Source organism: Pseudacidovorax sp. RU35E (assembly GCF_900156165.1).
GTDB lineage: Bacteria > Pseudomonadota > Gammaproteobacteria > Burkholderiales > Burkholderiaceae_C > Xenophilus.
On the sequence record NZ_FTMY01000012.1, the window covers coordinates 1 to 195,306 of the forward strand.

The 195,306-nt window shown below is 66.9% G+C and carries 169 protein-coding genes, 2 tRNA genes, 7 pseudogenes and 1 other annotated feature; of the genes and pseudogenes, 63 read left to right on the forward strand and 115 right to left on the reverse strand.

The window, feature by feature from the left end:
• The 3 genes and pseudogenes from BXA03_RS26640 to BXA03_RS20005 all read right to left on the reverse strand — a co-directional run.
• Positions 1–152: pseudogene (locus BXA03_RS26640) on the reverse strand (tripartite tricarboxylate transporter substrate binding protein BugD); the annotation flags it as partial.
• A 62-nt stretch (positions 153–214) separates the two neighbouring features.
• On the reverse strand, positions 215–1,609 hold the full coding sequence (locus tag BXA03_RS20000) for an alpha/beta hydrolase family protein (protein ID WP_076510970.1): 1,395 nt from the start codon (positions 1,607–1,609) through the stop codon (positions 215–217).
• A complete protein-coding gene (locus BXA03_RS20005; protein ID WP_076510971.1) occupies positions 1,609–4,356 on the reverse strand; it encodes a tannase/feruloyl esterase family alpha/beta hydrolase in 2,748 nt (915 codons plus the stop codon). The genes BXA03_RS20000 and BXA03_RS20005 overlap by 1 nt, the downstream gene beginning before the upstream one ends.
• 125 nt (positions 4,357–4,481) lie before the next feature.
• Between BXA03_RS20005 and BXA03_RS20010 the strand changes: the two genes are divergently transcribed.
• The 4 genes from BXA03_RS20010 (at position 4,482) to BXA03_RS20025 (ending at position 9,094) form a co-directional block, all read left to right on the forward strand.
• Complete coding sequence (locus BXA03_RS20010) at positions 4,482–5,456, forward strand: LysR substrate-binding domain-containing protein (RefSeq protein WP_076510972.1); 975 nt, start codon at positions 4,482–4,484, stop codon at positions 5,454–5,456.
• Positions 5,453–6,463 carry a Bug family tripartite tricarboxylate transporter substrate binding protein gene (locus BXA03_RS20015; RefSeq protein ID WP_076510973.1) on the forward strand — a complete coding sequence of 337 codons (1,011 nt, stop codon included), beginning with the start codon at positions 5,453–5,455 and terminating at the stop codon, positions 6,461–6,463. The genes BXA03_RS20010 and BXA03_RS20015 overlap by 4 nt, the downstream gene beginning before the upstream one ends.
• Positions 6,464–6,611: 148 nt before the next feature.
• Positions 6,612–7,805: a DNA polymerase IV gene (dinB, locus tag BXA03_RS20020; RefSeq protein ID WP_083716212.1), complete on the forward strand. Its 1,194-nt coding sequence runs from the start codon at positions 6,612–6,614 to the stop codon at positions 7,803–7,805.
• Between the two features lie 116 nt (positions 7,806–7,921).
• Complete coding sequence (locus BXA03_RS20025) at positions 7,922–9,094, forward strand: DNA topoisomerase IB (RefSeq protein ID WP_076510975.1); 1,173 nt, start codon at positions 7,922–7,924, stop codon at positions 9,092–9,094.
• Here BXA03_RS20025 and BXA03_RS20030 read toward each other — a convergent pair.
• The 6 genes from BXA03_RS20030 to yaaA form a co-directional block, all read right to left on the reverse strand.
• On the reverse strand, positions 9,048–9,731 hold the full coding sequence (locus tag BXA03_RS20030) for a hypothetical protein (RefSeq protein WP_076510976.1): 684 nt from the start codon (positions 9,729–9,731) through the stop codon (positions 9,048–9,050). The genes BXA03_RS20025 and BXA03_RS20030 overlap by 47 nt on opposite strands.
• Positions 9,728–10,084 carry a response regulator gene (locus BXA03_RS20035; RefSeq protein WP_234983777.1) on the reverse strand — a complete coding sequence of 119 codons (357 nt, stop codon included), beginning with the start codon at positions 10,082–10,084 and terminating at the stop codon, positions 9,728–9,730. The genes BXA03_RS20030 and BXA03_RS20035 overlap by 4 nt, the downstream gene beginning before the upstream one ends.
• Positions 10,085–10,242: 158 nt before the next feature.
• Complete coding sequence (gene queF, locus BXA03_RS20040) at positions 10,243–11,100, reverse strand: NADPH-dependent 7-cyano-7-deazaguanine reductase QueF (RefSeq protein ID WP_076510978.1); 858 nt, start codon at positions 11,098–11,100, stop codon at positions 10,243–10,245.
• The gene (locus tag BXA03_RS20045; RefSeq protein WP_076510979.1) at positions 11,097–12,014 is read right to left on the reverse strand and encodes an alpha/beta fold hydrolase; all 918 of its coding nucleotides are present in this window, start codon (positions 12,012–12,014) and stop codon (positions 11,097–11,099) included. The genes queF and BXA03_RS20045 overlap by 4 nt, the downstream gene beginning before the upstream one ends.
• Positions 12,015–12,030: 16 nt before the next feature.
• Positions 12,031–12,861, reverse strand: a complete 831-nt coding sequence (locus BXA03_RS20050) for a 2OG-Fe(II) oxygenase (RefSeq protein ID WP_076510980.1) — start codon at positions 12,859–12,861, stop codon at positions 12,031–12,033.
• A 59-nt stretch (positions 12,862–12,920) separates the two neighbouring features.
• The gene (yaaA, locus tag BXA03_RS20055) at positions 12,921–13,700 is read right to left on the reverse strand and encodes a peroxide stress protein YaaA (protein WP_076510981.1); all 780 of its coding nucleotides are present in this window, start codon (positions 13,698–13,700) and stop codon (positions 12,921–12,923) included.
• Between the two features lie 117 nt (positions 13,701–13,817).
• Between yaaA and BXA03_RS20060 the strand changes: the two genes are divergently transcribed.
• Both BXA03_RS20060 and galU read left to right on the forward strand, forming a co-directional pair.
• Positions 13,818–16,703 (forward strand): valine--tRNA ligase, encoded by a 2,886-nt coding sequence (locus tag BXA03_RS20060; protein WP_076510982.1) that lies wholly within the window; start codon positions 13,818–13,820, stop codon positions 16,701–16,703.
• A 66-nt stretch (positions 16,704–16,769) separates the two neighbouring features.
• The gene (galU, locus tag BXA03_RS20065) at positions 16,770–17,657 is read left to right on the forward strand and encodes a UTP--glucose-1-phosphate uridylyltransferase GalU (RefSeq protein ID WP_076510983.1); all 888 of its coding nucleotides are present in this window, start codon (positions 16,770–16,772) and stop codon (positions 17,655–17,657) included.
• 72 nt (positions 17,658–17,729) lie between these two features.
• Here galU and BXA03_RS20070 read toward each other — a convergent pair whose 3' ends face one another.
• Genes BXA03_RS20070 through cysM form a run of 3 tightly spaced genes read right to left on the reverse strand, consistent with a single transcriptional unit; the run spans position 17,730 to position 19,504 of the window.
• On the reverse strand, positions 17,730–17,966 hold the full coding sequence (locus BXA03_RS20070) for a sulfurtransferase TusA family protein (RefSeq protein WP_369822454.1): 237 nt from the start codon (positions 17,964–17,966) through the stop codon (positions 17,730–17,732).
• A gap of 23 nt (positions 17,967–17,989) precedes the next feature.
• Positions 17,990–18,544: an NUDIX domain-containing protein gene (locus BXA03_RS20075; RefSeq protein ID WP_076510984.1), complete on the reverse strand. Its 555-nt coding sequence runs from the start codon at positions 18,542–18,544 to the stop codon at positions 17,990–17,992.
• Positions 18,545–18,601: 57 nt separating this feature from the next.
• The gene (cysM, locus tag BXA03_RS20080) at positions 18,602–19,504 is read right to left on the reverse strand and encodes a cysteine synthase CysM (protein WP_076511108.1); all 903 of its coding nucleotides are present in this window, start codon (positions 19,502–19,504) and stop codon (positions 18,602–18,604) included.
• An 87-nt stretch (positions 19,505–19,591) separates the two neighbouring features.
• Here cysM and BXA03_RS20085 point away from each other — a divergent pair.
• Together BXA03_RS20085 and BXA03_RS26645 are read left to right on the forward strand one after the other, a co-directional pair.
• Positions 19,592–19,676, forward strand: a tRNA-Leu gene (locus tag BXA03_RS20085).
• 161 nt (positions 19,677–19,837) lie between these two features.
• On the forward strand, positions 19,838–20,107 hold the full coding sequence (locus BXA03_RS26645) for a hypothetical protein (RefSeq protein ID WP_143476383.1): 270 nt from the start codon (positions 19,838–19,840) through the stop codon (positions 20,105–20,107).
• An 18-nt stretch (positions 20,108–20,125) separates the two neighbouring features.
• Here the strand turns inward: BXA03_RS26645 and BXA03_RS20090 are convergent, their stop codons facing one another.
• Positions 20,126–21,517, reverse strand: a complete 1,392-nt coding sequence (locus BXA03_RS20090; RefSeq protein ID WP_076510985.1) for an aminotransferase-like domain-containing protein — start codon at positions 21,515–21,517, stop codon at positions 20,126–20,128.
• Between the two features lie 355 nt (positions 21,518–21,872).
• On the opposite strand from BXA03_RS20090, the gene BXA03_RS20095 reads away from it, so the two are divergent.
• From BXA03_RS20095 to BXA03_RS20130, 8 genes are read left to right on the forward strand one after another with little or no spacing between them, the layout of a single operon-like run.
• Positions 21,873–22,355, forward strand: coding sequence for an MSMEG_0572/Sll0783 family nitrogen starvation response protein (locus tag BXA03_RS20095; protein ID WP_017761953.1), 483 nt, complete (start codon positions 21,873–21,875; stop codon positions 22,353–22,355).
• Positions 22,356–22,375: 20 nt separating this feature from the next.
• Positions 22,376–23,371 carry a Nit6803 family nitrilase gene (locus BXA03_RS20100; protein WP_076510986.1) on the forward strand — a complete coding sequence of 332 codons (996 nt, stop codon included), beginning with the start codon at positions 22,376–22,378 and terminating at the stop codon, positions 23,369–23,371.
• 20 nt (positions 23,372–23,391) lie between these two features.
• Positions 23,392–24,489, forward strand: coding sequence for an MSMEG_0568 family radical SAM protein (locus BXA03_RS20105; protein ID WP_076511109.1), 1,098 nt, complete (start codon positions 23,392–23,394; stop codon positions 24,487–24,489).
• A 52-nt stretch (positions 24,490–24,541) separates the two neighbouring features.
• Positions 24,542–25,084: an MSMEG_0567/Sll0786 family nitrogen starvation N-acetyltransferase gene (locus BXA03_RS20110; RefSeq protein WP_076511110.1), complete on the forward strand. Its 543-nt coding sequence runs from the start codon at positions 24,542–24,544 to the stop codon at positions 25,082–25,084.
• Positions 25,081–26,211: a sll0787 family AIR synthase-like protein gene (locus BXA03_RS20115; RefSeq protein ID WP_083716200.1), complete on the forward strand. Its 1,131-nt coding sequence runs from the start codon at positions 25,081–25,083 to the stop codon at positions 26,209–26,211. The genes BXA03_RS20110 and BXA03_RS20115 overlap by 4 nt, the downstream gene beginning before the upstream one ends.
• A complete protein-coding gene (locus BXA03_RS20120; RefSeq protein WP_076510988.1) occupies positions 26,204–27,454 on the forward strand; it encodes an MSMEG_0565 family glycosyltransferase in 1,251 nt (416 codons plus the stop codon). The genes BXA03_RS20115 and BXA03_RS20120 overlap by 8 nt, the downstream gene beginning before the upstream one ends.
• Positions 27,442–27,735, forward strand: a complete 294-nt coding sequence (locus BXA03_RS20125; protein WP_076510989.1) for an MSMEG_0570 family nitrogen starvation response protein — start codon at positions 27,442–27,444, stop codon at positions 27,733–27,735. The genes BXA03_RS20120 and BXA03_RS20125 overlap by 13 nt, the downstream gene beginning before the upstream one ends.
• A 36-nt stretch (positions 27,736–27,771) precedes the next feature.
• On the forward strand, positions 27,772–29,055 hold the full coding sequence (locus tag BXA03_RS20130; RefSeq protein WP_076510990.1) for an MSMEG_0569 family flavin-dependent oxidoreductase: 1,284 nt from the start codon (positions 27,772–27,774) through the stop codon (positions 29,053–29,055).
• Between the two features lie 16 nt (positions 29,056–29,071).
• On the opposite strand, the gene BXA03_RS27050 is transcribed toward BXA03_RS20130, so the two are convergent.
• The 9 genes from BXA03_RS27050 to BXA03_RS20175 are packed head-to-tail and all read right to left on the reverse strand — an operon-like array spanning position 29,072 to position 39,655.
• Positions 29,072–30,250: a CMD domain-containing protein gene (locus BXA03_RS27050; protein ID WP_076510991.1), complete on the reverse strand. Its 1,179-nt coding sequence runs from the start codon at positions 30,248–30,250 to the stop codon at positions 29,072–29,074.
• Positions 30,247–31,557 (reverse strand): acyl-CoA thioester hydrolase/BAAT C-terminal domain-containing protein, encoded by a 1,311-nt coding sequence (locus tag BXA03_RS27055; RefSeq protein ID WP_076510992.1) that lies wholly within the window; start codon positions 31,555–31,557, stop codon positions 30,247–30,249. The genes BXA03_RS27050 and BXA03_RS27055 overlap by 4 nt, the downstream gene beginning before the upstream one ends.
• Positions 31,558–31,567: 10 nt before the next feature.
• Entirely contained in the window at positions 31,568–33,142 is a 1,575-nt protein-coding gene (locus BXA03_RS20145) for an ABC transporter substrate-binding protein (RefSeq protein WP_076510993.1), read from the reverse strand.
• A gap of 39 nt (positions 33,143–33,181) precedes the next feature.
• Entirely contained in the window at positions 33,182–34,225 is a 1,044-nt protein-coding gene (locus BXA03_RS20150) for an ABC transporter ATP-binding protein (RefSeq protein ID WP_234983766.1), read from the reverse strand.
• Positions 34,222–35,214, reverse strand: coding sequence for an ABC transporter ATP-binding protein (locus BXA03_RS20155; RefSeq protein WP_076510995.1), 993 nt, complete (start codon positions 35,212–35,214; stop codon positions 34,222–34,224). The genes BXA03_RS20150 and BXA03_RS20155 overlap by 4 nt, the downstream gene beginning before the upstream one ends.
• On the reverse strand, positions 35,211–36,134 hold the full coding sequence (locus BXA03_RS20160) for an ABC transporter permease (RefSeq protein WP_076510996.1): 924 nt from the start codon (positions 36,132–36,134) through the stop codon (positions 35,211–35,213). The genes BXA03_RS20155 and BXA03_RS20160 overlap by 4 nt, the downstream gene beginning before the upstream one ends.
• Entirely contained in the window at positions 36,131–37,105 is a 975-nt protein-coding gene (locus tag BXA03_RS20165) for an ABC transporter permease (protein WP_076510997.1), read from the reverse strand. Before BXA03_RS20165 ends, BXA03_RS20160 begins: the two co-directional genes overlap by 4 nt.
• Entirely contained in the window at positions 37,102–38,613 is a 1,512-nt protein-coding gene (locus BXA03_RS20170; protein WP_076510998.1) for a SidA/IucD/PvdA family monooxygenase, read from the reverse strand. The genes BXA03_RS20165 and BXA03_RS20170 overlap by 4 nt, the downstream gene beginning before the upstream one ends.
• A gap of 13 nt (positions 38,614–38,626) precedes the next feature.
• Positions 38,627–39,655: a LysR family transcriptional regulator gene (locus tag BXA03_RS20175; protein ID WP_076510999.1), complete on the reverse strand. Its 1,029-nt coding sequence runs from the start codon at positions 39,653–39,655 to the stop codon at positions 38,627–38,629.
• A 174-nt stretch (positions 39,656–39,829) separates the two neighbouring features.
• On the opposite strand from BXA03_RS20175, the gene BXA03_RS20180 reads away from it, so the two are divergent.
• The 3 genes from BXA03_RS20180 (at position 39,830) to BXA03_RS20190 (ending at position 42,780) form a co-directional block, all read left to right on the forward strand.
• Complete coding sequence (locus BXA03_RS20180) at positions 39,830–40,669, forward strand: DNA/RNA non-specific endonuclease (protein WP_076511000.1); 840 nt, start codon at positions 39,830–39,832, stop codon at positions 40,667–40,669.
• A gap of 130 nt (positions 40,670–40,799) precedes the next feature.
• On the forward strand, positions 40,800–41,792 hold the full coding sequence (locus BXA03_RS20185) for a Bug family tripartite tricarboxylate transporter substrate binding protein (protein WP_076511001.1): 993 nt from the start codon (positions 40,800–40,802) through the stop codon (positions 41,790–41,792).
• 7 nt (positions 41,793–41,799) lie between these two features.
• Complete coding sequence (locus tag BXA03_RS20190; RefSeq protein WP_076511002.1) at positions 41,800–42,780, forward strand: D-2-hydroxyacid dehydrogenase family protein; 981 nt, start codon at positions 41,800–41,802, stop codon at positions 42,778–42,780.
• Positions 42,781–43,125: 345 nt separating this feature from the next.
• Here the strand turns inward: BXA03_RS20190 and BXA03_RS20195 are convergent, their stop codons facing one another.
• The 21 genes from BXA03_RS20195 to BXA03_RS20295 form a co-directional block, all read right to left on the reverse strand.
• A complete protein-coding gene (locus BXA03_RS20195) occupies positions 43,126–43,704 on the reverse strand; it encodes a MarR family winged helix-turn-helix transcriptional regulator (RefSeq protein WP_234983767.1) in 579 nt (192 codons plus the stop codon).
• A 95-nt stretch (positions 43,705–43,799) separates the two neighbouring features.
• Positions 43,800–44,585, reverse strand: coding sequence for an SDR family NAD(P)-dependent oxidoreductase (locus BXA03_RS20200; RefSeq protein WP_076511111.1), 786 nt, complete (start codon positions 44,583–44,585; stop codon positions 43,800–43,802).
• A 2-nt stretch (positions 44,586–44,587) separates the two neighbouring features.
• On the reverse strand, positions 44,588–46,195 hold the full coding sequence (locus BXA03_RS20205) for an ATP-dependent acyl-CoA ligase (RefSeq protein WP_076511004.1): 1,608 nt from the start codon (positions 46,193–46,195) through the stop codon (positions 44,588–44,590).
• The gene (locus tag BXA03_RS20210; RefSeq protein ID WP_076511005.1) at positions 46,182–46,919 is read right to left on the reverse strand and encodes an ABC transporter ATP-binding protein; all 738 of its coding nucleotides are present in this window, start codon (positions 46,917–46,919) and stop codon (positions 46,182–46,184) included. Before BXA03_RS20210 ends, BXA03_RS20205 begins: the two co-directional genes overlap by 14 nt.
• On the reverse strand, positions 46,916–48,703 hold the full coding sequence (locus tag BXA03_RS20215) for a branched-chain amino acid ABC transporter ATP-binding protein/permease (RefSeq protein ID WP_076511006.1): 1,788 nt from the start codon (positions 48,701–48,703) through the stop codon (positions 46,916–46,918). Before BXA03_RS20215 ends, BXA03_RS20210 begins: the two co-directional genes overlap by 4 nt.
• On the reverse strand, positions 48,700–49,755 hold the full coding sequence (locus tag BXA03_RS20220; RefSeq protein WP_076511007.1) for a branched-chain amino acid ABC transporter permease: 1,056 nt from the start codon (positions 49,753–49,755) through the stop codon (positions 48,700–48,702). Before BXA03_RS20220 ends, BXA03_RS20215 begins: the two co-directional genes overlap by 4 nt.
• Before the next feature lie 64 nt (positions 49,756–49,819).
• The gene (locus tag BXA03_RS20225) at positions 49,820–50,989 is read right to left on the reverse strand and encodes an ABC transporter substrate-binding protein (protein WP_076511008.1); all 1,170 of its coding nucleotides are present in this window, start codon (positions 50,987–50,989) and stop codon (positions 49,820–49,822) included.
• 35 nt (positions 50,990–51,024) lie between these two features.
• Positions 51,025–51,504, reverse strand: coding sequence for an aromatic-ring-hydroxylating dioxygenase subunit beta (locus BXA03_RS20230; protein ID WP_076511009.1), 480 nt, complete (start codon positions 51,502–51,504; stop codon positions 51,025–51,027).
• Positions 51,501–52,814 carry an aromatic ring-hydroxylating dioxygenase subunit alpha gene (locus BXA03_RS20235; RefSeq protein WP_076511010.1) on the reverse strand — a complete coding sequence of 438 codons (1,314 nt, stop codon included), beginning with the start codon at positions 52,812–52,814 and terminating at the stop codon, positions 51,501–51,503. The genes BXA03_RS20230 and BXA03_RS20235 overlap by 4 nt, the downstream gene beginning before the upstream one ends.
• Positions 52,815–52,837: 23 nt before the next feature.
• Positions 52,838–53,983 (reverse strand): ABC transporter substrate-binding protein, encoded by a 1,146-nt coding sequence (locus BXA03_RS20240; protein ID WP_076511011.1) that lies wholly within the window; start codon positions 53,981–53,983, stop codon positions 52,838–52,840.
• A gap of 129 nt (positions 53,984–54,112) precedes the next feature.
• Positions 54,113–55,279 carry an ABC transporter substrate-binding protein gene (locus BXA03_RS20245; protein ID WP_076511112.1) on the reverse strand — a complete coding sequence of 389 codons (1,167 nt, stop codon included), beginning with the start codon at positions 55,277–55,279 and terminating at the stop codon, positions 54,113–54,115.
• Positions 55,280–55,495: 216 nt separating this feature from the next.
• Entirely contained in the window at positions 55,496–56,233 is a 738-nt protein-coding gene (locus BXA03_RS20250; RefSeq protein WP_076511012.1) for an SDR family oxidoreductase, read from the reverse strand.
• Positions 56,230–57,051 (reverse strand): cyclase family protein, encoded by an 822-nt coding sequence (locus BXA03_RS20255; RefSeq protein ID WP_076511013.1) that lies wholly within the window; start codon positions 57,049–57,051, stop codon positions 56,230–56,232. Before BXA03_RS20255 ends, BXA03_RS20250 begins: the two co-directional genes overlap by 4 nt.
• Positions 57,052–57,070: 19 nt before the next feature.
• The gene (locus BXA03_RS20260; protein WP_076511014.1) at positions 57,071–58,324 is read right to left on the reverse strand and encodes an SDR family NAD(P)-dependent oxidoreductase; all 1,254 of its coding nucleotides are present in this window, start codon (positions 58,322–58,324) and stop codon (positions 57,071–57,073) included.
• A 31-nt stretch (positions 58,325–58,355) separates the two neighbouring features.
• Positions 58,356–59,531, reverse strand: coding sequence for a thiolase family protein (locus tag BXA03_RS20265; protein ID WP_076511015.1), 1,176 nt, complete (start codon positions 59,529–59,531; stop codon positions 58,356–58,358).
• Positions 59,531–61,159 carry an AMP-binding protein gene (locus BXA03_RS20270; protein ID WP_076511016.1) on the reverse strand — a complete coding sequence of 543 codons (1,629 nt, stop codon included), beginning with the start codon at positions 61,157–61,159 and terminating at the stop codon, positions 59,531–59,533. The genes BXA03_RS20265 and BXA03_RS20270 overlap by 1 nt, the downstream gene beginning before the upstream one ends.
• Before the next feature lie 13 nt (positions 61,160–61,172).
• Positions 61,173–61,670, reverse strand: coding sequence for an aromatic-ring-hydroxylating dioxygenase subunit beta (locus tag BXA03_RS20275; protein ID WP_076511113.1), 498 nt, complete (start codon positions 61,668–61,670; stop codon positions 61,173–61,175).
• Positions 61,671–61,672: 2 nt separating this feature from the next.
• Complete coding sequence (locus BXA03_RS20280; RefSeq protein ID WP_076511017.1) at positions 61,673–62,992, reverse strand: aromatic ring-hydroxylating dioxygenase subunit alpha; 1,320 nt, start codon at positions 62,990–62,992, stop codon at positions 61,673–61,675.
• 27 nt (positions 62,993–63,019) lie between these two features.
• Positions 63,020–64,024 carry a PDR/VanB family oxidoreductase gene (locus BXA03_RS20285; RefSeq protein ID WP_076511018.1) on the reverse strand — a complete coding sequence of 335 codons (1,005 nt, stop codon included), beginning with the start codon at positions 64,022–64,024 and terminating at the stop codon, positions 63,020–63,022.
• Positions 64,025–64,036: 12 nt separating this feature from the next.
• Positions 64,037–65,623: an indolepyruvate oxidoreductase subunit beta family protein gene (locus BXA03_RS20290; RefSeq protein WP_369822455.1), complete on the reverse strand. Its 1,587-nt coding sequence runs from the start codon at positions 65,621–65,623 to the stop codon at positions 64,037–64,039.
• Positions 65,623–67,794, reverse strand: a complete 2,172-nt coding sequence (locus BXA03_RS20295; RefSeq protein WP_076511019.1) for a thiamine pyrophosphate-dependent enzyme — start codon at positions 67,792–67,794, stop codon at positions 65,623–65,625. Before BXA03_RS20295 ends, BXA03_RS20290 begins: the two co-directional genes overlap by 1 nt.
• Positions 67,795–67,936: 142 nt before the next feature.
• Between BXA03_RS20295 and BXA03_RS20300 the strand changes: the two genes are divergently transcribed.
• On the forward strand, positions 67,937–68,413 hold the full coding sequence (locus BXA03_RS20300) for a MarR family winged helix-turn-helix transcriptional regulator (protein WP_076511020.1): 477 nt from the start codon (positions 67,937–67,939) through the stop codon (positions 68,411–68,413).
• A 79-nt stretch (positions 68,414–68,492) separates the two neighbouring features.
• On the opposite strand, the gene BXA03_RS20305 is transcribed toward BXA03_RS20300, so the two are convergent.
• Genes BXA03_RS20305 through BXA03_RS20320 form a run of 4 tightly spaced genes read right to left on the reverse strand, consistent with a single transcriptional unit; the run spans position 68,493 to position 72,286 of the window.
• The gene (locus BXA03_RS20305; RefSeq protein WP_076511021.1) at positions 68,493–69,359 is read right to left on the reverse strand and encodes a quinone oxidoreductase family protein; all 867 of its coding nucleotides are present in this window, start codon (positions 69,357–69,359) and stop codon (positions 68,493–68,495) included.
• Entirely contained in the window at positions 69,356–70,162 is an 807-nt protein-coding gene (locus BXA03_RS20310) for an alpha/beta fold hydrolase (RefSeq protein WP_076511022.1), read from the reverse strand. Before BXA03_RS20310 ends, BXA03_RS20305 begins: the two co-directional genes overlap by 4 nt.
• On the reverse strand, positions 70,159–71,223 hold the full coding sequence (locus BXA03_RS20315) for a 3-hydroxybutyryl-CoA dehydrogenase (RefSeq protein WP_083716201.1): 1,065 nt from the start codon (positions 71,221–71,223) through the stop codon (positions 70,159–70,161). The genes BXA03_RS20310 and BXA03_RS20315 overlap by 4 nt, the downstream gene beginning before the upstream one ends.
• Positions 71,213–72,286 (reverse strand): NAD/NADP-dependent octopine/nopaline dehydrogenase family protein, encoded by a 1,074-nt coding sequence (locus tag BXA03_RS20320; RefSeq protein ID WP_076511023.1) that lies wholly within the window; start codon positions 72,284–72,286, stop codon positions 71,213–71,215. The genes BXA03_RS20315 and BXA03_RS20320 overlap by 11 nt, the downstream gene beginning before the upstream one ends.
• A 300-nt stretch (positions 72,287–72,586) precedes the next feature.
• On the opposite strand from BXA03_RS20320, the gene BXA03_RS20325 reads away from it, so the two are divergent.
• Positions 72,587–72,662: transfer RNA gene (locus BXA03_RS20325), tRNA-Lys, on the forward strand.
• Between the two features lie 15 nt (positions 72,663–72,677).
• Here BXA03_RS20325 and BXA03_RS20330 read toward each other — a convergent pair.
• Complete coding sequence (locus tag BXA03_RS20330; protein ID WP_076511024.1) at positions 72,678–73,754, reverse strand: tyrosine-type recombinase/integrase; 1,077 nt, start codon at positions 73,752–73,754, stop codon at positions 72,678–72,680.
• A gap of 62 nt (positions 73,755–73,816) precedes the next feature.
• Positions 73,817–73,960, reverse strand: a pseudogene (locus BXA03_RS27550) (helix-turn-helix domain-containing protein); the annotation flags it as partial.
• Positions 73,961–74,198: 238 nt separating this feature from the next.
• On the opposite strand from BXA03_RS27550, the gene BXA03_RS20340 reads away from it, so the two are divergent.
• The 8 genes and pseudogenes from BXA03_RS20340 to BXA03_RS20365 all read left to right on the forward strand — a co-directional run bounded on the left by BXA03_RS20340 (position 74,199) and on the right by BXA03_RS20365 (position 81,656).
• Complete coding sequence (locus BXA03_RS20340) at positions 74,199–74,954, forward strand: AraC family transcriptional regulator (protein WP_200803409.1); 756 nt, start codon at positions 74,199–74,201, stop codon at positions 74,952–74,954.
• Positions 74,861–75,085 (forward strand): helix-turn-helix domain-containing protein, encoded by a 225-nt coding sequence (locus BXA03_RS27555; RefSeq protein WP_200803410.1) that lies wholly within the window; start codon positions 74,861–74,863, stop codon positions 75,083–75,085. The genes BXA03_RS20340 and BXA03_RS27555 overlap by 94 nt, the downstream gene beginning before the upstream one ends.
• Positions 75,086–75,393: 308 nt before the next feature.
• Positions 75,394–75,833, forward strand: a pseudogene (locus BXA03_RS27295) (3-hydroxyacyl-CoA dehydrogenase NAD-binding domain-containing protein); the annotation flags it as partial.
• A 36-nt stretch (positions 75,834–75,869) separates the two neighbouring features.
• Entirely contained in the window at positions 75,870–76,088 is a 219-nt protein-coding gene (locus BXA03_RS27300; protein WP_234983778.1) for a 3-hydroxyacyl-CoA dehydrogenase family protein, read from the forward strand.
• A gap of 78 nt (positions 76,089–76,166) precedes the next feature.
• Positions 76,167–76,292 (forward strand): hypothetical protein, encoded by a 126-nt coding sequence (locus tag BXA03_RS27445; RefSeq protein ID WP_255377197.1) that lies wholly within the window; start codon positions 76,167–76,169, stop codon positions 76,290–76,292.
• Positions 76,293–76,670: 378 nt separating this feature from the next.
• Entirely contained in the window at positions 76,671–77,102 is a 432-nt protein-coding gene (locus BXA03_RS20350) for a very short patch repair endonuclease (RefSeq protein ID WP_076511026.1), read from the forward strand.
• Between the two features lie 305 nt (positions 77,103–77,407).
• Positions 77,408–78,502, forward strand: a complete 1,095-nt coding sequence (locus BXA03_RS20360) for a DNA cytosine methyltransferase (protein WP_076511028.1) — start codon at positions 77,408–77,410, stop codon at positions 78,500–78,502.
• 40 nt (positions 78,503–78,542) lie between these two features.
• Entirely contained in the window at positions 78,543–81,656 is a 3,114-nt protein-coding gene (locus tag BXA03_RS20365) for an N-6 DNA methylase (protein WP_076511029.1), read from the forward strand.
• Between the two features lie 25 nt (positions 81,657–81,681).
• On the opposite strand, the gene BXA03_RS20370 is transcribed toward BXA03_RS20365, so the two are convergent.
• Genes BXA03_RS20370 through BXA03_RS26650 form a run of 3 tightly spaced genes read right to left on the reverse strand, consistent with a single transcriptional unit; the run spans position 81,682 to position 92,729 of the window.
• Positions 81,682–83,370, reverse strand: coding sequence for a nuclease-related domain-containing DEAD/DEAH box helicase (locus BXA03_RS20370; RefSeq protein ID WP_076511030.1), 1,689 nt, complete (start codon positions 83,368–83,370; stop codon positions 81,682–81,684).
• 1 nt (position 83,371) lies between these two features.
• Entirely contained in the window at positions 83,372–89,677 is a 6,306-nt protein-coding gene (locus tag BXA03_RS20375; RefSeq protein ID WP_159444735.1) for a DEAD/DEAH box helicase, read from the reverse strand.
• 13 nt (positions 89,678–89,690) lie between these two features.
• Positions 89,691–92,729, reverse strand: a complete 3,039-nt coding sequence (locus tag BXA03_RS26650) for a hypothetical protein (RefSeq protein WP_143476384.1) — start codon at positions 92,727–92,729, stop codon at positions 89,691–89,693.
• A 225-nt stretch (positions 92,730–92,954) separates the two neighbouring features.
• Here BXA03_RS26650 and BXA03_RS20380 point away from each other — a divergent pair, with 225 nt between their 5' ends.
• The 3 genes and pseudogenes from BXA03_RS20380 (at position 92,955) to BXA03_RS20390 (ending at position 96,025) form a co-directional block, all read left to right on the forward strand.
• Positions 92,955–93,893 carry an IS481 family transposase gene (locus BXA03_RS20380; protein WP_076511032.1) on the forward strand — a complete coding sequence of 313 codons (939 nt, stop codon included), beginning with the start codon at positions 92,955–92,957 and terminating at the stop codon, positions 93,891–93,893.
• Positions 93,894–94,111: 218 nt separating this feature from the next.
• Positions 94,112–94,235, forward strand: a pseudogene (locus BXA03_RS27305) (translation initiation factor IF-2 associated domain-containing protein); the annotation flags it as partial.
• A 26-nt stretch (positions 94,236–94,261) separates the two neighbouring features.
• Complete coding sequence (locus BXA03_RS20390) at positions 94,262–96,025, forward strand: ATP-dependent nuclease (protein WP_234983779.1); 1,764 nt, start codon at positions 94,262–94,264, stop codon at positions 96,023–96,025.
• Between the two features lie 176 nt (positions 96,026–96,201).
• Here the strand turns inward: BXA03_RS20390 and BXA03_RS27560 are convergent, their stop codons facing one another.
• Both BXA03_RS27560 and BXA03_RS20395 read right to left on the reverse strand, forming a co-directional pair.
• Positions 96,202–96,363: a DUF2274 domain-containing protein gene (locus tag BXA03_RS27560; RefSeq protein ID WP_143476400.1), complete on the reverse strand. Its 162-nt coding sequence runs from the start codon at positions 96,361–96,363 to the stop codon at positions 96,202–96,204.
• A gap of 66 nt (positions 96,364–96,429) precedes the next feature.
• On the reverse strand, positions 96,430–97,062 hold the full coding sequence (locus tag BXA03_RS20395; protein ID WP_076511033.1) for a transposase: 633 nt from the start codon (positions 97,060–97,062) through the stop codon (positions 96,430–96,432).
• Between the two features lie 85 nt (positions 97,063–97,147).
• Between BXA03_RS20395 and BXA03_RS20405 the strand changes: the two genes are divergently transcribed.
• A protein-coding gene (locus BXA03_RS20405) for an IS3 family transposase (RefSeq protein WP_369822456.1) occupies positions 97,148–98,379 on the forward strand; the annotation gives its coding sequence in 2 pieces (ribosomal slippage) (positions 97,148–97,436 and positions 97,436–98,379; 1,233 coding nt in all).
• Positions 97,426–97,542: a sequence feature (AL1L pseudoknot), on the forward strand. (Overlaps the previous gene by 117 nt.)
• 1,743 nt (positions 98,380–100,122) lie before the next feature.
• On the opposite strand, the gene BXA03_RS20410 is transcribed toward BXA03_RS20405, so the two are convergent.
• The 12 genes and pseudogenes from BXA03_RS20410 to BXA03_RS20465 form a co-directional block, all read right to left on the reverse strand.
• Positions 100,123–100,398, reverse strand: coding sequence for a DUF2274 domain-containing protein (locus BXA03_RS20410; protein ID WP_076511035.1), 276 nt, complete (start codon positions 100,396–100,398; stop codon positions 100,123–100,125).
• Positions 100,395–100,895: pseudogene (locus BXA03_RS20415) on the reverse strand (TrbI/VirB10 family protein); the annotation flags it as partial. The pseudogene BXA03_RS20415 and the gene BXA03_RS20410, both read right to left, overlap by 4 nt.
• Positions 100,895–101,503 (reverse strand): annotated as a pseudogene (trbF, locus tag BXA03_RS20420) (conjugal transfer protein TrbF); the annotation flags it as partial. The pseudogenes trbF and BXA03_RS20415, both read right to left, overlap by 1 nt.
• Positions 101,504–101,513: 10 nt before the next feature.
• Positions 101,514–102,890 carry a P-type conjugative transfer protein TrbL gene (gene trbL / locus BXA03_RS20425; protein ID WP_076511036.1) on the reverse strand — a complete coding sequence of 459 codons (1,377 nt, stop codon included), beginning with the start codon at positions 102,888–102,890 and terminating at the stop codon, positions 101,514–101,516.
• A 306-nt stretch (positions 102,891–103,196) separates the two neighbouring features.
• Positions 103,197–103,964: a P-type conjugative transfer protein TrbJ gene (gene trbJ / locus BXA03_RS20430; protein WP_076511037.1), complete on the reverse strand. Its 768-nt coding sequence runs from the start codon at positions 103,962–103,964 to the stop codon at positions 103,197–103,199.
• Positions 103,961–106,408 (reverse strand): conjugal transfer protein TrbE, encoded by a 2,448-nt coding sequence (trbE, locus tag BXA03_RS20435; protein WP_076511038.1) that lies wholly within the window; start codon positions 106,406–106,408, stop codon positions 103,961–103,963. Before trbE ends, trbJ begins: the two co-directional genes overlap by 4 nt.
• Positions 106,409–106,420: 12 nt before the next feature.
• Positions 106,421–106,687, reverse strand: a complete 267-nt coding sequence (locus tag BXA03_RS20440; protein ID WP_076511039.1) for a VirB3 family type IV secretion system protein — start codon at positions 106,685–106,687, stop codon at positions 106,421–106,423.
• Positions 106,684–107,016, reverse strand: coding sequence for a TrbC/VirB2 family type IV secretion system protein (locus BXA03_RS20445; protein ID WP_076511040.1), 333 nt, complete (start codon positions 107,014–107,016; stop codon positions 106,684–106,686). The genes BXA03_RS20440 and BXA03_RS20445 overlap by 4 nt, the downstream gene beginning before the upstream one ends.
• Positions 107,013–108,047, reverse strand: coding sequence for a P-type conjugative transfer ATPase TrbB (gene trbB, locus BXA03_RS20450; protein WP_076511041.1), 1,035 nt, complete (start codon positions 108,045–108,047; stop codon positions 107,013–107,015). The genes BXA03_RS20445 and trbB overlap by 4 nt, the downstream gene beginning before the upstream one ends.
• A complete protein-coding gene (locus tag BXA03_RS20455) occupies positions 108,044–108,523 on the reverse strand; it encodes a CopG family transcriptional regulator (RefSeq protein ID WP_076511042.1) in 480 nt (159 codons plus the stop codon). The genes trbB and BXA03_RS20455 overlap by 4 nt, the downstream gene beginning before the upstream one ends.
• Positions 108,520–110,553, reverse strand: coding sequence for a conjugal transfer protein TraG (locus BXA03_RS20460; RefSeq protein WP_369822457.1), 2,034 nt, complete (start codon positions 110,551–110,553; stop codon positions 108,520–108,522). Before BXA03_RS20460 ends, BXA03_RS20455 begins: the two co-directional genes overlap by 4 nt.
• 129 nt (positions 110,554–110,682) lie before the next feature.
• Positions 110,683–110,997 carry a LysR family transcriptional regulator gene (locus BXA03_RS20465; RefSeq protein ID WP_076511043.1) on the reverse strand — a complete coding sequence of 105 codons (315 nt, stop codon included), beginning with the start codon at positions 110,995–110,997 and terminating at the stop codon, positions 110,683–110,685.
• A 315-nt stretch (positions 110,998–111,312) separates the two neighbouring features.
• Here BXA03_RS20465 and BXA03_RS20470 point away from each other — a divergent pair, with 315 nt between their 5' ends.
• The 7 genes from BXA03_RS20470 to BXA03_RS20500 all read left to right on the forward strand — a co-directional run bounded on the left by BXA03_RS20470 (position 111,313) and on the right by BXA03_RS20500 (position 116,156).
• Complete coding sequence (locus BXA03_RS20470; protein WP_234983768.1) at positions 111,313–112,098, forward strand: ABC transporter substrate-binding protein; 786 nt, start codon at positions 111,313–111,315, stop codon at positions 112,096–112,098.
• A 13-nt stretch (positions 112,099–112,111) separates the two neighbouring features.
• Positions 112,112–112,783 (forward strand): ABC transporter permease subunit, encoded by a 672-nt coding sequence (locus tag BXA03_RS20475; RefSeq protein ID WP_076511045.1) that lies wholly within the window; start codon positions 112,112–112,114, stop codon positions 112,781–112,783.
• Between the two features lie 6 nt (positions 112,784–112,789).
• Positions 112,790–113,485, forward strand: coding sequence for an ABC transporter permease (locus BXA03_RS20480; RefSeq protein ID WP_076511120.1), 696 nt, complete (start codon positions 112,790–112,792; stop codon positions 113,483–113,485).
• Positions 113,482–114,072, forward strand: a complete 591-nt coding sequence (locus tag BXA03_RS20485; protein WP_076511046.1) for a hypothetical protein — start codon at positions 113,482–113,484, stop codon at positions 114,070–114,072. Before BXA03_RS20480 ends, BXA03_RS20485 begins: the two co-directional genes overlap by 4 nt.
• Positions 114,069–114,821 carry an amino acid ABC transporter ATP-binding protein gene (locus BXA03_RS20490; protein WP_076511047.1) on the forward strand — a complete coding sequence of 251 codons (753 nt, stop codon included), beginning with the start codon at positions 114,069–114,071 and terminating at the stop codon, positions 114,819–114,821. Before BXA03_RS20485 ends, BXA03_RS20490 begins: the two co-directional genes overlap by 4 nt.
• A gap of 375 nt (positions 114,822–115,196) precedes the next feature.
• Positions 115,197–115,757 carry a hypothetical protein gene (locus tag BXA03_RS20495; RefSeq protein WP_234983769.1) on the forward strand — a complete coding sequence of 187 codons (561 nt, stop codon included), beginning with the start codon at positions 115,197–115,199 and terminating at the stop codon, positions 115,755–115,757.
• 195 nt (positions 115,758–115,952) lie between these two features.
• Complete coding sequence (locus BXA03_RS20500; RefSeq protein WP_076511049.1) at positions 115,953–116,156, forward strand: hypothetical protein; 204 nt, start codon at positions 115,953–115,955, stop codon at positions 116,154–116,156.
• Between the two features lie 447 nt (positions 116,157–116,603).
• Here BXA03_RS20500 and BXA03_RS20505 read toward each other — a convergent pair whose 3' ends face one another.
• Both BXA03_RS20505 and BXA03_RS20510 read right to left on the reverse strand, forming a co-directional pair.
• Positions 116,604–117,497, reverse strand: a complete 894-nt coding sequence (locus BXA03_RS20505; protein ID WP_076511121.1) for a transporter substrate-binding domain-containing protein — start codon at positions 117,495–117,497, stop codon at positions 116,604–116,606.
• Between the two features lie 11 nt (positions 117,498–117,508).
• Positions 117,509–118,861, reverse strand: coding sequence for an aspartate aminotransferase family protein (locus BXA03_RS20510; protein ID WP_076511050.1), 1,353 nt, complete (start codon positions 118,859–118,861; stop codon positions 117,509–117,511).
• A 120-nt stretch (positions 118,862–118,981) separates the two neighbouring features.
• Between BXA03_RS20510 and BXA03_RS20515 the strand changes: the two genes are divergently transcribed.
• Positions 118,982–119,953 carry a LysR family transcriptional regulator gene (locus tag BXA03_RS20515; RefSeq protein ID WP_234983771.1) on the forward strand — a complete coding sequence of 324 codons (972 nt, stop codon included), beginning with the start codon at positions 118,982–118,984 and terminating at the stop codon, positions 119,951–119,953.
• A 447-nt stretch (positions 119,954–120,400) separates the two neighbouring features.
• Here the strand turns inward: BXA03_RS20515 and BXA03_RS20520 are convergent, their stop codons facing one another.
• The 13 genes and pseudogenes from BXA03_RS20520 to BXA03_RS20580 form a co-directional block, all read right to left on the reverse strand.
• On the reverse strand, positions 120,401–122,230 hold the full coding sequence (locus BXA03_RS20520; RefSeq protein ID WP_076511052.1) for a hypothetical protein: 1,830 nt from the start codon (positions 122,228–122,230) through the stop codon (positions 120,401–120,403).
• Positions 122,230–124,626, reverse strand: a complete 2,397-nt coding sequence (locus BXA03_RS20525) for an AAA family ATPase (RefSeq protein WP_234983772.1) — start codon at positions 124,624–124,626, stop codon at positions 122,230–122,232. The genes BXA03_RS20520 and BXA03_RS20525 overlap by 1 nt, the downstream gene beginning before the upstream one ends.
• 16 nt (positions 124,627–124,642) lie before the next feature.
• Entirely contained in the window at positions 124,643–126,100 is a 1,458-nt protein-coding gene (locus BXA03_RS20530) for a hypothetical protein (protein WP_076511054.1), read from the reverse strand.
• Positions 126,090–129,410, reverse strand: a complete 3,321-nt coding sequence (locus BXA03_RS20535) for a DEAD/DEAH box helicase (RefSeq protein WP_076511055.1) — start codon at positions 129,408–129,410, stop codon at positions 126,090–126,092. The genes BXA03_RS20530 and BXA03_RS20535 overlap by 11 nt, the downstream gene beginning before the upstream one ends.
• A 6-nt stretch (positions 129,411–129,416) precedes the next feature.
• Positions 129,417–130,823 (reverse strand): protein kinase domain-containing protein, encoded by a 1,407-nt coding sequence (locus tag BXA03_RS20540; protein WP_076511056.1) that lies wholly within the window; start codon positions 130,821–130,823, stop codon positions 129,417–129,419.
• On the reverse strand, positions 130,820–131,539 hold the full coding sequence (locus BXA03_RS20545) for a PP2C family serine/threonine-protein phosphatase (RefSeq protein ID WP_083716204.1): 720 nt from the start codon (positions 131,537–131,539) through the stop codon (positions 130,820–130,822). The genes BXA03_RS20540 and BXA03_RS20545 overlap by 4 nt, the downstream gene beginning before the upstream one ends.
• On the reverse strand, positions 131,539–132,351 hold the full coding sequence (locus tag BXA03_RS20550) for a vWA domain-containing protein (RefSeq protein ID WP_234983773.1): 813 nt from the start codon (positions 132,349–132,351) through the stop codon (positions 131,539–131,541). Before BXA03_RS20550 ends, BXA03_RS20545 begins: the two co-directional genes overlap by 1 nt.
• A gap of 32 nt (positions 132,352–132,383) precedes the next feature.
• Positions 132,384–132,794: a DUF4258 domain-containing protein gene (locus BXA03_RS20555; RefSeq protein WP_234983774.1), complete on the reverse strand. Its 411-nt coding sequence runs from the start codon at positions 132,792–132,794 to the stop codon at positions 132,384–132,386.
• Between the two features lie 74 nt (positions 132,795–132,868).
• Positions 132,869–134,407 (reverse strand): sigma-54 interaction domain-containing protein, encoded by a 1,539-nt coding sequence (locus BXA03_RS20560; RefSeq protein WP_076511058.1) that lies wholly within the window; start codon positions 134,405–134,407, stop codon positions 132,869–132,871.
• A gap of 345 nt (positions 134,408–134,752) precedes the next feature.
• A complete protein-coding gene (locus tag BXA03_RS20565) occupies positions 134,753–137,254 on the reverse strand; it encodes a phospholipase D-like domain-containing protein (protein WP_076511059.1) in 2,502 nt (833 codons plus the stop codon).
• Entirely contained in the window at positions 137,251–138,837 is a 1,587-nt protein-coding gene (locus tag BXA03_RS20570; RefSeq protein ID WP_076511060.1) for a hypothetical protein, read from the reverse strand. The genes BXA03_RS20565 and BXA03_RS20570 overlap by 4 nt, the downstream gene beginning before the upstream one ends.
• Positions 138,838–139,125: 288 nt before the next feature.
• A pseudogene (locus BXA03_RS20575) lies at positions 139,126–139,705 on the reverse strand (tyrosine-type recombinase/integrase).
• Between the two features lie 255 nt (positions 139,706–139,960).
• A complete protein-coding gene (locus BXA03_RS20580; RefSeq protein WP_159444736.1) occupies positions 139,961–140,671 on the reverse strand; it encodes an SOS response-associated peptidase in 711 nt (236 codons plus the stop codon).
• Between the two features lie 365 nt (positions 140,672–141,036).
• Here BXA03_RS20580 and imuA point away from each other — a divergent pair, with 365 nt between their 5' ends.
• The 3 genes from imuA to BXA03_RS20595 are packed head-to-tail and all read left to right on the forward strand — an operon-like array spanning position 141,037 to position 146,167.
• Complete coding sequence (imuA, locus tag BXA03_RS20585; protein WP_076511062.1) at positions 141,037–141,795, forward strand: translesion DNA synthesis-associated protein ImuA; 759 nt, start codon at positions 141,037–141,039, stop codon at positions 141,793–141,795.
• Positions 141,746–143,056, forward strand: a complete 1,311-nt coding sequence (locus tag BXA03_RS20590; RefSeq protein WP_076511063.1) for a Y-family DNA polymerase — start codon at positions 141,746–141,748, stop codon at positions 143,054–143,056. The genes imuA and BXA03_RS20590 overlap by 50 nt, the downstream gene beginning before the upstream one ends.
• A gap of 9 nt (positions 143,057–143,065) precedes the next feature.
• Complete coding sequence (locus BXA03_RS20595) at positions 143,066–146,167, forward strand: error-prone DNA polymerase (protein ID WP_076511064.1); 3,102 nt, start codon at positions 143,066–143,068, stop codon at positions 146,165–146,167.
• Between the two features lie 285 nt (positions 146,168–146,452).
• On the opposite strand, the gene BXA03_RS20600 is transcribed toward BXA03_RS20595, so the two are convergent.
• From BXA03_RS20600 to BXA03_RS20625, 6 genes are all read right to left on the reverse strand, one after another.
• Positions 146,453–147,432, reverse strand: a protein-coding gene (locus BXA03_RS20600) for an IS5 family transposase (RefSeq protein ID WP_143476388.1) whose coding sequence is annotated in 2 segments (ribosomal slippage) — positions 146,453–146,683 and positions 146,686–147,432 — 978 coding nt in all. Because the reading frame shifts where the segments join, the coding sequence is not laid out codon by codon here.
• 112 nt (positions 147,433–147,544) lie between these two features.
• Positions 147,545–148,327, reverse strand: coding sequence for an ABC transporter permease (locus BXA03_RS20605; RefSeq protein ID WP_076511065.1), 783 nt, complete (start codon positions 148,325–148,327; stop codon positions 147,545–147,547).
• Between the two features lie 14 nt (positions 148,328–148,341).
• Complete coding sequence (locus tag BXA03_RS20610) at positions 148,342–149,127, reverse strand: ABC transporter ATP-binding protein (RefSeq protein ID WP_076511066.1); 786 nt, start codon at positions 149,125–149,127, stop codon at positions 148,342–148,344.
• Positions 149,128–149,134: 7 nt separating this feature from the next.
• A complete protein-coding gene (locus BXA03_RS20615) occupies positions 149,135–150,136 on the reverse strand; it encodes an ABC transporter substrate-binding protein (protein ID WP_234983775.1) in 1,002 nt (333 codons plus the stop codon).
• Positions 150,137–150,190: 54 nt separating this feature from the next.
• A complete protein-coding gene (locus BXA03_RS20620; RefSeq protein ID WP_076511068.1) occupies positions 150,191–151,909 on the reverse strand; it encodes a hydantoinase B/oxoprolinase family protein in 1,719 nt (572 codons plus the stop codon).
• On the reverse strand, positions 151,906–154,026 hold the full coding sequence (locus BXA03_RS20625) for a hydantoinase/oxoprolinase family protein (protein ID WP_076511069.1): 2,121 nt from the start codon (positions 154,024–154,026) through the stop codon (positions 151,906–151,908). Before BXA03_RS20625 ends, BXA03_RS20620 begins: the two co-directional genes overlap by 4 nt.
• 194 nt (positions 154,027–154,220) lie before the next feature.
• Here BXA03_RS20625 and BXA03_RS20630 point away from each other — a divergent pair, with 194 nt between their 5' ends.
• On the forward strand, positions 154,221–154,886 hold the full coding sequence (locus BXA03_RS20630) for a TetR/AcrR family transcriptional regulator (protein ID WP_076511070.1): 666 nt from the start codon (positions 154,221–154,223) through the stop codon (positions 154,884–154,886).
• Between the two features lie 319 nt (positions 154,887–155,205).
• On the opposite strand, the gene BXA03_RS20635 is transcribed toward BXA03_RS20630, so the two are convergent.
• From BXA03_RS20635 to BXA03_RS20650, 4 genes are read right to left on the reverse strand one after another with little or no spacing between them, the layout of a single operon-like run.
• Positions 155,206–156,189, reverse strand: a complete 984-nt coding sequence (locus tag BXA03_RS20635) for a Bug family tripartite tricarboxylate transporter substrate binding protein (protein ID WP_076511071.1) — start codon at positions 156,187–156,189, stop codon at positions 155,206–155,208.
• Positions 156,190–156,215: 26 nt separating this feature from the next.
• Positions 156,216–157,289, reverse strand: coding sequence for a zinc-binding dehydrogenase (locus tag BXA03_RS20640; protein ID WP_076511072.1), 1,074 nt, complete (start codon positions 157,287–157,289; stop codon positions 156,216–156,218).
• A gap of 16 nt (positions 157,290–157,305) precedes the next feature.
• A complete protein-coding gene (locus BXA03_RS20645; protein ID WP_076511073.1) occupies positions 157,306–159,057 on the reverse strand; it encodes a thiamine pyrophosphate-binding protein in 1,752 nt (583 codons plus the stop codon).
• Positions 159,058–159,109: 52 nt separating this feature from the next.
• Positions 159,110–159,943, reverse strand: a complete 834-nt coding sequence (locus BXA03_RS20650; protein WP_076511074.1) for a hypothetical protein — start codon at positions 159,941–159,943, stop codon at positions 159,110–159,112.
• Positions 159,944–160,069: 126 nt separating this feature from the next.
• Here BXA03_RS20650 and BXA03_RS20655 point away from each other — a divergent pair, with 126 nt between their 5' ends.
• Positions 160,070–160,882, forward strand: coding sequence for an IclR family transcriptional regulator (locus BXA03_RS20655; RefSeq protein WP_076511075.1), 813 nt, complete (start codon positions 160,070–160,072; stop codon positions 160,880–160,882).
• A 52-nt stretch (positions 160,883–160,934) separates the two neighbouring features.
• Here the strand turns inward: BXA03_RS20655 and BXA03_RS20660 are convergent, their stop codons facing one another.
• Positions 160,935–161,729, reverse strand: coding sequence for an SDR family NAD(P)-dependent oxidoreductase (locus BXA03_RS20660; RefSeq protein ID WP_076511076.1), 795 nt, complete (start codon positions 161,727–161,729; stop codon positions 160,935–160,937).
• Positions 161,730–161,987: 258 nt separating this feature from the next.
• Here BXA03_RS20660 and BXA03_RS27310 point away from each other — a divergent pair, with 258 nt between their 5' ends.
• Complete coding sequence (locus tag BXA03_RS27310) at positions 161,988–162,293, forward strand: LysR family transcriptional regulator (protein WP_234983776.1); 306 nt, start codon at positions 161,988–161,990, stop codon at positions 162,291–162,293.
• Positions 162,294–162,308: 15 nt separating this feature from the next.
• Positions 162,309–162,581, forward strand: a complete 273-nt coding sequence (locus BXA03_RS27315) for a hypothetical protein (protein ID WP_076511078.1) — start codon at positions 162,309–162,311, stop codon at positions 162,579–162,581.
• Positions 162,582–162,884: 303 nt separating this feature from the next.
• Here BXA03_RS27315 and BXA03_RS27320 read toward each other — a convergent pair whose 3' ends face one another.
• Complete coding sequence (locus BXA03_RS27320; RefSeq protein ID WP_143476390.1) at positions 162,885–163,205, reverse strand: hypothetical protein; 321 nt, start codon at positions 163,203–163,205, stop codon at positions 162,885–162,887.
• 44 nt (positions 163,206–163,249) lie between these two features.
• Here BXA03_RS27320 and BXA03_RS20675 point away from each other — a divergent pair, with 44 nt between their 5' ends.
• The 4 genes from BXA03_RS20675 to BXA03_RS20690 are packed head-to-tail and all read left to right on the forward strand — an operon-like array spanning position 163,250 to position 165,141.
• On the forward strand, positions 163,250–163,612 hold the full coding sequence (locus BXA03_RS20675; protein WP_076511079.1) for a nuclear transport factor 2 family protein: 363 nt from the start codon (positions 163,250–163,252) through the stop codon (positions 163,610–163,612).
• Positions 163,609–164,403, forward strand: coding sequence for an alpha/beta fold hydrolase (locus tag BXA03_RS20680; RefSeq protein ID WP_076511080.1), 795 nt, complete (start codon positions 163,609–163,611; stop codon positions 164,401–164,403). The genes BXA03_RS20675 and BXA03_RS20680 overlap by 4 nt, the downstream gene beginning before the upstream one ends.
• Complete coding sequence (locus BXA03_RS20685) at positions 164,400–164,813, forward strand: PaaI family thioesterase (RefSeq protein ID WP_076511081.1); 414 nt, start codon at positions 164,400–164,402, stop codon at positions 164,811–164,813. Before BXA03_RS20680 ends, BXA03_RS20685 begins: the two co-directional genes overlap by 4 nt.
• Positions 164,814–164,838: 25 nt before the next feature.
• The gene (locus BXA03_RS20690; RefSeq protein WP_076511082.1) at positions 164,839–165,141 is read left to right on the forward strand and encodes a putative quinol monooxygenase; all 303 of its coding nucleotides are present in this window, start codon (positions 164,839–164,841) and stop codon (positions 165,139–165,141) included.
• Between the two features lie 83 nt (positions 165,142–165,224).
• Here BXA03_RS20690 and ligD read toward each other — a convergent pair whose 3' ends face one another.
• Both ligD and BXA03_RS20700 read right to left on the reverse strand, forming a co-directional pair.
• Positions 165,225–167,762 (reverse strand): DNA ligase D, encoded by a 2,538-nt coding sequence (gene ligD, locus BXA03_RS20695; protein ID WP_076511083.1) that lies wholly within the window; start codon positions 167,760–167,762, stop codon positions 165,225–165,227.
• A 6-nt stretch (positions 167,763–167,768) separates the two neighbouring features.
• Positions 167,769–167,954: a DUF3606 domain-containing protein gene (locus BXA03_RS20700; protein ID WP_076511084.1), complete on the reverse strand. Its 186-nt coding sequence runs from the start codon at positions 167,952–167,954 to the stop codon at positions 167,769–167,771.
• Between the two features lie 927 nt (positions 167,955–168,881).
• Here BXA03_RS20700 and BXA03_RS20705 point away from each other — a divergent pair.
• The 4 genes from BXA03_RS20705 (at position 168,882) to BXA03_RS20720 (ending at position 172,675) form a co-directional block, all read left to right on the forward strand.
• Positions 168,882–169,193 (forward strand): hypothetical protein, encoded by a 312-nt coding sequence (locus BXA03_RS20705; RefSeq protein WP_143476391.1) that lies wholly within the window; start codon positions 168,882–168,884, stop codon positions 169,191–169,193.
• Between the two features lie 133 nt (positions 169,194–169,326).
• On the forward strand, positions 169,327–170,886 hold the full coding sequence (locus BXA03_RS20710) for a recombinase family protein (protein ID WP_255377205.1): 1,560 nt from the start codon (positions 169,327–169,329) through the stop codon (positions 170,884–170,886).
• The gene (locus tag BXA03_RS20715; protein ID WP_076511086.1) at positions 170,883–171,773 is read left to right on the forward strand and encodes a plasmid partitioning protein RepB C-terminal domain-containing protein; all 891 of its coding nucleotides are present in this window, start codon (positions 170,883–170,885) and stop codon (positions 171,771–171,773) included. The genes BXA03_RS20710 and BXA03_RS20715 overlap by 4 nt, the downstream gene beginning before the upstream one ends.
• Complete coding sequence (locus tag BXA03_RS20720; RefSeq protein ID WP_076511087.1) at positions 171,773–172,675, forward strand: ParB/RepB/Spo0J family partition protein; 903 nt, start codon at positions 171,773–171,775, stop codon at positions 172,673–172,675. Before BXA03_RS20715 ends, BXA03_RS20720 begins: the two co-directional genes overlap by 1 nt.
• Before the next feature lie 336 nt (positions 172,676–173,011).
• Here the strand turns inward: BXA03_RS20720 and BXA03_RS20725 are convergent, their stop codons facing one another.
• The 5 genes from BXA03_RS20725 to BXA03_RS20750 all read right to left on the reverse strand — a co-directional run bounded on the left by BXA03_RS20725 (position 173,012) and on the right by BXA03_RS20750 (position 176,511).
• The gene (locus BXA03_RS20725; protein WP_076511088.1) at positions 173,012–173,587 is read right to left on the reverse strand and encodes a PIN domain-containing protein; all 576 of its coding nucleotides are present in this window, start codon (positions 173,585–173,587) and stop codon (positions 173,012–173,014) included.
• On the reverse strand, positions 173,584–174,051 hold the full coding sequence (locus BXA03_RS20730; protein ID WP_076511089.1) for a helix-turn-helix domain-containing protein: 468 nt from the start codon (positions 174,049–174,051) through the stop codon (positions 173,584–173,586). The genes BXA03_RS20725 and BXA03_RS20730 overlap by 4 nt, the downstream gene beginning before the upstream one ends.
• A gap of 397 nt (positions 174,052–174,448) precedes the next feature.
• Positions 174,449–174,985: a helix-turn-helix domain-containing protein gene (locus tag BXA03_RS20740; protein ID WP_076511125.1), complete on the reverse strand. Its 537-nt coding sequence runs from the start codon at positions 174,983–174,985 to the stop codon at positions 174,449–174,451.
• 204 nt (positions 174,986–175,189) lie between these two features.
• Positions 175,190–175,531 carry a chorismate mutase family protein gene (locus BXA03_RS20745; RefSeq protein WP_076511126.1) on the reverse strand — a complete coding sequence of 114 codons (342 nt, stop codon included), beginning with the start codon at positions 175,529–175,531 and terminating at the stop codon, positions 175,190–175,192.
• Between the two features lie 17 nt (positions 175,532–175,548).
• Entirely contained in the window at positions 175,549–176,511 is a 963-nt protein-coding gene (locus tag BXA03_RS20750) for a Bug family tripartite tricarboxylate transporter substrate binding protein (protein ID WP_143476402.1), read from the reverse strand.
• A 395-nt stretch (positions 176,512–176,906) separates the two neighbouring features.
• Here BXA03_RS20750 and BXA03_RS20755 point away from each other — a divergent pair, with 395 nt between their 5' ends.
• The 4 genes from BXA03_RS20755 (at position 176,907) to BXA03_RS26670 (ending at position 181,239) form a co-directional block, all read left to right on the forward strand.
• Positions 176,907–177,182, forward strand: a complete 276-nt coding sequence (locus BXA03_RS20755) for a helix-turn-helix domain-containing protein (RefSeq protein ID WP_076511091.1) — start codon at positions 176,907–176,909, stop codon at positions 177,180–177,182.
• Positions 177,183–177,651: 469 nt separating this feature from the next.
• A complete protein-coding gene (locus BXA03_RS20760; RefSeq protein ID WP_076511092.1) occupies positions 177,652–177,927 on the forward strand; it encodes a helix-turn-helix domain-containing protein in 276 nt (91 codons plus the stop codon).
• Between the two features lie 287 nt (positions 177,928–178,214).
• Positions 178,215–180,374: an aminodeoxychorismate synthase component I gene (pabB, locus tag BXA03_RS20765; RefSeq protein ID WP_076511093.1), complete on the forward strand. Its 2,160-nt coding sequence runs from the start codon at positions 178,215–178,217 to the stop codon at positions 180,372–180,374.
• Between the two features lie 28 nt (positions 180,375–180,402).
• Positions 180,403–181,239 (forward strand): EamA family transporter, encoded by an 837-nt coding sequence (locus tag BXA03_RS26670; protein ID WP_076511094.1) that lies wholly within the window; start codon positions 180,403–180,405, stop codon positions 181,237–181,239.
• A gap of 20 nt (positions 181,240–181,259) precedes the next feature.
• Here BXA03_RS26670 and BXA03_RS20775 read toward each other — a convergent pair whose 3' ends face one another.
• On the reverse strand, positions 181,260–181,973 hold the full coding sequence (locus BXA03_RS20775; protein WP_076511095.1) for a LuxR family transcriptional regulator: 714 nt from the start codon (positions 181,971–181,973) through the stop codon (positions 181,260–181,262).
• Positions 181,974–182,228: 255 nt separating this feature from the next.
• On the opposite strand from BXA03_RS20775, the gene BXA03_RS20780 reads away from it, so the two are divergent.
• Positions 182,229–182,846 carry an acyl-homoserine-lactone synthase gene (locus BXA03_RS20780; RefSeq protein ID WP_076511096.1) on the forward strand — a complete coding sequence of 206 codons (618 nt, stop codon included), beginning with the start codon at positions 182,229–182,231 and terminating at the stop codon, positions 182,844–182,846.
• A gap of 143 nt (positions 182,847–182,989) precedes the next feature.
• Here the strand turns inward: BXA03_RS20780 and BXA03_RS20785 are convergent, their stop codons facing one another.
• The 13 genes from BXA03_RS20785 to radC form a co-directional block, all read right to left on the reverse strand.
• The gene (locus BXA03_RS20785; RefSeq protein ID WP_076511128.1) at positions 182,990–184,957 is read right to left on the reverse strand and encodes a DUF3363 domain-containing protein; all 1,968 of its coding nucleotides are present in this window, start codon (positions 184,955–184,957) and stop codon (positions 182,990–182,992) included.
• 337 nt (positions 184,958–185,294) lie between these two features.
• Positions 185,295–185,819, reverse strand: coding sequence for a S26 family signal peptidase (locus tag BXA03_RS20790; RefSeq protein WP_076511097.1), 525 nt, complete (start codon positions 185,817–185,819; stop codon positions 185,295–185,297).
• On the reverse strand, positions 185,816–186,157 hold the full coding sequence (locus tag BXA03_RS26675; protein ID WP_143476394.1) for a hypothetical protein: 342 nt from the start codon (positions 186,155–186,157) through the stop codon (positions 185,816–185,818). The genes BXA03_RS20790 and BXA03_RS26675 overlap by 4 nt, the downstream gene beginning before the upstream one ends.
• Positions 186,154–186,417: a chromosome partitioning protein ParB gene (locus BXA03_RS20795; protein WP_076511098.1), complete on the reverse strand. Its 264-nt coding sequence runs from the start codon at positions 186,415–186,417 to the stop codon at positions 186,154–186,156. The genes BXA03_RS26675 and BXA03_RS20795 overlap by 4 nt, the downstream gene beginning before the upstream one ends.
• Positions 186,414–187,106 carry a ParA family partition ATPase gene (gene parA / locus BXA03_RS20800; protein WP_076511099.1) on the reverse strand — a complete coding sequence of 231 codons (693 nt, stop codon included), beginning with the start codon at positions 187,104–187,106 and terminating at the stop codon, positions 186,414–186,416. The genes BXA03_RS20795 and parA overlap by 4 nt, the downstream gene beginning before the upstream one ends.
• A gap of 66 nt (positions 187,107–187,172) precedes the next feature.
• Complete coding sequence (locus tag BXA03_RS20805; RefSeq protein WP_076511100.1) at positions 187,173–188,150, reverse strand: replication initiator protein A; 978 nt, start codon at positions 188,148–188,150, stop codon at positions 187,173–187,175.
• Positions 188,151–188,170: 20 nt separating this feature from the next.
• The gene (locus BXA03_RS20810; protein ID WP_076511101.1) at positions 188,171–188,464 is read right to left on the reverse strand and encodes a helix-turn-helix domain-containing protein; all 294 of its coding nucleotides are present in this window, start codon (positions 188,462–188,464) and stop codon (positions 188,171–188,173) included.
• A 92-nt stretch (positions 188,465–188,556) separates the two neighbouring features.
• Complete coding sequence (locus BXA03_RS26390) at positions 188,557–189,018, reverse strand: DUF2285 domain-containing protein (protein ID WP_143476395.1); 462 nt, start codon at positions 189,016–189,018, stop codon at positions 188,557–188,559.
• Positions 189,019–189,172: 154 nt separating this feature from the next.
• Entirely contained in the window at positions 189,173–189,376 is a 204-nt protein-coding gene (locus tag BXA03_RS26680) for a transcriptional regulator domain-containing protein (protein ID WP_143476396.1), read from the reverse strand.
• Positions 189,377–189,456: 80 nt separating this feature from the next.
• Positions 189,457–189,807: a DUF2958 domain-containing protein gene (locus BXA03_RS20820; protein ID WP_143476404.1), complete on the reverse strand. Its 351-nt coding sequence runs from the start codon at positions 189,805–189,807 to the stop codon at positions 189,457–189,459.
• A gap of 579 nt (positions 189,808–190,386) precedes the next feature.
• Positions 190,387–190,695, reverse strand: coding sequence for a DUF736 domain-containing protein (locus BXA03_RS20825; protein ID WP_076511102.1), 309 nt, complete (start codon positions 190,693–190,695; stop codon positions 190,387–190,389).
• A 698-nt stretch (positions 190,696–191,393) separates the two neighbouring features.
• On the reverse strand, positions 191,394–191,786 hold the full coding sequence (locus BXA03_RS20830) for an ATPase (RefSeq protein WP_076511103.1): 393 nt from the start codon (positions 191,784–191,786) through the stop codon (positions 191,394–191,396).
• A 257-nt stretch (positions 191,787–192,043) separates the two neighbouring features.
• The gene (gene radC / locus BXA03_RS20835; RefSeq protein ID WP_076511104.1) at positions 192,044–192,574 is read right to left on the reverse strand and encodes a RadC family protein; all 531 of its coding nucleotides are present in this window, start codon (positions 192,572–192,574) and stop codon (positions 192,044–192,046) included.
• Between the two features lie 388 nt (positions 192,575–192,962).
• Between radC and xseA the strand changes: the two genes are divergently transcribed.
• Both xseA and xseB read left to right on the forward strand, forming a co-directional pair.
• Entirely contained in the window at positions 192,963–194,696 is a 1,734-nt protein-coding gene (xseA, locus tag BXA03_RS20840; RefSeq protein WP_076511105.1) for an exodeoxyribonuclease VII large subunit, read from the forward strand.
• Entirely contained in the window at positions 194,693–195,016 is a 324-nt protein-coding gene (gene xseB / locus BXA03_RS20845; protein ID WP_076511106.1) for an exodeoxyribonuclease VII small subunit, read from the forward strand. The genes xseA and xseB overlap by 4 nt, the downstream gene beginning before the upstream one ends.
• Positions 195,017–195,116: 100 nt before the next feature.
• On the opposite strand, the gene BXA03_RS20850 is transcribed toward xseB, so the two are convergent.
• On the reverse strand, positions 195,117–195,306 hold a 190-nt coding region (locus BXA03_RS20850), incomplete at its 5' end, for an acyl-CoA dehydrogenase C-terminal domain-containing protein (RefSeq protein WP_200803411.1).

Consider the following 195,306-nt stretch of genomic DNA (forward strand, 5'->3'; position numbering starts at 1 on the left):
AGGTCGCGCGCCACCTTGTCGGTCGGGCCGCCGGCCGCGAAGGGCACGACGAAGGTGATGGTCTTGCCATCGGGGAAGTCGGCAGCCTGCGCGCCCGCCGCGAATGCGGTGGCCGCGGCGGCCAGGGCGGCCAGGCGGATAAGAGGGGTCATGTCGGGCTCCGGATGTGAAAGGCAAGGGGTGGCGGCGGCGATGGCATCGCCGTTGATGGCGCTCAGCGCAGCGGCACGCGCGCCTCGACGGGCTGGGGCCGCCAGTCGGGCTGCACGTGGCAGCCGGGCTTGCCGGCCGTGCCGTAGCGCGGCTCCAGCCGGCGGCAGGCCTCGGCCAGGCCGGCGGGCGTCGGCTTCTCGCCGCGGTCGATCCACGCGACCAGGGCATCGAACAGCGCCGGGTATTCCGGATCGCTCAGGTAGCTGTGCTCGCGCTCGTCGGCGAAGGTCTGCACCAGGTTGCCCTCGGTGCCGGCGGCGGTGCGGATGCGGCGGTAGGCGTCCTCCAGCTCGACGAAGGCCGTGGGGTCGTGGATGGCATGCATCGTCACCGTCGGGAGCGAAGTGCGGCCGGTCGGCAGGCTGTCGGCCGCCAGGGCGCCCTGGGCCTGTGGATCGGCGGCATAGCGCAGCACGCCCGCGTTGAGCGCCTCGGCCTCGCCGGGCGGCGCGTCGTAGCGCACGCCGATGTTGCCGAAGGGGTTGCGGCCGCCCAGGCGCTTCTGCGTCAGGTCCTGGAACAACCAGGTGGCCCAGTTGAGGTGGGCGACGAGCGTGCGCTCGGGGATCTTCACCGCCGTCAGGATGGTCTTGAGCCGCGCCGCCTGTTCGGGCGTGCGCTGCGCGGCGGGCAGGCCCACGCCGGTGCAGTCGCGCACGCGCTCGGCCAGTTGCTGGCGCGTCAGCGTGGAATCGAGCGGCAGCCCTTGCCACAGCGGGTACTGCGGCTCCGAGGGCAGCGGATGGTTGCGGCAGACGTACTGGTAGACCACCCGCAGGTCCAGGCGGAAGTCGTAGGCGGTGTTGCCGCCGCCCAGCACGCCGCTGGTGAGCACCAGGCCGTCGTAGGGGCTCTTGAGGCCACCCAGGGGCGCATACAGGTCGGCCGCCTTCGAAGCGACGCCACCACCGTAACTCTGGCCATGCAGCAGCGTGCGGCGCGGCTGGCCGAAATGGGCGACGAAGATGCGGCGCAGGCGCTCGGTGTCCTCGGCCGACATGGTCACGCCATAGCCGCCGCGTCGGTAGGTGGAGCCGGCCCAGGCATAGCCGGCCTTCACCGTGATGGCCCAGCGCGTCAGGTCCTCCTCGCTGCGCGCGAGCTTCGGGGGGCCGGTCTCGGGGCCGCCATGCGCATGCATCACCAGCACGCGGTTCCAGTCCTTGGGAATGGCGATCAGGTAGAAGGCGCCCGCGCCGTCGGCGCCCGTGTAGCAGCGCGCGTCCTGCGGCACGGCCTTGGGGCAGGTGGCGGGCGCGGGGCCGCTGGCAGCGCCCGGGCGCTGCGCGGCTTCCTCGGCAGGACGCGTCGCGGCCGGGGCAGCGACGGCGACCAGGCCCGCGGTGCCGAGCGCTGCCAGCACCAGGGCCGGGCGGATGAGGGAGAGATGGGACATCAGTGACGGACTCCAAGTTCGAGCGCCGCATTCGCGCCCGGGTCGGCGACGAAGGCGAAGACGCCGCTGTTGTAGATCAGCTTGCCCGGCCGGCCGGTGCCGGCCGTGGCCACGCCGGGCACGGGCGCATCGAAGGCCAGCGTGGCACTCGCGCTGCCCAGCTGCAGGCTGGTGCCGGCGATGGCGGCGTCGCGGTTGTCGCCGTTGCTGCTGGCCGCGATGTAGCTGCCGTCGGCCGTGCCGGCGATCAGGCTCTGCTGCGTGGCATGCAGGCGCATGCCCACGTTGCCCGAGGCATCGCGCACCAGGTGCAGCGGCACCGCGGCGCCGCCCACCAGGCCGATCACCATCGAGCCGGAGAGCGTGCCGCCCGTGGTGGTGGCGCCGCCCGTGGGCGAGGTGGTGTAGACGTCGAAGGCGCCCCGTGCGGTGTTGAAGGCGAGGTAGCCCTTCTCGGTCTGCGTGCAGTTGGCGTCGTAGACCATGAAGCCGCCGGTGGTGGCGTCGCGGCAGTACTGGAAGGTGCCCGCATTGCGCAGCCGCACGGCGCCCGCATAGCCGGCCGCGGCACCGCTGCCCGTCTGCTGCACGCCCGCCGCGTTGGAGATGGCCGCCACCGGGTTGAACACGGCGGGCGTGGCGCGGTTGTCGAAGGTGGTCTGGAAGGCCACCAGCGACGCGAAGCCGCCACCTGCCGCCCGCGTCACGCCACCCGACAGCACGCCGCCCGGCGCGAAGGTGAACAGCGCGCCGCCCTCCCCGCTCGTGTAGCTGCACTGGCCCTGCGGGACCAGCGTGCCGCTGCGCTGCGTGCCGGCGGCGCGCTGGCTGCTGGCGTCGATGGTGACGGTGTAGGCCAGCGTGGCCGGGTCGATCTGTACCCGCAGTTCCTCGCCCGCCATGTTGCCGCCCTTGTAGGTCGTGGCCGATGCCGGCAGGTACTGGCAGGCCAGCGGGTTGCCGACCTCGCTCACGCAGCTGTAGTTGACCGAGGCGTCCAGGCTGCCGCTGCCGCGGTACTTGGGCCAGGCCGGGAACTGGCACAGCGGCCGGGTGCGGCCGTAGCTGCCGGCCACGGTGTCCATGGCCACGGGCGTTGCAGGTGCCAGGCCCTTCTCCACCCAGGACTCCAGCGCGCTCAGCGAATCCCAGCCGGGGATGAACACACCCGTGCCATGGCCCATGCCGGGCACGGTGTAGAAGCGCAGGCTCTGCGCGGCCGAGGCCGCACCCACCGTGGCCACCACGCGGTTGTAGTAGTCGATGGTGGAGTTGGGGCTGATCACCTCGTCGGCCAGGCCGTGCAGCATGATGAGCTTGCCGCCCCGCGCAAAGAAGGGCGCCAGGTTCGGGTCCGTGGCATCGCTGAGGGCCGAGACGGTGGTCACCCGCGAGGTGAAGGCGCCCGGCGCCAATGGATCGAAGGTGAGCGAGTCGAAGGTCGCGTCGCGGGTGACGAAGAACTTCACCCACTGGTCGCCGGTGACATACATGTTGGCATCGGCCGAGGTGGCCGGATTGCCCGGCACGGGCCGCGTGCCGAGGTCGCGCGTGGTGTAGGGGCCGGCCACCAGGGCGCCTTCGAGCAGGTTGTAGCCACCCGCCTGCGTGACGCCATTGGCCAGCGCGTAGCTGCTGAAGACCAGTGGCGACTCGATGGTGCGCACGGTGGCCAGTTGCGCGTCCGACAGGCAGGTGTCGCCGGCATCCGTCCCACCGGGGCAGCGCAGCGAGGCCAGGATGGCGCTGTTGAGCTGGCGGCAGCTTTCCACGTTGCTCACGATGCTGTCGGCCGCGCCGTCCAGCCGGTCGCAGGCCTGCAGCACGGTGCGCTGCACCAGCAGCGTCTTGGCCACGTTCATCCAGCCCGCGCCGCCATTGGCATAGAGCGCCCGGCCAACGGCCACGTTCGACAGCCGCGTGCCGCTGTAGTTGAGGGCGGGCTCGTTGGCGATCACGCCGTCATAGTCGGCCGGCCAGCGCTGGATGTAGGCCAGCGCATCGCGCCCGCCGGTGGAGGTGCCCAGGAAGTAGGCCTTGGTCGGCTTGCGCCCGTAGTAGGCCAGCACCAGCGCCTGGGCCACGTCGCGCGTCTTCTTGAGGGTGAGGCCGCCATAGTTGGCCAGCTGTTCGTCGTTGGTGGCGAAGCGGCCGTCGGTGATGCTGCTGGACTGGTGGCCGGAGTCGTCGCCGTAGGTGGCATAGCCCATGGCCAGCGGAGCGGCCTGGTCGGGCGGGCCGAAGCGCACGGGCTCGGTGCCGTCGATCAGCCGGCCGTTGAAGCCGCCGCCGCCGAACTGGATGGTCTTGCCGTTCCAGGCCAGCGGCAGGTTGACCGCGAACTGGATGGCCTGGGCCGATGCATCCACCGGCTGGATGCTGCCGCGCACCTGGCAGTAGGCGCCCAGCGTGTTGGCCGGGTCGCTGGCCGAAACGGCCACGGCCGCCGTGACCGTGGCGCCGCCGGTGGGCAGCGAGATCGCGCTGGCGGGCAGGCTGCGGCCCGCCAGCGCGGCGCAATCGACGGTGGGCGTCGCGGCCGGCGGGCTGGCCGGCGGCGCAGGCGCATCGCCCGGCGCGGGTGCAGGCGCGGCAGCCGGCGGCGAGGAAGGCAGGAAGGCGAATCCGCCCCCCCCGCCTCCACCCCCGCCGCAGGCGGCCAGCAATAGGCCGAGGCCCAGCACGGCGCCCCACGGGCGGGGACCGGGGGCGGGAGGAACGGCGGCGCGAGGGCCCTGGGGCTGCATGGTGATCTGTCTCCGAAAAAGGCGGCTGCGTGCCGCTCTGGGTACAAGGATGTCGGGGCACACGATAGGCAGCGCCTGACCTAGGGTCAAATAAAATAATCGGGCACTTTCAATACCAAAAAAATATGGAGACACGTGCGCTGCGCTACTTCCTGGCTGTCGCCCAGACCGGCCACATGACACGGGCGGCCGAGCAACTGGGCATCCAGCAGCCGCCGCTGTCGGTGCAGATCAAGGCGCTTGAGCGGCAACTGGGCATGGCCCTGTTCCGTCGTCATCCGAGGGGCGTGGCGCTCACCGATGCCGGCCGCGCGTTCCAGGCCGAGGCCGAGCGCCTGATGCAGGACATGGCGGCCATGGAAGCGCGCATGGCCCGGCTGGCCCGGGGCGAGGCGGGCGTCCTGTCCGTCGGCTTCACCAGTTCCGCCGCGGCGCATCGCTTCGTGCCGCAGGCCCTGCGCGAATTCCGCCGCCAGTACCCCGGCGTGGAACTGCAGATCAGCGAGAACAACGCCGCCGACCTGACAGAGGCGCTGGCCGCCGGCCGGTTGCATGGCGGCCTGCTGCGCGTGCCCGTGGCGGCGCCGCCCGGCCTGGTGTTCGAAACCCTTCTGCGCGAGCCCGTGCTGGCCGCCCTGCCGGTGGGGCACCGGCTGGTGGCGGGTCGGCGGTCGGCGGGCAAAAACCTGTCGCTCGCTGAACTGTGCGAGGAGCCGCTGATCCTGGTGCGCCGCGCCGGTGCGCCCGGCCTCTATGCCGACCTGCTGGCGCTTGCCCATGCGCGCGGCCTGCGGCCGCAGGTGGTGGCGGAGGTCGACCGCATGATGAGCAACCTGAATCTGGTCGCCGCGGGCGTCGGCCTGTCGGTCGTCCCGGCGTCGATGGAAGGGGTGCATGCCCATGCCATCGCCTATCTGCCACTGGCCGACGCCGCAGCGCTCGACGCACCGCTGACCCTGGTCTCGCGCGAGGACCAGGACAACCTGCCGGCCCAGCGCTTCACGGCGCTGGTGCGGGCGCTGGCCACGCAGGCGGCCGCGCCCAAGTCCGCGTCGGTGCGTGCGACAGCGCGGCGCACCCGGAAGACGGCCGTGCCATGAGCGCACCCCCTGGCCTGCCCCGTCGTGCATTCGCGCTCCGCCTCGCCGCCGGCGCATTGGGCCTTGCCGGCACGCCCGCAGCGGTCTTTGCCGACGAGCCGCCCGGCTGGCCGCGCCGCCCGCTGCGCCTGATCGTCGTCTACCCGCCCGGCGGGGTCAGCGATGGCATGGCCCGCGCGCTGGCCGAACCGCTGTCGCAGACGCTGGGTGTGCCCGTGGTGGTGGACAACCGCGCGGGGGCGGGCGGCAGCGTGGGCCTGGGCCTGCTTTCCCGCGCGCCGGCCGACGGCCACACGCTGGCCTTCTCCGCCATCAGCCCGCTGACCCTGCAACCGCTGATCGGCCGCGTGCCCTACGACCCGCTGCGCGCCTTCGCGCCGGTGGTCGGCGTGATGCACACGCCGGTGCTGGTGGTGGGCACGCCCGCCTTTGCCGGACAGGGCTTCGAGGCACTCATCGCCCAGACCCGCCAGTCACCCGGCCGGCTGCGCTGGGCCACCTCGGGCGTGGCCACCATCGGTCACCTGGTGCTGGCCCAGGTGCGCGCCGTGAGCGGCGCGGCCATCGTGCACGTGCCCTATCACGGCGGCGGGCCGCAGCTCACCGATGCGCTGGGCGGCCAGTTCGAGGTGCTGTCGACCAATGTGGCGGCCCAGCAGTTGCAGTACATCGCCGAAGGTCGGCTGCAGGCCCTGGCCGTGGGCGCGCCGCGGCGCATCGATGCCCTGCCCGGCGTGCCCACGCTGGCCGAGCTGGGCTTCCCGGAGGCCAACCGCGATTCGCTGTTCGGCCTGTTTGCGCCCGTGGACACGCCCGCCGGCGTCGTGGCGCGCATCAACCACGAAGTCGACCGCCTGCTGGGGCAGGACGACACCCTGCGCCGTCGGCTGCGCGAAGCCCACAACCTGCCGGCCGGCGGCAGCGCCGAGGACTTCACACGCGAGATCGCCGCCGACCGCCGGCGCAACCGGGCGTTGGTGGCGGCGCGGCCGGCGGCGTTCGACTAGCCCGGCCAGCGCATGGCGCGCAGGTCGCCACCGCCGCCCGACCCGGGCGGCTGAGCGCCTTCGCCGCCAGGGCCGGCGAAGGCGAGCGGCCTTGCGGACAATCAGGGGCGTGAGTTCCGCCCCCATCCGCCGCATCGCCCATCTCGACATGGACGCCTTCTTCGCCTCTGTCGAGCTGCTGCGCTACCCGCAGCTCAAGGGCCTGCCGGTGGTGGTGGGCGGCGGCCGGCGCCGGCTGGAAGAGGTCATCGGCGGCCTGCCGCCCGACACGCCGCTGGACCGCATCCCCGTCTCCGCCTTCCCGCGCTTGGCCGACTACGTGGGTCGCGGCGTCATCACCACCGCCACCTATCCTGCGCGCCAGTTCGGCATTGGCTCGGCCATGGGGATGATGAAGGCCGCCAAGCTGTGCCCGCAGGCGCTGATGCTGCCCACCGACTTCGACGAATACCGCCGCTACTCGCGCGCCTTCAAGAAGATCGTGACCGACATCGCGCCGGTGATGCAGGACCGCGGCGTGGACGAGGTCTACATCGACTTCACCGAAGTGCCCGGCGGCCAGCGCGAGGGCGGGCGCGTGCTGGCGAGGCTGATCCAGAAGTCCATCTTCGACACCACGGGCCTGACCTGCTCCATCGGCGTGGCGCCCAACAAACTGCTGGCCAAGATGGCCAGCGAGTTCGACAAGCCCAACGGCATTACCGTGCTGTACGAGCACGAACTGGCCGAGCGCATCTGGCCGCTGCCGGTGCGCAAGGTCAACGGCATCGGCCCCAAGGCCGACGCCAAGATGACGCGGCTGGGCCTGCACACCATCGGCGACCTGGCCAAGTGCGAGCGGCACTGGCTGGTCCAGCACTTCGGCAAGGCCTATGGCGCCTGGCTGCACGAGGTGGCCTGGGGCCGCGACGACCGGCCGGTGGAGACCGAGAGCGAGCCCGTCTCGATGAGCCGCGAGACCACCTTCGAGCACGACCTGCATGCGGTTCGCGACCGGGCCGAGCTCGGCGCCATCTTCACCCGGCTGTGCGAGAAGGTCGCCGAGGACCTGCAGCGCAAGGGTTACGTGGGCCGCACCATCGGCGTGAAGCTGCGCTATGCCGACTTCAAGATCGCCACGCGCGACCAGTCGCTGGAGCTGTACACGGCGGATGCGAAGCTGATCCGCCGCACTGCGGGTCTGGCCCTCAAGCGCGTTCCGCTGGATCGGCCCCTGCGCCTGCTGGGCGTGCGCGTGGGCGCCTTGGTCCGCGCAGACAGCGCCGAGGCGCAGGCCCCCGTACGCCGCAGCGGCGGCAAGCCATCGGCACCCGAGGGGCCGGTGACCGCGTCGCTCTTCTGACGCGACCGGGCGGAAGCGAACCCACGCCCCGGCTCGCGGGCGTACCCGGGGCACGACCGGCGTCCTACAGCCGGGCGCTTCGGTCCATGGCAGCTTGCAGGCAAACAGCCCCCACCATGCTCGACGCCACCGCCTCCGCCTCCGCCCACCACGAGCCAGCCGCCGTGCCGGCACCCACGCCCATCGGCAACGGGCTCGTCTATGTCTCCAGCGAAATGCCCGGAATCGAACGTGTGCGAGAAGGCGAAGGCTTTCGCTACCGCGACGCCGAAGGGCGCTGGATCCGCGACGAGGACCAGATCGCGCGCATCCGCAAGCTGGCGATCCCGCCGGCCTACGAGCAGGTGTGGATCTGCCCGCTGGCCAACGGCCACCTGCAGGCCACCGGCCTGGATGCGCGCGGCCGGCGGCAATACCGCTACCACGCGGACTGGCGGCTGCTGAAGGACGAGGCCAAGTTCGAGCGGTTGGAGCAGTTCGGTCTGGCCCTGCCGCGCATCCGTGCCCGGGTCCAGCGCGACCTGGGCAAGGCCCGGGGCAAGCCCTCGCGGTCGGCGGTCCTGGCTGCCATCGTGCGACTGCTCGACACGACCTACCTGCGCGTGGGCAATGAGGAATATGCGCGCACCAACAAATCCTTCGGCCTGACCACGCTGCGCAACCGTCACCTGCAGTCCAGCGGCGGCCGCCTGACCCTGCGCTTTCGCGGCAAGAGCGGCGTGATGCACGAGGCCGAGGTGGGCGACAAGCGCGTGGCGCGCGTGGTGCGGCAATGCCAGCAACTGCCCGGCCAGTCGCTCTTCCAGTACATCGACGAGGACGGTGAGCAGCGGCACGTCAGTTCGGGCGACGTCAACGATTACCTGCGTGAGGCGACGGGCGGCGAATTCACGGCCAAGGACTTCCGCACCTGGCACGGTTCGGTGCAGGCCTTGGAACTCACCCGCCTGGCCTGCGACCGGCAGGTGGAGGAATCGACCGGCCTGCGCATCCGGGCCAAGGAGATCCTGGCCGTGGTGGCCAGGCAGCTGGGCAATACGCCGGCGGTCTGTCGCAAGGCATACATCCATCCCGCCGTGCTGGAACTGGGCGGCAAGCTATCGGCCGATACCGACACGATGGCCAAGGTGTGGGACGGGCTGGGGACCGCGCGCACCCGGCGCGGGCTGCTGGCTGCAGAGGGCCGGCTGCTGGATTTCCTGCGGCGCCACCGCCTGGAACTGGCCCGCGAGGCGCGGCGCCTCAGCCGGCCTTCAGCGAAAGCACGACCTCGTCGCGCCCGATCGTGATCGTGCGGCCGAGATCGTCGGCCAGGCTCTGCAGGCAGACGGCGTCGATCGCCAGGCTGCGGGGAGCGCGATGCGGCATCAGCTCCGCCTCCTCCCGGTGCTCCGGCTTGGGCATGACGCACACGCGCACCAGGTGGGCTTCGTCGCCGGGCACGATGCGGACCAGCACGGGCTGGTCGGATTGGTCATGCAGGTGGCCGAGCGCGCCCAGAAGCAGGTAGCGCAGGGCGGCGCCATCCGGCCACCGCGGCTCGCTCTCGTCTGCCACGTCGAGGCGCTCATCGACTTCCAGCGACAGCCCATTGAGGTCGAAGGCGGCACGCATGAGGCCGGCGCATTGCCGCACCAGTTCGCCGCGGGCCAGCCCCTCGTCCGAGGTGGCGAGTTCCCAGTCCCGCAGGGCCCGCACCGAATCCACCAGCAGCGCCAGCTGGTCGCTGGCCTGGTCGACGCGCTGCAGGCAGGCCGCGCCGTCCACCGGATTGGCGCCCGCATGACGCTTGAGCATCAGCAGCGTCATGCGAAGCAGCGACACCGGGCCGGCCATCTCGTGCCGCAAGGCGGGCAGCGAGCGCATGAGCAGCTCGTGCCGGACACCGGCGGCGATCCAGCTGCGGGCGCTGGGGGACGATTTCATGCCGAGGCCGCGCGTGCCAGCAACCGGTCGAGCGCGTCGAAGTCGATCGGCTTTTGCAGGTAGTGGTCGAAGAAGGGCATCGCCTGGGCCCCCGTCGCATCGCCAGCGCCGTAGCCGGAGATGGCCACGAGCAGCAGCGGGCGGTCCCCCGCATTGCTGCGAAGGTGTTGGGCCACGTCGGTGCCCGGGCGGTCCGGCAGGGTGAGGTCGACCAGCGCCACGTCGTAGCTGTCCTGCGAGAAGGCGTCGATGGCCTCCTGCGCGGTGTGTGCACAGCGGGCCTGGTGGTCCTGCAGGACGATGAGTTCCTGCAGCAGCTCTGCGGCAGAGACGTTGTCGTCGACGATGAGCACGTTCAAGCGGAAAGTCCTCGGGCGTTGTGTCTGGAAGGAAGGCTGAGCCGGAGTCGGCAGCCGGTGGGAGAGTATGCGCGCGGCCGTCCGGAGGGGCTGTAGGAGCATGCCGACGGCTCGTGGGTGGGCGCGGCCTGCCGCAGCCCACCCATGCGGGCTCATTGCCGCGCCGTGCGCAGGTTCGGCGGCAGCGCCTGCGGCCAGCTGGTGCGAAAGGGGTTGATGTCGAGCCCGCCCCGGCGCGTGTAGCGACAGTAGACGGCCAGGCGCGTCGGTCCGCAGCGGCGCCAAATGTCCGTGAAGATTCGCTCGGCGCAGGGCTCGTGGAATTCGTTGTGGTTGCGAAAGCTCACGATGTAGCGCAGCAGCCCTTCCTGGTCGATGGGCGGGCCGCTGTAGCTGATCTGCACGCTGCCCCAGTCGGGCTGGCCGGTGACGCGGCAATTGCTCTTGAGCAGGCGGCTGGTGAGCGTCTCGTTGACCGCAGGCTCGCCCGGCACGGTGCGCAGCAGCTCGGGCCTCGGCTCGTAGTCGGTGCAGTCCACGTCCAGGCGGTCGAGGTCCAGGCCGGCCAGCTCTTCCACCCGCTCGGCCTCGAACTGCGCCGGTGCCAGCAGCTTGACGCCCACGCTGCCGCTGCGTTCGCTGCCGCGCCAGACGGCCTCGCCCAGGTCGGCGCGCAGGCGCTCACGCACCGCCTCGGCATCGGCGAAGGTGCTGCTGTTGAAGCTGTTGAGGTAGAGCTTGAAGGACTTGCTCTCGATGATGTTGGGCGTCTCGCAGGGCACGGTGAAGTGCGCGATGGCCAGTTGCGGCTTGCCGCGCGGATTGAGCCACGACAGCTCGAAGGCGGTCCACAGGTCGGCGCCGAAGAAGGGCAGCCGCTGGGTGTCGATGCCCATCTCCTCGCGCTGCAGGGCGCGCGGCAGGGGGAAGAGCAGCGAGGGGTCGTAGCGGTCGACATAGGCCGAGGCCCGGCCCAGCTGCGACTGCTCGGGGGTGTTGTCCAGACTCATGCCGCCGATTGTCGGCGGGCGTCGGCGTCCTGAAGAAAGGGAAGGACATGGCCCACCAACTGGGCCGCGACGGCCGGCGGCCAGTCGTGCCCCATGCCGGGAATGCCGACGAAGCGCGCACCGGGAATGCGCCGTGCGGTGTCACGCCCGCATTCGACAGGCAGCAACGGGTCGGCCTCGCCGTGCACCACCAGCGCGGGGCAGGCGATGCGGGATAGCAGCGCCGGCCGTTCGGTGTCGGCCCAGATGGCCAGCAGCTGGCGCTGCGTGCCCGCCGGGTCGTAGCTGCGGCGCAGGGCGGTGCGCACCTGCTCGCGCAGCACGGCTTCGTCCAGCGGCCAGGCGGGGCTCTGGATTAGGCGCAGCAGGCCGACGCTGTGGTCCAACAGCGCATCTTCGCCGGCGCTGCGGCGAGGCGGCCGGCGCAGCATCGCGGCGGCGACCTCGGCCCGGGGACCGGGCAGGTGGCGGGCCCCGCTGCTGCTCATGATGCTGGTGAGGCTGAGCACCCGGTCCGGCGCCGTGGCCGCCATGCGCTGCACGATCATTCCGCCCATGGAGACGCCCAGCACATGCGCCTGGGCGATGCCCAGCGCGTCGAGCAAGCCCAGCGCATCGCCCGCCATGTCCTGCAGACCGTAGGGCACGTCGAGCGTCAGGCCCATGCGCATGCGCAGCGCCTGCCACATCAGGTTGCTTCGCTCCGCATCGTGCAGGTGGGTGGACAGGCCGGCATCCCGGTTGTCGTGGCGCAGCACGCGATAGCCGGCCGCCACGAGCGCATCGACCAGCGAGGCCGGCCAGGCGATGAGTTGCATGCCCAGGCCCATCACGAGCAGCACGACGGGCCCGTTGCTGCCGCTGTCCTGGAAGGCGATGTCGATGCCGTTGGCGCGGGCGGTACCGGACGTCATGGCTGCGCCGCGCCGTTCACTTGAACTCGCCTTCGCGCAGCCACTTGGTGGCCACCCATTTCTCGCCCGCCTCGACCGGCGCGCCGCCGTGCAGCGTCTTGGTGGACGGATGCGGCCGGTCGTACGAGAAGAACACGCCCGAGCCACGCACGGGCGCCACGGCCAGGCCCACATCGGGAAAGGTGGTGGCGCCGCCGCGTTCGGGCTCCTGCAGGTACATCACCAGCGTGCCCACGCGCTGGCCGCCGCGGCGCAGGATGGTGGGCGTGCCGGGCTCCCCGGGGTCGAAGTAGTCGTAGTGCGGCCGGTACTGGGCGCCGGGCGAGTAGCGCAGGATCTGCAGGCCCTCGCCGCGCTCCACCGGCCAGTTCAGCAGGCGGGCGATGCGGGCCTCGATGCGGCTGACCAGCTCGCTTTCGCCGCGCTGGAAGAACATGCCGTCGCTGGTGCGGTCGGCATTGACCGCCTCGCCACCGGTCTTGGTCTCCACCGTCAGCGAGCGAGCCAGCCGGGCACGGGCCGCCTCGATCAGGCCGTCGCATTCCTCGTGGCTGAGCAGCTGACCGAACACCACCACGCGCGGCTGCGCCAAGGTCTGCATCACCTGCACGCGGCGGTCGCCGGCATCGAGGTAGAGCGGGTCGCCATCGAGTCGCGGCTCGGGCATCTCGGTGCGTCGGGGCGGCGGCTCGGCCGGCGCACCGCGCTCCAGCTCGGCCAGCGCCATGTCGGTCGCATCGTCGCGCCAGCCCGCGGCATGCATGGATGCACGCAGCGTGGCGACGGAATGGCCGGCAGCCAGTTGGGACTGGATCCACTGCCGGAGTTCGGGGGTGATGGCTTGCATGGCGCGAGGGCTCCCGGGCTTGGGCCAAAAAACGAAGCGTCAGGATAACGGCCGAATGTTCAGCCGCGGCGGAACACCAGCCGGTCCGGCTGCGAGACCTTGGGCGCGAAGGCATAACCCTCGAGGTCGAAGGCCTCGAGCCGGCGCGGCGTGCCTGCCTTGTGCAGCACGGCCCAGCGTGCCATCAGGCCGCGCGCGCGCTTGGCATAGAAGCTCACGATCTTGTAGTCGTCGCCCTTGCGCTCCTGGAACACGCATTCGACGACGCGGGCCTTCAGCGCCTTCTGGTCCACGGCCTTGAAGTATTCCTGCGAGGCCAGGTTGACCACCACCGGCGTGCGGTCCGCCGCCAGGCGCTCGTTGAGCCAGGGCGCGATGCGGTCGCCCCAGAAGGCGTACAGGTCCTTGCCCTTCGGGTTGGCCAGGGCCGTGCCCATCTCCAGGCGATAGGGCTGCAGCCGGTCCAAGGGACGCAGCACGCCGTACAGGCCGCTCAGGATCACCACATGGTCCTGCGCCCAGGCCAGTTGCGCGGCGCTCAGGCTGCGCGCGTCCAGGCCACCGTAGACGTCGCCGTCGAAGGCCAGCGCGGCCTGGCGGGCGTTCTTCGCCGTGCCCTTGGGCGCCCAGGCCTCGTAGCGGGCGGCGTTGAGGGTTGCCAGCTTGTCCGACAGGTGCATCAGCTCGGCCACCTGCAGCGGCGACTTCTGGCGCAGCAGGCCGATCAGCTCGGCGGCAGGGCCGCGGGCGCCCTCGAACACGGGTTGGGTGGCGGGCAGGTCTTCGGGGACGGGCGCTTCGTAATCGAGCGACTTGGCGGGCGAGAGCAGGAAGAGCATCGGGGAATTATGGAAGACCCGGAGGCGCGGGGAGCGCCCCGTAAAATTGCCCGCTTCCCGTCTTCGAACACCCACGGCATGCCGGCGCCCGCCAGCGTGCCCTGACTCCATCCGCCCATGAGCGACACCCCCCTGCAACCCGGCCTCCAGAGCCTCGCCAAGTCCTTCGAACCCGCCGCCATCGAGGCCCATTGGGGGCCCGAGTGGGAGCGCCGCGGCTATGCGAAGGCGGGCTTCCGCGGCACGCAGGCGCCCCAGGCCGGCGCGCCCTCCTTCGCCATCCAGCTGCCGCCGCCCAACGTGACGGGCACGCTGCACATGGGCCATGCCTTCAACCAGACGATCATGGACAGCCTGACGCGCTACCACCGCATGGCGGGCGCGAACACGCTGTGGGTGCCGGGCACCGACCATGCCGGCATCGCCACCCAGATCGTCGTGGAGCGCCAGCTGCAGGGCCAGGGTGTCAGCCGCCACGACCTGGGCCGCAAGAACTTCGTCGCCCGCGTGTGGGAATGGAAACAGCAGTCCGGCAACACCATCACCCAGCAGATGCGCCGCATGGGCGACACGGTGGACTGGAGCCGCGAGTACTTCACCATGGACGACAAGCTGTCCACGGTGGTCACCGACACCTTCGTGCGCCTTTACGATCAGGGCCTGATCTACCGCGGCAAGCGGCTCGTGAACTGGGACCCGGTGCTGATGTCCGCCGTCTCCGACCTGGAGGTGGAAAGCGAGGAGGAAGAAGGCGCACTGTGGCACATCGCCTACCCGCTCGAAGACGGCAGCGGCAGCCTGACGGTGGCCACCACCCGACCCGAAACCATGCTGGGCGACGTGGCCGTGATGGTCCACCCCCAGGACGAGCGCTACGCCGCCCTCATCGGCAAGAAGGTGCGCCTGCCGTTGGTGGACCGGCTGATTCCCATCATTGCCGACGACTACGTGGACCGCGAGTTCGGCACCGGCGTGGTCAAGGTCACGCCCGCGCACGACCACAACGACTATGCGGTGGGCCAGCGCCATGGCCTGGCCATCATCGGCGTGCTGACGCTGGACGCCAAGATCAACGACAACGCGCCCGAGGCCTACCGCGGCCTGGACCGCTTCGCCGCCCGCAAGAAGATCGTGGCCGACCTCGAAGCCACCGGCGCCCTGGTCGAGACCAAGAAGCACAAACTGATGGTGCCGCGTTGCGCCCGCACCGGCCAGGTGGTCGAGCCCATGCTCACCGACCAATGGTTCGTCGCCATGACCAAGGTCAGCGAGCAGGATCCGACCGGCAAGAGCATCGCCCAGAAGGCCATCGACGCGGTGCAGTCGGGCCAGGTGCGCTTCGTGCCCGAGAACTGGGTCAACACCTACAACCAGTGGATGAACAACATCCAGGACTGGTGCATCAGCCGCCAGCTCTGGTGGGGCCACCAGATTCCCGCCTGGTATGACGAGGACGGCCGCGTCTACGTCGCCCGCAACGAGGAAGAGGCGCAGAAGCAGGCCCCCGGCAAGACCCTCACGCGCGACGAGGACGTGCTGGACACCTGGTATTCCTCCGCCCTGGTGCCCTTCTCGTCCCTGGGCTGGCCGCAGGCACTGGAAGACGGCAACGCCCTCAAGGATTACGACCTCTACCTGCCCTCCACCGTGCTGGTGACCGGCTACGACATCATCTTCTTCTGGGTCGCCCGGATGATCATGATGACCACGCACTTCACCGGCCGCGTGCCCTTCAAGCATGTGTACATCCACGGCCTGGTGCGCGATGCGCAGGGCAAGAAGATGAGCAAGTCCGAGGGCAACGTGCTGGACCCGGTGGACCTGATCGACGGCATCGCGCTGGAGCCGCTGCTCGACAAGCGCACCCAGGGCCTGCGCAAGCCCGAGACCGCCCCGCAGGTGCGCAAGAACACGCAGAAGGAGTTCCCCGAGGGCATTCCGGCCTACGGCGCCGATGCGCTGCGCTTCACCTTCGCGGCGCTGGCCTCGCTGGGCCGCAGCATCAACTTCGACAGCAAGCGCTGCGAGGGCTACCGCAACTTCTGCAACAAGCTGTGGAACGCTACCCGCTTCGTGCTGATGAACTGCGAAGGCCAGGACTGCGGCCTGATGGACCACAGCAAGGCCGACTGCGCCCCGGGCGGCAAGGCCCACGGCTACATGCGCTTCAGCCAGGCCGACCGCTGGATCGCCTCGCGCCTGCAGCGCGTGGAGCAGGAAGTCGCGCAGGGCTTCGGCGACTACCGCCTGGACAACGTGGCCAACGCCATCTACCAGTTCGCCTGGGACGAGTTCTGCGACTGGTACCTGGAAATCGCCAAGGTGCAGATCCAGACCGGCGGCGAGGCCGAGCAGCGCGCTACCCGCCGCACGCTGATCCGCACGCTGGAAACGCTGCTGCGCCTGGCGCACCCGGTCATTCCCTTCATCACCGAAGAGCTGTGGCAGAAGGTCGCGCCCGTCGCCGGCCGCGCCAGCGAATCGATCATGGTCGCCGCCTACCCCGTCGCCCAGCCCGAGAAGATCGACGAGGCGGCCGAGGCACACGTGGCCAAGCTCAAGGCGCTGGTGGCGTCGTGCCGCACGCTGCGTGGCGAGATGAACGTCTCGCCCGCCCAGCGCCTGCCGCTGTACGTGGTGGGCGACGCCGACTTCGTGCGCCAGGCCGCGCCTGTGTTGCAGGCCCTCGCCAAGTTGAGCGAGGTCAAGGTTTTCGACGATGAAGCGGCCTGGACGGCCGCCGCGCAGGCCGCCCCGGTCGCACTGGTGGGCGAGGCGCGTCTGGCCCTGCACGTCGAGATCGACGTGGCCGCCGAGCGCGTGCGCCTGGGCAAGGAAATCGTCCGCATCCAGGGCGAGATCGCGAAGGCACAGGGCAAGCTGGGCAACGAGGCCTTCGTGGCCAAGGCGCCCCCGAACGTCATTGCGCAGGAACGCCAGCGCATGGCCGATTTCGGCGCTTCGCTGACACGATTGCAGGAACAACTCGCGCGTCTCGGTTGAGGCTGCGTTCATTCGCCTGCATTAGCATTGACTGGTTAAAGAATCTCAACTCTTCCGCACATCCGCATGCCCACTTCCAGACGCATCCGCAAGGCCGTTTTTCCCGTGGCCGGCTTTGGTACCCGCTTCCTGCCCGCCACGAAGGCGCAGCCCAAGGAGATGCTGCCAGTGGTGGACAAGCCGCTCATCCAGTACGCGGTCGAAGAGGCTTATGCGGCCGGCATCCGCGACATGATCTTCGTCACCGGCCGCAACAAGCGCGCCATCGAGGACCACTACGACACCGCGTATGAGCTGGAAAGCCAGCTCGAAGCCAGCGGCAAGAACGCCCTGCTGCGCATTGCCCGTTCGGTGGCGCCCGAGGACATGACCTGCTCGTACGTGCGCCAGCCGCGCATGCTGGGCCTGGGCCACGCGGTGCTGTGCGCCGAGCACCTGGTCGGCGACGAGCCTTTCGCCGTGCTGCTGGCGGACGATCTGATGGTCGGCCCCGAGGGTGGCGAAGGCGTCCTGTCGCAGATGGTGCGCACGTACAACAACCTCGGCGGCTCGGTGCTGGCCGTGCAGGAAGTGCCGCTGGACCAGGTCAAGCGCTACGGCATCGTGGCCGGCGACCCGATGGGCGACGGCCTGACGCAGGTGCGCGCCATGGTCGAAAAGCCCTCGCCCGAGAACGCGCCTTCGCGGCTGGGCGTGGCCGGCCGCTATGTGCTGACCCCCGGCGTGTTCGAGGAGATCCGCCGCCAGACCAAGGGCGCCGGTGGCGAGATCCAACTGACCGACGGCATCGCCTCGCTGATGAAGAAGGAAAGCGTCTACGCCTATTCCTACAAGGGCACCCGCTACGACTGCGGCAGCAAGGAAGGCTTCCTGCAGGCCACCGTCGAGCTGGCGCTGGCGCACCCGGAGGTGGGCGGCTATTTCAAGGACTACCTCAAGGGCCTGGCGCTCTGAGCGACATCGTCCTGAGATGAAGAACGAAAGGGGCCTCGCGGCCCCTTTCTGCTTCTGGCGGCCTGCGCCCTCTCAGCGTCGCCGGAGTACGTGGATGAACTCCGCGCCCACGGTCTCCTGCGACACCAGCCCATGCCCGGTCTGGCGCGCGAAGGCCTGGAAGTCGCGGGTGGAACCCGGATCGGTGGCCACCACCTTCAGCAACTGGCCGCTGGCCATGTCGTTCAAGGCCTTCTTGGCCTTGAGGATGGGCAGCGGACAGTTCAGCCCGCGGGTGTCGATTTCCTTGTCGATGGCGATGTCGGTCATGGCTTTCTCTGCTGGGGCTCGGGTCAGGTGGATAGCCCCCGGCGCCGCTCCTCGTTCTCTTCGGCGGTGAAGAACACCGGCTCATGCCCCCGAGTGCGCAGCCAGTCGGCCAGCGCATAGCCGGTGCCGGCAGGCCAGCACTTGAGGTCCGCCAGGTCATACAGGCGCCAGTCCACCAGCTCGGGCGAGAGCTTCACCTCGCCCTCAGCCACCACGTGGTAGGCGATGATGACCTGGTTCATGCGCTGGAAGTCGTAGGCGCCCACGATGCCGCAGCTGATCACGTCGAGGTTGGTCTCTTCCTTGACCTCGCGCGCGATGCCTTCGATGGGCGTCTCGCCGGCCTCCATGAAGCCGGTGATGAGCGCGAACATCTTGGGCGGCCAGGCCGCATTGCGCGCCAGCAGCACCTGGCCGTTGTATTCGACGATGGCGGCCAGCACCGGCGTCGGGTTGTTCCAGTGCGTGTGGCCGCAGGCCGGGCAGCGCAGGCGGGCCTTGGGGCCGCCGTCTTCCATCATCTCGATCCATTCGAGCGGTGTGGCGCAGGCCTGGCAGAACTTGGGCAGGTTGTTCATGGCTGTCTCCGGGTCTTGTCGTTGTCGTTGTCGTGGGACGGGGTCATGCGCGCGGCGTCAGGCCGGGAACACGCCCGTGGAGAGATAACGGTCGCCGCGGTCGCAGACGATGAAGACGATGGTCGCGTTCTCGACCGTGCGCGCGATCTCCAGCGCCACCCACAGCGCGCCGGCGGCCGAGATGCCGCCGAAGATGCCCTCCTCGCGCGCCAGGCGGCGAGCCATCTCCTCGGCGCTGTCCTGGCTCACGTTGACGACCTGGTCCACGCGGCTCGGGTCGAAGATCTTGGGCAGGTATTCCTGCGGCCACTTGCGGATGCCCGGGATGCGCGAGCCATCGGCCGGCTGCGCGCCGACGATCTGGATCGCCGGGTTCTTCTCCTTGAGGAAGCGCGACACGCCGGTGATGGTGCCGGTGGTGCCCATGGCGCTCACGAAATGGGTGATGCGCCCGCCTGTCTGCTCCCACAGCTCGGGGCCGGTGGTCTCGTAATGGATGCGCGGGTTGTCGTCGTTGGCAAACTGGTCGAGCACGCGGCCCTTGCCCTGCGCCACCATCTGGTCGGCCAAGTCGCGGGCGTATTCCATGCCGCCGCTCTTGGGCGTGAGCACCAGCTCGGCGCCATAGGCCTTCATGGTCTGGGCACGTTCGATGGAAAGGTCCTCCGGCATGATCAGGACCATGCGATAGCCCTTGATGGCCGCCGCCATGGCCAGTGCGATGCCAGTGTTGCCCGAGGTGGCCTCGATCAGCGTGTCGCCCGGCTTGATCTCGCCGCGCTCCTCGGCACGCCGGATCATCGACAGGGCCGGGCGGTCCTTGACCGAGCCGGCCGGGTTGTTGCCTTCGAGCTTGCCCAGCACCACGTTGCCGCGCGCGGCGTTGGCGGCGGCCTCGATGCGTTGCAGGGCCACCAGCGGCGTCTTGCCGACCGCGTCTTCGATCGTCGGATAGGAAATGGTCATGGTTCTTGTGTAAAAGCCCGCTGCACCGAAGCGGTGTGCGAAGGCACTGTGCCATAATTTTGGGCTGTCTCGACGCTTCGTGCCGGAGTGGTGAAATTGGTAGACGCAGGGGACTCAAAATCCCCCGCCGCAAGGCGTGCCGGTTCGATTCCGGCCTCCGGCACCAACGAATGCGCAGCAGGGTCTTTGCAGGGCCCACGCCTTTCGTTCCCCAAGCGTTCTGCATTCCCGCCTTCGGCATCCACAGCCTTCGGGCTGGTCCTCTTGCGAGGACGCATGCCGCCCAGGCCCTCCAGGGAGCCCCGCCTCCCTTCGTACTGCGCTGCATTGACCGATACGCCCGATCCCGCTTCCTCTTCTTCTGCCTCCGGCCCGGCCCCTCATACGGCTTCATCCGATGACGCCCGGCTCGCAGGCCGGACGGCCGCTCCCGCGGACGACACCGGCGCAACGCCCGCGGAGGACACCCACAGCCCTTCCTCGCTGCGCCAGCGCTTCGGCGAAGCGGCGTCGGTCTTCGGCAAGCTCGACACGCGCCCCTTTGACGAGCGCAACCGGCCGGCCCCGTGGTGGTCGCGCTGGCTGCGCCGCCGCTGAGCCGACGGTTCCGATCGATCAGGCGGCGCGGCAGGCCAGCACCGCGTCGCGCACTGCCCGCAGCGCCCGGCCGCAGTCGTCGCGCGTGAGCGGCCCGCCCAGGCACAGGCGCAGGGCCTCGGGCGGCATGCGGTCGGTCGAGAAGGCCTGGCTGGCCACCGCCGCGACACCCATCTGCTGCAACTGCTGCGCCAGCTCGGCGCTCACGCAGCGACCGACCTCTTCGTCGTCATCACTCTCCAGCGGCAGCCAGGCATGGAAGCCCTGCGGATGCGTACGCAGGCCCAGGTCGCCCAGCAGCTCACGCGCCAGCGCGCTGCGCCAACTGCATTCGGCGCGCATGGCATCGAGCGCCTGCGCCGCCAGGCCCGACCCCAGCCAGTGCGTGACCAAGCCCGTGGTCAACGGCGAGGCCATCACGGTGGTGGCCCGCAGCGCACCCGCCAGCCGCTGCGTGGCGGCATCGGTGGGCGCCAGCACGAAGGCATTGCGCAGGCCCGCGCCCAGCCACTTGGAAGTGCCGCTCACGTAGTAGGTGAGCGCAGGCGCGAAGTCCGCCAGCGGCGGGGGCACGGCCGGGGCCAGCATGCCGTAGGCATCGTCCTCGATGATGGGCACGCTGTGGTGGGCGGCGATGTCCGCCAGTGCCTCGCGCCGGCCCAGCGACAGCGTGGCGGTGGTCGGGTTGTGCAGGTTGGGGCACAGGTACAGCGCGCCGATGGACGCGCTCTTGCACAGCGTCTCGAAGGACTGCGGCACGATGCCTTCCTCATCGCACTGAAGCGGCTGCAGCTGCGTGCCCAACTGCGCGGCGATGGCCTTGAGGCCGGGATACAGCAGCGACTCCACCGCCAGGCTCTGGCCCGGCCGCACCAGCAGGCTCAGGAGCGCGAGCAGCACGCTGTGGATGCCCGGCGCGACCAGCGTGTGCTCGGCGCGCGCATGGCCCACCCACTGACGCAGCCACTGCGCGGCGGCCTCGCGGTCGCGCGGGCTGCCGCCGAAGTCCTGGTAGCGCATCAGCTCCGCCACCGGCGTGGCGCCGACGAAGGCAGCGGCCTCGTCCTGCAACTGCTGGCCGACGGGATGGTCGTTCAGCTCCGGCGGCATGTTCATCGTCATCTCGGCACCGGTGCCGCCACGCAGAGGCAGGCCGATGAAGGAGCCGCGCACGTAGGAGCCCAGGCCGGGCCGCGAGGCGATGAGCCCGCGTTCGCGCGCCTGCGCGAAGCCGCGCACCACCGTCGTGTAGTTCAGGCCCAGCTGCTGGGCCAGCTCGCGCAGCGGCGGCAGGCGGTCGCGCGGCGCGAGTCGGCCACGCTGGAGGTCTTCGGCCAGCAGGTCGGGGATCAGCTGATAGGCCGGAAGTTCGCTGTGTCTCAGCCGCGCGGCCCAGTGCGAGAAGGGCATGGATCAATGGCTTTCAGGCGCTCGGGAAGCGCCAAGTAGAGCGCAATACGCCGCCGTCGTGCGGCCGCAATGCCTGCTTGTTTTGGTGCGCCATGCCATTGATCGGATGCATTGATTGCATCGGCCTGCGGCGCACTGGTGCATGGCGCGTCGGCGCTCGTCATGCCGGGGCGGGTCTCAACCGGCCGCATGCACGCATGCCCATGGGCTTGATCGGCCATTGATCGGCCGCGCGGCTTGGCCAGCGGCCCGTTCCTCGCAAAGAGGCTGGCACCGCGGTACGAAGCGTCTGTCTTTCGAAGGCCTCGCACCGCGGCCCGACCCCGATCCACCGCCAACCGCAACCGAGGTGCCCATGCCCCAAGTGACCCATCCCGCCGCCCAGAAGGGCGACTTCCTGGTCGACTACGAAGAGAAGGTCTTCGAAGACGTCAAGGCCGAGCCCGGCGAGAAGGCCCTGGTGACCTTCCACACCGTGGCCTTCGAAGGCTCCATCGGCTTCGTCAACCTGCTGCAGGCCACGCGGCTGCAGCGCAAGGGCTTCGAGACCTCGATCCTGCTCTACGGCCCGGGCGTGACGCTGGGCGTCAAGCGTGGCTTTCCCAAGCTGGGCGACTCCGCCTTCCCGGGCCACCAGAACTTCAACGAGCAGATCACCAAGTTCATCGCCGAAGGCGGCAAGGTCTACGCCTGCCGCTTCGCGCTTCAGGCGCTGTACGGCCACGGCGAGGGAGCCCTGATCGAAGGCATCCGCCCCATCAACCCGCTGGACGTGCTCGACGTCGTGCTGCTGCACCGCAAGCAGGGCGCCTTCATCCTCGACACCTGGACGCTCTGAGCGTCGCCCCGGAGCAGCCGATGGCCCTGCCGAAGAAGAAGACCGTGCGCGCCGCCGCCGCGCAGATCGCGCCCGACCTGGACAGCGAGGGCGGCACCCTGGCCCGCGTGCTGGAGACGGTGCACGAGGCGGCGCGCCGGGGCGTGGAGCTGATCGTCTTTCCCGAGACCTTCGTGCCCTACTACCCCTACTTCTCCTTCGTGCAGCCGCCGGCGCGCCAGGGCGCGGACCACCTGCTGCTGATGCAGCGCGCGCCCACCGTGCCCGGCCCCGTGACCGAGGCCGTGGCCGCCGCCGCGCGGCAGGCCGGCATGGTGGTGGTGCTGGGCGTGAACGAGCGCGACCACGGCAGCCTCTACAACACGCAGTTGGTCTTCGATGCCGACGGCCGGCTGGTGCTCAAGCGCCGCAAGATCACGCCGACCTACCACGAGCGCATGGTCTGGGGCCAGGGCGATGGCAGCGGCCTGAAGGCCGTGGACACGGCCGTCGGCCGCGTCGGCGCCCTCGCCTGCTGGGAGCACTACAACCCGCTGGCCCGCTATGCGCTGATGGCCGACCACGAGCAGATCCACTGCGCCCAGTTCCCGGGCTCGCTGGTCGGGCCCATCTTTGCCGAGCAGATGGGCGTGACGATCCGCCACCACGCGCTGGAGTCGGGCTGCTTCGTGGTCAACGCCACCGGCTGGCTGCACGACGAGCAGGTGCGCCGCCTGATGCCCGACGAGGCCCTGCAGGGCGCGCTGCGCGGCGGCTGCCACAGCGCCATCGTCTCGCCCGAAGGCAAGTACCTGGCCGAGCCGCTGACCGAGGGCGAGGGCCTGGTCGTGGCCGACCTGGACCTGGCGCTGATCGACAAGCGCAAACGCATGATGGATTCGGTGGGCCACTACGCGCGCCCCGAACTGCTGTCGCTGGCCATCCGCCGCGACGCCGCCGCCACGACCCGGCCGCTGGCCGCGGGCGAGCCGGCCCTTCTGTCCGACGACATCCCCCTGCCTCCGGAGGCCGCATGAATCCGAGCACCCGACAGCTGATGACCGAACTGCAGACCCGCGGCCTGCGGCTGGAAGCCCCGCAGGCCGGCGCCGCCAGCCGCCGCGGCGGGGCCGGCCCCTCGGACCACAAGGCCGTGACGGTGGACGGCGTGACGCTGATGGTGCCGGTGCACACGCACGGCGCCTTCGACTCGCCCTTCATCGCCGGCACGCCCGATGCACAGGGCCGCGCCACCCTGCGCCACAACACCATCCCCATCGCGCAGCTGAGCTTTCCGAAGGCGCCGCGCTTCTATGGCCGGCAGACGGCCGACGGCATCCCCTACCAGCAGATCGCCACGCTGCACGGCACCGACGTGCTGGCCACCACCGTGCTGCAGACCTGCATCCGCTACGAGAGCCGGCGCAAGGCCTGCCGCTTCTGCGCCATCGGCCAGTCGCTGGCGGCCGGCCGCACCATCGCCCACAAGACGCCCGCGCAACTGGCCGAGGTGGCGAAGGCGGCCGTCGAGCTCGACGGCGTGCGCCACATGGTGATGACCACCGGCACGCCGCCCACCCGCGACCGCGGCGCGCAGGTGTTGTGCGACAGCGCCGCGGCCGTGAAGGCGGCGGTGGACCTGCCCATCCAGGCCCAGTGCGAGCCGCCCGACACCGACGCCTGGTTCCAGCGACTGAAGGACGCGGGCGTCGACACGCTGGGCATGCACATCGAGGTGGTGGGCGAAGACCTGCGCCAGCAGATCCTGCCCGGCAAGGCCGAGGTGCCCATGGCCCGCTACTGGGAGGCCTTCGAGGCGGCCGTGGCCGTCTTCGGACGCGGCCAGGTCAGCACCTACCTGCTGGCCGGGCTGGGCGACAGCGCGCAGACCCTGCTGGCCACCAGCGAGCGGCTGCTGGCCCTGGGCGTGTATCCCTTCGTCGTGCCCTTCGTGCCCATCAGCGGCACGCCACTGGAAGACCATGCGCCGCCCGGCGCGGACTTCATGCGCTCGGTGCTGGAGCCGCTGGGCGCGATGGTGCGCCAGGCCGGCCTGCGCGCGGCCGACATCAAGGCCGGCTGCGGCAAGTGCGCCGCCTGCTCGACGCTGTCGGTCTTCGAGGACGCGGCGGCGCCCCTGGCCGAGGCCGCCTGAACTGACGCCGGAGCCGCCCACCATGATCCTCGTCGACGCCCAACCCTGGCTCATGCCGGCGCCCCCCGCGCCGCGGACCGACCACGCTTTCCGCATCCAGTGGGCGAGCCTTCCATGGATGCAACGCGAGGCCCTGGCGCTGCGCCGGCAGGTGTTCTGCGAGGAGCAGCGCGTATTCGACCGCGACGACCAAGACGCCATCGACATGCAGCCCGGCATGCGCACGCTGGTGGCCTGCTCCACCGTCGCCGGCCTGCCCGACGAGGTGGTCGGCACGGTGCGCATTCACGAGGAATCGCCCGGCACCTGGTGGGGTTCGCGCCTGGCCGTGGCCGTGCCCTGGCGCCGCCATGCACTGCTGGGCACGGGCCTCATCCGCCTGGCCGTGAGCAGCGCCCATGCCCGCGGCTGCCGCGACTTCCTGGCCCATGTGCAGATGCAGAACGTGCCGCTGTTCGAGCGCCTGCACTGGCGGCAGGACGGCGTGGCCGACCTCCACGGCCTGCCCCATGCCCTGATGCGCGCCGACCTGCGCCAGTACCCGCCCTGCCACACCCCGGAGGCCGGCTTCGTGCTGGCGGGGAGCAGGGCATGAGCGCTGGCGCCATGCTGCCCCCGCTGCTCGCCGCCCTGCGCGACGGCCGCGGCTTTGCGCACAAGCGCGACATCGCCCGCGTGATGCAGGCATTGAATGGCGACGGATCCCCTGCCACTGCCGTCGCGACCGCCGCACCGACCACCGTCCCCAACGGCGACGACTGCGCCGTGCTGCCGCTGCCAGACGGCGGCCACCAGCTGCTGGCCATCGAAGGGCTGATGCCCGACTTCGTGCAGCAGCAGCCCTGGTTCGCCGGCTACAGCGCGGTGATGGTCAACCTGAGCGACGTGGCGGCCATGGGCGGCCGGCCGACCGCCGTCGTCGATGCACTCTGGAGCGCCGACGAAGCGACCACCGCCGAGCTGCTGCGCGGCATGCGCGCGGCCTGCGCACAGTACGGCGTGCCGCTGGTGGGTGGCCACACCAATCTGCGCAGCGGCAGTGCGCAACTGGCCGTGGCGGTGCTGGGGCGGGCCGAGCGGCTCATCTCCAGCTTCGCGGCCCGGCCCGGCGACCGCCTGCTGGTCGCCACCGATCTGCGCGGCGCCTGGCAGGGCGATGCGCCTTTCTGGAACGCCAGCACCAGCGCACCCGCCGCACGCCTGCAGGCCGACCTGGCGCTGCTGCCGCAGCTGGCCGAAGCCGGGCTGGTGGATGCCGGCAAGGACATCAGCATGGCCGGCGTGCTGGGCACGTTGCTGATGCTGCTGGAATGCTCGGGCTGCGGTGCGCGCGTCGAACTGGAGCGCCTGCCCTGCCCCCCGCGCACCCACGGCGGACCCGACTGGCACGCGGACAGCGACGTCGCCCATGCCGCGCGGCTGCGCTGGCTCGGCGCCTTTCCCAGCTTCGGCTTCGTGCTGGCCGTGCGGCCAGCGCTGGCCGCCGAGGTGCAGGCCCGCTTCGCAGAACACGGCATCGCCTGCGCCGACGTCGGCGAGGTGCAGGTCGGCACACGGCTGGACGTGGCCCTGGGCGAAGAGCAGGCCTGCCTGTGGGACCTGGCCGAGTCGGGCTTCATCCTCGGCGGGCCGGCGACATCGGCGACGGCTCCAACTTCAGCTTCAGCTTCGGCTTCCGCCCCGGCTTCGGTCGAGTCCGCGAAGGAGCGCCACCATGCCTGAGCGCCAGCACGTCGATCGGGCACGCAAGGGCCTGCATGTCGGCCTGGCCATGCACAGCGTGCTGCCCCGCGGCGGCGTGATCCACACGCTGGAGCTGGCGACCGCCCTCGCCCGCCAAGGCGTCACCGTGACCGTCTTCGCGCCGGTGGAGCCAGGCCAGACCCTGTTCCGCCCGCTGCCCGACGGCCTGCCGCTGCGACTGCAGGCCCTGCCCATGCCGCGCCCCAACGGCACCCTGCTGGCCGACCAGGTGGGCGAGCGCATCACGGCCCTGCGCGCTGCGCTTCCGGCCGCTGCGGCGCGGGCCGGCGTCGACGTGCTGCATGTGCAGGACAGTCTCAACGGCGCAGCGCTCGCGCAAAGCCCGCCGGCCATGCCCTGGCTGCGCACCGTGCATCACCTCGACGACTTCGCCGATGCACGCCTGGAGGCCTGGCAGGCCATGGCGTGGCAGCATGCCCAGGCCGTCTGCTGCGTCAGCGACACCTGGTTCGACCAGTTGCGTGCCCGGCCCGAAGCCCCGCCCGTTCACCGCGTCTTCAACGGCGTGGACCTGCACCGCTTTCGCCCCGGCCCCGTGGCCGAGGATGCCGCGGCCCTTTCCGCCCTGACCGCCGCCGGCCTCGACGGCGCGCCGCTGCTGCTGGCCCTGGGCGGCGTGGAGGCGCGCAAGAACAGCGCGCGCCTGCTGCGCGCCTTCGCCCGACTGCGCCGCGAGGTGCCGCAGGCGGCCCGCGCCCGCCTGCTGGTGGCCGGCGGCGCCAGCCTGCTGCAGCACGGCGCCGAGCAGCAGCGCTGGCAACTTGCCCTGGCCGACAGCGGTCTCGCCGAAGGGCCCGGCCAGCCGGTCTGGCGCACCGGCCCCCTGCCCGATGCGGCCATCGCCGCCCTGATGCGCCGCGCCCGACTGCTGGCCATGCCCTCGCTCAACGAAGGCTTCGGCCTGGTCGCGCTGGAGGCGCTGGCCTGCGGCACGCCGGTGCTGGTGTCGCGCCGCGCGCCCTTCACCGAACACCTGGCCGGCAGCCCCGGCGTGAGCTGGTGCGAGCCCGAGGACGACACCAGCCTGGCCCTGGGCCTGGCCCGCGCCTGGAGCCAGCCGCGCCTGCCGCAGCCGCCCGCGGTCTGCCACACGCACAGCTGGGCGCGCAGCGCCCTCGCCCATCTGCAGGTCTACCGGCAATGCCTGGCGTCGGCCACCTCTTCCATGCCTACCCACGACCCCATCCCATGCCTGCCATGACCTACACCCTGCGCTGGCCCGATGCCAGCGAGACCGTCGCCTACTCGCCCTCGCTGGTGATGCAGGACTACTTCGCGCCCGGCCAGGCCTATGCGCTCGACGACTTCCTGCAGAAGCTGCGCGAGGCCACCGGCATCGCCAACGACCGGGTACGGGCCAAGTTCGGCTTCGCCTGCTCGCGTGCCAGCGACCAGCTGGCGGACATCGAGGCCCGCGTGGCCCGCCATGCCGGCGCGGCCGGCGCCCAGGTGCAGGTCGTGGCCTTCGGGCCGGCGGACTGAGCCACCGAGTCCGCGTCCCTATCCAAGGAGTAACCCATGACCGCTTCCACTGCCCTCGCCCCGCACTACCCCGTCGTCGTCATCGGCGGCGGCCAGGCCGGGCTGTCCACCAGCCACTACCTTCAGCAGGCCGGCATCGCGCACGTCGTGCTCGAAAAACACCGCATCGGCCATGCCTGGCGCGACCAGCGCTGGGACAGCTTTTGCCTGGTCACGCCCAACTGGCAGTGCCGCCTGCCCGACTTTCCCTACAGCGGTCCGGACCCGAAGGGCTTCATGCTGCGCGACGAGATCGTGGCCTACCTGGAGGCCTTCGCCCGCAGGACGCGACCGCCGGTGATCGAGGGCGTGTCGGTGCGGTCCGTGCGGCGCCATGCCGACGGCGCACTCGAAGTGAGCACCACGCTCGGCACCTGCCTGGCCGACCATGTGGTGGTGGCCACCGGCGGCTACGACCTGCCCATCGTGCCCGCCTGCGCCCACAGCCTGCCGCCGGCCATCACCCAGCTGCATTCCGTGGACTACCGCAACCCGGCGCAATTGCCGCCCGGCGAGGTGCTGGTGGTGGGCTCCGGCCAGTCCGGCGTGCAGATCATGGAAGACCTGCACCTGGCAGGCCGCAAGGTGCACCTGGCGGTGGGCTCGGCGCCGCGCTCGCCGCGCGTGTACCGCGGCCGCGAATCCACCGAGTGGCTGCACGAGCTGGGCTTCTACAAGCTCACGGTGGACCGCCATCCGCTGGGCGACGAGGCCCGCCACAAGACCAACCACTACATGACCGGCCGCGACGGCGGCCACGAGATCGACCTGCGCCGCTTCGCGCTGGAAGGCGTGCGGCTGTACGGCACGCTGGCCGACATCCACGGTACGCAGGTGAGCTTCCGCCCCGACCTCACGCGCAATCTCGACGAGGCCGACGAGGTGTACTGCAACATCCGCCGCGACATCGATGCCTACATCGCCCACAACGGCATCGAGGCGCCGGTGGAGCCGCCCTTCCAGAAGGCCTGGCAGCCCGATGCGGACCCGACGCTGCTCGATCTGCAGGCCGCCGGCATCACCAGCATCGTGTGGGCCATCGGCTTCCGGCCCGACTACCGGTGGATCGACCTGCCCGTCTTCGACGGCCGCGGCCATCCACGCTTCCGCCGCGGCGTGACCGCAGAGCCGGGGCTTTATTTCGTCGGCCTGCCCTGGCTCAACACCTGGGGCTCCGGGCGCTTCCTGGGCGTGGCGGACGATGCGCAACACCTGGTCGAGGTGATCGGCCAGCGCATCGCCGCGGCCAACCTTCCCGAGCCGCTCGCCGAAGTGGCCTGACCGAGGTCGGGCCTCTTCAGCCCTCGCCGCCGTACACCGGCTCGCCCAGGTTGAGCATCAGCCGGTTGGCCCAGGCGAAGATGGCGATGGCGTGGACCAGGTCCAGGATCTCCAGGTCCGAGAGGCCCGCCGCGCGTAGCGGCGCAATGTCCTGGGCACCGAAGCCGGCCGGCGTGGCCGTGAGCGTGATGGAGGCCTGCACGATGGCCCGCTCGCGCGCATTGGTGCCCGCGCCCTGCGGTTCGTGGAAGACCTGCGCGATCACGTCGTTGCGCTTGGCCAGCTGCTCGAAGCGCTGGGCATGCACCGAGGCGCAGTACACGCAGCCGTTGATCCGGGACACCACGGCGCTGGCCAGCTCACGCTCGGCCCGAGACAGTCCGCCGGGCGCATACATGATGGCGTTGAAGACGGTGGAGCGCTCCTGCAGGATGGCCGGCTGCTGCACCAGCAGCAGGTAGTAGTCGCTGGTCTTGGCCTTGGGATGGCTGGTCTCCAGCACCGCCGTCTGCTCGGGCGTGGCCTGGGCCAGATCCAGCACCGGCAGCCAGGCCCTCCAGCCCAGCGTCTCGCTGGTGAAGCCGTTGATCTGAAGCGGCTCGCCCGGCTTCGGCAGGTTGGCGGGGTGCACGAAGGGCGCGGCGTCCTCGGTGGTCGCGGGTGCGGCGGCCTGCGCATCGCCTGCGGCGGCCAGCGCCTGCAGGCCGGCCAGCACGCGCACCTGGTAGGCCACGTAGGCGATCAGTTGGGCCAACGCCACCACGGCCGGCGTGTCGATGCCGGCGGCGGGCAAGCGCAGCAGCGCGGCCTGGTCGCCCTCCACCGGTTTGTCGGCCAGGGCGATGGCGAAGCGCAGGATCTCGGACAGACGCGCGTCGTCGGCCGGGACGGCCTGGCCATCGAGCGCGGCCTGCTGGGCGGCGGTGGGCGTGCCCAGCGCCAGCAGCTGCGAGCGGTAATGTTCGGCCAGCACGGTCACGCCAGCACGGCGCGCGATCTCGTGCGCGGCCAGCAGGCGCTCGGCCAGGCTCAGGCCGGGCAGCGCCGGGTCGAACAGCCGCGCGTGGCTGCCCTGCGTGGCCGTGACCACCTTGTCGCGCTGGTGGCGCACGGCATGCAGCGGCGCGCCATCGGCCAGCGGCACCAGCGAATCGATCAGGTCGGGGATCACAGGAGTGGAAGCAGCAGAAGTCATGGCTTGGCCTTGGCCGCCGAAGTGGCCTGGTGGAGGAAGTCGCGCACGCCGGCCCAGGAGGCCTCATCGGCATGCGCATTGGCGGCGGGCGTGCCGCCGCTGGTGCTGAGCCGCCCCGACACCGGGTGGGCGTAGGCCAGCTGCGTGGTCGGCACGAAGGGGAAGACGATGGAATGGCCGGCGCCCTCGAAGTCGAGGTGCTCCACCGGCCACGGGTGGCCATGCGCGGCCAGGCGCTCGACCACCATGCGGCCATAGAGGCTCGACGGCCAAGAGCCATCGTCGGTGGCCGACAGCAGCATCACCGGCCCGCGGATGCGCTCGACAGGGATGCGGGCGCGCTCCACGGCCTCGGCATCTTGGAGCGCGGTGAGCAGCGCGTGGGCATGGCGACGGGGCTCGGGGCCTTCGTCCCAGGGCACCCAGGTCGCCGTGCGGTTGTGCTGCCACAGGTGCGGCAGCGGCTGGCCGCGCCACCACCACGCAGGGCCGTTGCGGCTGTCGGGGCCGTTGGCCGGGTTGCAGGCGTTCTGTGCGCTGTGCACCACGGCGCCGGGCACGTAGCCGATGACGGCCGAAACCATCTCGGGCATCAGCGTGGCGAGCAGCAGCACCAGCTCGCCCCCGCGCGACTGGCCCGACAGCGCGACGAAACCACCCGCGGGCTTCAGCTGCGCATGCATCCACTGCAGCGCCGTCTCGAAGTATTCGAGGTGCGTGTCGGAGATGTGGTCCGGCCGGCCGGGCGACTTGAAGTAGCCCACGGCCAGGGCCGCGTAGCCGTGCGAGGCATAGAGCGCCGCCCGCGGCTCGTTGATGCCGCCGCCACTGCCGTTGAGCACCATCACCGCCGGATGCGGGCCCGGCCCGGGCGGCAGGAAGAGCGTCGCCGACAGGCCGTCGTCCCGCACCTCGCGGCGCGTCACGCCCTCAGCCATCAGCCGCTGCACGAAGGCGGCCTGCCAGCGGCTGTCGTCGGCGCGTGTGAGCACCAGCTCGGTCGTGAGCGGCGCGGCGGGCTCGGCCGCGAAGACCTCGCGCGGCGCGCCGGGGCGCTCGGGCACCTGGGCCCAGACCAGGCCCATGGGCGAGACGCCCTCGTAGCTGCCGCCGGCCAGCGGCGCATCGCGGCCCAGGTCCACGGTGCCGTCGGCATCGGCGATCAGCTCGACCTGCGCCGTCCAGGCGATGCCCGGGCCGCGCACGGTACGGCTCTCGATGCGCACCCGCTCACCGGGCGCGAGCCCGTCGGCCGCGATGCGCCGCGGCACGTCGATCAGCGCATCGGCGGGCGTGACTTGCAGCATCGGCTCAGCCTCAGTTGGTCTTGGTGACCTGCATGGCGGTGGTGCGGTCGCTCAGCAGCGGCACCACCTTCAGGCCCTTCTTCGCGGCCCAGATGTTCTGGTAGTGGAAGAGCGGGATGTGGCCCACGTCGTCCGTCACCAGCTTGGCCGCGTGGCGGAAGATGGCTTCGCGCCGGCGCGCGTCGAACTCGACGGTGGCGGCGTCCAGCGCCTTGTCCACGTTCTCGTTGCTGTAGCGGCCCCAGTTGTTGATGCCGCGGCCGCGCTTGGGGTCGTAGCTGGCCAGGGTCTGCAGCAGCCCGTAGCCGGCCTCGCCGGTGCCGTTGCCCCAGGCGATCACGCTGACGGCGTACTCGTTCTTGGAAGCGCGGCCGGAGTACACCGACCAGGGCACCACCTCCACCTTGGTCTTGACGCCGATGCGCGACCAGAACTGCGCCACGGCCTGCACCGTCTCGGGCGCCTGCGGGTAGCGGTCGCCGGGCACGTGGATGCTGATCTGGAAGCCCTGCGGATAGCCGGCCTCCGCCAGCAGCTTCTTCGCCTGCTCGGCGCTGTAGGGAATGTCCTTGACCTCGGGGTTGTAGCCGAAGCTGTTCTTGGGCATCCACTGGTTGGCCTCGGTCACGGTGCCCTGCAGCACGCGGTCGACGATGGCCTTGCGGTTGATGCCCAGCGACAGCGCCTGCCGCACGCGCAGGTCGGTCAGCGGGTTCTTGTCGAGCACCTTGCCGGCGTTGTCGGTGATGAACTCGTTGGGGCCCTCGCGCAGCGTGGGCTGCAGCAGCAGCACGCGCAGGCCGGGGTAGGTGTAGACGCTGACCTTCGGATCCTTGCGCAGCTTCTCCACATCGGTGACGGCCACCTTGTCGATCACGTCCACGTCGCCCGCCAGCAGCGCCGCGGTGCGGGCCGCGCCGTTGTTGATGAAGCGGTAGGTCACCTTGTCCCACTGCGGCTTGGGGCCCCAGTAGCCGGGGTTGCGCTCGAACACGGTGCGGTCGCCCGGCGTGTACGAGATGAACTTGTAGGGGCCGGTGCCCACCACGGCCTTGCCGCTGTTGTAGTCCTCGGTGCGTGCCTTCTCGCCCACGTGCTTGCTCACGACGTAGATCGAGGCGATCTCCAGCGGCAGCATGGGGTTGGGCGTGCTGGTCTTGACGATCAGCGTGCCCGCGTCCTTGGCGGTGGCCGATTCGACCGAGCGCAGCGCGCCCGAGTACGAGGCGACGGAGCCCGGCACGCTGCGCGCGCGCTGGAAGGAATACACGATGTCATCGGCCGACACGGGCGTGCCGTCCTGCCACTTGATGGCGGTGTTGATCTTGAATTCCCAGGTCTTGTCGTCCAGCGATTTCCAGCTGGAGGCCAGGCCCGGGTCCAGCTTGCCGCCATCGCGCGAGGTGACCAGGGAGTCCCAGAAATGCAGCGCCAGTGAGCGGTCGCCCGCATGGTTGTTGAGCTGCGGGTCCACCGACGAGACGGGGTCGGCGAAGCCGATGGCGAGGTTCTGCGCCGCGGCGCCGGCGGCGGCGATCAGGGCGGCGGCCGCAATGGCCGCGGTGCGCAGGGAATGGGGAGTCATGGCGATCCTTTCGTCAGGGAACAGCGGGAAGGGAGGCGATCAGAGGGCGTCCAGGTGACAGGCGCTCTGGTGATGGATGGCGATGCCGCGCAGCTGCGGCACCTCGGTACGGCAGCGGTCCATGGCGTGCGGACACCGTGGATGGAAGTGGCAGCCGCTGGGCGGCGCCAGCGGGCTGGGGATCTCGCCGCGGACGGGCGCGAACTGCGCACGCCGGGCGTCGATGCGCGGAATCTCCTGCAGCAGCGCCCGGGTGTAGGGATGGCGCGGGTTGGCGAAGAGCTCGTCCACCGGCGCCGACTCGACCACGCGGCCGAGGTACATCACGACCACGCGGTCGCACAGGTGCTCGATCACGCCCAGGTCATGGCTGATGAACAGGTAGGCCAGGCCCAGCTGCTCGCGCAGGTCCATGAACAGGTTGAGGATCTGCGCCTGGATCGACACGTCCAGCGCGGCCACCGCCTCGTCGCAGACCAGCATGCGCGGCTGCACCGCCAGCGCGCGGGCAATGCCGATGCGCTGGCGCTGGCCGCCGCTGAACTGGTGCGGGTAGCGGTGGCGCAGCGACGGGTCGAGCCCGGCGCGTTCGAGTTGGGCGCAGACGTAGTCGTCCTCGCCGGCCGCGTCGGTCAGGCCGTGCAGCCGCGCCGCCTCGCCCACGATGCGGGCCACGCGCAGGCGTGGGTTGAGGCTGCCGAAGGGATCCTGGAAGACCATCTGCACCTTCAGCCGCGCGGCCAGGCGGGCGCGGTCATCCATCCGTGCGATGTCCTGGCCGTCGACGAAGACCTCGCCCTCGCTCGGCGCCAGCAAACCGGCGGCGATGCGGCCCAGCGTGGACTTGCCGCAGCCCGATTCGCCGACCAGGCCGACCACCTCGCCGGGCTGCACCTGCAGGTCCACATGGTCCACGGCATGGGTGATGGCGGGCGCCTCGCCCAGGCCCATGGCGCGCAGGCGGCGGTCCAGCCAGCCTTCGTGGCGCTCGCCGAAGCGCTTGGAGATGGCGCGCAGGTCGACCAGCGGCGTGGCCGCTGCCGGGTGCGCCATGTCGAGGGGAGAAGAAGGCACGGCGCTCATTCAGCGACTCCCGGATGGATGCACCGCGCCTGGTGTGCAGGCAGCTCGGCCCGCGGCGCAGCGAGGGCCGGCACGGCCGCTTGGCACTCTGGCGTGGCCCGCGGGCAGCGCGGCGCAAAGGCGCAGCCGGCGGGCAGCCGCGCCAGGTGCGGCGCCATGCCCGGGATCTGCTTCAGCCGCGCGCCGCGCCGGTTCGCGCTGGGCAGGCTGCCGATCAGGCCCTGGGTGTAGGGATGCTGCGGCCGGTCGAGCACGTCGTCCACCGCGCCGATCTCCACGATGCGGCCGGCGTACATGACGGCGATCGCATCGGCCAGGCCCGCCACCACCGACAGGTCGTGGCTGATCCAGATCATGGCGGTGCCGCTGTCCTTCACCAGCTTCTGCATCTCCGACAGGATCTGCGCCTGGATGGTCACGTCCAGGGCCGTCGTCGGCTCGTCCGCGATGATCAGCGCCGGCTTGTGCAGGAGCGCGATGGCGATGGCCACCCGCTGGCGCATGCCGCCCGAGAGCTGGTGCGGATAGGCGCGCAGCCGCTCCTCGGGGCTGGGGATGCCCATCAGTGCCAGCGTCTCGGCCGCGTGGCGGCGGGCGGTGGCGGTGTCCACGGCGCGGTGGGCGCGCACGGCCTCGACCATCTGCACATCGATGCGCAGCACCGGGTTCAGGGTGGCCATCGGGTCCTGGAAGATCATGGCGATGCGGTCGCCGCGCAGCTGCCGCAAGGCTTTGGGCGGCAGCGTGCGCAGGTCCTGCCCCTGGAACAGCACCTCGCCGCCTTCGATGCGCCCGGGCGGATCGACCAGGCCCATGACCGAGAAGCCGGTCACCGACTTGCCCGAGCCCGATTCGCCCACCAGGCCCAGCACCTGGCCCCGACCCAGCGTGAAGGAGACGCCATCGACCACGGGCAGCACGCCGTCGCGGGTGTGGAAGCGGGTGCGCAGGTCGCGCAGTTCCAGCACGGGAGTGGCTTCGCCGCTCATTTCTGCAACCTCGGATTCAGGACGTCGCGCAGCTGGTCGCCCACCAGGTTGATCGCGACGATGGTGGCCAGCAGCGCCAGGCCGGGGAACAGGCTGATCCAGTATTCGTTGGACAGCAGGTACTGGTAGCCGTTGGAGATGAGCAGGCCCAGCGAGGGCTCGGTGATCGGCACGCCCAGCCCCAGGAAGGAGAGGGTCGCCTCCAGCGTGATGGCCCGCGCCACCTGCAGCGCACCGATCACCAGCAGCGGCGGCAGGCAGTTGGGCAGCACATGGCCAACCAGGATGCGCCAGGGCGGAATGCCCTGGCCGCGCGCCGCATCGACATACTCGCGCCGCGTCTCCACCAGCGCCTGGCCGCGGGCGGTGCGGGCGTAGTAAGCCCATTCGAGCAGCACCAGCGTGAGCACGACGTTGGTGATGCCCTTGCCCAGGTAGGCCAGGATCATCAGCGCCATCAGGATGGTCGGAAAGGACAGCAGCAGGTCCACCAGCCGCATCAGCAGCGCATCGACCCGGCCGCCCGCATAGGCGGCCAGCAGGCCGACCAGCGTGCCCAGCACCGCGGCGATCACGGCCGAGCCCACGCCCACGCCCAGGCTGATGCGCAGGCCGTAGACGATGGCCGAGTACAGGTCTCGGCCCTGGCCATCGGTGCCCAGCCAGTAGGTGTAGCCGCCCTCGCCGCGCGGCGAGCCCGGCGGCAGGCGGGCGTCGAGCACGTCCAGCTGCAACAGGTCGTACGGGTTCTGCGGCGTGATCCACGGTGCGGCCAGGGCCACCACGACGACCACCGCCAGCATCAGCAGACCGGCGATGGCGACGCGCGACTGCAGGAAGTCGCTGCCCACGCGCCACCAGAAGCCGCGTTCGGGCTTCGGTGCGGCGGTGGACGAAGAAGAGGTCGGCAACGCGCTCACTTGGCGCCCTCCAGCCGCACGCGCGGATCGAGCAGGCGGTAGAGCACGTCCACCACCAGGTTGAGCGTCACGAAGATCACGACCACCACCATCAGGTAGGCGACCACCACGGGGCGGTCCAGCGAATTGATGCTGTCCAGGATCAGCTTGCCGGCCCCGGGCCAAGCAAAGATGGTCTCGGTGACCACCGCATAGGCGATGGTCGAGCCCAGCTCCAGGCCCAGCACCGTGACCAGCGGGATCAGCGTGTTGCGCAGCACGTGTACACCCACCACCCGCACCGGCGACAGGCCCTTGGCGCGCGCGAACTTCACGAAGTCCTGCGGCAGCACCTCGCGCACGCCGGCGCGCGTGAGCCGCAGCACCAGCGAGATCTTGAACAGCGCCAGGTTGAAGGCCGGCAGCAGCAGGTGCTGCAGCCCGTCGAGCGTGAGCCAGGACCATTCGATGCCGAACAGGCTGCGCGTCTCGCCGCGGCCACCGGCCGGCAGCCAGCCCAGCTGCACGCTGAACACCATGATCAGCATCAGCGCCACCCAGAAGGCCGGCAGCGAGAAGCCCACGATGCTGGTGGCCATGATGGCGCGCGAGGCCGGATGCTCCGGCTTCATGCCCGCGAACAGCCCCAGCGGCACGCCGATGAGCACGGCCATCAGCAGCGCGGCCACCGCCAGTTCCATCGTGGCCGGCAGCCGCGCCAGGATGATGCGGATGGCCTCGTCGTGGTAGACGAAGCTCTTGCCCAGCTGGCCCTGCACCGCGCCTTCGAGGAAGGACAGGTACTGGCGCCACAGCGGCTGGTCCAGCCCCAGGCGGGCGATGGCGGCGACCCGCTCGGCCTGGTTCATGTCGTCGCCGATCAGGATGTCCACCGGGTTGCCGATGGCGTGCAGCCCGACGAAGACGATCAGCGTCATCGCCCACACGACCAGCAGCGCCTGGCCGAGCCGGCGCAACAGCCAACCCGTCATGACGCGGCCCCTTCGCGCGCCGGGGCAGCCTGCTCGTCATAGACCGGGAAGGTGGCCTCGGTCCATTCGTGGCCTTCGAGCTCGGGCTCGGCATAGCGCTGCATGGCGGCGTAATGCGCGTCGGCGTCCTCCACCATCAGCTGGCCGGCCAGACCGCGGGCCAGGCGCTGCGAGCCGTCGGTGATCTGCGGGATGTCGCCCGCACCGGCGCCCTGCGACAGCGCGGCGGCATAGTTGTAGCAATGGATGCGCTCCAGGCCCGGGCAGCTGCCGGGCTCGCGCGGCTGGAACTCGAACAGGGGACCCAGGTCTGGCGAGTCGGACAGTTCCTCGTCGTCCTGACCCTCGGGCGCGGCGAAGCGGTCGCGCCACAGCCGCACATGGGGCTGCAGGCCGGCGAACTCGGGGCGCTGCGACCAGTCGATGCGAAAGCCTGTGCAGAAGATGACGAAGTCGGCCGCGAGCGGGCCCTTGGCCGTCTCGACCCGGATCACGCCATCGGGCCGCACCGTGGCGCCGGTGGCACCCGCGCCCAGGTGGAAATGCGCCTGGGCATGGCGCGACACCCGCAGCGTGCTGCCCTGCGGCGGCGGCACCTGCTGCACGTTGAGGTAATGGCGGAAGCGCCACTTCCATTCGTCCGGCAGCATCCAGTAGCCGTGCGACATGCCGGGGCTGCCCGATCCCTTGCCCTTGTTGATGCGCGGCAGCTCGCGGCGGCGGATCAGCAGGTCGACGCGGGCGGCGCCGTTCTCCAGCGCGGTCGCCGCCGCGTCCATGGCCGAGGCGCCGCCGCCGATCACGGCCACGCGCTTGCCGCGCAGCATGGCGCCGTCCCAGGCATGCGAGGAATGCACCCAGCGCTCGCGCGGCAGGGCATGCGCCCAGTCCGGCACCCACGGACCGCCCAGGCCGTCACGGCCGGTGGCGATGACCACGTGGCGCGCCAGCACGGTGTGGGCGCGATCGCCCTCGCCTTCGTCGACCAGATCCAGCTGCACCACGCCGTCGGCGCGCGGACGCACCGCCGCCACGCGCTGGCGGTTGCGCACGTCCAGCCGCAGCACCTGGCGGTACCAGCGCAGGTAATCCATCCATTGCAGGCGCGGGATCTTGTCGAGCGCACGCCAGGCGTCGAGGCCGAACTGCGACTCGAACCAGGCGCGGAAGGTCAGCGCCGGCAGGCCGAGCGCCGGGCCGGTCAGCTCCTTGGGCGAGCGCAGCGTCTCCATGCGCGCCGTGGTGGCCCAGGGCCCCTCGAAGCCGGCCGGCGACTGGTCGAACACCACCGCCTGCACGCCCAGGTGCTTGAGCGAGGCCGACAGCGTGAGCCCCGCCATGCCGCCGCCGATGACGGCCACGTCGATCACCGGCTGGCCGTCGTGCGCGCTGGGCGGCACCCAGTGCTTGGGCGGCAGGCCGAGCCAGAGCAGGTCCTGGCGCAGCCGCTGCTCCAGGTGGGGCAGGCCGGCCGGGGGCGTGAAGGCATCGGGGGCAGGCGAACTCATGGGGCGCTTTCAGTCAAGGGCGGGAAGAAGAGGAAGGCTCGGCCTGCGAGGCCTGCAGCAGCTGCGCATGGGCCTCGGGGGGATGGGCGACGAATCCGGGCAGGCGCGTCGCCGCCTGCTGCAGCGCATCGGCCAGGGCCTGTACCCGGCGGGTGATGGGCCGGCCCTGCGGCACCACGGCGCCGAAGAAGAAGGGGATGTGCACGTCCAGCGGCCGCACCTGCACGCCAGCCAGGGGCACGCCGTGCACCGTGAGCGGATCCAGCAGGGCGATGCCCAGGCCGGCGCGCACCAGGGCCTGGGCGTTGACGGAGGAATTGGTGTCGATGACGTCCGTGCCGCGCGCGCCGCCCTCGCCTGCCGATGCGCTTTTACCGGTTGCGGCGACGTCGGTGGCGGCACGGCCCAGGAGCGCGTCGATGCGGTGGCGCAGCCGGAAAGGGTTGCTCAGCGTGACCAGCCGGCGCCCCGCGAGTGCGGCGGCGGGCACGACGTCGCGCGCGGCCAGCGGATCGCCGTCGGGCAGCACGGCCATGCAGGGCGCCTCGCCGATCCACAGCACCTGCAGCCCGCGGTGTTCCAGCGGCAGGCTGGAGACGCCGAGCTGCACCGCGCCGGCCAGCACCGACTCCATCACCCGCTCAGGCGAGCCACTGACCAGGCGCACCGCGCCGGTGCCCTCGCCCGCTTCCAGTGCCTGCAGGGCCGCCGGGACGAGGCCCAGCGCTGCGGCCGAGGTGGCGGCCAGCACCAGCGGCTGGGCGCCGCCGCGGCCGATCTCGTCCACCCGCTGCTGCAGCCGGCGCCAGTCGCCCAGCAGTTGTTGCACCTCCTCGAAGAGCTGGAAGCCCTCCGCCGTCGGCGCCACGCGGGGCCCGTGGCGGGTGAAGAGCGCATAGCCGGCCGCCGCCTCCAGCTCGTGGATCAGGCGGGTGACGGCTGGCTGTGAGCGGTCGAGCAGGCGCGCCGCGCCCGTGATGCTCCCGGAGGACATCACGGCGGCGAAGGCGTCGAGCTGGCGAATATCGAGGTTCTTGATCATCCGATTTGCGAATGATCAAGCATGAAGCATGCAAGCTTCAAATACTTTTATCGAGGAAGCTTATTCGGGGCTTCGCCGAGCGCGGCGGCTGGAAGGCGCTAGGGCCTGGTTGACGGCGGCGGGATTCCGCATGGCGCACCCTGCTGAGCCGGCCTCTTTAGACTCGCCGCCCTCATGGCGAATCTAAACAAACGTTTCTTTCTTCTTTCATTCCCTTCACGCTTTACCGCCGCCCTGGTCGCTGCCGCACTGCTGGGCGCCTGCGGCAACGTCGACCGGCATACCCGCAGCACGCGGGGCAACCCGCCTGTCCCCACCGAGAAGGCCCCCACGCCGGCGGCCGAGGCGTCCACCCAGGATTTCGCGCGCTGTCCCCAGTTCTTCGCAGGCGGCCGCGCACCGGCCGTGGCCATCGGCGGCCAACTGCGCGCCCTGTGCTTCGACAACTTCGCCGTGCTGCATTCCGGCGAGACGCGCACGCCCGTCTACGTGGCCGAGCGCCTGAACCGCGACCTGCTGCTGCGCGCCAAAAACGTGGAGCGGCAGGACCGCTTCTTCGCCGACGCCCGGCTGCCCTCGGCCGAGCGCGCCAGCCTGGACGACTACCGCGGCTCCGGCTTTGCACGCGGCCACATGGCGCCGGCTGCCGACATGCCCACGGCACGCGCCATGGCCCAGTCCTTCAGCCTGGCGAACATGGTGCCCCAGGACCCGCGGCAGAACAGCGGCCCGTGGGCCAAGGTGGAAGAGGACACCCGCAAGTACGTGATGCGGGCCCAGGGCGATGTGCACGTGATCACCGGTCCCGTCTTTGCCGACCAGCGGGCCATCGGCCCCAATGGCGTGCGCGTGCCCTCGCACCTCTTCAAGCTGGTGTACGACCCGGCCACCGGCAGGGCCTGGGCGCACTGGCAGCAGAACCGCCCCGACGCCAAGGTCAACACGCCACTGAGCTATGCAGCATTCCAGCAGTGGCTCCACCTGGACCTGCTGCCCGGCGTGAACGTGCACTGACGACGGCGGACCGACCCACGGGCGGATTCCACTGACTGGAACGGCCGGCTGGCCCGCCGCCCACGTGTCGCCTAAGCTGCTCTGCAGAACGGGTGCAGGCCAAGCATGCCTGCCCGACCAGGAGACATCGATGGACATCCACGCCCCGAATCCACTGCTTCGCCGCCGCGCGCTGATCCAGGCCGCCGCCCTCGGCGCCGCCTGGCCCGCCGCCTGGGCCCAGGAGCCCTTTCCTTCCCGGCCGGTGCGCATCGTCGTGCCCTTCGCGGCCGGCGGGCCCACGGACCTGATGGCCCGCGCCATCGCCAAGGCCATGAACCAGTCCACCGGCCAGCCCTTCATCGTGGACAACAAGCCGGGCGGCGGCGGCGTGATCGGCATGAGCGAGATCGGGCGCAACCCGGCCGACGGCTACACGATGGTCATGCCCTCGATCCTGGCCGTGACCAACCCGGCGCTGATGCCGAATTACCCCTTCGACACGCTGAAGGACTTCAGCCCGGTCACGGTCGTCGGCTTCATTCCGCATGCGCTGGTGGTCAAGCCCGACTTCCCGGCCACCGATCTCCAGGGGCTGGTCAGGATGGGCAAGCAGACCCCCGGCAGCCTCTCGTATGCCTCGTCGGGCATCGGCACCTCCGCGCATCTGGCCGGAGCCCTGTTCGCACAGCGCGCGGGCATCCAGGCCACGCACGTGCCCTACCGCGGTGCCGGACCGGCCGTGCAGGACCTGCTGGGCGGGCGGGTGCAGTTCATGTTCCTGGACATGAGCAGTGCGCTCGGCCAGATCCAGGCCGGCAAGCTGCGGGCCCTCGCGGTGGCCCCGTCCAAGCGCTTCGAGGGACTGCCCCAGGTGCCCACCGTGGCCGAGCAGGGCTATCCAGGCTTCGACGTGCATGGCTGGTACGGCCTGCTCCTGAAGTCCGGCACCCCCGCGCCCGTGATCGACACGCTCTACAAGGAAGTGAAGGCCGCCCTGGCCGCGCCAGACCTGCGCGCCATGTTCAAGGCCCAGGGCATCGAGCCCGGCGGCATGCCGCCGGCCGAATACGGCGAGATCATCCGCAAGGACCTGGTGCAATGGCGCAAGACCATTGCCGAACTCGGCATCAAACTCGACTGAGACGCCCATGCGCATCGCGATTCCAGACGACTACCAGGACTGCGTGCGCAGCCTGGCCTGCTTCGGCAAGCTGGCCGGCCACGAGGTCACGGTGTTCCACGACACGCTGAACGACACGGCCGCCCTGGCCGCGCGGCTTCAGGACTTCGACGCCGTCGTGCTCACCCGCGAGCGCACGCGCATCGGCGCCGCGTTGCTGGACCGCCTGCCCCGCCTGCGCCTCATCAGCCAGACCGGCAAGGTGGCCGGCCATGTGGATGTGGCGGCCTGCACCGCCCGCGGCGTGGCCGTGGCGGACGGGCGCGGTTCGGGCGCTGCGACGGCCGAGCTCACCTGGACGCTGCTGCTGGCGAGCCGGCGGCACCTGGTGGACGAGGCCAACCGCCTGCGGGCCGGTCTCTGGCAGGGCCACCTCGGCCAGCAGCTCTTCGGCCAGCGGCTGGGCATCTGGAGCTATGGCCGCATCGGCAGCCAGGTGGCGCGCTATGGCCGGGCCTTCGGGATGCAGGTCTGGGTATGGGGCCGCGAGGCCTCCACCGCGGCAGCACGGGCCGACGGCTTCGAGGTGGCCCCCTCGCGCGAGGCCTTCTTCGCCCAGAGCGATGCGATCTGCCTGCATGTGCGTCTGGTGCCGCAGACCCAGGGCCTCGTCACCCGCACCGACCTGGCGCGCATGAAGCCGAGCGCGGTGCTCGTCAACACCAGCCGGTCCGAACTGATCGAGGACGGCGCATTGGTCGACGCGCTGCGCGCCGGGCGACCGGGCTTCGCCGCGGTGGACGTGTTCGATCAGGACACGGAGCCGCTGCAGGGCGGCCATCCGCTGCTGTCGCTGCCCAACGCCTTGTGCACGCCCCACATCGGCTATGTGGAGCGCGACAACTACGAGCACTACTTCGGCACGGCCTTCGACAACATCGTCGCCTTTGCCCAGGGGCAGCCGCGCAACCTCGTCAATCCCGAGGTGCTGGCCCCGCCCGCTGGCTGATCCGACGCGGTCTGCACGGCAGGCGAAGCGCGGCCACGCTGGCGTCATTTTTGCTAGCCATGCTTCGCCGCCGCAGAGACATTTGCTCCAGCATGTCAATAAATCCTTAGCGTCAGCCGAAAGCATTCATCTTTCGGATACGCTGCCGGCCTTTGCAATGAAGCATGCTGGGTTCGGCACCACGGCGGGGAGCTGGCCATCTGCGATGCGTGACGCCCATGGATCACAAACAGTTTCGTGCCAAGCAACGTGCCAACCGGGTCGGCATGACCCTTCTCGCTCTGGCCGGGATCACGGTCGTCGGCGTGCTGATCGCGCGTCTGTTCTGACCGGTCCTTCGTCGCCTCAGCGTGGCGCCTTGCGGCTGGTGCGGGCCTTGGCCCCGGCACGATCGGCCGCAGCCTCGGCGGGCTTCTGGACCAGGTGCACGCGTAGGCGGCCCAGGTGCTCGTACAGCGCCTCCTTGCTGGCCGCCGGCAGGTCCTGGAACATGGCGATCAGCCATTTCTCGTGCTCGGCCGCCATGGCGGCGAAGTCGGTGCGGCCCTTGTCGGTCAGGCACACGCGCCAGGAGCGGCGGTCCTCCGGGTCGTCGATCCGCTCCACCAGGCCTTCCTTCACCAGCTGATCGGTCAGTCCCGTCACGTTGCCGCCCGTCACCATGAGGTAGCGCGACAGCACGTTCATGCGCAGCCCCTCCGGATAGCGGTCGAGCTGGGCCAGGTAGTCGAAACGGGGCAGCGTGGTGCCGAAGCGGGTGCGCAGCTGTTGGCGGATCTGCTGCTCGATCTGGGTACTGCAGGCGAGCAGGCGCAGCCAGATCTTGGTGTCCAGGTGGTCGTCGGCCTGGGCACGGGCCTCCAGACCGATGTGTTCGTCGCCCAGCGATTGGACCAGGCGGAAATGCTTGGAATGGGTGGCCATGCTGTCTTCTTCTCTCTGTGGCACTGTCATTCGTTCTCGGGTCGGGTGAGCATAGCCGGGGGCGGCGGGCCCGGGCGGCGCGTCGGGATCGGCGCTCATCGCATGAGCCGCCCACCGTTCACGTCGAGCGTGGCACCGGTGATGAAGGCGCCCGCCCCCGAGGCCAGGAAGACGGCCGCGGCGCCGACTTCCTCCGGCTCGCCGAAGCGGCCCAGGGGAATGGCGCCCAGCAGCGCCTGTTGTCGGACTTCGGGCAGGCCGTCCAGGGCGGGGCTGCGGATGGCCGCCGGCGCCAGCGCATTGACGGTGATGCGATCGGGCGCCAGTTCGGTGGCGAAGCCCCGCGTGAGCGCGAGGATGCCGGCCTTCGAGGCGGCATAGTGAAGACCGGTGGCCGCGCTGGCCTGCTGACCGGCCAGCGACGCCATGTTGAGGATGCGCCCGCCCTCGCCGCGCGCGCGCATGTGGGCGCCCAGCGCCCGGCAGCCCAGGAAGCAGCCGCGCAGGTTGACCGCCATGAGGGCGTCCCATTCCTCCACCGAGATGTCCCACAAGGGCGTGGAGGCCGTGCGTGCCGCGTTGTTGACCAGCACGTCCACGAAGCCATGCGCATCGCAGCCGGCCTGCAGCATCCGCTGCCAGCCGGCCTCGGTGGCGACATCGGCGACCACGGCGTGGGCCGCCAGGCCATCGGCGGCGAAGGCCGCGGCCACCTCCTGCACGGCGGGCTGCGAATCGGCCAGCACCAGCCGCGCGCCCGCTTCGCCCAGGGCGCGGGCGATGGCCAGGCCCAGACCCTGCGCCGCGCCGGTCACCAGGGCCACCCGGCCGGCCAGCGCGGGCGCGGCAGCGAGGGCGACAGCGACGGGCGCGGCGGCCATGCTCAGGCCCTGCGGGCGCGGGGCTGTGGCGGCCGCTCCCACGCGCTCGGCGTCACGCCGCGTTCGCGCAGCCTGTACTTCTGCACCTTGCCGTTCTCGGTGCGCGGCAGGTCTTCGACGATGTCGAACCAGCGCGGCACGGCGAAGTACGGCAGGCGCGCCTCGCACCAGTCGGCCAGCTCCTGCGGCGCGGGCGCCTGGCCCTCGCGCAGGATCAGCGCGGCCATCACCTCGTCCTCGGCCAGCTCGGAGCGCACCGGGTACACGGCCACGGTCGCCACGGCGGGGTGGCTCTGCAGCACCTGCTCCACCTCGAAGGAGGAGATGTTCTCGCCACGGCGGCGGATCGCGTCCTTGATGCGGTCCACGAAGCGCAGGGCGCCGTCGGCCTCGCGCACCACGCGGTCGCCGGTGTGGAACCACAGGTTGCGCCAGGCCTCGACGGTCTTGTCGGGCATGTTGAAGTAGCCGCTGGCAAAGGCGTGCGGCTCGTGGGCGCGCAGCAGCAGCTCGCCGGCCTGGCCGTCGGGCAGTTCGGCATCGTGCTCGTCGGCCACGCGAGCCTCGAAGCCGGGCAGCACCCAGCCCATCACCCCGCCGCGCGGCGAGTCGGGCGCGGTGGCGATGACGAAGTTGGTTTCGGTGGAACCATAGCCTTCGAGCAGCCGCACGCCGGTGCGGGCCGCGAAGGCCTCGCCCGCCGCGCCCGGCACGCCAGGGCCCAGGCCGATGCGCACGCGGTGCTGGCGCTCGGCCTCGCCTTCCGGCTGCGCCAGCAGGATCGGCACCATGGCGCCCAGCAGGTAGACCACGGTGGCACCGCAGGCCTGCATGGCTGGCCAGAAACCGGAGGCCGAGAAGCGGCCTTCGAACACCACCTCGGCGCCCGACAGGCAGGCCTGCGCGAAGGTGTTGAGCGCATTGATGTGGAACAGCGGCAGCGTGGTGCACAGCACGTCGTCGGCCCGCACGCCCAGCACGCGCAGGCTGTTGACGCCCCACCAGTAGTACTGCGCATGCGGGCACAGCACGCCCTTGGACGGGCCGGTCGTGCCCGAGGTGTAGAGGATGGCGAGCGTGTCGGCCGGGCCGGTCTCTGCCGCGGCGACTTCTTCGCCGGGCGCGGGCCAGGCCTCGACGGTCAGCCCCGGCAGGTCGACGGCGGCCGCATCGCCCTCGCCTTGCAGCACCCAGATGCGCTTCAGCGACGTGCGCGCCAGGTCGGCCGTGGCCAGCCGGGGCAGGTACTGCGCCTCGATGACCAGCAGCTTCGCCTGGCTGTTCGCGAGGAAGTATTCGATCTGCGGCCCCATGGACGCGGTGTTGACCGGCACCGCCACTGCGCCGACCCAGCCGCAACCGAGGAAGGCTTCCAGGAACTCCGGCCGGTTGCCCGCGAGGAGAGCGACGCGGTCGCCGCGCGCGATGCCCGCGGCCTGCAGCGCACCGGCCCGGGCCGCGGCCCGGTGCGGCACCTCGGCGTGCCGCCAGTGCTGGCCGCCGATGCGCACGGCCGGCGCGTCGCCGAAGCGCTCGGCCTGCCGCCGCAGCATCTGCGGCAGCGTGCGCTGCGCGACCGGCAGCAGCGCGTCGGCCTCAGTCCTCGTCATGGGTGCCGCCGCCCAGGTAGGTCGCGCGCACGCGCTCGTCGTCCGCGAGGGCCGCCGAGTCGCCCGAGAGGGCCACCTCGCCCGTCTCCAGCACGTAGCCGAAGTCCGAGCTTTCCAGCGCGGCGCGGGCGTTCTGCTCCACCAGCAGGATCGAGACACCGTCCTCGCGCAACTGGCGCACGATGGACAGGATCTCCTGCACGATCAGCGGTGCCAGCCCCAGGCTGGGCTCGTCGAGCATCAGCAGGCGCGGCGCGGACATGAGTGCGCGGCCCACGGCCAGCATCTGCCGCTCGCCGCCCGAGAGCGTGTCGGCCCGCTGCCCGCGGCGCTCGGCCAGGCGCGGAAAGCGCGCGTACACGCCGTCCAGGCGCTGGCGCAGCGCGTCCGAGCGCAGGCGGCGCGAATAGGCACCCAGGCGCAGGTTGTCCAGCACGGTGAGCTCGCCGAAGAGCTCGCGCTTCTCCGGCACCAGGCACAGGCCGCGCTCCACGCGCGATTCGACGTCGAGCCCGGCCAGGTCCTCGCCCTCGAAGCGGAGGGTGCCGCGCGAAGGCAGCAGGCCCATGGCCGCGGCCAGCAGCGTGGTCTTGCCCGCGCCGTTGGGCCCGATGACCGAGATGATCTGCCCCGGCTGCAGGGCCAGCGAGACACCCCGTACCGCCTCGACCTGGCCGTAGCCCACGTGCAGGTCGGCGATCTCCAGCATGGGCGTACCGCTCATACCGTGCTCCCCAGGTAGGCCGCCTGCACGCGCTCATCGGCACGCACTGCGGCGGGTACGCCCTCGACCAGCTTGGAGCCGAAGTTCATCACCACCAGGCGATCCACCAGCTTCATCACGAAGTCCATGTCATGTTCCACGATCAGGATGGTCACGCCCTCGTCACGCAGCTTGCGCAGCAGATCGCCCAGGGCCATCTTCTCCTTGCGGCGCAGGCCCGCGGCGGGCTCGTCCAGCACCAGCAGCACCGGGTCGGCGGCCAGGGCGCGGGCGATCTCCAGGATGCGCTGCGTGCCCAGCGGCAGGGCGCCGGCCATCTCGTGCGCCCTGTCGCCCAGGCCGATGCGGTCCAGCTGGCGCTGGGCCTCCTGCAGGATCTGGCGCTCCTCCTGCCGGTCCAGCCGCAGGCCGGCGCGCAGCACGCCGGCACCCGCACGCGCATGGGCGCCCAGGGCCACGTTGTCCAGCAGGCTCATGTGCGGCCGCAGCTTGACGTGCTGGAAGGTGCGCGCCAGGCCCAGTCGGGCCACGTCGCGTTGCTGCATCGCGCTGATGTCCTGGCCCAGGAACTGCACCCGGCCGGAGGTCATCTGCGCCGTCCGCGTGAGCAGGTTGAACATGGTCGACTTGCCGGCGCCGTTGGGCCCGATCAGACCCACGATCTCGCCAGCCTGCACATCGAAGCTCACGTCGTTGACCGCCACCAGCCCGCCGAAGCGCTTGACCGCACCCTGCACCGACAGGAGCGGCGTGCCGCGTGCCGGCATGGCACGCTGCGGCAGGGGCGCCACCGGTGCGGCGAGCTCTGCCGTGGCCACGGGCCCGCGCGTGCCGCCCCGCAGCCGCCAGCGCCGCACGAAGCCCATCACGCCGCCGCGCGCAAAGTGCAGCAGCGCGATGAACAGGGCCGCGAAGGTCACGGCCTCCAGCTGGCCGGCCCATTGGGTGACCAGGGGCAGCACGTCCTGCAGCACGTTCTTGAGCACCAGCACCAGGCCCGCGCCGACCAGCGCACCCGCCAGGCTGCCCAGGCCGCCGGCCATGGCCATCAGCAGGTACTCGATGCTGGCCCGCACGTCGAAGGGCGAGGGGCTGACGAAGCGGTTCATGTGGGCATACAGCCAGCCCGCCAGCCCCGCGAACAGCGCCGCCGTGACGAACAGCGTGAGCTTGACGCGGTAGGCATCGGCCCCCACGCTCGCCAGCAGCGTGGCTCCACCGCGCAGCCCGCGGATGGCACGGCCCGGCCGCGAATTGAGCAGGTTGTGGCTGAACAGGCAAGCCAGGCCCACGATGGCCCAGATCAGGTAGTAGATGGAGCGCGGATCCGACAGCGCCCAGCTGCCGATGCGCAGCGGCGGAATGTTGGACAGGCCTGTGTGCCGCCCCAGCCCGTCCACGTTGCCGAACAGCAGCGCGATCGACAGCCCCCAGGCGATGGTCGACAGCGGCAGAAAGTGCCCGCCCAGCCGCAGCGTGAGCGCGCCAATGGCCAGCGCCGACAGGCCGGTGAGCAGCAGCGCGAAGGGCAGCCCCAGCCAGGGCGAGAGGCCCTGTGCCGTGGTGAGCCAGGCCGTGGAATAGGCCGCGATGCCCACGAAGGCCGCCTGCCCGAAGGAGGTGGCACCGCCCACACCGGTGAGCAGCACCAGCCCCAGCGCCACCAGGGCGCCGATGCCGATGTCGTTGAGCAGCGAGACGGTGAAGCTGCCGGCCACCGCCGGCACCAGGGCCAGCAGGACGGCCACCGCTGCGATGAGGATTGCGGAAGTGCCACGCTTCATTGGTCGATCTCCTCGGCTTCTTCCTCGTGGTGGCGCGCCATGTACGAGCGCGCCATCAGCACCGGGATCAGCAGGCTGAACACGATCACGTCCTTGAGCGCCCCGCTCCAGAAGGAGGCGAAGCTCTCGATGATGCCCACGGCGAGCGCGCCGATGGCCGTCACCGGGTAGCTCACCAGCCCGCCGATGATGGCCGCGACGAAGGCCTTGAGGCCGATGATGAAGCCCGAGTCGTAGTACATGGTCGTCACCGGCGCGATCAGCACGCCGATCAGCCCTGCCAGCAGCGAGGCGCAGCCATAGGCCAGCAGCGCGGTACGTGCCGGGCGGATGCCCACCAGCCGCGCACCGGTGCGGTTGACGGCCGTGGCGCGCAGCGCCTTGCCGGTGACGGTGCGCTCGAACACCAGGAAGAACAGCCCGCTGAGCACGATGGCCGCACTCACCATCAGCACCACCTGGCCGCTGACCGTGAAGCCGTCGCCCAGGGTGAAGGAGGCCGAGGTCAGCGCACCGGTGCGCGAGCCTTCGGGCCCGAAGAACAGCAGTCCCAGGCCCGAGAGCAGGAAGTGCAGTGCCAGCGACACGATCAGCAGCACCAGCCCCGAGGCATCGGCGATGGGCTGGAACACCACCCGCGCCAGCAGCGGTGCCACCGGCACCACCAGCAGCACCGACGCCACGATCTGCAGCGCCGCGGGCACGCCGGCCCGCGCCGCCGCCCATGCGATGGCGCACGGCACCAGCGGCAGCACGCCCCACAGCAGCAGGGCCTTCGGGATGTGCCGCGCCTCGCCCTTGCGCAGCAGGCTGCCCACTTCCGTGAGCAAGGCCAGCGCGGCCAGGAAGATCACCATGCCGATGGTGGGCGGCAGCTTGCCGGTCTCGAAGGCGGCCAGCGTCAGCGCGGCGAAGGCCGCGATGTCGCCGAAGGGCACGAACACCACCCGCGTGACCGAGAAGATCAGCACCAGTCCGATGCCGGCCAGCAGGTAGATGGCGCCATTGGCCAATCCGTCCATGCCCAGGATGAGGGCCACGTCCCAGGTCATGATCGGGGGGTCCTTCGTGCGTTTGCGGTGGGCTGTGTCATCGGGTGCGCTCCCTGGATGGCATTCAGGGGGCAAGCTTCCACTGGCCCTTGTCCAGCGTGACGATCACGCGGGCGCGCTCGTCCACGCCGTACAGGTCGCCGGGCTTGAAGTTGTAGACGCCATGCGTGCCCACCACCTCGCGGGTGCTGAAGATGGCGTCGCGCAGGGCCAGGCGGAATTCGGGCGTGCCCGGCTCGCCCTTGCCGGCGGCCAGCACGCGCTGGGCGGCATCGGCGAACACCAGCCAGCCGTCGAAGGAATAGGCCGAGAAGGCATCGCTGGTGGGCGCGTTGTTGACCTTCTGGTAGACGTCGCGGAAGGCCAGACCCATCTTGCGGGTCGGATGGTCGGCCGGCAGCTGCTCGGCCACGATGACCGGCCCGGTGGGCATCAGCGCGCCCTGCCCGGCCGCGCCGACCACGCGCACGAAGTCCGGATTGATCAGGCCGTGCTGGCCATAGACCTTGCCCTTGAAGCCGCGCTCGGCCAGGGCCAGGAAGGGCAAGGCGCCCGGCGTGCCGGCGCCGCCGGTCATCACCGCATCGGGCCGCATGGCCAGCAGCTTGAGCACCTGTCCGGTGACCGACTGGTCAGAGCGTGCATAGCGCTCGTTGCCCAGCACCTGGATGCCGGCATCGCCCGCGGCCTTGTTGAGCGCGGTGAAGACCAGATCGCCCCAGGCGTCGGAGAAGCCGATGTAGCCGACGGTGCGCACGCCGTCCTTCTTCATGCGCTGCACCACGGCGTCGATCATCAGCTGCGTGGGCTGAGCCACCGTCATCACCCAGGCGTTGTCCGCCGGGTTCAGCAGGATGGGTGTGAGCCCGATCATCGGCACCTTGGCATCGCGGCCCACCTGCGCCATGGCGATGGCCGCGGGCACGCCCGAGGTGCCCATGAGCACGTCGACCTTGTCCTCCTCCACCAGCTTGCGCGCATTGCGGCCGGCGGTGGTGGGGTCCGAGCCGTCATCGAGCACGATGAGCTGCACCTTGCGGCCGGCGATCTCGCCCTTGTAGGCCAGCGCGGCCTGCATGCCCTTGGCGTAGGGAACGCCCAGCGACGAGTTCGGGCCGGAGAGCGACACGCTCAGGCCCACCTTGAGGTCGGCCGCATGGGCGGCGACCGCGGCGGCGGCCAGAGCACCGGCGGCCAGCGCGCAGCGGCCGAGGGACATCAGCATCTTCTTCATGAAAACTCCTGCTTGGGAGAAAAAGGACGGAAGGACTAGACAAACAACTGGATGGCCGGCAGCGGCTGCCCCGCATCGAGCAGGTTGACCCGCTTCTCGCGGATCAGCCAGCCCAGCGGCCCGCCGGGCACCAGCGTGTGGACGCAGTGGCCGGCCAGCTGCACCTGCTGTGGGCCACGCGACTCGATGTAGAGGAAGGCGGTGCGCAGGCGCACGGCCTCGACTTCGTGCTGCCAGGGCGGCAGGCGGCGCGGCGCCTGCAGCACATGCTGACAGCGGCTGGCCGGATGCTGCGAATGGGCGCGCGGGCTGTGCAGTCGCCTGACGCGCAGTTCGAGCAGCAGCCGGTCTTCGAGCGCCAGCGCGTTGTGGGTCTGGTCGTCGGCCTGCGCGGCGCCCTGCAGCGGGATCCAGTAGCGGCCATCGGGTGCGAAGAGGGCCAGCCAGTCGTCCCAGCGGCGGTCGTCGATCAGTTCGGCTTCATGGACCACGAAGTCCTCGGCGGCGAGTGTCATGCGGCCTCCCCCATCCACCGGGCCCAGGCACGGAACTGGTTGCGCATCAGGCGCTCGTCCGTCCCGCTGGTCTCTTCGACCGCGTCGCTGCGCTCGCCCTCGGCGAAGCCGCGGTGCAGGCTGACCCATTCGTTGCCCTCGCCACGCAGGCCCTGCTGCATGCTCTCGAACAGGTGCACGTCGTCGTGCGCCACCACCGACATGGGCGAGAAGACCAGCCGGTTGTAGTTCATCGAACGTTGCAGCAGCAGCTCGGGCGCGCCCTCTGCGCGGAAGCTCCAGGCCTCGACCAGCGTGCGGTCCGCCGCCAACGGGCGGATCACGCGGATGGCCTGCGGCGAGCCCTTGACCGACAGGCTGGGAAAGAGCACCGCGTTCTGCGGCGAGCGCTGCAGCACGTCGTTGGCGCGCTCCTCGCCCAGGGCGCCGCGCAGCGCGTCCTCGTAGTCCTGCAGCTGCGCGTAGTTGGAATGGATGCTGAAGCGCGTGCCGAGCACGCTGTGACCGTTGGGGTACACCCGCCCGCCCATGCGGTCGAAGAAGTCGTAGCCCGAGCCGAATGGCAGGATCTGCTCCATGGCCATCGGCTTGGGCGCGTCGGCGGGCTGGTCCTTCCACAGCGCGCTGGCCGCCTGCGTGGCCGACTCGTGGGTGGACATGGGATGCACCGTGTCGTTGATGTTCTCCAGGTACATCTTCCAGTTGCAGTGGATGACGTTGCGCAGCACGCCGCCCGCCACCGTCAGCCGGCGCTCGGGCGAGCGGTCGACCATGTTGTCGATCACCTGCAGGATGCCGCCGAAGTACTCGTCGAAGCCCGGGCCATCCTTCGCCAGCCGCACGAATACGAAGTCGCGGTACACCGCCACACCGGCCACCGGCTGCAGGCCCTGCCCCGACTCGCACTGCGCCAGGCCCGTGCCCTCGTAGCCCGCCTTGAGCGGCAGCGCCAGCGGCGCGCCGTCCAGCTTGTAGGTCCACGCGTGGTAGGGGCAGCGGAAGAAGCGGCCCGTGTTGCCGTGCGCTTCGGTGACCAGCTGGGCGCCCTTGTGGGCGCAGCGGTTGTAGAAGACGCCGACGCTGGCATGGGCCTGCCGGACCATCAGCAGGGGGCGGCCCGCGATCTCGCGCGTGCAGTAGTCGCCCGCCGCGGGCACTTCGCTCGCATGGCCGGCGAACTGCCAGGTGCGGGCGAAGAAGCGCTCCTGCTCCAGCTCGAAGAGTTCCTGGCTCAGGTACAGGTCGCGGTGCACGCGCCGGTCCTGCACCAGGGCCTGGATCGCGGCGGGGTCATGGCGGTAGGCGGTCATGGCCGGGCGTCCTGGGGCAAGGCTCAGGGGACCAGCTTCCACTGGCCCTTTTCCATGCGCACGATCACCACCGCGCGCTTGTCGGAGCCGTAGCGGCTGTCGGCCGTGAAGTTGTAGATGCCATGCGTGCCGACCAGCTCGCGGGTGGCGACGATGGCGTCCTTGAGCGACTGGCGATAGGCCGGCGTTCCGGGCTCGCCCTTGGCGCGCGCGGCGGCATTGGCCAGCAGCAGGTAGGCGTCATAGGTGTACGACGAGAAGGCGTCCGCCGGCGGCGCGCCATTGGCCTTCTGGTAGGCCGCGCGGAAGTCCATCGACACCTTGCGGATCGGGTTGTCGGCCGGCAGCTGCTCGGCCACCAGCACCGGGCCGCTGGGCACTTCCAGGCCCTCGATGGACTTGCCGCCCACGCGCACGAAGTCGGCGTTGATCAGGCCGTGCGTGCCGTAGATGCGGCCCTTGTAGTTGCGCTCGGCCAGCGCCAGGTAGGGCAGCGCGCCGGGCGTGCCCGAGTTGCCGGCGAACACCGCGTCGGGCCGCTGGGCCACGATCTTGAGCACCTGGCCCGCCACCGAGCTGTCGGTGCGCGCATAGCGCTCGTTGGCCACCACCTTGATGCCGGCCTCGCCTGCGCTCTTGACCAGCGAGTCGTAGGCCAGGTCGCCCAGCGCGTCGGAGAAGCCGATGAAGGCCACCGTCTTCACGCCCGCGGCCTTCATCTTGTCGACCACGGCGGCGACCATCAGCTCGAAGGGCTGCGACACCGACACCGTCCAGCCGTTCTCGGCCCCCGGCAGCGACACCGGCGTGGGCGAGATCAGCGGCACGTTCAGCTCGCGCGCCACGGCGGCGATGGCCATGGCGCCGGGCACGCCCGAGGTGCCGATGAGCACGTCGACCTTGTCCTCGGTGGCCAGCTTGCGGGCATTGCGGCCGGCCGTGGTGGGGTCGGAGGCGTCGTCCAGCACGATCAGTTCGACCTTGCGGCCGGCGATGGTGGGCATCTGCGCATGGGCAGCGCGGATGCCCTTCTCATAGGGAATGCCCAGCGCCGACACCGGGCCGGATAGCGAGCTGATGACGCCCACCTTGAGGTCGGCCGCAAGGGCGCCGACGGTGAAGGCCGAGGCGCCCAGCAGGGCGAGAGGACGAAGCAGACGAGAGGCCATCGCGATAGGCTCCAGCAGGAACAAGGACAACAGGAAAGGAAGGTGTCAGGCGGCAGGACCCAGCCGCCCGCACCGTGGACACGGCGGCATCCCGCCGCGGCAGCGGCGTGGAAAAAAAGCGTCAGGCCCTCAGGGCACCAGCTTCCACTGGCCCTTTTCGAGCCGCACGATGACCCGCGAGCGCTCGTCCGAGCCATAGCGGTCGGTGGGCTTGAAGTTGTAGATGCTGTGCGTGCCGACCAGCTCGCGGGTAGAGGTGATGGCGTCGCGCAGCGCCACGCGGAACTGCGGGGTGCCCGCTTCGGCCTGCGCCGAGGCGCGCTTGGCGGCGTCCAGGAAGATCAGCCAGGCGTCGAAGGTGTAGGCCGAGAAGGCATCGGTGGGCACCGCCCCGTTGGCCTTCTGGTAGGCACCGCGGAAGTCCATCGACACCTTGCGGATCGGGTTGTCGGCCGGCAGCTGCTCGGCCACGATCACCGGGCCGGTGGGGGCCAGCAGGCCTTCGACCGCGGCGCCACCCACGCGCACGAAGTCGGGGTTGATCAGCGCATGGGTGCCATAGATCTGGCCCTTGTAGCCGCGCTCGGCCAGCGCCAGGTAGGGCAGCGCGCCGGGCGTGCCGGAGGTGCCGGTGAGCACGGCGTCGGGCCGCAGCGCCACGATCTTGAGCACCTGGCCCGTCACCGACGAATCGGCGCGCGCATAGCGTTCGTTGGAAACGACCTTGATGCCGGCCGGCTCGGCGCTCTTCTGCAGCGCGTCGTACACCAGGTCGCCCCAGGCGTCGGAGAAGCCGATGTAGCCCACCGTCTTGACGCCGGACTTCTTCATGCGATCCACCACGGCGCTGATCATGAGCGGCGCGGGCTGGGGCAGCGTGACCATCCAGGCGCCCTCCTCGCCCGCCAGGTTGGCGTTGGCGATGGAGATGAGCGGCGTCTTCGTCTCGCGCGCCACGGCGGCGATGGCCAGCGCGCCCGGCGAGCCGGCCGTGCCGATGATGACGTCGACCTTGTCCTCGTCGATCAGCTTGCGGGCGTTGCGGGCCGCGGTGCTCGGGTCCGAGGCATCGTCGAGCTGGATGACCTGCACCTTCTTGCCGTCGATGTCGGCCTTGAAGGCCTGCGCCGCGGCCATGCCCTTCTGGTAGGGGATGCCCAGCGACGAGACGGGGCCCGACAGCGAGGTGATGAAGCCGACCTTGTAGTCGGCCGCCAGTGCGGCGGGGGCCGTGGCCCCCAGCAGCGTGGCGCAGGCCAGGGCAGCCAGGCTGCGCAGGGGACGTAGTGACTTCATCAACTTCATCGCGAACTCCATCTTTTCGGTGGCAACACGGTGGAACAACGCCGATGTCGACGGGCCGCCTCTTCCACACTCCTGCGGCTGTCGCATTGGCACATGACTTATCAATTATTTAGTCTTAAACAATCCTAGCGAGCACATCCAGGCGTTGCAAGGGGACTGTCCTCATGGTGGAAAGTCGTGGCGCAGCATGGTGCGCCGATGCACGGCCTAGAGCGCCAAGCTCCCCACGCTGGTGCCTCCGCACACGTAGAGCACCTGTCCGGTCACGAAGCTGTTGGCCGGCTCTACGAAGAAACGCACGGCCCGTGCCACATCGGCCGCCTCGCCCAGCCGCCTGACGGGCACGCTGGCCGCCAGCGCCCGTTCCTTCTCGCTGCCGGCGTCGACCACGTCGTAGAACATGTCGGTGCGGATGGGCCCGGGCGCAACCACGTTGACGGTGATGCCCTCGCCGCCCAGCTCCAGCGCCCAGGTCCGGGCCATGCCCAGCATGCCGGCCTTGGTGGCCGAATAGCTGGTGCGGGTGGCCAGTCCCAGCGCCGCGCGGGACGACAGCAGCACCACGCGGCCGAAGCCCGCCGCACGCATGGCCGGCAGGGCGGCCTGCACCAGCTGCACGGCGCAGCCCAGGTGCAGGTCCACCAGCGCATCCAGGTCGGTCAGCTGCACCTGCGGCAAGAGGGCGGCGCGGATCACGCCCGCGTTGTGCACGACGGTCGTCACCTGCCAGCGAGAGGCGACCTCGGCTGCGGCCTGCGCCGTGGCGGCGCGGTCGCTCAGGTCCACCTCGATGCTGTGCAGCCGCGCATGGGCGATGTCGGCCGGGCGGCGGGCCAGGCTCACCACCTCCCAGCCGCCCTCCAGCAGGTCCTGGCAGATGGCCTGTCCGATGCCGGCGCTGCCGCCGGTGACGACGGCGACGCCGCGGTCTGGCGTCGCGCTCATGCCGAGCCCACCAGCGCCAGCACCCGCAGCGGGCTGCCGCTGCCCTTTTCGATCTTGAGCGGTGGGCAGATCAGCACTGCGCCAGCCGGCGGCAGCAGGTCCAGGTTGCACAGGCATTGCAGGCCGTAGCGTCCTGCCCCGTGCATGTAGTAGTGGCAGGGGTACGGCGGGCGCAGGTGGTAGCCCTGGCCGGCGTCGGTGCCGATGGCCTCCGAGCCGAAGCCCAGCACGTCCCGCTCTTCCACCAGGAAGCGCACGGCGGCCGTGCTCGGCCCGGGTGTGTGCTGGCCGGTCTCGTCGAAGTTCTGGTACTCGGCCGGGTCGGTGCGCTTGGACCAGTCAGTGCGCATCAGCACCCACGCGCCCTTGGGGATGCGGCCGTGGGCGGCCTCCCACTCGGCGATGTCCTCCAGCGTGAGCAGGTAGTCCGGGTCGTCCTTGACCTGTGGCGAGCAGTCGATGACACAGGCGGGTGCCACGAAGTTCTGCACGGGGATGGTGTCCACCGCGTTGTTCGGCAGGTCGCGGCCGGAGATCCAGTGGATGGGCGCGTCGAAATGCGTGCCGGTGTGCTCGCCGCAGGAGAAGTTGTTCCAGTACCAGCCCGGGCCGCGCTCGTCGTAGCGCGACACCTCCTCGATGCGGAAGGGCCAGCACTGGCCCATCTCGGGCGGCAGCGCGATCTGCGGGAACTCGGGCGTCAGCGTCTGCGTGAGGTCGATGACGCGGATGCGGCCGGTGGCCAGCGCGCCGACCAGGCCGGCCAGGGCGTCGAGGCCGGTAGGTGCGGCGACGGGGGTCGTGGTTGCGTTGCTCATGGGTGTCTCCTTGCCGGGTTCAGCCGCCATTGGTCGCCAGCTCGCGTTCCAGCACCTTCGGGTTGTCGCGCCAGCGCTGCAGCCATTCCTGCGCCACGTCGCCGGGGTAGACGTCCTCCACGCCGTCGCGCAGCGCCTTGACGATGGCATTGGCCAGCGCGTCGGGGCCCAGCTTGGGCGGTGGCATGTGCTGGTTCCACTCGTCGTCGATGGGGCCGGGGAATACGTTGATGACGCGGATGCCGGCCGGCCGCATCTCGGCACGCAGGCACTGCGCCAGCGAATAGGCAGCCGCCTTGCTGGCGCTGAAGGTGCCGTGCGGCGGGAAGTTGGACAGCGCATAGATCGACAGCAGGTTGACCCAGGCCGTGGCCCCGATCGTGCCGTCGGCCGAGCGGCCCTTGAGCGCCGGACCGAACTCCTGCGCCAGCCGCAGCAGGCCGAAGTAGTTGATGTCCATCTCCAGCCGGGCCACGTCGGTGCCGCGGCGCGCGCCGATGCCGAAGGTGCGGTGCACCTCGGCGTTGTTGATGACGATGTCGACCTTGCCGCCGATCTCGCCGGCCAGCTCGGTGACGGCGCGGCCGTTGGTCAGGTCCAGCGGGACCAGCGTCACCTGCGGCAGCGCGCTGATGTCCTCCAGGCCGCCCAGCTGCTTCCAGGGCTCGGCATGGCCGACCCAGACGATGTCCGCGCCGGCCTTGACCAGGGCGCGCACCAGGGCCTGGCCGGCGGGCGTCTTGCCGTCGGTCACCAGCACCTTGCGGAACTTGGGGTCGCTGGTCATTTCACGCAGCATCGGGTCGTCGGCCATGTGTGCAGTTCCTTCAAAGGGGAATCCGATCAATACCGCTTGTCCGGCGCGGTCGAGCCGGGCACCGACGCGCACGCGCTGCGGTGCCTCGCCCACCTCGCCATGCAGGTGGACCATGAGGGAGGGGCCGCTGTCCAGCCGCACCATGCCCAGCCGCCAGGGCAGGCGCTCGCGGAAGAACAGGTCGTTGCTGTGGTGCAGCGTGGTGGCGCTGAGCAGCTCGCCCTCGCCGCTCTGGGGCCGCCAGCGCAGGTCGATCGACAGGCAGTGCTTGCATGCACCGCGCGGCGGGTACTGCACCGTGCCGCATTCCTCGCACACCTGCAACTCGAAGCGGCCCTCGGCGGCGGCGGCGGTGATGCCCAGCGCCTCGCGCCCCCGCGCCCAGGGCGGCAGGTTCATCTGGCGGGTGCGCAGGACGGGGTTCTTGCGCTTGGGGCGCATGAGAGGCATGGTCATCGTGCGTCCCCCTTCGCAGCAGACAAGTGGTTCATTCCGGCCTCCCGAGGATCACGGCACCGGTGCACAGGCAGCGGTCGTAGGTGACCATGCCGAAGCCGGCCACCAGGCCCAGCTGTGCGTCGGGCACGGTGCGCGGTCCGGCCTGGCCGGTGAGCTGGCGCAGCGTCTCGGTCATGCCCAGGAAGCCGCCCGCGGCGCCCGCCTGGCCGGCCGAGAGCTGGCCACCGCTGGTGTTGTTGGGAAAGCTGCCGTCGTGCGTCAGCGTGTGCGACTGCACGAAGGCCGGACCCTCGCCCTTCTCGCAGAAGCCCAGGTCCTCGAAATGCATCATCACGATGACCGGGTAGTCGTCGTAGGTCTGGATGAAGTCGATGTCTTTCGGCTGCACGCCGGCCTGCGCATACAGGTCATCGCGGTCGCGCGCCCAGCCGCCGCGCACCATGATCGGGTCGTCGGCGAAGGCGTTGTGGCGCTCGATGCTGCCGCGCACCGTGACGTACGGCAGACCCAGGTCGCGGGCCCGTTCGGCTGTCATCACCAGGAAGGCCTCGGCGCCGGCGCAGGGCATCACGCAGTCGAAGAGGTGCAGCGGATCGGAGATGGGCCGCGCCGCCATGTACTCATCGAGCGTCAGTGGCTTCTTGAACATGGCGTTGGGGTTGCCCAGCGCGTTCTGTCGCTGGGCCACGCAGAGGCGGCCGAAATCCTCGCGCCGCGCACCGAACTGCCGCATGTAATGGGCGGTGATCATCGCGAAGATGGAGTTCGGCCCGCCGGAGCCGTAGGGGTACGTGGCGTCGCGCGCGAAGTTGCTGAAGGCGCCCAGCGTCTGACGGAAGGAGTCCACATGGTTGGTGTCGGCCGCCACGCAGGCCACCACCTCCGCGTCGCCGCACTGCACGGCGCGTGCGGCGCGGCGCAGGCACATGACGCCGGATGCACCGCCGGTGGGCACATGGTCCAGCCAGCGCGGCGACAGGCCCAGGTGCTGCGTGACGCCCACGGCCGTGTCGGGCGCCAGCGAGAAGCTCGACAGGCACAGGCCGTCGATGTCGTCCTTGGCGATGCCGCTGGCCTCCAGCAGCGCGCGCACGGCCCTGCCCAGGAAGAAATGCGCACCCTCGGTGGAATAGCGCTGGTAGGGCACCGTGACCGGCACGGCCACGGCCACACCGTCGTAGTTGCTGCGTTGTCGCCGGCCCATCAGTCCTGCCTCTTCTTCATGGCGCGGGTGTCGAAGCAGCCCGCGCTGCCCGGCAGCGCCTGCGCCATCTGGCGCAGCTCGCCCCGCTGGATCTTCTGCGAGGCCGTGAGCGGCAAGGCCTCGACGAAGGCGACGTGCCCAGGCGCCTTGTAATAGGCCAGCTGGGCCAGCGCATGGCGCACGATGTCCGCCGCCAGGGCCTCGCTCGGCTCGGCCGAGGCGTCGGGGTCGATGACGATGCAGGCCAGCACCTCGTCGCCGCGCACCGCATCGGGCGTGGCAGCGACGGCCGACACCTTCACGGCTGGGTGCTGGTTGAGCACGCTCTCGACCTCCACCGCCGAGATGTTCTCGCCGCTGCGGCGGATGACGTTCTTCTTGCGGTCCACGAAGTAGAGGCTGCCCGACTCGTCGCGGCGCACCATGTCGCCGGTGTGGAACCAGCCGCCCTGCCAGGCTTCATCAGTGGCCGCCGGGTCCTTCAGGTAGCCGCCGAAGAAGTGGCGGCGCGGGTCGTCGCCGCTGGAGCGCACCAGCAGTTCGCCGGGCGTCCCGGCGGGCACGTCCTGGCCCTCGTCATCGACCAGGCGCACCTCGACGAAATCCTCGGGCCGGCCGAAGCAGCTGGTGCCCACATGGCGCGGCTCATGGTTGGCCATGATGCAGGCCGCCGCGCCGGTCTCGGTCATCGCCCAGGCCTCGACCAGCGGGAAGCCGAAGCGTGCCTCGAAGGGCGCGTGGTTCTTGCGGTCCACGCCGGCGCCGAAGGCCCAGCGGATGGCATGGTCGCGGTCGGCCGGCGCCTCGGCCGCAGCCAGCAGCATGGCCGGCATCACGCCCAGGTAATGCACGATGGTGGCGCGGCTGTCGCGCGCGCTCTGCAGCCAGCTGCGCGGATGGAAACGGTCCAGCTGCACCAGGCAGCCGCCGGCCACCAGCACCACCATGGTCGAGAAGGCCATGGCGTTGACGTGATTGAGCGGCAGCGGCGTCATCAGCCGCTCCTGGTCGCGGCGGAAGGCGCACACGCCGTCCAGGCCCGCATACCATTCGCCCGCCTGCAGGAAGTAGGCGTTGCTCAGCATGCAGCCCTTGGGCCGGCCCGTGGTGCCCGAGGTGTAGAGCAGCGCGCACTCGGTGCCCAGGCCCACGACCTCGTTGGCGCGGGGCGGGGGCTCGGCGGGCGCGGGCACGTCGGTGGCGTCGGCCGCCATGGTGTGCAGCGTCCGGCCGGCCTGGGCCGCGGCGGCCTCCAGGTCGCGCGCGCGCTGCGGCAGCGTGACGGCCAGGCCGATCTCGCTGTGGCCGATCAGGTAGGCCAGCTCGGCCGAGCGCATCTCCGCATTGATGGGCACCACGCTCACGCCCAGGGCATTGAGCGCGAACCAGTGGTAGAGGAAGGCGGGCCGGTTCTCCAGCAGCAGGCCGACCCGGTGGCCGTGGCCCCAGCCGGCATGGGCATAGGCCAGGCGCAGGCGCTCGACCTCTGCCGCGGCCTCGGCCCAGGCCGTGGTGCCGGCCGGTATGCCGTAGACCTCGGCGGTGACCGGCTCGGTGCAGAGGAAGTCCGCCTGCGGCGTGCGCGCGGCGCTGGCCGCGAAGGCGTCGTGGATGGTGCGGTGGGGCATGCGGGAATCCGCCTCAGAGGAATAGCTGGACCGCCGGCAACGCGGCATCGCTGTTGATCAGGTCCACACGCTTGAGCACCATGCGCAGCGCGCCTTCGTGCACGCACAGGTGGTGCCAGGCCACGCCGGTGAGGAAGAGCATCTCGTCCGCCTGCGCCTCGCTGTAGTGGAAGGGCGTGCGCAGCACGAAGCGGTTGGCAGCCTCGTCGCGCGACTCCAGCCCCGGCAGCTGCAGCACATGCTGGCAGCGACTGGGCGGCTGCTGCGAAAAGGCACGCGGGCTCTTGAAGCGTTCGATGCGCAGGTCGCGCAGCAGCTTGTCCTCGTACAGGTGCGAGGTGTGGTTCAGACCGTCGGGCTGGCCCGGCGTGAGCGGCACCCAGTAGATGGCGTCGTCGGTGAACAGCGCATTCCATTCGTCGAAGCGCTTCTCATCGAGCAGCCGGGCCTCGTGCATGACGAAGTCGATCAGCTGATCGCGGGTGACGGTGGCGGGCGTGAGTTCGGCCATGGTCATGCTCCCATCGTCAGGGTCATGTGCTTGAGCCACGACCGGTACTGGTTGCGCATGGGCAACTCGTTGGTGCCGTTGCTGGTCTCTTCGGGCGCGCGGCCTTCCTGCTCGTCGTAGTTGCGGTGCAGGCTGACCCAGTCGTTGCCGCTGGCATGCAGGCCGGCCTGGATGCCGCGGTAGGCCTGCAGGTCGTCATGGCCCACCACCGAGAAGGGCGAGTTGATGAGGCGGCTGTAGGTGGTGGTGCGTTGCAGCAGCTCGTCCGGCGCGCCCTTGAGGCGGAAGGTCCAGCTCTCGACCAGCGTGCGGTCCACCGCGACGGGCCGCGCCACGCGAATCGCCTGGATCGCGCCCTTGATCGTGAGGTTGGGGTAGTACACGGTGTTGTGCCGCGCCATGCCCAGGATCTGCGCGGTGCGCTCATCGCCGTAGCGGGCCTTCATCGCATCTTCATAACCCCGGATGCCCGAGTACTTGCTGTGGATGCTGAAGTGCACGCCCGAGAAGCTGTGGCCGTTGTCGTACACCCGCACGCCCATGCCGTCGAAGAACTGGTAGTCGGACATGAAGGGCACGAACTGCTCGATGGCCATGGGCTTTGGCGCATCGGCCGGCTGGCCGGCCCACATGGACTTGGCGGTGCCGGCCGAGGATTCGTGCGCCACCATCGGGTGCATGGTGTCGTTGAGGTTCTCGACGAACATCTTCCAGTTGCACTGGTGCATGAAGCGCAGGCACCCGCCGGCCACCTCCAGCTCTCCCTCGGGCGAGCGGTCGGCCATGTTGTCGATGGACGAGAGCGAGTTGCCGAAGTACTCCTCGAAGTCCTGCCCCACGTCGTTGAGCTTGACGAAGATGAAGCCGCGGTAGAGCCGCACATGCCGCACCGGCACCAGGCCCTTGGACGCATCGCACTCCTTCAGCGCCGTACCCTCGTAGCCGTTCTTGAGCGGAATGGCCAGCGGCGCGCCGTCGGTCTTGAAGGTCCAGGCGTGGTAGGGGCAGCGGAAGAACTTGCCCGTGTTGCCGCAGGCGCCGTTGACGACGCGCGAGCCCTTGTGGGCACAGCGGTTCATCAGCACCTTGACGGTGCCGTCGGTGTGGCGCACCACGATCAGCGGCCGGCCGGCGATGTCCACGGTGATGAAGTCGCCCGGCTTGGGCACCTGGCTGTCGTGGCCGGCGTAGTTCCAGGTGTTGGCGAAGAAGTGCTCCTGCTCCAGTTCGAAGAGCTCGGGGCTGATGTAGAGGTCGCGGTGCACCTGCTGCGGCTGCACCAGGGCGCGGATCGCCTCGGGGTTGTCTCGGTAGCGTGTCATGGCATGCCTTCCTTGGATTCGTGGGGCCTACAGGTCCAGCACCAGGCGCGGGCCCTTGGCGCGGGAGATGCAGATCTGCATCACCTGGCCGCCGTCCTTCTCGGCCTGCGAGAGGACGTAATCGCGGTGGTCGACTTCGCCCTCGATCACCGGCACCGCGCAGACGCCGCATTCGCCGCGCTTGCAGTCGTAGAGCGGGTCGCAGCCGTGCGCGATCAGGCAGTCCAGGATCGTCTGATCGGCCGGGACGGTGAAGCGCTGGCCGGACTGCGCCAGCTCGACCTCGAAGGGCTGGTCGCCGGCTTCCACGACCGGCGCGCTGAACAGTTCGAAATGCACCCGGCCCGGCGCCCAGCCGCGCGCCTGGGCGGCGGCGAGCACGGCATCGAGCAGCGGCTTGGGGCCGCAGACGTAGAGCGGCTCGTCCGACGCCATGCCATCGAGCAGCGCTGCGATGTCGAAGCCCTGGCCGCCGGCCTCGTCGTCGGCATGCAGCCGCAGGTCGGCACCCAGCAGCGCCTGCAGTTCGTCGGCGAAGGCCAGCAGCGTGCGGCTGCGGCCGGCATAGTGCAGGGCCACCGGGCGGCCCTGGGCGCGGCAACGGGCCGCCATGCTTGCAAGCGGCGTGATGCCGATGCCGCCAGCCAGCAGCACGGCGCGGGCGGCATGGTCATCGAGCGGAAAGTCGTTGCGCGGTGCCTGGATGGTGAGGCGGTCGCCAGCTTGCAGGCCGTCGTGCATGAAGCGCGAGCCGCCACGGCCGCCCTCTTCCCGCCGCACCGCGATGGTGTAGCCCCTGGGTGCGAAGCCCGGCGTGCCCGCCACGCCTTCCAGGTCGATCAACGAATAGTGGCGCCAGTCGGCCTGCCCGTCGGGCAGTTGCACCTGCACCTGGATGTGGGCGCCCGGCGTCCAGCCCGGCAGGGCCGCACCTTCGGCATGTTCGAGCCGCAGCAGACGGATCAGCGGGTTGAGCAGGCGGGTCTCGGCCACGCGCAGCGGCAGGGTCGTGAGGACGGGCGATGCGGTCATGCGCGCTCCGTGTCAGGCCGGCAGGGCCATGGCAGCGACCGGCGGCGTGGCCTGGCCGGTCGCGGTGCCCGTGGTAGCCGCATGCTGCGCAAGCGACGCCTTCAGCGCATGGCCATGCTCGTCGGCCAACGCAGCCTCGCGCCAGGCGCGCAGCGTCGCCGGCGCCAACGTGGGCCCGGCCTGACGCCAGGCGGCGATGACGGTGTCGTAGTTGCGCACGCCGCGCTCGTGGGTGTCGCTGTAGCCCTTCACCAGCTTCTGGCAGCGGGCCAGTTCCACCGCGAGTTCCGGCGAGGCCGTGGCCGCCTCGCGCAGGCCGTGCAGCCATTGCTCGATGCGGCCGTTCTCTTCCGAGTAGCGGATGGTGCTGCGCCGCCAGCGGCGGGCGAAGGCCACGGCCGACAGCAGCAGGAAGCCATGCACCGAGCTGGTCTGCACCACGCGGCCCTTCTTCGTCATGCCCTCCACCAGCCGGCGCGGCGCGCCCGAGCCCATGAGCCAGCGGCCCATGCCGCCGGGCAGGGTCTCGCAGATCTCGCGCAGGCCGGGGTGCATGTATTCGTTGATGGCGATGACCTGGTCGGCATTCACGCCGGTTTCCTGCTTCACACGGGCGAAGCGGCTGGAGCGGGTCTTGAGCTGGGCGACGCGGGCCGTGTCCTCGTAGCTCATCCACAGGGCGAGGTGGCGGGCCGTCTCGCACGCCAGCGTGCGGGCCGCGTCGTCGGGCAGGCGGCAGACCTCGGCCATGCGGTCCAGGTAGAGCGCGGCATAGGCTACGTCCTGGTAGTCGACCAGGCGGCGCAGGCCCTCGAGCATCAGCGGCTGGGCCTGGACCGGAAACTCGCCGTACAGGCGCGTGAGCAGCGCCTGGATGGCCGGATCGGCCGAAGTCGCGCGCGGCGCCGTGGGCGCCACGGGCTCAGCCTGCGCCGCAGTCTCGCCGGCCTGCGCCCGCGCAAATGCCGCGCCGAAAGCCTTGAGACTGGGCTTCACCCCCACCCCGCCGCGCTCGATGGTCGCCTCGAACTGTTCCCGTCCGAACGGCAGCACGCCGGTGCCCGCCAGCGCGCCGAAGAGCACGGCGCTGATCACGCTGCCGTTCTGCGCCGCGGCCTCGGCCATGTCGAAGCGCACGAAGCGCTGCGCCGCCTGCTCGGCATGGGCCAGCAGCTGCGTGCTGTCGACCCGGCCGTCGCCCATCGCGCTCTTCTCGGCGATGGAGTAGACGCGGTGCGTGGAGGCGACCAGCGTGGTGCGATCGGGCGTGACCAGCCCGCGCTGCACGGCGCGGCCGGCCTCCATCAGCTCGGAGCACAGCACCACGTCCACATCGCCGGGCAGCGGCATCAGCGCCAGCACGGGGTGCGCGCCGTCAGCATGGGCCTGCGCCTCGGGGTACATCTCGACGTAGTAGATGGTGGCGCCCGTGCGCTGGGCCACGCCCGGCACCGAGGTGGTCTGCGCGATCCAGCCGTTGGCCTCGCCCAGGTCCACCAGCCAGTCGGCCAGCACGCCGCCGCCCTCGCCGCCCATGGCGAGGATGGCAATCTTGATGGGTTGTTGGGGTTGTTGCGTCATCACGAGCTCGGGTTGCATCAGAAGGCCAGTCGCGCGCGGCGCTCGGCGTCGCGGCGCTGCATCCAGCCGATGACGGCGCCGCGCACGCGCTCGCGCAGCCGGTCCCAGCCGGTCGGGTTGCTCACCACCTGCGCCTTGTAGAAAGAGGGACACAGCACCGCGGCATGCGACACCTCGCCGCACACGCCGCAGCCCACGCAGCTGTCCATCACGGCGGCCACGGGCTCCTGCCGCAGCGGATCGGGGTTGGGCTTGATCGACAGCGAGGGACAGCCCGACAGGCGGATGCAAGAATGGTCGCCGGTGCAGGTGTCCGGGTCGACGCCGAACTTTTCGCGCACCATGCGCTTGCCGTCGGCGATGGCCTTGCGCAGCAGCGGCTTCTCGCGCCGCTGGCGGTTCAGCATGCACTCGGACTGGGCAATGATGACCTTGGGGCCCTTGTCCTTCGTGGTCAGCGCTTCCTTGAGCGTGTCGCGCATGCCGGCCACGTCGTAGGTGCGGCGCAGGGTCCTGACCCACTTGACGCCCACGCCGCGCACCGCCTGCTCGATCTCATGGCCAGTGCTGCGCGTGGCGTTGACGGCCTTGGACGACAGGATGTCCTGCCCGCCGGTGGCCGAGGTGTAGTTGTTGTCGACCACCACCGTGAGGTTGTCGCTCTGGTTGAACACCGCGTTGGCGATGCCGCTGGTCAGGCCGTTGTGCCAGAAGCCGCCGTCGCCCATCACCGCGATGGCGCGCTTGTCGGCCTGGGTGTTGAGCGCCGCCGAACCGGCCGCGCCCAGGCCATAGCCCATGGTGGTGTTGCCGATGTTGAAGGGCGGCAGGATGGAGAACAGGTGGCAGCCGATGTCGGCCGACACATGGTGCTGGCCCAGCTCACGCTGCACCAGCTTCATGGCGCTGAAGATGGGCCGCTCGGGGCAGCCGGTGCAAAAGCCCGGCGGGCGCGCATGCACGCTGCGCTCCAGCGGCATGAGCTGCGCCTCGCTGATGAGCGGGATGATCTTGCGCGGCCGGGCGGGCACCTCCGCGGCCGGCGCGGCCTTGGGGGCCAGGCGGCCGTAGCGCTCGCAGAAGGCGCGCGTGCCGGCCATCACGGCCTGGGCGGTGTACTCGCCGGCCACAGGCAGCAGGTCCTTGCCGTGCAGCGCGGTGCTGCTGCCGGCCTGGCGCAGGATGGTGGCGATGTTCTGCTCGACGAAGTTGGGCTGCCCTTCCTCGACCACCAGCACGGCGCGCTTGCCCTCGCAGAAGCGCCGCACCTCGCTGTCGATGACCGGGTAGGCCACGTTCATCACGTACAGCGGCACCCTGGAGCGGCCATACACGTCGGCCAGGCCCAGACGCTCCAGCGCGCGCACCTGCGTGTTGTAGCAACCGCCCTGCACGATGATGCCGATGTCGTCCGCGCCCTCCGCGAAGAACTCGTTGAGGCCGCGCTCCTCGATGAAGCGCACGGCGGCGGGCCAGCGCTCCTTGATCTTCTCCTGCTCGTGCAGAAAGCTCGCGGGCGGCAGCACGATGCGGCTGACGTCGCGCTGCGGGTTCTCCAGCGCCTCCTTCAGCGTGAAGGCGGCGCGGCGGTTGTCGGAGGCGGTGAACTGCCCGTGCACGTGGCAGGCGCGGATGCGCAGCTGCAGCATCACGGGCGTGTTGCTCGCCTCCGACAGCTCGAAGCCGGTCTTCACGGCCTGCACGATGCTGGGCAGGTTGGGCCGCGGATCGAGCATCCACATCTGCGACTTCATGGCGAAGGCATGGCTGCGCTCCTGCATGATCGAGGAGCCCTCGCCGTAGTCCTCGCCCACGATGATGAGCGCGCCGCCGGTGACGCCGCCCGAGGCCAGGTTGGCCAGCGCGTCCGACGCCACGTTGGTGCCCACCGTGGCCTTGAAGGTCACGGCACCGCGCAGCGGATAGTTGACCGAGGCGGCCAGCGTGGCGGCGGCCGTGGCCTCGCTGGCGCTGTTCTCGAAGCGGATGCCGTGGTCGGCCAGGATGTCCTGCGCATCGGCCAGCACGTCCATCAGGTGCGAGATGGGCGCACCCTGGTAGCCGGCGACGTACGAAACGCCAGACTCCAGCAGGGCCTTGGTGACGGCCAGAATGCCCTCACCGCGAAAGGTCTCGCCTTCGGCAAGACGCAGCTTCTTCACTTCTTCGACGAACGAACGCTCGGCCATGTGACTGCTCTCCTGGGAAACGCCAACGGCGCTCCTGTCTGTGGGGTGGCAAGATGCAACTCTATTTAGACCTGAATCTATTCACAATCATGCATTACCCTAGCCAAGCAAACGGTATGCCAGCGGTAGGATCATTCCGGCCATGACATTGCATACCCCCGAGTCGCGTCTGTTCGTCGACGATTACCTGCCAGCCCTGCTGGCGCAGGCCAGCCAGCTCATCTCGGGCGAGTTCCACAAGGTGGCCCGGGAACACGGCTTTTCGGTGTCCGAATGGCGTGTGATGGCCTCACTGGCCGACGGCGAGGCCATCAGCATCGGCGACCTTGCGCAGGTGACGGTGACCAAGCAGCCCACGGTCACGCGCCTGCTGGACCGCATGGAGGCCAAGGGCCAGGTGGAACGCCTGCCCCATGACAGTGATCGCCGCATCACGCTGGTGCGCATCACGCCCCGGGGCGCGGAAGCCGTGGCCCATCTGATGAAGCTGGCGCGCGAGCATGAGCACCGCGTGCTTGAGCCCTTCGGGCTGCAGCGCGCGGAAGAACTGAAGAAGACGCTCAGGCAGATGATCGCGCTGCACGCGGACCAGGACGAAGAAGACGAAGCGGCGGAGTGACCGGCGCTGGGCGCCCGGGAGTGCGGCGGCCACAGGCGCGCCAGCGCCGCGACGCAGGCGCAAGCGCAGGCGGGGGTCTTCAGTCGAAGGCAAGCACCGCCCTGCCGCGGTGCCCGCGCTGGGCGATCCAGGCCAGCGCCGCCGGCGCCTGCTCCAACGCGAAGCGCTGCGTGGCCAACGTCAGGGCGCCTGCGCGCAGCAGTTCCAGCAGTTGGGGCGCCGCCGCCCGCCCCTGGGCCTCGCGTCGGTACATGTTGAGCGGCAGCAGCCGCACGTCCCGCTGCATCAGCAGCGGCAGCGACAGGCCCACCTGTTCGCCGGCCGTGTAGCCCACCAGCACGATGCGACCGCCGGGGCTGACGGCGTCGAGCGACTGTTCGAGCACCGGGCCGCCCACGGTGTCGACCAGCAGGTCCACCGGCGAGTCGGGGCTTGGTGCGTCGACGACGGTCGCGCCCCAGGCGCGCGCCAACTGAGCGGTGATGCTGCCCACCGCGCCGCTCGCGCCGGTGACGCCCACCCGCTCGCCCGGCTGCAGATCCGCCACATGCCGCAGGGCCACCCAGGCCGATGTGCAGGGCGAGAAGAAGGCCGAGCCCAGCGCCATGTCCACGCCGTCCAGCAGCAGGCCGATGGCGTCGTCGGGCGCGTCGATCAGCACGCACCAGGTGCCATCGCGCCGCGTGCCCAGTCCGCCGCCGCGCAGCCACACGCGCGTGCCGGGCGCGAAGCGTTCCGACTGCACGACCACGCCGGCCGCCTCCACGCCGGGCGTGTAGGGCAGCGGTGGCGGCGACAGGAAGCCGCCCTTCATCACGGTGCGGTCCACATGCGCGACGGTCGCGGCGGCCGTGCGCACCAGCGTATGGCCGGGGCGCGGCTGCGGATCGGGCCGCTCTTCCAGGACGGGCGCCTGGCCCCAGGCATGGACACGCCAGGCTTTCATGGCGCAAGCCCCTCCAGGAAGGTGTGGACCGCAGCGGCAAAGGCGTCGGGCATCTGGTCGGGCAGCGGCACCATGCCGCCTTCGATGTCCACCCGCGTGGCGTGCGGCAGGTGGTGCATCAGCTCCTGCACATGCGGTGCGGCGAAGGGATCGGCCGTCGCACGCAGGATGCACACCGGCTGCGTGAGCAGGCCGATGCGCTCCTCCATGCGGTAGGCCGCCACGGCACGGTGGCCGGCCTCGGGGTCGACCACGGCCAGCGCGTCGCGCACGAAGGCTTCGAGCAGCTCGGGTCGCTGCGGCGGATAGAAGCCCTGGCGCCGCTGCCACAGCGCCATCAGGTGGCTGCCGTCGGTGCTGGGCGCCACCTCGTCGATGGGCGGCCGTTCGGCGCGGGCCTTGCGGAATGCGGCATCGGTGAAGGGCGTGGAGGACAGCACCAGCGAGGCCACACGCGCAGGGGCCAGCGCAGCCAGCTCGATGGCGACCACGCCGCCGGTGTGATGGCCGACCACATGCACACGCGGCAGCTGCAGCGCGTCGATCAGCTCGAGCGCCACCTGCGCGAAGTGTTCGATGGAGGCCGGCCCTTCGCCCGCCGCCGAGTCGCCGAAGCCGGCCGTGTCCATGGCGATGGCATGCCAGTGCTCGCCCAGCCGGGGCAGCACCGCCGCGTACTCGCGCCAGCTGCGCGGTGACTGGTGCAGCAGCAGCACCGCCGGTGCGGCCGGGTCGCCGCAGGCGGCATGGTGCACCTGGCCCACCGACAGGTCGGTGAAGGCGCGGCGGATGGCGAGGCTCATGACTGCACCTCGTCCTGCGGGCCCCGCCACAGGCCAGCACTGCGCAGCTGGGTCAGCGTGCGGGCGAGCACGTCGGCGCGGTAGGCCGCCAGGTCGCGGCCCTCATAGTCGTGGAAGCCGCTGCCGGTCTTCAGGCCCAGGCGTTGCTGGCGCACCATGTCCTCGACGATGGCAGGTGCGGCATAGCGCGCCGGGTCGATGGTCTGCGACATCTCGCGACTGGCGTGGTGCAGGATGTCGCAGCCGCCGAAGTCGATGAACTCCACGACGCCCAGTGCCGCGAAGCGCAGGCCCAGGCCGAAGCGGGTGGCCTTGTCGATCTCCTCTGCAGTGGCGGCGCCCTCCTCCACCATGCGGGCCGCCTCGTTCATCACCAGCGCCTGCAGGCGCGGCACGATGTAGCCGGGCGTGGGGCCGCAGACCACGGGCAGCTTGCCGATGCCCTCCAGCAGCGCCTTGGTGTGGGCCAGCACCTCCGCGTCGGTGCCGGTGTGGCAGCTCAGCTCCACCACCGGGATCACATACGCGGGGTTGAGCCAGTGCATGTTGAGGAAGCGCTCCGGCCGCCGCACCAGCGCCGCCAGCTGCGTCACTAGGATGCTGCTGGTGGTCGAGGTGAGGATGGCTTCGTCGCGGCAATGTCGGTTGAGCCAATCGAAGGCCTCGCGCTTGGCCTCCAGGGTCTCGGGCACGCCTTCGAAGACCAGCTCGGCCGCGGCCAGGGCGGCAGGGGCGTCGCCCACGCGCACCAGTTGCACGCGGGCGGCGATGGGCGCGACCTGCTCGTCGCGCAGCACCCCCTGGCGGGCCAGCCCACGCAGGGCGCCGTCGATCTCCGCGGTGGCTTCGGCCGTCAGCCGTGCCCACGCCTCGTCGCTGCGCTGTCGCAGATCGACGAGCGCGATGCGGTGGCCGGCGTAGGCGAAGGCGATGGCGATGCCGCGCCCCATGCGGCCGGCACCCACGGCCACGAAACGGGCGGACGGCGCCTCGCCCTCCGCGGCCCCTTGGGCGGCGACCCCGCCGGCGGGCGCCACCGGAGCGGTCGGCTCATTCGCCATCGTGCAGCCTCTGCACCAGCGCCTCGCGCGACAGCGAGGCCAGGCCCAGTGCCTCGAAGCTGCGCGGTCCCTGCCGCAGGTCGCGTCCGAGGAAGCCGCCGACGATGGCCAGCAAACCGTGCGCGATGGGCGCATCCACCCCGGCATACCGGGCCGCCGAAGCCAGAAAGGCCAGGCCCAGTTCGGTGTCCTCGGTGATGTAGCGGTGGCCGTAGAGGTCGATGTTCTCGCGCCAGTCGCCCGACTTCACCAACTGCTTGTGGGCGTCGCCATACATCCAGCGGTCGTTGTCGTAGTGGTCGGCCAGCGGATAGTGCGGCGCACCCTGGCCGAAGGCCTCGCGCACGGCGATGCGCTCGTGGTCCAGGCGGTCGGTCACCTGGCGCACGGCGCGCTGTGTGCCTTCGTTGTGGATGTCCCAGCGCTCGAAGTGCTGCAGCGGCGCGGCATTCATCACCATCAGCGGCGGATGGATGATGGGCCCCGCATTCATCAGCGCGCCCGACAGCGCATCGCCGCAGCCATGCACCGACGGATAGGCGCCGCGGATCACGGCGATGGCCTGCTCGGTATGGCGCGCCGGGTAGACGCCGGTCGGCAGGCGGATGGCGCGGATGGTGACGTTGACCTCGCGCTCACCATGCTTGCGCGCGAGGTAAGGCAACGTGCCGGTCTCGGCCCAGGCCACGTCGGCCCGGTTGCCGGACTCGCGCACGATGCGCGCCATCACCACGCTGCCGAAGGTGCCCGGCGGCAGGAAGACCACCTGGCCATCGACCAGGTGGGGCGCCATGGCGCGGGCGATGTCGGCCTGGGCCGTGGCCGGCACCGGCACCACGACGAGTTCTGCGTCGCGCAGCGCCTCGCCGATGTCGGCGGTGGCCAGGGCGATGGGCACGTCGCGTGCCCCGGCCGCATCCTTCAGGCGGATGCTGCGCGCCTCGACCACCGGCTGCAGTGCCTGCGCGTCCCTGCGCCACAGCCGTACATCGTGGCCGGCTTCCGACAGATCGGCGGCCGCGGCGTAGCAGCCGTGCCCTCCACCCAATACCGCAATCCTCATGTCTGCTCCTGGTCTGGCAGGCGGACGAGGGTCCAGCCGAGGCCATATAAACATTACTTTTGATTGGTTTAGTTGTCAACTTAATTGATGCCCATTGGGCACCTATGGCCGCGGGGCTGCGACGGGGAGCTTTCGCCACTTCGGCGCGCGTCCCCGTCGCCTGGCAAGTTGGATCGCTGCTGCTGTCCCGAGGCCTGTCGCGGGTGCCACGAAACTTTTTTCAGCGCAGTGTTGACCGCCTCTGAAAAGGGTGCATATAATCGCGTTCTTCGCTGAGTTGATCGACAGATCGACGCAAGCGGGCTCTTAGCTCAGTTGGTAGAGCAGCGGACTCTTAATCCGTAGGTCGAGTGTTCGAGTCACTCAGGGCCCACCAAAATTCAGAATGGAATCAAGCACTTAGGTCTCGCGACCTAGGTGCTTTTTTCTTTCCTGCCCCGGCCTGTGACAGATTTGTGCCATGAATGGCCGCCTCAACGTCACACAGGCCACCGAGTCGCTCCGCGTAGGGAGCCAGATGATCAGCGGCAAGGTGGGCGTACCGCCTCACCATGTCCGTGCTCGACCAACCCCCCATCTCCTGCAGGACGTACAAGGGTGTGCCGCCTTGCACATGCCAGCTCGCCCAGGTGTGCCGGAGGTCGTGCCACCGAAAGTCTTCAATGCCCGCGCGCTCCAGCGCCGTGTACCAGGCCTTCGTGCTGACCTGCGTGATCCGGCTTCCCCGAAAGCTGAACACATGCGTGGCATGTTTGCCCAACTGCTTGGCCACCAAGGCTACCGCTTCCGCATTGAGCGGAACCGGGATCGCCTTGCGTGCCTTCGCCTGGTCGGGATGTATCCATGCCAGCCGCCTGTCCAAGTCCACCTGCGTCCACATCAACCCGGTGACGTTGGCGGCCCTCAACCCCGTGCAGAGTGAGAACGCTGCCATGTCCGCCAGGTGCTCCGGCAGCTCGGCCAGCAACCGTCGAGCTTCATGCCGCTCCAGGTACCGAATGCGCCGTCCAGACTCCCGCAGCATTCGCACCGCAGGTGCCTTGTCCAGCCATTCCCAGTCCCTGACACACTTGCGCAGAATCGCTCTGACCAGTGCCAGCACGCGATTGACCGTCGCGTTGCTGCATCCCCCCGCCAGCTTGTCTTCCGTGATCTGATCGAGCAACGCCCGGTTAATGGTCTCGAGCTCCCGGCCGCCGAGGTGCCTGTCCAGCCACCTCAACTTGGCCCGGTCTTCTCTTGCCGTCGCCTTGTGCGACTGCTCCTTCAACCACCTGACCGCTGCGTCGTTCCACGTCCTCCTTGGCCTTTCGCCAAGCCTGGCGACGCGCCACAGTTCAGACTTGATCCGGTCCTGGAATTCCTGTGCGAGGACTTTGTTGGCAGTCCCAGTAGTGCGGCGTACTCGCTCTCCGCTTGGAGCGACGAGGTCGACCCACCAGACACCGCCTCGCTTGCGTAGTGACATTGCATATCCTTTCTCAGTGTCACTTGCAGCGCTTGCCGAGGGACAGCATAGCGCGAACGAATGTGCTCGACCAGGTCGTCCTCGATGAAGACCCAGGCACGCCCGACTTTGGCGCCGGGTATCTTGCCGGCCTTTGCGCGTGCACGCAGTTCCTGTGGGTGGCACCTCAGAAAGGCGGCAGCTTCAACTAGGCCCAGTGTTTTCATGAATCGGCTCCTGCCCGCTCAGGCCGCGCGGCGCCTGGTTTGCCTGCCGTGCCCGCCTGATCAAGTGACAGGCGTCAGGTTCACTTCACGAGTCATCTACAACAACTCAGTGCGGCGTACTGCAGCAGTCTGCGGAGCGAGGTCGCGATGAGAGCGCTCGGGCGGCTGGTCAGCCCCAACCCACAGCCTAAGTTTCCCCGAGGGCGGCGATGTCCGACTCGGCACCGACAATTTCGCCATGGCGCACCTGATCAGCCCCGAAGAGCTCCCTCGTTGGGTCCCGGGGGAGGTGCTGTGCTCCAGCGAAGGACTTGCCTGGAAGGATGTCGGTCTGCGCGTCTATCGCTACGAAGGCCTTGGCGTCGAGGTGCCCCAGCTGACGCAATTCATGATCGTGGCATATCGGCACGGCAGCACGCGGGTGGACCGACGGTTCGACGGGCGCTGGACCCGTACGGAATGCCATCCCGGCGACGTGTCGCTGCTGACCCGCTCGCAAGCCTCCCACTGGCACTGGACTGAGCCGGTCGACGTGGCGCATGCCTATCTCTCAAAGTCACTGGTCTCGCGCATAGCCGCCGACATGTTCGAAAGGTCGGTCAGCGATGTGCGGCTGCACGACCTGTTGCGGGTGCAGGATCCGGTCGTCAGCGGCCTCGTGAACGCCATGGCGTCCGAGACCAGCGACACCGCATTGGGCGGCGCGCTCTATGTCGATGCACTGAGCACTCAACTGGCGGTCCACCCGCTGCGCCGCCACGCCTCGGTCGATCTCGTCGAGCACTCGACCAGCGGGCGATTTGCGCCCGCCTTGCGTCGCCGCATCGCGGACCACATAGAGGCGCATCTGGAGCAGAACCTGACGCTGGACGTGCTCGCGGCCCTCGCGAACACGGGCGTGTGGACCTTCACGAAGCACTTCCGGATGTCGTTCCAGACCACGCCCACCACTACATCGTCGAACGCCGGCTCGCGCGTGCCCAGGAACTGCTGAACCAAGGCAAGCTTCCGGTCAAGGCGGTGGCGAGCGCATACGGCTTCGCCGAACAGGCGCACCTCACGCGGGTCATGCGCGCCAAGCTGGGTCGCACGCCGGCTGAGCTTCGCAAGAGCCGCAGCCACTGAGCTGCGGCGCGGCAGGCAGCTGCTCTGCCGCTCGGCGTCCCTTCAAAGACTGCACCGGCTTCTTCAAGACCGAGCGAAGGCGCCTGCCTATCGTTGGACCACGTCCTCGCCAGGAAGGTATCCGCAGGCGGCGCCCCCGAGCCGTGCGCACCGTAGTCAACGGTGCGCGAACCCGGCGGCATGCTGCAGGCAGTGCTCTGCGCGAGGCGTCTTCAGCCCCATCGTGCCGGCCTCGACCGGCGAACGGAGACAACATATCCAACATTCAAAACGTGACCATGCTCGGTGCCGGCGTGCTCGGCGGTTAGATCGCCTCGCATAGCGCCTACAAGGGAAAGAACGTCGTCGTCTACGACGTCGCGGCCGATGCCCTGGAAGCCGGCAGACGAGCCCACGACCGGTATGCTGAGATCTACAGCAAGGACCTCAAGGCTGGCGATGCCGACATCGCCGCCACGCGCGGCAGACTGCGCTACAGCGCCGACTTGGCTGACGCCGTGAAGCAGGCCGACTTGGTGATCGAGGCCGTGCCCGAAGTGCCCGTTATCAAGACCGAGGTCTACCGGAAGATGGCGCCACTATGCCATCGCACACGTTGATCGCCACCAACTCCTCCACCCTGCTGGCGCGCGACTTCGCCGCTGCCACGGGCCGTCCCGAGAAGTACTGTGCGATGCACTATGCCAACCTGATCTGGATCAAGAACGTGATCGAGGTCATGGCGCACGCGCGGACGGCGAAGGAGACGCTTCGCCAGGCGACCAAGTTCGCCATCGAGACAGGCATGGTGCCGATCGCGGTGCAGAAGGAGCAGAACGGGTACGTGCTCAACACTTGGTTCGTTCCGCTGATCGCCGCCGCACAGACGCTGGTGACCAACGGCGTCTCCACGCCCGAGGACGTGGACCGCACCTACCTCAAGGTCAATGCGGGCGCCGGCATGGGCCCATTTGCGCTGATCGACATGGTCGGCATGAAGACCTTCTTCGACGTGCTGAGCTAATGGGGCCATCAAAAGAAGGACCAGCAGATGCTGGACAACGCGGCCTAAATCAAGGCGCACTTCCTGGACAAGGGCCTGATGGGGCTGCCGACCGGCGAGGGCTACTACAAGTACCCGGACCCGGTCTTCCGGCGGCCGGACTTCCCCGCCGTGCCCGACATGGCGCGCGTGGACGAGATCGTCGCGCGCATCCAGACGGACTGAAACCGGCCTTCGGCCGTGCGCACTCGATGAAGCGCGCGGCCTGCCCCACTCCACTGCTGCGGCTAAGCCCACTCAATGGTTTCCGACGGCCGGAAGCCCGCATGGATGCTGGAGTTGATGGTCATGAACATGGGTCTTTACCGTCGCTTCTACCGTCAAAAATGGAAAGCTTTTGCTGGCGCGGGAGATGGACCCAGTTTGACCGGCAGCAACTTTAGCCCATCAATTATCGATTGCTGGCGCCAGCCTCGGGGCATGCTACAGCCCCGATGACCGGCGATCCGAGGCATACCGACGGCGTAGACTTGCTTCCTTGGCGCGAAGCCCGCCCAGGGCGCAAGCCCCAATAGCATCAAGCGTCGAACTCCCCTCCCTCGCATGGACACCCTCACTCCAGAGGCGAGGTCCCGCCTCATGAGCCGGATCCGCGGCAAGGACACCAAACCCGAACTCGTCGTCAGGTCAATGCTGCACCGGATGGGCTACCGGTTCCGCATCCATCGCAAGGACCTTCCTGGCCGGCCCGACATTGTGCTCCCCAGGCATAGGAAGGCCGTGTTGGTGCACGGCTGTTTTTGGCATGGTCATCTGTGCAAGATCGCGCCAGGGTCGAAGTCAAACACTGCGTACTGGTCACCCAAGATCGAGGCGAACAGGGCCCGCGACCAGCGCAACCGCGTCGCCCTTGCCGAACTTGGCTGGCAAGTACTGGAACTGTGGGAATGTGAAATTCGCGACCTGCCGCGGACCGAAGAACGACTGTTAGCGTTTTTGAAGCCCGACCCTTGCCAACCCATGCCTCGCCGCTGAGCGAGCCGAGGGGTCCGCGGCGTTCACCACCCTGGTGTAAAATGGTGCATTCGCTCTTCAGTTCGGGGATCAGCCATGCGGACTCAGGCAAAACGCCATGACAGCGGGGCGCATGAGCGCACAGTCCGCGCTTCCATTAGCTTCCCGGAGGAGCAGTACCAGGTTCTTGAAAAAATCGCGGCAGAGAACAAAGTGTCTCTTGCCTGGGTGGTACGTGACGCGATCGATGGCTACTTGAAGTCCAGATGGCCGCTTCTCCCGCAAGGCACCGATGCCGAAGATGCGCAGCAGAGAAGCGAGAGAGCGTGAAAAACACATTTGAAAAAAGCGGTGAAGAGATCAGGGTGCTATCCCTGTTCTCAGGTTGCGGCGGCATGGATTTCGGCGTGGAAGCGGCTGGCGGCCACGTCATCTTCTCGAACGACATCCTGGCGGATGCATGCAAGACGCTGGAAAAGTACTTTCCCGGTGCAGACATCCGCAATGCGGACATATCAGGCATCCAGGCCTTCCCTGACGCCGACGTTGTTGTGGGCGGCTATCCTTGCCAGTCTTTTTCCATGGCCGGCAACCGGGATCCCGAAAAGGATGAGCGGACGAGCCTGTACAAGCAGTTCCTGCGCGTAGTCGGCATCGTCCAGCCCAAGTACTTCGTCGCCGAGAACGTGTCGGGCCTCAAGCAGCTGAGCAGCGGAACGTTCCTGAAGGAGCAGCTCGAGGCGTATGACAAGGCCGGCTACCACGTCACCTACAAGCTCTTGAACGCCAAGGGTTATGGTGTGCCGCAGTCGCGCAAGCGGCTATTCATTGTCGGCATCAGGAAAGACCTGAACCAGACGTTCGAATTTCCGAATGAAACCCACGGCAAAACGACCAAAGCTTCGGGTCCGCTGTTGCCGTTTGCGTCCCATGGCGACGCGATCAAAGGCCTGCCCCTGTGGCCAGAGGGCGAGTTCTACGAGCGCCCCGACGTAGAAGGCAACTTCTCCTGGTACTACATGTCCAGGAACCGCAAGGCCAAATGGGCGGACCCAGCATTCACTGTCGTCGCCAACTGGAGGCACATCACGCTGCATCCGGCTAGCCCGGTGATGACACTGACCTGGTCGAACCTTGCTGATGGCTGGAAGCAGCGCTGGGACTTTTCCGATCAGTACGAGCACTTAGAAGCAGACCCGAAGCGCAAGAAGCTTGAAAAAGCGCGCAGGCTTTCCTGGCGCGAATGCGCTCGCATCCAGACCTTCGACGCTAAGTTCACGCCAGTCGGCGATACGGAATCGAAGTTCACCCAGATCGGAAACGCCGTGCCGCCGAAGCTGGCGCAGGCCATATTCACCCACCTGTTCTCAGGTGCGGGACTCGTCGCGCTTGACGCGCCAGCCGTCCGCAAGGCCGCTTAAAAAATATGCACCTGCCCGGTGAGTCTCCCCAAGGATTGCTGTGAGCAGCGCAACTACCACGTCTCTCGTCAGCGCTGTCGTCTCCGCAGCGGAGATCTCCAAGAACGAAGCGCAGCTGCGGCACGAGCTGGAGAATGCCCTTGAGCAGGCTTGCGCCGAGCTATCCATTCCTTGGACGCCGTTTCAGCTTGAGCGCGCCCTCAAAGCGAAGGGCAAGCCTACGAAGTTCGCTGACGTAGCGCATGGCGCCGTGGTCATCGAATACGAGCCACCCAGGTCGTTTAGCGGCCGTGCCGGCGCGAAGGCGGTCCATGCTCGCCAGCAGGCTGAGGAATATGCGGAGCTGATCTCTGCCGAAGAAGGCCGTGCGCTCGGGGAGTACGTGCTGGTTGCATGGGACGGCGCGCACATCACTTTCGGGCATTTCGAAGGCGCGGCAGCTGCCTGGGAAGATGTTGTCGCGTTCGACCGGATCTCGGCTGAACGCCTGCTCTCTGCATTGGAAAGCAATGGCCGTCCGCTCGTCCACCCGCAGCTGCTGCAAGCATTGGTGGGGCCTGATTCTGAGTACGGCACAGCACTGATTCCAGAGCTATACGCTAGCATCTGCAAGGCCGACGCATCGCCCTCCACGACGAAAACCAAGATGCTGTTTTCGGAGTGGCGCAGGCTCTTCAGCCAGGTCGTAGGGTTCCAGCCTGCGCATATGAAAAAACTGCTTGCGCGGCAGGAAATCTCCCACCACCAGCCGTACCAAGAGAACCCTGCTGCGTACCTGTTTGCGCTCAACACATACATTGCCATCATCGCGAAAGTCGTAGCTGCCTGCGCACTTCCTAAGGCCAGCCAGAACGTGCTGGAGCCGGGCGTGCCAGTGGCCGAACGGCTACGCGCAGTGGAAACGGGAGAGCTGTTCGAACACGCCGGCATCCTGAATATGCTGAGCGGCGACTTCTTCTCCTGGTATCTCGACGACAGCGATTGGCCCCGCTACCAGAACGCTCTTGGCGCCATGCTGGGCAGGTTGGCCGGCGTTGACTTTGCTGTGTCGAAGAAGCATGCCGACACAACGCGGGACCTGTTCAAGGGCATCTACGAGCGGTTTATTCCTCGGGAGGTGCGGCATGCGCTTGGCGAGTTCTACACCCCGGACTGGCTGGCCGAACATGGGATGGATTTGCTTGAATGGCAGCCATCCGATTCGCTGACCGATCCGACGTGCGGATCGGGCACCTTCTTGCTTGAAGCAATCCGCCGCCGGCGTAAGGCGGACAGCGGTGCCACAGCCCAATCGCTGCTCGCAGGCGTCCACGGCATCGACCTAAATCCGCTCGCTGTCCTTGCAGCGAAAGGGTCACTTGCGGTTTTCCTGTCGCCGCACCTCGACCCAGCGCGCCCTATCCGGCTGCCGGTGTACTTAGCTGATGCGGTCTATCCAGCGGCGGTCGACTTCTTCTCGAACTACAGCCACATCCTTTACACGGAAGTCGGCCCGAGGGAGTTCTCAGTTCCTGAGAAGATGATCGAGCATCCCGACTTCTTCAGTATCTTTGCCAAGGTGCGGATGCTGATCGATGCGGACTTCCCAGCGGCCAAGATTTGCAGCGCGATCCTTGCAGACTTGCAAGCCATGGGGCTCGATCCGTCCGACATCGGCATCGTCAACACGACAGTCGGCAACCTCGTCGAACTCCATGACCAAGGATGGAACGGCATCTGGTGCTCCATCCTTGCCGACCGCTTTGCCGCTGGCGCGATCCCGCCCTCGTCCCATATCTGCGGCAACCCGCCATGGGTCAAGTGGAGCAACCTGCCAAAGGACTACGCTCAGTCGATCCAAAAGCACTGCAAGGGGCTCGGCGTTTTCAGCACCGACAAGTGGGTTGGAGGAATCGAGTCGGACATCTCGACCGTGATCACCTACCAGGCAGTGAAGCACTACCTCGCGCGCGATGGACGGCTGGGCTTCTTCCTCCCCGGGTCCGTCTTCACTACCGAGTCGAGCGCCGGCTTCAGGCGCTTCTCGATCGATAACGGCAGCCTGCAGTGCCGCGTCTTGCTGGTCGAGGACTACCAAGACATCAAGCCGTTCGACGGCGTCAGCAACCACCCGACGTTCGTGATGCTCCAGCGGGACGCGGAAACCAAGTTTCCTGTTCCCTACCACTCATGGACCTCAAGCCCAGATGGCCAGGCCAACCAGCGGACCTACGCTTCGGCGGACCAATTCCGCCGATCAGCAGCGCGCATCGATGGAACCGCGGTGCCGGTCCCTGGAGGCGATGGGACCCGTCCATGGCTAATCGGATCTGCGCAAGACCAAGCCGTTTTCTCCAAGGTTTTCGCCGCGAGCGCAAAGCCTGAGTACAAAGCGCGGAAGGGCATCACGACCGACCGTAACGGCATTTTCTGGGTCCATGCCACTGGCTCAGTCGGGACCAGCTTGGTGACCGTCCAGAACGCAGCCAACATCGGAAAGACAAAAGGCATCCCCCAGATCACCGCGGCTGTCGAGTCCGAACACCTTTTCCCGCTCCTGCGTGGGCGCGGCGTTACCCCGTTCAATGCAGTGCCGGACGCGGACCTCCGCATCCTGGTCCCCCAACGAGGCATGCACGGCGACCCTAACCTTCCAGCCACAAGTCCGCATACCTTTAAGTTCCTGAATCGCTTCAAGCCTCATCTCGAACAGCGATCCAGCTTGAAGAGGTTCCAGAAGGGGCAGGAGTTCTACTCTCTGTGGAGCACAGGCCCGTACACGTTTGCCCCATTCAAAGTGCTTTGGCGCGAGATGGGCAACACTTTTGCGGCAGCGTACATCGGGAGTGCAACGATCGAGCACGCGGGCGAAAAGACCGTGGTCCCGGACCACAAGCTCTACTTCATTCCAGTCGAATCTGAGCCGGAGGCGGCCTACCTGACTGGCTTCCTGAACGCCCCGACTATTGCAAAAGCAGTTTCTGCATATGCTGCACAGCTCAGCCTGGGCGCCAGCGTTGCGGAGTATCTGAACATCCCGAAGTTCGACGACACCGACCTGCAAATGGCGGCCATCGGTAGTACGGCCCGGGATCTCACGAACAGGGCCGGAAACATCCAGCCCGCAGACCTTGAACAGCTCGATCTGCGCGTCCGGGAACTGCTATCGATCTAAATGGAGAGGTGCGCAGGCAACCGTTTCAAGCTACAGGCTCCGTTCTCAGAACACGGCTTGTCCGCTGCAAATACCACCGCAGAGCCTCGTCATTGGCCGCCATGATTGCAAGGCGGCCGGTCGCCCTAGTACACGCGACGTACAGGTCATCTGGACTGAGGGCCGCAATCCGGCCAGGAACATCGGCGTGCAACAGGACAACGTTCTTGCCTTCGAGCCCTTTGAATGAGCGGATGGTGGAGAAATAGACGAAGCCTGGCTTTCCTAGCAAGGCAATGTCTTCTGTCACCTCAAGCCCGTACGCCTTCCTGGATGCCTCCAAACACGATTTCTCCAGCTTGAAAGGCGACAGGAAGATCGCCCCACCCTCAGGTGCAAGCTCATGGGCTGCCGCCCAGGCGGCTGCGGCAGCCGTTGCGCCCCATCCCTTTTTGAGCAGCGGAGCCGCGCCAACCGGGACACCTGGCATATGCACGACAGAAAGCTCGCAGCAGCCATTTGTTGCCGCATTCACAAGCTGGGTATTGCGGCAATTGTGGTACAGCCTGAACGTTACTTCTGCACCGATCGGCTCCTGCTTTGCCGACTTGTAGACGTTCTGTTCCCAGTCGGCGAAAAATAGCCACTGCCCAGCAGGCGTGAGCAAGTCCACCAATGCAAGCAGGCGAAGTTCTCCAAAGTCTTGGCCTTCATCCACGATGATGGCTTCATACTTTGATTGGAGTGGCAGTTCTGCCGCTACGTCTTGCACGAGGGACGGAAGCTCCTCAGTAAAAAAGGTTTGCCCGATCTTGCGTCCATCGGGCACTTTGGCCAGCTGGTAGAAAAGCCGGTCGACCGAAGTGATGGCCGCCGACATCTCAGGGTTCGCCAACTTCAGGTGCTCGGCAAGGGCCTTGTTGAAACAGACATACAATGCCCGCTTCCCTTCTTCGAGCAGTGCATCCAGCTTCCACAGCGCGAGCAAAGTCTTGCCCGACCCAGCCGGGCCAACGATCGCAACGCGAGGAAGTTCAAAAGCTCCGCGCAGTGCTGCGAACTGCTGCCTCGTCAGTTCATCAAGGTCAACTGCATCCTCTTCAGCGTCAAGCGGTACATCGCGCGGCGCAATGCGGAATGATGCATTCGACAGGACCGCAGCAACCCTGCCTGCCATATCAGCAGTGAACTCGCTTCCCTGTGCCTGGTGCACACGCGCCTCAAGGGCGCCTCGTATCCTACGTTCCAGGCGATGCATGTCCTGCGAGGGCACCACTGTGCTCGGGTCATACAGTGTGGAAGGCCCGTCGACATGACCATTTGGATACGCAACGAGGAAAGCAAATGCGCCCGGAAACCGCTGCCGGGGCAACCGGTCGCAAACGGCCTTCGCGAGTGTGTGCATGTTCCTGCACGCCTGCTCGGGCGGAGGTTCATCAATCGCAACTTCGGCCTTAACCTGGCCGGTGCGGCGGTCAGTTTCTTGACGGTACCAAATCCCGTTGTCGCCAACGCGTACCGAGCGCGAGCCTTTCACCTCAAGTACTGCCATACCAAGGCCAGGAACTAGTACGACGAAGTCGCACTGCCCGTCCCTCACCAATCCTTGGTCGTTCTGCAATGCCCATGCGACATTGCACACCACTATCCAGTCGTGCGGCAACTGGTCAGCCAGCAAACGGCGCACCTCCCGCTCCCAGCGGTCCATGCTGTTTTGTCCGAGGATCTTCGGCATGTCAGAGACTCCCTTCTCCAGAGCGGAACGCAATCAGTGGCAAGCTGGGAAAAGATTGCCGGTCTAGGTAGGCGCCTCCAATCAGTTTGACCTTTAAGCCTGCACCTGGAACATTTGAAACCATCACCTTCGCCAGCCTGCCATTGACGTCCGCGAGCCACATTCCAGCTTGGGCCGCCCAGGCATCGCCGCCAGCTACTTTGGTCCAACTCCACCCATCAAGAACCGTGACGCTGCCTTCTTGAGAATCGATAAGCGTCTGGATCCAGGGCTCCGCAGGCGTGGGAGCCGCGCCACCGCCGGCACCTGCGCCGCTGGCACCGATGTCGAGCTTGGGGAACAGATCCAGGTGGCCGCGCACCCATGCCATCCGGCGCGACAAGTTGAACGAGTCAACTAGGTGGATCGAGGTAGCTCCCATGCTACGGGCCCAACCAACAAGCGCCGCGTTGATCGGCCCATCGTCGGTTATAGATGCCGACCACAACGGATGGCTCACCAGATAAAAGGCCGTTGCTTCCTGGCCGGCAATACCTGCTTGCGCTAGCCAGCCATGTGAACCAGCCGGCCCCGTCTGCCGAGCCAAGGTACCCTTTTCGTAGGCAGAGCAATAGGCATCCGCCAGCTCCGACGCGAGTGCCTCCCAGCTACTCAGGCCAACGCCCCAATCCTCGAAGAACCGGTCCCGGCCAGGTACGAATGCGGGATCCTGTATGACGCGTAGGAGTTCAAGTCCCAGGCGCCATTCGATAAGTCCATGGAGCTGTCGGTTGCGGAAGCCGCGCAGCAGGAGGTCCGGCGACCGCCATACTTGTCCGCTTTGCGTTGCACGCCTGCATTCCTCCCGGACCATTGTTCCAAGCCTTGCATGCTCGCCAGATCCATCAATGCAGCCATCCAACAAGGCCCTCCAGTTCCGGCTGGCCCAGCCAACCAGCCCTGCGCCGTTAGGATGGTCGTCGGCAAGGTACAGCTCAGTGCCTGCTACCGCACTGTCCTCCAAGTACTTGTGGACGGAGGCAATTTCTATATCAAGCGAATCGACGTCGAGCTCCAGTGCGATCGCGCGCTGCAAGATGGTGGCGGCGGAATACCAAGCCGCGCGCCTCGAGCACAGATCTTTGGTGCCGTCGAAGAATGCCAAACCGCCGCCATCGAGTAGCCTGATGCTCAAAATGTCCGTGGTTTTGGGAGATGCAATGCTCGCGGCGATCTCCGCTTCGTCAAGTGACGCTTTCCATATTTGTCCATTCAACCATTGCGCACCCCTGTGCTGCCGGAGCGAAGCAGACTGGTTGAAACCGAATGGCTTACCACCCGGCCCCTGCGCAATGCGGTACACCTGCCCCTGTTGGTCCAAGGCCAGGAAAGCCCGCCCAAACGGGCGTTGCGGTACCGCACGCAGCGAAGGAGATGCAACAAAGGACCTTGGCCCCCCATTGCGCGAAGCCTCAGTCGACTTCACTGGCTTCTCAATATCTAGGTCGGTTAAAAAGCCATTTGGTACGACTGCCAAAGACACGTCTGAAACAGAGCCGCATCGAGGGCAAGGTTGGGAGGGCGGATTCCTAATCCACGACTCCTCCCATCCAGCAATTACCTGGGTAGGCCGCAAAGTAGCGGGATCAGCACGGTAAACAGTGAAATTCCGGCAGCTCTGGCAGAAGATCTGCCATGTTGCCTTCCCGATAGGGCGGTCAATGGTTTCCCACTGATAGCTACGGTCATGGGAAATCGATCCTACGAGGCCTATCGGAGAAAGCAGCCGTTTGTCCCAGACGCGCTCCGAACCCGGCGCAAAGTCAGTGATGGCATGGTCAAGTGTCCGGTCAAGCGATTTGGGTTCCCTCGATTGGTTTGCAGGATCTGGCGGAAGATGGAAGTACAGGTTACGGACCGAAGTCGGCATGCCATACATCGGCAGCACCCCCGCCTCGGCAAGCGCAGTAGCAAGGCCTTGGCTCGGATCAGGCGCGGTTCCCGCGACGCCCTCAAGGCGCACTGGCAGATCAAGGGCATCGGCGGCAAGCTGCGCTGGGTCGATTTCTGTTCCTCGCGTGACCACTTGAGCGATCCCGCTGATCTCAGCACGGTTGTCTATGAACCATTGTTCGACGGATGCTTTGCGCGTGCCTGCGTAGTCACTGACCAGCCCCATTTCGCCGTGCGTATCCACGGGCCTGCCAGAGTCGTGCCACATGCAACCGGCAGACCGGAATGCCCGGCGGAGAGCCTCTTTGGCTAGTAAGCGTTCAGCGAGGAGGCGCTGGTCCTCAGTTGCAGACACCGAAGGCTGCGGAGGTATACCTCCTGTCATCTCTTCTGGGTGGTCGAAGTGGATGCGGTCATGCGTCTGGCCGCGGCAGTACGTCAAGACTACAGAAAAAGCTTGGCCCTTACGGCCAGCTCGGCCTGCACGCTGCTGGTAATTGAACCGTTCAGGAGGCATGTTGGCCTGGAACACAGATTGGAGCGCACCGATGTCCACGCCAACCTCCATCGTCGTTGTCACCGAAAGCAGGTCAATCGTGTCAACCAGGCGCACCACATCGCGCCGCACCACGTCCTCAATGCTTTCGTCTGGAAAGAAGACATCCCGGAAATGCCTCTGGCGCTGGGCCTGGTCACTTGTTTGCCCTGTCAGCTCCTCTGCGTGGATCCTGAACCCTGATTCAGCATCGGCTGCCAGATAGGCGTAGTAGTGGCCTGCCTCGATCTCCGCGGCCGAGCGCTGGCCATTTGGAATCGGAGGCAAGTGCCCTGTGCAGCGGGAACAGACACCTCCCGACGGCTGCCAGTGGACCTGGCCGCAGCGGTCGCAGACCCATGGCCGGGAATCGCGCGACGCGACTTTTACCCAAAGGAAAGACAGCTCGACAATTCCCCAGGCATCTGCGGTTCCGTGCCCGGCCCGGGCCAAAGTCTCACGTACGCTATCCCGGAGGCTTTCCCAACCGACGCCTAGCCGGCTGGCACAGGCACTCAAATAGCTTCCGATTCGTGCCTTGTCAGCTCCCTCCCGCCGGTTTCCCCGCGGCTGCGCCCGGGTCCACGCCTCCGGAGGCCAGTCGCGTTGTGCGGGATTCGTGCGCCGCTGCTCGGTAAGGATGCGGATAACGCTCTCGCACACGCCGCGGAATGCGTGCTTGTCTATGTTCGAAGCATGGAGCAGCTCCGCTGACGGTGGCAGGCAAAGATATCCAAGTCCCTGCGCCTCAAGGTCGTAAAGGAGGCGGCCGGAGATGGCTCGCCAAGACTGCTTGCGCAGGGCGTCCCCGAAGTGCTCAAGCCTGGCGGCTTTGGCTTGCGGAAACTCAGCCGACGAAAGTTTGGGCCCGTTTGGAGACTCGAAATCGAAGAACGAAGTCCAATCCTCCCTCTCACCGACACGCTTTGAGTCGATCCCGGGACCAGCAGGATTCACCCCAATGCGCGTGAAAAACTCCCATAGCGGCGGAAGCACCTGCTTGGCCGGATCCGGCTGCGACAAGAACTCATCGAAACGGACAAACCCAGGTTGCCACCGATCGGTCCGGCTAACGTTTAACTTGGCATCGTCGCTAGCAAACTCCGCATCATCCTTTACGGATTTCGCGTCTCGCCAAAACTCTGCCAGTGCCTGGTACTCGGCGGCCGGAGACGATTCTTTTCTCTCCCGCAGGATTGCCTGGCCTTGGGCGATATCCCCGGCGCTTACGGCCTCAAGAAGCTGCTTCTTGATTGGCTCAACGCCGCCCGCGGCCCTCACCCGGATTTCGCGAAGTACAGCAACCCGCAGCAAATGCTCCCATTGCTCCGCCTCGACGCCGTTAGCCAGTCTCGCTGCAGATTGCCGGCTGTCCGAAAACGCAACAAGCTTGCGGCCGGCCCCCCGGGGCATTACTCCCATTAGGTGCTTGGTCAGCAGCAGGGAGGTCTGGGTCAAGCCAGTTGCGAATGACCGGACCGGCGCAGGCCTTCCACCTTTACGCACTGAGTAGTCGATCTTGCACGACGGGCAGCGCTGCGGCATTGCTGGAAGCACATCAACGGAAGCTTCTAGGTGAAACCAAAGGCAGGGAATGCTATTCCCCGCAGGCTCATTCCCCACCTCAACAATGCCCGTCGACGGATCGATGGAAGAACGCAGCCAGCTCGCCGGAGCTGTGTGCACGGGCCGGCGGGTGGCCTCATCGCGCTCCTCTGACCCCTGCGTCCACCGAAGCTCTGACGGATCGGATGCGCCTTCCCAATCGCTCGGCAGCAAGTGGAGAACACCTAGGCTGTCATAGCGCTGGGCGTCAGTCCTGGTCTGGGGCGTCGACTCTGGCAGTCCTTCGATTGCTGGCGGCATAGGAGCAAGCTCATACCGTTCGACGCTCCCAGCGATGGACGCGGAAGTTTTATAGCCGGCAAGCAGCTGGGTTCCGCAGCATTCGCAGTACAGGACTTCGAGCGCACGGACTCCATCGACTTCCATCCGGGGCTCGGCAAGCAATCGCCCAACCCTGCGGCGCCGATCTAAGCCAACATGCTGCGCAGTTGCCCACAGTCCATCGATGTTCTTGACCATCCAATGGAACCGTATCCGCGGCAAAGGATGGGCAGGCTGGATTAGATTTTCCGACGCAAGCTGCGAGGCTCTTCCAGCCACAACGAAAAGGCTGCGGGCTGCATCGCTAGCGTCGCTTTCCGCCATGCTGGGGAACAGGCTGCGCAGATGGGGAGAAAGCGACTTGGCGCGATGGCGGCCACGCTCACCTTCGAATCTCCAAAACGAGTCTGCCAGGCGCTTGGCGGGAATGGCACCGCCGATGTTTGAGGCGAAATCACGCGCCAACGAGTCAATAGACCTGGCACCGTTAGATTGCCTCGCCGCGGCCAGGCAATCCGCAGCAAAAGACTGAGGAATCTCAATGGGGCCTTGTGGATCCCCATTCACGCTGACACCGCCTTCTACATGGAACCTAGTTCTGGCGACCTCAACGCCCATCCCGAAAAACTCGCCGAGGAATTTATAAGTGTTGTCTGCCTCGCCATCAAGAGATGCACTAGAAGCGAGGATTTGAAGCTGTCGGCTATCCGGTTCCAAGCCAAGGCGCGCTAGCAGCAATCGGAGCAAGTACCCGACCTCGGTGCCAGACGCACCACGATACAGGTGGAGTTCGTCGAGGACAAGCTGGAAGACATGGTTGTCCCGGTCCTCTGCAAGCCACTCACGCGTTGCCTCAAAGACATCGGCGTCGGCGCGGTCCCCCGGAACAACAGTACTAGCCTGGCGCATGAGCATGATGGATAGCATGCTCACATTGGTGATTAGGAGGTCTGGAGGAGCAGCCTGCATCTCCCAGCGATGGAACATCTCGGCAGCGCTGGGCGACATCCGCGGCACAAACGACAGCTGCTCCCGAAGGTCGGCAAGTTGCTGCTGTGCTTCTTTGATGTCCGCATCGGACGCAGCAGTTGACCGGCAACGCTCTTGGGCAGCCTGCAATGCGGCCAAGAGTTCCTGGTACTGCTTGATCGCTTGTTTCAATGCAGCCTTGAGCTCATCGTGCTTGGGCTTGTTTGGTTCGCGCTGCCCCTGCTCGTCAAGCCTCCATGGGTGGCCTGGTACCGGGGTAGTGCCGTTGTAGCGGCCAAACCGGACGCGGTTCGCCCCCCAGTGCCGGTCGAACGCAGCATGCGCCTCATCGGAGTCCAACGCGCGGCGCAAGCGCGACATCTGGTCCTCCACCAAAGCGTTCATTGGGTACAAGAGCAAAGCCCTAACCGCTGGCCTCCTGGTCTCGCCCCGCGCGGCTGCCCGCCCGAAATCCCACGGTGGAGCGATCTGCCACTCGGAAGCTGAGGCCATCTTCGGTGCAGCCTTGGCCCAGCCACCTGCCCCGCGGAGTGCTTCCCTCGCGATGGTTGCAAGTACCGGGAGCAAGAACGACTCTGTCTTGCCAGAGCCCGTCCCGGTGACGACCACACAATGTTTGCGCTGCATCGCGGCCTGGAGCATCCGCTGCTGGTGCATGTACAAGTTAGCGCCGGCAGGCATGAGTCCAGCGCCAGCCAAAGCAATAAAGCCCTGCCTTGCGGCTTCACCCATACCAGGAAGGTCGGAATGGTCAAGCGCGCCAAGCGCTTTGGAACTTACGTAGGAGGGCAGCAACTCAAGATACGGCTCTTGGAATAGCACCCCGGGAGTATTGAGAAGCGCTTCGCGCTCCTCTTCAAAAGACGGTGAGTCGGTGCCAAATGCTGACTGGATATACCGCTTGAGATGGCCTTTGAGCTGCTCCCATGAACCGAGCGGATCTTCGCCTATCGTTTCTCGCACTTTTACCGTCCTCCTAAGCATTTAAAGTTTCTGGGCTAAACGCAGCCTCGGTGCACTCGAATGGAACCAATGCGCACCCCAGCAATGCAGCAACCCGCCTCGCGATCTCCGCGGGAACCCAGCTATAGCAGAGCCAATGCCCAGGAACGAACTCCCGGTACACATGGCTAATAGCACCAACAACACGTCCAGAGTGGCTGTCGAAAACCGGCGACAGGTCCTCGGTATGAGCGCCTGAAATAAGGAAATGGACCAAGGGCCCAGTGCCAGCGCAAAGCGCAAGTGCGCGCTCTAGAACAGCCGGTGGCCGCAGCCGCGCTGGGACCCACAGATTGCGCGCTTCTGGGTCGTAGTGAAGCGGCCAAGGAAAGGCATCGTTCCGGCCATGCTGTTCCTTGAGCATCTGGGCAAAGGCCATTTGGGATGTCCAAACTCCCCAACGTGAGTCAGGAACATGCGAATACCTCGGCGTGCCGTCTGCGCGACGCACCCCCAGCACGTACAGTTGCAAGGCAGTCGCCTGCGGATCATCGAAGCGGAAAAGCTGAGCGCCGCACTCCCGGTCAATAGTCATTCGCTGATCGGCAACAGGTACGAACCGGGCCGTATCCGCCTTCAAGCGATGCAGGTGTCCTAGCTCGGCAGAGATTGCTTCTGCCCCTCGCAACTCCGCAGCCACCCTGGACTGCTGCAGTGAGCCGGCCCAGAACGCTACATCCCGCGCCGGCGCCTGAGCAAAGAGAAACCCCATTGGTGAGCACTCCGCCTTGACCGAGTCCTCGTCAACCGCAGCCACGCGCACCGCCGGCAGGTGGCCAGCAAATGGTTCTGCGGCAGCCAACATGAAGTTGGGATTGGCTTGGAGCAAGCCCCATTGGGCTAAGCGCAAGGTTCCCGATACGCCAAATAACGGCAACCCATCTTGCGTGGAAGGTAGTCCGTAGAGCGAGGGCGCTACACCGTGGACACGGACGAAGTGTCCTTTGCCATTGGTCTCGATTTCTAGGCATCCTCGCGCTCGGAGGTCCATCAGTAATGAAATCGGATTGGTACCACAGCAGAGCCTAGAGATCTGGTCCCTTGCTGCTCCGTAAGAAATCGATCCTCTCGCGGCCAAGGTGTCCAAGAACTGGGCTGCGCCTAATTCTGAGAAGCTCCCGTCCATCCACCCGGTTACGGCAGCGACATTACTCACTTGGTCGCGATGCCATATCCCTGCAGGGAGGTCTTGGCCGCCAATGAAGATCCCTCTCAGCCCATCAACACCAGGTCTTGGAAACCCCAAGGAATCGAGAGAAAAATCCTTGGCCTCCCCACGGCCCTCCCCGTCCAGATCCGCAACCCGAAGGCGAAGGTTCGCAAGCTCGGCCGAGCCTGCTACAAGCTTGATTTCAAAGCTGCTGCGGGTCAGGTCGGACAAACCTAGCAGAAAGCGCCGAAAGCCCGACGGCCCTTCTTCCGCAGAGTGCTGCGGCACTTCCGATAGCTGAAGTCCTGGAGCATGCAGCTGCGCCCCAGGAGGGGCGTCAAGTTCGACAGCAGGCAGGTCATACGAAGCGAACAAGCGTGCGCCGCCACGCAGCAGCCGGCTCCCCCCCACAAACCGCAACCTAGCCTGCGGCACGTCAATGGCCTCAGTTTCATCCGCCAAGTACTTCCGTTGCTCGGCAGTGAGCCTTTCTGCTCTATGGATACAAGCCATCTGCCAGCCGCTCGGCAAGCCGCGCACGTCCATTGCTTCAAAAGAAACCTGTTCCCGCCTTAGCCATGGATTGGTCCTATCCCAATCAGCCGGAGCACAAACAAGGTAGAAAACTCCGTAGAGTGGCAGCTCCCGCTCAGTCAGCTGTTGTCCGAAGCGCGGATCAATGGAATTCCAAGCCAGTATCCGACGAGACGTTTGGCGGATGGGTTCCTTGCGGCTCTGGTCCTCGTACATGCCTGAGCCGTCGTCGTCAAAGTGAACCATGGCCTCAAGTTGCCCAAAGGCCGAATCAGAAAGGGCAGCGAGCGATTGGCGGACGTGGTGCGGCGAAGCGTCGGTGAGGAAGATGGCACTCGCGCGGTGCAAGCGAGCAGCCATACGCTGCCCTGCAATCTCAAAGCTGCAGCCGGGGGCATCAACTATGGCCGGAAAACTCCAACACACATCCCATCCGTTGGGCACCTCCTCTGACGGCAGAAGGACAAGCGTGACTGCGGCCTTCGCTTCACCGGGTTCGTTAGCCAGTTCCTCACCGCTGGCTCGGCCTGAGCTGGGTATGCCGGATTTTGGGCGGCCTCCACTCCACATGCCCATAAGCTTCCGCAAGAGCGCAGCCAACGGTAACTGGTACTCGGGCCTCGCCATGGCAGATCGAAGCGCCTTGGTCAGGAAGACGGATTCGCGGCCGCGCTGCATTAAGGACGCGAGCGCCATGTCGGTCAGATCCTGGCCAGGCCGGAACCTGGCCTCCCAGAACAGCCTCGATAGGTTCCGTTCATCCTGGCGGCTTATCAAAGCCTGCGAGCGAGGGATACCTACAAACCTGTGCTCTCCGAGCACTCGGCAGTGGAAGATGCCGTAGCGTCCGCCGCACTCCTTGGACGACCAGGTTTCGAGGTCCTCCCACGCCCGAGACATACCCTCGGTGACCTTGGGCTCATTCCTGAAAGTTTGTCCAAGCCATCCCTGCACCGAGGCGTAGAAGCCGCCCTCCACCTGCTCATCCGATGCGGCCAGCACCCATAGTGCAAGGATGGGGAGGTAGGCTGGAGCTCGCATCCCTGCGTACCTCGGGTTTGCAGTTCCTGGATCAACATACGCCGGAGTCCGTAGTACATCCTTGCGCTGATCGACCAGAATACGGGCTGCCACAGCACAGTTGGGAAGACTTGGCAACCACGGAGCGCCAGATCCAACGGCGTCTGCTAGCCCCTGGGCGCCGCCAAGGTGCAGGCCAAATGAGTCAAGTTCGGCGCGAGTTGCGCGAATCCAGACCTCTTCGCGTTCTGCCGCTGCGGAGAAAAATTCCGTGAGCAGCAGATCGTTCCATGCAACGAACAGAGACATCCCGCGAATCAATGTAGCGGCGCCCTAGCCCGCCTGCAAGTTCGCGCCTCCAAGCTTCTCAGGCTTTCAAGTCGTACCCCGTGTATCGGCGCGCAGCTCGGTGACATGTACTCCCCTCCCCTACAGCTGATTGATGGTCTAGGTGTCGTGTCTCAATAGGTTGTTCACCCGGAAGGGTCTGGGAGACTGGAGTTACCACGCTTCAGTCACCAGAGGATCTTCCGAGTGAACAGCCATAAGAATGCCAGATTGACCTTCGAAGGACGCAAATTGCTTGTCCAGCGCATCGCCACCCTGGGGCTGATGCCCGCAGCCGAGGCTGCGGGCATCAGCCCGCGCACCGCACGCAAGTGGCTCCAGCGCTTCGAGCAGCATGGCGAGCACGGCCTGCTGGACCGCAGCTCGCGCCCGTCTCGCACGCGCTCCTGCCTGGATGCGCAGCTTTGCGAGCGCATTGAGCAGTTGCGCCGCTCGCGCATGCCCATGCGGCAGATCGCTCGCATCGTCGGGCGCAGCGTGCCCACCGTGTGCCGGCTGCTCGCCCGCCTGGGACTGTCCAGCCTGAAGGCGCTCGATCCTGCAAGCGTGCCGCTGCGCTACGAGCGCGAGGCACCCGGTGAGCTTCTGCACATCGACACCAAGAAGCTCGGGCGCATCGTGCGGCCCAGCCACCGCGTCACAGGCAACCGGCGCGACTCGGTGGACGGCGCAGGCTGGGAGTTCGCCCACGTGGCCATCGACGACCATTCCCGTCTGGGCTTCGTGCAGATGCATGCTGATGAGCGCAAGGACTCGGCGGTGAGCTTCCTGCTGGCGGCCGTGGCGCACTATGGGCAGCTGGGCGTGAAGATCAAGCGGCTGATCACCGACACCGGCTCGGCGTATCGCTCGCGGCTGTTCGCCAAGACCTGTCAGGCGCTGGGCATCAAGCACACCTTCACCCGGCCTTACCGCCCCCAGACCAACGGCAAGGCCGAGCGTTTCATTCAGACCTGTCTGCGCGAATGGGCCTATGGACGCACCTGGGCCAACAGTGCCGAGCGCACCGCCTGGCTGCCAGCTTTCCTGCGCTACTACAACGGCGAGCGCCCGCACTACGCTCTGGCACACCAACCACCAGCCTCCCGCCTTTGTGGGAACAACCTATTGCAACTCGACATCTAGGTACATTCTGCAACAGTGCTGAACTGCCGCAGCGCATGCCCCCGCATCTCGGCGCGCAGTAACGGGCCCATGATCTGTGGCTACCCCATCGCGGTTGACCTGTTGAGTTCCGATCGAGACCGGACATTGACCAATACACAAGACCAGTTCAAAGCGCGAGCGAGCCTGTAACGCGATGCTACATTCCAGCCATGGATCAAGATGCAAAGCCTTCCCAGCGAAAGATCACTTTAGTTAAAAAGTCCACTGCCGAAATACGTCAAAATGATGCATCCGGAAGACCGCGGACAATACAGGTGGAAGTTCGGAAGAAAAGGACCTTCATCAAGCGGGAGGACGTGGAAAAAAAGGAGGCCAATGCATCCACGATGCCCACAGGAATTTCCGTTGATCAGATCAGCCCTCAAATAGATTCCCGTCAGAAAAAGATCCGCTGGCGAAAAATCAAGTCTATCGAGATATCGAATTTTAAAGCCATAGAAAAATTAGACCTTCCACTTTCAAACGTCACGGTACTTGTTGGGCCGAACGGTTCAGGAAAGTCATCAGCACTTCAAGCTATTCATTGGGCCACACGGGCGGCGAGCTACATCCCCCCTAAAGAGCAATCAGAAGTCGTATCGTTTGAAAGACTTGATTACTCGCCATCGAGCGAGCCCCTAACTACTGCTCATCGGGGTGTTCTATCCGCGGAGAGAAGCAGCCAGCCGACCTCGGTTGTATTCAACCATTTCGAGGAAGAGGCTGATCAAGCAATTTCGGCAACAATTAAAATCTGGGCCGCTCGTAATCGAGGGGGGATATCTGTTCACATTGAGGGCGGCAATGCCGTATCTCCTTTTAAGCAGCGTGAAGAGCTAATTTCAACGTACATCCCCGGCCTTGCAGGCCTCTCTGAAAAGGAAACTATTCTAGTTAAGCCCCTGCTACGGAGGCAAGCTGCTGGAGGCGACGCCGGAAGTGTTTTAAGGAATGTTCTTTTCAACATTGCCAGCCGACAGTCGTCGGAAATAGACAACACCTCAGCAATAAAGAGAATAGAACACTTAAATCGGTTGGTGCAAATCGTCCACCCCAACGTTCGGGTTGAGGTAACCTTCGATGAGAGGGAGGATATACATATTCAGGCATCTTTCGATGACAATTTGCTTTGCGGCGTCAAGCGACCGTTGGAAACGGCCGCAACAGGGGTTTTGCAAGTCATCCAAATATTCGCATATCTAGTTCTATTTCGCCCCAAAATTATTCTTATCGATGAGCCAGATGCCCACCTTCATCCAGACAAACAAGAGCGGTTGATAGAGGCGCTGGAGCTTGCAGCTAGTGAATTTGAAGTACAAGTACTGTTAACCACACACAGTCCACATATTGCACGCGCCGCTTCGCCAGCAGTTGGGCTTCTTTGGGTGAACAATGGACGTGTTGTTGAAGAGCAGAATGGAAAAATACGCTCACTACTTGGATGGGGTGGGCTCGATAGAAAAATTTTGTTTTTCGTCGAAGATGAAAATGATCTTGCCATTCGGAGCATTTTGAGGCAATGGCCTCACCTCCATCGGCAAATCAATGTTTGCAGATGCTTTGGCGTTGATAATTTGCCAAAAAACTCTCTACTTAAAGGCTTACTGGGGGAAGAGGCGTTCAGCATTAAAGCTTTGATCCACCGCGATCGGGACTTTATGACCGAAGACGAAAGTGTCATATGGAGGCGAAAATACAATGCCGATGGCGTTGCCACATGGGTCACGCAAGGCTCTGATGCCGAAGCCTATTTCTGCTCTCCCTCATACCTGTCTGCTATTTATGATATATCTGAAGAAGACGCAAGGCAATGGCTAGAGTCCGCAATTGAATCCTGTTCGGACGCGGAGAGAGTTTTCAAAGAGAAGCGCAGAGTCATTAATAGGCTGTTGCACGAAGATGGCGGCTCCCCTGCAACCTCAAATCTATGGAATTCTGGCGGACGGATTTCAGCACAAAACATCCTTGGAAAATCCCTTCACAAGGCCTTGAAAACGGTTGCAAAACAGCAAAAAAGAGATGACCGGCAATTGGATAGATTTTTCATTCCAGCGAATCATGAAATCGCAAGTGAACTTCGCCTCACTATAGAAAGCCTATTAAATCTATAATAAGCCAATGAAAAATCCATTGCCAGCCAATAAATGCTTGAATAATTTTCCATGGAAATCACTCAGCCACAACCATCGCAAATAGGCGCCCCTAAGAGACCAAACAAGCCTCATCAATGCAGCCTGCAAATGGATGTTGTAAGCCATTTTTGCGGACAAGATCACGGATAAACATGTCATGGATTTTTATCCTTCTTTCTCGCGCTTCTAAAACCTCGATCTCGAGCAATGAACGCTGCAAGGATGTGAGGAACTAGCAGGCTGCTGAAATACTCATCCGCTTGCGGCGTCCGAACTCTGTCGAATGAGACGGCAGAGGGTCGCTTTTCGCATGGCAGGTTCTACGGTATCTGCATCACGCCTTTTGGCTGCCCACACGCACTGTGCGCCCCGTTTTCACCGACCTACACGCGCTGCGCGCGCACCTGCCCCAGCGTTCGCATGCGCGTGAGGTGGTAGGCGCTCATCGTCAGCACGAACATCTGGTCCACCCGCTCAAGGCCTCGCACCGCCACCTGGCGCATGCGCCCCACCGTCTTGGCCCAGCCGAAGCCCTGTTCGATGAGCTTGCGCTTTTGATGGGAGATCGCATAACCCGGACTACCTGCAATGACATCGGATACCGCAGAGCGCCTGCCCGAAGTGTTCTGTGCCACATGCGGCGTCACCCCCATGTCCAGGCACTCCTTGACGAACTCCCTGGCGTCGTAGCCCTTGTCCGCCCCCACGGTGATGTTCAGCGTGTGCTCATCGGCCGCCTCCACTGCCGCCTGGAGCATGGTCTTGGCCGCCTCGCGTTCGGCATGCCCATCGGCGCGGGTGACCATCGCGTTGGCGATCAGCCCGTGGCGGTTGTCCGCCAGCGTGTGGCCCATGAAGCGCAGTTCGCTGCCCGTCTTGCCCTTGCGATACAGCCTGGCATCCGCATCGGTGCTGGACTGGTGCGTGGCGTTGCTGCGCCGCTGGCCCCGGAAGTTGTCCGAGTCGCTGCCCGAGTCCGAGTCATCGCCTGCGTCGCCAGCATCGGATTTGCGCACGAAGCTCTTGTGACCGGCCCAGGCCTGGATCAGCGTGAATGACCCCGGTTTTCGAGGAGGCTCAACACTCTGAGAGGATTGAGCCATGAGCAAGTCGAACAAGTTCTCACCCGAGGTGCGTGAGCGCGCGGTGAGGATGGTGCAGGAGCACCGCGGGGAGTACCCGTCGTTGTGGGCGGCCATCGAGTCCATCGCGCCCAAGATTGGCTGCGTGCCGCAGACTTTGAACGAATGGGTCAAGCGCGCCGATGTCGATGCTGGTGCCCGGGAGGGCGTGACGAGCAGCGAGGCGCAGCGAATGAAGGAGCTCGAGCGCGAGGTCAAGGAGCTGCGCCGGGCCAACGAGATATTGAAGCTGGCCAGCGCGTTTTTCGCCCAGGCGGAGCTCGACCGCCGGCTCAAGTCCTGAAGGACTTCATCGACAAGCACCGCGATGCCTTCGGGGTCGAGCCGCTCTGCAAGGTCTTGCAGGTCGCCCCGTCGGCGTATCGACGCCATGCCGCGCTGCTGCGCGAGCCCCACAGGCGCTGTGCCCGCGTCCAACGCGACGAGATGCTGATGCCGCAGATTCAGCGTGTCTGGCAAGCCAACATGCAGGTCTACGGCGCCGACAAGGTGTGGAGGCAACTGGCACGCGAAGGCGTCTCTGTTGCTCGCTGCACCGTCGAGCGATTGATGCGCAAGCTGGGGCTGCGCGGCGTGATGCGTGGCAAGGTCGTGCGAACCACGCTCGGTGATGCCAAGGCCCAGTGCCCGCTGGACCGGGTCAACCGGCAGTTCCGGGCCGAGCGGCCGAACCAGCTGTGGGTCAGCGACTTCACGTACGTCTCGACGTGGCAGGGCTGGTTGTACGTGGCCTTCGTTATCGACGTGTTCGCCCGTCGCATCGTGGGCTGGCGCGTGAGCAACTCAATGCGAACGGACTTCGTGCTCGATGCGCTGGAGCAGGCCCTCTACGCCCCGCAGCCTGAGCGCAATGGGAGCCTGATATGCCACAGCGACCGCGGGTCGCAATACGTCAGCATCCGGTACTCAGAACGCCTGGCAGAAGCGGGAATCGAGCCGTCGGTGGGCAGCAAGGGCGACAGCTATGACAACGCCCTGGCCGAGACCATCAACGGCCTCTACAAGGCCGAGCTCATCCATCGCCGAGCGCCTTGGAAGACGAAGGAGGCGGTGGAGTTCGCGACGCTCGAATGGGTGTCCTGGTTCAACCACCAGCGACTGCTCGAACCCATCGGATATATCCCGCCGGCCGAAGCCGAGGCAAACTATTACCGGCAACTCGCCAGTCAGGCCACCACGGTGGCGGTCTGACTTAAACCAAACAGCCTCCGCGAATCCCGGGGCGATTCAGTGACCGAAGCCATTTGGGCTTCCTCCAAACCAAGCGCAGGGATTAGGAAGCGGCGTCGCGCGTTGACATTCGAACCCTGCAAGGGTTGAAAGGAAGAAAGCTTCGAGACCTAGTGGTCGTTCGGACTGCTCGCCGGATTTGCCGTCACCGCGTAGCGGTTGCGCGACTGCGAGGCACCGGGGTCGCCGTGCGCGGATGCTAAGCATTGTTCGAGCTGACGCGCAACTCTTGCGTCGGACTACTTGCCAAGCCCCGCATGCGCGCAAGGCCGAGTGCCTGGAAATGGTTAAGGGCGCAAGAAAGATTGAAGAGTCAATGCACCATCAGTTCTAGGACAAGGGCTCGCCGCTGAGCTCAATGGCCGAGCCAAACTCTGCTGAAGCATCTTGAGACATCCCTCCACACTTTGGGGGATGCGGCGCCCCCTTAAAGCTGAGACGCTGACCTTCTCACAAGCGCGCAAGCATGATCCATCGACCTTCCAATTTGAAGGGCCGGCTCCGGGCAGGGCGTGGCGGTCGTGTGACGGGAGGTCTTCGTGGCAGATATCAGGCTCTCGGTGCTGTACCTCGCTCCGTATGCGCAGCTGGTGGCGCCTGCCGTGCAGCATCTCGTCAGGGCATACCAGCCGTTCGGGGTGAATCTGCTCGTGGATCATCCGCCGGAGCTCTTGCCAAACGATCCGATGGACTCAAGGGATTCGGACGGTTGGCGTGACCTCGTCAACCAGTTGGCACAGCGATCAGCGGGTGCAGCCTACGTGGTTTTCTCTGGGATTCCTCCAGGCTTTGACCGAAGCATCAACGGGCAGTTGATGACGCGTGATCGCGGTGTCTGCGCGCTCTTCCTGGGCTCCACCAGTTTCCAGACACCGTCGCCCGAAGCTCGGGGCGATCTCGTCGCCCAAGTGCTGATCCATGAGGTGGGTCATCTCATGAACCTTACCCATGGCGACGCGTACAAGTCTGGCGGCTGTTCCGACGCCGTGATGCCCACCACGGACCGTCAAAGTCAGTTGCCTGAAGACGCGTGGCGTGAAGCTATCGAAGACGCGGCTTCACGCGGCGAACTTCCGTTAGTCGCGCCTGTGCCCACGCTCATTTACCCATTCGGAGCGCAATGCCGCGCGTGCCTCCGGGCCGCGGCGAAGGATCCTGCTTGGTGGCCGTGGCGCACGCCGTTCAGGGGCGACTTCAATGCGGGGTCGGAGGACCGCAGCCGGGCATTGACCTTGTCCATCCATAGGCTCGGACGAGAGCGACCGATTCACGCAAGGCATGGGGTGGATTTCACGCTGGAGATTCGCAACAACAGTTCCCAGCCAGTCCCCATGCCTGCGCACGTAGGTCCGGAATTCGGGACATTGGTCGTCTCGAGCGTCGCAACTGCAGGCGGCGAGGAAGCGTTCTTTGCGCCGGACAACTACCGGTGCCCGAGCAGCCAGCAATCTCGCGTGAACGAGGGTCCGTGGGCGCTCGACGATGCGTGGTCGTGTCTGCGCGCCAAGGGCGATCCGATACTTCGAGGGGTTTGGTTAGCCCCGCAAGTTCGCGAAAAGAGCTCACTCCCGTCCGCAGCGCACCTTGCACCCGCGTCCTGGCCGCGGTGCTGCGGGAGATATGCCGGGCCGTCCCGGCTCAATCATGCCGCGCCCGCCCTTAGGTGCGCGGCCACAGGCCACTCACCGCACGCAGTCGTCGGGTTCAGCAGGCCCCCACTGAAGCCGACGTCATTTCGGCCTGCTCACGACGGGTTCCAGAAGGTTGTGCGGACCGCTTGAAGACACGATCCCGCCGCATGAACGCTTCGAGCATGTGTGGCACCAAGGCGGCGGCATCCGCAGCATCGCCATACACCCGCGAATGCAGCGCTGCGTATCGGTCCAAATCATCCTTCAGCCCGACAGGACACAGGAATGTGAACTTCACGTTTTCTGCCTTGGGCAAAGGCCCGAGCCGCAGCTTTCGTATTGATGTCATGGAAGAGCCCCTCGTTCAAAGAAAAGCGGCTGGTAGGGACGCAGAACCAGATCCCGATTCACGATGACCCGCACGGGTAAACCGGCACGTAGCGTCAGAGTCGGTTGGATGTCAAGGTTGCGCCGTGTGAGTTCCTGCCCGGCCCGACTGACGCTGTCCTGCAGGCTCTCGCGAGCTGCAATCACCACGCGATCGCCGCCGTTTCGGTTCTCTGGCGCCGCCAGTTCGGCACCGATGCCAAGCAACGTTGTCAACGCCGCGCCAGCCATGACGCGGTCCCAGTGCAAGTCCACGCCATCCTCCAACCCGGCTTTTCCTGAAGGGTCCGCGCCGACGAGGTTGTCCAACGTAAGCGAAGTCGTGTCGGGAAGGATGATGCGTTGCCAGACAACCTGCACCCTGCTCTGGCCGAAGCTAACCTGGCTGTTGTAGCGCCCCAGAATGCGCGAGCCCTGCGGAATCAGCAGACGGCGACCGGTGGCCGTGTCGTAGACGGGCGCGGCGTCTGCAGCACCACCGTGACGGAAGCGGTCCAGCGCTCCATGCCGGCCGCCGCGCCGTTGACGAAGCGCTGCTCCGTCCAGCGCACGTTGAAGGACTGCTCGGTGGCACGGACCACGCTGTTGATCTGCACCGTGACGGACTCCTTGCCCACCCGAGAGAAGGGGTCGTTTACGCGCGCGTACCCGTTCAGCGAGGCGGCGCCGCGGTCCGTGGTGTAGTCGTAGGCATCCAGCCAGTTCTGCCGCACAACCACCGGATCGATGGAAAGGGAGCGCACCAGCGTGATGAAACGGGCGAGGTGATGTGCAATCTGGGCATCCGTCGGCCGATAGGGCGTTGCGGCTTCGCCGACGGCGCGGATCTGGCCCGATGCGTCCACCTCCACGACGTAGGGCGTCACGGTCGCCCGCGAGGCGCGCCACAGCAAGCCTCCGCCCATCAGCAGGGCCAGCCCCAGGCAGCCGAAGGCCATCCACCGCCAGTTGCGGGCCTGCACCCGGGCCGATCCGATCCGCTCGTCCCAGACCTGTCCAGCGGCCTGGTACGGCGTGACAGGTTGCGGCGATTGCGCATAGCGCACGCCCGGTCGCTTGAAACGCATCATGTTCTCCTCAGGAATCCGAATCGCGCAAGCTCGGGCCGGTGCCAGCACCACCTGCATCGCCACTGCGCAAGGTGTGGCCGGCCGTCGTGGCCGCATGCCCCATCTGCTGGCGCCGCCGCATGCGCCGCGCCCAGGCCGGCTCCGGCGCCTGGCCCGCGGGTGCTTTTGAGTCCCCGGCCTCTGCGGCGCCCGACGCGGCCGCCGCGGGTGCAGCCGCCTCAGCCACGAAGTCCGCCACGCGTTCACCGAGCGCTTTGGAGCCAGTCACCAGGCGTTCCCCCAATGCGCTCGCGCCAGCACGCGCCACGTTGGCCATGCCGGCTGCGGCAGCGCGGGTTGGATCACCAGCGCCGTCGGCTGCGCCGGAGGCGTAGGCCGTCCTGGCCTCACGCGCCAGGGATGTGGCAGTTCGGCCAGCCGAGACGCCGCCTCGGATGGCAACGCCTGCCGCACGGGGCGCGAGCCGCGCTCCCGCTGCTGCGGCCGACCCCACACTCGCGGCGGCAGCACCGCCGGCGACGGCCAAACCCGCCGCGCCCAACGCAGTACCCGCTGCGGCACCCGCACCCAGTTGCGGCGCGCCGGACACCAGCCCGGTCGCGATGCCGGGGCCAAACACGCCAAGCCCCAGCAAGGTCAGCGCCGCCAGCATCGTGACCAGCGCATGGTCGATGCTGGGGTCCTCCCCAGGGGCCGCCGTGAATTCGCCGAACAAGCCCGAGCCGATGCCCACGATGACGGCCAGCACCAGCACCTTGATGCCCGAAGCCACCACGTTCCCGAGCACCTTCTCGGCCAGGAAAGCCGTCTTGTTCCACAGCGCGAACGGCACCAGCACGAAGCCAGCCAGCGTGGTGAGCTTGAACTCAATCAGCGTGACGAAGAGTTGAACGGCAAGCACGAAGAACGCCACGATCAGCACCAGCCAGGCCAGGAAGAGGACCGCGATCATGTCCAGGTTGGCGAAGACCTCCGGAAAGCCCGTGAGATCGCCAATCTGCTTCATGATCGGACGCCCCGCTTCGATGCCGACCTGCGCCAGCCGGCCCGGCTGCAGCAGCTGAGCCTTCGATAGACCGGAGCCTGAGGCCTGCAGGCCCAGCCCGGCGAAAGAGTCAAACACGATGCCGGCCAGGCGATTGAAGTTGCCGAGGATGTAGGCGAAGGCACCCACGTAAAGCACCTTCTTGATGAGCCGAGCCATCACGTCATGGCCCTGCCCGCTCGCATGGCCCAGCGCCCACATCAGTCCCGCAAGCGTCATGTCGATGGCCACAAGCGTGGCGGTCAGGAAGCGCACCTCGCCCTGGAGCAGCCCGAAGCCGGAATCGATGTAGCGGGAGAAGACGTCCAGGAAGCGGTCGATGGTCCCGACGTCGGTCATGGCGCGGCACCCCCGCCAGGCTGCGCCGCCGGCGAGACGGATGTCGCGTAAGGCGAAGGCTCGGCCCGAAGAAAGCGCAGGCGCGCTGCCTCCGAAATCGCCGCACACTGCGCCTCCGACACGGAGGCATCGCGTTGCCGACATGCGGCGCGCAAGGCGGCCAAGCGCTGCGGATCCTCTGCAAGCGCCGCGGCTGTCGCGGGAGGTGCGGCGTTCTCCTGCGGGCTGCATCCGCCCTGCCCCAGTACCGCCCCCACCAGCATGCCGATCGTGAGCCAGTAGATCGCACCCGGCGCACCCACCGCTTCACGGATTGCCATGGAAGCTCACCGGATACGGGGTGTAGGCCGTGCCACTTCCCTGGAAGCGGCGCCGCGTCTCGCGCGCGCGCTCATGCGCAGCAGCCTGCCGCGCCTGCTCCAGCGCGTTGGCACGGTCCTGGGTCAGCTGAAGCTGCTGCGCCTGGATCGCCTGTCGGGCCTGGAGCGCCAGCAGTTGATTGGTCGCCTGCGCAGCCTGCAACGCGCCGCTCGCCGACTGGCTGCGTTCCACCAGATCGGACAGAACCTGTTCGTCCGCCGAGAAGGTGTGCACGGCCTGCGCCTGCATCTTGGCTGCGGTGCGCAGCGCCTCCAGCGACAGGGACCAGCGTCGACGCGCGTCCTCGACCATCTGGCCCTGCGAGACGGAAACATCCACGGCCTCCGGATAAAGCGCCCGGAACTGCGCGTCCATCGCCTGCACGCCCTGGGCCAGGCTCTGAGCCTCCTGGATCAGTCGGTTCGACGTGGCCAGCGTGCTGCGCAACTGTGCCAGTGCGTTGAAGTCGAGGCGAGCCAGGTTCTTGGCCTGATTCGAAAGCATCTGCGCTTCGTTCTGAAGCTGCTTCACCTGGTTGTTGATCTGCTCCAGGGTGTTGGCCGCCGTGAGGATGTTCTGAGCCAGGTTCGAGGGATCGAGCACGATGTCGCCGATCCCGAAGAGCGCGTGGGCCGGTGCTGCGGCGCCGAAGACCAGAGCGGCCGCCAACGCCACACGGCACAGCGGACGGGAGGGAATGCGAAATGGCTTCATGCGGAGTTCTCCTCGAAGTTGGACGGTTGAGGGTCAGCACCTGGGAAAGCAGCCAGAAGCTTGGCCGCCCAGCCAAGGCGTTGATGCAGCAGCCACTGCTGCGCGAACGCAGCGCGGCCGTGCTCGCGCAGCAGTTCATCCATCTCCCGCTGCTGCTCGGGTCGCGACGCACCGGCAAAGGCCAGCGCCACCGGTCCCAGGCCAAGGTCGAAGACGCGGCTGCCCAGACGGGACTGGTAGTAGTACTCGCGCTTGGGAATGGCGGTCGCCACGATCGCGATCTGCCGCGTATTCAGGCCGAAGCCTTCATAGATCTGCCGGATCTGCGGCTCGGCGGCCTGGGGATTGGGCAGGAAGATGCGGCTTGCGCAGCTCTCGACGACGGCTGGGGCAATGCTGGAGTTCTGGATATCGGCCAGGCTCTGCGTCGCGAAGACCACCGACACGTTCTTCTTGCGCAGCGTCTTGAGCCATTGGCGAATCCGTGCCGCGAACACCGGGTCGTCCAAGAAGAGCCAGGCTTCATCCATGATCAGCAACGTGGGCGCCTCGTCGAAGCGAGCCTCGAAGCGCGCGAAGAGATAACCCAGCACGGCCAGCACCGCCGTCTTGCTGGGCATCAGCGCTTCCATCTCGAAGCACTGCACGGCGGCATCGCCCAGCCTGTCCGCCTCCGCATCCAGCAGCCGCCCATGGGCGCCGCCGAGTACGTAGGGCGCCAGCGCTTGCCGCAAGGCCTTGGATTGCAGCAGCACCGAGAGCCCCGTCAGCGTTCGCTGCTCGATCGGCGCGCTGGCCAGACTGCCCAGAGCCAGCCAGACCGCCTCGCGTTCGGCGGGGCCTACGTCGACACCTTCCTGCCGCAGCCGCCCCTCGATCCATTCGGCCGCCCAGGCCCGATGGCCTTCTTCATCGATGCGAACCAGGGGCTGGAAAGCGATACCGTGCTCGGCGCCGAGGTCGTAGTGCTCGCCACCGAGCCCCAGGATCGTCGCGCGTAAAGACCGCCCCACGTCAAAGGCCAGAACGCGGGAGCCGGGATAGCGCCGGAACTGCAGCGCCAGCGTGGCCAGCAACACAGACTTGCCCATGCCGGTCGGGCCCACCACCAGCGTATGGCCCACGTCGCCCACGTGCGTCACGAGCCGGAACGGCGTCGCTCCGTCTGTGCGTGTGATCACAAGCGGCGGCCCGCCCAGATGGGCGTTGCGCTCCGGCCCGGCCCAGACCGCCGACACGGGCATCAGGTGAGCCAGGTTCAGCGTGGACACAATGGGCTGGCGGACGTTGGCATACACATGCCCGGGCAGCGACGACAGCCAGGCCTCCACCGCATTGAGCGTCTCCGGCATCGTGACGAAGCCGCGCCCCTGGATCACCCGCTCAACCTGCCGCAGCTTTTCTTCAGCCGTGTCCGCGTTGGCATCCATGACCACCAGCGTCGCGGTGACATAGCCGAAAGCGACCTGGTCACCGCCCAAGGACTGCAGTGCCGCGTCGGCGTCAGCCGCCTTGTTGCTCGCATCGCTGTCTACCAGCGGGCTCTCCTGCTGGAACACGCTCTCGCGCAGCAGGGCGATGACGCTCTTGCGCTTGGCGAACCATTGCCGCCGCAGCCGCACGAGCGCCTGCTCCGCTTCGGCCTTGTCCATGCAGAGGAAGCGGGTCGACCAGCGGTAGGCGAAGCCCAGTCGGTTGAGATCGTCCAGGATGCCGGGCCAGGTGGATGTGGGAAAGCCACGGACGGTCAGGACCCGCAGGTGTTGACTGCCCAACATGGGTGCCAAACCACCCGCCAAGGGTCGGTCGGCAAGCAGCACGTCCAGATACATGGGCACCTCGGGCACCGCGACCGCGTGCCCGTGCTCCGAGATGCAGCCGTGCAGGAAGGACAGGGTCTGCGCGTCGTCCAGCCAGCCGACCTCGGGCATCACGCCTTCGATCAGGTCCAGCAGCCGCCCAGACTCCGCCACGAAGGTCGTCAGGCGCTCACGCCAGTCCACGCCTTCAACTGCCCGGTTCTCGTAGAGAAGATGCGCCGCCCGGGCCCGGTTCTCTTCCGGGGGAAGCCAGACCATTGTGAGGTGGTAGTGGCTCTCGAAGTGGCTGTCCGACGCCTCGAAGGCCGCGCGGCGCTCTTCGTCCACGAGCCATGACACGGGCTCGGGAAAATCCGATTGGGGATAGCCGGCCGCCTCGCTTCGCACGGCCTCCACGAAGATCGCCCAGCCGGAACCGAGACGACGCAGCGCATTGTTGAGCCGGGCGGTCGTCGCCACCAACTCGGTTGGCGTGGCGCTGTCCAGATCCGGGCCGCGAAAGCGGGCCGTGCGCTGGAAGCTGCCGTCCTTGTTCAGGACGACCCCCGGCGCCACAAGCCCCGCCCAGGGCAGATAGTCGGCCAGTTGGTCGGCACGTCGGCGGTATTCGGACAGATTGAACATGAAGCTCAGTCCTCACACGTCCAGCAAGGCGCGGTGCTTGAGGTGCCGCATGAACACCGCCATGAACTGCGCGTCCTGACGCGCGCCCCAAACCGCCATTGCGTGGCCGACAACCCAGAGCACGGCACCCGGGATCCACAACTGCAGCCCCAGCCCCACAGCGGCCGCCAGGGTGCCGTTGGCGATGGCCACGGTCCGCGGCGCGCCGCCCAGCAGAATCGGCTCCGTCAGCGACCGGTGCAGCGGCACTTCGAAGCCTGGGATGTCCGGTCCGCTCATGCCAGCACCGCTCCGCCGGAGAAGCTGAAGAAGCTCAGGAAGAAGGAAGAGGCCGCGAACGCGATCGACAGGCCGAACACGATCTGGATCAGCTTGCGAAAGCCTCCTGACGTGTCGCCGAAGGCAAGCGCCAAGCCCGTCGAGATAATGATGATCACCGCCACGATGCGCGCCACGGGTCCCTGGATGGACTCGAGGATGGACTGCAGCGGCGCCTCCCACGGCATGCTGGAGCCAGCGGCATACGCGGGTGCAGCCACCGCCAACAGCGCGACCAGCGGGAAGGCGGCACGCAGCAGCGCCCGCCTGGAACAGCGACGAAGGATCATGAAGAATCTCCTGGAAGGGGTAACGGGGTTTGAGGAGGCACAGACTCGGAAGACTCAGGCAACGCAGGCTCCAGCGAGTCGTCCAGCAGATAGCCGTTGGTGTCGTGGCCGACGACCCGCGCAATGCAGCGAACCCGACGGGCGTGACCGCGTCCCGCCAGATGCACCACCACGTTCACCGTCTCGGCAATGAGCGCGCGCGGAACCGTGAGGCTGACTTCCTGGATGAGCTGTTCCAGCCGCGTGAGGGCGCCCGCGGCGGAATTGGCATGCACCGTCGCAATGCCGCCCGGGTGGCCTGTACCCCAGGCCTTGATCAGGTCCAGCGCCTCAGCACCACGCACTTCGCCGACCACGATGCGGTCCGGCCGCAGGCGCAAGGTGGCGCGCACCAAGTCGGCCATGGTGGCCGCACCCGGTTCCGCGCGCAGACTCACGTGGTCCTCGCTGCGGCACTGAAGCTCCACGGTGTCCTCCAGCACGAGGACACGGTCGCGGGTCCGGGCCACCTCGTCGAGCAGCGCGTTCGCCAGCGTCGTCTTGCCGGTGCTGGTGCCACCAGCCACCACGATGTTGAGCCGTGCTCGAACGGCGCAGCGCAGAAACGCGGCCTGCGCCTCGCTCATGATCCCAGCGGCCACATAGTCCGCAAGGGTCATGATGGCCAGAGCGCGCTTGCGGATCGCAAAGGACGGCGCCCGCACGATGGGCGGCAGCGCCCCCATGAAGCGCTCCCCCGTTTCCGGCAACTCGGCCGACAGCAGCGGCGCCCCCGAATGCACCTCCGCGCGCACATGCGCGGCCACCAGCCGGATGATCCGCTCGGCATCGGCGGCGGCCATCCGATGGCCCGTCGGCGCTCGGCCCGTCCCCAACCGGTCCAGCCAGAGCGAGCCGTCGGGGTTGAGAAGGACCTCGATCACGTCGCGGTCTTCGAGAGCAGCGGTGATCTCCGGCCCCATGGCCGTGCGCAGCATTCGAATGCGTCGCTCAGCCGGTTCGCGATCGGTCCATGCGTCGGAGGCAGTCATGCGCCCTCCTCGCGGCTTTCCGGAACCGGCCCGGCGGAGTCGCCCGGTACAGGACCTGCGACCGCAGATTCCTCCTGGACTTCCCGGACCAGGCTGCGCCCGCGCTGCACGTGCCGCGCCAGCTGTTCGATGAACTGCGCATAGCGCGCACGCCCCTGGGCTCGGACGGCCTCTTGCTGATGCTCCGGGACGGGCAGGGCCAAGGTCAGGTAGTGACGCACGAACAGCGCCACCGTCTCGATCAGGATGCCTTGGTCACGCTCCAGCCGCTCGAACTGCCGCGACAGCCGGTCCAGCCGCTTGGTCAAGGCAACGTCGCGCTGCTCTGCTGCGTCTGGCGCGAGGTAGCCAGACAGCGCCGCGGCGATCACGGACGACTTCGACACGCCGCGATGGGCCGCGATGTCATCCAGCCGGCGCGCATGGTCCCGCTCGATGAAGATGTTCAGGCGCGTGCGCCGCGTGCCGAGGCTCATAGCGCGATCCCGTCGTCCGGATCCAGTGCTGCCAGGCGGGCGAGCCGAGACCGATCACGCACGGCATGGCCACCGCGGGCGTCAGCGACGCCGCGAGGCAATGGCATGCTCCCGTCGTCAACCTCTTCGTCGAGCAGCAGCAGATCCACCACCTCCGGCTCGGGCCTCGGCGGGGGCGAGAGATCCAGCTCCGGCTTCAGCTCGTGGCCGCCTTCATCCGCGAACGAATCGCTGGCCTGCGCAGCCTGTCCCCCTGCGCCGCCACCCACAGGCAGTGCATGCCAATCGTCCGGCCGGGCGGGCGGCCGGTCGCCATAGCGCCCCGCCCTCAACGCAGGCGGCGGCAGTACACGCGCAGTGAAATTGCGGTCCAGGAAGTAGCGCAGCTTGTGCGCCCGGATGGGCGCGTGACCCGACACCATCACGACTGCGTCGTCGGGCGGCAGCTGCATGACCTCCCCAGGCGTCAGCAAGGGGCGAGACGTCTCCTGCCGCGACACCATCAGGTGCCCCAGCCAGGGCGCGAGCCGGTGGCCGGCATAGTTGCGCTGGGCGCGTAGCTCCGTGGCCGTCCCCAAGGCGTCCGAGATGCGCTTCGCCGTGCGCTCGTCATTGGTGGCGAATGCAATGCGCACATGGCAGTTGTCCAGGATCGCGTGGTTCGGGCCGTAGGCCTTGTCGATCTGGTTCAGGCTCTGCGCAATGAGGAAGGCACGCAGGCCATAGCCAGCCATGAACGCCAGCGCTGATTCGAAGAAATCCAGTCGGCCCAGCGCGGGAAATTCATCGAGCATCAACAACAGCTTGTGCCGCCGCGCCAGCCCGTCCGAGCCATCCAGCGACTCCGTGAGCCGACGGCCGATCTGGTTGAGGATCAGCCGGATCAGCGGCTTGGTTCGGCTGATGTCCGAGGGCGGGACCACCAGGTACAACGACACCGGGTGCTGCGCCGAGATCAGGTCCGCGATGCGCCAGTCGCACCGGGCCGTCACCTCGGCCACCGTTGGATCCCGGTACAGGCCCAGAAAGGACATGGCGGTGGAGAGCACACCCGAGCGCTCGTTGTCGCTCTTGTTGAGCACCTCACGCGCCGCAGACGCCACCACCGGGTGCGGCGCGGCCCCCAGATGCAGCGTCGTCATCATGCGGTGCAAGGTCTGCTCGAAGGTGCAGGCCGGGTCGGACAGGAAGTTCGCGACACCGCGCAGCGTCCGGTCTTCGCCCGCGTAGAGCACGTGCAGGATCGCCCCCACCAGCAGCGCATGGGAGGTCTTCTCCCAGTGGTTGCGCCGCTCGAGCGCGCCCTCGGGGTCCACCAGGATGTCCGCGATGTTCTGCACGTCGCGCACCTCGTGCTCGCCGCGCCGCACCTCTAACAGCGGGTTGTAGGCGGCAGACCGTGCGTCCGTGGGATTGAAGAGCAGGCAGTGAGAGAAGCGAGACCGCCATCCCGCCGTGAGCTGCCAGTTCTCGCCCTTGATGTCATGCACAACTGCCGATCCGGGCCAGCTGAGCAGCGTCGGCACCACCAGACCCACGCCCTTGCCCGAGCGCGTCGGCGCGAAGGCCATCACATGTTCGGGCCCCTCATGGCGCAGGTAGGCGCCATCACGCGCGGGAAGACGGCCAAGGAACACGCCAGCGGGGCCCGTCAGGCCAGCCTTGTCGATCTCGGCGCGCTCCGCCCACCGCGCCGAGCCGTAGGTCGTCACACGCCGCGAAACCCGCGAATGCCACACGGCCATGCCGATGGCCACGCCCACGGCAAGGAGGCCGCTGCTCGCCGCGATAGTGCCGCCCCGGCTGAAGATCTCGGGCGCATAGGCGTCGTACCAGTACCACCATTCGAAGAACTTCCAGGGCTCATAGACCGGCTGCCCGAGCAGTTCGAACCACGGTGCGCCAAGCCGGGGTTGATGCCCCAGGGCGCTGGCCGTCCACTGCGTGGCCATCCAGACGCCACCCAGGGACGTGCTGGCGACCGCGGCGATTCGGCCGACCAGCACACCGCTTTGCACCTCATGCGACATCCAAGCTCCTCGACACAACCAGTGAATGCCGGCCCCCAGCCGCGCAGCTGCAGTGCAGTGTCCGAAGAGCAGCCAAAGCCGACCACCCACGCTGGCGTACCCAGGCGTACTGCAGTCCGGTGCCCCTGCTCATCGCCCACGACCCTGCGCATCGTGCGGAGCAGCATCTGGCTGTGAGCGGGACATCTGCTGCACCACGCGGACGAAATGCTCTTCAAGCTCCCGGCCTCGGTCGGCCAGCGCACTGCCTGCAGGCGTCAAGCGGATCGGACGTCGGCGCCGGTCGAACAACGCCACGTCGCCGAGTCGGTACTCCAGCTCGCGGATGGCACGCGAGAGATTCGACGCATCCGTTGGCAGCTGCTCGGCGGCGCGCCGGATGCTCGCCGCTCGCGCAACGGCCATGAAGAAGCGAAGGTGGCGCAGGCTGATGCCCTGGATCATGGAAGGACTCCGCAGAACGGTCGGCGTTGGGGCACCACCGGCAATGGCGCCCGATGCCATGGCTGCCGAGTTTGGGCAGACGGACGCCCCAGGACACTCCCCGGATCTGGTAGGCCACCGCATCCAGCAGCTTGCGAAATTGGCAAAAGCCACTCAGTAGCTTTGACTGCGATGCAACGAGGGCGTCGATACCTCAACGGCGCGAGCCCTCAGACCCCGTCGCGGGAACCGCGCGATTGCCTGCCATGCAAGCGTTGCCCATAGATCGCACGCATCGGAGCATCGCGGCTTCTCACCGACTTCCGAGGACGCCCCATGACACCCTCCATGCGCCGCTTTCGCCTCCTTCGCTGGCTCACCTGTGCAACGCTCTCTGCAGCCGTGTGGATCGGGGCGGCCCATGCCCAGGACAGCTACCGGATTGCCACCGAAGGCACCTATCCGCCCTGGAGCTACAAGGATGCCCAGGGCACGTTGCAGGGCTGGGACGTCGACATCGCGCGGGCCCTGTGCGAGAAGATGAAAGCGAAGTGCGAGATCGTGGCGCAGGACTGGGATGGCATGCTTCCAGGACTGCTCTCGCGCAAGTTCGACCTGATCGTCGCGAGCATGGCGATCACCGAGCAGCGCCGACAGCGCGTCGCCTTCTCGACCAAGTACAAGGACACCGTGTCGCGTTTTGTCGCCCGCAAAGGGACACCCGACGAGGTGAGCCCACAAGCGCTGAAGGGCAAAACGATCGGCGTGCAGCGCGGGTCGATCCAGGCCGGCTTCCTGACCCACAACTACGGAAGTGCGGATCTGCGCTTCTACGACACGCCTCAGGCCGCTGAGCTCGACCTGGTCGCAGGTCGGGTCGACTACATCTTCGGCAACATGGTGACCTACTTCGTGGGCTTCATGAAGACGCCCCAGGCCAAGGACTTCGCGTTCGTCGGGCCCGAGTTCAAGGGTGGCCTGCTGGGGGAAGGGAACGGGATTGCAGTCCGCAAGGACGATCCTCAGACCTTGGCCAAGGTCAACGCCGCGCTCGACGCAATCCGGGCCGACGGGACGTATGACCGCATCACGGCCAAGTACTTCCCCTTCAAGCTGATGTAGTCCGGTCGATCCCATGAACCTGCTTCAAGGCTATGAGGGGCAACTGCTGATCGGAGCGCTCACCACGCTGCAGTTGGCCGCCGCATCGCTCCTGCTGGGCTCCCTTTTGGGCGCAGCCTGCTGCTGGCTGCAGCTCGCGCCGTTGCGCCCACTGCGGGTGTTCGGCGCCGGCTACGCCGCCGTGGCACGCGGCGTGCCGGACCTGCTGATCGTCTTCGCCGTCTTCTTCGGGGGCTCGTTGACGCTCGCCAGCCTCACGGGACGCCATGTCGAGATCGACACCTCCCTGGCCGGCGTCGTCGCGTTGGCACTGTCCTTCGGTGCTTATGCCGGCGAGATCGCGCGTGGCGCTCTGCAGGCCGTGCCTACCGCGCAGCGAGAGGCCGCCCGCGTGCTGGGACTCTCACGCGCGCAGACCTTGTGGATGGTGGTTCTGCCTCAGGCCGCACGAACGGCGCTGGCACCCTTCGGCAATCAGACCATCGTCCTGCTCAAGCAGACCTCCATCGTCTCCATCGTGGGATGCGACGAACTCATGAGGAAGGCCGCTGAGGCGGCGGGCGCGACACGGCAGCCCTTCACGATGTACTTGGCCACCGCCTGCATCTATCTGGCGCTGACCGGCGCGTTGACGCTCTGCCTCGATTGGGCCGAACGCAAGGTCGCACCACAGGCGGCGAGGTGAATGGGCATGTTCGACATCTCGTTGATCTGGTCCGTCATGCCGGCCCTGCTGACAGGCGCACGGCTCACGCTCGTGCTCACGGCGCTTGTCGTCCTGCTCGGCGTCGCTTTGGCTTTACCCATCGCACTCGCCCGCAACGCCAGGTGGTCCGTTCTGCGGACAGCCGCCAATGGCTATGTGCTCTTCTTCCGGGGCACACCCGCGCTCGTGCAGCTGTTTCTTCTGTACTACGGCGCGGGTCAGTTCGACCTCATTCGCGGCTCATTCCTTTGGCCCCTCCTCCGCGACCCCTTCTGGTGTGTCGTCATTGCCCTCGGCCTGAACTCCGCCGCCTACGCGGGAAAGACGCTGGCCGCCTCTCTCGCGGCGGTGCCCAGCGGCATCCGGGAAGCTGCCTTCGTCCTTGGCCTCAGCCGTGCCCGCACCTTCTGCCACCTGGAGCTGCCCCTCGCCCTCAGGACCGCATTACCGGCCCTGGGCAATGATGTCATCCTGACCTGCAAGGCGACCTCGCTGGCAAGCACCGTGACCCTGCTGGACCTCACCGGCACCGCCCGGCTGCTGACCTCCGAAACCTATGCGCCCTACGAGGTGTTCATCGGGGCAGGCCTGGTCTATCTTTCCATCAACTACATCCTGATGGCCGGCCTGAGGCAACTCGAACGCCGCCTCGATCTCCACTCCACCCCTCGCACAGCATGAAATTCATCACCTTGGGCCCTGCGGGCAACAACCACGAGCTGGTGACGCGGCGCTACCTCGACTTCCACGGGCTGAGCGCCACCGCCACCTTGACGCTCACCAGCGACTTTGCCGAAGCGGTCGCCGCCGTCCTCGTCGGTGAAGCCGACTTCCTGGTCCAGTGCGCCGTTCACCCCGACTGCACGGCCACAATGGCCAAGTCCTTCCAGGGGCTCCACGCCGTGGACACCTTCCTCTCGCCCAGCCGAGACCTGGCGATCATCCGTCGCAAGGATGCCGCGCCCACCGGCGCGCTCGCGGTGATGAGTCCCACCCTGGACTACATCGATTCCAGTGGCTGGGATCGAATCGACCTCGTCCCCACCGTATCGGACGTGGCCCAGGGTCTCATCGACGGCACCTATGTCGAGGGCCTGGCGTATGCCTCATTGGCCGAGGCACACCCAGACATCCTGAAGATCGAACACTTCATTGGCACTGTGGACGACGCCTGGATCGTGTACGGCCGCACCCGCGTGACCGAAGGACGGTTGCTGGCCTGGCCAGACAGCCCCGCGAGTCGTCTGTACCGAGCCCAGTCCGCATGAAGACGCAAAGCCAAGCCGCTGCGCCGGTGGTGCATGTCAGCGGGGTCAACAAGCACTTTGGCAGTCACCAGGTCCTGCACGACGTTCACCTCAACGTCGCCGCAGGAGAGCGGGTCGTCATCTGCGGCCCGTCCGGGTCCGGCAAGTCAACCCTTGCGCGCTGCATCAGCGGCCTTGAACCCTACGGAAGTGGCGAGGTGCGGGTCAATGGGCAGTCGGTCTCACCCCGGATGCGGCACAGCGCTCTCGTGGCGGCGAACATCGGGATGGTGTTTCAGCAGTTCAATCTCTTCCCCCACCTGACCGTGCTGCAGAACTGCACCCTGGCGCAGCGGTGGGTGCGCCGTCGAGGCAAACAAGAAGCGCGGGACATTGCGATGGCGCAACTCGCGAAGGTCCGGCTGGCGGAGAAGGCGACCGCCTATCCGGGGCAGTTGTCAGGGGGTCAACAGCAACGCGTTGCCATCGCGCGAGCCCTGTGCCTCGATCCGTCGGTGCTGATCTTCGATGAGGCCACATCCGCGCTGGATCCCGAAATGGTCAAGGAGGTGCTCGACGCAATGACCCTGCTGGCCAAGGACGGGATGACGATGATCTGCATCACGCACGAGATGGGCTTCGCCCGCGCCGTGGCCGACAAGGTCGTGTTCATGGAGGCGGGCCACATCGTGCAGCAGGAGACACCAGACAATTTCTTCGATGCGAACGCTGATCCAAGGATTCAGCATTTCCTCAAAGGCGTTCACTGAACACCGGTGGCCGAGAGCTTCGTCGGCACGTTCCGGCGCGACGACATCAAGATCAGGCTGGCGGCGAGCCTGGCCCTCAGACACTGGTCAGCCTCATGACCGCCGAACAGCAGCCTGTCGCCGCACCGGAACATCTCACCCTGGCACGGTGGCGGGCGACGCGTGCTCTTTTGCGGCCGCAACTGACGAAGAGGCGTATCGTCCCAGCCGGGCCCGCTGCCGCCGCCTGTCGTGGCGGCCCGGTCCGCCTCCCAAAGGCTTCCGATGCTTTTCCGTTCCCTTGGCCTCGCCCGCTGGACCCTGGCCGTTGTAATTTGCTGCGGTGGGGCCGCCGCGCTCCATGCACAGCCAACGCCACCAATCCCGACCCCGACGGTGGCCGACAAGCCGGTGCGGCTGCGTGGCACCCTCGTAGCGATCGACGCCACAACGATCACCGTGAAGGAGCGAGGCGGCGAAACCGTCGCGCTTGCCCGGCCCGCCGGCATGCCGATCTCCGAGGTCTATCCGATCCGGCTGACCGACATCCGGCCCGGCAGCTATATCGGCACGGCGGCCATGCCGCAGGCCGACGGCACGCAGCGTGCTCTTGAGGTGGTGGTATTTCCCGAGGCCGCGCGCGGCGCTGCCGAAAGCCACTTCCCCTGGGACCTGCTGCCTGAAAGCACGATGACCAACGCCACTGTGGCCGGCCTCACTGCAGCGCCTACCTCCGTGCCGGGCGGACAGCAGCTCGTTCTGCAGTACCCGGGCGGCGAGAAGACGATCATTGTGCCGGCAGATGTGCCGGTAGTCAGCTTCAGGCCTGGCAACAACGACGAACGGGCCCTGCTGGTGCCTGGTGCCAGGGTCCTGGTGAACGCACAGATGAAGGACGGCAGGCCTACCGCCTTGCGAGTCAACGTTGGCCGCAACGGCTTCGCGCCGCCGATGTAAGCGAAGACTTGCAGGAATAGCCCGACGGCATCCAGGCCCGGAACGGCAATAGGAATCCGCATCAGGCACCACTCACCCAAATGAAACGGAGACTCCTTGCCTGAGGTCGGAGGTCTGCCGGACGGCCGAGAGACGGCAGCGCGGCACCCGCTTGATCGGCACGTCCATGCCTGCCCTTCCGACCTCGCCGCCTCCATGAACAGAACCGCTTACCTCGGCACCCTCCTCAACACCGGCTGCGGCACCGTCCGCGTGCTGCTGCTGGCGCTTCTCGGGTTCATGAGCTGGCGGCGGATGCGGCTGCAGTCGATGGTGGAGGACGGCAACCGCAACATGGCGCTGCCGGAACACGATGCCGATATGGCTCAAATCCGGAATGCGCCGGCAGCCTACCGTTGATCCCAGTGGACGCTTTCTGGCCGGCGGTAAAGCAGCTGAGCATGCGGGCTGGCACCGAGGCCCAAAGCAGGACCTTGCCTCGCCTTTGCTCGTGCAGCATAAGCAAGTAATGCTTCTGGCACCCTGCATGTGCTGCTGGACAACATGCCGTCATCGTTGCTGATCGCCAAGGTCCAGCGCCTTTCGCGTCGGCACGCGGCCTGCCGGTGGCAGGTATGGACTTCCAAACAGACGACGCGGCGAGCCTCGGCGATGCCGCGTCTCGCGCGGGAGCAGCACTACTACACGACCCTGTTCCCACAGGCGGGAGTGCGCCCGGCCAACAGCGCGCGGCCTGGATTTCAGGCTGACTACCCGCGCAGAGGCGCTGACTCAATGTCGGCCAAGCTTTTTGGAGCGGCAGAGCGCCCAGGATGAGTTTCCACAGCCTTCCAGTGCCATCTACCGCTACTCGTAAGCTTCGGTGGGCCTGTCGTTGGGCGCCAAAAAGGCGGCCTTGAGCGAGGCGCTGAGTGGAATGTTGATGACCGAACCGCGCGGAGGAATCGGCGACGTGAACCACTTCGTGTATAGCTTCTCCAGCGCGCCTGAGGACATGGCGGTGCCCAGATAACCGTCGACCGCGCGTTTGAAGGCTGGGTCGTCCTTACGCACCATGATCGCGATCGGCTCAATGCCCAGAGGCTTGCCAACGATCTTGAAGTCGGCCGGATTGCGGGCGCTGGCAATGTTGCCTGCGAGCGTGTTGTCGTCCATGGCGAACGCGTCTGCACGGCCGCTCTCCAGCATCAGGAAGCTCTCGGCATGGTCCTTGGCCAGCACGACGATCATGCCCAGGCCGCGCTCCTGCTCCAGCTTGCGCAATCGCTGCACAAGGGTGGTGCCGGTGGTGGTGACCACCGTCTTGCCCTTGAGCTGCTCGGCCGAAGTGATGCCGCTGGCGGCGCGCACCGCGAAGCGTGCCTCGGTGATGTAGGTGGTGTTGCCGAAGGCCACCTGCTGCTGGCGCGCGGCGTTGTTAGTGGTCGAACCGCACTCGATGTCGATAGTACCGTTCTGCAGCAGCGCCACGCGGTTTTGCGAGGTAACGACCATCCGCCGGATGTTCACGCCCGGTAGCAGGTTCGACAGCATCTGTTCGCACAGCTCGACGTGGTAGCCAACGTAGGTGCTGCCGATCGAGTAGGACAGTGGCGGCGACGACTCGCGCACGCCCATCGTGATGGTGCCAGCGGCCCTTGCCTTGGCAAACGTGCCGCCCTCAGGGATCGCTTCTTGCGCGCCGACCGCCACGAGGGTCAGGGCCAGCGCGTTGCCGATGATGAATGTTCTGGTGTTCATGGCGGACATGCTCAATTGCTGGCAGCCACGGGCTGCCTCACCGACACCGGCCTGGGCTGCGCCAGCTCGTCCAGGCTCTCGCGCAGTGCCTGGTCGAGGATGGCAATCGCGCGGTCGATCTGCTCATGGCTCACGTTGAGCGGCGGCGCAATGCGCCATACGGAGCCGCGCTCTGGCCGGCGGCGGATGTTCATGCTCAGGCCCAGCTCAAAACACTTCTTGGTCGTGCGCGCGCCGAGCTCGTGATACGGCAGGCGAGATTCGCGGTCTTGCACCAGCTCCACCCCCAGCAGCAGGCCTTCGCCACGCACGTCGCCGATAGCCTCGTAACGCTCCTGCATCGCCAGCAGTTGGCCGCGCAGGTAGGCGCCGGTGGTGCGGGCACGCTCAATCAGGCCCTCGCTGCGAATCGTCTCCAGCACGGCCAGCCCTACGGTGGCGGGCAGCGGGTCGGAGACGTGGCTCGTGTAGAAGGTGAAGCCCTTCTCGTGCACATCCTGTTCGATATGCGGGCTGGTCACGGTGGCCGCCAGCGGCAGGCCGCCGCCCATGGTCTTGCTGACGGACATGATGTCTGGCACCACGCCGTAGAAGTCCGACGCCGTGCGGTGACCGATCCGCCCGAAGGCCGTCTGCGCCTCGTCGAATACGAGCAGCATGCCGCGTTCGTCGGCCGCCCTGCGAAGCGCCTGCATGTACGACTTGGGCGGCACCAGCACGCCGCCAGCGCTGATGATGGGCTCGATGATGATGGCCGCGCGACGACCGGTGGAGGCCATGTCGTACATCTTCAGGCCCAGTTCCAGGCAGGCCAGCGCCGACTCCTCGCCGGACATGCCCTTGATATAGGGCCGGTAGGCGTTGGGCTCGGGCATGACGTATACGCCTGGCACGTGCACGCCGTAGCCCTTGCGATCGCTTGCGAACGACACGGCGCTGGTGCCGCCCGTAACGCCGTGCCACGAGCCCCCGATGGCCAGTATTTCGAAGCCACCGGTGTACATCTTTGCCATGCGCAGCGCGACTTCGTTGCTCTCGGATCCGGTGTTCACGAAGATCGACTTGGTAAGCGGCGCGGGCATCCAGTCGGTGGCCATCTTCTGCGCCAGCTCAGCCACCACCTCGGGAATCATGCCGCTGAACATGTGGAAGGCCTTCTCGCCTGCCTCGTGCACCGCTCGCACGATGGCCGGATGGTTGTGGCCGATGGTGGCGCACATCTGGCCGGAGGTGAAGTCCAGAATCTCGCGGCCCGTGTCATCGATGACGATTGCGCCCCTGGCGCTGCGAAACAGGTTGGGAAAGGTGTCGCCGCCGTAGCGGACTAGGTACTCCTTGGCTGCCGCGCGAAGTTGCTCACTCATGATCAGATCCTTTGGGTTGTGGTGAGATGAAGGGAGTGGATTCATCAATGGTGGCGAGCAGCCGGCCGGGGGTCCAATGTTCACTTCGCATCCGCAGGCAATGCGCGCCACGCATCGCCGATGCAAAAACTGGATTGCCAACAACGTGGACAAGGCACGGCGCTTGCAATCGGCGCACGCAAAGGAGCAAACCTCACTATGGATACCCGGTGGTTTCAGGACTTCGTCACACTGGCGGAGGTACGAAACTTCACGCGCGCGGCAGAGATGCGCAACGTGTCGCAGGCGGCGTTCAGCCGCCGCATCCAAGCCCTCGAGCAATGGGTGGGCGCGAAGCTGATCGACCGTGCAGCCTTCCCTACTCGGCTCACGCCTGCGGGCGACCGTTTTCGCACGGTGGCAACGGGGTTGCTCGACCAGATCGCCGACGCGCGCGCGGAGGTCGGCGACGCGCCCTCGCGCAACCACGTGCGCATCGCGCTCACCTACGCGCTTGCCGGCACGCGGCTGCCAGACTGGTGGCGCGAATGGTCGGGCGACGGCGGCATCACCTGCAGCCTGGAGGTAGGGAATGTGCACGACACCGCGTCGGCGTTCAATGCCGGATCGGCGGACCTGCTGATCGGCTTTCACCAGGCGGCGCATCCGATACAGCTCGACATGGCGCGCTTCGAGCGGCACGAGCTGGGCGTGGAGAAGGTACGGCCGTATGCGTCCCGTGCTTTGATGGACTCCGGCCGACTCGTGCTGCCGGGCACGACCGCGCAGCAAGTGCCGCTGCTTATGTATGCGCCCAGTGGCTACTTCGCGCGCGTGGTCGATTCGGCCATCGAGCAGTCGTCGCAGCGCCTAGTGGGCTATCGCGCTTTCGAGGCCGAGATGACAGACGTGCTCGGAGATCTCGCGCTGCACGGTATGGGCATCGCGTGGCTGCCCGACAGCTCATTCGTCTCCGGCCGGCTCGCCGGATTGGTGCCAGTGGGCGACGGAGCGTGGGATATCGATGTGAGCATCGTGGCTTTTCGCGCCAGGGCAAATATGCGGGCGGTGGTCGGTCAATTGTGGGAGCGCATTTGCGCGAAGCGCCCGTGAACTTGCGTGGCCTCAGCTTCTGAGACGTCGGCACCCGGCGCGCCTCGGAGGATCATCGATCTGCAGCGAAGAACTAGCAATGCACAGTGGGTGAGCCCGGGATTCCCCTCCGACGAACCACGGCCTGTCCACACCATCGATTCTTGCCGTCGCTCTTGCCCGCGGTCGTACCGTAGATTCGCTTCAGGCTAAGGCGCGGGCACCACTTTGGGCCCCTGCAGTTACGCGACAAGCGTGCGCCAACGTCTACTTTGCAGCGCAAGCAGCCCTTCGCCCGCGGCCGGCAAACTCACGCTTTTCGCTCCGAACCGGTCGCTCGCGCCCGCCGGGAGCGTCAACACGTCCGCACTATCGACCCATCGATGACGTACGTCGTTCGGATCTCGCTGCCGCGAAGCCGAGCCGAGCCGAGCGCGATGACAACGCTCCGGGTGGCCCAGCACACCGTTACCAATCGATGGTGATTTGCCTGCAGCCCACTTCCTCGAACGGTCGCGGACCTTCCTGCGTCAGAAATTCGGCGTGCACGGGCTGGTTGTTCGAGCGCTTGAGGGTCGATCGCGCGCCACAAGCTGCACAAAGCGCTGCGAAGCCCTGAGCCGACCCGCGAAAGTTCGTTGCTCTGTTGGCATGGCCGCAAACACGGCATGTGCCCAGTTCGCACACCAGCCGAAGCGACTGGCGAAGTTTTGTCTTCGTCTCCTCGTTCGCCGTTGCGCGGTCTATGACGGCTTCCATCTCGCGCTGAACACCGAGCTCAAGGGGTTTGAAGAATTCGATGCCATGCCCGTGCGCCGCGACACCGTCGCCTGCTGTTGCACAAATAGCGCCCTGGAGTTGCGCAGGCACGGGCGCAACGCGGAACGGGAAGGCGCTCAGCACGCGCTTCAGGATCCAGCGCTCGATCACCAGTCGCACTCTTTCCACCACGTAGAACTGAAGCGGATTGAGCACGTTGACCTCACCGTCTGGGTCGCCCTCCGTCGACGATCCGTGGCAAAAGAACACCTGGTGGTCATCGCGTTGACTGGCCCAGGTCCGGTGGCCATGCCAGGCGGCCACCAGCCTCAGGCCATCCTTCACCTGTCCCTGCTCCCGCAGCTCCACACGGCAACCGCCGATTTCGCTGGACAGGTGCACGGTCCATGGACCGAAGCCAGCCGCAGTCTGCGCATTGGCCCGGACGAACATCTTGCTGGCCGACAACGCATGGCGAGCAAGCAGCGCGACGTAGCTTGCATATCGCTCGCCCAGTGCTTTTGCGGTCTCAAACGCCTGCGATGGTGTTCGCGCCGTGGCGTTGATGTTGGCGTGCGCAGCGATCCAGATCGGAGCTAGGTGCCGATAGCGGGCGTCGTGCTGCAGGATGTTGGTGCTCTTGAGCGAGGAAGGGACTCCGAGATGTTGAGGCACGCGCGTGTACAAGCCCGCGTGCTGCAACACTCTCACACCCTCACGCAACCTGATCAGCTGATCCAGGGTTCCCCGAACTCGCGCTGCCGCGTCCGGGTTATCGGCAAAGGAACGGCCCCAAAGCTCGCAGATGTCGTCTCGCAGTCGGTGGTCGAGTTGCTGGGCCTGCGACAGCAGCTGCGCATCATTGCATCGCGCCAGCAGCCCGCCCAGACTGGCGACTCTGCCGTTCAGAATGGCAAGGACGCGGTCAATGAGCCGGGCGTAGACGATGTTCTCGTAGATGGCGAGTTCGTCCTCGCTCACGAGCGACTTGACGCGCTTGGGCACGATGCCCGTGAGGCTGCGGCGACTCCAGTCTTGCGAGCGTGAGGCGAGGGTTGTCAGTGCGTCGGGTGCCAGCCGTTTCGCGCGCGACACAGACTGCAGCTCGACGTCATAGCGCATGTCCATGCGCGGCGACCTGGAAATGTCTTGCAGGTGACCGGCGTCCATCGCGCCATCCACCAGGCGCTCCACATCCAGCAGTGCCACGTGATCTTCGAGCTGCGCAGGCATGATCGGCGATGGAAGTGATTGGGTCGCAGTCGGGGACGCAGCCTGGGCGACCACGGCCTCGACGGCGTCGTCGATCGTTGGGTCTTGCGAGCGCCCGGCTCGCCCGTCGGCCACTGCGCGGAACGTCCTCGTCACGCGATCGCCGGCAAAGAGGCACTTGTTGTTGCCGTCGCTCCAGAGAATGTCACCCGGGTGCAGGTCCGCATGTCCGTTCAAGGTGCAGCGTGTTCGGACCTGATAGCGACCGGGCTCGACCTTGTCGGGCAGTTCGACCTCGACCCCCTCGTAGCGGTCCCACACCTTCATCAATGGCGCTCCAGCCTTTGAATATCCTTCTCCAGGGCTTTGAGGCATGACGCGGGCGAATCCCCGAGCCCGGCCTCGTGCCACAACTGCTCCAGCGCGTCCTGAACCTCGCGCAGGTCGTCGGCCGACTTGTTATGTCGCCCTGTGACCTTCCCGTCGCGAAACATTCTTGTCGCGAGCATGTGATCCAGCGCCAGGGCCGGCGTGCCCCCACACTCCAGCACGACCGGCAGGAAGCGAAGCAGCTGCTGCTCCAGACGGTGACCCCAGCCTTCGTTGAACTTGTCATTGAGCACCTTCGTCAGATCGCTGCCGTCGATGCGCTGAAGCAGTTGCCTGACTTGTTCCGCGTGCTTGACGCGCGCCTCCCGGAACTGCTCTGTCAGTTGGGAAAAGGACCAAATTGCCTTCGTCTTGGGACGCGGGAGCTTGCTCGTGCCAGGGGCGTGCTTGGGCAGTTCGAGAACGAATGCGCGGTCATGGGTCTTGTCTGCAAAGGCGTTAGTGGTCTCGTCGTGATTGGCCGTCCCGATGAACCAGACGTTGTCTGGAAGCAGGATCTGACGCCCATCTCTCAACAGGGATGGCGCGCCGCTTGCCGGGCGCGACTCCATCAGCGTGATGAGCCGCTTGTCGCTGGTGACCTCCATCTTGGACAGGAACTCTGCGAAATACTGCTCCGGGCGAGAGAGGTTCATCTCATCGAGCAGGATGACGTGGAGCATGTCCTTCTGGGCCTCGGTCTGCGCGCGGTAGAGTGCCTGCAGCGTGTCCTTCTCGTAGTAGCGCTTCTCGAACGCGTTGTAGTGACCGATCAGGTCATGCTGATCGCGCCATCCCGCTTGAACCGAGACGACCTGGCAGTGCGCGCCGATGGCGGCGCAGAATGCGGTGACGAGGCTTGTCTTGCCGGTGCCGCTGATGCCTTGCAGGATGTGCAGCTGGCTCATGGCCAAACCGCCCACGAAGAGCTGCAACACCTGCTTAGGAAAGAAGAGTTGCTTGCCGGCCTCGGCATACGCAATGCGCGATTGCAACTCGTCCACGAGCGTGCTCAGTGGCGGCGCAGACTCGGTCGTGACGCGCAGCACCAAGTCCTTGTCCATGCGCGACAGCTCGGGGAAGACAGTGCTCTCATTCGACTTCTCGACAAGCTCACCCACCTGCTGCTTGAGCTCCTGCACCGCCCTGCCCAAGAGGGCTTTGTGCTTCTCGAGCACAAGGCGGACCGTCTCGGCGTTCTCCCGCTCGGTGACCCCGAGCTCCCATCTTTGTGACTGCTCGCGCAGCTCCGAAAGCTCCGCCTTCTGCGCATCCAGGCGCTGCTGCAACACCTCGCAGCGTCCGCGCAGCGCCTTTGAATCGTCCTCGGACGCCCGATCGCGCAAGTCCTGCAACTCGCCCGCCAACTGCCTGTTCTGCAGGCGCAGTCGATCACGCTCGTCAAGCAGTGCCTGGGGATCGTCGCCCACCGCCTCGCGCAGGTGCTCCAGACCCTCCAGTTCAGTTTGCAGCGCATCCCTGACGCGACGCACTCGATCGGCCTCAGTTGTCGCCCGCGCCAGCTTCGACTCGACCTCGTCCACCCGCACCTGTGCTTGCTCGCGCGCCTGCTCCTGCACGCCTCTCTCACGCGTCTTGACAACCTCCTCCTCAAGATGAAGTTTTGCCTCCCGTCGGCGAATCTCCACTTCGCGCGTCGTCAGTTCAGCCTCCCTCTGAAGCAAGGCCTGCGCTTCCTGCGAAGCACTTTCTGTCAGCAACTTAGCATCCTGTCGCGCGCGCGCCATGAGCTCCTGGCGCTGCAGCGCAATGAGGCTCGGGAGTTCGTCGCGCTTCGCCTCTAGCTCGGCAATCTGTTCCTGAAGCACCGCGAGCGCGGCTTCGCGTTCCATCACGAGGCCTCCGCGCACCTGCGCCTCGCGCACCGCAAGCGCCTCGCGCGCGCTGACCAGTTCGCTGCGCGCCGTCATGTGATCCTCAAGTGTCTGATCCATGAGTGATCGGTCGGCCTCCAGCCGGACTCGCTCAAGCTCAAGCGCTTTACGCTGTTCCGCGAGCGCCTCCTCATCCTGGGCAAGGGACAGGCGCAGCGACTGCAGATCCTGTGCCTTTGTCTCATACGCCGCGTGCGCCTGCGCAGCATGCGTGCCCAAATGAACAAAAGATTCGATGAAGGGCTCGAACCGGTTCTGCTCATCGGACGGCAGCTTCTCCAGAAAATCCTTCACGGTCTGCTCGTTCCACACGGGAGGCGCCTGCTCGAGCGATTGCGCCGTGGCCTGGGCCGCCGGTAGAAAGCGCGCCAGCATGGACGAAACCGGCTTGGCCACCGCTGCAGGCGCGGGGATCGTGGAACGTGCGTACGGAGCGTTCTTGTTTGGCCGCTTGCCCATCTCTTGTAGGTCCTTGTCAGAATTTTTCGTAGAAAGTCATGGTCCACGCTACGGCGAACTCGGACGCAGCGAGTGCCGCCTCCGACGTCAGGCGCTGACCGCTGGCGTGGGTTCCCTTGTTGCGCGTGTCGATCAAGGTCAAAAGTCGATCCCATTGCGCCTGGGCGTCATTGAGTTCACGCAAGGGGTGATCTTCATGGCCGTGGGTGGCCAGCAGGCATGCGAAAAGCAGCGCCTTGAACGCCCTGTCTCGACGCTCTGCCGCAAGCCGGATACCACGGAAGGTCTGCCCCGCCAGCATGCGTCTGGCCTCTGGCGGCAGCGCGGCGCGCAGCGGCAGTTGCCCCAGAATCTGCTCGGCTGCGTCGCGGCTCGGACCGTCGCGGCTTAGCTCGACACTTCGCATCGGCCAGCGCACCAGCATCCATTGCACCAGTGCTTCCAGCAGCGAGCCGCACTCCTGGATCAGGCTGCCGAGCTCTTCCTGGGTCGGCCGGGGGGTGGCGCCCACCCTCGCCTGCTGACGCAACACCCTGGACAGATGTTCCCTGAGTAAGACCAAGTCCGAATGCGCCAGTGCCGACCAGACCGAGAGCTGCGCCTCCACATCGCGCTGAATCCGCGCCCCCAGGGCCTGGGCGGTCAGCGCCGACTCGTCCGCGGCCGGCACAAGGGACTGGATGACCTGCTCCAGGCCCCGGAAGTCATGGAGGCCGGCTTGCAAAGGTTCGCGCAACCAGCGCGCCACAGGCGTGATGCGCCAGGGATCCGTGACCAGCCAGGGGTGCACATCGTCCGGCTCGTGAATGAGCTCGCACCAGACGTAAGCCAGCGAAGGCTCGCCGCCCACGATCTCGAGGTCCTCGCTCTGAATCTCCGGAATGCTCTCGTCATCGCCGCCGGCCCGAAGCGCATCGCGCAGACCCTCTTGCCATGCCTTGAGCACGTCGGCCTTTCGAGGCTCGAGCACCTTGCATCGGCGCGGCAGCACGAAGGGGCGCACCTCCCGGCCCTCGTCCCGGCTCTCACGAAAGGCGGGGAACCTGCCCGGCGTCTCGCTGTCGGCCGGGCGGATGTCAGGCAGATCTTGACTCACGCGCGGCAGCCATTGCCCGAAGACGCCGTCCCGGAACGCGTATTGCAGCGTCACCATGCCTTTGCCGTCCAGTCCGCCGGACAGCAGGTCCTGCCCTGCCGGGGTCACGCGGGAATGCTCATCGACCCAGCCGTTGGGCAGGAGCTCCTGCGCAAGGATGAACGCAATCAGGTTCTCATCCAGACACAGCAGCTCGGCCATTCGCTGTCGATCCCGAATGCCGGCGAGCAGCAAGCCCAGGATGGCATCTTGGAAAGCATTGAGACCGCGACTGGTATCCGGCGCGAGCACCGTCCAGACTTCGACGGGCCACAGGAGCGCGCGCTTTCTCAACCGTGACCGCCGGGGCTCCCAGCGCAAGTAGCGATCACCCGACACGCGCAGCCTCCTTCTCGCAAAGCTCCAAAAGCGCACGAAGCTGCGGCACGGCCTGCCTTGCCGACGGGGACGTGAACATCCCCTGGTCGCCCACGGCGACCAGCAGGCGTCGCTGTCTGCTCATCGCGACGTTCAGCCGGTTGACGCTTCGCAGATGGCCGTACTTGCGGCTGGCCATCTTCTCGAAGCCTTCATCGTCGTCACCGTCTCGCTCTTGCAGATTCTGCGCATTGCTTCGCACGATCGAGAGAAACACCACGTCAAATTCCTTGCCTTGAAACGCGTCGACCGTTCCGACGCGAAGGCGCTCGCCGCCTTGCGCGCCCGTGGCGAATTCCTGCCGGATGCGCCAGCCTGCCGGGCCGCGCTCGGCGATGCCTTCCTGTGCCAGCTCGCGAAGGATCCGGTCACGCTGCGCCGCATAGAACGTGATGACACCAATGCTCTGGTCCGGCGGGAGTTGTTCGAGCAGGCGCTGGACCTCCTTGGCGACCCGGACCGCCTCGGGCGCCCGCCACCGGCTGCCGGTGTCAAGCCTTTCGTCGGCACCTGCGCGGGCGGGCACATCCACCCAGTGGCAAACGACGCTGCCATACCCCGCAACGGTCGGTGCAAAGTCCCAGGCCTCTCGGCCCGAGTGCACCTTGCCGAGACCGGCGGCCTCATAAAACTGCTCGCTGACGAAGTCGCCCAGCGTAGGGTGCATCCGGAACTGCTTGTCGAGCATCACGACACGGGGGATGTTGTCCACGGCCTCGCGGGCCTTGAACTGGCGCCACAGGCGCTCGAACAGGCTGTGCCGATAGGTGGCATCCTGAACCTGTTCCCCCCGCTCGACCCGAATCTCTTCCTCGATGACGGGATCCAGAATGTGAGGCAGCTGGCGATGGTCTCCCACGAGAACAATGCGTCGACGCGCCATGGCCATCGGCACGAACAAGTCCAGCGGGTTGGCTCGTGCAGCCTCATCGATGATCACGCTCTGGAACTGGATGGCCCCGGCCTGCTCGGGCGAGACACTCTTGAGCCGCGACATCATTTGGGAGGCCGACTGCTGACAGGTCGCCCCTACGATGGAGCTGTAGCTCTCGACCGAGCGGCGCACCCATGCCGGCCTCGATACCAGGGTGTCGGCGAAACGGCGGACGACCGCGAACGCGCCCGAGCGCGACTTCGCCACCCTGCTCGCGAGTTGCTCGCGCAATTCGGTCAGGAGCAGGATGGCGCTTTCGTCCAGAACCTTGCGCACTTTCGCGGGTCGGCGGTCGATGCGAAGAAGATCCAGCATGGCATTGCGCACCTGGCGAAGTTCTTCAAGCTGCGCGAGCGTGGGCACCGGTTCCTCCGAAAGCCGTTGCAGAACCTCGGCGTGAGGCGGTGAGAGCCACGGTGAATCTCCGGCCAGACGCAGCACCAGCAATGCGCGCAACTGGCCGTCGTCGCCGAAGGAGGTGGGCGACACGCGCAACGAACGCGTCGCGCGCACCAGCCGCTTTCGCTGGCTGCTTTCAAGACCTTGCGGCGAAACGGCCGTCAAGGTGCTCGACCCGGTGTCCAGATACGCGTCCCAGCGGCTGAGCCAGTCCAGCGTGGGACGGACCGCGGCCGCCTCCGAGAGTTCGTCCAACAGCCTCGCGAGCTGCTTGAACTTGTGCGCGCGCAGTTCGGCAGGTGCACCGGCAATGAGAAGTTCGTCAAGCAGGATGTCGAGTTCGCGCAGCACCTGCGCGCTGGGATCTTGTTCGCGCAGCAGTTCCAGCTGCGCGCGCACCTTGTCGTGCTGTGAGTGCCGCCAGCCCTCCACGGGATCCATGCCTTCATGGCGCCCGGCATCGACCTTGACGGGGGGCAGCCCGTACACATCCGTGCGCGCCAGGGCGTTCTCGACCGCGTCGTGCTGAAAACTGGAGATGAGCACCTGCTGCGCGATCTCGCGGCCTTCATTGAGCTCGGCCAATGCGCGCTCGAGCGCCGCGATGACCTGGGTCTTTCCCGTGCCTGGGGGACCAATGATCAACGCGACGTCAGGCGTTTCCAGGGCGACCTTGATCGCAAGCTCCTGCGTTTCCGTGGGCTCGCCCGACTTGAAACTTCTTCTTGCGTACGCCGACAGCTCCCCCATCTTGGAGCGCCGCTGCCGAGGCAGTGCCGCGTTTTGCAGCAGGCGATTGAGTGTCGGCACGCCCAGTCCGGACTCGATGGCACGCCGCGCGCGGTCGCGGCGTTGCTGCTGGGTCCGGTTGCCCGTGAGCGAGAGACACGCGAAGCCTGTCGAAGGTGGCACCTGCAAGCTGTCGGTCTCGAGGACCAGTCCTTCCGCCGTGAAGCGCGGTCTCGCGCTGATGCGTTTGCGCCGGTCCGACGTGCTCAGGTCGGTGTAGCGCTGTGATTCCCAATCCGGCGCCACCTCGTCCAGCTCAATCTGATCATCCTCGCGCGCGTGCTCCTGCCAGGCTTCTCCGAACGCGGCCAGCGCCTTGTCATCGATGGAAAGCCGCCAGCCGCCACCTTCTTCGCTCAAGGGCCGGCAAGCGGTGTACCGCACGGCCCGAACGGCGGCTGCGCGCGCCACGTCCCGCCCCCATTCCTTCTCGCTGTAGAGGCGCCACAGGTCCAGATAGGCACCATAGCTGGTCACCGCGCTGTCAAGCAAGGTCCGCTCAAGGCCCGACGCCTGGGCAAAGGCCTGCGACTCATCAACGAACGTGATGTTTCCCTCGAGGAGCGCGATGGGGGCCAGCGGATTGCGCGGTCGATCGACGACGCGCTCGACCATCATCGGGCCGTCGCCGGCGCTCTTGAGATCCACCTGGTAGCGGCGGCCGTTGAGCTGCAGCGCGCGGCCGTCACCGCGGGCGTGGATCACCGCGAACACCCGCGTGATCCCGGGCAAGACACCATCGAGTACGAACTCCTCGTTCAGCCACAACACCGCATCGGCGACATCCGGGCTGGTAATGAATTGCTTTCTGTGCAGCTCGTCCGCCACCAACTGGTCGACACGCAGCTCCAAGCGAGCGAGCGTGGTTGCGCTAACCGGGACCATGCAGCGGAGGCCGACCTGGTTCGACTTTGCGCGTACCAGCAGCCAGAGCACCTCGACGTTGGCCGCGTGCTGCTCCATGCTTCCCGATCGAGGTCCCGGCTCCAGGCGCACCACGTGCTCGCCCTGGCGCATCTGAACACTGTCTTGCTCGACGCGCAGAACCACCTCTTCGTTCAAGCGCCACTCGCCCGGATCAAAAACACGGGCTGCGGGGCGTGCGAGCAGGACGTGTGACTGCAGCAGGAAGGATTCATGCAGTTTCATGCGCGATCACCAGGTCAGGCGCCACACGCCATGCGGTTTCTCCAGGGGACCCAGATGCAGAGCCAGACGGGCACCGCGTCGCTCGAGCGCGACTTGTCCGCGCAGGGACTGCAGCGTCTTTCCGACCTGCAGGGTCAGCTCGGCTCCTTTGTCCACCTCGACGATCAGCGAGCCATCCCGAATCCACACACGGGCGAACTGCTGGCTGTCCACGTAGGTTGCGGCGCCTGGCGGCGAGCGCCGAATCGGCACCGGCGAGGCCCCGATCACCTGAACGTGGCCCGTGCGGGTCCACTGGTCCTCAGGGCGTGCGTCCTCGCCAAGGAGCGCGCAGTGAACATAGACCAGGTGATCCATCACGACCACCGGATTGGCATCGGTCGGCGAATGCCCGCAGAACGGGCATTGCTGCGCGCTTGACCAGACAAAGGCATGGCCACAGCCGGCCTCGACATGTTCGCAACGGACCACCCGTGCGACCGCCGCCTCCAGCACTTCCGCCCACTGTGCCATGCCGGGGCGACACTCGGGATCGATCAGTCCCCCTTGAAAGCAGCACCGGAACAGTGCGCGCAGCGCCGGGGTGCACACGCTGTCCCTGGGAATACCCACGAGCGCGCGATTGCGCTCGTCGCCGTCGTGATCAACCCAGGGAATGTCTCCACGAAAGGCCGCAGCTTCGAGCTCGCTGTCCTGGTCCACCTGCTGCCCGCTCTTGAAGGGATGCAGCAGCGTGAGCATCTGGAATGCCATGACCGCGAAGCTCCAGATGTCGGTGTACGTGCTGATTCCGCGGTCGCCGCGAAAGACCTCGGGTGCACCGTAGTCCGGGGTGTAGATCTGAAGCTCGCTGTTCCTCACTGCGTAGGTCAGGTTGTCGCAGTCGATCAGCCAGATCTGGTCGTGCGCGATCGAGTTCGAAATGAAAACATTCCCTGGCGAGAGATCTCCGTGGGCAATGCCCAGGCCATGAAGCTTCGCGAGCACGCGCGCCAGGCGCGCGAGCAGTCGCAGGCGTCGCTCGAGGCCGCCGGTGGCGATGTAGCCCTCCTCTTGCTGCTGCTGTGCCTGCCTGAGCATGTCCTCCATCGGGCCGAGCCCGTCCATCAGCTCCATCACGTAACCCGGTCGCGGCTGCGTAATCAGGGCGACGGGCATGGCAATGGGAAGCAGGTTCTCCTCGATCGGCATCCGTTGCACGGCCGCGATCCGACGCAGCCAGTCCTGCGCCCTCGGATCGCCTTGTGCGAACCTGCTGACCTTGACGAGGTAGCGCGCATCTTGCGTCGGACACACGATGCCCTGCCCGCCCTGCGCGATGCGCTTCTTCAGTTCATAGATGCCGCCCCTGTCATCAACGGCGAGCTGCTTGCGCGTGCCCGGGCTTCGGGCAGGTGCTGTGGCATGGGTCATGTCGTTTTGTCCAGAAAGATGGCGGCCAGTGTCTTGTCGTCCAGATGCGCCGGCGTCGCCCAGTGGGTGAGCTCGCGGCGCAGCCACTCGCGCGCCCCGCGACGGGAGCGCTTGCCGAGTGCGCTGCGTACGGCGCTGGCGAAGCCGGGGATCAGCCCGGGCGCGATGTCGTCGGCGATGCCGTCGGTCATGAGCAGCAGCATGTCCTGCGGGGCGCTGAGCACGAGTTCGGCCGACTGCCAGGCCGACCAGGCCTTGTCCACGCCCAGCGCTCGTGTCTCATTGCCGAATCCGGGGCGCGCCGGTGTGAGGACCCGGACCGTGCCGTTGACGACGCCCACGATCAGCCCATCGCCAATCTGCCAGACTCGCGCACGCCCGCGGGCATCACAGATGGCGAGCAGCAGCGTGGTGGCCGCGAGCGACTTGTCGTGCCAGGGGATGGCGCGCGTCCACCGCCGGTGTATTTCGGCGGCCACGTCACGCGCGGGCCGGTCATGCCAGGCCGCATCACGCCTCCAGCCTCGCACCACGGCCTGCGCCGACTGAACGGCGACCCGCGCACCGCGGGCCGCGTGCGTGCGCGATCCCAGCCCGTCGGCCACGGCGACGATCCATCCGCCGCGCCAACCCCGTACCGAATGGGCGTCTTGGCAATCCTCGCCGCGCACCAGATGCCCGGGCCCGGTGACACTGGCGCCCACCGCGCGCAGCATCAGATCGCGTCCAGATCGAGGTCGTCGTCGGGCACTTCGTTCAGGTCGAGTATGAGGGCCGTGTCGGGGGTCGGACTGGAGGAACGGGCAACGACGCTCATCGTGACGGCTTGGAAGAAGCGTTGAATGTCCCGGGCCTCGTGCGCCTTGAAAACCGGCGCCTCCGGATGATTTGCAAACCGCTGGAGCACGTCCGTGTCTGCGTCCGCACCAATCGCCATGGCGATGCGCGATGCCTTGCAGGCGCGTTCACTCGCCTGAAGTGCTGCCAGTGATTTCTCCCAGTCGTCCGTCGGCACGCCGTCGGACACCAGCACCAGCACGGGCCGGTAGGCCCTGGCAGGGATCCGCTCTGGGTCCTCCAGAAGCTCACGCGCCAGTTCGAAGGCGCCGCCCATGGGCGTCGTGCCGGCGGCGGTGAAGGCCTTGACGTTCTGGACCGCCTGCGCGTCGACCAGCGGCAGGTGCAACTGCGCCTGCTTCCCGCCAAAAGTGATCAGACCGACCTGGATCCGCGCGCGCAGCTGAGACTCGCGGGCGAAGCTGGCCAGCATCTGCCGAATTGCCGTATTGAGCGCCTCGATCTTGCCGTTCTCATCCATGCTCCCGCTCACGTCGGCGAGGATGATCACGGGAAAGGGGCGGGGCTGCGGCGCGGCGAACGCGCTGAGTCTGGAGCCACCGGGGCGCGTGGGGGTCGGTGCCGGCGCCGGACTGGGAGATGCATTCATCTGCTTGTCTACTTGGTTTCGAATGATGGAGGCGTTGAAGTAACGGCTCTCGTTGTCTTCGTTCATGCTGGCCCAGCCCATGTCTTGCTCCTTGTCGACGGTTCGATGATCGGTCAGTGGTGGGTCGTCTTGCGCTCACGGCGCAAAGCACGTGGCGAAGACTTGATGGCATGCAGGTCATGGCTGCGGTAGGTCGTCACGACCTGCCCCTCCTGGGAGACCAGCACCTGCAGCCCTGCGGCCGCGCCCAGGTCGACGCCCTGCGCCGCAAACTTGCGCACCTCCTTGTGTCCGATCACGAAGAAGGTGAGTCCCCTGGCGTGAATCGCCCGGCCATACGCGAGCACGGCGTCCACGTCATCCAGCGTGATGCCTCGCTGCTGCATGCGGGTGCTTGCGTGGCGAGTTAGGCCGGGCACACAGGCGGGCACGGGCATCGAAGCGGTCAAGGATTTCATGATGGCCTCCAGAGGATGTGTGATCTCTGTTGCGAAGATCATTCCATGCCTGAACCACTGAATCATTCCTTTCAAATCAACAAGTTAGGCTTAAACAAGTCAACGGAAAATAAACAAATCATCGTTTAACGTAATTTTTCTTACTTGCTTGTGCGTTTCGAAAAGGGCGTCATCCCTAGCTGGGTCATGCGGTTGTCCAGGGTCTGAAAGCTGGACAGCCCCACCAGCCGAGCGGCCGCCGTCTTGACCCCCCGCGCTTGCTCGAGCGCGCGCGTGATGTAACTGCGCGACACCTCATCGAGCACGTCCTGAAGGCTGAAGCCGGGCGTAAGCGGCCGGTCGAGCACACTCGGTCGCCCCTGCGCGGGCTGCAAGATGGCTGCAGCCGCGTCCGCCGCGTCAATGCGAGGGCCCGGCGACCAGATCGAGGCCCGCACAAGGGTGTGATAGAGCTCGCGCACGTTGCCAGGCCAACTGTGGGACAGCAGCAAGGCTCTGGCCTCGGGCGTCAGGGCTTTTTCCTGGGCTTCGGGCCGCCCCTTGGCATCCGCGTTGATGCGCGCCAGAAACGCATCCAGCAGCAGTTCGATGTCGGCGCCCCGTTCACGTAGCGGCGGCAGTCGCAGGATCCCGACGGCGAGACGGTGAAACAGATCCTCCCGAAAGCGTCCGCTCGCCACATCTGCGCTCAGGTCCCGATGCGTGGCGGCAATCACGCGTGTGTCCACCTTGACCGGTGACGACTGGCCCAAAGGCGTGACCTCCCCGGCCTGCAACACGCGAAGCAGGCGCACCTGAGCATCTAGGGGCAGTTCTCCAATCTCGTCCAGGAACAGCGTGCCGCCGTCGGCCTCCCGAAAATGCCCTTTACGCTCGGACCTAGCGCCGGTGAATGCCCCGGCCTTGTGCCCGAACAGTTCCGAGTTCGCCAGTTCGGGGGAGATGGCGCCGCAGTTGACCGCCAGGTAGGGTCGGGATTTCCTGGCGCTCGTCGCATGGATGGCTTCCGCAAACAGTTCCTTGCCGGTGCCGGTCTCGCCCAGGACGAGCACGGGCACGTCATAAACCGCGATTCGGCGCGCCAGCGCGATCTGCTCGCCCATGCTCGGGCTCGCATGCAGGATCTTGTCAAAGGGCGCGCCGGGGTCTTTCGGACCGGCTGTCAGCCGGTCAATGCGCTCGCCCGAGCGCTGGAGAAACTCGGGCAGGAAGTCGCTCGTGAGATCGAAGCGGAAATCCACGCGCTCGAGCCCGCGTTCGCGCGACGTTTGAATAAGCGTTGCGGGAAACCTGGTTTTGGCCAGAATGATCCAGATGGCCGCCATGGCCGGCGTTCCCGGGCTCAGATGGAACGTGAGGGCCACGTCCTCACGCGGTAGCCCGGCCGCCTTTAGGTTCTTCGACACCTCTTCGTAGATCGATGCGTAGTCGATGGGACTTCTGAGTGCAATCTCGAAAAGATCGACCGCATCTTCGCGATAGCCGAGTTTGTCCTGCAGCCACTCACAGTACGCTTGACTTTGCGCGAAAGGATAGTTGGTCAGCAGGTAGATGTGATCAAAGCGCCTGGATTCGGCCAAGGCGGTGGCAATGGGGCCGAGTTCGACGCCGCCCACGCCTCGCGCGGCATCGTGATCCGTGCGACCGATCCAGGCCACCAGCCAGGTTTTGCTCGTCATGAGTCATGATAAGCAAAGGCAATGGGAATGTAACTATTCTTATCAGGCTCCACGGTTATCGACGCACGCCTGACGGTGCACGACATATGCGCCGGCCCAGGGAGGAAGAACTGGGTCGGCGCCAAGGCGTGGCCGAGTTGTAGTCTGAGCTAGAAAACACTAGGCGAGACTTACCGCGGGGTTGCTTGCCTTTGCTCAACCCGTGATCGGCTCTAGTTTTCCGTGTTTGAGACCTGCTCGGCCCATCTGCATTGGGGTGCCAGGCGGCTGGGGCGTCAACGAGGGCGACGAGGGCGGCAGGCCGCCGCCCTCGGTCAGTATCGGCTAATGTCCGCCCAAACAGATTCAGGCCGGTAGGCCCCCGGGCGGCGTCGACGACAGGACTCGCGCAGCTTCGGCCAGAAAGTGGTGTTCTTGCACCATGCGATCGCTGCAGACGCCAATGCGCTCCGCGTAGCGGCGGTTCATGCCGGCAAATACGTCCAGCACCACTGCACCAAGTGCCTGCTGAGGCAGCAGGTTGGTAAATCGATACAGGTCTGCTGCGAGCGCAGCCTCGGAGTTGGACGCCGCAAACGACACGCCAGCGTCGTTGACGGCTACGCGCATAGAGCACAGGGCCCAGAAGCAGGTCGCCCAACACTCGAGCACGTCTTCTGGAAGGCCTCGGCCGTCGTCAGACTCAAGCTGAAGGCTCTTGATGAGCGGCATACGGGTCCCGACGTGGTCGCGGAAGAAGTCGTAGAGCAACCGCCCCACGAGGCGCCGCCAGCTTGCATCACCGCTCGAGGGAAGCACCTGCCGACGGCGAACCTTGACGTTCAAATCTTTCGGTCGTAAGTCCGCCTTCATGCTGCCGGCGCCCAGTACCACCACGAGGAGCGCCCGAAGTCGAAGCAGGTCAACCACGCCCAGCGGATGGTCCTGGCCTTGTATGCGCAAGCCTTTGAGGAAGGCCTCGACACCGTCGACGATGCTTCGCTGGGTGTCCTGAACGTAGCGCTGACGCCGCTCCAGTTGCCGCTTCGCCTCGACCTCCTGATTGGCCTGGGCACCGGCAGCGCTGGACGGCGCCATGTCGCCAGACTCCACGGCAGATCCGCCGTCTGCTGTTTCATCCCCAAGGCCCAGATTGGGTGGAGGCGTCTCGTCGTCCAGTCCATCCAAGACGTCCAAGGCTGCACTCTTGCCAATGAGCGCATTCAGGAAGCCTCTCACCGATTCGTGATGAGTCGACGCCAGATGGCTGCCCGCCGAGGTGGCCCCGTCATCCTCAGACCGTCTACCCGCGACGAAGTCTTCGTAGGGCAGCACGCGCGCGTCCAGCGCAGGCTCGGCGACGGCCTTCTGCTGAGGTGTTTGCTCGGCTGTGCTGCGAGGTCCGCGCATCTCGCGTTCGGCTTCCGTGAGCCGCTGAATTACATCCAACAGCCAGAGGCCCTCGTAGGCGTCATCGTCATCGAGCAGTTCCAGAGCGCTCTCTGCGAGACGGCCGGCCGCCCTTCGTTGTGCTTGATGAATAGCCTGCTCAACAACCACGACGGCCAGGGAAGACTCGAAATCTTCTGAGCGAACTTGCGCGAAGTGTGGGGCGACGGTGCCGTCGAAGCGATAGATCGCGGGACTGCTCTGGTCACCAACGCGGCTTAGATTGCCTGCAACTGGCTCTGCGAGTTGGTCGAGGAGGTGGATGTCGGCCATATCTGTTGCCAGACTTGCGGGAGGCCACCAGCGCAGCAAGTCGCCCGACAACTCGAATCTCCCCGCAAGTCTAGCCTCGAGGTCTGACAACGGTATGTCGTCGCCTAGGCTGATCGTGGGCACCTTTGCTGGGTCGAGTTCTTCTCCCATTGAGAGGACCCCGTCGAGGCCGAGTAGTGGAACGGCCTCTCCCGCTGGCAGTTCGCGCACTAGGCACGCCTCCTCGTTGACGCCAGCCTGAGCAGGCGTGCCAAGCGCCGCTTCAGTGCAGTTCGCGCTGCCAAACAAGATGACGTCGCGGTCGGCCGCTTCGGCAATGATGAGCTTCGCGTGCGCAAACCTGCTGACCGCACCCGGTGCAGCGCTCACGTCAAAGAGCTTGAACGCTTCCGAGGTCGGATGGGCATGGACTGGATACAAGGCCGCTTTAGGCTGAATCAGCACCATGGTTTCGCGGGCACCGAAGCGAGCTTGAAGATTGCGTAGCGATCGCAGATCGTGGTCCCAATACGGGCTCGCAACCACCAGGCGCTTCACCGCGAGGTTGCCGATGAACTCGGCAAACCACTGCCCGATGCCCTTTGCATCGTGCCTAGCCAGGAAGGCAAGCCGCATCCCTTCCTGCAGGTCGATGACCGCTTCAGAGGAAGCCGATGTAGGCAGCCAGCGCGTCCGTTTAATCGCCCATTCAACCTGGCGTCGAGCGACAGACCCGGGGGCTAGGAACTTCAGAAGGTAGTCGACTGCCGCTCGGAGCAGCGGCGCAGCCAGCATGTTGCCCTCGGCGACTGAAACCTCGCCGGCGACCTCCAGATTGCCTGCCAGCCCGGCCGCAGTCATGTTGGCCGAACTCACCAGCAGCCGTCCTGAAGTCTTGCCCAACTGCAGGCTCACCTTGGGATGGAAGACGCCGGCGCAATGCGCCCCAACGACCGAGTAGCGTCTGCCTGCGAATCTCGGACGGCGCGCCTCGTCTGTCAGGGCCTGCGAGAGCATGCGAGCATCGGCCACAACCACGTTGTTGTTGCAGCCGGCGTCGCGCAGCCGCGGCAATGCAATGGCCTCGTACGCATCGAAGTCGATACCGAAGGTCGAGATGATGCTGCTATGGAAGCCGCCTGCGGCAAAGTAGTTGAAGAGCTTCATGCCGCTTGGATCAGGCGTGATCCGGCCGCGGTAGTGCCGCCGGCGTTCAGCAGGTGGATGTCTTCAAGGAACGCGATGGCCGAGGACAGGCGTGGGTTGGTCAGCACGGGCCCGTCTTTCTGTCGAAGGCGTACACGCCCATCGTCCGACTCAAGCAAGAAGGTGTAATCGCCCGCGCCTCTGAATTTCTGGATGGCGACCCACAGGTGACGGTCAAGCACTCGTTGCCGGACGATGCGAGCGAGCAACGCCAGCAGGGGGGCGTCGGCATGCGAATTGAGGAAGGGCAGTTCCGTCACGATGGAGCGAAGAAAGCTCCCTTCCGCCAACACGGGCAGTTCACGGGCAACGCGCTCGATCAGGCCGTGGAAGCGCTTGTGGAGTACGGCAAGCAGCAAAACCGCGGAGCGCGCAGAGTCATCGCTCGTGAGCGCCTCCAGTCTCGCGCTACGCAGCACAGCTCGTTGCAGCGACAGTTCGCTCATCGTCTCCTCGATGGACGTCGGGTCAATTGCAAGCGCCAACGAGTCGCACAGATCGTCCCAGGACCCAGCGGCATAGTCGTCAAGGGTTGACATCAGCCGATGGGCGGTCTGACCCACAAGGGTCTCGAATAGCATCCCGGTTGGCGAGCCGCCGAGAACGTCGAGGGACAGTTTGAGGATGGTCTCGTAGCACAGGTGCAGAAGGTCATTGGCCTGGTACACCGCCCAGGCAAATCGCTGCTTGTCCTCGTCAAGGTCGAGCGCCGAGAAGGGGGCCACCACACTGCACTGAGAGGCGTACAGAGACCAGCGCAGCGCGTCGACTCTTACCGAACTGCCATGGTCTTCTGCAATTCTGAGCACCAGACGCAGGCTGTGACCGCGTGAGGCTGCTCGCGCTCGTTCGCCATGAGCACCTGAGAGCAGCAAGTGCTCGTACAGTTCCCGCTCGGTGCCGTCGGCAGCAATGCGCGAAGGAAGCATCGCCGGAAGCGCCGCCAGACCTCGCTTGTTGATGACCCCGGCATGAACTGCGGCCATAAAGACATCTGCGGCTGCACCGATAGCCGCTTGAAACGCTTCAGCCAACTTGTCGCCGATCTGGCGTGTTGGCACTGGCACGTCATGGCCGGGCACAGCCTCAAGCACGCCGATGTCAAAGAGTTGGCTTCCATACGCTGCGCCAAAAGCGCCGAACTTCTGTTTCAGATACTGGGGTTCACCTTCTGCTCGGTCAGTCGCAGTATGGAAGTCGACGTCGTCCCCGGATTCGGCCAGAGCGCGTGTTGCCCAGTCCACGCCGGCCACCCCTCGCTCGCCGCCAGCGTGCACAGAGGCCAGCGCGTACATGGCTTCCGCGCGCCTAAGGTATATGCACCACTGTTCGACGGAGGTGTTTCCAATATCCCGTGCATAGCGCTGGGCCAACCAGGCATAGAGACCGTAGTACCGCATGCGCAGGGTCACGTTGCTGATACCCGGTACTAACTGCTGGTACAGCGCGACGCTCGTCGTCTGCATGCCCAGAGGGTCCAGCCCACGCTTCTCGGCTTTCGTCGTCCACTGCGGAGAGCCCAGGCCGCCGCCTGAAGTTGCCATGGTTCTTCGTTCCTTCCGTACGGTTGAAGGTTGCACGCGCGCGTGAGGAGCACGCGTATTAGGCCAGACTACGTCACCAAAGCAGTTGCTGCGATGGATGGCTGTTTTCGGTGACGGTCTGCGCCTGAGATCGGAAGGCGGCCCATGGCCGAAGTATGCCGCTTGCGAGACGCAGCAATCGATCGTGCAGCGGGCGGCTGATTGGATTCTCTCGACAACGCCGCGCAGCGTGGGAGACCACCACCTTCAGATCTCGGTCTGATCTGATATCTCAAGGGTGTCGTCGACTTAGATGCCGAGATAGCGGACAGTAGACTCGCACTTCGAGTGACCAAGCAGCAGTTGCACGGCGCGAAGATTCTTGGTCCTGCGTTAAATTGGCGTCGCCGTCGTGCCGCGCATAGAGTGCGTGCCGTAGTCTGCCGGATCCAATCCAAGTTGGACCACACAGCGCCCTACGATTCGTTCGTACTCGCGGGTGCCAAGATGCGGACAGTCATGCAGCCTGCTGAGGAACGGGAAGTTGTCGGACTTCAGTCTCGCAACCTTGGTCCATTTCAAGCGCCTCGCGCGTGGTGGCTGTGATCTCAAACTGGACGGATCGCTGGGTCTGATGCTGTATGACGACTGATCGAGATGCAATTTTGATCGCCGTGGCAGACGTCGCGGACCTTAAGGGCAACCAGGTCGCAGCCGCGCAGTTTGCTGTCGATCCCAAGGTTAAGCAGCGCAAGTTCTCGCACCCTTTTTCCATCTGTAGGCGCATGCGCAGCGCCCGGATGTCCTTGGGCTTGAATGGGGCCTTCTGACCTACGATCGTGCCCTTATTCCAGAGCTCGCGGTAAACAAGAGGGGCAGCAACTTCCATGATGGTCTCCCATCTAGCGGATGGGTCATGAAGATGCGCCTTCTCGGAGCGTCTGCCCACGAGTGACCACGCTGGTCATGTCATGTCAGATCTTGAGTCTTCAGACCAGCCTGCGGCAGACCTCGGCTGTCCGCTCTTCCGAGCAGCGGTCATTCAGCGTTGAGCGGGCGACTGGCTGCTCACAGTCTGAAGCTGCCTCCCACGCGATACCGATACCCGCCCATGGGCTCTCTTCCTGAGGCGGAGCGTGAACGATCAGAACAGTCCGCCTTGAGATGGCGGAACTTGGTCAGAACTTCTCGGCGCTCTCACATTCGGCTTCGCCGGCACCGAGCGCCTCTGCCTAGCCTCTGGCTGCCCCTTCATCGGCCCACCCCATTGCCGGAAGAACCGAGGCGCTTCAGCCAAGGAGCATGACATCCACTGGTCGTACTCGTCTGGCTCCAGGAAGACAGGCATCCGCTTCTCCGTCCCCGGTTCGTGGAACTGGCTGTAGAACGGATGCCCATCGCAGTTCACCGTCAGCATCGTGTAGCTGAACTTCTCGACGCCGTGCTCCACCCACTGGCTGTATAGGCCGGCGATGCCGAAGGGCGTACCGTCTTCCTTCTCGATGCGCCAGCGCTCACTGGTCAGGTCCTCGGCGTACTTCGGCTCGAAGACCGCCCTTGCCGGGATCACGCAGCGCAGGCCTCGCATCCAACTGTCTTTGAAGCTGGCCTTGGTGCTCACCGTCTCACTGCGCGCGTTGTAGGTGCTGCGGCCGTAGGCCACCTCGCGGCGCCACGGAGGCAGCAGACCGAAGCGACCAGCCTCGAACTCGCGCTGCCCATTCACTAATCGAACGAAGGGGCCGAGCCCCGTCGGATAGAGCTCTGGCGGCGTATCTGCCTGGGCATCCCGCTGCACGCCAAAAAACGCCAGCAGTTCATCGGCACTGGTCACAGGCAGGTAGTTCGCGCACATGAAGCCATGATAGGACCGCATCTTGAGACATTTTTCTCGCCAGATCCTACGGAGAGAGGCGCTGGACAAAGGACACCGTGAGACGATGAAAGCGAGGTCGCACCTTCCAGTCAGTTCGACTCCCTTCGACCTGAGATTTCCTCCCTCGCGATCTCTTTGGCCTGCCCCGAGCAGGCCTTTTCTTTGGCCGCGCTGATCACGGCCACCGCTCCGCGAAGCTGGCCTTCCTAGAGGCCGCTCACGAAGTTTCAGCTTGGCGCGCCTTCCAAATGGGCGCCGGATCAGATACTGTATGCACATACAGTTTAACAGTTCCCATGCGTCCCGCTGCCCTGCCCCACTGGTCCGAGCCGGATCCACTCCCTATGGCTCCCGCGAGACCACGCGCCATCCCAACTCCCGGGGAGATCCCGCAGGGCGTCTGGCGCGGCAGTGAGCTGGGCAGCCAAGTCACCGAGACGGTGCCTTCCGGCTGGGCGACGCTGGACGCTCAATTGCCCGGTGGCGGATGGCCTCGCCGCTCGCTCACTGAAGTGCTCGCGCCCCAGCCAGCCGTCTGCGAATGGCGCCTGCTCGGCGGCGTGCTCGGGCACGTTGCTGCTGCTGGCGGCCAGGTCGTGCTGGTGGGCCCACCGAAACCACCGCACCTGCCAGGCCTGCTGCATGCCGGAGTCAGTGCGGCCCAGGTGATTTGGGTGAAGGCCGAGACGCCCGCTGAGCGCTTATGGGTCACCGAGCAAATGATCAAGTCCGACGCCGCCGGCGCCATCGTGGCCTGGCTGCCGCAGGCGCGCCAGGAGCAGATCCGGCGCCTGCAGGTCTGCGCCCTCGCCTGCAAGGCCCCCGTCTTCCTGTTCCGACCCGAGGCGGCCCGGCATGACTCCTCGGCCGCACCGCTTCGCCTGCACACGACCTTCCGGTTGGACTGGGAGCTGGAGGTCGACATTTTCAAGCGCCGTGGCCCCGCCATGGACGCGCCACTTCGTCTGCCCTCCATCCCGGGCGGTCTGTCCTCCATCCTCACGCCTCGGCTGCTGACACCGAGCCGCCTGACCCAAGCCAAGGAGGCCTCGCATGCTGTGGGCAGCCCTGCTCCCCGCACTCGAGAACGCGCCCTCCACTGAGCTGCTGCACGGCGCCGCGCAGTGGGCCATGCAGTACACACCGCGCGTCACGGTCCTGGAGGCATCGGCGCTGGCGATGGAGCTTTCAGCGAGTACGCGCCTCTTTGGCGGCAAGCGCCTGCTGGTCGAGCGCATTCGCAACGAGGCGCCGGAACTCGATCTGCGTGTGCCCAGCTGGGCACCGACGAGCCTGGCCGCCCTGGCGTTGGCGCGGGCCAAGCAGACCAACGGCTTCAGCAAGCCGCTGGCGGAAGTGCTGGATGCCCTGCCCTTCGATGCGCTGAGCGCCGCCCGGGCGCACGAGGCCACCTTGTCCCGGCTGGGCTGCCGCAACCTGGGCGATGTGCGGGCCCTCCCGCGCGGAGGCCTGAGCCGCCGCTTCGATGCCGGCCTGCTGACCGCCATGGACCAAGCCTATGGCCTGCGGCCCGAGACGCATGCCTGGGTCCAGCCTGCCGACCGCTTCGCCCAGCGGCTGGAGCTGATGTCACGGGTGGAGCTGGCCCCGGCCATGCTGTTCGGGGCGCGGCGTTTGCTGCTGCAGATGTGCGGCTGGCTCGCAGCCCGGCGCAGCGGCACGACCGCCATCACGCTGAAATGGTGCCACGACGTGATGCGCTCGAAGACTGCCGGAGACGGTGGCGAACTCACCGTGCGCACGGCCGAGGTCACGCGCAACGTCGAGCACCTGTCGCGCCTGCTGGCCGAGCACCTGGCTAAGGTCGAGCTCAAGGCGCCGGTGGGCGATCTGGAACTGATCGCCGACGAAGTGCAGCCCATGGAGGAGCGCAGCTTCGCCCTGCTGCCCGATCCTGCGCAGAGCGGCGAATCCCTCGCCCTGGTGCTGGAGCGCGTGGCCGCCCGCCTGGGCCCCGAGCGCGTGCTGCGCCCGGTAACCGCCGCAGACCACCGCATGGAGTGGATGGTGCACTGGCAGCCGGCCGACCAGCCTCTGCCTCGAAAGCCCTTGCACGACATCTCGCTGCCGCAGCCCACATTCATGCTGCCCCAGCCGCTGAAGCTGGCAGTGCGCGGCGACCGGCCGATCTACCAAGGGCCGCTAATCATGCTGTCGGGCCCGCACCGGGTCGAGGGCGGCTGGTGGCATCGCCTGTCCGACGACCAGGGCCAGCAGTCCACGGCCAATGTGCTGCGCGACTACTGGGTTGCGCTGAGCGAACACGCTGGCGTGCTGTGGGTCTTCCACACCCGGCTGGACGACGAGCGCAGCGCCTGGTTCCTGCAGGGCGTATTTGCGTGACGCAACCCCATGGCGCTCTCCCACTACGCCGAGCTTTGGTGTCTCTCCAACTTCTCGTTCCTGCGCGGCGCCAGCCGTCCTGAGGAACTGGTCGAGCGTGCCCACGAGCTGGGATATTCCGCGCTCGCCCTCACCGACGAATGCTCCATGGCGGGCATCGTGCGGGCGCATGTGGCGGCCAGGGATGTGGGACTCAAGCTGCTCATCGGGGCACAGTTCAAGGTCGAGCACGAGGTCCCGTTCACGTTAATCGTCCTGGCGCGTAACCTCGAGGGCTACGGCAATCTGTGCGAATTCATCACTGGGTTGCGCCGCAGCGCCGACAAGGGCACTTACCGGCTGACCTTCGGCCATCTGGCCAAACAGCGCTTCGAGGACTGCCTGGTGCTGCTCGCCCCGCCGCGGGGCACCACTTCTGACCACCTGAACGCCCTCACAGACTGGCTGCAAGCGAGCTTCGAGGATCGATGCTGGCTGGTCGCGCTGCGCGAGCGGGTGCTGGGCGACGAGATGTGGCTGCACCAGTTGCGCCAGGCGGCGGACGCCTTCGGTGTGCCCGTGGTGGCCGGCGGCGACGTTCACATGCACGTGCGCTCCCGCAAGCCGCTGCAGGATGTCCTGACCGCCACCCGCATCGGCAAGCCGCTCACAGAATGCGGCCTGGCCCTACAGCCCAATGCCGAGCGCCACCTGCGCACCCGGCTGCGCCTGGCCCAGCTTTACCCCGCCTCGCTTCTTCGCGAAACCCTGCACGTGGCCGAGCTCTGCGACTTTTCCCTGGACGAACTGCGCTACCAGTATCCCGACGAGGTCGTGCCAACGGGCGAGACCCCAGCCTCCTACCTGCGGCGCATCACCTACGAAGGCGCCGGCCGCCGGTGGCCGGAGGGCGTCTCGGCCAAGGTGCAGCAGCAGATCGAGCACGAGCTGTCGCTCATCTCTGAGCTGCACTACGACCACTACTTCCTGACCGTCTACGACATCGTGCGCTTCGCCCGCTCCCGGCACATCCTCTGCCAGGGTAGGGGGTCTGCGGCCAACTCGGTCGTCTGCTACTGCCTGGGCGTCACCGAAGTGGATCCGGCGCGCATGTCGGTGCTCTTCGAGCGCTTCATCAGCAGGGAGCGCAACGAACCACCCGACATCGACATCGACTTCGAGCACGAACGCCGTGAAGAGGTGATGCAGTACCTGTACCAGAAGTACGGGCGCGACCGCGCCGCCCTCGTGGCGACGGTGATCAGCTACCGGCCGCGCTCGGCCATCCGGGACGTGGGCAAGGCGCTCGGCTTCGACCTGGAGACGGTGGATGCATTGGCCAAGGGCCACCAGTGGTGGGATGGGCGAGAAGTGCGGCCGGAGGCCTGGGCCGAGGTCGGCCTCAATCCCGACGACCTGCGGGTGCGCCAGTTGGTGGCGATCACGCAGCAGTTGATGGGCTTTCCCCGTCACCTGTCGCAGCACGTGGGCGGCTTCGTTCTCACGCGAGGCCCGCTCGCCCGCATGGTGCCCATCGAGAACGCGTCGATGGTGGACCGCACGGTGATCGAGTGGGACAAGGACGATCTGGATGCCGTGGGCCTGCTCAAGGTGGACTGCCTGGCCCTGGGCATGCTCACCGCCATTAGGAAATCGCTGGAGTTCATCGGGCAGCGCCGGGGCTACCGCTTCGAGATGCAGGACATCCCGGCGGAGGACAGCACCACCTACGACATGATCTGCAAAGCGGACACGGTGGGCGTCTTCCAGATCGAAAGCCGGGCCCAGCAGGGCATGCTGCCCCGCCTGAAGCCCCGCTGCTTCTACGACCTGGTGATCGAGGTCGCCATCGTACGGCCGGGGCCCATTCAGGGCGGCATGGTCCATCCCTACCTGAACCGGCGCCAGGGCAAAGAGCCGGTCACCTACCCCAGCGAAGCCTTGAAGGAAGCGCTGGGGCGCACGCTGGGCGTTCCCGTGTTCCAGGAGCAGGTGATGCAGATCTCCATCCTCGCCGCGGGCTTCACGCCGGGCGAGGCGGACGGGCTGCGGCGCTCGATGGCCGCGTGGAAGCGCAAGGGCGGGCTGCAGCAGTACTACGACAAGATCGTGAACGGCATGACGGACCGTGGCTACGACGAAGCGTTCGCCAAGAGCATCTTCGAGCAGATCAAGGGTTTCAGTGAGTACGGCTTTCCGGAGAGCCACGCGGCCAGCTTTGCGCTGCTGGTCTACGCCAGCTGCTGGATCAAGTGCCATCACCCGGCGGAGTTCCTAGCCGCCATGCTCAACAGCCAGCCCCTGGGGTTCTATTCGCCATCGCAGCTGGTGCAGGACGCGAAGCGGCACGGCGTCGTTGTGCGTCCCGTGGACGTGATGCACAGCCAGGTGGACTGCTCGCTGGAGGGGCTGCCGCATCCACCGGCGGTGCGGCTGGGCCTGCGCATGATCGACAAGCTCAAGGGTGAGTCGGCGCAGCGGATCGTTCGGGCGCGGGAGCTGGCGCCATTCGACAGTGCAGAAGACCTGGCCCGGCGAGCCGGCCTGGAGCAACACGAGTTGAAAATCCTCGCAGCGGCCGATGCGCTGATGAGCCTGTCCGGTCATCGGCGCCAGCAGGTCTGGGATGCGGCAGCGTTGCGACGAGCGCCGGTCCTGCTGCAGGACGCGCCGGTGGACGAGGACTATCTGGAGCTGCCCGAAGCACCCGAGGGCGAGGAGATCGTGTGGGACTACCGATCCCTCGGTCTGACGCTGCGCCGCCACCCGCTGGCGTTGCTGCGGGAAAGGCTCAAAGCCAAGGGCCTCAGCACCGCGGCTGACCTGCATAACCTGCCCAATGGCAGCCAGGTGCGCTACTGCGGCATCGTGACGCTGCGCCAGCAGCCGGATACGGCCAATGGGACGATCTTCGTGTCGCTCGAAGATGAGACGGGCGTGGTGCAGGTGATCTGCTGGAAGAGCCTGCGGGAGCAGCAGCGCGAGGTGTTGCTGCAGTCGAGGCTGCTGGCAGTGCGGGGGGAGTGGCAGCGAGAGGGTCAGGTGCGGAACCTCATTGCCCATCGGCTTGCCGACCTGTCACCGCTATTAGGGCGGCTGGCCGACTCGGCGGGAAGCCGAGATTTCCGATGAGGGAGCGAGATTTTGCAAAGTGGAGCGCCGCTGCGTTTTGCATTGGCTGCGCATGCCATGCCTGTCTTGCAACGGCAGCGGTGCGCAACACACCAACGAGTAGCGTGTAAATAACGGCCTCCACCTAGGGATGCTCTTCACCAATCGTTGTGCCACGCGCTGAAGCGGTTTGAATGTTTGGTGCGGTGGATGGCTGCGCCCGGTGGGTCGGTCCAGTCAGCGATGACGCCCGAGGCAGGTTCGACAAGAGCGCCAAGGTCGCCGGTTTCGCGCTTTGCATGGCCGTCACGCCGATGCCGGACGCACCTGGGCCATCAATGTCTGTCTGACCATCCACAGGTTGCTCAGCGCAAACAGCACCTTCAACTGCACGGTGTTCTTCGCCAGGCCGCGGTAGCGCACCTTCACATGTCCGAACTGGCGCTTGATCACACGACACGGGTGCTCGACCTTGGCGCGTACGCTTGCCTTCAGCCGCTCGATCTTTTCGGTCAGTGCATCCACCGCGTCGGTCGCGGTTCAAGCGCTCGGCGCAGCCCCGGACGCATCGCCACATGCCAGCGCACGTGCGCCCTCGCATCAGGACGCTTGTTCACGCCCTGGTAGCCCGCATCGCCGAACGCGAACTTCTCCTGCCCGTGCAGCAGGCCGTTGCCCTCGACCACGTCGTTGACGTTGCCAGCGGTGCCCCGCACCGTGTGCACCAGCCCCGAGTCGGCGTCCACACCGATGTGCGCCTTCATGCCGAAGTGCCACTGGTTGCCCTTCTTGCTCTGGTGCATCTCGGGGTCTCGCTTGCCGTCCTTGTTCTTGGTCGAACTGGGGGCCGCAATCAGCGTGGCATCCACCACCGTGCCGGCCTTGAGCATCAGTCCCTGGCCCGTGAGCAGTTCGTTCACCCGCGCCAGGATCTGATCGGCCAGTTTGTGCTGCTCCAGCAAGCGGCGAAAGCGCAGGATGCTCGAATCGCTGGGCAGCGCATCGCCCCAGTTGGATAGGCCGGCGAAGTCGCGAAAGACGGGTACGTCGTGCAGGGCCTCTTCCATCGCCGGGTCCGACAGGTTGAACCACTGTTGCATGAAATGGATGCGCAGCAGCGTCTCCACGGCGAAAGGCTGCTGGCCGCGGCGGCCACTCTCGGGCGCGAAGGGCTCGATCAGTGCCACCAGGTCGTGCCAGGGCACCACCCTGTCCATCGAATCGAGAAACTCGCGCTTGCGCGTTCGCTTGGTCGACAGCGGCAGGCCCAGGCTCGTTTGCTTCATGGCCAGCATGCTCGGCCTTCACGAGGCCGCACGCAAGCACATCGGCGGGCTATTGGTGAAGAGCATCCCTAGTAGGCTACTCCGCGGATCCGAAGTATTGCACCACCGAAATTCAGTGGGTCTGCGCCGAGCGCTGCGAAGCGTGCCAACCTAATAGGCGCCCCTCAACGGCCTCAAGCACTTGGAACAGCAGAACGCCAAGCAGGCAAAGCAAGCCAAGCGCCACGAACACAGTGGGTGTGTCGAAGCTGCCCTGTGCCACCAGGATTACATGCCCCAGGCCCGACTCGCCGGCCACGAACTCGCCGACGATGGTGCCAATCAGCGCGAAGGACACGCCGACCTTCATTCCCGCGAAAATGCTTGGCAGCGCATTCGGGAAGCGAATCTTCCAAAGCATGGAGGCGCGCGAAGCACGGTTCACGCGTGCCATGTCCAGCATGTCAGGGTCGGTTGAGCGAAGGCCCAAGACGCTGTCGATCAGAATCGGAAAGATCGCGATGAGCATCGCGATCGCCACCTTGGGCAGGCTGCCCGTGCCCATCCAGATCACAAAGAGTGGTGCGAGCGCTACCTTAGGCACGGCATTCATTGCGATCAGCAGCGAGTACAACGTGCGATCCAGAAAACGCGAGTAGACGATGCCGATGGCAGCCGCCACGCCAAGCACGATTGCGAGCGCGAAGCCGTACAGCGTGGTGCGAAGCGTGCTCCAGCTTTCCTGCATCAAGTAGGCTGGTTGATCCAAGAACTTCTGCCAGACCTTGCTCGGGGCCGGCAGCAGGAACTCGCGCACGCCGAAGCTGCGCACGCTGAACTCCCATAGCGCCAACAGCACCGCGACCGTCAGCAACGCCTGCCAGCTGCGCTGAGTGTGCGCCAGTATGCTTTTCATCGTGACTCCTTGGGTCAGTAGGCGCCGAGCTGGCGGAAGGTTTCGCGGATACGGCCCACGTAGCGCCCGAACTCCGGCGTCTCGCGCACCTCAAGTCCGCGCGGGCGTTCCAGTGCGATGTCGAGGACGTCGGCAATGCGCCCCGGCCCGCGGGCCATCATGACAACTCGGCTGCCCAAGTACACGGCCTCGGAGATCGAGTGTGTGATGAAGACGACCGTCTTGCCCGTCGCCATCCAGGTGCGCTGAAGTTCCGCGTTCAGCGCGTCCCGCGTGAATGGGTCCAATGCGCCGAAGGGCTCATCCATGAGCAGCAATTGCGGATCCAACAGCAACGCACGGCAGATGGACACGCGCTGGCGCATTCCGCCTGACAGCTCGCGCGGGTAGCGGTCCAGGAAGTCCGACAGGCCGAACAGCGCCAGTAACTCCTTGGCCCGCTCCGCGTAGGCCTTGGGTTTGAGACCATGGAACTCGGCCGCGGCCAGCACGTTGCTCAGCACGTCCCGCCACTCCATGAGCAGGTCCCGCTGGAACACCACGCCCATGTCTTCCGGCGGCGCAGTGATGGCCTGTCGGCCCATCTCCAGTCGACCGCTGGTAATGGGCTCCAGACCGGCGAGGCAGCGCATCAGCGTGCTTTTGCCGCAGCCGCTAGGGCCCACAACCGAGACGAATTCGCCTTGCTGCACCTGCAGGCTCACGTCTTGCAGCGCGGTCACGGGGCGACGCCCGGTCGTGTAGACCTTGTTCAGGCCTTCGATGACCAGCAGCGCAGTTTGCTGAGCGACGTTGGCCATGCGATCCTCAGGCGGACAGTAGCGCATTGGTGTAGTAATCCGAGGGTTTGCGGCCAGCCTTGATCTGGCCGGTCTGCTCCAAAGAGCGGATGGCCGCGCTCCAGTCGGCATCGGTCTGCTGGCCAAAAGGCAGGCCCTTGGCAGAGGGGCTCTCGAAGAAGGGACGGTAGGCCTCGATCTGGCCTTTGATCACGTCGGCATCCAGCCTGGCGTTGGGACGCTGTGCGAGGACAGCAGCGACGGCCTCGTCCACATGGCCGTCGTAGATGTAGTGCCAGGCCCGCACCTGCACACGGGCCAGCCTCGCCAGCGCGTCCTTCTTCGCATCCAGGTTCTTGGGCGTGGTAGCCAGTCCGTAGCTTGGGAAGTTGATGCCGCTGTCGGTGAGCAAAATGGCACTGGCCCGCCGGCTCTTGTGCACCATGGGCTGCCCGAACGGCGCCTGCGACAGGAAGCCGTCCGAGTTGCCGGACACATAAGTGGAAATCATGGCGCTCGGCGCCACCATGACCAGTTCCAGTTGGCTGCGACTCATACCGTTGGCCTTCAGGAACGGATCGATGAAGGGCGTCCATGGGCTGGTGGTGAAACAGACCAGCTTCTTCTTGCCCAGGTCCTGCGGACGCTTCACGCCTTGGCTGGCGTCGGTCATGACCGCCAGGTCGCCGGTACGCGAGAAGCCGGCGATGGACATCAGATCAAGGCCGTTCTCCTTGGCCACTGCCATGGTTCCCAGCGCGACCTGACCCACGTCAACTTGGCCTGCAGCGAGAAGCTGCAGCGTGTTGATGGTGCCAGTCCCGTCCTGCACCTCCACTTCCAGCCCCTGCTCCTTGAACCAGCCCTTCTGCTGCGCCAAGTGCATGGCGCCATGCAGGCCCCAGGGGGAAAAGTCCATACGGACAGTGAGTTTGGCGGGCGCCTGCGCCCTTGCGCGGTGGGTGGTCAGTCCAAGGACCGGTAGAGCAACCATTGAGGCCAGGCCTCGGGTCAAAGTACGTCTTTTCATGGCATTCCTCAGGAGTGGTTCGAAGGTGGGGCGAAGCCAGAGGTGCTGGCAGAGTCAGGCGGCGCTGCGCAGCACTGCCGTCTTCTCTCGGTCAATCTTGCCGGTGTGTGGATCTGCCACGGCAAGGTAGTGCTCGCGCACGAAGGCGGCCGACAGCTTGTGGTCCCACACGTCCTGCTCGATGTCATCGAACGGACGTGTCAGCGGATTCCCGAAGCCGCCGCCGCCAGGCTGGATGTGCGTCACGAGATCGTTGCGCGCGATCTGCCGGCCGACCTTGCTGGGCAGGGACTGGACCACGCCCTCGTGGTCCAAAAGATTCTGAGCCGCCTGCGCAGGCTGACCGCCCTGCAGGCCATAGGGGCGGAACTTCATGCGGTCGGCCCGCAACTGCAGCAGCACGTCGTCGCCCAGCACGCGGTAGCTGCGCCGGATGCCCAGGCCGCCACGGTAGCGGCCTGCACCGCAGGTGTCGGCCGCCAGTTCGTAGGCTTCGACGCGCACAGGGTGCTGCGCCTCCAACGTTTCCACGGGTGTGTTCGACAAGTTCTGCGAAGCGTTGGTGATGGCCTCGATGCCATCGCTCTTGGGCCGGCCACCCCAGGCGCCGCAAATCATGTCGACGATGATGTAGGCCTCTCCACTGTCCTTCTTGCCGGACAGGCAGACCACCGTGTTGCCGCCCTCGCCGGCCGCCGGCACGTGGTCAGGCACCACCTGTGCCAGCGCGCCCAGCATGGCGTCGAACACGCGGTAGCCGGTCAGCGCACGCGCGGCTACGGCCGCTGGCGACACCGGATTCAGTACCGTGCCCTCGGGCACTGTGACCTCTATGCAGCGAAACACGCCAGCGTTGTTGGGCACGTCGCCCTTGAGCGCGCAACGCACACTCAGGTAGGTGCAGGACTTGGTGTACGACAACGTAGAGTTGATCGCCGCACGCACCTGCGGCGACGAGCCGGCATAGTCCACGCTGACGTGGTCCTCATGCACCGTGACGGCAACGCGGATCGGAATCGGCGCGTCGGACAGGCCATCGTCGTCGATGAAGTCCTCAAAAGTGAACGTGCCCTTGGGCCAGCGACGGATTTCGTCGCGCGTGAGGCGCTCGGCATAGTCCAGCAGTTCAGCGAAGTAGCTGCGGCTGGCTTCGCGGCCATAGCGGTCCAGCAGCTTGCCGAGCTCGCGCACACCGACTTGGCAGGCCGCGTACTGCGCGCGAAGGTCTCCCAACACGCGGTCGGGCACACGCACGTTCTGCGCGATCACGCGCTCGATGGTCTCATTGACCTGGCCGGCTTCATACAGTTTGAGCACCGGTATGCGCAGGCCCTCTTGATAAATTTCGGTGGAGTCGCTCGCGTTGGAGCCCGGCACGCGGCCACCGACGTCAGTGTGGTGGCAGATCACCACACAGAAGCCTTCGACCTCACCTTGGTAGAAGAAGGGCACGAACATGAAGATGTCCGGCAGATGCATGCCGCCCTGATAAGGGTCGTTGACGATCACGGCGTCGCCCGGCTGCAGGCTGTCGCCGTAGCGCTTGCGCACTTCGGCCATGGCCTCGGGGATGGCGCCCAGATGCAGCGCGATGGTCTTGGCCTGCGCGATCATCTGGCCATGCCGGTCGCAGATCGCAGCGGAGTAGTCCATGACGTCTTTGACGATCTCGGAGCGCGCGGTGCGCAGCACGGTGTAGGCCACCTCGTCCACGATGGAATCCATCGCGTTCTTGACGACGGCAAAAGTGATGGGGTCGATGGCGCGGCTCATGCGGATGCCTCTTCGATGTCGATGATGATGTTGCCGATGGCGTCGGCGTGTGCGAAACAGCCAGGGGGGACGACGATGGTGGTGTCGTAGGACTCGATGACCAGCGGTCCTGCAATCCGCTCTGTGCCAACGCCAGCACGTGGCATGACGCGGGTGGTACGCGGCGCCTCGCCCGGCGCGAAGCTGACCTGGCGCTTCCCCTCCGTGCCCTGCAGCGCGCTGGTGTCCACACGGCACTGACCGAAGTCCAGCCGGTGCGGACTGGTGCCATGCGCGCTGACGCGCAAGTTCACGAGCTCGAGTGGCTCTTCGCTGCTGTAGCCGAAGGTCTGTTGGTACAGCGCGTTGAAGTCGGCGGCCAGCTGGGCAAGTACCTCTCCGTCAACGGCAGCGCTGCGCAGCGGCACCGTGAGCTCAGAGCTCTGGCCCAGGTAGCGCACATCTGCATAGTGCGACACGCGCGCGGCAGATCCGCGGTATCCCTCGCCAGACAGCACGGTGTAGCCTTGGTCGTCCAACGTGCCCAGGATTCGCGCGAGGTCGCCGTGCACGCAGGCGTCCAGCGGGCGCAGCACCGCCTTGACGAAATTGTGCTCGGCGTCGGCTGACAGCATGCCGGCCGAACAGAACACGCCGGCCATGATGGGCGCGAGCACGCGCCGGATGCCCAGGATGCGCGCCACGGCCACAGCATGCAGCGGGCCGCCGCCCCCGAAGGCGATCATGGACATGTCTCGCGGATCCAGGCCGCGCTCCACGGTGACCGCACGGATCGCGCGCGCCATGCTCACATTGGCCAGATGACGGATGCCGTGGGCAGCCGCCAGCGTGTCCATTTTGAGCGGGCCGCCGACATGCCTGTCGATAGCCCGTGCCGAGAGCGCGGGCTCGACCGGCAGACTGCCCCCGGCCAGGGCCTGCGGATTCAGGTAGCCCAGCGCCATGTTGGCGTCGGTGACGGTCGGACGGTCATTGCCTTTGCCGTAGCAAGCCGGCCCCGGCGCGGCGCCGGCCGACTCGGGGCCTACGCACAACAAGCCACCGGCATCGATCCACGCGATGGAACCACCGCCGGCGCCAACCTCTGCGATGTCGATCGCCGGCACCTTGAGCACGTAGCCGCCGCCCTTGACGAAGCGGCTCGGTGCGCTGATGCCGTCGCGGAATTCGTACTCATTGGTCAACGATGGCTGACCTTTGACGACGATGGCCGCCTTGGCCGTGGTACCCCCCATGTCGAAGACGATCATGTCGTCGTTGCCGCCCAGCGCGCCGATGCGCGCCGCGCCGGCCACGCCGCCGGCCGGACCTGAAGCCACTGCAAAAACTGGCTTGTCGCTGGCCGCGCCGATGCCCATCATGCCGCCGTTGGAAGCCATCACCTGCAGCGAGGCCTGAATGCCCATGGCTTGGAGGTCCTCGCGCAGCCGCGCAAGGTATGTGCGCATGGCCGGCAAGATATAGGCGTTGACCACCGTGGTGCTGGTGCGCTCGTATTCCTTGATCTCGGGCAGCACTTCGCACGAGACGCTGAACAGCACACCCGGAAAGCGCTTTTGCAGCACGGTCTTAGCCAGCAGCTCATGCGCAGGGTTGATGTAGCTGTTCAGGAAGCAAATGGCGATGGCGTTGACGCCTTCAGCCACGAGCTCACCGGTTTCCTCCACGAGCTGATTCACGTCCAGCGCGGTCACCACGCTGCCGTCGGCCGCGATGCGCTCACGGATGCCTCGACGCCAGCGGCGCGTGGCCAGCGGCTGCGGCTTTTTCCAGGCCAAGTCGAACATGGTGGGCGTGCGGATCCGACCGATCTCCAGCACATCGCGAAAGCCCTCGGTGGTCAGCACGCCGGTGTTGGCGCCGACCTTCTGCAGGATGGTGTTGGAGGCGGTGGTCGTGCCGTGGACGATTTCCGTGATGTCTTCGGGCCGGATACCGGCCTGGTCGATCAGCGACTGCAGGCCTTGCACGATGGCGCGGCCCAGGCTGTCCGGCGTGGTCGAGGTCTTGTTGACGAACAAACGCCCGTCGGGCATCGCGAGCACGATGTCGGTGAATGTTCCGCCAATGTCGCACCCTACGCGTGCGCCTTTGCTCTGGTTTAGTGCAGTGGCCATGAGGTTCCGCTGTGGTTTGGTTGAAAATGGGTCCCGAGCTATTAACTAACTAACTAGCTAGTCAAGTTACGTGCCAATGTAAGAGCCGGTTCGCGACCATGTCAATAGTGGCGTCAACAGAGTCGCGGACGAACTTTCAAGAACCTGCTTGGTAGACTGACCAGGCGCCAAGCGAGCCCCAGAGCAACCGATCCATGACCCAGACACCGGCAACTGAACGCAAGCCCAAGCCGCGCAACGCGGTGGCTACGCGGGAGAAGATCCTCAAGATGGCGAGCCGCGAGTTCGCAGCTCATGGGTTCGAGGGCACGCGGATCGACGCCATCGTGGCGCGCTGCAAGATCAGCAAAAACCTCATCTACCACTACTTCGACAGCAAGGAAGCGCTGTTCATCGAAGTCATGGAGCGTGCCTACGGCGCCATGCGAGAACGCCAGAACGAACTGCAGCGTTCTGGCGATCCGGTGCAGGACATGCGCGACCTGGTCCAGAAGACGGTGCAACATTTCATCGACCAGCCGGACTTCCTGCAATTGTTGTCCAACGAGAACCTGCACAAGGCCAAGCACATCCGCAAGTCCAAGGTGATCTCGGAGATGTTCAACCCTTTGCGCGAGGCGCTCCTGGACATCTTGGAAGACGGCAAGGCACAAGGAGTCTTTAGGCAGGATGCCGATTGGGTGGATCTGTACGTGTCGATCTCGGGCATCGGCTCGTACGCCCTGACGAACCGCTACACCCTGTCCTACGTGCTCGGAGTCGATCTAGGTTCTGCCGAGCGACAGCAAGCACGGCTCACGCACGCCGCGGACATCGTTATCAGCTACCTGTGCGATCGCAGCGCTTCGACAGCCAAATAGAGGCCTAGCGACGCCTCTCCGAGCAGCGGCTGCCGGACATGCCTGCAGCCGCGAGCGACTGATCTGCCGGCCTTAGCCCACTGCTGCACTGTGCTGAGAGTGTGACAGTGGGAGGGAGACACTACGAACTTCATCGCACATCAAGTGGCCGGCCTGTCACCTCTTCGGGTGCAGCTGACTGACTCCGCACACGGTCGGGGGCTTCGATGACAGTCCACAGCAGCATAAGCCGCCGCCCTTGGCGACGGCTGTTATGCCGTGTGCAAAACGAATAGTGCGGATAGGAGGGCTGTGCGCGCGAGTACGGTAGCTCACTCGATCAATCCAGCGAGATGTTGGCGAACTTCGCCACTTCCTTCCAGAGCGCGACGTCCTTGGCGATGGCCTGGCTGAAACCCGGCGAGTCACTGGCCACGACGTTGGCGCCAAGCTCGTTCATGCGCGCCTTGAACTCGGGATTGCCCGCTGCTTCCACCGCGGCGCTCTGCAGGCGCTTGAAGATCTCCGGCGGAATCCTGGCCGGTCCCACGATGCCGTTCCACAGGTCGGGCTCGTAGTCCTTGACGCCCAGCTCGGTGAAGGTGGGCACATCGGGCAACTGCGGGCTGCGGCGGTCGCTCGCCACGCCGATGGCCACCAACTTGCCCGCCTTGATGAAGGGCAACGCCGAGGGCAGCGCATCCCAAAGGATCGGCACCTGACCCGCGATCACGTCGTTGATGGCCGGACCCGAGCCGCGGTAGGGAATGTGCGTGATGAACACGCCAGTCTTGGACTTGAACAACTCCATGCAGAGGTTGGTGGCGCCGCCCGCGCCGGACGATGCATAGCTGTAGCGGCCGGGCGCGGCCTTGAGCGTCTCCATGAACTCCTTGAAGTTCTTGGCCGGAAACACGGGGTTGACGGCGATCACCCCGGGAAAGGCAGACAGCTTGGTGATGGCCGTGAAGTCCTTCACCGGGTCATAGGGCAAAGACTTGTAGACGGCGGAGTTGGTGCCGTGGGTGCTGATGGTGACCAGGCCGATCGTGTAGCCGTCCGGCGCCGCCTGAGCGATGGCGCGCGCGCCCACCGATCCGCCGGCGCCGGCCCGGTTGTCGATGATCACCGGCTGTCCCAGCACCTTGCCATAGGCCTCCCCGAAGACTCGGCCCACGACGTCGGTGGTGCCGCCCGGGGGAAAGGGCAGGATCATGCGGACCGGCTTGTTCGGGAAGTCGTCCGCGTGCGCACCGGCCCAAGGCAGCGCGGTGGCAGCGGCCAGCAGTTTCAGGGTGTCCCGGCGGGTGGGGCAATGGCTCATGTCTGTCTCCTTGGTTGAAGCGGCAATCAGGAAAAAATCAGTTCGACCTTGCCGGCCTGGCCGCTCATCGCGACGCGGAACGCCTCGGCAAAGTCGTCCTGCGCAAACTCGTGGGTGATGAGCCGGTCCAGCGCGGACTGCATGCGCGGCGCGATCTCCTGCAGCCGTGCCCAGGTGCCCTGCAGGTGCCGTCCATAGACCCCGCGTATCGCGATCTCGCGCAGCACCACATGGCGCGACAGGTCCAGTGCCAAGTTCTGGGCGGGTATGCCCGCCAGCATCAGCGTGCCGCCCGGCCGCAGCAGGTTCAGCGCGTTCTCGATGGCAGCGGGGCTGCCGCTGGCCTCGACCACCCCATCCACGCCTGTATTGACCAGCGCGCGATCGCTGCCGTCGCGCGGGTCGACCGCTGCCTCTGCGCCCAGCGCCAGCGCCAGTTCGCGGCGTGCGGGCGAGAGGTCGGCGGCCAGCACGCGTGCCACGCCCGTCTCCCGCGCCGCCGCCACGGCCAGCAGGCCGATGGGGCCACAGCCGCTGACGAACAGAACGCCGCCGGTGACCCGGCATTCCTCCACCGCCCGCAGCGCGATGCCCAGCGGCTCCAGCAGGCAGCCGTGGCGATGCGACATGCCGGCCGGCAGGCGCCGCAGCATGGCCAGGGGCACCGTGGCGTATTCGGCGAAGGCGCCCTCGCCCAGCCGGGTGAAGACCTTCAGGTTCAGGCACGTGTGGCCGCGGTCGCGCAGGCATTGGTCGCAATGGCCGCAGGCCAGGTGCGTTTCGACCGTGACGCTGTCGCCCACCGCAAGGCCATGGTGCGCGGGCGCGTCGTCGGCGCCGATGGCTGCGATGACGCCGCTGAACTCATGGCCCAGCGGCAGGGGCAGGCGGTAATGCTGCTGCGCCCAGTCGTTCCATTTGAGGATGTGCAGGTCGGTGCCGCACACGGCGGCGCGGTGGATCTTCACCAGGGCGCTGCCCGGCCCGGGCGCGCCGAGCGGACGCCGGACCCGCGCCAGGTCGGACCAGGCAGGGCCGGTCTTCATGACCAGCGCGTAGCTGTCGCCGGCCGTGCCGGCTGCGTCGGAGGTCTTCTGCACGGCAGGTCCGCTGCCTTCAGGCGATGCGGTCGCCTTTCTTGATGACCGCCGCGCGGCTGTCCACGCCGGGCAGCATCTTGGCAGGGTCGCGGGTCACGACCACGTCCACCACGACTGGCCCCTTGGTTGCCATGGCCTGGCGCAGCGCGGCCTCGATCTGTTCCGGGTCCTCGACCCGGATGCCGGTGCAGCCGAAGGCTTCGGCCACGCGAGCGAAGTTGACCTCCTCCAGGTCGGCCGCGATGTGCTTGCCCGCGCCGTAGACCAGGTGCTGCAGCGCCTTGACGTAGCCCGAGGCAGCGTTGTTCACCACGATGAGGGTGATGTCGAGCTTGAGCCGCTTGGCCGTCTCCAGGTCGCCGATCACCATGCAGAAGCCGCTGTCACCGGTCATGCTGAACACCGTCTTGCCCGGTGCCGCGAGAGCCGTCCCGATGGCGCCGGGCAGGCCGTAGCCGATGGAGGCGAAGCCCCGGTCGGGCACGAAGCGCCGGCCCGCCTCCTTGGTGTCGAACAGCAATCCGGCCCAGTGCGCCGCGAAGCCGCCGTCAGCCACCAGGTAGCCGTCGCCCGGCAGCACCTTGTTGATCGCGGTGATGAGCCGGGCGACGTTGATCGGCCGGTCCTGGGAGTTCAGGCGCTCGGCGACTTCGTCGCGCCACCTGGCCACGCGCCGGGGCACTTCGGCCGCCCAGTCCGACAGTCGCTGGCGGACGGCGGCGGCATGGTCGCCAAGCGCGGCGTGCAGGTCCTGCAGCGCCAGGCGGGCATCGCCCCACAGCATGATCTCGGGCATGAGGGTGCGCCCGAACTCCTCGGCCACGATGTCGATGTGCACGATGCGCTTGCCCGGTGCCGGCACGGTGTAGCGCTTGGTGGCGATCTCGCCGAGCTTGCAGCCCACCACAACGATGAGGTCGCTCTCGTCGATCAGCGTGTTGGCGATGCGGTCGTAGCGGCCGAACAGGCCGGCACTCAGCGGATCGGTGCAGGGAATGGCGCCTTTGCCGGTGAGGGTGTGGGCCACGGGAATGTTCAAGGCCTGCGCGAAGGCATGCAGGGTCGGCGCGGCGCCGGAGAGGTGCACGCCGCCGCCGGCGAGGATGATGGGCTTCTGCGCTGCGGCAATGAGGGCGGCGGCCTGCGCCACCGAGTCGCCGTCCGGCCGACTGCGCAGGGCGGGCGCGGCTTCATAGAGCGGGTTCACCGCGAAGTCCGCCATGTCGAAGGCATACGTGTCGTGCATCAGGTCTTCCGGCACGTCGACCACCACCGGGCCCGGGCGGCCCGTGGTGGCCACCATGAAGGCCCGACGCATCAGTTCGGGCACGCGCTTGATGGACTCGATGCGGATGATCTCCTTGCACATGGGCCGCAGGGCATCGACCTGGCGGGACTCCTGCGTCATGTTCTTCCAGGAGTGGTCGCGGTGCGTGTCGCCCACCACGCAGACCACGGGCGTGCCCGCGTTGAGCGACTCGGCCAGTGCGGTGAGCATGTTGGTGGCACCGGGGCCGACCGTGGCGTCCGCCAGGCCCACGCGGCCGGAGACCTTGGCATAGGCATCGGCCACGAAGACGGCATTGCGCTCGTCGTGGATCAGGTGGTGCTCCATCTCCAGCACACGGGCGGCCTCGTACAGCGGGAGCACCTGGAAGCCGCCCATGCCGAACATGGGTCCGCCATTGAAGGCCTTGATGATGCGGGCGATGGCTTCGCCGCCGCTCATGACGAGGGTGCCGGCGGTGGATGGGTTGGGGCTGGACATGGGTGTTGCCTCTGGAGTGATCGGGTTGGAATGGAAGACGGGCGCGGGCAGTTCAGCTTTGCGCTGACGCGCGGCACATGAGGTCCGCAAAGGCATCGGCGCGCATGCCCACGCGCGCGCCCAGGGCGCGGGCCCGGTGGTTGATGTGGCTGAGCACGCCGCTTTCATAGGTCGAGCGCCCATCACCGATGCGGGCACTGCTCGCGGCCACGGTGGCACCCGCAATGCCGCGCGCGTCCAGGGCCGGCAGGCGCGAGATGCCTGCGTTGTCCACGCCCACGCCCGCGTCGTTGTAGAGCGCGGCGAAGACGTCCACCTTGATGGCGGTCGCAGCCTGGCCACCGAGCAGGCCGCCGTGCGAGCCCGTCAGCGCCACCGCCCCCACGTCCTGCGGCGTGACCAGCGAGGCCGAATCCATCAGCACCAGGGTCCGCTGCGCGCCGGGCAGCGCACGGGTCTCGCGGGCTTCCTGGGGTGGATCGCCGGGATCGGCAGCGGCCAGTTTGGCAATCCGCAATCGATCGATGGCGTCGGCCACTGACATGCCAACGTGCAGGCCAAGGTGCGCCGCGGCGCTGTTGACATGCGAGAGCCGGCCGCGCCGCAGGTGATCGGCGCCGTCGCCGATGCGTGCGCTGCGATGGTCGACGGCCACACAGGGCACGCCATGGCGGTCGCAGAGTTCCAGGCCACCGATGCCAGCCTGTGCCAGCCCTACGCCTGCGTCGTTGAGCACGACGGCGATCACGCCCGCCGCCAGGGCCTCGTGCGCGGCGAACAGGCCGGCATGCGAGGCTGCCACCGCCACGGCGCCACGAGCGTCGGCCTGCAGCTTGGTGACCGAATCGGCCACGACCAGCGGGTTCGGGGGAGCCTGCCTGGTCATCGGCTGCGGCCTCCAGCCAACCGCATGCCACGCGCGGTTTCCCGTGCGCGGGCATTCGCAGGCTGCGTGGCGAAACCCCTGGCTACCATCGGCGCTTCCGCAGAACAGGGCGCAACGCCCCTTCCCATGGCATCCGCAGAAAGACCGGCCGGCTCGCAGGACGAGGACAGCCGTGAGCCCCCCGTCAAGGTGATCGACCGAGCCGCGCGCATGCTGCGCGCGCTGGCCCAGCATCCACACCAGGGGTCCAGCTTCACGGAGCTCATGGAAAGCACGGGCCTGGGCAAGTCGACCACCCACCGTCTTCTGGCGGCGCTGGTCGACACGGGGCTGGCCTTCCAGGACATCGGCAGCCGCCGGTATCGGCTCGGCAGCGCAGTCGCCATGCTCGCGGCGGGGGCGCTGGCGCAGTGGCGCGTCGCGGCCTGCCAGCCCTCGCTGCAGCGGCTGGCCGAGGCCACGCAGGACACGGTCTTCGCCCAAGTCGCCGAAGGCACGGCCGCCGTGTGCATCGGTCGCGCCACGGGCAGTTTTCCGATCCGCACCCTCACCCTAGACGTGGGCGACCGGCGCCCGCTGGGCGTGGGCGCCGGCAGCCTCGCGCTGCTGTCGGCCATGCCCGACGCCGACGTGGCCAAGGTACTGGAGCGCAACCTCCGATGGCTGGAGGACTTTCCTTCCCACACGCCGGCCGTGATCCGCGAGCTGGTCACACAGACCCGGCGTGACGGCTTCTCCTTCAACACCGGCCGCATCGTCCCCGGCATGCTGGCGGTGGGCGTGCCGGTGGTCGATGCCAAGGGACTGGTGCTGGCCTCGTTGAGCGTGGCCGCCATCACCGACCGAATGGCCCGGCCTCGCGCGCTGGAGATCGCCGGGCTGCTGCAGGCCGAAGCCCGGGCGCTGGCCGCGCGCATGGCGGAGGACCAGCCGGCGTAGCTGGGCCGCGACGCCGCACCGGCAGCGCGCGCTGCAACAGCGGCCCGGCCGCCTAGCGCGCGGCGCAACTCTTGCCCCCGTCCACCGGCAGGACCACGCCGGTGATGTACGCGGCCTCGTCGGAGGCCAGGAAGGCGGCGGCGTTCGCCACGTCCCACGCGGTGCCCATGCGGCCCATGGGACTGGCGGCATGACGCGCCTTGCGCATGGCTTCGACGTCCTCGAAGTGGCCGGCGATCTGCTGGTAGATCAGCGGCGTGTCCATCACGCCCGGCAGCACGGCGTTGGCGCGGATGCCTCGCGCCGCATAACGCACCGCGAGGGCGCGGGTGAAATGGTTCAGCCCGGCCTTGGCCGTCTGGTAGGCGAAGTACGGGTACTGGTTGATCTGCAGCGACGCCAGCGAGGAGATGTTGACGATGGCGCCGCTTCCCTGCGCCAGCATGCCCGGCAGCACGTGCTTGCACGAGAGGAACGCACTGGACAGGTTGATGTCCAGGCTGCGCTGCCAGTCCTGCTCGCTCAGCTCCACCGGATCTCCCATGACGGTGATGCCCACGTTGTTGTGAAGCACGTCGATGCGGCCATGCAGCGCCAGCGTCTGGGCCACCACATCGGCCACTTGGCCACTGGCGCTGGCATCGGCCGCCATCGCGGTCATGCTCAGGCCTTCCTGCCGCAGGGCGGCCTCGGTTTCCTGGGCAGCGTCTAGACGCAGGTCCACGCCCACCACAAGGGCGCCCTCGTGGGCGTACACGGCAGCCGCAGCCTTGCCATTGCCCCAACCGGGGCCGGACGAACCGGCGCCGAAGATCAGGACCACCTTGTCTTTGAACCTGGCACGCATGCCTCGTCTCCATTTGTTCCGTTATTCGGAACTCCTTTATTCAATAAATGGAAATATAGAAATCGACCGCGAGGCTGTCAACGACCGGATTGCGCCTGCTCAGGTGAACAGCGTCCGGCTACCACCAAGCTGCCAAGCGCAAGCCAGCGCTCTTGCCAAGCACCCAGCAGGTTGTCCTGAGCCTTCTAGCTGCGCGCAATCGGACCGGCCACTTCGTCCTGAAGGTTGCATCTACGTCAGAAGGAAACGCTGGTCGCCTTGAGCGAGGCCGCCATCTCTCGCGGCGCTCCCGAGCGCCTGCACTTGAGCCAGCCCGCACTCGACAAGATGCTGGGCGAGGTCGAGGCCGGCTTCGACGCCCGCCTCTTCGAGCGCAGCCATCAAGGCATGCAGCCGAATGCGCTGGGCCCGGGTGTAGTCCACCGTGCGCGATCCGTGCTCCACGAACTGGAGCGGGCGACCGAGGAAGTCGAGGCACTGCGGCTTGGTGCCGTCGCCCCGCTGCGGCTTGGCGCCCCATCCGTCACCGCCAGCGTGCCGGCCGCCGTGGCCGCGCTGCGCTGAAAGGTGCCCGGGGCCGTGGTGCAGATCCGCGAGGGCCGGGTGCACGAGCTGATCCAGCGCCTCATGGTGGGCGAGCTGGACTGCGCGTTCGGTGCTGTCATGCCCGAGCTGCTGGCCAGCGACGTGATACCACGGCTGCAACCCGTGCTCATGCTGGAGGACGAGTTGTGCGTACTGACCGCCGGCGCTGCGCTGCGCACTGGCAAACGGCGGCTGCGCTGGGCCCACTTGCTGACGCCGCCTGGATGGCGCCGCCGCGCGACACGCTGGTGCGGCAGGCTTTTATGACGGCCTTCCCTCAATGAGGGCGTGCCGCCGCCAGTCCCTGTGATCGAAGTCATTTCCTCCGTCACCATCGGTTCCCTGCTCCGTGCGGCTCCGGAGGTGCTTTGCGCGGTGCGCCGCGAACATGCCGCCGAAGGGGGTGGCGCGCGGCGGCATGCGGCGCGTGGACGTCTCGCCCCACGTACCGCCGCCGCCATTCGGACTGTTCATTCGCAAGGGCGACCTGCCGGACATCCAATTGTCTTGGCCTTCGCCGATGGATTGCGGGACGTGGCGAGGCCCGATTGAGGATGCGGCCCGTGCACGTCAGTTCGCCTGGTCAATGGCGCGAAAGCCGAAGCCCTCGAACACCACGTCGTCCGATCTGCGACTCATCGCTGGTTCAACGGCGGCAATAGGCCTTGCGTTTGAACGAGCCATTCCCAAGGAGGACGCGATCGCTCCGGGAGATCGTCGTGAGTGGCTCTCGTTGAAGAAGCCTGGCGGCATGCCTTGCGTGACTCCGGCTGGTCGGATGGTGAGATCGGTGGCCGCGCAGTCGGTTGAACGAAATACTTGCATCTCGGCGCGCCACGTCAGTGCCCGCCGCAGAGCGCCGCCATGACCTGCGAGGTCATCGCTTTTCATCGCCCGGCTCCACACACTCGGTGCACCTCAACCAGGAGCTGAACATGATCGATCCGAACACCCTCGCCCGCGACTATCTGGCCGTGTGGAACGACGCCGACGACGCCTCGCGCGACCGTCGCCTGGCCGCCAACTGGCGGGCCGATGCCTGCTATGCCGACCCGATGATGCAAGGCGAAGGCCGCGACGGCATCGCCACGATGATCTCGGCCGCGCGCACGCAGTTTCCCGGCCATGCCTTCACCCTTCGCGGCACGCCCGACACGCACGGCCACTTCGTGCGCTTCTCGTGGACGCTGGCGCCGGACGGCGGCTCCGCGGTGGCCGCCGGAACCGACGTCGTGCGGTTGGATGCCGAGGGCCACATCGCCGAAGTGATCGGCTTCCTCGACGGTTCCGCCGCATGAGCCGCGCCTCGATTCCACGCGGCGATGGCCACGCGCTGCATGTCCGCGACTGGGGCGAGGGGCCGCCCGTGGTGCTGCTGGCAGGCTGGGCCATGGATGGCCGCATCTGGGGCGAGACCATGCTGCACCTCAACGCCGCCGGACTGCGCACCATCGCCTACGACCGCAACGGCCATGGCCGGTCCACCGACCGGCCCGGCTACGACTACGACGCACTGGCCGACGACCTGGCTGCGGTGCTGGAAGGCCTGGACCTGCGCGGCGTCACACTGGTGGCCCACTCGGGCGCGGGCGGCGAGGCCCTGCGCTATCTCGCGCGCCATGGCCGTGCGCGGGTGGCGCGGCTGATCCTCGTGGGCGCCACCGGTCCGCGCGTGATCGGCCAGGGCGGGATCACGGCCGAAATGGTGGACCTGCTGTGCGGACAGCTCGGCAGCGACTTGTCGGGCTGGATCGACGCCAACATCGACCCCTTCGCGCCCGGCTCCCCCGCGCGCATCAACGACTGGATGGCTGCAATGGTGCTGGACTGCTCCCGTCGCGCGGTCGTGGAGTTCCAGCGGACCATCGCCCATACCGACCTCTCGGCGGATGCGGCCAGCGTCAACCTGCCAGTGACCATCATCCATGGCGATCGCGACGTTTCCGCGCCGCTGGACCTCAGCGGACGCGTCTACGCAGAAACGATCCGGGGCGCCGAACTCGTCGTGTACGAGGGCGTGGCGCACGGCGTCATGGTGACGCATGCGCGCCGGCTGGCCGATGACATCGCACGACGGGTAGCATCATGATCGCGCCTGGCATCGCCCACGAACTCATCGCGGCCCGGTTGCTCGGTTCGCCCGTCGCACTGCAGCTCGGCCTGCGCCTCGCCCACGCAGAACCTGGCAAGGTGCAGATGCGATTGCCGTTTTCGGGCGGCAACGTCACCGAAGGCGCGTTGGTGCATGGAGGGGTGATTGCCACCTTGGCCGATGTCGTGGCCGTCGCCACCGCGGTATCCGCCGCCCACCGACCGCCAGCCGGAGGGGCGACTGCCAGCCTGGCGATCACCTACCTCTCACCGGCCGAGGGCTGCGCGCTGCTCGCGACCGGACTGGCGCTGCGCAGTGGCGCGCGCCAGCATGCCGTGCGGGTGGAGGTCGCGAGCGATATGGGCATTGCGATCGCGCAGGCGCTGATGACCGTCGTGCTGACCTGATCCGTCGCAACGGAGGCATCCATCGATGAACGAGACCTACGTGATCACCTTCCATGTCAAGCCGGCGGAGGTGCGACGCTTTCATGCGTTGCTGGACGGCGTGCTCGATGCCATGCGCGGCGAAGCCACCTTCGTGCGGGCAGCACTGCACGTCGATCCGGACCGGCCAAACATGTTTCAGTTGCACGAGACCTGGAGCGACCGGAAGGACGTGTTGACCGTGCAACTGCAGCGCGACTATCGGAGGGTGTGGCACGCCGCCCTCGAGGAAATCCTGGCCGAGCCTCGGAGCGTCGCCATCTGGACGCAGTTGCGGGCCGATCCGTGAAGCTGGTCCGACGCTAAGGCGAAGGCCCGTTCCTGAGCGCCGACACCCCAATCATTTTGGAGAGCCGGACGACACGCTCCCCCCTATCCATCTCGCCGTGCCGCTGCCAGCGTCTTGACCGCCTGCGCCAGCGACTGCCGCCTCGTCCAGTACGCCGCCCACGGATCACTCTTCCGGAACGACAGGTACTCCCGCGTCGTGAGAACGGTCCACTGCGCGCCGCTCTTGACCTCGCCGAGTTGCTCCCAGGCGATGGGCATGGACACGCCCGTACCAAGCCGGGACCGCGCCGAGAACGCTGCGGCTGTGGTCTGCCCATGGCCATTGCGCAGGTAGTCGATGAAGATGCGGCCCTTGCGGTTGCTCGGCCCGCTCTTGGCGACGAAGCGCTGGGGAATCACCCGTGCCATGTGCGCCACGACGTCGCGCGAGAACTGCTTGACGGCGTCGAAGGCCAGCCGGGGCTGGATCGGCACGACCACATGCAAGCCCTTGCCACCTGAAGTCTTCAGCCAGGCGTCGAGTCCCAGTTCATGCAGCAGGGTGCGCGTGAGCAAAGCAGCCTCCTGCAGTTCGCCCCAGCTCACGCCCTCCCCCGGGTCCAGGTCGAACACGATCCGGTCCGGCTGGTCGATCTTTCGGACGGTCGAATTCCAGGTGTGGAACTCGACGGTGTTCATCTGTGCCGCCGCCACCAAGGCCTTGGCGCTGTCCACCACGAGCAGCGCCGCATGCCCGGGCCATAGGTCGGGGTCGAGCTGGCCGAGGCCGGGCACGCGCGTCTCCGGATGCTTCTGGAAGAACAGCTGACCGGTCACCCCCTGCGGTGCGCGCACCAGGGATACCGGCCGGTGCGCGAGGTGCGGCAACATCCATTCGGCGACGCTCTCGTAGTAGCGCACCAGATCCACCTTGCGCAGCCCCGTTGACGGGTCGATCACCCGATCCGGGTGCGTCACCACCACAGGGGCGACCAACTTCGCCTTGCGCGGCTCGGCTCGCTTCTTCACCGCCTGTTCGATCCCGATATCCTGCGGCGGCTTGTCGGCGCGCACGCCCTTGAAGATGGCATGGCGCACATGCCGCTCGGGCGTCCATTCGGCGAATGCGACCTCGACCACCATCTTGGGGCGCACCCACCGCTCGTTGCCGGCACTGCGGCGGCTCCAACGTCCTGGCTTCACCGAACTGCGCTCAACCGCCGGCGTGTCCGTTTCCAGCACCCGGAGCCTGTCGTGCAGATCCCGTGCCGTCGCGGCGTCAAAGCCGGCGCCGACGTTGCCCACATAACGCAGCGCCTCGCCCTCATGTACCGCCAGCAGCAGGCCCCCCACCGCATTGGTCGTGCCGCCGCGCACCGTGTAGCCCACGACCACGAACTCCTGCCGCTTCTGGCACTTGAGCTTGAGCCAGGTATCGGAGCGCTCGGACACGTAGGAAGCCCGCGGGTCCTTCAGGATCAGGCCCTCCAGGCCAAGCCGACAGGCTGCACCCAGCAACTGCGAGGGCTCGGCATCCAGCGCTTCGCTGAATCGCACCCGGTCGGAGCCACGCTCCTTCAGGAGCGCTTTCAGCACCAGACGGCGGCTGCGCAGCGGCACGGCGCGCAGATCGGTGTCGCCGACATAGGGCAGGTCGAAGACGAAGTAAGTGATGGACTCGCTCTTCGCGCTGTCGATGGCGTTCTGCAGCGCACTGAAGCTGGGCACACCCTGGGTGTCCACGACGACGATCTCGCCGTCGATCCAGGCGTCGACCAAGCCCATCGCGTCGACGGCGTTGGCAAGGCTCTGAAGCTTGTCCGTCCAGTCGTGGCCATTGCGCGTGAAGAGCCTGCAGCGGCCCTGCTCGATGCGGGCCAGCAGGCGATAGCCATCGAACTTGTTCTCGGCGATCCAGTCGCCGCTTGGTACCTGCTCGGTCAGCCGGGCAAGTTGCGGCGCGAAGCTCTTCGGGAGCTTCTTGATCGGCAACGCATTGGCCAGGTCCGGTGCCTCGTCCTTACGGGGCGGCGGCGCTCTGGGCTCACGCTCTTCGACCAGCCCGAGCGGATGCGCCACCACGCTGTCCGGTAATGCGGTGACGACGTCGTAGTCGGTACTGGACCGTGCCCAGGCATCGCCCTTCTTCTTGAAGAGCATCCACTGGTCCTGCTTCTTCTCCCCGGGCTTGGAGATGCGGACCAGCTCCCAGAGCCCGGCCAGCTTCTCGCCGTGCAGACGGAACAGGATCTTGCCGACCTCGAGGCCTTCGCGCGGGTCACCCATGGGCTCCCACGTGCCACGGTCCCAGATGATGACTTCGCCGGCGCCGTACTGCTTTGCAGGAATAGTGCCTTCAAAGCTGTTGTAGCCAAGCGGATGGTCTTCGACCTGGATGGCCATCGACTTCACGGCGGGATCGTACGAAGGGCCCTTCGGCACCGCCCAGCTCAGCATCACGCCGTCGAGCTCCAACCGGAAGTCGTAGTGCAGGCGGCTTGCCCAGTGCTTCTGGATGACAAAGCTCAGCGCCTGCGAGCGGAACTGCTGCTCCTGCCCTTGCGGCTCTGGCGTGATGGTGAAGTCGCGCTTGGCGGCGTACGCCTGCAGCCCGCGCCACTGCCGCGTGGATGCGGCCATGCGCGCCTACTTTTTCTCCGCGACGAGGTACTGCTCGACATTCTTGGCTTCAGGGCCCACGGCCGCCACCGCCGTACGGAGTTGATCCGGCGTCACGCCGAATTTTTTGGCCCAGTCATGGACTTCGTAGTCCTCGTGGATGTTTATGCGGCTGCGGTCTTGCCCATGGGCTTGCGTACGGTCGTCCGACATGGAGATCTCCTGTAGGCACCAAGAAGAGCATCGCAATTCCCACGACGCAACTGCCAACAGCAGATCTTCGTGCGCGATGCTTCCTACAGGGCCGTGGCGCGCAGGCGCCAACTTAGTCGCTCTTTGAAAGGGGCCGGCCATGAGTCAGTGCGGCACGGTTTGCTTTTGCGCAAGGTCATCCCCGTACACCGTAGCACGTGGCGACCGACTTCTGATCGAACCCGCTCCGCGCGTGGAGCAAACGCCTACTTGCACACAGTTGAACCGCGCGTTTACGAACCGACGTAGGCAGCCGTCGGCCGCCAAAACGAGGGCGAAACCGCCAACTACCTGTCGCTGCCACGCGGGAGCCAGAGTATTACGGTGCTCCGCAGGCGTTGCTGCTTCTGCCCAGCTGCGCATCCCCATGCGCGGCATGAGCTCAACGCCAGTACCCAATGACACCATTCCATGGGACGACGAGCGACGCAGCACACCCAGTTCCTCGCGCGGCCAGCCACGGCCTCAAAAGAGGAAAGTCTGAAAGACTAGGCGGCGGGGCTTTTTTCCGTCGGTCCCGGGGCAAGTGCGCAGGCCATCGGCCGGTCCAGCCTGCGGGCGGTGCGTTCGAGGAAGTCAAGAATCAACGGCCGAGTCGGGAAAGCATCGAGGTGGCACCTTGCTGGCGTACGCCAGCCCTGGCCCCTACAGACTAGGGGTTGCACAGGGCACCGACGGGCTCGCAAACCTTGAACGGCCGGGAGATCGGTAGCACGGGTCGTGGTGGAAACGGTCCGGTGCGCCGCGCCGGTTCCAGACGCCCTCGGCAACGGGCGGGAACCTGAGCAACCTTCCTCGCGTCTTTCTCTCAATAGGTTTCGACAACTGCAGTATCTGGTGATTCTTTTGGCCGGGCCTTCAGCATTTGTACGCAGCTAAGATTTAAGAATGACCTCAAAAGATGCTGCGCGTATTGAACTTCTTGAACTTGCAGTGGGGGAGATGGAGGAGGACCAGGCTGCCCAGGATGCGGAGATTGCCATGTTGCGAGAGCTGGTCCTCCGACTGATGCAACTGCTGCACCTCAATGGAACCGTCCGACTTCAAGATCTCGCGGCCGCAAGTGCCGTCGCCGCGGCCTTCTCGCAGGCGGACTCTGGTCCGTCCGCGAAGTCGGCCTCATTTCCTTTGTCCAGGCTGCTGATGGATCTGGCCAAGAAATTGGACAACCTACCCGGCGCGAAAAATCCGGACGCTTGAGCAACCGCAGGCGCGTCATTGCGTCATTGCCCTGAAGCTGTCGAGCACACGCCTTTGGTCTCCGTCACGTCGCTGTCACGCGCCGCCCTTAGCTTCTCGTCCAGCGGCACACCGCCGCAATCGAGGGCGCAATGTGAACGAGGACGCGATTGCGAAACATGGACAAGCTCACGAACTGCCCGTGGCTCAGTACGTTCGGATGTCGACCGAACATCAGCGCTACTCGACGGAAAATCAATCGGCGGCGATCTCCGACTATGCAAAGCGCCATGGGATGCGCATCGTCAAGACCTATGAGGATGCTGGCAAGAGCGGGTTGAACCTCAAGGGCCGCAATGGCCTTCAGGCGCTACTCCATGACGTACGCGCCCCTTCACCCAGCTTCTCCGCAGTCCTGGTCTATGACGTGAGTCGCTGGGGGCGCTTCCCGGATCCGGACGAAGCTGCGGTCTACGAACATGCCTGCAAGAGTCGAGGCATCCGAGTCATCTACTGCGCGGAGCCATTCAACAACGACGGCTCATTACCCTCCACCGTGTTCATCGGCATCAAGCGGAGCATGGCGGCGGAGTACAGCCGCGAACTCTCGGTGAAGGTATTTGCGGGAGCATGCAACATTGTTCAGCACGGCTATCGGCAGGGCGGCGCGCCAGGATTTGGCCTGCGGCGGCAACTTGTCGACGAAGCTGGCGCCGTGAAAGGCCTACTTTCCAGAGGCGAGAAAAAAAGTATCCACACCGATCGAGTGATTCTGGTGCCAGGACCATCCGAAGAGCTGGATGTGGTGAGCCGGATCTACCGCATGTTCCTGGACGACGGAAGCCCGGAGCGCGTGATCGCATCAGCCCTGAATCGTGAGGGCATTCTTTCCGATGCCGGCAAACCCTGGACACGCGGCACGATTCACCAGATCCTCACCAACGAGAAATATGTCGGCAACAACGTCTACAACCGCACGTCGTTCAAGCTGAAGATCAAGCATGTGCGCAATCCACCGGACAGCTGGGTTCGGTGCAATGGCGCTTTTTCCGGGATCGTTCCGGTGGAGCAATTCCTGCGCGCTCGCGCCATCATTGATGCGCGCGCCATCCACCTTGAGGACGAGCACTTGCTGGCCGCGTTGCGAGCGACACTCGAGAAGCATGGCGCGCTGTCTGGGATCGTCATCGACGAGGAGGAGGGAACGCCATCAAGCTCGGTCTACCGAAGTCGGTTCGGCAGTTTGCTGCGGGCCTACAGCTTGATTGGCTATCAGCCACGCAGGGACTATGCATACCTCGAGATCAACCGCGCGCTGCGTAAGAAGCACCCAGTGCTGATTTCCGAGATGGCTTCCTCCATCGCTGAATGGGGTGGCTGGACGAAGATCGACGCGGCCACCGACCTGCTGACAGTCAACGATGAATTCACCACATCCCTGGTGATTGCTCGCTGCCAGCAGACAGCGCATGGGTCCAACCGCTGGCGCATCCGCTTCGATACCAGTCTTCATCCGGATATCACCGTCGTCGCCCGAATGGGACCGGACAACTGCGTGCCGCAGGACTACTACGTCTTTCCCGCGCTCGATTTCGCTGCCGAGGCGGTGCCCGCCTCTGAAGACAACGGCTTCAGCCTCGACGCTTATCGCCTGGATTCGCTCGACTTGCTCTACCAGTTTGCTGGACGCACCCCCGTGCCGGAGACGCCATGAAGTCGCCAACCAACAAAGTCCAGATGATTGCCATCGCAGACATCACCGTGGCAAACCCTCGTGCTCGGAATCCGCGTATCCACAAGACGATCACGGACAGCATCGATCAGGTCGGTCTGAAGCGACCCATCACGGTGCGCCGCGTGCCCGATGGCAGGGGACCCACCCAATATGCGCTCATATGCGGCCAGGGGCGCCTCGAGTCCTGTGTGATGCTGGGCCAGACAGAAATCCCCGCCATCATTGTGGACGTCGACGAAGAGACGGCGCATCTGATGAGCATTGTCGAGAACGTCGCCCGGCGCTCGCCCCGCTCCGTCGAAACGCTTGAGCATGTACGGGCGCTGAAGCGGCGTGGCTATTCAGATGGCGAGGTGGCCACAAAACTGGGGTGTACCGCGTCCTGGGTCAATTGCGTCTCGCATTTGCTGGAGCACGGCGAGAGACGCCTGCTTGCCGCCACCGAAGCGGGCGACATGCCGCTGCATCTGGCTGTCTCGATCTCACGCTCGAGCGATGCCGAAGTCCAGCAGCTGTTGATCGACGCCTATGAAAGTGGCGAGTTGAAAGGCCGCAAGGTCACCGTCGTGCGCAAGATCATCGCTCGGCGAGCGCGACATGGAAAACGGGTCACTGCTGGTGGCAGGGGGGCTGCCCGCGCGCAGATGACGCCCGACGAGCTTGCGCGGCTGTACAGCAGGGATGTCGAAATTCATCGGCGGATCCAGAAGAAGGCGGAGTTCACCCAACGCTCGTTGTTGCTGGCTCAGCAGATCTTCAAGGAGTTGTTCTCGGACCTGCGGTTCTGCGCCGTGCTGAGGGATGAGGGTCTCGTGACCGTGCCCAAGCCTTTGGCCGACCTGGCGACCTCCGTTGGGCTCGACTGATGGCGGACAAGACCACCCGCGCAGTGCGCTTGGGCTTCGAGCGCGACTGTCAGAACGTCGATCTGGGCTTGTTGCATTGCGCAGTCGCGCTCCCAGAAAACATCAAGAACACGGTCAAGTACCGGCAGATCCGTGCCTCGGTAGAGGCCATCGGCCTGGTCGAGCCGATCGTGATCGCCCACAACCCTGCCACACCCGGCTCTTTTCTGGTACTAGACGGCAGGCTGCGACTTGAGATCCTTCGGGACATGGGCGTACCCAAAGCAATGTGCCTCGTCTCAACGGACGACGAAGGCTACACCTACAACAAGCGCGTCAATCGCCTCTCCGTGGTGCAGGAGCACCGGATGATCGTGCGGGCGGCGGGCCGTGGTGCCTCCGTCGACCAACTCGCCGATGTGCTGAATGTCTCCGTCGATTCGATTCGTCAGCAGTTCAGGCTGCTCGATGGCGTCTGCAATGAAGCGGTGGCACTGCTCGCGGACAAGCCGACCACGTATGGGACGTTTCGGGTGCTGAAGCGGATGAAGCCATTCCGTCAGATTGACGTCGCTCAGGCCATGGTCAATCTTGGCAAATATTCAACGAAGCTCGCGACCGCCATGCTCCAGGCGACGCCACCCGAGCAACTCACTGAACAGGCCGCCGCCCGCGCCACAAAAACGGCCCCCGTCGAAGCGCTTCAACGACTGGAGCGGGAACTTGCGGCCGTCCAAGCCGACACAAAACTGCTGGAAGAAGGCTACGGGCCTGCCAACCTGCAGCTGGAAATCATCAAGACGTACATCGGCAAGACGCTGCTGGAGAATGCCTCGGTCGTGCGGTGGTTGGCCAAGAACCGCGCGGAATACCTCGAACAGTTGCAGATCATTGCGGACATCAAGACCCTGCCTGCGCACTGAAAGCCGTTTGACGTGCCGCGCCGATTTCGCTGCCGGCCCAGTACGACGATCACTCCGCCCATCCCGAGCACCCACAAGGCCAACGGCTGCACGGGCTCGGCGCTGCACTGATTATGGTCTGTCCAGCCGTGGTCACCGCGTCAATTCAGGCTCCAGCGGTGTTCTCGCCACGCGGTCGACGGCGCTGGAGCGCTGAATGTTGTCCGCGCTTCACGCGTCCTCGGGCTCCTGTGGGGAGCCTGGCCTCTCGCTTCCAGCGCGTCGTCGTAAGCCTAGACAGGGCCTAATGCTTGCGCTATCGGCGTGCAGGAAAAGGTGTAGGACGAGCAACCCCGTTCACAGAACCGTCCGAAAGCTCACCAGGTCCCGAACCACACGCGTCAAGCCCTGCTTCAGCAGGATCTCCAGGTAGCGGTCCGCATCGATGGGCGGATTCTTGAGCGTCCGGCGCTGCTTCTGCGCCGCGGCAACGACCGCCGCCTGATCCAGATCGAACAGGTTGTCGATGAACTCGTCCGGATGCTGCACTTCGATACCGAAGGGCGCCAAACGATCCTCTGGAAAGTCACGCGCATTGAAGGTGACGATCACACTGGCCCCACATCGGATGGCGGCGGCAAGGACATGGCGATCGTCCGGGTCTGGCAGCCTGAGCCCGTCGATCAACGCTTCGTGGCCAGTGACCAGCGCATCCGGCACCGCCGCATTCATGCAATCGACGGTGCGCTGAAGACTGGCAGGATCGAGCTCGGGCCGGTTCTTCAGCAGGTTCCTCACCCATTCGTCATGGATGAGATCGGTCCAGCGGGCGCGAAACCGCCCCGACAGAGCGAGCCACATCAGGAAGTCGCGCAACGGCGCGGGATACAGCACGCAGGCGTCGAAGACCGCCGTGAACGGCGAGCTCTTCATTCATACCCCATCTGCAGCGCCTGGGCCTGCGCGGCAAGCTCCTCCATGGCGGCGGCACTGGTCCGCTCCTGGGCGGACTTGTAGGCCATCAGGTCGGCAAACCGAACCCGCCGGTGCTTGCCCGCCTTGTGGAAGGGCAGCGTCCCCGACTCCAGCAGCTTGACCAGATGGGGCCGCGACACGTTGAGCATGTCCGCGGCCTCCTGGGTGGTGAGCTCCGCATGGATCGGCACGACCCTGACCGCGTTGCCTTCCGCCAGTTCCGACAGGATGTCCACCAGCAGACGCAGCGCTGAGGTGGGCAGCTCGACGGCATGCGCCTCGTTCTTCTCATCAAAGATCTGGATCCGTTGGGTCTCCAGCTGCGTCGAAAGGAATGCTGCCAGTGCACGCTGACCTTGCGTGGCCGCAGCGACCTCTCGCGCAACCGGCAGGGATGCTTCGAAGGTGGTGGACTGGGTCATGATGGCGGCTCCGCTGGGCTGGTATCGAGCCGTCATTTTATTCGCAACAGACGAAACTCGCAATAAACGAAACGAAGGTGACCGCGAGGATGGCGAGGAATGCCAGCCTGCGCGCCCAAAAATCGAACAACTCGGCCTCCGGCCCAGCAATGAGACGCCGCCTCGCCAACGCCAACGGCGGCAGGCACCGGACATTCCGCCCACTCCATGAAGGCAACGCGATGGCGCGCTGGCGCAAGATGCCGGCGGGCACCCGGTGCCCCATATTGCATCGCACCGTATGAGGCCGCGATGCACGCGGGCGGTCCGCTGAAACGTTGCGCGAGGCTGAGGCCCCACCGCGGTCGACCGACGGGCCGGCGTTCCGCCCAGGCAAGTCTCCGCACGCCAACGCCACTCAGGGTCTCAGCGTGAACACGATGGACAGATAAGCCACCGGCCGTGCCTCGATGGCCTCGACCCCGTGCAGGGCACTGGCGTCGAACAGCAGGGAGTCGCCCTCCTCCAGGTCCATCACCCGCGGCCCGTACCGGTACTTCACCCGGCCATTCAGCAGGTGGATGAACTTCAGCCCCGGATGCTGGAAGTTGGCATAGGCGGGCGCGTCGGTATCGAGCCGCACCAGATAGGGCTCCACGAACATCTGCCCGGACAGCAGGTGGCCCAGCAACTCATAGTGGTAGCCGGCCACCGCGCCCAGCCGGTCGACCGGCATCCCCTGGCCCCGCCGCACCAGGCTGAAATCCATGCGCTCAGCCTGGTCCGCGAAGAAGCGCGCCACCGGCACACCCAGCCCGCGCGCGATCCGCTCCAGCGTGTCCACGGACGGCGACACCAAGCCGCGCTCGATGCGCGACAGCATGGAACGCGAGACCCCGCTGGCCTGGGCCAGGCCCAGACCCGACATCGTCATCGCCGTGCGCAGCGCGCGGATCTGCGCCCCGACCCGGGAAACGGCCGAGTCCGGCTCGCCCGCCAGGGGCCGGCGTAGCGTGGGCAGCGCCGACGCCGGCAGCGGGATCACCCGCCCGGTGGGCAGGGGCGAGGCCTTGCGCAGCCGACTCATGGCGTGCGCCCTCCCTGCCGCCTGGTCACGAGCGGCCAGTGGGCACCCCGGCGGCACGGCCATCGCGGGTCCTCAAGCGCCAGGCGTGGGTCCAATGATGTCCTCCTCCAGGCGGCAGGTCTCCTGGATGATGAGTTCGTAGAGACTGCGCAGGAACGTGGGCGAGATGCCATGCTGGGCGGCGAACTCGGCCGCGCGGCCCTGCACGACGCCGATGCGCTGGGGCTGCATCATGGGCACGCCGAAGGCCTTCTTGTGGTGGCCGATGCGTACGCAGACATCGAGCCGCCGCCGCAGGGTCTCCAGCAGCAGGCCATCGGTTTCGTCGAGTTCAGCGCGCAGGGCCGCAAGTTGCGCCTCGCCGGCATGGGCCTGCTCGCCCGTCGGGGCCGTCGTGTTCGAAGAAGCGGTCATGATGTCGAGGTTCCCGCTCATTCCTGCACGATGTGCTGCGTGCGAATGATCTCGCCCAGCAGTGCCGTGTCCGCCTGGACCCGCTGCCCAAGCGCCTCGGCCGTGCTGCCGGCGGCCTGATACCCCTGGCGGAACAGCTTCTGACCGACGTCGGGCGTGCGCACGATCTCGGCGATCAAGCGCGACAGGCGTTGCGCGATGGGCGCGGGCAGGCTGCTCGGTGCCGCCGCCGCGGTCCAGATTTCCAGCGAGAGCGCAGGCAGCCCGGCCTCCGCCAGCGTGGGCATGTCGGGCACCAGCGGCGAGCGTCGGCCGGCCGTGATGCCGATGGCCCGCAGCTTGCCCGAGTCCACCTGGGTCTGCGCCAGCCCAGGCGGCAGCAGGGCCAGGTCGATCTGACCGCCCACCATGCCGGTGATCACCTGCGGATTGCCCGGATAGGGCACGTGCACCGGCGCCAGGCCGGTGCGGGCCTTGAACACCTCCATGCCCAGGTGGCCCAAGGTGCCCACGCCGGGGCTGCCGTAGCTCCACCGATTGCCTGCCGCCTTGGCCGCCGCGAGGAAGCTGGCTCCGCTGGTGGCCGCGGACGTCGCCGGCACCGCCAGCACCATGGGCGCCACGCACACCAGGCTCAAGGGCTGCAGATCCTTCTGCGGCTCGTAGGCCGTGGCGGGATTGAGCATCTTGGCGATGGTCATGTTGCCGTTGATCAGCATGCCGATGGTGTGCTGGTCGGTGGCCTTGGCCACCAGCGCCGCCGCGATGTTGCCGCTGGCGCCCGCATGGTTCTCCACCACCACGGGCTGGCCCAGCGACCGGGCCAGCGGCTCGGCCACGATGCGCGCCACCAGGTCCGGGGTCGATCCGGGACCGAAGCCCACCAGGATGCGCAGCGGCCGGCTGGGCCACCCTGGGGTGCTCGCTGCATCGGCAACGGGCTCGGCGCCCGAGGCGACGGTCGAGAGGCCCAGCCCCATGGCAACGGCGGCGATCAGCGACAGCGCCCCGCCACGCGTCGCGCGGAACAGCCTGGCACCGAGCCGGCGTTCCGTCGACGCCAGAGATATCGCAGGGGGGCGCAAGGCCGGCAGAGAAGAAGGAATGAGCGAGGGGCGGGACATGGGCACTCCGGGTCAGAAAAGCCGGCAGTTTTCGAACAACCCGTCGCCGCCTCAAGGCTTGCCTCAGAGGCAATCCGCGGCCACCGCGCCGCGCGTCATGCAGCCCTGCCGCCTCACCCTGCAGTCGGTTGCAGTCCCGAAGCACCTGCCGAGGAAGGCGGGACACCGTGGTGTTGCATGCCATGCCCATGGGTCATTTTTGTACCATACATGCGGGTGCATATAAACGCCACAAACGGGAGAGTCGTCATGTGCGCACCCATCAGGATCCCGACCTTCTGCGAGCCTTCGCCGCCGAGGTCCGGGCACGCCGCGATGCGCAGGGCCACAGCCAGGAATCCCTGGCCTTCCAGTGCGGCCTGCACCGCACCTTCATCGCCAAACTCGAGCTGGGCCAGAGCAGCCCGTCGATCACCACCCTCTTCCGTCTGGCCGACGGGCTGGCGGCCCCGCCGGCCGAACTGATCGAGGCCGTGAGCCTTCGCCTGCGCAAGGAGCGCGCGGCGCGGCACCGTCTGGCGCGTTGAGGCGACGCCGCCCGTTCCGGGCCACGGTGAACCAGCCGGGACCTGGGACCCAGCGCCGCCCTTCGTGGGTGCTCGCCGATGTCCGTGCACGTGCGGCGCCGGCAACGGCGGCCGCCCCGTCTGAACGGTGTGAAGCGGCGTGCACCGGTCGCAGTGCCAGATCCGCAACGCCAAACCACAGCGTTGTCTCATGGCCCCCACTGTGGCGCGCCTTGCGCAGGACCGCCGCCCGCCCGCGCATGAACGGCGCCCACCCATCGTGGCAGATGCCTGAAGCCCTGCGCACTCGCGCCTGTGCCTGAGGCGCAACCCACGCATGGCCAACCAGCCATCCCGTGCCTCCGACGTTGCCTCCCACGAACGCCAGCCGCGCCCACGCCGCCTCATCGATTGCACCTGCAGCAACAACGCGGTTTTCTGCACCATACAAGCGGGTGCATAAGAGGCCCATCACCGGGAGAGTCGGCGCGTGCGCGCCCATCAAGATCCCGACCTTCTGCGAGCCTTCGCGGCCGAGGTCCGGGCGCGCCGGGACGCGGCTGGCCTGAGCCAGGAGGCCCTGGCCTTCCAGTGCGGACTGAACCGGACCTTCGTGGCCAAGCTGGAGCTCGGCCAGACCAGTCCATCGCTCACCACGCTGTTCCGCCTGGCCGAAGGACTGGCCGCGCGTCCTGCCGAGCTGATCGACGCGGTGGCCACCCGCCTGCGCAAGGAGCGCGCGGCCAGCCGTCGCCGTGCCTCCTGAGTCCCTGACCGTCTGACGCCCGGCCAGGGTGCCGCTTGCGGCTGCGGCGCGGGGGCCCGGATTGCTTCGCGAGCAAGCGTTGCGGCGAGACCGATGGCGCTGCAGGATGCGCGCCATGCCCGGATGTCTCCCGCCTGCTTCGCAGCCTGACGGCTGCGCGCCCCGCGTCGCCCAGGTCGCTCCAGCGCGATGCGATGCGGCAGGCCACCCTCCCATTTCCAGCAGCTTGTTTTCCGCGACCGCAGGGCCAGGATGTCTGCTCCCCTTTGCCAACCCGGAGCTTCACCGTGCGCACCCTGCTGATCGACAACCACGACTCCTTCACCTACAACCTGTTCCAATACCTTGCGGCCAGCAATGGTGTGGCGCCCACCGTCGTGCGCAACGACGAGATGGACTGGCCCGATGCGGCCCGCCTCGGCTTCGACAACATCGTGATCTCGCCGGGACCCGGGCGTCCGCAGCAGCCCGCGGACCTGGGGCTGTCGGCCGATGCACTCGCACAGGCAGAGGTGCCCATCCTGGGCGTGTGCCTGGGGCATCAGGCCATGGGCCATGCCTGCGGTGCCACCGTCGACCTGGCCATGCGCCCCATGCACGGCCGCGTCGACCGCATCTCGCACTGCGGGCGCGGGCTCTTCCAGGGCATCCCCGATCGCTTCGAAGCGGTGCGCTACCACTCCCTCGCGGTGACGCAGTTGCCCGGCAGCCTGGAGGCCCTGGCCTGGGCACCCGACGGCACCCTGATGGCCCTGCGTCATCTTCGCAAGCCCTGGTGGGGCGTGCAGTTCCACCCCGAGTCCATCTGCACCGAGCATGGCGCCCGGCTGCTGCGCAACTTTCGGGAACTCACCTTGGAATGGCAGCAGTCCCGCATCCGCCGCAACACCTGGGGCAGTTTCGTGACGCTGGATGAAGCGACCGATCCGCCGCCGCCGGCGTGGGAGGTCCAGGCCCGCTGCCTGGACTACTTCGTCGATCCTGCCCGGGTCTACCAGGCCCTCTTCGCGACACGGCGGCCGGCCTTCTGGCTGGACAGCAGCCAGAACGGTCCGGGCATCGCCCGCTTCTCCTTCATGGGTGACGGCAGCGGACCGCAGAGCGAGTACCTGAGCTACGACAGCACGACACACGCGCTGCGCATCCAGCACGCGGATGGCGAGGAGGTCCTCACCCAGAGCATCTTCGACTACCTGGGCACGCGGCTCGCCAACGAGCCCGCGCTCGTGCATGCGCCCCTGCCCTTCGACTTCGTCGGCGGCTTCGTGGGCTACCTCGGCTACGAGCTGAAGCAGGAACTCGAGGGCGAGGCCGCCCACGCGGCGCCCGGCCCGGACGCCGCCTGGCTGTTCGTCGACCGCTTCCTGGCCTTCGACCATGCCGAGGGCCAGATGTGGATCGTCTGGCTGACCCCACACGGTGCGGCCGATGCCCAACTGGGTTGGGTGGAAGCGATGGCGAGCTACCTGCAGGCGGAGGCCGGGGCCGCCGAGCCGCCCGTGCCCCAAAGCCGCGGCGCAGCCGCCAGCCTGCTCCAGCGCATGCGCTGGCACACCCCTCTGACTGAATACCGCCGCCTCATCGAGCATTGCCAGCACGAGATCCGGATGGGCGAGAGCTACGAGATCTGCCTCACGAACCAGCTCGTCGGCGCAGGGCGCGTGGAAGCGCTGGAGCTCTACCATGCACTGCGCACGCGCAATGCCGCGCCCTATGCGGCCTACCTGGCACTGCCCGAACTGGCGGTGCTCAGCGCCTCGCCGGAGCTCTTCCTAGCGATCCTTCCCGACCGCACCGTCGAATCCAAGCCCATCAAGGGCACGGCCCCGCGTGGCCGCACGCCGGAGGACGATGAGCAGATCGCTCAGGCGCTGCACGCCGACGAGAAGACGCGCAGCGAGAACCTCATGATCGTCGACCTGCTGCGCAACGACCTCAACCGCAGCTGCGAAGTGGGCAGTGTCCATGTGCCCGTGCTCTTCGGCATCGAGCGCTTCGCCACTGTCCACCAGATGGTGAGCACGGTGCGTGGCACGCTGCGCAGCGACCTCACGGCCGTCGATGCCATCAAAGCCGCCTTCCCCGGCGGCTCCATGACCGGCGCCCCCAAGAAGCGCACGATGCGCATCATCGACACGCTGGAGGGCGCGCCCCGCGGCGTCTACTCCGGCAGCCTCGGCTACCTGTCGCTCAACGGCGCCGCGCGCCTGAACATCGTGATCCGCACCCTGGTCGTGCAGGACGACATGCTCAGCATCGGGGCCGGTGGCGCCATCGTGGCACTGTCGGATCCCGATGCCGAAGTGGCGGAGATCGTCCTCAAGGCACGGGCGCTGTGGGACACGCTCAAGGCCTGCGGCGCGCCGCTCGACGATGCCGACCTCCAGGGTACGCAGCGTCCCGATCCGAGCACGCCCGACGGCCATGAACCCGCCGGCGAGGCCTGAAACGGCGGGGAGGAGCGGGCCCCTGGCCATGGTTGCCGCCATGGGCTGCTGGGCAGGCAACGACGCGCTTGTGAAGCTCTGCGCCCATGACCTGAGCGTCGCGCAGATCCTCGCCGTGCGCGGCAGCTTTGCCGTGGCCTTGCCCGTGGCGCTGATCATGCTGGCCCGCGAGCGCCTGCTGGACCGCGTCATGCTGCGCCCGGCCGTCGCGCTGCGCTGCATCCTGGAGCTCGCCGCGGCTGCCAGCGCGACATGGGCACTGGGGCTTGCGCCGCTCGGGGTCGTCGCCGCCCTGACCATGACCGCCCCCCTGCTGACGCTTCTGACCGCCCTCCTCCTCGGCTGGACGCCGTGGCAGTGGTCACGGCTGCTCATCGTGGCCATCGGCTTGGCAGGCGCCTGGCTGGTCGTGCAGCCCTGGCGGAGCGAGCCTCCTGCCCCCCTCGGCGTCCTTGCCGCGCTGGCCTGTGCGATGTGCCTGGCGGCCCGGGACCTGAGCACGCGCCGGCTCTCACCCACGGTGTCGCCCCGGCAGCTGACCCTCTTGGTCAATGCGACCGTGTGGCTCGCCGGATTGGCGCTCTGGGGATTCACGACGCCAGAGCGGCCGGTGCAGCTCCATCACGTCGCGTGGCTCGCCGCGGCGGCCCTGGGTGCCACTGCCGGGAATCTGCTGCTCGTCAAGGCCTTGCGCAGCCCTGATTTGGGCCGGGTCATGCAGCTGCGCTTCACGCTGCTGCTGTGGTCCTCGCTGCTCGGCATGCTCGTGTGGCACGAGCAGCCATCGGCAGCCACCTGGGCAGGCCTCGCTCTGATCGCCGCCGCGGGCGGGGTGGCGCTGCGCCGACCTCCAGACTCCGCCTGAGCGCGCAAGCCCGCCGGCGCTCAGCGCAACAGTCCCGTCGCGGCCGCCCGTGCGGTGGCCGCGGGGCGGCTGCCTGCGCCCATCTTGCGGGTGGCGTTCTTCATGTGGAACTCGATGGTGTGCGGTGACGACGACAGCAGGCGAGCGGTATCGTTCGACGTCTTGCCGTCGGCGGCCCACCGCAGCACTTCTCGCTCCCGAGGCGTGAGTCGTTCAAGCTGAAGTCCTGGGGGGAAGCGCAGAACCCACGACGACAGCGCGCCGTGCGCAACGTTCACGAGGAAGCGCATTGGCATCTCCTTGGCCCGCAATTCGGACATCGTGAGCGGCTCGACGTCACGCGCGAGGGTAAGCAGACCGACGCCACCTTCCGGTCCGAAACACGCCTGCGCCCACCCATGCCGCAGACCGAAGGAACGTGCCTCGTCCCAGAGCTGCGCCGCCGGCCCGAACGTGGCGTCGTTCCACAGCACCGGCTCCAGGGACCGACGGGCGTGCAGAACCGTCGGGTCGATGCGCAGATAACCGGCTTCCTTGTACCGCTCCCGCCAGCAGGGGTCGTAGTTGCTGATCAGGTAGCAGCGTTTGCGCGTGAACGGCAACGGGAACTGGTAGCCATAGGCACACAGGTCGAAGCCCAGCTGCTGTGCCGCATCCGCCACTGCGTCGAAGGCCTGCTCGATGCATGCACTGTCGTGCAGCGCCTGCAGCAGCGCCCCGCCCCATCTCTCCATGACTTTCCCCTTGTCTGTTCTGAAACCACAACGCTCCGTGACAAAAGATTAATGAAAACTGAACTCTTTGTGCAACAGGTGTGCCACCGGTGAGCAGCCCTTTGTGCGTTGAAGTGGCTTGTGCGGAAGCCGCATCGCGGCGCCCGCCGACCCGCCTGCCGTAGAACCGGCGCGTTGCCTACCTACCAGATCCAGCGGGTAGCCCCGCGCCGCATGTCCCTCTGAAATGGCCCTGACATCATCAGGAGGGACTTCATGGTCTATGTGACGGGCACCGCCCTTGAACTCGGCACTGCACTGCTGCGCGACTTGGGACACTACCGATACGGAGTCTTCGTGGAGCGCCTTGGATGGAAACTGCCCGATGCCCGGGATGGCACCGAGTGGGACCGCTTCGACACGCCGCAGACGGTCCACGTGGTCGCGCTCGGCGCCCAGGGACGCATCCAGGGCTGTGCCCGGCTCCTGCCCACGACGGGGCCGTATCTGCTCGCAGATGTGTTCCCCGAACTGATGGGGCGTCAGCCTTGCCCGCGCGCCGATCATGTCTGGGAGCTGTCGCGCTTTGCCGCCATCGACTTGGCGTCTGCGCCAGCGTCGGGCCACACCTTGGGCTCTCCGGCGGCACTGGCACTGCTGCGGCGCGCCATGCAGGACGCACGCCACCACGGCGCGCGCGAACTCGTCAGCGTCTCGCCGGTCGCCATCGAGCGAATCCTGAGGCGCTGGGGGTTCGCCTATGCCCGCCTGGGCGCACCGATGCACCTCGATGGCCAGCACCTGTTCGCCTGCAGCTTCGCGCTGAGCGCGCCGCGCAGCGACCGACTGCCGGTGCGAGAGGGTGTAGCGGCGAATGGCCAGGTTCGAGGCTGAGGGTTGAAGGACCATGCGCAGGGTCGCCAAGCTCCCGGCCGCCAGCCATCCATTGGAGCGGCAGGCGCCCCCGAGGCGCCTCCAGCGAAGTCGGGCCTGACGCACTGGCAAACGCCACCCCATGAACAACGCGATTGGCGCGCTCACCGCCCGATTCCACGCGTGCGGCCCACCTCCCAGTTGGCGGAAGTGCCCCGCAGGACCACGCTCAGTTCCTGACCGCGCCGGGTCTCGATCACCGGCTGCCAGGGCACCAGCCGAAGCGCCTTTCCATCATCGAGCACGGCAAAGCGCCCGCTGGTCAATTGCACGGCGTGGCGGTAGACGCCGCGCACCGGCTCGCCATCGTTGACGGGCCGCCACAGTCGTCCCGCGCGCGCAGCGAGGTCCTCGCCAGACCGCTGGACCTCCCGCGCGGTCAGGGTCCGCAACAGGTCCCGGGCCAGCACCCATCGCTGTCCCTGCCGCGCCGCGAGCCCGCGCGACTCAAGCACCCGCAACCGCGCGTCCTGCGCCTGCCGCACCTGCGCCCCGAAGCCGGCCTGGGCCGGTGGCGTTTGCGTCGAGGCGGTGCCCACCAGCTGCCGATCGAGCCAGGTCGCGCCTTCCGCGCCCACCTGCTGCTCGATGGCCAGCGCCGAGCGAAGCTCGACCACCCTCGCTGACGTCCTGGCCGCGTCCTGCGCACGCGCGCGCTCGACCAGATCCTCCGGCACGTGCCATACGCCTTCGCCAACGCGCGTGACCACGCCGCCTCGGCGCAGGACCTCGAGCCGACGCCGGCACGCCTGCACCACCTGGTCAGGCTCGCCGTGCCCGCTGGCCACCAAGGATGCCCTGTGCATGGCTTCCTCGTAGCGTCCGTCCGTGCTGGCGGCGCGGATCAGGCGGTCAGCGCTTCGCCCGAGCTGGGGCGGCCCGCAGGCAACGATCCCGCCGACCGGTAGGGCAGACAGGTCGCTGCCCACCGGCAGCGTGACGTAGTGGGCGCGGCCATCCAGCCCGTCGATCACCAGATACGGACGTTCCAGCAGCTCATCGTCCAGGCCCTTGGCCTGCAGCCGGCCCACGACTGGCGCGCCAGGGGCTGAGTCCGTGATCAGTTCCCGAGCCTCGCCGGCCATCGCCCGATGCATCGTCCGCACGATGTCCCCCCGTCGCCCCATCGCGGCCAAGGTGTCCTGCAGCCCCACACCGAGCTGCCAGCGCTGTGGGCCGACGCGATGCGCCAGTCCAAGTCCCTCGAGCCGCTGCAGGCGAGACCGCAACAGGTCCTCGCGCAGCACGGAACGCGCCTCACCTGCGACCGACTGCAGGGTGACGGAACCGCTTGTTCCGCCACGCTGCACAAGCTCTCGGTCCAGCCCCGTGAGCCGCTCCTGATCGACCTCTCGCTGCCAGCCCTGCCGGATCTCGCGCTCCGTGCGTGGGCCCAGCCACTCGGTCGCAATCTCGCTCGCCCGCAGACGGATTCCATGCGCGATGTAGTCCGGTGCGATCACCAGGTCCTGCGCATCGCGGCCACGGCCCACCCGTCCTCGAAGCACCACATGGGTGTGCGGGTTGTCGGTGTCCCAGTGGTCGACCGCCACCCAATCGAGGGAGGTCTCCAGGTCGGTCGCCAGCTGCTCCATCAGTCGGCGGGTGAAGCCGGGCAGATCCTCCAGCTCGGCCGCGTCCTCGGGCGACACGATGAAGCGGAACTGGTGGCGATCACCGCGACCGCGTTCCTCGAAAGCCTCCAGATCGGCCGCGTCCGTGTCTGCGCCATAAGCCCTGCCCGGCAAGCCATCGCGCCGCACCCCGTCGCGTTCGATGTAGCGCAGATGCGCCCTCACGCCTGCCTTGCCCGCACGCCGAAGCACCACGTAGCGCGACTTCACGACCACCCGCCGAGCGTTAGTGGGCAGCCTGCGGCCCGCCGCACCGGCGGCCACCCGGCCGCGCCCGAATCGCGAAGCGGGACGCCCACCCGCCGTGCGTCGGGGCTTGGCGCCGGAGGCCGAAGCCGCCTTCAGCACTTGCGCCACGAAGGCCTTCGGGCGCGCGCCGCCACGCGCCTTCGGCGGCCCAGGCCGCACGTGGAAGTGCTCATCGTCGGAGCGACTCATGCCCCCCGCCCCCCGCTGCGCAGCCCGGGGCACCCGCCCGGCACGCAGGATGCCGCCGGAGTGCCGCGCCAAACCCTTGTGCAGACTGAGGAAACGGCCTCGGACGTGCCGACCCTTTTCTCTTGCCCTCGACCCTGAACCCGTCCCCTGCACCACTGACACCCCTGCTCACCCAAGCCGACCTTGCCACGACGGCGCGGATATCGACACGATGTGGCCGCATCGTTCGCCACCGCAGCACGGCTCCCTGTCCGCACGCCGGTGTACTGCCCAAGCGCCGCTTTCGTTGCGCGTTGGCTGCGCCCGTGAGGCGCCATTGAACGCACAGCCATGCCACTCACCATGTCCACAGCGGATGCGCGACGCCGAGCACGGCATCGACGCGGACCGGACCGAAGTAACGGCTGTCGAACGACACCGGCTGCGCGTCCCCCAGCAGGAAGAGTTCGCCATCGGCCAGCGGCCCACAGTGCGTCCAGATCGGCAGCGACCGGCCCACGCCATCGTGCAAGCGCACGACCGCCACGGCCTTCGCGTCGATCCGCACCCGCTGCCGAGCGATGCACACGCTCTGAGGCGCCACCGCCGCAACCCGCTTGAGCACCGGCGTGCCGGCAGGCAGGTAGTGACGCTGCGCCGCAAGTGCCGCTGCGGAAGCAGGCAAGCGGGCCAGGACCAAGCTGCTCGCGCGCACCGCACCAGGCGCGCTTACCGCATCGACGCGGTACCAGCCGCGCGCCATGCTCGCGCTCGGGTTGAACACGATCCGCGTGCGAAGCGGCAGCACACACGGCGCCGTGAGCACTGTCACGGCGAGCAGCGTGGCAGCGAGAAATGCAACCCGGGCTCCTCGGGCCTTCATGAGCACCCCTTGCACGCCACTGGCGTCCACTGCAGCGACGGCGCGCGGAGGAATGCACACGGCAGACACAGCGCCGAGCCCACTCGGCAGCCGGCCAACGGGCTCGACCAGGGCAATTGAATCGACAACGACAGCACCGGGAATCTGGCAGAGTCCCGGTCCATCTTTCCGGCCCGGCGGGTGCCCTGGCGGCTCGTCGACGCATGCACGCAGGCACTGCGAACACAGGCAGGCACCCGGCATCCGAGCGCCGGCCGCTCCTTGGCCGCCTCGCCAACAAGGCGGTGCCCGCAATGCACCGCCTCCGCCACCGCGCTGAACGCGACATCGGCGATCACGCCGCTTCCTCCGGATAGGCGCCTTCGAGCAACTCGCGCAGCATGTCCGCCACGGTCAGGCCGCGCCGGAAGGCGATGACCTTGATGCGCCCGCGCAGCGCTGGCGTCACGTCGATGGTCAGCCGCGCAGTGAACACTGTGGCCTTGGCCTCTGCAGCGACTGGCTCCTCGCGGCGCACCCAGGCCGTCACTGGATCGGCGGCCGGTCGCCGACCGATGGCGGTCCGCCGCGAGGGCCGGCGCGCGCCGCCGTCCGTCATTGGAGCGCCTCCCCGACGGCATCCGCCAGCGCTGCGACCTCGCGCGCAGCGGCCCCTTTGGGCGCCACCTCCCACACCAGCTTGCCGGCCGCCACGCAGTCGGCGAAGGCGATGCGCTGCCCGATGTCCGCGCGCAGCGTGGCAAACGGTTGATCGGCCAGCGCGGCGCGCGCCTCGCGCCCGATCACCGTGCCGACCACCCGCCGGTTGATCACGAACGCTGCACGCAGACCCGGTCGGAACACCTGCGCTTCCTGGATCAGCGTCACCATTTCCTGCGTGGCCCAGACGTCGTAGGCGCTGGGCTGCACGGGGATCAAAACGAGGTCTGCGGCCAGCAGCGCGGAGCGCGCAAGGCTCGCCACGCGGGGCGGCCCGTCGATCACGACATGGTCGGCCTGGGCGGCGATTTGCGGCACCTCCCGGTGCAGCGTGTCCCGCGCCAGGCCGAACACCCCATAGAGCCGATCCTGGCCGCGCTGGTGCCGCCGCTGGGCCCAATCCAGGGCAGAGCCCTGCGGATCGGCGTCGATCAAGGTGACGCGCCGGCCCTGCCTGGCGAAGGCACCGGCCAGGTGCGTGGACAGCGTGGTCTTGCCTGCGCCGCCCTTCTGGTTCAGCAGCGCAATGACCTTGCCGCTGCGCACGGCGGGCTCGCCCAGCACCGACACGCCAGTGGCACTGCCCATCTTTTGAGCAGTCGAGTCCACGGTCTCTCTTCTATTCATACAGTTAGTCCCTGTTATGAATTCAAGTTAAGGACGGCCCGAACCCTTGCGGGGCGCGGCCTCCAGGCCGCTTTGCGCCGGTGATCTCCCGAGTCGCGCGCCGTCGATCTCCCGTGCCTGGCGCCGCCGATCTCCCGAGCTCGTCCCCACACCATCCACAGCTTCTTCCACGGCATCTGTGGACAACTCGTCCTCACGCCCTGGCCGGAAGGCCAGCCATTCACGCGTCCCGCAACGCTCGATGGCCAGGCGATAGCCCGGGAGCGCCTGGCGTTGCGCGAGCGCGCGCAGGTGCAGTGCAAAGTCGCGGTAGCGCTGAAGGCAACCGGACTTGGCGTGGAGGTAGCGAAGCTCGAAACGCCAGCCGTTGCGCTGCCGTCCGCCGTGCTTGCGCACCAGGCGGTACAACCATCGCTCGATGCCGCCCGTGAGCTGGAAGTAGGTGCGGTCCAGCGTGAGCACGAGCGCGTCGTCGATCACCCCGGAATAGAACCAGTCGGGCAGGATCAGCTCGATGCCGTCGCTTCGGCCATCGGGCCGCACGTGCTCGCGCCACTCGTTGATCCAGGAGAAGCGGTGCATGCGCCGGCCGGCCTGCCGGATGGACGTCTGCACCGTCGTGGACTGAAGCCGGTCCAGCGACGCGCGCAGCGCGAGGTACTCGGTGCGACCGGTGCCACGCTGGGCGAAGCGCAGGATCTCATGGGGGGTGGCCGCCATCAGGCGTGAGGTCGGCCGGCCCTCGTCCCGGGCCTGCACGATCTGGCTCGCGGCCCAGATCAGCACATCGGCATCCCAGATGGTCGCGATGCCATGCTCGGGCACACCTTCCACGGTCAGGGACACGTCGCCCGCCTCGAATCGGATCGGCACCACCCGGTGCGACTTGGCCAGGCTGAAGAAGGGATAGGACATGAGGTCCTGCGCATCGCGCAGGGCCATGTCGTCCACGGGCAGCGCACGGAACAGGGTGAGCTGCTCGCGTTCGCCAGACCACTTCGACATCGCCGCGACTTCCCCACGCTTCAACGCACGGAATCCCGGACCGCGTAGCCGGGATCGGAGGTCATGCCGAAGGTGTTTCGGTCGGCATAGGCGCGCAGGTCGGCCCGGGCATAGACCACCCGTGCGCCGAACTTCCGGAAGCGCGGCCCGCCGCCCAGCACCCGCTGCTTCTCGAGCGTGCGCGGCGAAAGCCGAAGCAGTGCCGCGGCTTCTTCAGTGGTCAGGAACTCCGGCTCTGCCGGAGCTGCGGCGGACGCAGACGGGGGCGTAGCCCCTGCCGCGCCGTACGGTGGAATCGGATGTCCTGCTGCCATGGAGGCCTCCTTCGGAGTGAATGGGCAGTGATCCATTCACAGCCCATGGGAGGCAGTCTCCGGATACCGCGGAGACCCGCACAGGGAGAGCTTCAGGGCGAGAGGTCGCCTCCGTGGGCGCGAGCGTGAACAGGGCGCAGCCCCGCCAACCCCAGATAACCTCCACGCATGAAACCCTCGGCGCGCGCGATCAGGTAGCGCACCTGCGCACGCAACGCGCCGTCCGCGTGCCAGTCCGCGCGTACGGCTCGCGAGCCGAAGAGCGCGATGGCAAGGTCCCGGTGCGAGGCACCCGCCTGCATCGCATCGAGCGCCTGCAGCGCCCTCAGGTGCAGCCGCCCCTCGCGGCCCACAGCGCGTGCGTGCGCGGCCGGCAAGGTCCGGCCCTCCAACAGCCCGGCAGCGGCTTCGAAAGCCGCCAATTGCCCGCGCAGGTGTGTCGTCAGGGGCACCGTGACGACAAAGGGCGCGCCGCTCGACAGCCCCGCGTCGATCAGAAAGCGTGCGTGTCGCGGACCGATGGAAACGCTCAGGACGGCGTCGGGGCCCGCCATCAACTGCTTGTCGCCAGGCACACGCCACAGGTCGAAGACGATGTGCGCTGACGCAGCGACCACCCCGCGCTCGCAGCTAGCGCGACGCACACGCAACAGCGCATCCCCCTCGCTCAGCCAGGACGGGTGCGCATCGCGCGCATCCCGTGCAGGATCAGCGGCGACATCGCAGGCCCCAGCGTTTCAACTCCCCATCAGGCCTGCACCATCGCCCCTGTTGCCAGCCGCCTCGGTAGGAAGGGTGCCGCCGCAGGTATTCCCAGGCCAGCGCCGGCCCGTCCAGTTCCAGCAGGTACAGGTAGGCGCCCCCCGCGCACCAGGGCGCAGGCGGCGCGTCGGCAGAGGAATGAATCGTCATGGCGCGCTCCGTTCGTCGAAGGCGACAGGCTGCCGCGGGTCCGGGACCCGCACGTGGCTTTGCGCGCCACGGGGCTTCGCTCAGGCCACGATCCGACCCACCAGCCGTGCGTCGCGCGCATAGGCCTCAATGCTCCTATCCGGGCGGAAGCCCAGGTCCCGCTCGATGGGCAGCCCCAGAGGACCACGCACGGCCGCCAGTTCCGCCAGGCTCACCCAGCCCAGCTCAGGACACCCGTGCCCCAGATCCCAGAGCCCGAAGGCACGATCCGGGTCCTCGGGATCAATCTCGGTCAACAACCAGGTCGCGCCGGCATCGGGCGTGAACAGCTTGACCACGGGCTGCGGATCGGGATGGCGCTGATCGCGCGCTCGCCAGCCGTTCTCCCGCAGTTGCACACGTTGTTCGTCGGTCACGAGCGTCGTCATGATGAGGTCCTCGAAGGTGTCAGGGCGGGATTGCCCGGTGCCGAGGAGCGCACAGCGCAACGCCGCCGTCACAGGCTCCGCAGAACGGCCGCCAGGCCGCCAGCGTGCAGAGCACGCGCCGACCTTGACGGCCAGAGCGCCGTGGCACGATGGGCATCACAGCAAGCCAGCCCCCGCACTGGCTCCCAGGCAAGCGCAGCGCGCAGCGCCGCCAGGCGCGGAGGCGTCAGTGATCGACGCCCGCGGGGTCGAGCCACCCGGACACGCGTGGCCGGGTGGCTCGATGCATCAGCACGAGAGCGCGGTGCGGCAGCGCCGCAGACGCACAACCGCCGCAGAAGCGCAAACACGCTTTCACGCGAGCACGACAAGCCGATGACCCGACAAATGGCATCTACGCTTTCAAGCCTTCACGGACTCACGCCTCCTGACGGAACCTGAAAGACGTCAGGCCACCAAAGCGTCTTCGCGCAGAACCGGACATGCGCTTGCAATGGAGATACCACCCCTTGAGCGAGCGCACCCGGGGTGCGGAAATCAGCAGCAAGGCGCCCCGTCGAAGCGGGGCGCCCAGGACGATGATCAGTCGGCCTTGGTGCGTGTCCAGATCAACTGGTGTGCACCTTCTTCGCCTTCGACCAGGCGGGCGTAGATGGTGGACGGGAACGATGGGTCATCGAGGGTCACCGACAGGTACGGCCGCTCCGCACGGCTGACCTTCTTCCAGGCCGCGCCGATCTCCAGACCATTGCCGGCCACGATGCGGAAGTCCGGTGCGTTGTCGCTGCCCTTGTCATTGGGCACGATGCGGACCTTGACGTTCAGCGTGAGGGTGCGCACGGTGCCGGTATAGCTGTTGCCCGAGGCGGTGAATTGGCCGATGGTGCTCATGGTGTTTCCTTTCGAGGTGGTGCCAGGTCCGCGCCCATCGCGGCCTTGTGCGGTGATCCGGCCGGCGCGGGTCGGGCGCGTCGCACCGGAGGCCGCAACGCAGTGGAGGACCGGCAGGCCCGGCAAATTTGCCTCGCGAGGAATGCGCGCAGCGCAGGGGAAATTTGTTGGGCACGCCGGTTGCGGCGATCAAGCCCGAGGCGGGCCGAAGCGCAGCACAGCGGAGCGCAGGCCTGCCATGCCCACGCCAGGATTCACGCTCAAAGACGAGGCCGCGGGAGCGGATCGCCCCTCGAATGGAACCGGTAGCACAGGCCCTCGACACGCGGCTTACACGTTCGCCACGAAGCACGGATCGCACAACGCACGATGGATGCCGTGACCCGTGCCAGAGAAGCGCGCCGAACGTCATTCGTCGACGGCAATATCACCTGATCGAGGTAGCGCAATAGGATCTCCGCGGACAAGGCCTACCGACGTGACTGGCCCTCGACGCCCTCTGCCGCTGCGTCATCATGGCGCCAACAGAAGAGCGCTGTTGCCCGCCCCGAATGCGACGCGCACGTTCCGCGGCGGGGCCTGGATGGCGGGATGCCGACGACTTCCATTTAAGGTCCGGCCCAGGACGTCTGCCTCCATTCCGATACGCACGATGCGCCGCCCAGAACGGGCGGCGCATCATCGGCCGTGGAGGCCGATCAGCGTGGCGCAGACACCATCGTCTTCAACTGAGCGATCACGCCCGGCTCGATGAAGACACAAGCCTGCCCGTCTGCAATGGATGCATCGAACAGACGCATGAACACATCCCGCCGAAGATGGGCGAGGCGCCCTGTGCGATAGGCCTGCTCAGGCCTGAGCGTCCCGACGCCAGCCGACACGCCACTGCGCTCGGGATCGCACTCGACCAGCGCGACGAAGCCGTCGTCGAACAGCGCTTGATGCTCCGCGCACAGGCCCCAGCCGGTCGTCGTGTGACGCGCCATGCTCGGGCGCAGGCGCTTGTCCAGCAGCAGGTTGCCGGTATCGAAAGGCAGGCCACAAACAAGGCACAGCCTCTGCTCCAGCGACACGTAAGATTGTTCGTCCATGAGGACCTCCGGTTGTTCGGGCGGGATTGCCCGGGACCGTGATCCGCACGGCGCAGCGCAGGGGGTCAGGGGCCGAAGGCGGCCGCGCGGCCGCAAGCGCCAACGGCGCGCCGCCCTTGACGACCGAGCACGCCGTGACAGGATGAAGGGAACAGCGAGCCCTCCGAATCCAGCACAACATCAGTCCACGAGAGGCCTCATGCCGAGGCGCCCTGGCGAACCGACGCAAAGCAGAAGAAGGGGCCGAGCCCCTCCTCTCAAAGCAGCCCGCGCTCAGCGAAGGACAGCACCGTCGGCCCGGCAACGATCAAGTGATCGAGGACCCGGACATCCACCAGCGCCAACGCCTCCTTGAGATTCCGCGTCAAGACCTCGTCCGCACGCGAAGGCTCCGCCGCGCCCGAAGGATGGTTGTGAACCAGCAGCAGCGCCGCAGAATTCCGCGCCAGCGCCTCCTTGACGATCTCGCGTGGGAACACCGACGTCTGGTTCACCGTGCCCCGGAACATCTCAACGTAATCCAGCACGCGGTGTTGCGCATCCAGGTGAATCACGGCGAACACCTCATGCGGCAGCACACCCAGACGCAGCTTGAGGAACGCCCGCACCGCAGCCGGTGAGTCCATCACATCAGTACCCCGCACTTGTCCCGCCAGCACCTGCTGGGCCGCCAGCAGCAGCTCTTCCGCAGTCGCCGGCCGGTACTCGCCAGAGCGATCCTGGACCATCAGCGAAGCCGTGGGAACAGAACCAAGATGATCCAGGGAAGAGAAAAGATCGTGCGCCATGACGGCCTCCAGTGACCGGGCGGAATTGCCCGGGACCGGAACCGGCACATCGCAGCGCAGCGGTCACAGGTTCGAAGACGGCCGCGAGGCCGCAAGCGTGCAGCGCACGCGCAGACCTTGACCGCGAGAACGGTGTGCAAGGATGAAGGGAACCAGCAAGCCAGCCCCACCACCCCTGTCGTCGAGGCAAGCGCAGCGCGCAGGCTGCCGCGCAGTTGCAGCCGAAGGCGTGAGGGATCGAAGCCGAATGGCCAGGACGACATCGTCGGCCTGGGGCGAAGCCCGTAGAGCCCGGCGGCAGGAACTGCCGGCACGCACGTCATCGGTCTTCAGCTCCTGAGAAGGCACGGTCTGCAACAATTCTCAGGACAGGAAACGATTGCAAACCATGCCCCGGCACTACCTCAACGTCCCCTTCGCCCAGAAGGACGCCGCCAAGTCGCTTGGCGCGCGCTTCGACGGTGCGGTCAAGCGCTGGTACGTCGAGGACGGACGTGACCTGACGGTATTCGCCCAGTGGTTGCCCGCATCGCTCAGCACGTCCACTTCTCCAGCGGAACTGGCGCTCCCGACTACAACAGTCGCGATCGCCGTTGCCCCCGGCAAAGGCATCTCCCTCTCGCGCCTGCTCGGCGGGGTCGCAGACGCGGTCGCCCACGCCTTCGACAAGGGCGTCTGGACACTGGTCGAGGTGGTCGAGGCCCGCGTACGCGGCCACGTCTACCTTGAGCTATCCGAGCGAGACGGCAGCGGCCAGCCCATCGCCAAAGCCAGGGGCGTCATCTGGAGTTCAACCGCCTCACGCATCCTCCCAGAGTTCGAGAAGGCCACCGGCGCCGTCATCGGCGCCGGAATCAAGCTGCTGGTGCGCGCCCGGCCGGTCTTTGACGCCCAGTACGGTTTCAGGCTCAACATCGACGCCATCGATCCCGACTACACGCTGGGCGACCTGGAAGCGCGCAAGAAGGAGATCCGGGATCGGCTGCAAAAGGAAGGCGTCTTCGACCAGAACCGCTGGCTCGCGCCGCCCTGGGACTACCGGACCGTCGTGGTGATCGCTCCCGAAGACGGCGCAGGCCTCGGCGACTTCCGCAAAGAGGCCGAGCGGCTGGAGCGCTTCGGCATCTGCCGCTTCATCTACGCCCACAGCCGCTTCCAGGGCGAAGGTGCCGCCCGGGAGATCGTCTCGGCCCTGGCATTGGCGCTCGAACGAGTGAACAAGTCCGCCCCACCCGACGCCATCGCGCTCATCCGCGGAGGGGGCGCCGTCAACGACCTGGCCTGGCTCAACGATTACGACCTGGTCCGCTTCATCTGCGACCTGGACATCCCGGTCCTCACCGGGATCGGCCATGAACGCGACAACACGCTGCCCGACGAGGTCGCACATATCCGCTTCGACACCCCCAGCAAGGTGATCGCCGGCATCGAGCAGCACATCCTGCGAAGGGTGCGCGAGGCCAGCCGCGCTGCTCAGGACATCTTCGCCGCGGCTTCCCGCATCGCCCAAAGTGCGAAGAGCGAGACGGAGCGCTACGACGCGCAGGTCCGAGCCGATGTCAGGACCCATCTGAGCCGCGCCCGACAGTTAAGTGCCGAAACCCTGCACCAATTGCAGGCCGCCGCGCTGCACCAGATCCATGACGCCAGGGTGAGCAGCACGGCCCTCCTCCACCAGACCAACACCGAAGCAGCACGGCATGTGTCCTCGGCGCAGCAGCAGGTGCCCGCGCTCATGAACGACATCCGCGTCCACTCCCAGGACCAGGTCGGCGCTGCACGCAGCAGGACAGATCTGAACTTCCAGGCAATCACGGCCGAAGGCGGCGCGACGGTACGAACCACGCGACAGTCTGTGAATGACCAAATGCAGCGCCTGGCAGAGCGTGCCCAGGGTTCGATTCAACAGGCACGGGCCGGTGCCGAAGCCCTCATGCGCGAAGTGACGGGCCAGGGTCCGGAGAAGACGCTCAGCCGCGGCTTCGCCATTGTCCGCGCGCCCGACGGCCAACCGGTCACCGGCACCGTCCAGGCCCAGGCACTCACCACCATCGACATCCAGTTCAGAGACGGCCGGATCAACGCACAGCCGGCCGGCAAGGTACGAAAGACAAACCCATGACGACCAGCTTTAGGGAAGCGTACAGCGTGCTGCAACGCCATGCCGAGACCCTGCGCACACAGGACGAACCCAACATCGACGACCTGCTGACCATCGTCACTGAGTCGGTCAGCGCCTACAAGGTCTGCAAGCAGCGCATCGATGCCGTGGAGGAAGCGTTGAAGGCCGCCCTGGACGGCGCCGGCGTCGACGCCCCACCACCCGCAACGCCAACGCCCCAGGCAACAAATCCCTCCCCGTCGACACCGCGTGCCACCGCGCGCCCAACGCACTCTCCAGCCACCTCGTTCGACGACATGGACGACGATATCCCGTTCTAGGCTCACCGCCGGCAGGTGCTTGACCCAGCGGGACTTCGCTCGCAAGCGGACGGTGCCACAGTGGCATGACGCCGCCCGACACGCACAGCAGGCGCGGTGGTCAGTAACTGTCGATCGCCAGCGCCGAGACACTCTCTGCGCCGTCGACGATGCTGTCTCGCAGGCCAGGCGCCTTGGTGAGGATGTGTTCGGCACAGAAGCGCGCCGTGGCCACCTTGGCCTGCATGAAGGCCGCGTCCTGCGCCTGGGCCTCGGGCGTCAGCGCCACCAGCAGGGAGCGGCCCAGCTGC

Bases quoted from the DNA above. Each gene is read 5' to 3' on its own strand.
- BXA03_RS20000 (WP_076510970.1), bottom strand. From the start codon at position 1,609: ATGTCCCATCTCTCCCTCATCCGCCCGGCCCTGGTGCTGGCAGCGCTC.
- BXA03_RS20005 (WP_076510971.1), bottom strand. From the start codon at position 4,356: ATGCAGCCCCAGGGCCCTCGCGCCGCCGTTCCTCCCGCCCCCGGTCCC.
- BXA03_RS20010 (WP_076510972.1), top strand. From the start codon at position 4,482: ATGGAGACACGTGCGCTGCGCTACTTCCTGGCTGTCGCCCAGACCGGC.
- BXA03_RS20015 (WP_076510973.1), top strand. From the start codon at position 5,453: ATGAGCGCACCCCCTGGCCTGCCCCGTCGTGCATTCGCGCTCCGCCTC.
- dinB (WP_083716212.1), top strand. From the start codon at position 6,612: ATGGACGCCTTCTTCGCCTCTGTCGAGCTGCTGCGCTACCCGCAGCTC.
- BXA03_RS20025 (WP_076510975.1), top strand. From the start codon at position 7,922: ATGCTCGACGCCACCGCCTCCGCCTCCGCCCACCACGAGCCAGCCGCC.
- BXA03_RS20030 (WP_076510976.1), bottom strand. From the start codon at position 9,731: ATGAAATCGTCCCCCAGCGCCCGCAGCTGGATCGCCGCCGGTGTCCGG.
- queF (WP_076510978.1), bottom strand. From the start codon at position 11,100: ATGAGTCTGGACAACACCCCCGAGCAGTCGCAGCTGGGCCGGGCCTCG.
- BXA03_RS20045 (WP_076510979.1), bottom strand. From the start codon at position 12,014: ATGACGTCCGGTACCGCCCGCGCCAACGGCATCGACATCGCCTTCCAG.
- BXA03_RS20050 (WP_076510980.1), bottom strand. From the start codon at position 12,861: ATGCAAGCCATCACCCCCGAACTCCGGCAGTGGATCCAGTCCCAACTG.
- yaaA (WP_076510981.1), bottom strand. From the start codon at position 13,700: ATGCTCTTCCTGCTCTCGCCCGCCAAGTCGCTCGATTACGAAGCGCCC.
- BXA03_RS20060 (WP_076510982.1), top strand. From the start codon at position 13,818: ATGAGCGACACCCCCCTGCAACCCGGCCTCCAGAGCCTCGCCAAGTCC.
- galU (WP_076510983.1), top strand. From the start codon at position 16,770: ATGCCCACTTCCAGACGCATCCGCAAGGCCGTTTTTCCCGTGGCCGGC.
- BXA03_RS20070 (WP_369822454.1), bottom strand. From the start codon at position 17,966: ATGACCGACATCGCCATCGACAAGGAAATCGACACCCGCGGGCTGAAC.
- BXA03_RS20075 (WP_076510984.1), bottom strand. From the start codon at position 18,544: ATGAACAACCTGCCCAAGTTCTGCCAGGCCTGCGCCACACCGCTCGAA.
- BXA03_RS20090 (WP_076510985.1), bottom strand. From the start codon at position 21,517: ATGCCCTTCTCGCACTGGGCCGCGCGGCTGAGACACAGCGAACTTCCG.
- BXA03_RS20095 (WP_017761953.1), top strand. From the start codon at position 21,873: ATGCCCCAAGTGACCCATCCCGCCGCCCAGAAGGGCGACTTCCTGGTC.
- BXA03_RS20100 (WP_076510986.1), top strand. From the start codon at position 22,376: ATGGCCCTGCCGAAGAAGAAGACCGTGCGCGCCGCCGCCGCGCAGATC.
- BXA03_RS20105 (WP_076511109.1), top strand. From the start codon at position 23,392: ATGACCGAACTGCAGACCCGCGGCCTGCGGCTGGAAGCCCCGCAGGCC.
- BXA03_RS20110 (WP_076511110.1), top strand. From the start codon at position 24,542: ATGCCGGCGCCCCCCGCGCCGCGGACCGACCACGCTTTCCGCATCCAG.
- BXA03_RS20115 (WP_083716200.1), top strand. From the start codon at position 25,081: ATGAGCGCTGGCGCCATGCTGCCCCCGCTGCTCGCCGCCCTGCGCGAC.
- BXA03_RS20120 (WP_076510988.1), top strand. From the start codon at position 26,204: ATGCCTGAGCGCCAGCACGTCGATCGGGCACGCAAGGGCCTGCATGTC.
- BXA03_RS20125 (WP_076510989.1), top strand. From the start codon at position 27,442: ATGCCTGCCATGACCTACACCCTGCGCTGGCCCGATGCCAGCGAGACC.
- BXA03_RS20130 (WP_076510990.1), top strand. From the start codon at position 27,772: ATGACCGCTTCCACTGCCCTCGCCCCGCACTACCCCGTCGTCGTCATC.
- BXA03_RS27050 (WP_076510991.1), bottom strand. From the start codon at position 30,250: ATGACTTCTGCTGCTTCCACTCCTGTGATCCCCGACCTGATCGATTCG.
- BXA03_RS27055 (WP_076510992.1), bottom strand. From the start codon at position 31,557: ATGCTGCAAGTCACGCCCGCCGATGCGCTGATCGACGTGCCGCGGCGC.
- BXA03_RS20145 (WP_076510993.1), bottom strand. From the start codon at position 33,142: ATGACTCCCCATTCCCTGCGCACCGCGGCCATTGCGGCCGCCGCCCTG.
- BXA03_RS20150 (WP_234983766.1), bottom strand. From the start codon at position 34,225: ATGAGCGCCGTGCCTTCTTCTCCCCTCGACATGGCGCACCCGGCAGCG.
- BXA03_RS20155 (WP_076510995.1), bottom strand. From the start codon at position 35,214: ATGAGCGGCGAAGCCACTCCCGTGCTGGAACTGCGCGACCTGCGCACC.
- BXA03_RS20165 (WP_076510997.1), bottom strand. From the start codon at position 37,105: ATGACGGGTTGGCTGTTGCGCCGGCTCGGCCAGGCGCTGCTGGTCGTG.
- BXA03_RS20170 (WP_076510998.1), bottom strand. From the start codon at position 38,613: ATGAGTTCGCCTGCCCCCGATGCCTTCACGCCCCCGGCCGGCCTGCCC.
- BXA03_RS20175 (WP_076510999.1), bottom strand. From the start codon at position 39,655: ATGATCAAGAACCTCGATATTCGCCAGCTCGACGCCTTCGCCGCCGTG.
- BXA03_RS20180 (WP_076511000.1), top strand. From the start codon at position 39,830: ATGGCGAATCTAAACAAACGTTTCTTTCTTCTTTCATTCCCTTCACGC.
- BXA03_RS20185 (WP_076511001.1), top strand. From the start codon at position 40,800: ATGGACATCCACGCCCCGAATCCACTGCTTCGCCGCCGCGCGCTGATC.
- BXA03_RS20190 (WP_076511002.1), top strand. From the start codon at position 41,800: ATGCGCATCGCGATTCCAGACGACTACCAGGACTGCGTGCGCAGCCTG.
- BXA03_RS20195 (WP_234983767.1), bottom strand. From the start codon at position 43,704: ATGGCCACCCATTCCAAGCATTTCCGCCTGGTCCAATCGCTGGGCGAC.
- BXA03_RS20200 (WP_076511111.1), bottom strand. From the start codon at position 44,585: ATGGCCGCCGCGCCCGTCGCTGTCGCCCTCGCTGCCGCGCCCGCGCTG.
- BXA03_RS20205 (WP_076511004.1), bottom strand. From the start codon at position 46,195: ATGACGAGGACTGAGGCCGACGCGCTGCTGCCGGTCGCGCAGCGCACG.
- BXA03_RS20210 (WP_076511005.1), bottom strand. From the start codon at position 46,919: ATGAGCGGTACGCCCATGCTGGAGATCGCCGACCTGCACGTGGGCTAC.
- BXA03_RS20215 (WP_076511006.1), bottom strand. From the start codon at position 48,703: ATGAAGCGTGGCACTTCCGCAATCCTCATCGCAGCGGTGGCCGTCCTG.
- BXA03_RS20220 (WP_076511007.1), bottom strand. From the start codon at position 49,755: ATGACCTGGGACGTGGCCCTCATCCTGGGCATGGACGGATTGGCCAAT.
- BXA03_RS20225 (WP_076511008.1), bottom strand. From the start codon at position 50,989: ATGAAGAAGATGCTGATGTCCCTCGGCCGCTGCGCGCTGGCCGCCGGT.
- BXA03_RS20230 (WP_076511009.1), bottom strand. From the start codon at position 51,504: ATGACACTCGCCGCCGAGGACTTCGTGGTCCATGAAGCCGAACTGATC.
- BXA03_RS20235 (WP_076511010.1), bottom strand. From the start codon at position 52,814: ATGACCGCCTACCGCCATGACCCCGCCGCGATCCAGGCCCTGGTGCAG.
- BXA03_RS20240 (WP_076511011.1), bottom strand. From the start codon at position 53,983: ATGGCCTCTCGTCTGCTTCGTCCTCTCGCCCTGCTGGGCGCCTCGGCC.
- BXA03_RS20245 (WP_076511112.1), bottom strand. From the start codon at position 55,279: ATGAAGTCACTACGTCCCCTGCGCAGCCTGGCTGCCCTGGCCTGCGCC.
- BXA03_RS20250 (WP_076511012.1), bottom strand. From the start codon at position 56,233: ATGAGCGCGACGCCAGACCGCGGCGTCGCCGTCGTCACCGGCGGCAGC.
- BXA03_RS20255 (WP_076511013.1), bottom strand. From the start codon at position 57,051: ATGAGCAACGCAACCACGACCCCCGTCGCCGCACCTACCGGCCTCGAC.
- BXA03_RS20260 (WP_076511014.1), bottom strand. From the start codon at position 58,324: ATGACCATGCCTCTCATGCGCCCCAAGCGCAAGAACCCCGTCCTGCGC.
- BXA03_RS20265 (WP_076511015.1), bottom strand. From the start codon at position 59,531: ATGGGCCGGCGACAACGCAGCAACTACGACGGTGTGGCCGTGGCCGTG.
- BXA03_RS20270 (WP_076511016.1), bottom strand. From the start codon at position 61,159: ATGCCCCACCGCACCATCCACGACGCCTTCGCGGCCAGCGCCGCGCGC.
- BXA03_RS20275 (WP_076511113.1), bottom strand. From the start codon at position 61,670: ATGGCCGAACTCACGCCCGCCACCGTCACCCGCGATCAGCTGATCGAC.
- BXA03_RS20280 (WP_076511017.1), bottom strand. From the start codon at position 62,992: ATGACACGCTACCGAGACAACCCCGAGGCGATCCGCGCCCTGGTGCAG.
- BXA03_RS20285 (WP_076511018.1), bottom strand. From the start codon at position 64,024: ATGACCGCATCGCCCGTCCTCACGACCCTGCCGCTGCGCGTGGCCGAG.
- BXA03_RS20290 (WP_369822455.1), bottom strand. From the start codon at position 65,623: ATGCAACCCGAGCTCGTGATGACGCAACAACCCCAACAACCCATCAAG.
- BXA03_RS20295 (WP_076511019.1), bottom strand. From the start codon at position 67,794: ATGGCCGAGCGTTCGTTCGTCGAAGAAGTGAAGAAGCTGCGTCTTGCC.
- BXA03_RS20300 (WP_076511020.1), top strand. From the start codon at position 67,937: ATGACATTGCATACCCCCGAGTCGCGTCTGTTCGTCGACGATTACCTG.
- BXA03_RS20305 (WP_076511021.1), bottom strand. From the start codon at position 69,359: ATGAAAGCCTGGCGTGTCCATGCCTGGGGCCAGGCGCCCGTCCTGGAA.
- BXA03_RS20310 (WP_076511022.1), bottom strand. From the start codon at position 70,162: ATGAGCCTCGCCATCCGCCGCGCCTTCACCGACCTGTCGGTGGGCCAG.
- BXA03_RS20315 (WP_083716201.1), bottom strand. From the start codon at position 71,223: ATGGCGAATGAGCCGACCGCTCCGGTGGCGCCCGCCGGCGGGGTCGCC.
- BXA03_RS20320 (WP_076511023.1), bottom strand. From the start codon at position 72,286: ATGAGGATTGCGGTATTGGGTGGAGGGCACGGCTGCTACGCCGCGGCC.
- BXA03_RS20330 (WP_076511024.1), bottom strand. From the start codon at position 73,754: ATGTCACTACGCAAGCGAGGCGGTGTCTGGTGGGTCGACCTCGTCGCT.
- BXA03_RS20340 (WP_200803409.1), top strand. From the start codon at position 74,199: ATGGCGCACCTGATCAGCCCCGAAGAGCTCCCTCGTTGGGTCCCGGGG.
- BXA03_RS27300 (WP_234983778.1), top strand. From the start codon at position 75,870: ATGGTGCCGATCGCGGTGCAGAAGGAGCAGAACGGGTACGTGCTCAAC.
- BXA03_RS27445 (WP_255377197.1), top strand. From the start codon at position 76,167: ATGGGGCTGCCGACCGGCGAGGGCTACTACAAGTACCCGGACCCGGTC.
- BXA03_RS20350 (WP_076511026.1), top strand. From the start codon at position 76,671: ATGGACACCCTCACTCCAGAGGCGAGGTCCCGCCTCATGAGCCGGATC.
- BXA03_RS20370 (WP_076511030.1), bottom strand. From the start codon at position 83,370: ATGCCGAAGATCCTCGGACAAAACAGCATGGACCGCTGGGAGCGGGAG.
- BXA03_RS26650 (WP_143476384.1), bottom strand. From the start codon at position 92,729: ATGTCTCTGTTCGTTGCATGGAACGATCTGCTGCTCACGGAATTTTTC.
- BXA03_RS20390 (WP_234983779.1), top strand. From the start codon at position 94,262: ATGCCCACAGGAATTTCCGTTGATCAGATCAGCCCTCAAATAGATTCC.
- BXA03_RS20410 (WP_076511035.1), bottom strand. From the start codon at position 100,398: ATGACATCAATACGAAAGCTGCGGCTCGGGCCTTTGCCCAAGGCAGAA.
- trbL (WP_076511036.1), bottom strand. From the start codon at position 102,890: ATGACCGACGTCGGGACCATCGACCGCTTCCTGGACGTCTTCTCCCGC.
- trbJ (WP_076511037.1), bottom strand. From the start codon at position 103,964: ATGAAGCCATTTCGCATTCCCTCCCGTCCGCTGTGCCGTGTGGCGTTG.
- trbE (WP_076511038.1), bottom strand. From the start codon at position 106,408: ATGTTCAATCTGTCCGAATACCGCCGACGTGCCGACCAACTGGCCGAC.
- BXA03_RS20440 (WP_076511039.1), bottom strand. From the start codon at position 106,687: ATGAGCGGACCGGACATCCCAGGCTTCGAAGTGCCGCTGCACCGGTCG.
- BXA03_RS20445 (WP_076511040.1), bottom strand. From the start codon at position 107,016: ATGATCCTTCGTCGCTGTTCCAGGCGGGCGCTGCTGCGTGCCGCCTTC.
- trbB (WP_076511041.1), bottom strand. From the start codon at position 108,047: ATGACTGCCTCCGACGCATGGACCGATCGCGAACCGGCTGAGCGACGC.
- BXA03_RS20455 (WP_076511042.1), bottom strand. From the start codon at position 108,523: ATGAGCCTCGGCACGCGGCGCACGCGCCTGAACATCTTCATCGAGCGG.
- BXA03_RS20460 (WP_369822457.1), bottom strand. From the start codon at position 110,553: ATGTCGCATGAGGTGCAAAGCGGTGTGCTGGTCGGCCGAATCGCCGCG.
- BXA03_RS20465 (WP_076511043.1), bottom strand. From the start codon at position 110,997: ATGATCCAGGGCATCAGCCTGCGCCACCTTCGCTTCTTCATGGCCGTT.
- BXA03_RS20470 (WP_234983768.1), top strand. From the start codon at position 111,313: ATGACACCCTCCATGCGCCGCTTTCGCCTCCTTCGCTGGCTCACCTGT.
- BXA03_RS20475 (WP_076511045.1), top strand. From the start codon at position 112,112: ATGAACCTGCTTCAAGGCTATGAGGGGCAACTGCTGATCGGAGCGCTC.
- BXA03_RS20480 (WP_076511120.1), top strand. From the start codon at position 112,790: ATGTTCGACATCTCGTTGATCTGGTCCGTCATGCCGGCCCTGCTGACA.
- BXA03_RS20485 (WP_076511046.1), top strand. From the start codon at position 113,482: ATGAAATTCATCACCTTGGGCCCTGCGGGCAACAACCACGAGCTGGTG.
- BXA03_RS20490 (WP_076511047.1), top strand. From the start codon at position 114,069: ATGAAGACGCAAAGCCAAGCCGCTGCGCCGGTGGTGCATGTCAGCGGG.
- BXA03_RS20500 (WP_076511049.1), top strand. From the start codon at position 115,953: ATGAACAGAACCGCTTACCTCGGCACCCTCCTCAACACCGGCTGCGGC.
- BXA03_RS20505 (WP_076511121.1), bottom strand. From the start codon at position 117,497: ATGAACACCAGAACATTCATCATCGGCAACGCGCTGGCCCTGACCCTC.
- BXA03_RS20510 (WP_076511050.1), bottom strand. From the start codon at position 118,861: ATGAGTGAGCAACTTCGCGCGGCAGCCAAGGAGTACCTAGTCCGCTAC.
- BXA03_RS20515 (WP_234983771.1), top strand. From the start codon at position 118,982: ATGCAAAAACTGGATTGCCAACAACGTGGACAAGGCACGGCGCTTGCA.
- BXA03_RS20520 (WP_076511052.1), bottom strand. From the start codon at position 122,230: ATGAAGGTGTGGGACCGCTACGAGGGGGTCGAGGTCGAACTGCCCGAC.
- BXA03_RS20525 (WP_234983772.1), bottom strand. From the start codon at position 124,626: ATGGGCAAGCGGCCAAACAAGAACGCTCCGTACGCACGTTCCACGATC.
- BXA03_RS20535 (WP_076511055.1), bottom strand. From the start codon at position 129,410: ATGAAACTGCATGAATCCTTCCTGCTGCAGTCACACGTCCTGCTCGCA.
- BXA03_RS20540 (WP_076511056.1), bottom strand. From the start codon at position 130,823: ATGACCCATGCCACAGCACCTGCCCGAAGCCCGGGCACGCGCAAGCAG.
- BXA03_RS20545 (WP_083716204.1), bottom strand. From the start codon at position 131,539: ATGCTGCGCGCGGTGGGCGCCAGTGTCACCGGGCCCGGGCATCTGGTG.
- BXA03_RS20550 (WP_234983773.1), bottom strand. From the start codon at position 132,351: ATGGGCTGGGCCAGCATGAACGAAGACAACGAGAGCCGTTACTTCAAC.
- BXA03_RS20555 (WP_234983774.1), bottom strand. From the start codon at position 132,794: ATGATTCAGTGGTTCAGGCATGGAATGATCTTCGCAACAGAGATCACA.
- BXA03_RS20560 (WP_076511058.1), bottom strand. From the start codon at position 134,407: ATGACGAGCAAAACCTGGCTGGTGGCCTGGATCGGTCGCACGGATCAC.
- BXA03_RS20565 (WP_076511059.1), bottom strand. From the start codon at position 137,254: ATGAAGCTCTTCAACTACTTTGCCGCAGGCGGCTTCCATAGCAGCATC.
- BXA03_RS20570 (WP_076511060.1), bottom strand. From the start codon at position 138,837: ATGGCAACTTCAGGCGGCGGCCTGGGCTCTCCGCAGTGGACGACGAAA.
- BXA03_RS20580 (WP_159444736.1), bottom strand. From the start codon at position 140,671: ATGTGCGCGAACTACCTGCCTGTGACCAGTGCCGATGAACTGCTGGCG.
- imuA (WP_076511062.1), top strand. From the start codon at position 141,037: ATGGCTCCCGCGAGACCACGCGCCATCCCAACTCCCGGGGAGATCCCG.
- BXA03_RS20590 (WP_076511063.1), top strand. From the start codon at position 141,746: ATGCTGTGGGCAGCCCTGCTCCCCGCACTCGAGAACGCGCCCTCCACT.
- BXA03_RS20595 (WP_076511064.1), top strand. From the start codon at position 143,066: ATGGCGCTCTCCCACTACGCCGAGCTTTGGTGTCTCTCCAACTTCTCG.
- BXA03_RS20605 (WP_076511065.1), bottom strand. From the start codon at position 148,327: ATGAAAAGCATACTGGCGCACACTCAGCGCAGCTGGCAGGCGTTGCTG.
- BXA03_RS20610 (WP_076511066.1), bottom strand. From the start codon at position 149,127: ATGGCCAACGTCGCTCAGCAAACTGCGCTGCTGGTCATCGAAGGCCTG.
- BXA03_RS20615 (WP_234983775.1), bottom strand. From the start codon at position 150,136: ATGAAAAGACGTACTTTGACCCGAGGCCTGGCCTCAATGGTTGCTCTA.
- BXA03_RS20620 (WP_076511068.1), bottom strand. From the start codon at position 151,909: ATGAGCCGCGCCATCGACCCCATCACTTTTGCCGTCGTCAAGAACGCG.
- BXA03_RS20625 (WP_076511069.1), bottom strand. From the start codon at position 154,026: ATGGCCACTGCACTAAACCAGAGCAAAGGCGCACGCGTAGGGTGCGAC.
- BXA03_RS20630 (WP_076511070.1), top strand. From the start codon at position 154,221: ATGACCCAGACACCGGCAACTGAACGCAAGCCCAAGCCGCGCAACGCG.
- BXA03_RS20635 (WP_076511071.1), bottom strand. From the start codon at position 156,189: ATGAGCCATTGCCCCACCCGCCGGGACACCCTGAAACTGCTGGCCGCT.
- BXA03_RS20645 (WP_076511073.1), bottom strand. From the start codon at position 159,057: ATGTCCAGCCCCAACCCATCCACCGCCGGCACCCTCGTCATGAGCGGC.
- BXA03_RS20650 (WP_076511074.1), bottom strand. From the start codon at position 159,943: ATGACCAGGCAGGCTCCCCCGAACCCGCTGGTCGTGGCCGATTCGGTC.
- BXA03_RS20655 (WP_076511075.1), top strand. From the start codon at position 160,070: ATGGCATCCGCAGAAAGACCGGCCGGCTCGCAGGACGAGGACAGCCGT.
- BXA03_RS20660 (WP_076511076.1), bottom strand. From the start codon at position 161,729: ATGCGTGCCAGGTTCAAAGACAAGGTGGTCCTGATCTTCGGCGCCGGT.
- BXA03_RS27320 (WP_143476390.1), bottom strand. From the start codon at position 163,205: ATGAAAAGCGATGACCTCGCAGGTCATGGCGGCGCTCTGCGGCGGGCA.
- BXA03_RS20675 (WP_076511079.1), top strand. From the start codon at position 163,250: ATGATCGATCCGAACACCCTCGCCCGCGACTATCTGGCCGTGTGGAAC.
- BXA03_RS20680 (WP_076511080.1), top strand. From the start codon at position 163,609: ATGAGCCGCGCCTCGATTCCACGCGGCGATGGCCACGCGCTGCATGTC.
- BXA03_RS20685 (WP_076511081.1), top strand. From the start codon at position 164,400: ATGATCGCGCCTGGCATCGCCCACGAACTCATCGCGGCCCGGTTGCTC.
- BXA03_RS20690 (WP_076511082.1), top strand. From the start codon at position 164,839: ATGAACGAGACCTACGTGATCACCTTCCATGTCAAGCCGGCGGAGGTG.
- ligD (WP_076511083.1), bottom strand. From the start codon at position 167,762: ATGGCCGCATCCACGCGGCAGTGGCGCGGGCTGCAGGCGTACGCCGCC.
- BXA03_RS20700 (WP_076511084.1), bottom strand. From the start codon at position 167,954: ATGTCGGACGACCGTACGCAAGCCCATGGGCAAGACCGCAGCCGCATA.
- BXA03_RS20705 (WP_143476391.1), top strand. From the start codon at position 168,882: ATGACCTCAAAAGATGCTGCGCGTATTGAACTTCTTGAACTTGCAGTG.
- BXA03_RS20715 (WP_076511086.1), top strand. From the start codon at position 170,883: ATGAAGTCGCCAACCAACAAAGTCCAGATGATTGCCATCGCAGACATC.
- BXA03_RS20720 (WP_076511087.1), top strand. From the start codon at position 171,773: ATGGCGGACAAGACCACCCGCGCAGTGCGCTTGGGCTTCGAGCGCGAC.
- BXA03_RS20725 (WP_076511088.1), bottom strand. From the start codon at position 173,587: ATGAAGAGCTCGCCGTTCACGGCGGTCTTCGACGCCTGCGTGCTGTAT.
- BXA03_RS20730 (WP_076511089.1), bottom strand. From the start codon at position 174,051: ATGACCCAGTCCACCACCTTCGAAGCATCCCTGCCGGTTGCGCGAGAG.
- BXA03_RS20745 (WP_076511126.1), bottom strand. From the start codon at position 175,531: ATGACCGCTTCTTCGAACACGACGGCCCCGACGGGCGAGCAGGCCCAT.
- BXA03_RS20750 (WP_143476402.1), bottom strand. From the start codon at position 176,511: ATGGGGCTGGGCCTCTCGACCGTCGCCTCGGGCGCCGAGCCCGTTGCC.
- BXA03_RS26670 (WP_076511094.1), top strand. From the start codon at position 180,403: ATGGTTGCCGCCATGGGCTGCTGGGCAGGCAACGACGCGCTTGTGAAG.
- BXA03_RS20775 (WP_076511095.1), bottom strand. From the start codon at position 181,973: ATGGAGAGATGGGGCGGGGCGCTGCTGCAGGCGCTGCACGACAGTGCA.
- BXA03_RS20780 (WP_076511096.1), top strand. From the start codon at position 182,229: ATGGTCTATGTGACGGGCACCGCCCTTGAACTCGGCACTGCACTGCTG.
- BXA03_RS20785 (WP_076511128.1), bottom strand. From the start codon at position 184,957: ATGAGTCGCTCCGACGATGAGCACTTCCACGTGCGGCCTGGGCCGCCG.
- BXA03_RS20790 (WP_076511097.1), bottom strand. From the start codon at position 185,819: ATGAAGGCCCGAGGAGCCCGGGTTGCATTTCTCGCTGCCACGCTGCTC.
- BXA03_RS20795 (WP_076511098.1), bottom strand. From the start codon at position 186,417: ATGACGGACGGCGGCGCGCGCCGGCCCTCGCGGCGGACCGCCATCGGT.
- parA (WP_076511099.1), bottom strand. From the start codon at position 187,106: ATGGGCAGTGCCACTGGCGTGTCGGTGCTGGGCGAGCCCGCCGTGCGC.
- BXA03_RS20805 (WP_076511100.1), bottom strand. From the start codon at position 188,150: ATGTCGAAGTGGTCTGGCGAACGCGAGCAGCTCACCCTGTTCCGTGCG.
- BXA03_RS20810 (WP_076511101.1), bottom strand. From the start codon at position 188,464: ATGGCAGCAGGACATCCGATTCCACCGTACGGCGCGGCAGGGGCTACG.
- BXA03_RS26390 (WP_143476395.1), bottom strand. From the start codon at position 189,018: ATGGCGGGCCCCGACGCCGTCCTGAGCGTTTCCATCGGTCCGCGACAC.
- BXA03_RS26680 (WP_143476396.1), bottom strand. From the start codon at position 189,376: ATGACGATTCATTCCTCTGCCGACGCGCCGCCTGCGCCCTGGTGCGCG.
- BXA03_RS20825 (WP_076511102.1), bottom strand. From the start codon at position 190,695: ATGAGCACCATCGGCCAATTCACCGCCTCGGGCAACAGCTATACCGGC.
- BXA03_RS20830 (WP_076511103.1), bottom strand. From the start codon at position 191,786: ATGGACGAACAATCTTACGTGTCGCTGGAGCAGAGGCTGTGCCTTGTT.
- radC (WP_076511104.1), bottom strand. From the start codon at position 192,574: ATGGCGCACGATCTTTTCTCTTCCCTGGATCATCTTGGTTCTGTTCCC.
- xseA (WP_076511105.1), top strand. From the start codon at position 192,963: ATGCCCCGGCACTACCTCAACGTCCCCTTCGCCCAGAAGGACGCCGCC.
- xseB (WP_076511106.1), top strand. From the start codon at position 194,693: ATGACGACCAGCTTTAGGGAAGCGTACAGCGTGCTGCAACGCCATGCC.